The organism is Ruegeria sp. ABD4_443 (assembly GCF_056160865.1).
On sequence record NZ_JBSWYA010000005.1, the window covers coordinates 1 to 227,129 of the forward strand.

218 protein-coding genes, 1 tRNA gene, 2 pseudogenes and 1 riboswitch (1 of these 222 running past the window's edge) are annotated in these 227,129 nt (G+C 60.9%); of the genes and pseudogenes, 119 read left to right on the forward strand and 102 right to left on the reverse strand.

Features of this window, described 5'->3' with window-relative positions:
* Positions 1-84: 84 nt before the first annotated feature.
* Both ACXAG8_RS11030 and ACXAG8_RS11035 read right to left on the reverse strand, forming a co-directional pair.
* On the reverse strand, positions 85-273 hold the full coding sequence (locus ACXAG8_RS11030) for a helix-turn-helix domain-containing protein (RefSeq protein ID WP_475224180.1): 189 nt from the start codon (positions 271-273) through the stop codon (positions 85-87).
* A 99-nt stretch (positions 274-372) separates the two neighbouring features.
* The gene (locus tag ACXAG8_RS11035) at positions 373-711 is read right to left on the reverse strand and encodes a response regulator (protein ID WP_475224182.1); all 339 of its coding nucleotides are present in this window, start codon (positions 709-711) and stop codon (positions 373-375) included.
* Between the two features lie 127 nt (positions 712-838).
* On the opposite strand from ACXAG8_RS11035, the pseudogene ACXAG8_RS11040 reads away from it, so the two are divergent.
* Positions 839-934, forward strand: a pseudogene (locus ACXAG8_RS11040) (integrase core domain-containing protein); the annotation flags it as partial.
* A gap of 104 nt (positions 935-1,038) precedes the next feature.
* Here the strand turns inward: ACXAG8_RS11040 and ACXAG8_RS11045 are convergent.
* From ACXAG8_RS11045 to ACXAG8_RS11055, 3 genes are read right to left on the reverse strand one after another with little or no spacing between them, the layout of a single operon-like run.
* The gene (locus ACXAG8_RS11045; protein ID WP_475224185.1) at positions 1,039-1,836 is read right to left on the reverse strand and encodes an iron chelate uptake ABC transporter family permease subunit; all 798 of its coding nucleotides are present in this window, start codon (positions 1,834-1,836) and stop codon (positions 1,039-1,041) included.
* Positions 1,836-2,576: a metal ABC transporter ATP-binding protein gene (locus tag ACXAG8_RS11050; protein ID WP_475224187.1), complete on the reverse strand. Its 741-nt coding sequence runs from the start codon at positions 2,574-2,576 to the stop codon at positions 1,836-1,838. The genes ACXAG8_RS11045 and ACXAG8_RS11050 overlap by 1 nt, the downstream gene beginning before the upstream one ends.
* Before the next feature lie 2 nt (positions 2,577-2,578).
* Positions 2,579-3,091 (reverse strand): transcriptional repressor, encoded by a 513-nt coding sequence (locus ACXAG8_RS11055; RefSeq protein ID WP_475224189.1) that lies wholly within the window; start codon positions 3,089-3,091, stop codon positions 2,579-2,581.
* Between the two features lie 56 nt (positions 3,092-3,147).
* Here ACXAG8_RS11055 and ACXAG8_RS11060 point away from each other — a divergent pair, with 56 nt between their 5' ends.
* From ACXAG8_RS11060 to ACXAG8_RS11070, 3 genes are all read left to right on the forward strand, one after another.
* The gene (locus tag ACXAG8_RS11060; RefSeq protein ID WP_475224191.1) at positions 3,148-4,398 is read left to right on the forward strand and encodes a zinc ABC transporter substrate-binding protein; all 1,251 of its coding nucleotides are present in this window, start codon (positions 3,148-3,150) and stop codon (positions 4,396-4,398) included.
* Between the two features lie 63 nt (positions 4,399-4,461).
* Positions 4,462-5,571: a CobW family GTP-binding protein gene (locus ACXAG8_RS11065; protein ID WP_475224196.1), complete on the forward strand. Its 1,110-nt coding sequence runs from the start codon at positions 4,462-4,464 to the stop codon at positions 5,569-5,571.
* Positions 5,572-5,670: 99 nt separating this feature from the next.
* Positions 5,671-5,922, forward strand: a complete 252-nt coding sequence (locus ACXAG8_RS11070) for a DUF6525 family protein (protein WP_475224201.1) — start codon at positions 5,671-5,673, stop codon at positions 5,920-5,922.
* Positions 5,923-5,968: 46 nt separating this feature from the next.
* Here the strand turns inward: ACXAG8_RS11070 and ACXAG8_RS11075 are convergent, their stop codons facing one another.
* Both ACXAG8_RS11075 and ACXAG8_RS11080 read right to left on the reverse strand, forming a co-directional pair.
* Complete coding sequence (locus ACXAG8_RS11075; protein WP_475224204.1) at positions 5,969-7,324, reverse strand: sensor histidine kinase; 1,356 nt, start codon at positions 7,322-7,324, stop codon at positions 5,969-5,971.
* A gap of 26 nt (positions 7,325-7,350) precedes the next feature.
* Complete coding sequence (locus ACXAG8_RS11080) at positions 7,351-8,019, reverse strand: response regulator transcription factor (RefSeq protein WP_475224207.1); 669 nt, start codon at positions 8,017-8,019, stop codon at positions 7,351-7,353.
* 139 nt (positions 8,020-8,158) lie between these two features.
* Here ACXAG8_RS11080 and ACXAG8_RS11085 point away from each other — a divergent pair, with 139 nt between their 5' ends.
* The 5 genes from ACXAG8_RS11085 to ACXAG8_RS11105 all read left to right on the forward strand — a co-directional run bounded on the left by ACXAG8_RS11085 (position 8,159) and on the right by ACXAG8_RS11105 (position 13,765).
* Positions 8,159-9,247, forward strand: a complete 1,089-nt coding sequence (locus ACXAG8_RS11085) for a tricarboxylate transporter (protein WP_475224212.1) — start codon at positions 8,159-8,161, stop codon at positions 9,245-9,247.
* 78 nt (positions 9,248-9,325) lie between these two features.
* Complete coding sequence (locus ACXAG8_RS11090; RefSeq protein ID WP_475224214.1) at positions 9,326-11,356, forward strand: tripartite tricarboxylate transporter permease; 2,031 nt, start codon at positions 9,326-9,328, stop codon at positions 11,354-11,356.
* A gap of 58 nt (positions 11,357-11,414) precedes the next feature.
* Entirely contained in the window at positions 11,415-12,503 is a 1,089-nt protein-coding gene (locus ACXAG8_RS11095; protein WP_475224216.1) for a 4-oxalomesaconate tautomerase, read from the forward strand.
* A 51-nt stretch (positions 12,504-12,554) separates the two neighbouring features.
* Positions 12,555-12,791 carry a hypothetical protein gene (locus ACXAG8_RS11100; RefSeq protein WP_475224221.1) on the forward strand — a complete coding sequence of 79 codons (237 nt, stop codon included), beginning with the start codon at positions 12,555-12,557 and terminating at the stop codon, positions 12,789-12,791.
* Positions 12,788-13,765 carry a D-2-hydroxyacid dehydrogenase family protein gene (locus ACXAG8_RS11105; protein WP_475224225.1) on the forward strand — a complete coding sequence of 326 codons (978 nt, stop codon included), beginning with the start codon at positions 12,788-12,790 and terminating at the stop codon, positions 13,763-13,765. The genes ACXAG8_RS11100 and ACXAG8_RS11105 overlap by 4 nt, the downstream gene beginning before the upstream one ends.
* Here the strand turns inward: ACXAG8_RS11105 and ACXAG8_RS11110 are convergent.
* Positions 13,737-14,771, reverse strand: a complete 1,035-nt coding sequence (locus ACXAG8_RS11110; RefSeq protein WP_475224228.1) for an AbrB family transcriptional regulator — start codon at positions 14,769-14,771, stop codon at positions 13,737-13,739. The genes ACXAG8_RS11105 and ACXAG8_RS11110 overlap by 29 nt on opposite strands.
* 108 nt (positions 14,772-14,879) lie before the next feature.
* On the opposite strand from ACXAG8_RS11110, the gene ACXAG8_RS11115 reads away from it, so the two are divergent.
* The 6 genes from ACXAG8_RS11115 (at position 14,880) to ACXAG8_RS11140 (ending at position 22,667) form a co-directional block, all read left to right on the forward strand.
* Complete coding sequence (locus ACXAG8_RS11115; protein ID WP_475224230.1) at positions 14,880-15,560, forward strand: GntR family transcriptional regulator; 681 nt, start codon at positions 14,880-14,882, stop codon at positions 15,558-15,560.
* A gap of 12 nt (positions 15,561-15,572) precedes the next feature.
* Positions 15,573-16,967: an FAD-dependent tricarballylate dehydrogenase TcuA gene (gene tcuA / locus ACXAG8_RS11120; protein ID WP_475224234.1), complete on the forward strand. Its 1,395-nt coding sequence runs from the start codon at positions 15,573-15,575 to the stop codon at positions 16,965-16,967.
* A complete protein-coding gene (gene tcuB, locus ACXAG8_RS11125; RefSeq protein WP_475224238.1) occupies positions 16,957-18,024 on the forward strand; it encodes a tricarballylate utilization 4Fe-4S protein TcuB in 1,068 nt (355 codons plus the stop codon). The genes tcuA and tcuB overlap by 11 nt, the downstream gene beginning before the upstream one ends.
* A 400-nt stretch (positions 18,025-18,424) precedes the next feature.
* On the forward strand, positions 18,425-19,804 hold the full coding sequence (locus ACXAG8_RS11130; protein WP_475224241.1) for a tyrosine-type recombinase/integrase: 1,380 nt from the start codon (positions 18,425-18,427) through the stop codon (positions 19,802-19,804).
* Between the two features lie 299 nt (positions 19,805-20,103).
* The gene (locus ACXAG8_RS11135) at positions 20,104-21,114 is read left to right on the forward strand and encodes an AAA family ATPase (protein WP_475224244.1); all 1,011 of its coding nucleotides are present in this window, start codon (positions 20,104-20,106) and stop codon (positions 21,112-21,114) included.
* A 356-nt stretch (positions 21,115-21,470) separates the two neighbouring features.
* The gene (locus ACXAG8_RS11140; protein WP_475224247.1) at positions 21,471-22,667 is read left to right on the forward strand and encodes a MobA/MobL family protein; all 1,197 of its coding nucleotides are present in this window, start codon (positions 21,471-21,473) and stop codon (positions 22,665-22,667) included.
* Between the two features lie 11 nt (positions 22,668-22,678).
* On the opposite strand, the gene ACXAG8_RS11145 is transcribed toward ACXAG8_RS11140, so the two are convergent.
* Both ACXAG8_RS11145 and ACXAG8_RS11150 read right to left on the reverse strand, forming a co-directional pair.
* A complete protein-coding gene (locus tag ACXAG8_RS11145) occupies positions 22,679-22,972 on the reverse strand; it encodes a hypothetical protein (RefSeq protein ID WP_475224249.1) in 294 nt (97 codons plus the stop codon).
* A 1-nt stretch (position 22,973) separates the two neighbouring features.
* Positions 22,974-23,180 carry a helix-turn-helix transcriptional regulator gene (locus tag ACXAG8_RS11150; RefSeq protein WP_475224251.1) on the reverse strand — a complete coding sequence of 69 codons (207 nt, stop codon included), beginning with the start codon at positions 23,178-23,180 and terminating at the stop codon, positions 22,974-22,976.
* 256 nt (positions 23,181-23,436) lie between these two features.
* On the opposite strand from ACXAG8_RS11150, the gene ACXAG8_RS11155 reads away from it, so the two are divergent.
* From ACXAG8_RS11155 to ACXAG8_RS11170, 4 genes are all read left to right on the forward strand, one after another.
* Positions 23,437-24,063, forward strand: a complete 627-nt coding sequence (locus ACXAG8_RS11155; RefSeq protein WP_475224255.1) for a hypothetical protein — start codon at positions 23,437-23,439, stop codon at positions 24,061-24,063.
* 12 nt (positions 24,064-24,075) lie between these two features.
* Entirely contained in the window at positions 24,076-25,203 is a 1,128-nt protein-coding gene (locus ACXAG8_RS11160) for a helix-turn-helix domain-containing protein (protein ID WP_475224257.1), read from the forward strand.
* Positions 25,204-25,341: 138 nt separating this feature from the next.
* On the forward strand, positions 25,342-25,962 hold the full coding sequence (locus ACXAG8_RS11165) for a DarT ssDNA thymidine ADP-ribosyltransferase family protein (RefSeq protein ID WP_475224259.1): 621 nt from the start codon (positions 25,342-25,344) through the stop codon (positions 25,960-25,962).
* Position 25,963: 1 nt separating this feature from the next.
* Positions 25,964-26,656: a DarT1-associated NADAR antitoxin family protein gene (locus ACXAG8_RS11170; protein ID WP_475224262.1), complete on the forward strand. Its 693-nt coding sequence runs from the start codon at positions 25,964-25,966 to the stop codon at positions 26,654-26,656.
* A 303-nt stretch (positions 26,657-26,959) separates the two neighbouring features.
* Here the strand turns inward: ACXAG8_RS11170 and ACXAG8_RS11175 are convergent.
* The 4 genes from ACXAG8_RS11175 to paaZ all read right to left on the reverse strand — a co-directional run bounded on the left by ACXAG8_RS11175 (position 26,960) and on the right by paaZ (position 31,131).
* Positions 26,960-27,036 (reverse strand) — tRNA-Met (locus ACXAG8_RS11175).
* Positions 27,037-27,122: 86 nt separating this feature from the next.
* The gene (locus ACXAG8_RS11180; RefSeq protein WP_475224265.1) at positions 27,123-28,094 is read right to left on the reverse strand and encodes an alpha/beta fold hydrolase; all 972 of its coding nucleotides are present in this window, start codon (positions 28,092-28,094) and stop codon (positions 27,123-27,125) included.
* A gap of 130 nt (positions 28,095-28,224) precedes the next feature.
* Entirely contained in the window at positions 28,225-29,028 is an 804-nt protein-coding gene (locus tag ACXAG8_RS11185; protein ID WP_475224268.1) for a PaaX family transcriptional regulator C-terminal domain-containing protein, read from the reverse strand.
* 72 nt (positions 29,029-29,100) lie between these two features.
* The gene (gene paaZ / locus ACXAG8_RS11190; protein WP_475224270.1) at positions 29,101-31,131 is read right to left on the reverse strand and encodes a phenylacetic acid degradation bifunctional protein PaaZ; all 2,031 of its coding nucleotides are present in this window, start codon (positions 31,129-31,131) and stop codon (positions 29,101-29,103) included.
* Positions 31,132-31,275: 144 nt separating this feature from the next.
* On the opposite strand from paaZ, the gene paaG reads away from it, so the two are divergent.
* Genes paaG through ACXAG8_RS11210 form a run of 4 tightly spaced genes read left to right on the forward strand, consistent with a single transcriptional unit; the run spans position 31,276 to position 34,447 of the window.
* A complete protein-coding gene (gene paaG, locus ACXAG8_RS11195; protein ID WP_475224273.1) occupies positions 31,276-32,061 on the forward strand; it encodes a 2-(1,2-epoxy-1,2-dihydrophenyl)acetyl-CoA isomerase PaaG in 786 nt (261 codons plus the stop codon).
* A 1-nt stretch (position 32,062) separates the two neighbouring features.
* On the forward strand, positions 32,063-32,491 hold the full coding sequence (paaI, locus tag ACXAG8_RS11200) for a hydroxyphenylacetyl-CoA thioesterase PaaI (protein ID WP_475224276.1): 429 nt from the start codon (positions 32,063-32,065) through the stop codon (positions 32,489-32,491).
* A 15-nt stretch (positions 32,492-32,506) separates the two neighbouring features.
* Positions 32,507-33,817, forward strand: coding sequence for a phenylacetate--CoA ligase PaaK (paaK, locus tag ACXAG8_RS11205; protein ID WP_475224278.1), 1,311 nt, complete (start codon positions 32,507-32,509; stop codon positions 33,815-33,817).
* Between the two features lie 3 nt (positions 33,818-33,820).
* Positions 33,821-34,447: a TetR/AcrR family transcriptional regulator gene (locus ACXAG8_RS11210; protein ID WP_475224282.1), complete on the forward strand. Its 627-nt coding sequence runs from the start codon at positions 33,821-33,823 to the stop codon at positions 34,445-34,447.
* A 22-nt stretch (positions 34,448-34,469) separates the two neighbouring features.
* Here ACXAG8_RS11210 and ACXAG8_RS11215 read toward each other — a convergent pair whose 3' ends face one another.
* From ACXAG8_RS11215 to ACXAG8_RS11270, 12 genes are all read right to left on the reverse strand, one after another.
* Entirely contained in the window at positions 34,470-35,495 is a 1,026-nt protein-coding gene (locus ACXAG8_RS11215; RefSeq protein WP_475224286.1) for a hypothetical protein, read from the reverse strand.
* A gap of 123 nt (positions 35,496-35,618) precedes the next feature.
* On the reverse strand, positions 35,619-36,383 hold the full coding sequence (locus ACXAG8_RS11220) for a Phenylacetic acid catabolic protein (protein ID WP_475224289.1): 765 nt from the start codon (positions 36,381-36,383) through the stop codon (positions 35,619-35,621).
* 13 nt (positions 36,384-36,396) lie between these two features.
* Positions 36,397-37,470, reverse strand: coding sequence for a 2Fe-2S iron-sulfur cluster-binding protein (locus ACXAG8_RS11225; RefSeq protein ID WP_475224291.1), 1,074 nt, complete (start codon positions 37,468-37,470; stop codon positions 36,397-36,399).
* Between the two features lie 12 nt (positions 37,471-37,482).
* Positions 37,483-37,944, reverse strand: coding sequence for a 1,2-phenylacetyl-CoA epoxidase subunit PaaD (paaD, locus tag ACXAG8_RS11230; RefSeq protein ID WP_475224294.1), 462 nt, complete (start codon positions 37,942-37,944; stop codon positions 37,483-37,485).
* Positions 37,945-37,950: 6 nt separating this feature from the next.
* The gene (paaC, locus tag ACXAG8_RS11235) at positions 37,951-38,709 is read right to left on the reverse strand and encodes a 1,2-phenylacetyl-CoA epoxidase subunit PaaC (RefSeq protein ID WP_475224299.1); all 759 of its coding nucleotides are present in this window, start codon (positions 38,707-38,709) and stop codon (positions 37,951-37,953) included.
* Positions 38,709-38,993, reverse strand: coding sequence for a 1,2-phenylacetyl-CoA epoxidase subunit PaaB (gene paaB / locus ACXAG8_RS11240; protein WP_475199826.1), 285 nt, complete (start codon positions 38,991-38,993; stop codon positions 38,709-38,711). Before paaB ends, paaC begins: the two co-directional genes overlap by 1 nt.
* A 21-nt stretch (positions 38,994-39,014) precedes the next feature.
* A complete protein-coding gene (gene paaA, locus ACXAG8_RS11245; RefSeq protein WP_475224304.1) occupies positions 39,015-39,992 on the reverse strand; it encodes a 1,2-phenylacetyl-CoA epoxidase subunit PaaA in 978 nt (325 codons plus the stop codon).
* Between the two features lie 15 nt (positions 39,993-40,007).
* The gene (gene pcaF / locus ACXAG8_RS11250) at positions 40,008-41,210 is read right to left on the reverse strand and encodes a 3-oxoadipyl-CoA thiolase (RefSeq protein ID WP_475224308.1); all 1,203 of its coding nucleotides are present in this window, start codon (positions 41,208-41,210) and stop codon (positions 40,008-40,010) included.
* Positions 41,211-41,546: 336 nt separating this feature from the next.
* Entirely contained in the window at positions 41,547-43,067 is a 1,521-nt protein-coding gene (adh, locus tag ACXAG8_RS11255) for an aldehyde dehydrogenase (RefSeq protein WP_475224313.1), read from the reverse strand.
* Between the two features lie 122 nt (positions 43,068-43,189).
* Positions 43,190-44,155, reverse strand: coding sequence for a GAF domain-containing protein (locus ACXAG8_RS11260; protein ID WP_475224316.1), 966 nt, complete (start codon positions 44,153-44,155; stop codon positions 43,190-43,192).
* A 119-nt stretch (positions 44,156-44,274) separates the two neighbouring features.
* Entirely contained in the window at positions 44,275-44,670 is a 396-nt protein-coding gene (locus ACXAG8_RS11265) for a carboxymuconolactone decarboxylase family protein (RefSeq protein WP_475224318.1), read from the reverse strand.
* A gap of 2 nt (positions 44,671-44,672) precedes the next feature.
* Positions 44,673-45,491 carry a cyclase family protein gene (locus tag ACXAG8_RS11270; RefSeq protein WP_475224323.1) on the reverse strand — a complete coding sequence of 273 codons (819 nt, stop codon included), beginning with the start codon at positions 45,489-45,491 and terminating at the stop codon, positions 44,673-44,675.
* A gap of 439 nt (positions 45,492-45,930) precedes the next feature.
* Between ACXAG8_RS11270 and ACXAG8_RS11275 the strand changes: the two genes are divergently transcribed.
* A complete protein-coding gene (locus ACXAG8_RS11275; RefSeq protein WP_475224326.1) occupies positions 45,931-46,278 on the forward strand; it encodes a PaaI family thioesterase in 348 nt (115 codons plus the stop codon).
* Positions 46,279-46,298: 20 nt separating this feature from the next.
* On the opposite strand, the gene rpe is transcribed toward ACXAG8_RS11275, so the two are convergent.
* The gene (gene rpe / locus ACXAG8_RS11280) at positions 46,299-46,982 is read right to left on the reverse strand and encodes a ribulose-phosphate 3-epimerase (RefSeq protein ID WP_475224328.1); all 684 of its coding nucleotides are present in this window, start codon (positions 46,980-46,982) and stop codon (positions 46,299-46,301) included.
* Positions 46,983-47,665: 683 nt separating this feature from the next.
* Here rpe and ACXAG8_RS11285 point away from each other — a divergent pair.
* Positions 47,666-47,830: pseudogene (locus ACXAG8_RS11285) on the forward strand (alpha-D-ribose 1-methylphosphonate 5-phosphate C-P-lyase PhnJ); the annotation flags it as partial.
* On the opposite strand, the gene ACXAG8_RS11290 reads toward ACXAG8_RS11285, so the two are convergent.
* Positions 47,815-48,498 (reverse strand): DUF1045 domain-containing protein, encoded by a 684-nt coding sequence (locus ACXAG8_RS11290; protein WP_475224331.1) that lies wholly within the window; start codon positions 48,496-48,498, stop codon positions 47,815-47,817. The pseudogene ACXAG8_RS11285 and the gene ACXAG8_RS11290 sit on opposite strands and share 16 nt — an antisense overlap.
* A 53-nt stretch (positions 48,499-48,551) precedes the next feature.
* Here ACXAG8_RS11290 and ACXAG8_RS11295 point away from each other — a divergent pair, with 53 nt between their 5' ends.
* On the forward strand, positions 48,552-49,694 hold the full coding sequence (locus tag ACXAG8_RS11295; protein WP_475224333.1) for an alpha-D-ribose 1-methylphosphonate 5-triphosphate diphosphatase: 1,143 nt from the start codon (positions 48,552-48,554) through the stop codon (positions 49,692-49,694).
* Here ACXAG8_RS11295 and ACXAG8_RS11300 read toward each other — a convergent pair whose 3' ends face one another.
* From ACXAG8_RS11300 to ACXAG8_RS11330, 7 genes are read right to left on the reverse strand one after another with little or no spacing between them, the layout of a single operon-like run.
* Positions 49,695-50,171 carry a class I SAM-dependent methyltransferase gene (locus tag ACXAG8_RS11300; RefSeq protein ID WP_475224338.1) on the reverse strand — a complete coding sequence of 159 codons (477 nt, stop codon included), beginning with the start codon at positions 50,169-50,171 and terminating at the stop codon, positions 49,695-49,697.
* Positions 50,168-50,941, reverse strand: coding sequence for a polysaccharide deacetylase family protein (locus tag ACXAG8_RS11305; protein WP_475224340.1), 774 nt, complete (start codon positions 50,939-50,941; stop codon positions 50,168-50,170). The genes ACXAG8_RS11300 and ACXAG8_RS11305 overlap by 4 nt, the downstream gene beginning before the upstream one ends.
* On the reverse strand, positions 50,938-52,080 hold the full coding sequence (locus ACXAG8_RS11310; RefSeq protein ID WP_475224345.1) for a glycosyltransferase family protein: 1,143 nt from the start codon (positions 52,078-52,080) through the stop codon (positions 50,938-50,940). Before ACXAG8_RS11310 ends, ACXAG8_RS11305 begins: the two co-directional genes overlap by 4 nt.
* Positions 52,077-52,661, reverse strand: a complete 585-nt coding sequence (locus ACXAG8_RS11315) for a histidine phosphatase family protein (RefSeq protein WP_475224347.1) — start codon at positions 52,659-52,661, stop codon at positions 52,077-52,079. Before ACXAG8_RS11315 ends, ACXAG8_RS11310 begins: the two co-directional genes overlap by 4 nt.
* On the reverse strand, positions 52,658-53,734 hold the full coding sequence (locus ACXAG8_RS11320) for a glycosyltransferase family 4 protein (protein ID WP_475224350.1): 1,077 nt from the start codon (positions 53,732-53,734) through the stop codon (positions 52,658-52,660). Before ACXAG8_RS11320 ends, ACXAG8_RS11315 begins: the two co-directional genes overlap by 4 nt.
* On the reverse strand, positions 53,734-54,981 hold the full coding sequence (locus tag ACXAG8_RS11325) for a glycosyltransferase family 4 protein (RefSeq protein ID WP_475224352.1): 1,248 nt from the start codon (positions 54,979-54,981) through the stop codon (positions 53,734-53,736). Before ACXAG8_RS11325 ends, ACXAG8_RS11320 begins: the two co-directional genes overlap by 1 nt.
* The gene (locus ACXAG8_RS11330; protein WP_475224354.1) at positions 54,978-56,192 is read right to left on the reverse strand and encodes a glycosyltransferase family protein; all 1,215 of its coding nucleotides are present in this window, start codon (positions 56,190-56,192) and stop codon (positions 54,978-54,980) included. The genes ACXAG8_RS11325 and ACXAG8_RS11330 overlap by 4 nt, the downstream gene beginning before the upstream one ends.
* A gap of 363 nt (positions 56,193-56,555) precedes the next feature.
* Here ACXAG8_RS11330 and ACXAG8_RS11335 point away from each other — a divergent pair, with 363 nt between their 5' ends.
* Positions 56,556-58,934 (forward strand): mechanosensitive ion channel domain-containing protein, encoded by a 2,379-nt coding sequence (locus ACXAG8_RS11335; protein ID WP_475224356.1) that lies wholly within the window; start codon positions 56,556-56,558, stop codon positions 58,932-58,934.
* Positions 58,935-58,980: 46 nt separating this feature from the next.
* On the opposite strand, the gene ACXAG8_RS11340 is transcribed toward ACXAG8_RS11335, so the two are convergent.
* The 5 genes from ACXAG8_RS11340 to ACXAG8_RS11360 are packed head-to-tail and all read right to left on the reverse strand — an operon-like array spanning position 58,981 to position 66,195.
* Positions 58,981-60,327, reverse strand: coding sequence for a CoA transferase (locus ACXAG8_RS11340; RefSeq protein ID WP_475224358.1), 1,347 nt, complete (start codon positions 60,325-60,327; stop codon positions 58,981-58,983).
* On the reverse strand, positions 60,324-61,478 hold the full coding sequence (locus tag ACXAG8_RS11345; protein ID WP_475224361.1) for an ABC transporter permease: 1,155 nt from the start codon (positions 61,476-61,478) through the stop codon (positions 60,324-60,326). Before ACXAG8_RS11345 ends, ACXAG8_RS11340 begins: the two co-directional genes overlap by 4 nt.
* Positions 61,475-62,503 (reverse strand): ABC transporter permease, encoded by a 1,029-nt coding sequence (locus ACXAG8_RS11350; protein ID WP_475224363.1) that lies wholly within the window; start codon positions 62,501-62,503, stop codon positions 61,475-61,477. The genes ACXAG8_RS11345 and ACXAG8_RS11350 overlap by 4 nt, the downstream gene beginning before the upstream one ends.
* 13 nt (positions 62,504-62,516) lie before the next feature.
* Positions 62,517-64,430 carry an ABC transporter substrate-binding protein gene (locus tag ACXAG8_RS11355; protein WP_475224365.1) on the reverse strand — a complete coding sequence of 638 codons (1,914 nt, stop codon included), beginning with the start codon at positions 64,428-64,430 and terminating at the stop codon, positions 62,517-62,519.
* Positions 64,423-66,195, reverse strand: a complete 1,773-nt coding sequence (locus ACXAG8_RS11360) for an ABC transporter ATP-binding protein (RefSeq protein WP_475224367.1) — start codon at positions 66,193-66,195, stop codon at positions 64,423-64,425. Before ACXAG8_RS11360 ends, ACXAG8_RS11355 begins: the two co-directional genes overlap by 8 nt.
* 224 nt (positions 66,196-66,419) lie before the next feature.
* Between ACXAG8_RS11360 and ACXAG8_RS11365 the strand changes: the two genes are divergently transcribed.
* The 6 genes from ACXAG8_RS11365 (at position 66,420) to ACXAG8_RS11390 (ending at position 73,616) form a co-directional block, all read left to right on the forward strand.
* The gene (locus ACXAG8_RS11365) at positions 66,420-66,923 is read left to right on the forward strand and encodes a class I SAM-dependent methyltransferase (RefSeq protein ID WP_475224369.1); all 504 of its coding nucleotides are present in this window, start codon (positions 66,420-66,422) and stop codon (positions 66,921-66,923) included.
* Between the two features lie 18 nt (positions 66,924-66,941).
* On the forward strand, positions 66,942-67,571 hold the full coding sequence (locus ACXAG8_RS11370; protein ID WP_475224372.1) for a glutathione S-transferase family protein: 630 nt from the start codon (positions 66,942-66,944) through the stop codon (positions 67,569-67,571).
* A gap of 111 nt (positions 67,572-67,682) precedes the next feature.
* Positions 67,683-70,085 (forward strand): GcvT family protein, encoded by a 2,403-nt coding sequence (locus ACXAG8_RS11375; RefSeq protein WP_475224375.1) that lies wholly within the window; start codon positions 67,683-67,685, stop codon positions 70,083-70,085.
* On the forward strand, positions 70,085-71,638 hold the full coding sequence (locus tag ACXAG8_RS11380; protein WP_475224378.1) for a trimethylamine methyltransferase family protein: 1,554 nt from the start codon (positions 70,085-70,087) through the stop codon (positions 71,636-71,638). The genes ACXAG8_RS11375 and ACXAG8_RS11380 overlap by 1 nt, the downstream gene beginning before the upstream one ends.
* A complete protein-coding gene (locus ACXAG8_RS11385; RefSeq protein WP_475224383.1) occupies positions 71,639-72,325 on the forward strand; it encodes a TetR/AcrR family transcriptional regulator in 687 nt (228 codons plus the stop codon).
* Positions 72,312-73,616 (forward strand): NAD(P)/FAD-dependent oxidoreductase, encoded by a 1,305-nt coding sequence (locus ACXAG8_RS11390; protein WP_475224388.1) that lies wholly within the window; start codon positions 72,312-72,314, stop codon positions 73,614-73,616. The genes ACXAG8_RS11385 and ACXAG8_RS11390 overlap by 14 nt, the downstream gene beginning before the upstream one ends.
* Here ACXAG8_RS11390 and ACXAG8_RS11395 read toward each other — a convergent pair.
* Positions 73,613-77,008 carry an indolepyruvate ferredoxin oxidoreductase family protein gene (locus ACXAG8_RS11395; RefSeq protein WP_475224390.1) on the reverse strand — a complete coding sequence of 1,132 codons (3,396 nt, stop codon included), beginning with the start codon at positions 77,006-77,008 and terminating at the stop codon, positions 73,613-73,615. The genes ACXAG8_RS11390 and ACXAG8_RS11395 overlap by 4 nt on opposite strands.
* A 142-nt stretch (positions 77,009-77,150) precedes the next feature.
* Here ACXAG8_RS11395 and ACXAG8_RS11400 point away from each other — a divergent pair, with 142 nt between their 5' ends.
* On the forward strand, positions 77,151-77,612 hold the full coding sequence (locus tag ACXAG8_RS11400) for an Lrp/AsnC family transcriptional regulator (RefSeq protein WP_475224395.1): 462 nt from the start codon (positions 77,151-77,153) through the stop codon (positions 77,610-77,612).
* A 6-nt stretch (positions 77,613-77,618) separates the two neighbouring features.
* Here the strand turns inward: ACXAG8_RS11400 and ACXAG8_RS11405 are convergent, their stop codons facing one another.
* On the reverse strand, positions 77,619-78,005 hold the full coding sequence (locus ACXAG8_RS11405; protein ID WP_475224400.1) for a DUF3307 domain-containing protein: 387 nt from the start codon (positions 78,003-78,005) through the stop codon (positions 77,619-77,621).
* Between the two features lie 215 nt (positions 78,006-78,220).
* Between ACXAG8_RS11405 and ACXAG8_RS11410 the strand changes: the two genes are divergently transcribed.
* Positions 78,221-81,217, forward strand: a complete 2,997-nt coding sequence (locus tag ACXAG8_RS11410; RefSeq protein WP_475225369.1) for an ABC transporter transmembrane domain-containing protein — start codon at positions 78,221-78,223, stop codon at positions 81,215-81,217.
* A 6-nt stretch (positions 81,218-81,223) separates the two neighbouring features.
* Here the strand turns inward: ACXAG8_RS11410 and ACXAG8_RS11415 are convergent, their stop codons facing one another.
* The 8 genes from ACXAG8_RS11415 to ACXAG8_RS11450 form a co-directional block, all read right to left on the reverse strand.
* Complete coding sequence (locus ACXAG8_RS11415) at positions 81,224-81,511, reverse strand: ArsR/SmtB family transcription factor (RefSeq protein ID WP_475225373.1); 288 nt, start codon at positions 81,509-81,511, stop codon at positions 81,224-81,226.
* A gap of 112 nt (positions 81,512-81,623) precedes the next feature.
* Positions 81,624-82,856 (reverse strand): mandelate racemase/muconate lactonizing enzyme family protein, encoded by a 1,233-nt coding sequence (locus tag ACXAG8_RS11420; protein WP_475224404.1) that lies wholly within the window; start codon positions 82,854-82,856, stop codon positions 81,624-81,626.
* A gap of 34 nt (positions 82,857-82,890) precedes the next feature.
* Positions 82,891-83,988, reverse strand: a complete 1,098-nt coding sequence (locus tag ACXAG8_RS11425) for a Zn-dependent alcohol dehydrogenase (protein WP_475224409.1) — start codon at positions 83,986-83,988, stop codon at positions 82,891-82,893.
* An 81-nt stretch (positions 83,989-84,069) separates the two neighbouring features.
* Positions 84,070-85,269 (reverse strand): MFS transporter, encoded by a 1,200-nt coding sequence (locus tag ACXAG8_RS11430; protein WP_475224411.1) that lies wholly within the window; start codon positions 85,267-85,269, stop codon positions 84,070-84,072.
* A gap of 123 nt (positions 85,270-85,392) precedes the next feature.
* Positions 85,393-86,106 carry an alpha/beta fold hydrolase gene (locus ACXAG8_RS11435; protein ID WP_475224413.1) on the reverse strand — a complete coding sequence of 238 codons (714 nt, stop codon included), beginning with the start codon at positions 86,104-86,106 and terminating at the stop codon, positions 85,393-85,395.
* Positions 86,107-86,118: 12 nt separating this feature from the next.
* Positions 86,119-86,907, reverse strand: a complete 789-nt coding sequence (pcaD, locus tag ACXAG8_RS11440) for a 3-oxoadipate enol-lactonase (protein WP_475224417.1) — start codon at positions 86,905-86,907, stop codon at positions 86,119-86,121.
* A gap of 70 nt (positions 86,908-86,977) precedes the next feature.
* A complete protein-coding gene (locus tag ACXAG8_RS11445) occupies positions 86,978-87,952 on the reverse strand; it encodes a threonine ammonia-lyase (RefSeq protein ID WP_475224422.1) in 975 nt (324 codons plus the stop codon).
* 63 nt (positions 87,953-88,015) lie between these two features.
* Positions 88,016-88,702 (reverse strand): haloacid dehalogenase type II, encoded by a 687-nt coding sequence (locus ACXAG8_RS11450; RefSeq protein ID WP_475224424.1) that lies wholly within the window; start codon positions 88,700-88,702, stop codon positions 88,016-88,018.
* 127 nt (positions 88,703-88,829) lie between these two features.
* On the opposite strand from ACXAG8_RS11450, the gene ACXAG8_RS11455 reads away from it, so the two are divergent.
* Positions 88,830-89,258 carry an FKBP-type peptidyl-prolyl cis-trans isomerase gene (locus tag ACXAG8_RS11455; protein ID WP_475224426.1) on the forward strand — a complete coding sequence of 143 codons (429 nt, stop codon included), beginning with the start codon at positions 88,830-88,832 and terminating at the stop codon, positions 89,256-89,258.
* Positions 89,259-89,268: 10 nt separating this feature from the next.
* On the opposite strand, the gene ACXAG8_RS11460 is transcribed toward ACXAG8_RS11455, so the two are convergent.
* Genes ACXAG8_RS11460 through fabA form a run of 4 tightly spaced genes read right to left on the reverse strand, consistent with a single transcriptional unit; the run spans position 89,269 to position 92,089 of the window.
* Entirely contained in the window at positions 89,269-89,463 is a 195-nt protein-coding gene (locus ACXAG8_RS11460) for a hypothetical protein (RefSeq protein WP_475224429.1), read from the reverse strand.
* A gap of 59 nt (positions 89,464-89,522) precedes the next feature.
* Entirely contained in the window at positions 89,523-90,314 is a 792-nt protein-coding gene (locus tag ACXAG8_RS11465; RefSeq protein WP_475224433.1) for an enoyl-ACP reductase FabI, read from the reverse strand.
* A 5-nt stretch (positions 90,315-90,319) separates the two neighbouring features.
* Positions 90,320-91,549, reverse strand: coding sequence for a beta-ketoacyl-ACP synthase I (fabB, locus tag ACXAG8_RS11470; RefSeq protein WP_475224435.1), 1,230 nt, complete (start codon positions 91,547-91,549; stop codon positions 90,320-90,322).
* 30 nt (positions 91,550-91,579) lie between these two features.
* A complete protein-coding gene (gene fabA / locus ACXAG8_RS11475; RefSeq protein WP_475224438.1) occupies positions 91,580-92,089 on the reverse strand; it encodes a bifunctional 3-hydroxydecanoyl-ACP dehydratase/trans-2-decenoyl-ACP isomerase in 510 nt (169 codons plus the stop codon).
* A gap of 188 nt (positions 92,090-92,277) precedes the next feature.
* Here fabA and irrA point away from each other — a divergent pair, with 188 nt between their 5' ends.
* Positions 92,278-92,697 carry an iron response transcriptional regulator IrrA gene (irrA, locus tag ACXAG8_RS11480; protein ID WP_475224440.1) on the forward strand — a complete coding sequence of 140 codons (420 nt, stop codon included), beginning with the start codon at positions 92,278-92,280 and terminating at the stop codon, positions 92,695-92,697.
* A gap of 93 nt (positions 92,698-92,790) precedes the next feature.
* Here irrA and ACXAG8_RS11485 read toward each other — a convergent pair whose 3' ends face one another.
* Complete coding sequence (locus tag ACXAG8_RS11485) at positions 92,791-93,654, reverse strand: glycosyltransferase family 2 protein (protein ID WP_475224442.1); 864 nt, start codon at positions 93,652-93,654, stop codon at positions 92,791-92,793.
* Positions 93,655-93,774: 120 nt separating this feature from the next.
* On the opposite strand from ACXAG8_RS11485, the gene miaB reads away from it, so the two are divergent.
* The 8 genes from miaB (at position 93,775) to trmB (ending at position 102,280) form a co-directional block, all read left to right on the forward strand.
* Positions 93,775-95,094: a tRNA (N6-isopentenyl adenosine(37)-C2)-methylthiotransferase MiaB gene (miaB, locus tag ACXAG8_RS11490; RefSeq protein ID WP_475224444.1), complete on the forward strand. Its 1,320-nt coding sequence runs from the start codon at positions 93,775-93,777 to the stop codon at positions 95,092-95,094.
* Positions 95,095-95,275: 181 nt separating this feature from the next.
* Entirely contained in the window at positions 95,276-96,037 is a 762-nt protein-coding gene (locus tag ACXAG8_RS11495) for an outer membrane protein (protein WP_475224446.1), read from the forward strand.
* A gap of 164 nt (positions 96,038-96,201) precedes the next feature.
* Positions 96,202-97,224: a PhoH family protein gene (locus tag ACXAG8_RS11500; RefSeq protein ID WP_475224448.1), complete on the forward strand. Its 1,023-nt coding sequence runs from the start codon at positions 96,202-96,204 to the stop codon at positions 97,222-97,224.
* Positions 97,225-97,263: 39 nt separating this feature from the next.
* Positions 97,264-97,758, forward strand: coding sequence for an rRNA maturation RNase YbeY (ybeY, locus tag ACXAG8_RS11505; protein WP_475224450.1), 495 nt, complete (start codon positions 97,264-97,266; stop codon positions 97,756-97,758).
* A 35-nt stretch (positions 97,759-97,793) separates the two neighbouring features.
* On the forward strand, positions 97,794-98,681 hold the full coding sequence (locus ACXAG8_RS11510) for a hemolysin family protein (protein WP_475224453.1): 888 nt from the start codon (positions 97,794-97,796) through the stop codon (positions 98,679-98,681).
* A gap of 5 nt (positions 98,682-98,686) precedes the next feature.
* Positions 98,687-100,183, forward strand: a complete 1,497-nt coding sequence (lnt, locus tag ACXAG8_RS11515) for an apolipoprotein N-acyltransferase (protein WP_475224458.1) — start codon at positions 98,687-98,689, stop codon at positions 100,181-100,183.
* Between the two features lie 42 nt (positions 100,184-100,225).
* A riboswitch (SAM-SAH riboswitch) is annotated at positions 100,226-100,274 on the forward strand.
* Between the two features lie 5 nt (positions 100,275-100,279).
* Entirely contained in the window at positions 100,280-101,461 is a 1,182-nt protein-coding gene (gene metK / locus ACXAG8_RS11520) for a methionine adenosyltransferase (RefSeq protein WP_475224462.1), read from the forward strand.
* A gap of 111 nt (positions 101,462-101,572) precedes the next feature.
* Positions 101,573-102,280: a tRNA (guanine(46)-N(7))-methyltransferase TrmB gene (gene trmB, locus ACXAG8_RS11525; protein ID WP_475224467.1), complete on the forward strand. Its 708-nt coding sequence runs from the start codon at positions 101,573-101,575 to the stop codon at positions 102,278-102,280.
* A gap of 3 nt (positions 102,281-102,283) precedes the next feature.
* Here trmB and ACXAG8_RS11530 read toward each other — a convergent pair whose 3' ends face one another.
* Positions 102,284-103,096 (reverse strand): hypothetical protein, encoded by an 813-nt coding sequence (locus ACXAG8_RS11530; protein ID WP_475224471.1) that lies wholly within the window; start codon positions 103,094-103,096, stop codon positions 102,284-102,286.
* Positions 103,097-103,293: 197 nt separating this feature from the next.
* Between ACXAG8_RS11530 and aroA the strand changes: the two genes are divergently transcribed.
* Positions 103,294-104,640: a 3-phosphoshikimate 1-carboxyvinyltransferase gene (gene aroA / locus ACXAG8_RS11535; protein ID WP_475224476.1), complete on the forward strand. Its 1,347-nt coding sequence runs from the start codon at positions 103,294-103,296 to the stop codon at positions 104,638-104,640.
* Entirely contained in the window at positions 104,637-105,254 is a 618-nt protein-coding gene (gene cmk, locus ACXAG8_RS11540) for a (d)CMP kinase (protein ID WP_475224479.1), read from the forward strand. The genes aroA and cmk overlap by 4 nt, the downstream gene beginning before the upstream one ends.
* Positions 105,255-105,285: 31 nt before the next feature.
* Here cmk and ACXAG8_RS11545 read toward each other — a convergent pair whose 3' ends face one another.
* Positions 105,286-105,765 (reverse strand): YHS domain-containing (seleno)protein, encoded by a 480-nt coding sequence (locus ACXAG8_RS11545; protein WP_475224483.1) that lies wholly within the window; start codon positions 105,763-105,765, stop codon positions 105,286-105,288.
* Between the two features lie 216 nt (positions 105,766-105,981).
* Between ACXAG8_RS11545 and ACXAG8_RS11550 the strand changes: the two genes are divergently transcribed.
* The 6 genes from ACXAG8_RS11550 to trpB all read left to right on the forward strand — a co-directional run bounded on the left by ACXAG8_RS11550 (position 105,982) and on the right by trpB (position 111,385).
* A complete protein-coding gene (locus ACXAG8_RS11550) occupies positions 105,982-106,509 on the forward strand; it encodes a hypothetical protein (RefSeq protein ID WP_475224487.1) in 528 nt (175 codons plus the stop codon).
* Between the two features lie 257 nt (positions 106,510-106,766).
* Positions 106,767-108,443, forward strand: coding sequence for a 30S ribosomal protein S1 (gene rpsA / locus ACXAG8_RS11555; RefSeq protein WP_475224490.1), 1,677 nt, complete (start codon positions 106,767-106,769; stop codon positions 108,441-108,443).
* Between the two features lie 272 nt (positions 108,444-108,715).
* Positions 108,716-109,000, forward strand: coding sequence for an integration host factor subunit beta (gene ihfB / locus ACXAG8_RS11560; RefSeq protein WP_475224496.1), 285 nt, complete (start codon positions 108,716-108,718; stop codon positions 108,998-109,000).
* 7 nt (positions 109,001-109,007) lie between these two features.
* A complete protein-coding gene (locus ACXAG8_RS11565; protein WP_475225378.1) occupies positions 109,008-109,358 on the forward strand; it encodes a lipopolysaccharide assembly protein LapA domain-containing protein in 351 nt (116 codons plus the stop codon).
* A gap of 9 nt (positions 109,359-109,367) precedes the next feature.
* Positions 109,368-110,012, forward strand: a complete 645-nt coding sequence (locus ACXAG8_RS11570) for a phosphoribosylanthranilate isomerase (protein ID WP_475224501.1) — start codon at positions 109,368-109,370, stop codon at positions 110,010-110,012.
* Between the two features lie 125 nt (positions 110,013-110,137).
* Entirely contained in the window at positions 110,138-111,385 is a 1,248-nt protein-coding gene (gene trpB / locus ACXAG8_RS11575; RefSeq protein ID WP_475224506.1) for a tryptophan synthase subunit beta, read from the forward strand.
* A 65-nt stretch (positions 111,386-111,450) separates the two neighbouring features.
* Here the strand turns inward: trpB and ACXAG8_RS11580 are convergent, their stop codons facing one another.
* The 4 genes from ACXAG8_RS11580 to ACXAG8_RS11595 all read right to left on the reverse strand — a co-directional run bounded on the left by ACXAG8_RS11580 (position 111,451) and on the right by ACXAG8_RS11595 (position 114,882).
* Positions 111,451-111,828, reverse strand: coding sequence for a DUF2237 family protein (locus tag ACXAG8_RS11580; protein WP_475224509.1), 378 nt, complete (start codon positions 111,826-111,828; stop codon positions 111,451-111,453).
* A 141-nt stretch (positions 111,829-111,969) separates the two neighbouring features.
* A complete protein-coding gene (gene pth, locus ACXAG8_RS11585; RefSeq protein ID WP_475224512.1) occupies positions 111,970-112,653 on the reverse strand; it encodes an aminoacyl-tRNA hydrolase in 684 nt (227 codons plus the stop codon).
* Positions 112,654-112,814: 161 nt separating this feature from the next.
* A complete protein-coding gene (locus ACXAG8_RS11590; protein WP_475224515.1) occupies positions 112,815-113,468 on the reverse strand; it encodes a 50S ribosomal protein L25/general stress protein Ctc in 654 nt (217 codons plus the stop codon).
* A 247-nt stretch (positions 113,469-113,715) separates the two neighbouring features.
* The gene (locus ACXAG8_RS11595) at positions 113,716-114,882 is read right to left on the reverse strand and encodes an alpha-hydroxy acid oxidase (protein WP_475224519.1); all 1,167 of its coding nucleotides are present in this window, start codon (positions 114,880-114,882) and stop codon (positions 113,716-113,718) included.
* On the opposite strand from ACXAG8_RS11595, the gene ACXAG8_RS11600 reads away from it, so the two are divergent.
* Complete coding sequence (locus tag ACXAG8_RS11600) at positions 114,872-115,042, forward strand: hypothetical protein (RefSeq protein ID WP_475224522.1); 171 nt, start codon at positions 114,872-114,874, stop codon at positions 115,040-115,042. The genes ACXAG8_RS11595 and ACXAG8_RS11600 overlap by 11 nt on opposite strands.
* Before the next feature lie 4 nt (positions 115,043-115,046).
* Here the strand turns inward: ACXAG8_RS11600 and trpA are convergent, their stop codons facing one another.
* A complete protein-coding gene (trpA, locus tag ACXAG8_RS11605) occupies positions 115,047-115,838 on the reverse strand; it encodes a tryptophan synthase subunit alpha (RefSeq protein WP_475224526.1) in 792 nt (263 codons plus the stop codon).
* Between the two features lie 79 nt (positions 115,839-115,917).
* A complete protein-coding gene (locus ACXAG8_RS11610; protein WP_475224529.1) occupies positions 115,918-116,403 on the reverse strand; it encodes an acyloxyacyl hydrolase in 486 nt (161 codons plus the stop codon).
* A 209-nt stretch (positions 116,404-116,612) separates the two neighbouring features.
* Between ACXAG8_RS11610 and ychF the strand changes: the two genes are divergently transcribed.
* The 5 genes from ychF to fdhF all read left to right on the forward strand — a co-directional run bounded on the left by ychF (position 116,613) and on the right by fdhF (position 123,724).
* The gene (ychF, locus tag ACXAG8_RS11615; protein WP_475224536.1) at positions 116,613-117,710 is read left to right on the forward strand and encodes a redox-regulated ATPase YchF; all 1,098 of its coding nucleotides are present in this window, start codon (positions 116,613-116,615) and stop codon (positions 117,708-117,710) included.
* Positions 117,711-117,822: 112 nt separating this feature from the next.
* Positions 117,823-118,164 carry a DUF1493 family protein gene (locus ACXAG8_RS11620; protein ID WP_475224540.1) on the forward strand — a complete coding sequence of 114 codons (342 nt, stop codon included), beginning with the start codon at positions 117,823-117,825 and terminating at the stop codon, positions 118,162-118,164.
* A gap of 89 nt (positions 118,165-118,253) precedes the next feature.
* Positions 118,254-119,138 carry a LysR family transcriptional regulator gene (locus tag ACXAG8_RS11625; protein ID WP_475224546.1) on the forward strand — a complete coding sequence of 295 codons (885 nt, stop codon included), beginning with the start codon at positions 118,254-118,256 and terminating at the stop codon, positions 119,136-119,138.
* 81 nt (positions 119,139-119,219) lie between these two features.
* Positions 119,220-120,923: an NAD(P)H-dependent oxidoreductase subunit E gene (locus ACXAG8_RS11630; RefSeq protein ID WP_475224549.1), complete on the forward strand. Its 1,704-nt coding sequence runs from the start codon at positions 119,220-119,222 to the stop codon at positions 120,921-120,923.
* Between the two features lie 14 nt (positions 120,924-120,937).
* The gene (fdhF, locus tag ACXAG8_RS11635) at positions 120,938-123,724 is read left to right on the forward strand and encodes a formate dehydrogenase subunit alpha (protein ID WP_475224555.1); all 2,787 of its coding nucleotides are present in this window, start codon (positions 120,938-120,940) and stop codon (positions 123,722-123,724) included.
* A 71-nt stretch (positions 123,725-123,795) separates the two neighbouring features.
* Here the strand turns inward: fdhF and ACXAG8_RS11640 are convergent, their stop codons facing one another.
* From ACXAG8_RS11640 to ACXAG8_RS11650, 3 genes are all read right to left on the reverse strand, one after another.
* Positions 123,796-127,908 carry a translocation/assembly module TamB domain-containing protein gene (locus ACXAG8_RS11640; protein WP_475224560.1) on the reverse strand — a complete coding sequence of 1,371 codons (4,113 nt, stop codon included), beginning with the start codon at positions 127,906-127,908 and terminating at the stop codon, positions 123,796-123,798.
* A complete protein-coding gene (locus ACXAG8_RS11645) occupies positions 127,905-129,710 on the reverse strand; it encodes an autotransporter assembly complex protein TamA (RefSeq protein ID WP_475224565.1) in 1,806 nt (601 codons plus the stop codon). Before ACXAG8_RS11645 ends, ACXAG8_RS11640 begins: the two co-directional genes overlap by 4 nt.
* Before the next feature lie 154 nt (positions 129,711-129,864).
* On the reverse strand, positions 129,865-131,088 hold the full coding sequence (locus ACXAG8_RS11650; RefSeq protein ID WP_475224572.1) for a urate hydroxylase PuuD: 1,224 nt from the start codon (positions 131,086-131,088) through the stop codon (positions 129,865-129,867).
* A 94-nt stretch (positions 131,089-131,182) separates the two neighbouring features.
* Between ACXAG8_RS11650 and ACXAG8_RS11655 the strand changes: the two genes are divergently transcribed.
* Positions 131,183-132,097, forward strand: coding sequence for a LysR family transcriptional regulator (locus tag ACXAG8_RS11655; RefSeq protein ID WP_475224575.1), 915 nt, complete (start codon positions 131,183-131,185; stop codon positions 132,095-132,097).
* 8 nt (positions 132,098-132,105) lie between these two features.
* Here the strand turns inward: ACXAG8_RS11655 and uraH are convergent, their stop codons facing one another.
* Positions 132,106-132,462 (reverse strand): hydroxyisourate hydrolase, encoded by a 357-nt coding sequence (gene uraH, locus ACXAG8_RS11660; RefSeq protein ID WP_475224578.1) that lies wholly within the window; start codon positions 132,460-132,462, stop codon positions 132,106-132,108.
* Between the two features lie 168 nt (positions 132,463-132,630).
* On the opposite strand from uraH, the gene puuE reads away from it, so the two are divergent.
* Together puuE and ACXAG8_RS11670 are read left to right on the forward strand one after the other, a co-directional pair.
* A complete protein-coding gene (gene puuE, locus ACXAG8_RS11665; protein WP_475225381.1) occupies positions 132,631-134,049 on the forward strand; it encodes an allantoinase PuuE in 1,419 nt (472 codons plus the stop codon).
* Positions 134,046-134,534: an ureidoglycolate lyase gene (locus ACXAG8_RS11670; RefSeq protein WP_475224582.1), complete on the forward strand. Its 489-nt coding sequence runs from the start codon at positions 134,046-134,048 to the stop codon at positions 134,532-134,534. The genes puuE and ACXAG8_RS11670 overlap by 4 nt, the downstream gene beginning before the upstream one ends.
* 98 nt (positions 134,535-134,632) lie before the next feature.
* On the opposite strand, the gene ACXAG8_RS11675 is transcribed toward ACXAG8_RS11670, so the two are convergent.
* From ACXAG8_RS11675 to ACXAG8_RS11685, 3 genes are all read right to left on the reverse strand, one after another.
* Positions 134,633-135,619 carry a type I glyceraldehyde-3-phosphate dehydrogenase gene (locus ACXAG8_RS11675; protein WP_475224588.1) on the reverse strand — a complete coding sequence of 329 codons (987 nt, stop codon included), beginning with the start codon at positions 135,617-135,619 and terminating at the stop codon, positions 134,633-134,635.
* 54 nt (positions 135,620-135,673) lie between these two features.
* Entirely contained in the window at positions 135,674-135,997 is a 324-nt protein-coding gene (locus tag ACXAG8_RS11680) for a hypothetical protein (RefSeq protein ID WP_475224591.1), read from the reverse strand.
* 79 nt (positions 135,998-136,076) lie between these two features.
* Positions 136,077-136,907: a bifunctional allantoicase/(S)-ureidoglycine aminohydrolase gene (locus ACXAG8_RS11685; protein ID WP_475224596.1), complete on the reverse strand. Its 831-nt coding sequence runs from the start codon at positions 136,905-136,907 to the stop codon at positions 136,077-136,079.
* A gap of 176 nt (positions 136,908-137,083) precedes the next feature.
* Here ACXAG8_RS11685 and ACXAG8_RS11690 point away from each other — a divergent pair, with 176 nt between their 5' ends.
* From ACXAG8_RS11690 to ACXAG8_RS11710, 5 genes are all read left to right on the forward strand, one after another.
* The gene (locus ACXAG8_RS11690; RefSeq protein WP_475224601.1) at positions 137,084-137,440 is read left to right on the forward strand and encodes a hypothetical protein; all 357 of its coding nucleotides are present in this window, start codon (positions 137,084-137,086) and stop codon (positions 137,438-137,440) included.
* 128 nt (positions 137,441-137,568) lie between these two features.
* A complete protein-coding gene (locus ACXAG8_RS11695; protein ID WP_475224609.1) occupies positions 137,569-138,804 on the forward strand; it encodes an acyl-CoA dehydrogenase family protein in 1,236 nt (411 codons plus the stop codon).
* A gap of 14 nt (positions 138,805-138,818) precedes the next feature.
* The gene (locus tag ACXAG8_RS11700) at positions 138,819-139,619 is read left to right on the forward strand and encodes a thioesterase family protein (RefSeq protein WP_475224614.1); all 801 of its coding nucleotides are present in this window, start codon (positions 138,819-138,821) and stop codon (positions 139,617-139,619) included.
* 73 nt (positions 139,620-139,692) lie between these two features.
* A complete protein-coding gene (locus tag ACXAG8_RS11705; protein ID WP_475224618.1) occupies positions 139,693-140,340 on the forward strand; it encodes a DUF1007 family protein in 648 nt (215 codons plus the stop codon).
* Positions 140,325-141,305 (forward strand): nickel/cobalt transporter, encoded by a 981-nt coding sequence (locus ACXAG8_RS11710; RefSeq protein WP_475224623.1) that lies wholly within the window; start codon positions 140,325-140,327, stop codon positions 141,303-141,305. The genes ACXAG8_RS11705 and ACXAG8_RS11710 overlap by 16 nt, the downstream gene beginning before the upstream one ends.
* Position 141,306: 1 nt before the next feature.
* Here the strand turns inward: ACXAG8_RS11710 and truA are convergent, their stop codons facing one another.
* The gene (gene truA / locus ACXAG8_RS11715; RefSeq protein ID WP_475224626.1) at positions 141,307-142,074 is read right to left on the reverse strand and encodes a tRNA pseudouridine(38-40) synthase TruA; all 768 of its coding nucleotides are present in this window, start codon (positions 142,072-142,074) and stop codon (positions 141,307-141,309) included.
* 108 nt (positions 142,075-142,182) lie between these two features.
* On the opposite strand from truA, the gene ACXAG8_RS11720 reads away from it, so the two are divergent.
* From ACXAG8_RS11720 to ACXAG8_RS11755, 8 genes are all read left to right on the forward strand, one after another.
* Positions 142,183-143,598 carry a YcjX family GTP-binding protein gene (locus tag ACXAG8_RS11720; RefSeq protein WP_475225387.1) on the forward strand — a complete coding sequence of 472 codons (1,416 nt, stop codon included), beginning with the start codon at positions 142,183-142,185 and terminating at the stop codon, positions 143,596-143,598.
* Positions 143,595-144,050, forward strand: a complete 456-nt coding sequence (locus ACXAG8_RS11725) for an N-acetyltransferase family protein (protein WP_475224629.1) — start codon at positions 143,595-143,597, stop codon at positions 144,048-144,050. Before ACXAG8_RS11720 ends, ACXAG8_RS11725 begins: the two co-directional genes overlap by 4 nt.
* Positions 144,043-145,032 carry a YcjF family protein gene (locus ACXAG8_RS11730; RefSeq protein WP_475224635.1) on the forward strand — a complete coding sequence of 330 codons (990 nt, stop codon included), beginning with the start codon at positions 144,043-144,045 and terminating at the stop codon, positions 145,030-145,032. Before ACXAG8_RS11725 ends, ACXAG8_RS11730 begins: the two co-directional genes overlap by 8 nt.
* 59 nt (positions 145,033-145,091) lie before the next feature.
* Positions 145,092-145,802, forward strand: a complete 711-nt coding sequence (locus ACXAG8_RS11735) for a VIT1/CCC1 transporter family protein (RefSeq protein ID WP_475224643.1) — start codon at positions 145,092-145,094, stop codon at positions 145,800-145,802.
* 120 nt (positions 145,803-145,922) lie between these two features.
* Positions 145,923-148,658 (forward strand): DUF2339 domain-containing protein, encoded by a 2,736-nt coding sequence (locus ACXAG8_RS11740; protein WP_475224650.1) that lies wholly within the window; start codon positions 145,923-145,925, stop codon positions 148,656-148,658.
* A 164-nt stretch (positions 148,659-148,822) separates the two neighbouring features.
* Positions 148,823-151,735: an isoleucine--tRNA ligase gene (gene ileS / locus ACXAG8_RS11745; protein ID WP_475224655.1), complete on the forward strand. Its 2,913-nt coding sequence runs from the start codon at positions 148,823-148,825 to the stop codon at positions 151,733-151,735.
* Positions 151,736-151,805: 70 nt separating this feature from the next.
* Positions 151,806-152,261 carry a methylated-DNA--[protein]-cysteine S-methyltransferase gene (locus ACXAG8_RS11750; protein WP_475224658.1) on the forward strand — a complete coding sequence of 152 codons (456 nt, stop codon included), beginning with the start codon at positions 151,806-151,808 and terminating at the stop codon, positions 152,259-152,261.
* A 75-nt stretch (positions 152,262-152,336) separates the two neighbouring features.
* Positions 152,337-152,804, forward strand: a complete 468-nt coding sequence (locus ACXAG8_RS11755) for a hypothetical protein (RefSeq protein WP_475224665.1) — start codon at positions 152,337-152,339, stop codon at positions 152,802-152,804.
* A 30-nt stretch (positions 152,805-152,834) separates the two neighbouring features.
* Here ACXAG8_RS11755 and ACXAG8_RS11760 read toward each other — a convergent pair whose 3' ends face one another.
* From ACXAG8_RS11760 to fsa, 4 genes are all read right to left on the reverse strand, one after another.
* Complete coding sequence (locus ACXAG8_RS11760; protein ID WP_475224672.1) at positions 152,835-153,530, reverse strand: CDP-alcohol phosphatidyltransferase family protein; 696 nt, start codon at positions 153,528-153,530, stop codon at positions 152,835-152,837.
* Positions 153,531-153,609: 79 nt separating this feature from the next.
* Entirely contained in the window at positions 153,610-154,530 is a 921-nt protein-coding gene (locus ACXAG8_RS11765; RefSeq protein ID WP_475224677.1) for a tyrosine recombinase XerC, read from the reverse strand.
* The gene (locus ACXAG8_RS11770; RefSeq protein ID WP_475224680.1) at positions 154,527-155,234 is read right to left on the reverse strand and encodes a DUF484 family protein; all 708 of its coding nucleotides are present in this window, start codon (positions 155,232-155,234) and stop codon (positions 154,527-154,529) included. The genes ACXAG8_RS11765 and ACXAG8_RS11770 overlap by 4 nt, the downstream gene beginning before the upstream one ends.
* A gap of 300 nt (positions 155,235-155,534) precedes the next feature.
* Complete coding sequence (gene fsa / locus ACXAG8_RS11775) at positions 155,535-156,188, reverse strand: fructose-6-phosphate aldolase (RefSeq protein WP_475224683.1); 654 nt, start codon at positions 156,186-156,188, stop codon at positions 155,535-155,537.
* 88 nt (positions 156,189-156,276) lie between these two features.
* Here fsa and ACXAG8_RS11780 point away from each other — a divergent pair, with 88 nt between their 5' ends.
* From ACXAG8_RS11780 to ACXAG8_RS11795, 4 genes are all read left to right on the forward strand, one after another.
* The gene (locus ACXAG8_RS11780) at positions 156,277-158,472 is read left to right on the forward strand and encodes a primosomal protein N' (protein ID WP_475224687.1); all 2,196 of its coding nucleotides are present in this window, start codon (positions 156,277-156,279) and stop codon (positions 158,470-158,472) included.
* 78 nt (positions 158,473-158,550) lie between these two features.
* Complete coding sequence (locus ACXAG8_RS11785) at positions 158,551-159,783, forward strand: MFS transporter (protein ID WP_475224690.1); 1,233 nt, start codon at positions 158,551-158,553, stop codon at positions 159,781-159,783.
* Between the two features lie 66 nt (positions 159,784-159,849).
* On the forward strand, positions 159,850-160,728 hold the full coding sequence (locus ACXAG8_RS11790; protein WP_475224695.1) for a 50S ribosomal protein L11 methyltransferase: 879 nt from the start codon (positions 159,850-159,852) through the stop codon (positions 160,726-160,728).
* A 99-nt stretch (positions 160,729-160,827) separates the two neighbouring features.
* Positions 160,828-161,172, forward strand: a complete 345-nt coding sequence (locus tag ACXAG8_RS11795) for a hypothetical protein (RefSeq protein WP_475224699.1) — start codon at positions 160,828-160,830, stop codon at positions 161,170-161,172.
* A gap of 92 nt (positions 161,173-161,264) precedes the next feature.
* Here the strand turns inward: ACXAG8_RS11795 and ACXAG8_RS11800 are convergent, their stop codons facing one another.
* Positions 161,265-161,477 (reverse strand): DUF1127 domain-containing protein, encoded by a 213-nt coding sequence (locus tag ACXAG8_RS11800; protein ID WP_475224704.1) that lies wholly within the window; start codon positions 161,475-161,477, stop codon positions 161,265-161,267.
* Positions 161,478-161,811: 334 nt separating this feature from the next.
* Between ACXAG8_RS11800 and ruvC the strand changes: the two genes are divergently transcribed.
* The 18 genes from ruvC to ACXAG8_RS11890 all read left to right on the forward strand — a co-directional run bounded on the left by ruvC (position 161,812) and on the right by ACXAG8_RS11890 (position 178,254).
* The gene (gene ruvC / locus ACXAG8_RS11805; protein WP_475224709.1) at positions 161,812-162,309 is read left to right on the forward strand and encodes a crossover junction endodeoxyribonuclease RuvC; all 498 of its coding nucleotides are present in this window, start codon (positions 161,812-161,814) and stop codon (positions 162,307-162,309) included.
* Positions 162,306-162,983: a Holliday junction branch migration protein RuvA gene (gene ruvA, locus ACXAG8_RS11810; protein WP_475224712.1), complete on the forward strand. Its 678-nt coding sequence runs from the start codon at positions 162,306-162,308 to the stop codon at positions 162,981-162,983. The genes ruvC and ruvA overlap by 4 nt, the downstream gene beginning before the upstream one ends.
* Before the next feature lie 4 nt (positions 162,984-162,987).
* Entirely contained in the window at positions 162,988-164,007 is a 1,020-nt protein-coding gene (gene ruvB, locus ACXAG8_RS11815) for a Holliday junction branch migration DNA helicase RuvB (protein ID WP_475224721.1), read from the forward strand.
* Between the two features lie 64 nt (positions 164,008-164,071).
* Positions 164,072-164,695: a hypothetical protein gene (locus ACXAG8_RS11820; protein ID WP_475224728.1), complete on the forward strand. Its 624-nt coding sequence runs from the start codon at positions 164,072-164,074 to the stop codon at positions 164,693-164,695.
* Positions 164,692-165,075: a tol-pal system-associated acyl-CoA thioesterase gene (ybgC, locus tag ACXAG8_RS11825; RefSeq protein ID WP_475224733.1), complete on the forward strand. Its 384-nt coding sequence runs from the start codon at positions 164,692-164,694 to the stop codon at positions 165,073-165,075. Before ACXAG8_RS11820 ends, ybgC begins: the two co-directional genes overlap by 4 nt.
* A gap of 109 nt (positions 165,076-165,184) precedes the next feature.
* Positions 165,185-165,880, forward strand: a complete 696-nt coding sequence (tolQ, locus tag ACXAG8_RS11830; RefSeq protein ID WP_475224737.1) for a protein TolQ — start codon at positions 165,185-165,187, stop codon at positions 165,878-165,880.
* A gap of 1 nt (position 165,881) precedes the next feature.
* Entirely contained in the window at positions 165,882-166,355 is a 474-nt protein-coding gene (gene tolR / locus ACXAG8_RS11835) for a protein TolR (RefSeq protein ID WP_475224740.1), read from the forward strand.
* Positions 166,356-166,364: 9 nt separating this feature from the next.
* The gene (locus ACXAG8_RS11840; RefSeq protein WP_475224743.1) at positions 166,365-167,477 is read left to right on the forward strand and encodes a cell envelope integrity TolA family protein; all 1,113 of its coding nucleotides are present in this window, start codon (positions 166,365-166,367) and stop codon (positions 167,475-167,477) included.
* Entirely contained in the window at positions 167,474-168,793 is a 1,320-nt protein-coding gene (gene tolB, locus ACXAG8_RS11845; RefSeq protein WP_475224748.1) for a Tol-Pal system beta propeller repeat protein TolB, read from the forward strand. The genes ACXAG8_RS11840 and tolB overlap by 4 nt, the downstream gene beginning before the upstream one ends.
* Positions 168,794-168,881: 88 nt before the next feature.
* Complete coding sequence (gene pal, locus ACXAG8_RS11850; RefSeq protein WP_475224753.1) at positions 168,882-169,385, forward strand: peptidoglycan-associated lipoprotein Pal; 504 nt, start codon at positions 168,882-168,884, stop codon at positions 169,383-169,385.
* A 4-nt stretch (positions 169,386-169,389) separates the two neighbouring features.
* A complete protein-coding gene (gene ybgF, locus ACXAG8_RS11855; protein WP_475224756.1) occupies positions 169,390-170,214 on the forward strand; it encodes a tol-pal system protein YbgF in 825 nt (274 codons plus the stop codon).
* Positions 170,211-171,464, forward strand: a complete 1,254-nt coding sequence (gene tilS, locus ACXAG8_RS11860) for a tRNA lysidine(34) synthetase TilS (RefSeq protein WP_475224764.1) — start codon at positions 170,211-170,213, stop codon at positions 171,462-171,464. The genes ybgF and tilS overlap by 4 nt, the downstream gene beginning before the upstream one ends.
* Positions 171,465-171,539: 75 nt before the next feature.
* Positions 171,540-173,456 (forward strand): ATP-dependent zinc metalloprotease FtsH, encoded by a 1,917-nt coding sequence (gene ftsH / locus ACXAG8_RS11865; protein ID WP_475224767.1) that lies wholly within the window; start codon positions 171,540-171,542, stop codon positions 173,454-173,456.
* A 112-nt stretch (positions 173,457-173,568) separates the two neighbouring features.
* Positions 173,569-174,147: an MOSC domain-containing protein gene (locus ACXAG8_RS11870; protein ID WP_475224770.1), complete on the forward strand. Its 579-nt coding sequence runs from the start codon at positions 173,569-173,571 to the stop codon at positions 174,145-174,147.
* Positions 174,148-174,308: 161 nt separating this feature from the next.
* Positions 174,309-175,985: a formate--tetrahydrofolate ligase gene (locus tag ACXAG8_RS11875; RefSeq protein WP_475224775.1), complete on the forward strand. Its 1,677-nt coding sequence runs from the start codon at positions 174,309-174,311 to the stop codon at positions 175,983-175,985.
* Positions 175,986-176,045: 60 nt separating this feature from the next.
* On the forward strand, positions 176,046-176,351 hold the full coding sequence (locus ACXAG8_RS11880) for a chorismate mutase (RefSeq protein WP_475224778.1): 306 nt from the start codon (positions 176,046-176,048) through the stop codon (positions 176,349-176,351).
* Positions 176,352-176,401: 50 nt separating this feature from the next.
* On the forward strand, positions 176,402-177,292 hold the full coding sequence (folD, locus tag ACXAG8_RS11885; RefSeq protein WP_475224781.1) for a bifunctional methylenetetrahydrofolate dehydrogenase/methenyltetrahydrofolate cyclohydrolase FolD: 891 nt from the start codon (positions 176,402-176,404) through the stop codon (positions 177,290-177,292).
* 215 nt (positions 177,293-177,507) lie between these two features.
* Positions 177,508-178,254 (forward strand): LytTR family DNA-binding domain-containing protein, encoded by a 747-nt coding sequence (locus ACXAG8_RS11890; RefSeq protein ID WP_475224787.1) that lies wholly within the window; start codon positions 177,508-177,510, stop codon positions 178,252-178,254.
* Between the two features lie 10 nt (positions 178,255-178,264).
* Here the strand turns inward: ACXAG8_RS11890 and pdeM are convergent, their stop codons facing one another.
* The 15 genes from pdeM to ACXAG8_RS11965 all read right to left on the reverse strand — a co-directional run bounded on the left by pdeM (position 178,265) and on the right by ACXAG8_RS11965 (position 194,079).
* Positions 178,265-178,927 (reverse strand): ligase-associated DNA damage response endonuclease PdeM, encoded by a 663-nt coding sequence (gene pdeM / locus ACXAG8_RS11895; RefSeq protein ID WP_475224791.1) that lies wholly within the window; start codon positions 178,925-178,927, stop codon positions 178,265-178,267.
* A 43-nt stretch (positions 178,928-178,970) separates the two neighbouring features.
* A complete protein-coding gene (locus tag ACXAG8_RS11900) occupies positions 178,971-181,382 on the reverse strand; it encodes a ligase-associated DNA damage response DEXH box helicase (protein WP_475224796.1) in 2,412 nt (803 codons plus the stop codon).
* Positions 181,383-181,491: 109 nt separating this feature from the next.
* Positions 181,492-182,799 carry an ATPase gene (locus tag ACXAG8_RS11905; RefSeq protein ID WP_475224803.1) on the reverse strand — a complete coding sequence of 436 codons (1,308 nt, stop codon included), beginning with the start codon at positions 182,797-182,799 and terminating at the stop codon, positions 181,492-181,494.
* 117 nt (positions 182,800-182,916) lie between these two features.
* Complete coding sequence (locus ACXAG8_RS11910; RefSeq protein WP_475224808.1) at positions 182,917-183,462, reverse strand: prepilin peptidase; 546 nt, start codon at positions 183,460-183,462, stop codon at positions 182,917-182,919.
* 3 nt (positions 183,463-183,465) lie between these two features.
* Positions 183,466-184,317, reverse strand: coding sequence for a tetratricopeptide repeat protein (locus ACXAG8_RS11915; RefSeq protein ID WP_475224813.1), 852 nt, complete (start codon positions 184,315-184,317; stop codon positions 183,466-183,468).
* Between the two features lie 27 nt (positions 184,318-184,344).
* The gene (locus tag ACXAG8_RS11920; protein WP_475224818.1) at positions 184,345-184,929 is read right to left on the reverse strand and encodes a tetratricopeptide repeat protein; all 585 of its coding nucleotides are present in this window, start codon (positions 184,927-184,929) and stop codon (positions 184,345-184,347) included.
* A gap of 4 nt (positions 184,930-184,933) precedes the next feature.
* Positions 184,934-185,917 carry a type II secretion system F family protein gene (locus ACXAG8_RS11925; RefSeq protein WP_475224823.1) on the reverse strand — a complete coding sequence of 328 codons (984 nt, stop codon included), beginning with the start codon at positions 185,915-185,917 and terminating at the stop codon, positions 184,934-184,936.
* A gap of 10 nt (positions 185,918-185,927) precedes the next feature.
* The gene (locus ACXAG8_RS11930; RefSeq protein WP_475224827.1) at positions 185,928-186,896 is read right to left on the reverse strand and encodes a type II secretion system F family protein; all 969 of its coding nucleotides are present in this window, start codon (positions 186,894-186,896) and stop codon (positions 185,928-185,930) included.
* 11 nt (positions 186,897-186,907) lie between these two features.
* Positions 186,908-188,350: a CpaF family protein gene (locus ACXAG8_RS11935; RefSeq protein ID WP_475224833.1), complete on the reverse strand. Its 1,443-nt coding sequence runs from the start codon at positions 188,348-188,350 to the stop codon at positions 186,908-186,910.
* 24 nt (positions 188,351-188,374) lie between these two features.
* Entirely contained in the window at positions 188,375-189,610 is a 1,236-nt protein-coding gene (locus tag ACXAG8_RS11940; RefSeq protein ID WP_475224836.1) for a CpaE/TadZ family protein, read from the reverse strand.
* 200 nt (positions 189,611-189,810) lie between these two features.
* Complete coding sequence (locus ACXAG8_RS11945) at positions 189,811-190,440, reverse strand: OmpA family protein (protein WP_475224839.1); 630 nt, start codon at positions 190,438-190,440, stop codon at positions 189,811-189,813.
* Positions 190,441-190,457: 17 nt separating this feature from the next.
* Entirely contained in the window at positions 190,458-191,864 is a 1,407-nt protein-coding gene (locus tag ACXAG8_RS11950; protein WP_475224843.1) for a type II and III secretion system protein family protein, read from the reverse strand.
* A gap of 194 nt (positions 191,865-192,058) precedes the next feature.
* Positions 192,059-192,940, reverse strand: coding sequence for a Flp pilus assembly protein CpaB (gene cpaB, locus ACXAG8_RS11955; RefSeq protein WP_475224848.1), 882 nt, complete (start codon positions 192,938-192,940; stop codon positions 192,059-192,061).
* Positions 192,941-193,186: 246 nt separating this feature from the next.
* Positions 193,187-193,579: a Flp family type IVb pilin gene (locus ACXAG8_RS11960; protein WP_475224852.1), complete on the reverse strand. Its 393-nt coding sequence runs from the start codon at positions 193,577-193,579 to the stop codon at positions 193,187-193,189.
* 269 nt (positions 193,580-193,848) lie between these two features.
* A complete protein-coding gene (locus tag ACXAG8_RS11965) occupies positions 193,849-194,079 on the reverse strand; it encodes a Flp family type IVb pilin (RefSeq protein ID WP_475224859.1) in 231 nt (76 codons plus the stop codon).
* A 355-nt stretch (positions 194,080-194,434) separates the two neighbouring features.
* Between ACXAG8_RS11965 and ACXAG8_RS11970 the strand changes: the two genes are divergently transcribed.
* Entirely contained in the window at positions 194,435-195,304 is an 870-nt protein-coding gene (locus ACXAG8_RS11970) for a lytic transglycosylase domain-containing protein (RefSeq protein WP_475224862.1), read from the forward strand.
* 48 nt (positions 195,305-195,352) lie between these two features.
* On the opposite strand, the gene ACXAG8_RS11975 is transcribed toward ACXAG8_RS11970, so the two are convergent.
* The 5 genes from ACXAG8_RS11975 to tldD form a co-directional block, all read right to left on the reverse strand.
* Complete coding sequence (locus ACXAG8_RS11975; RefSeq protein ID WP_475224868.1) at positions 195,353-195,979, reverse strand: 3-oxoacid CoA-transferase subunit B; 627 nt, start codon at positions 195,977-195,979, stop codon at positions 195,353-195,355.
* Complete coding sequence (locus ACXAG8_RS11980) at positions 195,979-196,683, reverse strand: CoA transferase subunit A (RefSeq protein WP_475224876.1); 705 nt, start codon at positions 196,681-196,683, stop codon at positions 195,979-195,981. The genes ACXAG8_RS11975 and ACXAG8_RS11980 overlap by 1 nt, the downstream gene beginning before the upstream one ends.
* Positions 196,684-196,782: 99 nt before the next feature.
* Positions 196,783-199,401, reverse strand: coding sequence for a type I DNA topoisomerase (gene topA / locus ACXAG8_RS11985; protein WP_475224883.1), 2,619 nt, complete (start codon positions 199,399-199,401; stop codon positions 196,783-196,785).
* Positions 199,402-199,580: 179 nt separating this feature from the next.
* Positions 199,581-200,711 (reverse strand): DNA-processing protein DprA, encoded by a 1,131-nt coding sequence (dprA, locus tag ACXAG8_RS11990; RefSeq protein WP_475224888.1) that lies wholly within the window; start codon positions 200,709-200,711, stop codon positions 199,581-199,583.
* 236 nt (positions 200,712-200,947) lie between these two features.
* Positions 200,948-202,369, reverse strand: coding sequence for a metalloprotease TldD (tldD, locus tag ACXAG8_RS11995; protein ID WP_475224893.1), 1,422 nt, complete (start codon positions 202,367-202,369; stop codon positions 200,948-200,950).
* 176 nt (positions 202,370-202,545) lie between these two features.
* Here tldD and coxB point away from each other — a divergent pair, with 176 nt between their 5' ends.
* From coxB to ACXAG8_RS12050, 11 genes are all read left to right on the forward strand, one after another.
* The gene (coxB, locus tag ACXAG8_RS12000) at positions 202,546-203,457 is read left to right on the forward strand and encodes a cytochrome c oxidase subunit II (protein ID WP_475224896.1); all 912 of its coding nucleotides are present in this window, start codon (positions 202,546-202,548) and stop codon (positions 203,455-203,457) included.
* Between the two features lie 86 nt (positions 203,458-203,543).
* The gene (gene cyoE, locus ACXAG8_RS12005; protein WP_475224899.1) at positions 203,544-204,500 is read left to right on the forward strand and encodes a heme o synthase; all 957 of its coding nucleotides are present in this window, start codon (positions 203,544-203,546) and stop codon (positions 204,498-204,500) included.
* The gene (locus tag ACXAG8_RS12010) at positions 204,497-204,658 is read left to right on the forward strand and encodes a hypothetical protein (protein WP_475224907.1); all 162 of its coding nucleotides are present in this window, start codon (positions 204,497-204,499) and stop codon (positions 204,656-204,658) included. Before cyoE ends, ACXAG8_RS12010 begins: the two co-directional genes overlap by 4 nt.
* The gene (locus ACXAG8_RS12015; protein ID WP_475224910.1) at positions 204,658-205,233 is read left to right on the forward strand and encodes a cytochrome c oxidase assembly protein; all 576 of its coding nucleotides are present in this window, start codon (positions 204,658-204,660) and stop codon (positions 205,231-205,233) included. Before ACXAG8_RS12010 ends, ACXAG8_RS12015 begins: the two co-directional genes overlap by 1 nt.
* A 22-nt stretch (positions 205,234-205,255) precedes the next feature.
* Positions 205,256-206,071, forward strand: coding sequence for a cytochrome c oxidase subunit 3 (locus tag ACXAG8_RS12020; RefSeq protein ID WP_475224913.1), 816 nt, complete (start codon positions 205,256-205,258; stop codon positions 206,069-206,071).
* 155 nt (positions 206,072-206,226) lie between these two features.
* Positions 206,227-206,904, forward strand: coding sequence for an SURF1 family protein (locus tag ACXAG8_RS12025; RefSeq protein ID WP_475224918.1), 678 nt, complete (start codon positions 206,227-206,229; stop codon positions 206,902-206,904).
* Positions 206,901-208,289 carry a threonine synthase gene (thrC, locus tag ACXAG8_RS12030; RefSeq protein ID WP_475224925.1) on the forward strand — a complete coding sequence of 463 codons (1,389 nt, stop codon included), beginning with the start codon at positions 206,901-206,903 and terminating at the stop codon, positions 208,287-208,289. The genes ACXAG8_RS12025 and thrC overlap by 4 nt, the downstream gene beginning before the upstream one ends.
* Positions 208,286-209,548, forward strand: a complete 1,263-nt coding sequence (locus ACXAG8_RS12035) for a M16 family metallopeptidase (RefSeq protein ID WP_475224928.1) — start codon at positions 208,286-208,288, stop codon at positions 209,546-209,548. The genes thrC and ACXAG8_RS12035 overlap by 4 nt, the downstream gene beginning before the upstream one ends.
* Positions 209,548-210,132, forward strand: coding sequence for a GNAT family N-acetyltransferase (locus tag ACXAG8_RS12040; RefSeq protein WP_475224931.1), 585 nt, complete (start codon positions 209,548-209,550; stop codon positions 210,130-210,132). Before ACXAG8_RS12035 ends, ACXAG8_RS12040 begins: the two co-directional genes overlap by 1 nt.
* 120 nt (positions 210,133-210,252) lie before the next feature.
* Positions 210,253-211,071 (forward strand): MBL fold metallo-hydrolase, encoded by an 819-nt coding sequence (locus ACXAG8_RS12045; RefSeq protein WP_475224938.1) that lies wholly within the window; start codon positions 210,253-210,255, stop codon positions 211,069-211,071.
* A 39-nt stretch (positions 211,072-211,110) separates the two neighbouring features.
* The gene (locus ACXAG8_RS12050) at positions 211,111-212,538 is read left to right on the forward strand and encodes an FAD-binding oxidoreductase (protein WP_475224945.1); all 1,428 of its coding nucleotides are present in this window, start codon (positions 211,111-211,113) and stop codon (positions 212,536-212,538) included.
* Positions 212,539-212,584: 46 nt separating this feature from the next.
* On the opposite strand, the gene ACXAG8_RS12055 is transcribed toward ACXAG8_RS12050, so the two are convergent.
* Complete coding sequence (locus ACXAG8_RS12055) at positions 212,585-213,124, reverse strand: adenine phosphoribosyltransferase (RefSeq protein ID WP_475224951.1); 540 nt, start codon at positions 213,122-213,124, stop codon at positions 212,585-212,587.
* A 322-nt stretch (positions 213,125-213,446) separates the two neighbouring features.
* Between ACXAG8_RS12055 and ACXAG8_RS12060 the strand changes: the two genes are divergently transcribed.
* Positions 213,447-213,620, forward strand: coding sequence for a hypothetical protein (locus ACXAG8_RS12060; protein WP_475224959.1), 174 nt, complete (start codon positions 213,447-213,449; stop codon positions 213,618-213,620).
* Positions 213,621-213,647: 27 nt separating this feature from the next.
* On the opposite strand, the gene ACXAG8_RS12065 is transcribed toward ACXAG8_RS12060, so the two are convergent.
* Positions 213,648-214,277 (reverse strand): LysE family translocator, encoded by a 630-nt coding sequence (locus tag ACXAG8_RS12065; RefSeq protein WP_475224964.1) that lies wholly within the window; start codon positions 214,275-214,277, stop codon positions 213,648-213,650.
* Positions 214,278-214,348: 71 nt separating this feature from the next.
* A complete protein-coding gene (locus ACXAG8_RS12070) occupies positions 214,349-215,221 on the reverse strand; it encodes an S-methyl-5'-thioadenosine phosphorylase (protein WP_475224970.1) in 873 nt (290 codons plus the stop codon).
* Positions 215,222-215,438: 217 nt separating this feature from the next.
* On the opposite strand from ACXAG8_RS12070, the gene ACXAG8_RS12075 reads away from it, so the two are divergent.
* The gene (locus tag ACXAG8_RS12075) at positions 215,439-217,073 is read left to right on the forward strand and encodes a SulP family inorganic anion transporter (RefSeq protein WP_475224974.1); all 1,635 of its coding nucleotides are present in this window, start codon (positions 215,439-215,441) and stop codon (positions 217,071-217,073) included.
* Positions 217,074-217,103: 30 nt separating this feature from the next.
* On the opposite strand, the gene ACXAG8_RS12080 is transcribed toward ACXAG8_RS12075, so the two are convergent.
* Positions 217,104-217,745, reverse strand: a complete 642-nt coding sequence (locus tag ACXAG8_RS12080; protein WP_475224976.1) for a CatB-related O-acetyltransferase — start codon at positions 217,743-217,745, stop codon at positions 217,104-217,106.
* Positions 217,745-218,350 carry a flavin reductase family protein gene (locus ACXAG8_RS12085; RefSeq protein WP_475224981.1) on the reverse strand — a complete coding sequence of 202 codons (606 nt, stop codon included), beginning with the start codon at positions 218,348-218,350 and terminating at the stop codon, positions 217,745-217,747. The genes ACXAG8_RS12080 and ACXAG8_RS12085 overlap by 1 nt, the downstream gene beginning before the upstream one ends.
* Before the next feature lie 66 nt (positions 218,351-218,416).
* Between ACXAG8_RS12085 and ACXAG8_RS12090 the strand changes: the two genes are divergently transcribed.
* The 4 genes from ACXAG8_RS12090 to ACXAG8_RS12105 all read left to right on the forward strand — a co-directional run bounded on the left by ACXAG8_RS12090 (position 218,417) and on the right by ACXAG8_RS12105 (position 220,857).
* Complete coding sequence (locus ACXAG8_RS12090; RefSeq protein WP_475224984.1) at positions 218,417-218,917, forward strand: GNAT family N-acetyltransferase; 501 nt, start codon at positions 218,417-218,419, stop codon at positions 218,915-218,917.
* A 53-nt stretch (positions 218,918-218,970) separates the two neighbouring features.
* Positions 218,971-219,720 carry an EcsC family protein gene (locus tag ACXAG8_RS12095; RefSeq protein ID WP_475224990.1) on the forward strand — a complete coding sequence of 250 codons (750 nt, stop codon included), beginning with the start codon at positions 218,971-218,973 and terminating at the stop codon, positions 219,718-219,720.
* 139 nt (positions 219,721-219,859) lie between these two features.
* Positions 219,860-220,321 (forward strand): NUDIX hydrolase, encoded by a 462-nt coding sequence (locus tag ACXAG8_RS12100; RefSeq protein WP_475224993.1) that lies wholly within the window; start codon positions 219,860-219,862, stop codon positions 220,319-220,321.
* A gap of 71 nt (positions 220,322-220,392) precedes the next feature.
* Entirely contained in the window at positions 220,393-220,857 is a 465-nt protein-coding gene (locus ACXAG8_RS12105) for a DUF1178 family protein (protein WP_475225002.1), read from the forward strand.
* A 72-nt stretch (positions 220,858-220,929) separates the two neighbouring features.
* On the opposite strand, the gene ACXAG8_RS12110 is transcribed toward ACXAG8_RS12105, so the two are convergent.
* The gene (locus tag ACXAG8_RS12110) at positions 220,930-221,286 is read right to left on the reverse strand and encodes a hypothetical protein (RefSeq protein WP_475225009.1); all 357 of its coding nucleotides are present in this window, start codon (positions 221,284-221,286) and stop codon (positions 220,930-220,932) included.
* A 166-nt stretch (positions 221,287-221,452) separates the two neighbouring features.
* On the opposite strand from ACXAG8_RS12110, the gene ACXAG8_RS12115 reads away from it, so the two are divergent.
* The 4 genes from ACXAG8_RS12115 to edd all read left to right on the forward strand — a co-directional run.
* On the forward strand, positions 221,453-222,691 hold the full coding sequence (locus ACXAG8_RS12115; protein ID WP_475225016.1) for an aspartate kinase: 1,239 nt from the start codon (positions 221,453-221,455) through the stop codon (positions 222,689-222,691).
* A 44-nt stretch (positions 222,692-222,735) separates the two neighbouring features.
* Positions 222,736-224,979: a phosphoenolpyruvate--protein phosphotransferase gene (ptsP, locus tag ACXAG8_RS12120; protein ID WP_475225019.1), complete on the forward strand. Its 2,244-nt coding sequence runs from the start codon at positions 222,736-222,738 to the stop codon at positions 224,977-224,979.
* Between the two features lie 167 nt (positions 224,980-225,146).
* Positions 225,147-226,592: a glucose-6-phosphate dehydrogenase gene (gene zwf, locus ACXAG8_RS12125; RefSeq protein WP_475225022.1), complete on the forward strand. Its 1,446-nt coding sequence runs from the start codon at positions 225,147-225,149 to the stop codon at positions 226,590-226,592.
* 2 nt (positions 226,593-226,594) lie between these two features.
* Positions 226,595-227,129, forward strand: the start of a protein-coding gene (gene edd / locus ACXAG8_RS12130; protein ID WP_475225027.1) for a phosphogluconate dehydratase. It continues 1,271 nt past the right edge of the window; the window shows 535 of its 1,806 coding nt (coding positions 1-535); it begins with the start codon at positions 226,595-226,597; its stop codon lies beyond the right edge, outside the window.

Below are 227,129 nucleotides of genomic sequence, written 5' to 3' on the forward strand. Positions count from 1 at the left end.
GTTCATCTTCGCTCCATAATGGCTTCGATGAACCAGAAATCCTCCGTTGTTCAAACCCCTAAATTTGTCCGGTGGGCGCTGACGTCAGACAATCTGGACACCGTGTGGCTCCAGCCGTTTCCGGAGCCTGGAAACATAAACTTCGATCGCAGCTTCGCTGGTCTCTGTACCCGTACCGTAAACAAAACTCAGCAGCGCATCCTTGGAGACCAGCCGTCCTATGTTGTTGACCAGACACTCAAACACGGCCAGCTCTTTGCGCGGGATATCCAACGGTTCCCCAGAGGCCCGCAGAGTACGGCTGGTTCTTTCGAACTCGACCTCGCCGATGGTGTCGGACGTGGCGGGTATTTCTCCTCGACGAACCAGAGCTTAAATTCTGGCCAGAAGCTCTGCCATTTCAAAGGGTTTGCCCACGTAGTCATCGGCACCTGCATTCAAACCGGCAACCGTATCTTCGACTTCTTTGCGCGCAGTCAGGATCAGAACGGGCGTATTGTCGCCTCGATTGCGCATTTTCTGCAAAAGCTCCAGACCCGACATCCCCGGCAGCCCAAGGTTTAATATGACAAGATTGACATTTGCTGTGGCCAAGTAGCTGTCTGCGTCATACCCATCATGGAACACGTCGACGCCATGGCCTTCGTCAACCAAAACGCCAGAAATGGCCTCTGCAAGCCCTCGATTGTCTTCGACTATCGCTATCAGCATGTAACCCCTCCCGCATGCTGCATCCGACTTTATACACCAAGAAGCCTTTCGCGAAGCTTACACCGATTTCATGATTTCGTAAGGCTTTGAGGCTGCTCAGGGGACAAAGCTGCGCGAGGACGAACCAGGCGACATCTTCGGTGTCAGCCTCGCCGAGGCCCGAAAGATCATCGAAAGCTGGAGGGCCGATTACAACACACAGCGACCACCCACATCACTTGGGGGGGCTGGCTTATGCCGTTTTCGCCAATCTCAACCCTGCCGCCCATCCCGCTTTCGACATGCTCCGATTTGAGTGTGTTGCCGCGGTTTCCGGGTCGCTATTGATCAGGTTTTGCGCTGGCCGTTCCAGCCGGCAAGGCTGAAACATGCAAACAGGATTGCCGCGACGCAAACGATGGACGGGCCAGCGGGGGTGTCAAAGACATAGGCGGCGCGCAAGCCGGCCAGGGATGACACCGCACCGATGGCCGCCGCAATCAGGGCCATGGATTCGGGTGAGCGCGCAAGGCTGCGCGCGGCGGCTGCCGGGATGATCAACATGGCGGCGATCAGCAGAACACCCACCACCTTGATGGCCACGGCGACGGTAACCGCCAGAGACAACGTCAGGATCAACTGCTCGCGCTTGGGGTCAAAGCCGCTGGCATAGGCCAGTTCCTCGTTCATGGTTGCCGTCAGCAGTTGCGACCAGCGCCACGTTATCAGGGCAACGACCAGCGCGGCCCCGCCCCAGATCACGACCAGGTCGCTGCGCGAAACCGCCAGGATGTCACCAAATAAATAGGCCATCAGATCGATGCGCACGCCCGACAGGAACGACACGGCAACAAGGCCAAAAGCCAGCGCCGAATGGGCCAGAACGCCCAGCAGCGTGTCCATCGCATAGCCGCGACCGGCCAACAGCGTCACGGTCAGGGCCATGATCAGGGCAACGGCAAGTGCGCCGGTGAACACGGACATCTGAAAGGTCAAGGACAGCGCGACACCCAGAATGGCGGCATGGGCGGTGGCGTCACCGAAATAGGCCATGCGGCGCCAAACGACGAAACACCCCAGCGGGGCCGCGGCAAAAGCCACGCCCACACCGGCCAGTGTCGCCCGGGTCATGAAATCATCCAGCATTATTCGGCGGCTTCCTGTGAATGGTCAGCATGATCGTGACCGTGATCGTGTTCATGGCGGTATAGCGCAAGCGCGCCGCCGGTTCCGGTTCCGAACAGGGCGCGGTATTCCGGTGCAGAGGCCACCACGGCCGGAGAGCCTTCGCAGCAGACATGCCCGTTCAGGCATATGACCCTGTCGGATGCGCTCATGACCACATGCAGTTCATGGCTGATCATCAGGACGGCACAACCGGTTTCGCGGCGCACAGTCTCGATCTGTTTGTAAAATGCTGCGGACCCCCGTTGGTCAAGGCCCTGGGTCGCTTCGTCCAAAAGCAGGATATCGGGTGTGTTGATCAGGGCGCGGGCCAACAGAACACGCTGAAACTGCCCCCCTGACAATTGGGACATCTGGCGACCAAGCAGGTCGGGAACACCGGCCGCCTCCAACGCGGACTTGCACGCGGGGCGGGACACACGGTGAGTCAGCCGCATGAACCGTTCAACGGTGATCGGCAGCGTCGGGTCGATATGCAGTTTCTGGGGCACATACCCGATCTTGAGCCCCGGTTTGCGGGTAACGTGGCCCTCGCAAAGTTTGGTTGCGCCGATGATCGCGCGCAAAAGGCTGGTTTTGCCCGACCCGTTCGGACCGACGATGGTGACGATCTCGCCGGGTTCAATCGACATGTTCACATGGCGCAAGACGGTGTTCGCGCCGTAGCGCACGCTTAGGTCTTCGGCGGTGATAAGTGTCATTTCTACGCCTTTTCGGAGCAGTCGGGGCAGATTCCCTCGGCTTCTACTACCGTTCGTTCGATCTCGAAACCCACTGCGCGCGCGGCATCGCCCAGGGCGCCTTTTGCCGGGGTCGAGCGGGTTTCGGCTACCGCGTCGCATTTTCTGCAGATCATGAATGCGGGCGAATGCGTGGCCCCGGGATGCGAACAGGCGATAAAGGCGTTCAAACGCTCGATCTTGTGTGCGAACCCGTTTTCCACGAGGAAATCCAGGGCCCGGTAGGCCACGGGTGGCTGCGACCCGAACCCCGCATCCCGCAACCGATCAAGTATTGCATAGGCGCCAAGTGCGCGGTGTTCCTGTAACAAAATCTCAAGAACCTTGCGCCTGACGGGGGTCAGCCGCAGCCCATCATCGCGGCACCGGTCTTCGGCAACGGCAAGTCCCGCTTCGACGCATGAGGCGTGATCATGCTTGTGAAACCCAACAAGGTTTGGGTCATCGGTCGGATTGCGCTGTATGTCGCTTGTCATGTTATTTCATATCATGTATGTGGCTCGCAATGTTATAAGATCACACAGAGGGCCCGATGTCCAGAAAGCTTCTTCCCGTTTCGATCACCGCTGCGTTGCTGGGCGGTACGGCCATTGCAGATGTGCCTAATGTCGCTGTTGATATTGCGCCGGTCCATTCTTTGGTGGCGCGTGTGATGGATGGTGTCGGTTCGCCGGACCTGATTGTTCCGGCTGGCGCGTCACCCCATGAATACAACTTGCGCCCGTCCGAGGCCGCGGCGCTGCAGAACGCCGATCTGGTGTTCTGGCTGGGCGAGGATCTGACGCCGTGGATGGAAGGCGCTATTGAAACGCTGTCGACTGGCGCGACTGTCACGGCCTTGCTGGAAGCGGATGAAACCGAGTTGCTGGACTTCCGCGAAAGCGCCTTGTTCGAAGCCCATGTTCATGGCGACGAAGATGGCCACGATGACCATGATCACGGCGACCACGCGGAACATGACCACGAAGGTCATGACGACCATGATCATGAAGACCACGACGACCATGCGGATCATGACGACCATGACCACGAAGATCACTCGGAACATGACCGCGGCGACCATGCAGATCATGATGACCATGATCACGACGACCATGCAGATCACGACCATGATCACGACGACCATGCGGATCACGACCATGACGATGCGCATGGAGAGGAACACAAGCATGATGATCATGCCGATCATGACCATGACGATCACGACGGACATGACGACCATGATCACGAAGATCATGCAGGCCATGACGATCACGAGGGTCACGCCCATGGCGAACATGACCCCCATGCCTGGCTTTCACCTGAAAATGCGGGCGCGTGGCTGAACCTGATCGCGGCGCAGCTTTCTGCGGCCGACCCGGACAATGCCAGCGCGTATTTCGCCAACGCAGCAGCCGCGCGCGAGGAACTGGTGGCACTGTCTGCGGACGTGGCTGCAACCCTTGAACCGGTGCGCGGCGGCAGCTTTGTCGTGTTCCACGATGCCTATCAGTATTTCGAACATGCATTCGATTTTCCTGCGGCTGGTGCAATCTCAATTGGCGACGCCTCGGACCCAAGCCCGGCGCGCATTGCCGAAATACACGGGCGGATCACCGATGAAGGTATCGACTGCGTTCTGACAGAGCCTCAGTTCAATCCGGGCATTGTTGAAACCGTTCTGGGTGGGACCGATGCGCAAACCGGCGTGATTGACCCGCTGGGATCGGGTATTGAGCCCGGGCCAGAGCTTTACCCGCAGGTCATCCGGTCAATCGGGCAAACTCTGGCCGAGTGTCTGTAACGCGACCCGGTCGCCCGATGGCAGGCAAGCTGCAATCGGGCGACCATCCAGCAGGAGCACCCCGTGACCACAGAAAAGATGTCTGATCCGCGCATGCCAGTGGCCGTTTTGACGGGCTTTCTGGGTGCGGGAAAGACAACGGTTTTGAACGCTGTGTTGTCGTCTTCCGGCGCGGGTCAGATCGCGGTGGTGGTCAATGAATTTGGCGAGGTCGGGTTGGACCACGACCTGATTGAATCGGTCGAAGACGAGATCGTCCTGATGCAATCGGGATGCCTGTGCTGTTCCGTTCGGGGGGATTTGTCCGAGACCCTGGTCAACCTGATCCAGCGTCGTGGGTCCGGTGGGCTGACTTTCGAAAGGATCGTCATTGAAACCACGGGCCTGGCCGATCCCGGCCCCATTCTTCAGACGCTGCTGGTCGATCCCGACCTGGCGCGCACGACCCGGTTGGACGGTTTGATAACGGTTGTCGATGCCGTCAACGGGCCGGCAACGCTGGACGCCCAGTTCGAAGCCGTTTCACAAGTGGCCATGGCCGACCTGATCCTGCTCAGCAAAACAGACCTGGTCTCGGCCGAGGCGGCGGACAGCTTTGCCCAACGGTTGCGGGGGTTGAACCCGACCGCCGAGATAAAGCGGCCCGCACAGGGCCAATTCGACGTAGACGGGTTGTGGCACACCAGTGGTTTGCGCGCAGGAGTGTCCAAAAAGGACGTGATCGCCTGGACGTCGCCCGCTGGGGCGACGCAAACAAACCCGCTGGACAATCTCTCGGGTCTTTCCCGGCCAGAAAAAGCGCAAAAGCCAGTGGTGCCGGTGCATGATACGCGTATCAGTTCCGTGTCGGTCATATTGGATGCGCCGTTGAAGGATGCCGCGTTTGATTTGTGGCTGGACACGCTGATTGCGCTAAAGGGGCCGGATATCCTGCGCGTCAAAGGTATCGTGTTTCTGGAAGGGACCGAGATGCCCTTTGTCTTTCATGGCGTGCAACAGATTTTTGATCCGCCGGTGCCGGTCAAGAACTGGACGGGCGATGACCGCCGGTCGCGTATCGTCATCATCGCCCGAGACCTGGACCGCCCCGGATTCAAGCAGAGCCTTGAAATGCTGCGGGCCCATCAGCCCGACGCGATTCAAGGCGACCAGGTGTTCATGACGCATGAGTGATGTCGTCTGCATTGGCGCGGCACGGCGCGGATGGGCGCCACGCGGCCCGAACCTCGGGTTGGGCGGCTTGCTTTGCCGCCATGCCAACAAGGTCGGCTGATGCCCCGCAATCTTGGCCAGACCAAACTGCGCAAACGACGCCGCGCCGAGAACCCGATGCGCGATTTCGACCAATTGCCGCCCGAGCTGCGCGCCTGGGTCGCCCAGGCGGCGATGCCCTGGCGTCCGCGTTCGGTCCAGCGGGCCTATCGGAACGCGTTGGCGCGGACCGGTGACAAAGACAGCGCCCTGCAAGAGCTTTGCCGCCTGGAAGCGGCGCAACTGGCCAAGGACACGGGCCTGGGTGCATGACCACGTCCCCGGCGCCCGCCCAAGGCAGAGGGCAGGCGACAGCGGATCACGCGGACCAGGATGTATTGCGGTTTCTGGGCAAAACCAGCGTCAGGCTGGCGCCTCGGTCCGCCTTGTCAATTGACACCTGACCACCGTGCCGCTGCATGACGGCGGCGACAATCGAAAGGCCCAGACCGCTTCCCGTTGACTGTTTCAGTTGCGAAAATCGACCGAATGCCGCGGTACTTTGATCGGGTGAAAGGCCGGTTCCGTTATCGGCGACGTTCAGCCTGACCTCGTTTTCGTCACAGCCAAGCGCAACGGAAATCCTGTCCATAACATCGCCCCCATGTTTGAGCGCATTGTCCAGCAGGTTCTTGATCGCCTCGCCCAAAAATACCGCATCCCCCGATATCGTGATAGGGTGGTCCGGCATTTCCACATCGAATTCGATGCCCTGTTCCAGGATGTGCACACCCATTTCGGCGCAAGCCTGTTCAACGACCGCCCGAAAATCGATGTCTTCCATCTGATCCTGTTGCGTCGGATGCCTGAGCCGTTCCAGGGAAAGCAACTGTTCGGCGACCATTGCCGAGTTTTTGGCAGCCAGCACCAGTTCCGCGATGCGTTGGTCCTTGTCGCGGTCGGTTTTTGCATCCTGCAACGCCTCGGCCATGGATTGAACGGCGGCTGCGGGATTACGCAATTGATGCGCGGCCTCCGAGATAAAGACCTGATGCGCGTTGATACTGTATTCCACCTGACCAAATAGCCGGTTCAGTGTCTTTACGATGCCCTGGACCTCGCCTGGGACGGTGCGTTTTATTTCGCTCAGGTCATCCGGCGACCGCAGGGCGATTGCATCTTGTAAATCAAGCAGGGGGCGCAGGCCGCGCGCGACGCCGAACCAGACGGCGATGGCGAGGGTGGCCAGCAAGACCCCCATAAGAACGACCGCGCGGATCGACAGTTCCCGCGCAAAGGCACTTCGGTCCGCAATCAGTTGCCACACCGTGACGGTTGCGTCCCCCACAAGGTTGGCCTGGGTCACGCGTTCGGTCATGCTGAGAACGCGCACCGGTTCGTCGCGGTAGATTGCCTCGAAAAAAGTGGGTTCATAGGGGTCCTGGTCGTCAGGTTTTGCGGTTCGCGGCGGATAGGCGTATCCGGTCACGTAAATGCCGCCGGGGCCAGTGACGTGATAAAAAACCTCGCCCCCTGATGCCTCGCGGATGATGTTGCGAGTCGATGGCAGCAGCGCATCCCCGTCGGAAACCGCGACATCGCGCGCGATTGCAAGGCCCGCAGCCAGCAAACTGTCGTCAAACAGCTCTTGCGCGGTTTTCTGGGCCACCGAAAAGCGCCAATACCCAAGTATGACCGCAAGCAGGACCAGCGGTGTCAGAATAAGGATGAACAACCTTAACCTGAGCGAGCCATGCCTGATCATTTCTCGACCTCAAGCAGGTATCCCAACCCTCGGGCCGTCTTGATCTTGATGCCCAGGTTTGCAAGCCGTTTGCGCAACCGTGAGACATGCGGTTCGACGGCGGTGTCTTCGACATCGGTTCCAACACCATAGACATAGTCGGTCAGCTGGCCCTTGGGGACAATCCTGCCGCGGCGTTCCAGAAGGCATTCCAGTACCGCCATTTCCCGGCGCGGGACGTCAAGAATGTCGCCATCGACCGTCACCTGCCGCGCGCCGCGGTCGAACTCCAGTTTGCCGATGGTTTCCCGCGTGCCGTAATCCAGCTGCTTGCGCCGCGAAAGGGCCCTGATGCGGGCTTCCAGCTCGTCCATTTCGAACGGTTTGATCAGGTAGTCATCCGCGCCCATGTCCAGACCCGATACCCGGTCTTTTGTGTCCGTGCGGGCCGTCAACAGGATTACCGGCACGCCATCGCCGCGATTGCGCAGCGATTTCAGGATCTCCAGCCCTGACCGACCGGGCAGGTTGATGTCCAGAACCACAAGGTCGGCACCTTCCTGTTCCAGGTACAGATCAGCCGCATCGCCATCGGACAGAACATCGGCCGCGTGACCGCGATCTCGCAGGCGATAGGCTATTGCATTGGCAAGAGGCTCATTATCTTCGACAATGACGATCCGCATCGGGTCTCCTGCAAGTTTCGCGCAAGGTTGACCTTTCATGTTCTTCAGATGGGAAGGGGAATCAACCCCACAGTTCTATTTGCGACCACGGTGGTGCGACTGGCACCTTCGTGGTTGTCTGGTCAACAGGGAGGAACCAATGACCATTTCCAACTTCACCCGTCGCGCCGTCGTGGGGCTGATCGCCGCCGCCGGTATCGCCGCCCCCGCCGCTGCCGAGGTTGATTTCTCGGGCAAGACAATCGAGTGGGTCATCCCGTTCTCGGAAACGGGTGGTTCGGCCAAATGGGCCAACTTCTTTGCGCCGCTTCTGTCCGAAGCGCTGCCCGGTCAGCCGACCGTCGTCGTGAAATTCATGCCGGGCGCAGGCTCGACCAAAGGCGCGAACTGGTTCCAGGAGCAAAAGCACGACGATGGTACGTTGCTGTTCGGCACTTCGGGATCGACACAGTTTCCCTATCTGCTGAGCGATCCGCGCGTGCGTTACGAATACAATGACTGGATCCCCGTCATGGCGTCGGGAACGGGCGGTGTTGCCTATCTGAACGCGGAAGACGGCGCCAAATTCGACGGTTCTGCGAATGCGCTTAAGGATACCAACTTTATCTACGGGTCGCAGGGCGCAACACGCCTCGACCTGGTGCCGCTGCTGGCGTGGCAAATGCTGGGCATGAACGTCGAGCCCGTTTTTGGCATCAAGGGTCGCGGTGACGGTCGTTTGATGTTCGAGCGTGGCGAAGCCAATATCGACTACCAGACGTCGTCAGGCTATCTTGGCGGTTCGGCCCCGTTGGTCGAGGCCGGTCAGGCCGTGCCGATGATGACCTGGGGCGCGCTGGATGCGGATGGCAACATTGTTCGCGACCCGACGTTCCCTGATATCCCGACCTTCAAGGAAGTGTGCGAAGCCACCGATGGCTGTGAAACCAGCGGACCGGCCTGGGACGCGTGGAAAGCCTTCTTTGTCGCCGGGTTCCCGGTTCAGAAACTGGCCTTTGTGCCGGGCGATACGCCTCAGGAAATCGTTGACGCCTATACTGAGGCATTCCAGGCCGTGACCGAGCGTGCGGACTTTGCCGAGATCTCGTCCAAGCGCGTCGGCAAATACCCTGTCTTCGTTGGCGACGGGTCCAAGGCGGCGCTGCAGACCGCGACCAACGTTGACGACAGTGCCAAGGAATATGTGTTGAACTGGCTCAAAGAAGCCTATGGCGTCGAGCTGAACTAAGCTGGCCACTCACGGCGCGTGCCCGGATTGCCGGGCACGCGTTTTTCTCTTTTCCAAACAGAATGAAAGGCGGCCGTTATGGACGTTTTCGCCACAGCTTTGCCCGCGCTCGGCGACGCGTGGGGCCTGATCCTGCAACCCATCGTTTTGGGTTATCTCGTGCTCGGCGTTGTCATGGGGTTGGCCGTGGGCGTCTTTCCGGGGCTTGGCGGCATTGCCGGTCTGTCCCTGCTGCTGCCGTTCATGTTTGGAATGGACCCGATCCTGGGGTTGGCACTGATGATCGGGATGGTTGCAGTTGTTCCGACATCAGACACGTTTGCCTCGGTTCTTATGGGTATTCCCGGCAGTTCGGCGTCACAGGCTACCGTCCTTGACGGTTTTCCGATGGCCAAGAAAGGCGAGGCGGCGCGGGCCCTGTCTGCGGCCTTTGCCTCATCTTTGTTTGGCGGTTTGGTGGGGGCGACCTTCCTGACCATGTTCATTCTGGTCGCGCGTCCGATCGTTCTGGCCTTTGGCCTGCCTGAAATGCTGATGATCACCATTCTGGGCTTGTCGATGGTGGCGATCCTGGCCGGTCGTATTCCCCTGAAAGGCGTTGCTGCCGCCGGGCTGGGTCTGATGATCGGCACCATCGGCGAAGCGGATGCCGGCGGGTCCCTGCGTATGGCGACCTATGACATTCCCTACCTGACGGATGGCCTGAAGCTGGTCATTGTGGGACTGGGCATTTTTGCCGTTCCCGAGATTGTCTCCCTGCTGCGTCAGGATCGGTCTATTGCCCAGGGGGCCTCGTTGGGGGCCGGGTGGCTGGACGGGGTCAGGGACTGGGCGGCCAATATCTGGCTGTCGGTGCGCTGTTCGATCATCGGTGTGGTCGTGGGCGTCATTCCCGGTCTTGGCGGCTCGGTCGTCGATTGGATCGCTTATGGCCATTCGGTGCAGACGACCAAGGACAAAAGCAATTTCGGCAAGGGCGAGGTTCGCGGCGTCATCGGCCCGGAAAGCTCGAACAACGCGAAAGAGGGTGGCGGACTGGTGCCGACCCTGCTGTTTGGTATCCCCGGTTCGGGGTCGATGGCGATCTTTATCGGCGCGGTTGCCCTGCTGGGTTCGGGCGATATCGAGGTTGGCCCGAGCATGCTGAAAGACAATCTGGACATCACCTATTCGATTGTCTGGCTGCTGGCGCTGGCCAATGTCGTTGGCACCATTCTGTGCATCGCGGCCTCGGGCGGGATTGCCAAGCTGACCACGATCCGCTTCACCTATCTTGCGCCGTTCCTGTTCATGCTGATTAGCTTTGCGGCCTTTCAGTCCGGCCAGAATTTCGAAGACCTTCTGGCGCTGTTCGCAATCGGCCTTATCGGCATTTTCCTGCGCCGGTTCGACTGGTCGCGCCCGGCCTTCCTGATCGGCTTTGTTCTGTCCAACCCGGTTGAAAAGTTCACCAACCAGGCGTTTCAGATTGCATCCTTCCGGTTCCGCAAAAGCTTTGGTGAGGGCATGGAATATGTCTTCAGCCCGATCGTGATCGTGCTGATCGTCATTACGGTTGCATCGGTCATTCTGGGCATACGTCAGGCCAAGATGATCATGGCCGAAGGCGAAGTGCAGTCCGGCAGCAAACGCGCGCCGCTGGTCTTTTTGCTGGTGATCGTGGCCTATCTGATCGTTGCGCTGGTCAATGCCAACATGATCCCGGATTACAACATGACCGACAAGATCATCCCGCTGGTGGTCGGTTGCGTCGCGCTGTTCTGCTGTGTTGTGCTGCTGATCCAGATGATGCGGCGCCCGGAAGGCGACGCCATCTTTGCCGACAAGGAAATCGCCGGTGAAGACGCCAATGCGCCGCATGGTCTGTGGTCTACGCTGGCGTGGTTCGCGGGTCTTATCGCGGCCACCTGGGTCGTTGGCTTTATCCTGGCGCTGGTCGGCTTTCTGGTTGCGTTCTTCCGCATCCGGGCCGGTTCCAGCTGGGCGATGACGCTGATCCTGACGGCCTGCGGCATCGGTTTCATGTGCATCATGGCCGGGGCTTTGAACCGCGACTTCCCGCCGGGCCTGTTGCAGGGAATGGTTGACCTGCCCTGGCCGCTGAAATGAGCGGTGCATTGACCCGAGGGCTGGCATGTCCAGCCCTCGCCAAAAAGAAGGACGCATCATGACCCAATCTGCGGTTCCCTTTGTTTTCATGCGTGGCGGCACATCGCGCGGGCCGTATTTCCTCAGGTCCGATTTGCCCCAGGATCAAGAGACCCTGGCCGAGGTTCTGATTGCCGCGGTGGGGGCGGGACATCCGCTGAATATTGATGGCATCGGTGGGGGTGCCGCGGTGACGACCAAGGTTGCGATGCTGTCGCCCAGCGATGATGACTGGGCCGAGATCGACTATTTCTTTGCCCAGGTGTCGGTCGAGGAACGGTTGGTCGACTTCAAACCAACCTGTGGCAACATCCTGTCCGGTGTCGGCCCGGCAGCCATTGAAATGGGGCTGGTCACACCGACAGGGGACGAGACCGAAATCCGCATCAGGGCCGTCAATACGGGCGCACAGGTCGTCGCCAAGGTGCAAACGCCGGGCGGTCAGCTGACCTATGACGGGGATGTTGCGATTGCGGGCGTTCCGGGGCAGGCCGCCCCAGTGCAGCTCAGCTTTATGGGTGTCGTCGGATCGTCGACCGGTGCGTTTCTGCCCACCGGAAACCTCAGAGACACCGTGCAGGGGGTCGAGGTGACATGCATGGACGTCGCCATGCCAATGGTCATTGCCCGGGCCACGGATTTCGGGCTTACCGGATATGAAAGCGCGCAGGAGTTGGACGAAAACCGCGCATTCTTTGACCGGATGGAGGCCATTCGTATCGAAGCCGGGCAGCTGATGGGGATGGGCGACGTTTCGAAATCGGTCACGCCGAAATTCGGGCTGGTGGCAGCGGCCCGTGACGGCGGAACGATTGCCGTTAGGTACTTCATGCCCTGGAAAACACACCCGACGATGGCTGTCACCGGGGCGCAATGCCTGGCCTCATGCGCGTTGACGCCGGGAACCGTCGCGGACGGCCTGTTGGAGCGGGATGGGGCAAGCCCCGCCGAGGTGGTTCTTGAACACGCATCGGGCACGATCGACGTCCTGGTCGATTTCTCCAGCGCCGACGGGTTCACGCTGCGGTCGGCTGGTCTGGTCCGAACGGCGCGCATGCTGGCCAATGGTCACGTATTTGTGCCGAAAAACGTTTGGGACGGGAGTTGAACGCGGCGATCCTAAATGGTATGCTATGGTATACATTAGTGGGGTGTCACCATGACCAACTATTTGGAGTGCCTGGACATTGCGCGACAGGAGCTGAAGCTGGCGCAGGCGGAACTGAGGCGCAGTATGTCGGAATATCCGACGCCGATTGCGGGGTGTGACGCGCAGTTCAATCATCTTCTGGATCAAAGCGAACGCGTCCGAACCGCGTTGGCGGCGCTTAATTTTCCAAATTTTATTCCGACACCACGGCAACCCGCACAGGATCAGGGTATTGAAAGCCGATGAAGGTTCACATTCTGGATGACTGGTTCGACACGCTCAGCGGCCTGCCTTGCTTTGGCAAACTCGCAGGTCACGAGGTGACGGTCTGGACAGATCACGTCGAAGACATCGAAACACTGGCCGCACGACTGCAGGACGCCGAGGCTTTGGTCCTGTTTCGGGAACGTACCAAGATCACCCGTGCTTTGCTTGAAAGGCTGCCCAATCTGAAGCTGATCAGCCAACGCAGTGTCTATCCGCATGTTGACGTTGCAGCCTGTTCCGACGCCAACGTATTGCTGTGTTCCAACATGCACGGCGGTACCCCGTCCTATGCTGCGGCTGAACTGACCTGGGCGCTGATCATGGCCGGGATGCGGGACCTTCCGACGCAGATGGCCTCGGCCAAGGCGGGACAGTGGCAATCCGGGGTCGGCAAGACATTGCGCGGGCGGCGCCTGGGCCTTTATGGGTACGGGCGCATTGCCCGCGCCGTTGCCGGTTATGCCGAGGCTTTCGGCATGAAAGTCGTCTGGTGGTCATCGGAAGAAGGGCGCGCGCGCGCTGCCGCTGACGGCGCCAAGGTCGCGCCTGATCGCGCCAGGTTCTTTTCGGACAGCGATGTCGTGTCGGTTCATGTGCGGTTGAAGCCGGATACCCGAGGGATCATCACGCCCGCAGACCTTGCGGCGATGCAGCCCGGGGCGTTGTTCGTGAACACATCCAGGGCCGGGCTGATCGAAGCTGGGGCGTTGCTGGATGCGCTTGAAAAAGGCCGCCCCGGCAAGGCCGCGATTGATGTCTTTGACACCGAACCGCTGACTGACCCTGCGGACCCGTTATTGTCGCATCCCAACCTGATCGCGACACCCCATATCGGTTTCGTGACCGAGGATGAATTCGACCTGCAATTCGCGGATATCTTCGACCAGATCAACGCCTATGCCGATGGTGACCCGATCCACATGATCAACCCCGAGGTCTGGACCACCGCCTAATCAGTTTTGCGGCAATCGGCGCTCCGATGATCACCAACACGATCCTTGTAAGATGGTGAGTGATCACAAACCCCAGATCCGCGCCGGAAACGATGGCCAGAACCGTCATTTCGGCCTGGCCTCCGGGTGCAAATGCAAGGAATGCCTCGACAGGGTGGCCCAGCCCCAATGTGGTTACAATCGCGGTGAACCCTGCCGCCAGAATGGCCAAAACGACGACATAGCCAATTCCGGCCGAAACAACCCGGCGCAGCTCACCCCATGTGACGCCGACGAATTGCACGCCGATCCCGCACCCGATGAAAAACTGCGCCGCCAGGATCGCTTCGCGCGGGGGGCGTGCGTGTATGATACCTGCCAGTGACAAGGCCGCCGTCAGGATCATGGGCCCCAGGATGGACGCCCCGAACAGTCCAACCCGTTCGCCGCCTTTCCACCCGATCAACGCCACCAGAACCATGATCAAAAGCTCTGATACAGGCAGATCACGGGCGGGCTGCCCAATCGGGTTGGTCAGCTCGGCCCCGTAAAACAGCGTCAGAAACAACGGGGCGAGCGTGACGATGATCAAGACGCGTGTGCCGTGCACCAACGACAGGGTGCGGGGGTTCGCCCCGGCCTCGGTGCCAAAGATGATCATGTCCTGCAGGCCGCCCGGCATTGCCGCGTAAAACGCGGTTTTGTCGTCAAAGCCCCAGACCTTGCGGAAGAACGGCACGCCCACAAGGGCGATTACAAGGATGAAGACCGGAACAAGCATGACCGAAGCGGCCATTTTCGGCAGTTCGGCAAACAGGTCCGGTGTGATCGATGCGCCGACGGCCACGCCCAGAATCGTTCTGGCCGCGACTGAAACCTGCCCGAACCCCTTGATCGGGGCATGAGCCAGCGCCGCGACCAGGCAGGCGCTCATCGGTCCGAACAGAAAGGGCAGGGGCAGGTTCAGTGCCCAGAAAACAGCCGTTCCCAGCCCCGCCAGGGCCAAGGTCAGCGATCGTTTCTTCAATGCGTCGGCGCGGGGTTCAGTGGGGGGCAAAGGGGGATGTCCATCCGTGTTGACTTGCTATGTATCCAAATGTATACAAGTGGACGCAAGAAGGCAAGAGAACCCGTGATGACAATTCAGGACGACCCAATTCAGCCCGGACCGCAGGGCAATTCAGCGTATCAGCGTCTGCTGGATGAAATTCGCGACGGCTCGCTTTTGCCTGGCGATCGGTTGCGCGAGATCGAACTGTCGGAACGGCTGGGCGTCAGCCGCACGCCCGTGCGCGAAGCGATCCGCCAGCTAGAGGCTGACGGGCTGGTCACGCATGTGCCTCGCCAGGGGGCGACGGTCCGCAGCCTGGATTACGCCGAGGTGATGGAGCTTTATGAGATGCGCGCAGTGCTTGAGGGCACTGCGGCCCGCCTGGCGGCGCGGGCGGCCTCGGATGTCGAGCTTGATGAGCTGGACATCCTGAATGACCGTTTGGCCGAGGCCGGCACCACCCCCGAGGCGGCAAAGATCAACCGGGTTTTCCATGCCACGCTGCTGGATGCCGCCAAGAACAGGTTCCTGGCCAAATCCATGGTTTCCCTGCAAAAGGCGCTGTTGATCATCGGGCCATCGCAGTTGTTGGATGGCAGCCGGGCCGAGGCCGCAGTGGCCGAACATCGGCGCATCATGGTCGCCCTGAAGGACCGTGATGGTGACGCGGCCGAGACCGAGATGCGCGCGCATATCCGGGCCGCGCAGCGCATGCGCATCCGCGCGTTGCAGGAACGCGACCGCACGACCGACGATACCCCCTAAACGAGACAGGACATGGCCACCCAAATGGAAGCTTACGATATAGCCGTGATTGGCGGCGGCAACGCCGCGCTCTGTGCTGCGATGACCGCAGCCGAGGCAGGTGCCCGCGTTCTGATCCTGGAAACGGCCCCCAAACCTTATCGCGGCGGAAACTCTCGCCATACCCGCAACTTTCGCTGCATGCACAAATCCCCTCTGGGCCCATTGGTCGAGGAATACAGCGAAGACGAATACCTGTCTGATCTGCTGAAGGTTACGGGTGGCAAAACCGACGAGCATTTGGCCCGTCTGGCCATCCGCAAGTCAGAGGAATGTCTGCCGTGGATGGAGGCGCACGGCGTGCGATTCCAACCGTCGCTGTCCGGGACATTGTCGCTGGCGCGGACCAACGCGTTCTTCATGGGGGGCGGCAAATCTCTGGTGAATGCCTATTACCGGACAGCAGCCGGATTGGGTGTCGAGGTGCTGTACGAGGCCGCCGTCACGCATCTGGAACTGACCGGGGATCGGATCGAATGGGTGGATTACACCCATCAGGGGCAATCCCACCGGATCACGCCCAAAGCGGTCATTGTCGCCTCGGGCGGGTTTCAGGCCGATACCGATTGGCTGACCCGTGCCTGGGGAGAGCCTGCAAAGAACTTTCTGATCCGGGGCACGCCCTATAACCGGGGCGTGGTGCTGGCCGATCTGCTGGATCAGGGCGTGGACAGCGTCGGCGACCCGACCCAGTGCCACGCCGTCGCCATTGACGGGCGCGCGCCCAAGTTCGACGGCGGTATCGTCACACGGCTGGACTGCGTGCCGTTTTCGATTGTCGTGAACAAGGACGCCGAGCGCTTTTATGACGAGGGCGAAGATGTCTGGCCCAAGCGCTATGCGATCTGGGGGCGTCTGGTCGCGGCACAACCCGATCAGGTGGGTTATGTCATCATCGACGCCAAATCGCTGAACCTGTTTATGCCGTCGGTATTCCCCCCGCTGAAGGCCGACACGCTGGACGATCTGGCGGCGTTGATGGGTCTGCCTGCGGACAGGCTGAATGCGACGGTGGCCGAATTCAATGCCGCCTGTGGCGACACCGACGCCTTTCATCCGACCGAGTTGGACGGGGTGGCGACCTCGGGTCTGACCCCGCCCAAGACCAACTGGGCCCGCCCAATCACCGAACCGCCATTCTATGGCTATTCGCTGCGCACCGGCGTGACCTTTACCTATCTGGGGCTAAAGGTTGACGACAGGGCCCAGTGTTCGACCCCAACCGGCAAGATCAAGAACCTATGGGCGGCTGGCGAGACAATGGCCGGTTCGATCCTGGGGCAGGGGTATCTGGCCGGGTTCGGCATGACCATTGGAACCGTTTTTGGACGTATCGCAGGACGTGAGGCCGCCGCTTATGCAAACTGATCTTATTCAAGAAGCCCGCCGCCAGGCCGAGATCTGCAACGCCTGCCGGTACTGCGAGGGCTATTGCTCGGTCTTTCCGTCCCTGCACGCCGAACGCGCGTTTTCGGATGGGGACATAACGCAGCTGGCCAACCTCTGCCACAACTGTCGGGGATGTTACTATGCCTGCCAGTATACCGCCCCGCATGAGTTTGACCTGAATCTGCCCAAGGCGCTGGCCGAAGTGCGACGTGACAGCTGGGAAAGCTTCGCCTGGCCGCAACCGCTGGCGCGCCGGTTTCACACCCATGGCGGGGCCATTGCCCTGGCGCTTGTGGCTGGCTTTGCCCTGTTGTTCTGGGCCATTCGCGCCATCGGTTCCAGCGGGGGCGAGGGGTTCTATGCCGTCCTGTCCCATAATGCGATGGTCGCGATCTTTGCGCCCGCGTTCCTGCTGCCACTGCTCAGCATAGCCTTCAGCCTTAGGCGATACTGGGCCGAGGTTGGCGGCAAGCCGATCCAAGTGGCGGATGTGACGGCTGCGTTCAAACGCGCCGGCCGGATGCAGGATCTGGCCGCAGGCCATGGCGAGGGCTGCAATTTCGAGGATGAAGACCGGTTCAGCCAGGCGCGCCGGCATATTCACCAGGCCATCATGTACGGCTTTTTGCTGTGTTTTGCGTCAACCTCGGTGGCGACCATAATGCACTATGTCTTTGGACTGCACGCGCCCTATGGGTTCTGGTCCTTGCCCAAGCTGCTTGGGGTTTACGGGGGTATCCTGCTGACCGTGGGGTGTGGTGGGATGGTAATGCTCAAGCAAAAATCCGACCGCGACCTAGGTGACCCGTCGGCATGGGGCGGCGATATCGGCTTTGTCCTGCTGCTTGGATTTGTGGGGCTCAGTGGCCTGGTTCTTTATGCCTTTGGCTCTACGACCCTGATGCCCGCGCTGCTGGCCGTCCACCTTGGATCGGTCCTGACCTTTTTCGTGCTGACGCCCTATACCAAGATGGCCCACGGGTTCTATCGGCTTGCCGCATTGATCCGGGATGCGCAAAGGAAACGTCGCGCCTAGGGCGCTGCTACAGCGCGCTGTTCTGCCATGCGCCATGGAGAGCGGCGCCAGGACACGATCCAACGCTATCGTCAACAGCCATCATTTCTGGGATTTCGTGGTAGCGGAGGAGGGACTTGAACCCCCGACACGCGGATTATGATTCCGCCCGATACCATTCTCTCTGTTGGACAGCGGGTAGCTTGCCGAGCCAAGCTGGGACGCTTTGAGACACTGAAAACACTAAGAAAAAAGAGTATTTTCTCGCTTCGGTGTGCCTTCTTGGCAACGGTGTTTGTCTCACCCTGTCCCATGCTTCGTCAGATAATCTAACAGCCTTTGCAGTCCCGTGCAGTCCCGGTTCGTCAGATGAAAAGTGGCCAATTTCGTTCCTGCAACGACCAAGTAGCAAGGACGACCTATGACTGAAAATGAGAAAGAAACCAGCAAGGTAGAGCTTACTGCCCTGATGGTCAAACATGCCGAGATCAAACCCAAGCGCTACCATATCAAGGATACCAAGGTAGAAGGGTTCACACTTCGGGTGATGCCGAGCGGGCGCAATACCATGGCAGCGATGGCCCGAGATGCACAGGGGGTAATGCGGACCAAAACCATTGGCCGCTTTCCTGAGATGACGATCAAGGAAGGCCGCGAACGGTGCCGTCAAATCATCTATGGTTGGAAGTACGGCGGTGATGAGTTTGAGATGCCGGTCGGCTCACAGAAAGACGATTCCACGACCCTGGATCAGTTGTTGGATGAAGCACAGTCGGTATTTGCGCCCAAGAAGAAGGGTTGGCGCCCGCGTGGTGGTCCCAAATCGAAGCCCAATATGCGCAGCACAATTGAGCGCGTGTTTGCCAAATTGCTGAGCAAGCGGGTTGAAGGTATTTCTGAAACAGACCTTGCCGCCTGCGCCAACACCTACAAACCTTCCCGAGCCGTGAACGGCAAATCCAGCGCGAATGGGCAGGTGGCGCGTGCACTGGCTTATCTCGCGCCGGTGTTTGACTGGGCCGCGCAACGCGGAAAATACGCCAAGGTTGGCGCGGGGCGGTTGAAGAAGCTCAAGGCCCCGGATGTGCATCTTGTTCATGATCCGTCGCTGGACGATCCAAGTATCCGGGGCATTCGTGAGCGGGTCTTGTCGGAAGAAGAATTAGCGGCGGTTCTTCCACTCTTGACCTACCCATCCCATCCAAGCATGCGCCGACGGAATATTCTGCCAGAAAAAGACTTTGGGCCGATTGCCATGAAGTTCGTTTTCCTGACACTTGCCCGCGTCAGCGAGGTTTCAAACGCGCGCTGGCAAGACATCAATTTTAAGAGTGGTGTTTGGACACGCAAGGTCAAAGCGACCGAGGGTGGGGAGCGAGAGGACTGTCTTCCACTTTCTTGCGCAGCTTTAGATTTGTTGATGTCGTTGCCGGGCTATTCGCGCGCTGCGCCTGACGACTTTGTCTTTCCGAACCGCGACGGTGGCAAGTTGTCGAACTGGGATAGAACCAGCGCTGCCGTCTTCAAGTCGAGCAACACCGAGAGGTGGACGCGCCATGATATCCGCCGGACCGGTTCGACTTTGTTGAAGGAGTTGCGGACGCCGATTGAGACTATTGACGGGATCCTCGCTCACCTCGACCCACTCGCAAAATCCGGCGCAAGCGGATCTGCGAAACACTACCTGTCGGTCGTTCGGATTCTGGAAGGCATTGAAGACCCCAGGGCTGAGGCGCTGAACAAATTGGCGCGCGCTTACGAGGTAATTGTCCGGGCCGGTCAACCGGCTGAAACCGCATAGGACATTCGGACGGACGGACGCCCCCTAAAGGGGGAGCGTCCGTCCGTCCGAAAAAATGTTCACTTTTTGTTTCTTATCCGGATCAAACGATCACACATCCTTTTCGGTGCCCAGAACACCATCAAAACATTCACAGATACAGGTAAAATATGACTGCCAACACTGATCTCCAAACCTCCACCGCATCGCACCAGCCGCCGCAAATTTTGGGCTGCAATACGATTTCAGCCAACCAGCACAAACCCGACCCTGACCCCGATTACATCGTCCAGCACCTGCTGTTTCCCGGCTAAGTTTCAATGTTTGCCGGGCCGTCGAATCTCGGAAAATCTGCGATCATCGCAAGTGTCTGTGCGCATGTTGCCATGGGGCGTGATTTCTGCGGTTTGCCGGTAAGCCGGAGCGGAATCCTTTACATCGCAGCTGAGGCTCCGAAGGGGGTTTTGAACCGCGCCTACCCATACCTCAGTCAAAAAGCGGCTCAGACAGCGCCTTTTGAGGTGTTTGACCAACCGGTTAACCTGACCAACCAGCAAGTAGTTGCCCAGTTGGCCAAGGACGCGCTGGCATTCCGTGCTTTTCACGGGTGCAACGATCTTCTGATCGTCTTTGATACACTCAATATTTGCATGCCTGATGGCGATGAAAACTCCTCACGCGATACCGGAAAGGTTCTGGCCAATGCCCAGAGGCTCGCACAAACAACGAATGCGCATGTCCTGATCGTGCACCACACCGGCGCATCTGAAACTTCCAGGCCGCGTGGCTCTACGACTTTGACAGCGAATGTTGATACCGGCATGACACTGCACAAAGCAGATGTATCGCAGCCCGAGGGCACTGTGTTCATCAATGTCCACAAGCAGCGTGAAGACAGCCGAGCCGCCCCGATGGCGTTTCAGATCCGCGGTTTTGAGGTTGGCAAAAACCGCCATGGCGAGACTACTACCGTCCCTTGGGCCGTACCGTTTGAAGCCAGCAGCTCGCTGATCGAGGAGACACCCAGAAATACGGTCAAGGCCGGGAAAGAACCGGTTTCGGCTCAGCGTGCCAAGGATCTGCTCCGAGTGCTTTCAGAGCTTTCCAAGCAGGATGCTGGACTATGGCACAAACCCAAGGCCCTCGGTCAAATGTCGGGCGAGCCATTCAACGGCATTCGCGGCAACGCCGACACGATGCGAAAGAAGGTTCGTGAAGCGTTGGATTACCTCCTGGCAGAGGGCAAAATCGAAGAGTGTAAAGAAGGGGTGCGCTTGTGCGTTGCTGGCGAAAACCAAGCTGAGGCGTCTCCACACTGCGCTATTCATTGACACCGTGTACGTCCATGGTTTCTGGGTATTGTCCCGGCAGTGCTCGCCCCCGCTTTCGGGGGCAAATTCTTTTCGGCAGTTTGAATACGGTCTACAAAGAGATCGACGATCTCATTCCCTATTGCGTCCATGGCGACGGGAGAGAGTGCTCCAAGGTTAAAATCCATTAGCCGGTGTCTCCGGCAATAGATGTTAATCATCTTTAGAAGTTGCTTCTGCTGTCTCCGCTTGTCCTCCAGAATGTCCAGTTTTTTCGATTGCATGGTCAGTTCCCTATTTCCAGTTCAAGGAGGAGATAGGGAAGGCGCACAACGGATAAAAACATAGTTTTTATCCACGCCACCCTCACGCAATAGATGGCACTGTTTTCGTTTAGGCATTCGGTCAAGACATTCTCGGAAAAGCGCACGGTCGCGTCCCGTGCCGCAAAGATGGGCCAAACAGCGGCCCATCTTCGCTATATCGCACGGCCCAAAGCAGCGCGTGTTGTGATGCAAGAGCGGCTTTCTGGGGGCACTCGCCGGAAGACTGCCACCCTGACTGAAGAAGAGGCTCAGAAGCGCAAGGGGCGCGTGTGTGAACGGTTTGTGATCGCCCTTCCTGTAGAAGCTTCACAGGATCAAAGGGAAGCCCTGACAAAGGCCTTTGCAGAGCGTCTGAGCAATGGGATCGCTGGCTATGTTGCTGCCATTCACGACCAGCACGGCAACGACATCAACAATCCCCACGCACATTTTGTTTTCTTCGATGTTCAGCAGAAGAGCGGCGGGCGCGGTAGACCCAAAAGTACCCTTGGTCTGGCACGCAAAAATGCCATCGAAAACACCGCAAAGATGTGGGCCAAGCTACACAATGGAATGATGCGGGGTTGGGGCTTTGGCCCGGAATCCGAGATCAGCCACCTATCATATGCAAACCGTGGCATCGACAAAATTCCTACCATCCACGAAGGGGCAAGCGCCCGAGCAGCATTGAACGCTAAGAAGACCAGAAAAGAGAAGTGGAAACACATCGACCAAGGCCACACACGCGCCGAGGCAAACGCGATCATCCGTGAAATTAACCAAATGAAAGAGGAGAAAGAAAATGCAGGAACCCTTCGACTGGGAACAGACCATGGACACAACACGGCGAAGCGCAGCAGCAGCGTCGCAGAACAGCGAGAACGCGGTTGCGGGAATGTCAAAGCTACTAAGGGAAATCGACCGCCATTCAAACAGGCTTGCCAGCCTTTCCAAGAGTATCGAGCAGTTGTCGGCCACACAGGCCCAGCAAGTCGCCCACTCGAAGGCCGTCCTCAACCAAGTCCAGGGCAACAACCGCCCTTCCTGGCGGCCGCTCGCCGTGGGCTTACTCGCCATTTTCGCCACAGGCGTGGGATTCGGCGGATTTATCGTGAGCTGATCATGTTGCGCGACACCTTGAAGGCGCGGCTTTCGCCTGATGAGCGGCAAAGCCGCTCGTACTCAGCAGCACCCGAGCCAGAACAGCAGAAGCGTCCTCCGGTAAGAACTACAAAGCCCCGCCAAGGCGGGGCCGAACATGAGATTTAACTATGCCCCAGTCAGCGGTAGAGGAGCCCAGTTTCACGGTATGTCTTCATCCGGGCGAAACAGCGTTCGAGGTCGCGCTCAGGGTAGTCCGTTGTGAGTACGAAACCGTTTCCGAACTTCTTTCCGTTGTATTTCCAAAGCCCGAATGCCTTGGCCAACGCAGACCCCGGTTTGAAAGGCAAGCACTTGGCGGGAATGAAAAGCCTGATGTAGCCTCCCTTACCAGTCTTCAGGAAGGTGCCGGCGCGGATCGTTTGTTGAGCGGCATCGACCGTTTCGTAATCGCCAACAACTTCATATGACATATCAGGCGGCCTCCTGCTGAAGGCCATTAACAACGGCCATTACATCAGACATCCGCCAGCGTGAGGAGCTGCCAAGCTTGATCGGCTCAGGGAAATCTCCGCGCTGAATATCGCGGTAGATGCTTGCCCGAGACCTGCACAGGGTCGCGCAGACAGTTTTTATGTCAATCAGTTGGTCGAGGGGTTGCGGGTTGGTGTTCGGGTGCATAGATGGCTCCTGTTAGATGATACGATCCATGTCCAAATTGGGGGGGATCATCATCTATGTTGGCCATTTTCCCGAAACCGAAGTCCTCGCAGGCATTTTTTTGCTTCGCGCCTGCCAACGTCAATGTTGGCCGCAGTCAAAAGACATTCAAGTAGGCCACAGACTTGAAAATCTGTCAGCGCACAAAAGTGGCGCTTGACCTTGTTAATTTTTTACCTCACAAATGAGGGGAGAAAAATTAACAAGGTCAACGAGCATGGAATCACTTCGCCGCCAGACTATCAGCGATCCTGTTGAGCGGGATCAGCGTCTTTCTGAACTACAACTGGAATGTGATCGACTGATCGCAGCCGGGCACCATGCGTTGGCGGGTCGGGCGAGCGCTTCGCCGCTGCACCCTTCGAACACCGCTGGCTTCCTATCCTACGCTGACGGTGTGAAGGGACTTCGCGCTGAGAATATTGATGACAATTGGCGCGTCTTCCGTCGTGAAGGTGTCGAGGGCATCTGCAACGATGAGCTGAAGATCAGAGTGCTTTTTGCGAACGTATTCGAGGCCTGCGGAGAACGTGATCCCCAAGCCCGCTCCCGCAAAGGAGCAGGCTCTGAGCGCGTTGCAAGCGGTGATCTCTTTGAAAGTGCAGGAATTGATTTGCCTGACTCGGTGATCAAGTTTCGGGGGGACTACAAAACCTACTATCTCATGGTTGATCAAAACGGGGCCATGGAACTCAGCCTTCCCATCGTGAAGGCAGGCGGGAACTTTTTGCGCTGCATCGAACGGATTTTCCTGATCGACGGCTCTGACCTTGACGAAGTTGAATTTGGCGTTGATGAACCGGCCGACGATTCCGATCTGGATTTCGTCGTGACCCGGAAATAACGTGAAACTACTATGTTCAGCAGCAAAAGGCTCAGCCTGGCCCGGAAACGGCGCAGGCTGACAGCAAAAGGACTCGCCCAAGAAGCAGGAGTGTCACCTGTCACGATAACCCGTTTGGAGAACGGCCAGAATGAGGCCGTTCCTGAAACCGTGGAGAAGTTGGCCGAAGCGCTCGGTTACCCGACTGATTTCTTCTACCAAGAGGATCAATCTGCGCTAACCAAGGAAGTCGTGAGCTTCCGAAGCTTAAAAAGCATGAGTGCTAAGGAACGCGACGCGGCATTGTCAGCGGGTGAAATTGGTGTGGAAGTCTATTCGTGGCTCGACGGCCACTTCAACCTTCCTGATCTCGATCTTCCGCCATTTGACCCCGAACTTACGCCTGAGACTGCGGCAGAAGCTTTGCGGCAACATTGGGGTCTCGGGTATGAGCCTATCCCGAACCTCCTCAAGCTGCTTGAGGCGAAGGGAATTCGCGTTCTGGGCTTGGAAGAGAACACCGCAAACGTTGATGCCTTCTCCTTCTGGGAAGAGGGGCGCGCCTATGTCTTCTTGAACTCCTATAAGTCAGCGGAACGCAGTATCTTCGACGCGGCACATGAACTGGGCCACCTTGTTTTACACAAGCATGGCACAACGCCGGTAGGATCGAAAAACACCAAGGAGCCAAATCCCTTCGAAGACTCTCGAAATGTTGAGGTTGAGGCAAACAGATTTGCGGCGGCGTTCTTGATGCCAGAGGAAGACGTGCGTCTGCGCCTGCCTCGCTTCATTACAGCAGATGTCATCATCAAGGCCAAAAGGCGTTGGAGGGTTTCGGCGATGGCCCTCGCCTATCGCGTGCACCATTTCCAACGACCAATGCTTACAGAGTGGCAATACCGGTCGATCTGCATCGAGCTTGGCAAGCGGGGATACCGCAGCGGGGAACCAGAGGGCATCACCCGGGAAAGCTCTGTCCTCTGGAAGATGGTGCTGTCCGAGCTTTGGTCTGATCGCAAGAACCTTCAGAATTTGGCGGACGATCTATGCCTACCTCTCAGTGAAGTGGAAATGTTGCTTTCCGGAATCTTGCCAAGTCATGGCCGTCCACAAGATCCTAAGAACGAAACGGCACCAACTTTGAGGGTCATCAAGTAAGTGTTTCGGCCTCGCTGGCCGGAGCACTACCCAATGTCTCATATTCCGTGATGCGACAGTTTGGGCCTATTGCAGGGGTGGAAGTTCTCAACCTCCCTCACTACTCTTAGGGTGGAATATTTTTTTGGATTTCACCCAATGCAAGACAGATTGACACAACGCGGCATCACATATTTGTTGCACTTCACGAAGTATTCGAACTTCCCCAGTATAATGGCAAACGGACTTTTGCGCCGTAGTGAGCTGGATCGTCGTGGTATGGCTTACAATTTCAATGACGACATGCGGCTGGATGGACATCCAGACTCTTTGTCTGTGTCTATCGGCTTCCCGAATTACCGAATGTTCTATCCTGCCCGGCAAAAATATACAGAAGATACTTGGGTTGTTCTTGTTCTCAGCACAGACGTTTTGATCCAAAAATCCTGCGCCTATTATGCAAAGAATGCTGCGACCGGCTGCTATGCTGGCATACCTCCGGCTACCATGCAGAACGAAGCAGCCTTTGATGCAATGTTTGCTGACATAGATGGCGTAAAGCGAGATACTCTTGATATCCCGACTGACTGCACCACCGACCCACAGGCCGAAGTTTTAGTCTTTGATGACATTGAGCCGCACTACATCACGGGTGTTGCCACGCAAAACAAGGCTCAAGAACAGGATATCCGTCGAGAGTATCCTCAATTTAATGATGACAATGCACAGCACTTCCCGTCATTGTTTAAGGCGCGAAAAGACTACAAGCACTGGCAATGAAATGGCGAAAAGATTTGTGTATATCCCAACTGAAGGCCAGCCGGGAGTAAAAGAAGTCGAGATAGAGTTCGAGTGGTTCCCCGGGTTCGCCATCAGCCAAAAACAGAAGTCTATTGCTGCGTTGCATGGCGCAGCAGACGCAGAAGGCTTTCACCCCATCCTTGAGATTTCAAGCAAGTCAGAGGACGAACTGGGTGTGCAAGCGAGTGCTTTCAATTTGTCGTTCCTCACCAAATCATCAAATCGAAAGGTTTCTGTCGAAGCCGCATTCCAAGGAAGCAAGGTCTTTGCTTTCGCGGGGCCTTTTCCTGACATGTATGACATGACCGCAAGACAAGCGAAGAAGGAAATCCGCGTTAGACAGAACGGGACCCTCACAGGCTTCAACTTCTTCGGAAAAGACTTTCCAATTCGGCCACGCACCTTTTTCTATGATTGGTTATACATCAACACACTTCACAAGGATGAAGAGCTTTCAACGAGCATGTGTCGGTTCGCCGGTTTTTCTGACATAGAGTTCAATCCAGACAAATCAGTGAACTGCCAAGCGTTCTCTGCGGCCTTGTATGTTTCCCTGGTCCGCTGTGGAGTTCTTGAGCAGGCATTGGTCTCTGAAAACACCTTTAGAGATCTGCTGTCAGCGTTCTACGATCGCCGAGAACGTAGCAACCCACTTCAAAGGTCACTGATCTAAGTTAACTGCATTTTCAAGCATAACGAGGGGTGGGTTCTGGTCAGGTGTGAAGGTGCCAGAAAGACACGGACATTAGGTTTCTCAACGATCGGATTACCGATTTCTCTCAAAGCGTCGATGATGGTAGAAGGCTTGGCTCCAGTCGGGGCCAGAGCTAAAAATCGACCGCGAAAGTCGGACAAAATGTGGAAAACCGGATAGAATTTGCGCTGCCGGTTTGCAGTCCCAATGCAGTCCCGGCCACAAACCTACAAGGAGGATTTTGGCCACCAAACCCAATGGTCTGATTTTTATGGGTAAGTGTGGTAGCGGAGGAGGGACTTGAACCCCCGACACGCGGATTATGATTCCGCTGCTCTAACCAACTGAGCTACTCCGCCACGGTGAATGGCGATTTAAGCGAGGGGCCGGGAAGGGTCAAGAGGGAAATGCGCGACCTGTGAAGGATTATTTTGCCACGCCGCTGTCACCCGTTTTCCGCGCTTGCGCGCTTGGTCGTTGCCTCGTTCGTGACCCTGCGGACAAAGTCGGCACAGGTCTGCGGTTCGGTGATCAGGATCATGTGCCCCAAGCCGTCAAGTTCTTCTGCGGACAATCCGAACTGTTCCATCGATGCGCCATGCGCCACCGGAGACAAAAGCGGATCGCGGCTGCCGAAAAGGATGCCGCCGGGGGTCTTCAGGTCCTTGTACCGATCGGCCTGGTCCCGGATGCTGGCCTCGACACCGGCCATGTCCTGTGACGCGGTGATATAGGCCGAAGGGCGCAAGCCAAGCGCACCGCCGGCCCGGTCCAGGAAATCATCCGGCGCCGGTTCAGGGGCGAAGGCTTCGCTGATGACATGGGGGGCGGTTTTGTTGGCCATGGGGACGGCAATGGTGTGGCCGATAAGCGAACGCAGCCACTCGGTGCGAATCTCAAGCGGTTTGAATATCGCCGGGGTCGGTTCAACGAAATGGGTCAACGGGGCCAGCAGCGCCAGCGCCAGCGGCTTGTCCTGGTAATCCAGGGCCATCGCCAGCGACACGGCCCCACCCAGCGAGTGCCCGACCAGAACCGGAGATTGGACACCCTTGGCATCCAGGAATTCCTGGATCATACGGGCCTGTTCCGGCAGCGTCGCCAATTCTGCGCTGTCGCGGGTCGAATATCCGCAGCCGGGGCGGTCCAGGGCGATAACATGAAAGTCCCGCGCCAGGATATCGGCCATGGCATAGGTAAAATGCTGAAGCTGCCCGGTAAGCCCGTGGATCAGGACAATGGATTGGGCCGAAGGGTCACCCAGTTCGACGTAATGTATCGACCCTCCATCAACCGGAACGATCTGACCGGCCTGGGGGACGGTGTCGACCCCTTTGCGGGTCAGGCGGCGCGTCCAAAGGTTGGCTGCGACCAACAGGCCGCCGAGGATCAAGACAAGCGTAAGCAATACGGACATTTCTGGGGTTCCTGTCCTGGGGTTGAACTGTTGCCGTCAGCGTATCGTCCCGCCAAGGGGTGGCCAAGCGAAACATGGGCAAAGGCACCGGTTTCGGTCAGTGCCACGGCAATCGGGGGCTGGCCAGCGCCTAACCCTGCCCGTTGATGTCCTTCAACGACGGGCGCGGCAAGGTGTCGAGCACGCGGAAGACCGCGTCGCGGCAGGCGGGTTCTTCCCAGTCGCTGGGGAAAAAGGACGCGGGGATATCGGGTTTGCGCAGCGCGACCCGTCGCCAGCGGTGAATGATCAGGGTTCGAAGGGTTGCCGTTTGGGCAGGCGTGGCGGCCCAACCCTTGGGCCATGTGTCCGAAACCTGTTTCAGCGCCCCGATCAGGCTTGCGCAAGCGGTCCGCATTTCCGGCGGGCACAGCCGTTCCTGCAGCCACGCCGGTGCGTTCTGCGGTGAAACCTCCAGAACAAGCAGGTCGCCTGCGTGTTCCGGGGGTGCCCCCGGACCCAGGGCCGTGTTGCGGCTCAGCATTGTATAGCTTTTGCCCTGAACGGCCGGTTCCAGCGTGCAGGCACCGTTGCCGTCCTCTGCGATCAGAAGGTGCCAGCGTGACTCTGGCAATGGCGTGCGCGCATAGATGCGCGGCGTGACCTGCGCGGACTGGGTGCGGCCATAATCCGTCAGGAAATGTTCCGAAACCCGGCCAATGCGGGTGCTGTCGATCCAGCCATCCTTACGAAGTCGGTGCAGGGCGACCCGGATGGCTTCGGGTTTGATGCCCATCGGCTCGATTATCCGGCCCAGTGCCCCGCCCGAGACCCGAGCCGTTCGATCCTGGGCAAGATCGCCGAACAGGGAAACGACAATGGACCAGACCCGTTGATTCTGGGGGTCCGCCAGTTTCGCAACGGCTGCATCGAACCACATTCGGTCATCGTTCATGCAAACAGCTTAAACCGTTACCGGGACCAAGAAAATCACTAATCCGGTGCGGTTTCCCCAACCGGTTTGCAGTCAGCACGCGTTCATGGTCAGAAGATCGTATTCCGCCACCTTGTCGCCGTCCTGGTTCAGCAGCGAAACATGCCAGCGCACCTCGCCGTAATCGTCGGTTCGCCGCGTCTTTTGTTTGACGGTTAGGCGGACCCTGATGCTGTCACCTGCTGATACGGGTTTCATGAACCGCAGCCCGTCAAGGCCGGTATTGGCCAGGACCGGCCCCTCGTTTGGTTCGACGAAAAGCCCTGCGGCGAAGCTCAGCAAAAGATAGCCATGGGCCACGCGGCCGGGAAAGAACGGATTTCTGGCTGCCGCGTCATCATCCATATGCGCATAGAACCTGTCGCCGGTGAATTCGGCGAAATGTTCGATGTCATCCAATTTGATGGTCCGGGCCGGGCTGTGCAGTGTTTCGCCAATGGCCAGGTCGCCGAATTTCTGCGTGAACGGGTGCGCGGCTGCCGTGATCTCGGGCGCGCCCGGCACCCAGGTGCCCGAAATCGCCTGCACCATCCGGGGTGATCCTTGCACGGCTGTGCGCTGCATATAGTGATGTACGCCACGGACGCCGCCCATTTCTTCGCCGCCGCCCGCCCTGCCGGGCCCGCCGTGAACCATATGGGGCAGGGGCGCGCCGTGGCCGGTCGCTTCGGCCATCGAGTCGCGGTCGTTTATGTAAAGCCGCCCGTTGAAGGCAGCAATTCCCGAAACGACGTGCTGCGCGACATCCGTATCATGGGTGATCACCGAGGTCACAAGCGATCCCTGGCCCCGGTTGGCCAAAGCGATCGCGTGATCCAGGTCCCGGTACCCCATGACGGTCGCAACCGGCCCGAAGGCTTCGGTCTGATGGACGTGGTTGGCGGTGTCGGGGTCGGCGCAATGAAACAGCATTGGTGGCAGGAATGCACCCTTGCCCCCCTCGGCCCCGGCAACGGAAAAGGCATCGGGGTCGCCGAAAACACGCTCGGCATCCTGCCCGATAAGCGCGGCCTTGCTCAGAACATCGGCCTTTTGCGCGCGCGACACCAGGGCGCCCATCCCAGTGTCTTGGTGCCGGGGGTTTCCGACGGTGATGTTGGCAAGGCGGGCCGATACGGCGGAAATCACCGCGTCAACCTGCCCCTGCGGGGCAATGATCCGCCGAATTGCCGTGCATTTCTGACCGGCCTTGGTGGTCATTTCGCGTATGATCTCGCCAATGAATGCGTCGAATTCCGGCGTGCCAGATACGGCATCCGGCCCCAAAATCGACGCGTTCAAGCTGTCTTGCTCGGCGGTGAAGCGAACGGAGTTTTCGACAATCGCGGGGGTCAGGCGCAGTTTTCGCGCGGTCTGGGCCGAGCCGGTGAAGCTGACGATGTCCTGGCTGTCCAGGTGGTCCAGCATATCGCCCACCCCGCCCGAGACCAGTTGCAGCGCCCCGTCCGGCAAAATGCCGCTTTCCAGAATGATGCGCACGGCCAATTCGGTGACATAACAGGTGCTTGTCGCCGGTTTGACAATCGCCGGAACGCCCGCCAGCACCGCTGGGGCCAGCTTTTCCAGCATGCCCCAGACCGGAAAGTTGAAGGCGTTGATGTGAATGGCCGCGCCCTGCAGCGGCGTGCGGATGTGTTGGCCCAGAAAGGTGCCGTTGCGCGACAGTTGCTCAATCGGTCCGTCCAGGCAGACATGCGCATCGGGCAGGTCGCGCCGCCCTTTTGATGCAAATACGAACAAGGTCCCGATGCCGCCGTCGATGTCGATCAGGTGGTCAGACTGCGTGGCCCCGGTGTCAAAGCTAAGATCATAAAGCACCTGTTTATGCTCTGCCAGCCGTTGCGCCAGCGCCTTCAGCATCCGGGCGCGGTCATGAAACGTAAAGCGGCGCAATGCTGGCCCGCCGGTTTCGCGCGCATGGCCCAGCATGGCCTGAACATCCAGCCCGTCATTTCCCGCCAGGGCAATGGGCGCATCCGTCACGGCAGAGGCGATGACGCGGGCTGTTGCATCGGGGGCTACCCACTGCCCGGCGGCGTAACTGGAAATCTCGCGCGGCTTCATGAGTGTCTCTCCTCCTGGGCGGTTCGACTGCGCTCGGATCGGTGTCGGGTCTTGTGCCGACCGATCTGAGCGGTTCAGAAATTTATTGACCAACCGTTCGGTTAATGCAAGATTTTTGTGGTAAACAACGCAAGGCGGCCTGTCATGAGCGATACCATTCTGGTGCAGGATCACGGGGATTGGGTGGAAATCACGCTGAACCGCCCCGAGCGCCTGAACAGTTTTACCGAGCCCATGCACCTGGCATTGCGGGCCGCGATCGAGGCCACGCGCGCCCAAGGGGCCCGCGCCATTTTGCTGACGGGCGCAGGCCGTGGTTTCTGTGCCGGTCAGGACCTGAGCGACCGGGACCCGTCGAAAACAGAGGGCCCGCCGGACCTTGGCCAGACTGTCCGCAGCTTTTATGCCCCGCTGGTGCGCCTGATCCGTGCGCTGGACTTTCCGGTGGTATGTGCGGTGAACGGTGTTGCGGCCGGGGCGGGCGCAAATATCGCCCTGGCCTGCGACATTGTCCTGGCGGCGCATTCTGCCCGGTTCATTCAGTCCTTTGCCAAGGTGGGGCTGATCCCGGATACCGGGGGCAGTTGGCATCTGCCGCACCTTCTGGGCGAGGCGCGCGCCAAGGGGCTGGCCCTGACGGGTCAGCCGCTTTCGGCGCAACAGGCCCAGGAATGGGGCCTGATATGGCAAGCCATCGCAGATGACGACCTGATGGACGAAGCCCGCGCGCTGACAGCGCGGCTGGCGGCCGGGCCAACGCTTGGGCTTGGCCTGACCAAGCAGACCATCCAGGCCGCCTCGGGCAACACCCTTACCGATCACCTGGAACTGGAGGCGGACGCTATGAAAACCTGCGGGCAAAGCGAAGACTATGCAGAAGGGGTTGTGGCCTTTCTGGAAAAACGCGCCCCGGAATTCCGGGGCCGCTGAGATGACCCCAAAGGAACGTGCGGAAAAATCGGCAGCGGCAATGTGGGCGCAAGACGCGGCCTCGCAATGGGTGGGGATGGACCTGACCGCCGTCGATGAGGGCCGGGCCGTGTTGGAACTGACCGTGGAAAGCCATCACTGCAATGGCCACGGGATTTGCCACGGTGGCGTGACCTTCATGCTGGCCGACAGCGCCTTTGCCTTTGCCTGCAACAGCCGAAACAGCGCAACCGTGGCGCAACACAATGTCATCAGCTATGTGGCACCGGGACGTTTGGGGGACCGGCTTGTCGCCCACGCAACAGAACAAAGCCTGACGGGGCGCAGCGGCATCTACGATGTGACAGTTACCAATCAAAACGGGGAAAAGCTGGCCGAGTTTCGCGGGTTCTCGCGGGCCATCGGCGGCACCCTGTTCGATGAACCCTGAGGCGAGGAGGACGCCATGAAGGACCTGACACCGGAACGATCCGAACTTGATCCAATCGAAATCGCCTCGGTCGATGAAATCCGGGCCCTGCAACTGGATCGGCTGAAATGGTCGCTGCGCCATGCCTATGACAATGTTGCAATGTACAAACACAGGTTTGATGCCGCCGGCGTCCACCCGGATGATCTGCAAGAACTGGCGGACCTGGCAAAGTTCCCTTTTACCTACAAGGACGACCTGCGCGACAATTACCCGTTTGGCCTGTTCGCGGTGCCTCGGACCCAGATCATGCGCCTGCATGCATCCTCCGGGACGACGGGCAAACCGACCGTTGTGGGATATACGCGCCGAGACATTGAAACCTGGGCGGACCTTGTGGCCCGATCTCTGCGTGCCAGCGGGTTGCGCAAGGGCGATATCATTCACAATGCCTATGGGTATGGGCTGTTTACCGGCGGTCTTGGCGCGCATTACGGGATTGAACGCCTGGGGGCCACGGTGGTGCCGATGAGCGGCGGCCAGACGGAAAAGCAGGTCACGCTGATCACCGATTTCCAGCCAGACGGAATTCTGGTCACCCCATCCTATATGCTGAACATCCTCGAACAGTTTCACAAGGCGGGGCTTGATCCCCGCGACTGCTCACTGTCTGTCGGGGTTTTTGGCGCGGAACCCTGGACCGACGCCATGCGGCATGAGGTCGAACAGGCCTTTGACATGCATGCGGTTGATATTTACGGCCTGTCCGAAATCATGGGGCCTGGCGTCGCCAATGAATGCGTTGAAACCAAGGATGGACCCGTGATCTGGGAGGACCATTTTCTGCCAGAGGTCATCGACCCCGAAACCGGAGAGGTTCTGGAAGATGGCGAAATGGGGGAATTGGTCTTTACGACCCTGACCAAGGAAGGTCTTCCGATGATCCGGTACCGGACGCGCGACCTGACGCGGCTTTTGCCGGGGACAGCGCGGTCAATGCGGCGTATGGAAAAGGTAACAGGGCGTTCGGACGACATGATCATCCTCAGGGGCGTCAACGTCTTTCCCAGCCAGGTCGAAGAACAGGTTCTGGCGACGGGCGGCATCGCGCCGCATTACCAGATCGAACTGTTCCGCTCAGGCCGGATGGATGCGATGCGGGTTCACGTCGAAGCCAGCCCCGACGCGGCAGACGAGCTAAGCAAAACCGCGGCCGCGCGCATGTTGACCAAGCGGATAAAGGATGCAATCGGCATTTCCGCCGAGATCGCCGTGGCAAACCCTGGCGAAGTCGAACGCAGTCAGGGCAAGGCAAAGCGCGTTGTCGATAACAGAGGCAAGGGGTAACACGTGGCCCGACCAATCGCGAAAGACCATGAACAGAAACGGACGCAGATCCTGAAATCGGCGGCACGGGTCTTTGCCCGCGAGGGTTTTGACCGCGCGTCGATGACGCAACTGGCCCGTGAATGCGGAATATCCAAGGCCAATATCTATCACTATTACGATAGCAAGGATGCGATCCTGTTCGATATTCTGGAAACCTATCTGCGTGATTTGCGCGATCTTGTCTGCGGGATGGATGTTGCCGGGCTGAACGCGCGGCAAAAGCTGCACAAGGTCATCGCCGAAATCCTGTTGGCCTATCAGGGTGCCGATGACGAACATCGGGTCCAAACGGGGGGGATGTCGTCCTTGCCCGCCGAACAGCAGGATCGGCTGCGCGGCTACCAGCGGGACATGGTGCGATACCTCAGCGACATTCTTGCCGAGGTTGCGCCGGATGTCTTTCGCGATAACAGGGCCGGGCTGCGCGCGGCCACAATGTCGGTATTTGGCATGTTGAACTGGTTCTACATGTGGAATTCCGACGCCGATGCCTCGGCGCGAACGGAATATGCCAGGCTGGTCGCCAACCTGACGCTGGATGGGCTGAACGGCCTGGACAACGTCCAATACTCCGTTCAGCCCGCTTGAAATGGGGGCTGGCCCCGCGTGGTCAGGTGATACGCCCGATGAAATAGGCGGGCGAGCCGCCATGGCCCTGGCACCGCAATTGCGCCGACCCCTTGGCATCCTTGGTGGACACATCAATCTTGGCGTGCTTGTCCACGTTTTCAGCCGCCGCCTTGGCGCTTTGGTTAAAGTGGACATAGGCCTTGTTCGAACCGTTCAGCGGGCATTCAACCCCAAAGGCGATATGCCTGCCCTGGTTTTCGACGGTAAAGCCGTATTGCGAGCCGTAAAAACCCTTTTTGCGATGGAACTCAAACAGCCCGGCAGACACGTAGCTGCGCGGGGCGATGCCGGGGCGGGTAATGGTTTCGACCGCTGGGATATTTTGCGCGACCGAGCCCGGCTGACCTGAAACCTTGTATTCGTTCAGGAAAACCACCGGGGCCTTCGACTGATTCAGCATCACCACATAGCAATTGGCGTCTTTCAGGATGAACCACAGGATGATGATAATCGCGATAACCACCAACAGCGCGGCAATGACTTCGGGGCCCAGAACCGCCGCCGCCTCGGCAACGGCTTCGGCTTCCGCCTCTGTTGCCACGGCTTCGGTCGAGGCAGAGGCGTCCTCCATCGCTTCTTCAATGACCGGGATGACCGGCGGGCGCGGCGTTCCGGGTGGCGAGACCGCGACAATGCCAGCCGCCAGCATGATCGACGATTGCGCCGCCGACCCCTTGCCTTTGGCGTCGTGGATGTCTTTCAGGGTCTGAAGAAAGGCTTTGACCTCGGTCTCGATGGCATCGCCACGCGCGGCCACAAGCCGTTTCACCAGGTCAGCCCGCAGAACCAGCGACCCGCCCTTGCGGGCGCCGCCAGGCAGACCGGCCTGTTCCAGCGCGCTGTCCAGCCGGTCCTGTGCCGTTTTGATCAGGGCATCCGCCAGGTCAAGCTGTTCGTCCGTGGCGGTGCCGCCATTGGCCTGTGTCAACAAGGGCAATTGCGATTCAAATTCGGGGAAATGCCCGGAAATCCACGCGCAAGCTTCGGAGCTGTTGAAATGTGTCATGTCGAAAACCCTTTAAAAAATGAACAGATAATAGGGTTATGACAATAAGGTATGTGCAAATTCCCGAAAATGACCTGGTTCACTTGGGCGGCGTGTTTGCACGGTTGAGCGGCGATTGGTCGTCTATGGCGTGGGCGGCTCTAACCCGACCTGATGCAACGCCGACTCGGCCTCGGCTTGCCACAGGCTGCGCAGGCCCGCGTTGTCGGTTTGCCGCAACCCCATGGACCGCAGGGCGTCCATCTTGCCGGACTGACCTGTGCCAAAGCTTTGGGATACACGCGGCCACCAATACGCGGCTGAGGCCTGCATGGCATCGGCTTGGCCGGTTTGCGCCAGCTTGGCCGCCCCCTCGGTCGCCAGTTGGCCATGATGTGCCTCGACCGGGGTAATGGCGCGAAACAGGTCTGCCAGGGGTTGATAGGATATCTGCGAAAACTCGGTCAGCTGCACAACGACGGCGCGGCTCATCAGCAGGTTCATGACAACCGCATCCGTCCAGCCTTGGATGGGATAGTTGAAAACGGCCAGCCGCATGTCCTGCGCGCTGCGTGTCGCGCCGATATCCGCGTCTCGGTCCAGCCGTTGGGTCCAGGGGTGATGGGTCACATAGCGTTGCGTGTCGGCGCCGAATTCGCCCATGACGCTCAGGACTTGCGCGGCGTTGTGGTTCTTTTCCATGACGATCCGGGCGGCGGCGATCCGTTCCCTGATCCCGGGCCCCTGGTTGATGACATCGGCAAATCCGGCGGCACCTGCCAGTTCACTGTCGACAAACGTGGCCATCAGTTTCATCAACTCGGCGCGATAGCGCGGCGGCACATTGATCGGATTGGTCAGCACGCCACCCGCGGCCAGGTAGCTGTCCAATGTCATGGAATCGCTCATCTTCCCCTCCGCCTTACTGATCGTAATCTACGACGACACGGTCGGTCACCGGATAGGCCTGGCAGCTTAGCACATAGCCCTTTTCAACCTCGTAATCCTCAAGCGCGTGGTTGGCGACCATCTCGACTTCGCCTTCCAGGACCTTGCAGCGGCAGGTCGAACATACCCCCGCTTTACATGCAAAGGGCGCGTCCATCGCGTTTTCCAGCGCGGCCTCCAGGATGGACTGGTCCTTGGGCAGGATGACGGTCTGCGTGGAACCGTCAAGCGTGATCGAGGCGCGGGTCTGATTGGCCCGACTGCCTGCCTCGGTGGCCTGCACATTGCGTTTCGCCCGACCGGGCTGCGCGCTGGCAAACAGTTCGAACTTGATCTGGCTGTCGTCCAGCCCATGATCCCGCAAGGCAGCAGCGATACCCAGCATCATCGGCTCGGGGCCGCAGATGAAAGCCATGTCGGTATTCTTCACATCGACCCAGTGCTTGAACAATTCGGCGCATTTTTCCTGTGTCACCAAGCCGGTGAACAGGTCAATTTCCTGGCTATCCGTTTCAAGGATGTGAACCACGGTCAGACGACCCATATAGAGGTTCTTGAGATCCTCCAGCTCTTCGCGGAACATGATCGTGTTGATGCCCTTGTTGGCATAGATCAGTGTGAAATGCGAATGCGGTTCCCGCGCGAGGGTCGTTTTCAGGATCGACAGGACCGGCGTGATCCCCGACCCCCCGGCAAAGCCGAGATAGCGCCGCTCGGCACTGGCGTCGATCGGCGCATGAAAGCTGCCCATCGGCGGCATGGCCTGCACGATGTCCCCGACGCTTAGCTCTGAGTTTGCCCAGCCCGAGAATGCCCCGCCATCGACCCGCTTGATCCCGACCTGCAGGATACCGTCATCCTTGCCCGCGCAGATCGAATAGGACCGGCGTAGTTCTTCGCCATCAAATTCGCGGCGGAACGTCAGGTATTGACCCGCAGTAAAGTCGAACGCGTCCGCGGCACCGTTTACGGGTTCCAGCGTCACAACCACCGCGTCGCGGATTGTCTTGTGAATGTCCGTGACCTTCAGGTCGTGGAAACGTGCCATCCGCGTTCCTCCTCAGATGCACTTGAAATAGTCAAAGGGTTCAAGGCAATCGGTACAGCGCCAGTGCGCCTTGCAAGGCGTCGACCCGAACTGGCTGACTTTCTCGACCGCCGTGCTGCCGCAATGCGGGCAGCGTTCAGGGCCGCCCGCCGGTTGCGGCGGGGCGATGCCGTATTCCTCAAGCCGCGCCCGGCCCTTGGCGCTGAGCCAGTCAGTTGTCCAGGGCGGGGCAATGCTGGTTTCGATCTGCACCATGTTTATCCCGTGATCGTGCAGGGCGGATTCGATATCCATTTTGATCACGGACGTGGCCGGGCACCCGGAATAGGTCGGCGTGACCGTCACCTTCAGCGTTTCCGCATTCCATTGCACATCCCTAACAATGCCAAGGTCGACCACTGAAATAACGGGTATTTCAGGGTCGGGGACGGCATCCAGCCATGCCCAAATCTGGTCTGTCGGCACCCGGTTCATTTCGGCTTACCAGCTTGCGCCGGGATAGGCGCGTTGCAGCCATTGCATCTGAGTCAGAAGGTGGCCCAGATGTTCGGTATGCATGCGCCCGTCGCGCCCGCCTTTATGCGCAAATCCGCTGTCGGGAATGGTCAGGGTGGCCTCGGTCAATACCCGCTGGACCAGGGCGTCATACTCAGCGCGCAGATCCGCCGGGTTGGGGGCGATCCCCGCGGCGACCATGGCGGTATCGACATCGTCGCAGGCGAACATCTCACCCACGTAAGGCCAAAGGTAGTCCAGCGCCTGCTGCATCCGGGCGTGGCTTTCCTGCGTCCCGTCGCCAAGCCCGACGACCGTGTCGCCCGAGCGTTCCAGGTGATACGCGGCCTCTTTGCTGGCCTTTGCAGCAATTGCCGCGACCCTCTCGTCAGAAGACGTCATCAAACGCCCCAGCATGATCGTGTGCCAGGCATCAAACAGGAACTGGCGCATCAGGGTGCGGCCGAAATCTTCGTTCGGAACCTCGACCAGCAGGACGTTGCGGAAATCCCAGGCATCGCGCAGAAAGGCCAGGTCATCCGCGCTTTGGCCGCCGTCGATTTCCCCCGCCAAGCCCAGCCACATCTGGGTCTGTCCGATCAGGTCCAGCGCGGTATTGGCCAACGCGATGTCTTCCTCCAGCACCGGCGCATGGCCGCACCATTCGCTGATGCGATGCCCGAGGATCAGGGTGTTATCCCCCATTCTCAGCAGAAACTGCAGGAAAGCTTCGTCGCGGGTCATCACATCGCCCCCACTTCGTCGGGTATGTCGAAGAAGGTCGGGTGGCGGTAGACCTTGCTTTCGCTGGGCTCATAGAGCGGGCCCTTGTCACTGGGGGATGAGGCCGAGATATTGTTCGCCTCGACCACCCAGATCGAAACGCCTTCGTTGCGGCGGGTGTAGACATCGCGCGCGTTCTTGATTGCCATTTCCGCGTCAGGGGCGTGCAGCGACCCGACATGGCGGTGGCTCATGCCGTGTTGGCCGCGAATAAAGACTTCCCACAGGGGCCATTCGTTGTTCATGCGTGTTCCTCCTTTGCGGGCCTATTCGGCGGCGACTTTTGCGCCGCGTTTCTTGCGGGCATGGGCCAGCAGCCCGTCGCGCACCCATTTGCCGTCATCCCACGCCTTGTTGCGCGCAGCCAGGCGGTCAACGTTGCAGGGGCCATTGCCCTTGATGACATCAAAAAATTCGGACCAGTCGGGGTCGGTATAGTCGTAATGCCCCCGCTCTTCGTTCCATTTCAGATCCGGGTCGGGGATGGTCAGGCCCAGAAATTCGGCCTGCGGCACGGTCTGATCGACGAATTTCTGTCGCAGTTCGTCATTGGTGTTGATCTTGATCTTCCACGCCATGGATTGCGCTGAATGCACACTGTCCTTGTCCGACGGGCCAAACATCATCAGCGACGGATACCACAGGCGGTTCAATGCATCCTGCGCCATTCTGCGTTGCTCTGGCGTGCCTTCGGCCATTTTTCGGATTGCGTCATATCCTTGCCGCTGGTGAAAGCTTTCTTCCTTGCAGATACGGATCATGGCGCGTGCATAGGGTCCGAAGGACGTCCGCTGCAGCGGAACCTGGTTCATGATGGCGGCCCCGTCGACCAACCAGCCCACGGCGCCGATATCGGCCCAGTTCAGCGTGGGATAATTGAAGATCGAGCTGTATTTCATACGCCCGTCCAGCAACATCTCGGTCAACTCATCCCGGCTGACCCCCAGCGTTTCGGCCGCGCAGTACAGGTAAAGCCCGTGCCCGGCCTCGTCCTGCACCTTGGCCAGCAGGATCGCCTTGCGTTCCAGCGTAGGCGCGCGGGTGATCCAGTTGCCTTCGGGCAATTGGCCGACGATCTCGGAATGCGCGTGCTGACCGATCTGGCGGATCAGGGTCTTGCGGTACTCGGTGGGCATCCAGTCCTTGGGTTCGATCTTGATGCCTGCATCAATCCGTTCCTGGAACTCAGCAAGCTGGTCAGGGTCGTCGTTCGATGCCTCGGATTTCACCATCTGAGCATACATGGTCTGTTTCCTTCCCTATACGCGTTCAAGAACAAGGGCCGCGCCCTGGCCGACGCCCACGCACATGGTGCACAGCGCATAACGACCGCCGCTACGGCGCAAGTGATAGGCCGCCGTCAGAACCAGGCGCGCCCCGGACATGCCCAACGGGTGCCCCAGGGCGATGGCGCCGCCATTGGGGTTCACATGGGGTGCGTCGTCAGGCAGGCCCAGTTCACGCAACGTGGCAAGGCCCTGGGCGGCAAAAGCCTCGTTCAGTTCTATCACGTCCATCTGGTCCAGGCGCAGCCCGGCCCGCGCCAGCACCTTGCGGGTGGCGGGCACCGGGCCAATCCCCATGACGCGGGGGGCGACACCGGCAACCGACATGCCAACGACGCGGGCCATCGGGGTCAGGCCATGTGTCCTGGCTGCGGATTCGTTTGCCATCAGGATCGCCGCCGCCCCGTCATTGACGCCCGAGGCATTGCCCGCGGTAACCGTCTTGTCCGGCCCGTTGACGCCTGCAAGGCGCGACAGTTTCTCGGCCGTTGTTCCGGGGCGCGGGTGTTCGTCTGTTTCGACGACCACCGGATCGCCCTTGCGCTGGGGGATCGTGACCGGGGTTATTTCTTCGCGAAACAGGCCAGCCTCGTGCGCTGCGGCCCAGCGGGCCTGACTGCGCGCCGCGAATGCGTCCTGGTCGGTGCGGCTGATACCATAGTCTTCGGCCACGTTGTCTGCGGTTTGCGGCATCGAGTCGATGCCATGTGCGCGTTCCATCCTGGGGTTCACGAACCGCCAGCCAATGGTCGTGTCATAGACAGCATTGCTGCGGGTAAATGCCGTGGCGGCCTTTGGCATGACGAAAGGCGCGCGGGACATGCTTTCGACCCCACCTGCGATGGCCAGGTCGTAGTCACCGGCCTTGATGCCGCGCGCGGCCATGCCGACGGCGTCCATGCCACTGGCGCAAAGACGGTTGATCGTGGTTCCGGGGACCTCGATTGGCAGCCCGGCCAGCAGGGCCGCCATGCGGGCGACGTTACGATTGCTTTCCCCCGCTTGGTTGGCGTCGCCCAGGATGACGTCATCAAGGCAGGCCCAATCCACCTGCGGGTTCCGCGCTTTCAGGGCGGCAATCGGGATCGCAGCCAGATCGTCGGTGCGCACCTGGCTGAGAGCCCCGCCATACCGCCCGATCGGGGTGCGCTGTGCGTCGCAGATGAATGCGTCCATGCGTCAGAACCTTGTGCCGTGGGTCGATGTGATTAGGTGACCGGTTGGTCGGGTAATAGGCGCCGCCGCGATTCGCGGCAAGATAAATGTAACACGATTATCCATATTTAAGAAATTCGGTAACATATGATTTGATCATAATGGGATGTTCCGGTGCGCTGTCCGGGACGTGAATAATCGAATTTGACCATGGCTGGTTCGCGTCGGTCAGGACGTGGCGACAGACCCGACAACCCAGCGTGTATTTCCAATGCCTGCAAACAAATTGATGCCGGCCGATTGAATCGGCCGGCATCGTCTTGGGACTGCGTTTGGAAATCGCCCGGAGGGACGTTTTCAGAAAAAGCCCAGCTTGTTGGGGTTATAGCTGACCAGCATGTTCTTGGTCTGCTGATAGTGATCCAGCATCATCTTGTGGTTCTCGCGCCCGATCCCCGACTGCTTGTAGCCGCCAAAGGCCGCATGCGCCGGGTAGGCGTGATAGTTGTTGACCCATACGCGCCCGGCCTCGATCTCGCGGCCAAAGCGATAGGCGCGCGTGCCGTCGCGGGTCCAGACACCGGCACCCAGGCCGTACATGGTGTCATTGGCAATCGCCAGCGCTTCGGCCTCGTCCTTGAAGGTCGTGACCGATACGACGGGGCCAAAGATCTCTTCCTGGAAGACCCGCATCTTGTTGTGGCCTTTCAGGATGGTCGGCTGGATGTAAAAGCCGTTGGCGATGTCACCGTTGAACCGCGCGGCGTCGCCACCCACCAGAACCTCGGCACCTTCTTCGACACCGATTGTCAGGTAGGACATGATCTTGTCTTGCTGTTCGCGGCTGGCCTGCGCGCCGACCATGGTCGACATTTCGCGGGGGTCACCCTGTTGGATTGCCTTCACGCGGTCGATGCAGCGGGCGATGAACTCTTCATAGATGTCTTCCTGGATCAATGCGCGGCTTGGGCAGGTGCAGACCTCGCCCTGGTTGAACGCGAACAGAACAAACCCTTCGACGGCCTTGTCCAGAAAGGCGTCGTCTTGCGCCATGACATCGGAAAAGAAGATGTTGGGGGACTTGCCGCCCAGTTCCAGCGTGACCGGAATCAGGTTCTTGGTCGCGGCTTTCATGATGATACGGCCGGTTTCGGTCGAACCGGTAAAGGCAATCTTGGCGATGCGGTCGCTCTCGGCCAGCGGGCCGCCCACATCGGGGCCCATGCCGTTGACGATGTTCAGAACACCGTCCGGCAGAATGTCGGCGATTACTTCGATCAGGACCATGATGGCCGCCGGTGTCTGTTCGGCGGGTTTCAGAACGATGCAGTTGCCTGCGGCCAGTGCCGGAGCCAGTTTCCAGGCGGCCATCAGAACCGAAAAGTTCCACGGGATGATCTGCCCGACCACGCCCAGCGGTTCGTGAAAGTGATAGGCCACGGTGTCGTGGTCGATCTCGGACATGCTGCCTTCCTGCGACCGCAGGACCCCCGCGAAATAGCGGAAATGGTCAACCGAAAGCGGGATATCCGCCGCCGTGGTCTCGCGGATCGGCTTGCCATTGTCCCAGGTCTCGGCCGTGGCGATCAGGTCCAGGTTTTCTTCGATCCGGTCGGCGATCTTCAGCAGGATGTTGGACCGCTCGGCGGCGGATGTTCTGCCCCAGGCATCCTTGGCGGCGTGGGCTGCATCCAGCGCCAGTTCCACATCCTCGGCGGTCGAGCGGGCGACCTCGCAGACCTTGGCGCCGGTGATCGGGGTGATGTTGTCGAAATACTGCCCCTTGACCGGTGCGACGAATTTGCCGCCGATAAAGTTGTCATAACGGGATTTGAACGGCGAGGTGTATTCACCGACCACTTGTGTCATTTCATTCATCAGGTGTCCTCCAACTTGTCCGGTCCTCCACCGGAGATACAGGGACCCTGTTCGAAAACATGCGGCGCGTCAGCCCGGGCCGGGCAACGCGTGGTCCTGACCTGTCTCAGGACTGAGACAAGTCAGGACAGTTCCTTGCCAATGCCCAGCCGTTTCATGCGGCGGTACAAGGTCGCCCGGCCAATACCAAGCGTCCGTGCCGCGCCGGACACATTGCCGTCAGCGCGGGCCAGGGCTCGGTTTACTGCGGCCCGTTCAGCCTTTTCAAACCCCGTCGGCCCGTCTTCGCGCCCGAACAGGTCCGAGGCAGGAATGGCCGGGACCGGGCCGGATGCGTTCAGGCGAAACGCCTTGCGCGCGCCACGCGTCGCCCCGAGGATGATGTCGTCCTGATCGACGGCCAGCAAAACGTTGGCCTCGGAATCATCGGTATTGGCAACAATGAAGCGAGCACCGGAAAAAGCCGTGCGGAAATTGTCGGCCTCGATCTGCCGCGCGGTCTGGGCCACCATTGCAACAATCAACTGGTTGAACGCTTCGGTCTGGTCGGCCCGCGCCGATGAGACGTCGAGCGCGCCGATCAACTGCCCCTCGGGCCCGAAAATTGGCGCATCCATACAGCTCATGCCGGTGTTGCGGGCGCGGAAATGTTCAGTCCGGTGAATGACGACCCGCCGCCCTTCGGCAATGCAGGTGCCGATCCCGTTGGTGCCTTCCGAAGATTCGGACCAGTCGGACCCGATGCCAAGGCCCCACGATTCAAAGGCGCTTTGATCCCCCTGGTTGGTCCGAATGTCCAGAATGACCCCGTCCGCATCGGTCAGCAGGACGCCGCAACCCGAGTTTCCGACCAACTGAAACAAGGCGTCCAGCTTGGGCCGAGCGACTTGCATCATCGTGTGCGCCTGATCCTTGCGAACCGCCAGGTCGCGGCTGCTTATCCTGTGGACCTCGCGATGCTGGCCGGGGTCCAGCCCATGGTGTTCAAGCGACCTGCGCCAGGACGCAGCCAGCCGGGACCGCGCGGCTGCGCCGGGATGGGTGGCCGTTTCCATTACGTGGTCGGCATGTTGAGAAATATCAGTCACAGCGCTGGTCCTCCTCGTGACATCATACACCAGTGTGAAACGTCAGGGCAGGAAGACAAAAGTCGACAAATGATCGCGGCGGGCCGTCTTGGGCAAGAGCCAGCCCGCCGCAAATTGGGTCAGCTCAGGAACTGTTCATCCACTGGCACCTGAAGCGCGGTTGCCAGGGCGTTGGTCTGGCTGGCCATCCCAACAACGGCCAGCAATTCGCCGTACATTTCGTCGGTCATGCCCTTGGCGCGTGCGGCAGCAGTGTGCGAATGCACGCAGTATTCGCAACTGTTGGCGGCGGACACCGCGACATAGATCAGCTCTTTGACCAGCGGGTTCAGGGCCCCGTCGGACATGACCGCAGCGAGCCTGTCCCAGGTCGCGCGCAACAAGGCGGGATCATGGGCAAGGGCGCGCCAGAAATTGTTGATGACATCCGTGCCGCGCGCGGCCCGGATCTCGTTGAAAACGGCCAGCGCTTCTGCGCTGACCTCTGTGTCTTTCAACAATTGAACCGTTGCCATGATCAGACCAGCGCGAAAATGCGCGCCGGCCCGCCGGACCCTCCGCGGTGGTTCGGGGCGCCGACAACCAGTGTCGCGCCCGTGGCCGGGACCTTGTCGAGATTGGCAAGATTCTCGATCCCGTACCTGTTCGTCGGCAGCCAGGCATAATGGGTGGCGAAATCGGCAGATGGCCCATGATCCAGCGACAGGGAATCCACCCCGATTGCCACGGCGCCGGTTTCATCGATCAGCATCTGCGCGGCTTCGACGTGGAAACCGGGGAAATGCATCTTGCCTTCGCCATCGGCATTGCGGAACCCGTCCGAGCCTGTCTTGCCCCCCCAGCCCGAATGCATCGCCACGCAAGCGCCATCCGGGATCGGCCCATGTGCGTCAATCCACGCCTTAAGATCGTCAGGGGTGACCTGTGTGTCGGGGTCATCAGCCGCGCGTGCGGCAATGTCGATGACGCAAAGCGGGCACACCAGGTTGGAAACCGGGATTTCATCGACCGACTGGCCATCTGCCGAGAAATGCAGGGGCGCATCCACATGGGTGCCGGTATGTTCGTTGACGGCCAGGTTGAACAGGTTGAACCCGTGCTCTTTGAAATTGAAGGCCTGATTGGCTTCGATCCCGGGTTCGCCGAAATAGGTCGGGAACGCGGCGTCGTAGACATGGCTCATATCCACGACCTCGCCGACACCTGCGGCCAGTGCGGGTGGCGTGGCCGCGACGCTCAGCGCCGATCCGGCGGCCATTGCGGCCCCGCCCTTGAAGAACGAACGCCGCGATAACATGCGGTCCTTGACGGCGTTCATTACGCAAACATCACACATCTTGGTACTCCCTGCTTTTTGAAACCTGGCGCGACCTTGGTTCAAAATGGGTCGCGGCCCCCGGCCTGAGGCGTTTCAGCCCGGTGCAATCAAAGCATAGCGCCCAAGTTCTTAGTATCAAACTGACAGATGAATTTCTTGATCTACAAGTCGTGAACTGCACAAAAAATGGGTTGCCCGCGATCATGTGGAAAGGCACTGTTTCGAAATCGCCAGTCCCGCAATGCCGGACGAAATTGGGCGCCCAGGCCTGGTGCAAAAGGTGGATCGATGACGCAGATGGTAGAATTTGAACAGGTTGGCGACATCGCGGTACCGGCCGATCACTGGGCCGGTAACGCGGGGGTTCTCCAGGAGCGGTTCATTGCATTTGACCCAAAATGACAAAAACGACCCCAGGGTTAGGCGGTCGGGCTGTCAGGCCGCCGTTGGGTTCGATGTGGATATTTCTGATCCGGACGGGTGCGCGCGCGCCGGGCTGACGATTGGGGATGGGCATTTGAACAGCCAGGGCATTCTGCACGGCGGGATGATCGCCACACTTCTGGATGTCGCTTGCGGCAATACGGCCTCGGCCTGGTTTGACCGCGCGGCGCATCCACCGGTTCTGACGCTGTCACTGAATATCAGCTATGTGGCGGGTGCCTCGGGCGGGCGGGTCACGGCGACCGGGCGCTATACCGGCGGTGGGCGAAACCTGGCCTATGTGTCCGGAGAGTTGCGGGCCGAAGACGGTGCATTGCTTGCAACGGCCGCAGGGGTGTTCAAGCGGCGCACCGACAGGTGACGGACGCCGCCTGTCGATCTTCAGACGCTTTCGGCGGCGGCGCGGATGGTCCGGATATTCTGGCCATAGACCTCGGGGTTTGAAACCGAGCCGCCTTTGAATACCGCCGATCCTGCCACAAGGACATCCGCCCCGGCAGCGGCAACCAACGGGGCCGTCACCGGATCGACACCGCCGTCGATCTCAATATGAACGGGCCGGTCACCGATCATTTGCCGCAGTCGGCGGACCTTGCCCGTCATGTCGATGAATTTCTGACCGCCGAACCCGGGGTTGACCGTCATCACGCAGACCAGATCGGCCAGATCAAGAAGATGCTCGACCGCATCGGCCGGCGTGCCGGGGTTGAGCGCGACGCCCGCTTTCATGCCCGCGGCCCGGATGGCTTGCAAGGTACGATGCGTATGCGGGCCGGCCTCGATATGTGCGGTCAGGATATCCGCGCCGGCATCGGCATAGGCCTGGATATACGGATCGACCGGGGCAATCATCAGGTGGACGTCCATCACGGTTTTGACATGCGGGCGGAACGCTTTGACCGCCGGCGGCCCGAAGGTGAGATTGGGCACGAAATGCCCGTCCATCACGTCAACATGGACCCAATCGGCGCCCTGCGTTTCGATGGCCTGGATCTCTTGCCCGAAATTGGCGAAATCGGCGGAAAGGATCGACGGGGCGATCTTGATGGTGCGGTCAAAGCTCATGGCGGCCTCGTGTCAGGGTAGGTGTCGACCTGCATATAACCGGCAGGATCAGCAAAGTGTAGAGCCTGTCCGCCAAGTGCGGGATCACCGTGTCAGGCCCAGCCATCACCCTGCGTGAGCGTGACGCTTTCGTCCGCGAATTCGGTCTTTCCATATTCAATGGGCTGGCCCGAAGGATCGACATTGATGCCGACCGCCAGCCCCCCGGGGCCCGGGCCTCGGCCCGCGTCGACAGCGCCAGGACGGTCTTGCCCGGACCCTTGCCGTTGGCTGAGATGTTTCGGTGGTACCGGACCCGTTTCCCGATCGGATAATCGGGTGAACTGGCCGCAACAAATACCCTTGTTTTACGCCGGGCATGGATCAGCCCCCGATCCGCCAGCTGCGGCGCAAAGCCCAGGTTCTGACTACATCGAGGGGGGCCGCAGAATAATGCCGCTATCCGCGGTTTTCCGCGCATGCCGCGTCGATACGGGGCCAGGTCACCGGGGTTTCAGCACGTTCGGGCGGCGCGTCAGCCGGTCCGACCGCATGCCACTGACCGGTTCTGTCCTCTCGAATCGCGCGGCGGCGCAGCCGGGAATGGCGCATATGCCAAAGAAAATAGACTGTAATAATCAAAAAGAACGAGCAAATTGCCAATACGTCCATAAAAAGCACCAGATAACAAAGTGATACAAAAATTGAATGCGTATAGCTTCGCATATTTGGACGAACAAACCAAGCGGATGATCCGCCGGGCCATCCTGAAAGGGCTGGCCGTGCCGGGATATCAGGTGCCCTTTGTCAGTCGCGAGATGCCCATGCCCTATGGGTGGGGAACCAGCGGCGTTCAGCCGGACAGCGCGTAGCGATGGATCAGGTGAAAATGCCCGTTCTGGGCCTCGCCCATCAAGGCCAGCTCGGCAATGCGATACGGCGCGGGCAAAAGCGGTGCGAGCGTCCGACCCAGTTCAGACTGCGTCGCATCAAGCGTGGCTTTGTCCAGCTTGCCAGTCAGCGTAAGGTGAAACCGAAAGGCGCCAAGAACATAGGGGTACCCCCATTGCACAAGGTTCGCGTCCTGTTCGGGCGTCAGCCTGGCGGCGCGGCGGCGGGTCAGTTCGGCATCAGGGGCGGGCGCGCGAAAGCGGTCGAGTTCCTGCACGCAGGCCGCAGCCAGCCGGTTCAAGTCATGTTCGCAGCCCACAGGGCGCAGGGCCAGAAACCGGCCCAGGCGGGCAATGTCCAAGCCGTCCAGCGTGACCGGAGCTTGGGTCGATGCAAGCTGTGCGCAGGCCTGGCACAAGGCGTCGAAACTTTGATCTTCGTGCAGGTGAAAGGGAGGCTTCATCGTCGCATGAAGCCCATATTTGCGCGGAACCTCGGTTACTGCGGCCAGGTCAATGCCATTGACAACCGGATGCGTGACGCGCGTGCCGGTCTCGGGGTTCCAACCCAGCCAGTTTGTGGCAAAATCCGCCCATTCCTCGCCCGCCGGAGGGACATAATAGACTGCGTATCGTATGAACGTCACATTGGCCTCCTGCTGCGTGGCCTTTTCCGAAGCTCTACCCGTGTGAAACCCAGATGACAGAAGACTTGATCCTTGCCAATGCCTTGCTGGTTCTGCCCGATGAAACCGTAACGGGCAGTCTGCGCGTTCGTGCCGGGCGGATTTCCGACATGGACACCGGGGCGTCGGTTCCGGCTGGTGCCATCGATTGCGCGGGCGATTTCGTATGCCCCGGACTGGTCGAGTTGCATACCGACAATCTTGAACGACATATTCAGCCGCGCCCCAGGGTGGATTGGCCCCATGCGGCCGCAATCCTGGCCCATGATGCCGAACTGGCCAGTACCGGGATAACAACGGTGTTCGACGCGATGCGTGTCGGCTCGATCCCTTCGGGGGCGGGCCGTTATGGTAAATATGCGCGCGGCCTGTCACGGGAGCTTTGGCAATTGCGCGCGCAGGACGCATTGAAGATCAGCCATTTCCTGCACCTGCGGGCCGAGGTCTGTTCGGAAACGTTGACGGATGAGCTGGGTGAATTTGGCCCCGAGGACCGCGTCGGGCTGGTGTCGATCATGGATCATACGCCGGGTCAAAGGCAGTTCCGCGACTTTTCCAAGTTCGAGGCCTATGTAAAGGGCAAGCATGCCATGGATGACGACATGTTCATGCAGCATGTCGCGCAACTGAAGGGGCTTCGCGATCGCCACGGAGATATTCACGAGGCCGAAGCCGTCAAGGCGGCGCGCCGGTTTGGCGCTGTTTTGGCCAGCCATGATGATACCACGGCCGCACAGGTCAGGGTTTCGGCCGACCACGGCATTCGCCTGGCCGAATTCCCCACCACCATCGAGGCCGCCAGGGCCTGTCACGAGAACGGCATCAAGGTGATGATGGGCGCGCCTAACATCATTCGGGGCGGATCCCATTCTGGAAATGTCGCGGCGCAAGAACTGGCCGAGCTTGGGTATCTGGACATCTTGTCGTCGGATTATGTGCCGTCGTCCCTGCTGTTGTCGGCCACGATGCTTGGGCAGATGTGGGGAAACATGGCGCAGGGCCTCAGGACCGTGACGCAAACCCCCGCGCAGGCGACTGGGCTTGCAGATCGCGGCGCGTTGCGCGCTGGGTTGCGGGCCGATTTGATCCGTTTCCGCCTGCAGGCGGGGGTGCCTGCGTTGAACGGCGTCTGGTCCCGCGGGCAGCGGGTTGCCTGATCAGCTGCGATAAAACAGGTAACGGTCGGGGGCGATGGTTTCGGGGCCTTGTACCTGTTGGAACCCGACCAGCGGCTGGCCGGAAATCAACAGCCCGCCGGGCAACATGACCCGTGCAATCAATGGGCTGAGGCGGGCGGCCTCTGCGACGTCCTCATGCTTGATCCCGCGGCCAAAATCGTAATGTGCCATTGCGATTTTCTGGCCCGATTGCGCCAGTTTCTCTAACATCGGTTCCGCTTCGCCCTGCAGGAAATCCTGGGCCGGAGGCGTGCTGTCGGGGTGGCATTGCAGAACCCGGTCCATGACCCAAATGCGACGATCCGGCAGGATTTCACGCAAATGGTCATAGGTCCGGCCATTCCCCAGCCCCATGTCCAGCACGTCGCCACCAAGTTCGCTGATCTGTTCAGCGGCCCAGTTCAGTCCGTCGCGTTGCGCGGTCAGGCGGCGCAGCATGGAATCCAGTCGGCTCATCGGGGGCTCCTTGTGGGTTTGGGGTCCGGTCCTTCCCAGGCATATCCCGGACCGTCCAAAAGCGTGTTCAGCAGGGCGCTGGTAAAGGACCAGATATCGGGGTCATGGACAAGGTGGTGGGTCAGTATGCCAAACGGTTCGGCATTGTCCGCGCGGCCTTCGCGGCGGTCTTTCAACAGCCCGGCGGTTCTGGTGACCAGCAGGTCGGGGTCGATGACCCCGCGAGTGCCGCGCCAGTCTATCGGATCGAGATGGGTATTGATCTGTTCCAGACCGGGGACCGGTTCACGCGATGCGCGCGGTGTTGCGGTTGACAGAATGGTATATCCGACATCCGCCAGACGGTTGGACACGTCGGGGGCAATGCGGTTCCAGGGCGGTACGAACATGGGAACCAGCCGCTGGCCGAACATGCCCTTCAGGCGCGACAGCCCGGCCGCGGCGTCTGTGATACAGGCGCTGACGGGGCGATGGGCGCGGAACTCGGCCTTTTTTTCACCTTGCGGGGCATGGTTCTGGTGGGCCCAGCCATGAACGACCGGGATCAGGGCGGGCGTGTTCAGGACGCGCTCTGCCAGTTTGGCATCGGCGTCGCGGGGGATGACGGCAAGGTGTACGGGCAGGCCAATCCGTTCGGACAGGTCGACAAGCTGGTCCAGCTGAGGGGTCACGGTAATCGCGTCATCGTCGCGCCACCAGACCGGAAGCGTCAGGCCAGAGGTCCTCCAGTATGCGAATTCCTGGTGCAACGGTTGCCAGTTCGGGGTCATCTTGAGCGCCTCAGCAGGTCTTCGGCGATGGTCACCGATTTCTGCGCGCCGTCAAACCCGCCAATTTGCGGTGCCCGGCGGCCAATTGAAATCACGCGGTTCAAGCTGTCATGCAGCGCCGCGCCAGACAGGTTTTCACTGCTCAGGACATCAATCGCCGGCAGCCGCGCCAGGCTTTCGGCCCGCAGGCCCTGTTCGACCTCTTTCCCGTCGTCGAACGGGATCAACACCGCAGGGGTGCCGGATTGCAGCAGGTCCATTGCGGTGTTGTAGCCGCACATGCTGACCGAGGCCGCGGCAAGCGGCAGCATCTGCCGAAAATCGGGGCGCACAGGCTCGAGCGTGACCGGAGCGCCCTGCGCCATCTGTGCAAGCTGGGCAATACGCTCTGCCGCGTCGCGGCCACCAACCAACAGGCGCCAGGGCCTGTCTGACATGTTGCGGGCCGCTTCGATGGCGGCACGAAAGATCGGCTGCCCGACCGAACCGCCACCGGCGCTGACAAGGATCTCGCCCGTGCCGATCCCTTGGGGATGGGGCGTTGGGGCCGCAGGCGCAACAAACCCGGTATAGTGCAATCGACCTGCAAGCCGGTCCGATACCGGCCAACTGGCCTCAAGCCGGGTTACCTGCGGGTCAGAGTGGACCAGAACGCCGTCGTAATAGCGGTTGATGATCTGCTCGGCGCGCTCCGCCTTGGCTGGTTTGGACGGTGGCGCCAGGATGTCGCGTACCGAACTCAGAATAACGGGGCGCGTCGGCAGCGCGCGCGCGGCGTCCAGGGCGGCTTGAAACTCCTCCGCAAGGCTGCGACGGCCAAAGGGGAACAGTTCGGTTATCACGACATGCGGGGCAAAACTGGTCACAGCATCGACCAGCGTCGTGGCACGCCCGTTCAGATATGCGGTATCGGCCGTTTCACCGGTTTCCGTAAGCAGCCGGGTGAAATCGGTTCCGTCCGACCGCAGGGGCGGCAGGCCCAGAACAGACAACCCCGTCGCATCCAGCTGAGGCGCGGGCATGCCACCCGACGCCACCAGCACCTTGTGCCCCCGGCCCGCAAATGCACGACCCAGCGTCAGCGCGCGGCTCAGATGTCCGGTCCCCAACAGGTGGGTCACGATGATCATCACATTCACTGGGACACCTCGCGTCTGGGAAGGCGCACGGGTTCGGGCTGGGCCTGCATCGCTTCAAGCTCGACCACGTAAAGGCGGTTCCGCTTGATCCTGAACGGGGCCGGGCCGGAAAAATCCCACCCTGTCGCCTTGGCAAGAATGACGCGCATGATGCCGATATGGCAGACGGCCACGGCGTCGGATTGCAGCCCTTCCAGCCAGGGTTCAAGTCGGGCCCAGACCTGGGCCGGGGTTTCGCCATTTGGCGGGCGGTAATCCCAGCCCCAGTCTTCGATGTGACGATAACCGCTGTTCGGGTCCAGGATCAGGTCCTGGCCACGCAGCCCTTCCCAATCACCCCAGTTCATTTCTGTCAGCGCAGCCGAGGTCTTGGGGTCGCGCAGGGCCACAAGCCGCGCGGTTTCGGCCGCCCGTCGCAGCGGGCTGGACCAGAGATCTGCATCCGTCCAGGCGGGCGGTAACGCATAGCCCGACAGCTCGGCCCGGGCCTGTTGGTCAAGCGGTATGTCGCTGCGGCCTTGAATACGACCGGCCCTGTTCCAGCCCGTGTGCCCATGCCGCATCAGTGCAAGACGTGTCATGTCCGCGCCTCCACCAAGGGGCGGGCAGCGGCCCAGAACCTGCTTGTGGCAGATGGCATAAGGTGGCGCGCAGCCACATGTACGCGGGCGCGGGCGCCTTCGGCCAATCGTTTGGCGGGGTCTGCCAGCAGCGATTGCGCCCGTGCCGCAAGGCCCCGCGGCCCCTCATCGACGCTTGGATGATCGCCGGGTGTCAGTACATCGCGCACGCCGGGCCGGTCCTGTGCAACCACCGGCAAACCATGGGCCTGCGCTTCGAGATAGACCATCCCATAGGCCTCGTTCACGCCCGGCCAGATGAACAGTGACGCGTTGCCATAGGCCGCCTGTAATTCGGTCCGGTCCAACTGTCCAAGGAACCGGACACGGTGCGCAAAGGGGGCCATCAATTCCCGGACCGCGTTACGGGCAGGGCCGTCACCAGCGATATCCAGCCGCCAGTCGCCGGTCAGGTGCGCCAGGGTTTCCGCAAGGATTTGGTAAGACGCCAGCTTGTCCCCATCGCGCATCATCCCGACGGCCAGCATCGGCCCATTGCACGTTGCGGCGGCGGGAAGCTTGGACAGGGGCAGAAAGGGCGGCAGCTCGGCAAGGACCTGTTTCGCGGGCTTGTCCCGCCTGAGCGTGATCAGGTCGTTTGCCGTGTGGTAAAAGACGATATCGGCCATGTCGCAGGCATCATGAGCGGCCTGCGCAAAGGTGCTCCATGGTCCGGTCAGACGGCGCGAGGCGCGGGTGCTTTCAAGCTGCACATAGGGTATCCCGCGTGCGCGGCACACCGCGGGGCCCAGCATGTCGGGGGCCTTGTAATAGTTGTGATAGGTCACCCAGATCGCGGTGTCGTGCGGCATCTCCGTCATCAGGCGGTCGGCTTCGGCCTGTGCTGCCTGGCGCTTCCTGTCCTGGGCCGCCGCGTCGCCATATTTGTCATAGATGCGCAGATGCGACACCAGCTCGACCTTGTCGCCCTCGGCCGCGATGGCGCGCAGCAGGTTCCGGGCCATTTCGCGGTCACCCGACGGGGTCGGGCTGTCGGGGGATTTCATCGGAGCGTAAAAGGCGACGCGGGCCATTACAAAGGGTCCGCACACAGGTTGGTCAATCGTGCCGACAAACGGGCGATGCCGGGGTCCATGCGAAACTCGGCCAGCAAGCGGTCATAGGCTGCGCTGGCCATCCTGGCCGTGTCCTGCGGATTGCGCGCAAGCCTGACGATCGCCTGCGCCAGCGCCTGCGGGTCATCCTGGGACAGCATTCCATGCTGTCCGGGCACGATGAACTCGGGGATGGCCGAGACCGGCGTGGACAGGATCGGCAGGTGTTGTGATGCGGCTTCCATCAGGACATTTGGCAGACCATCACGGTCGCCGTCCTCGGCTATGCGGCTGGGAAGGACAAACAGGTCAGCGGCGCGCATTGCGGCAATGACTTCGGGCTGATCGCAGGCGCCCTTCCATGTTATCCGTTCTGCCAGCCCTGCGGCAGAGGCGCGACTGCGCAGGGCAAGGTCAAGCGTCCCGCCGCCAACATGGGTCCAGTGCCAGTTCAGCGTTGGCGGAAGCAGGGCGAAGGCGTCGATCAGGCGATCGAACCCTTTCTTTTCGACCAGACGGCCAACCGACAACATGTGAAACGGACCATCCGCATCCCGGACTGGCCGCTGGGGTGGGGCCGGAAACCGGTTCAGGTCCAGACCGTGATAGATCAGGTCGACGCGTCCGGGGTCATCTGCCAGCGCGCGCAGGTGCCTGGCGCCAATGGCCGTGCAGGTTGCACCAAACGCGGCCCCATAGGTCGCGGCCTGCAGCTTTTCGCGCTTTTCCCAGTCAGGCGATGTCCAGATATCCTTGGCATGGGCGGCAAAAGACCAGGGCAGGCCGCGCATGATGGCGGCGTACCGCGCGACCGAGGATGGCGTGTGCATGAAATGGGCATAAAGCCCGGCTGTTGCCGCGGGCAGTTCCGCCGCCAGAACGCACGCTTGTCCAAACCGCCGAACGCGGTTGCGCGTCGGATCTCGGCGCAGGTCTTCGCGCCAGACTTGATAGGCCCGGTCATACCCCGGCAGGTCACGGGCGGTATCGCGTGCGCGTGCGACGCGCGCCGGTTTCTGGTACAGGTATTCGGGCAGGTACCGGACCTGCCCCTTGAACCGGTCATGCAGCGGATGGCGTTTGGCGTCGGTCGGATGCCGCAATGACCAGATGTCGAACCGGTGACCTGCATCCTGCAGCGCAACCAGTTCCTGGGCGATAAATGTCTCGGACAGGCGCGGCCAGCCTTTGACCAGCACCGCCAGTTTTGGCGCGTCCGATGTCATCCGGTCGCCCGCTCCGGTTCATTGCGCAACAGCGCCTGGATGCGGGTCGTCACATAATCCAGCCCATCCAGCAGGCCCGCGCCGATTGCCTGCGACGGCAGCGGTTGGTTGGGCAGATCGCGGATTGCCCCGATCATCGCCTGCGGGGTCAGCCCGTCACGGTTTTCGTCCAGCATTTTGACCAGGCCCAGACCCTCGGCACGCGAGGCGCGGATCCACTGTTCCAGCCGCGGGGTGGTGCGCGGCACGATGACGGCCCTTTGATCAAAAGACAGGACTTCGCAGAAGGTGTTGTAGCCGCCCATGCAAACCACACCTGCCGCGCCCGCAAACAGCGTTTCGATGCGGGATTCGAACCCGACGGCTGTGACCCTGCCATTCAGGGCCGCCACCCGTGTTTCGAACTCATCGCGCTGTTCGCCCGACAGGAACGGGCCGTAAACCAGAACGGCCCGCGGCGACAGGTCGAGGTCCTGTTCATAGGCGGACAGGACCAGGTTGACCATGGCTTTGCCATCGCCACCGCCGCCCGGCGTGATCAGGATATACGGTTGCTGGGGCGGCTCATCGACCGGGCCAAGATCGCGGCGCAGGTAACCGGTCCAGTGAATCCGCGACTGGACCGCCGGGGCAAGCGGCAGGCCTTCGGTCGGGTCATAGATCGAACGCAGCCCGTAAACCCAGATCTCGTCATAGAACCGCTCGGTCGCGGCAACGGCATCCTTACGGCCCCACTCCGCCGCCAGGACCTCGGGTTCGTCAAGGACGTCACGCAACCCAAGGACCAGCTTGGTGCGACCGTGGCTTTGCAGATACTCCAATGTCGGCAGCAATTCGCCGCGGAACCCGGTTGGTTCCTTGTCCACGATCAGGATGTCAGGTTCGAACTGCTGAACGGCGGTTTGTATCAACCCCGACCGAAGCTCGGTAACCTCGTCGATCCCCATCCCGATTGTACGCGCGGCATAGGACCCATCGGCCCGTTTTGTCACCCCTGGCAGACGAACATGGTCGACGCGGCGCGGAAACGTGAACCGGCCAGCCACAGGCGAGCCGGTCAGGATCAGGGCCGAAGCGCGCGGATCAGCCTGGGTGATGGCCCCGGCCAGCGCGCGCGAGCGGCGCAAATGGCCCAGCCCGAACGTATCGTGGCTGTAAAACAGAATGCGCGGCGCGCGAGCAGCGTCTTGTTGTGTCTTGCCTAGGCTCATGCCGTCGCCCGTCATCTCGGTTTCGGTGCAAATCTGCGGGTTTGCAACAGTTATCGTATATTCTCTGGCGCTGCTTGCCAAAGGCTGTAACTCGGTACTGCAAATGCGCCAAACATTGCGATTTGGCAACAGGCAACCGCCGCTTTTCCTGTGGCGGGACAGGTTCTTGGCGCCCTGCGCACCAATTGGACGAATTGCCGCAATCCCGGTCCATGGGATGACCCGCGGCGCATGGTGCAGGCCAGACGATGCGCCAATAACACGCCACTACACGATATCGGGATGGCCAGGGGCGAAGGTTTGAACACACCCTCGGGCTTCTGTACTCTGGCCTGCAGAATATGAAAGTGGATAGCGGACCGCATGAAAAAGACCATTCTCGCCTGTGCAGCCCTGGTCATATGGGCCCTGATCGCCGGTTTCGCGGCGCAAGCGACGGCGCAGACCTCGTTGATTCCGGGGTATTCGACCGGATCGTCGGGCGATGCGCAGGACCCGTCAGAATCTGAACTGGCTGCTGCAATCCGCGCGGCTTCGGACGCGGGTGCCAGCGTTATCGTCATCGACAGCGCAGGACGGATCGTTGCAGGCACCGGTGCGGGCGGGCAAGGGACCGAGCATGATGTCGCCCATGACCCGATGGGCGAGGGGTCGCAGCTGATGAAGGCGCAGGAACGGTTTTCCAAGTTCCGCGACTCGGTCGCTTCGCGGCTCGAAGCGCTGCCTTATTCGATTTTCGAAGTGCAGTATATTTTGCGCGAAACCAGTCCGGACGGCCGCATCCAGACCTATGTCGAGGTTCTGGTCTGGAATATCGTCTTCCTGCTGATCGGCAGATGGCTGTCCATCGAGATCTACGGCAAGAGGATCGCAAAACGGATCGTCGTCGCGCGGAGCAAGGAAAACCCCGAAGGGTATCGCGAAAAGATGCCGTTCCTCGTTTTCCGCTTTGTGATGGGTGTCGGGGCGACGATTTTTGCCATGCTCATGGCCCTGGTCGTCGGCTATTTGTTCCTGGGCGAGGCCGAGGATATTTCAATCCAGTTTACCGTCACGGCCATCTTCACCGCGTATTTCCTGGCCCGGACCGTTTCAGACCTGTGGCGCATGGTCCTGTCGCCTTATCTCAGCCAGTACCGGTTGCCGCCGTTTTCGGACAGGGATGCAAAGCGGCTGTATTTCTGGGCGTCGTCACTGGCGACCTATGACATCTCGGTCGTTCTGTTTTCGACCTGGGTGGCGGATTTCGGGTTGAACTACAACGTGTACGCTATGGTCTACGGTAGCCTGACCATGGTCGGCGCTGTCGGCTCTGTCCTGTTGGTGCTGTTCAATGCGCGCGCGATTTCGAACGCCATCCGAGGCGGTCGCGCCCCGGACAAGGTATCGTGGCTGTTGCGGGTCCTGTCCTATGGCTGGGCCCCGGTGCTGATCGTGTACATGGTCTTTAGCTGGCTCAAACTGGCCGTCGATCTTGTCCTTGAAAACCAGGGGTCGGTTCCGATCGTGGCCAGCAGCTATGCGATCTTCATGTCTGTGGTCATCGCCTATGGCGCGATGAACTATCTTCTTGAGCGTTACTTTGACCGCAACCGGCAGATCAAGGCGCTCAATACCGAGGCCGACGTCGCGGAAACGGGGCTGACCGCACCTGAAACACCCGAGGCCGAGAAACGCAAACACACCCTTCTGACCTATGAAGACCTGGCGCGCCGGGTGGCCGGTATATTGGCCATGGTGGTTGGTCTCTATGCCTTGGTGGTGATCTGGAACCCCGAGGCCAGCTGGAGCGATGACCTGCCCGTCGAACGCGTGCTGGACGTGATGGTCATCTTGTTCATCGGATATATCCTGTTCCATTTCTTCCGCATCTGGATCGACAGCAAGATCGCCGAGGAAGAGGATGATGGCGGCGGCGAGGCCGAACTGGGCGATGAGGGCGGCGAAGGGGGGCAAAGCCGTCTGGCGACCCTGTTGCCTCTGTTTCGTGGCGCCATTCTTGCCATTGTCGTGGTCACGATCGTTCTGATCGTCCTGATGGAAGTCGGGATAAATGTCAGCCCGCTGTTTGCCGGTGCTGGCGTTGTTGGTCTTGCAATCGGGTTCGGGTCGCAGACCCTGGTGCGTGATATCTTTTCCGGTGCGTTTTTCCTGTTGGATGACGCGTTCCGCAAGGGCGAATATATTGATATCGGCGACGTCAAGGGAACGGTCGAGAAGATCTCGGTCAGGTCGATGCAGCTGCGGCACCATCTGGGTGCGCTGAACACCATCCCGTTTGGCGAGATCAAGGTTTTGACCAACTATTCCCGCGACTGGGTCATCATGAAGCTGCCCCTGCGCGTGACATATGACACCGACGTGGAAAAGGTACGAAAACTGATCAAGAAACTGGGGCAAGAGTTGTTGAGCGATCCGGTCATCGGTGAGAATTTCATCCAGCCTCTCAAATCGCAGGGCGTGATCGAAATGCAGGATTCGGCGATGATCATCCGGGTCAAGTTCATGACCAAACCCGGCGATCAGTGGCTGGTGCGCAAGAAGGTCTATCAGGACATCCGCGAACTGTTTGCGCGCGAAGGTATCCGCTTTGCCCATCGCGAGGTCACGGTTCGGCTTGCCGATGGCAAAGAGGCCGAGGACCTGACCCCCAAGCAGCGTGAGGTCGTGACCGGCGCGGTGCAGGCCGCGATAGACGAAGATTACCTTGATGACATCGGACCCGGAGGGGATGACCGTTAGACCGGGCCGCGCGTATACGCGCGGCGGTTACGCCTTTGGGGTGGGGTCAGGGCCATTCTGGCGCGGATGTGCCCAATCGCGATGCGGGCCTGTCCCAGCGCATTTTCGCCGGGCCGACGCCAAGCGCGGGTTTCAGGCGATGGCCGGGGCCCCAGCCGGATGTCTCGATGCTGGCGTCATAGTCGCCGGCATTCGCGCCAGCGATTTCACCACCACCGTCGTCGGATTTGCCCAGCGTGGCCAGCAGCTCGGCCGTGCGGGCCAGTGACAGCCGCGCATACATGGTCGGGTTGCCCGCGGCGGCCTGCGCCAGTGCCGACAGGACCGACGCGGCCATCAGGTAACCGGTCGCATGATCAAGCGCCTGAACCGGAAGCGGCGTCGGTTTGTCGGCATTTGCCCATTTCTGCCCGGTATCGGCGATGCCTGCGCTCATCTGAACAAGGCTGTCAAACCCGCGCCGCGTGGCCCATGGGCCTTGCCAGCCATAGGCGTCCAGGGTGACTTCGACCCGGTTGGGGGCAACCGCATCGCGCGTGGTTTTGCCCAGACCCAATGCATCCAGCGCGCCGGGGCGGTAGCCATGGACAAAGACGTCGGCCGTGGCCAACAGACCGGTCAAACGGTCCATCCCCTCGGGCGTCTTGAGGTCGATATAGGCGCAGGATTTGCCCAGTGAAATATCCGGGATGACGCCGGGCTCGTCCCAGTCCGGCGGGTCGATCCGCAGGACATCAGCCCCGAAACCGGCCAGCGTGCGGGTGGCAACGGGGCCAGCCAAAACGCGTGTCATGTCCAGAACGCGAAGCCCCGCAAGCGGTCGGTTTGGCGTGGCCTGGGGGCGGTCCCGAAGCGTGATCTGGCGCGGGCCCTGCCACCCGATCAGCGGGTCGCGCGTAACGGCGCGACCTTGCGGATGATCCAACCATTCCGAGCGGCTGCGCATGGCGGCGGCAACGCCACCTTCGGCGACAATGGCGGCTTCCAGATCGGCGATTTTGCAACTGCGCAGGGCCTCGGTCACCAGCTTTCTATCCGCTTGGGTTCCCAGAACCTTCAGCGCGGCTGCGCGGTGATGTGGCAGGTTGGTATGCAGCCTGATCCATCCATCCGCCGCGCGGTAATCGCCTGCGACGGCGTCCCAGAGATTTGGCATGTCCCAGCCGTCGGGCTTGAAGGAATAGCCGAACCAAAGCGACGCGAGGCGGTGTTCGACACTGACCTCGGGCGCGCTGTCGGCCAGGTTCAGCGCAAGCATAAGCTTGGCCAGTTCGTGCCCCACGGCGGCAAAGCTTGCTGTTGCAAGCTCGGACACGGCAAAGGCGCTGGGCAGGTGACCCGCGCCGTTTACGCGATAGCTGTCCGGCGGAGGGAGTGCGGAAATCTGGCTCATTGCTGGTATGGATCAAGGCTGTCGCGCAGGCCGTCGCCCAGGAAGTTGAACGCAAGGACAACCACGATGATCGGCAGCATCGGGATAGCCGTCCAGGGGTAGATCTCGATCGACGCAAGGTTCTGCGCGTCGTTCAGCATCACCCCCCAACTGACCGCCGGTGCACGCAGGCCCAGGCCCAGAAAGCTGAGCGCGGTTTCCCCCAGGATCATGGCAGGGATCGACAGGGTTGCCGAGGCAATGAGGTGCGACATGAAATTGGGCAACAGGTGTTTGCGGATAACCCGGCCGGAACTGGCGCCCATCATTTCGGCGGCCCTGACATATTCCTCTTCTCGCAGCGACAGGAACTTGGCGCGCACGGATCGCGCAAGTCCCGGCCAGTCAAGAATGCCAAGGATGATCGAGATGATGAAGAACACCGCAACCGGGCTCCAGTTCGATGGCACGGCAGCGGACAGGGCCAGCCAAAGCGGAAGTTCCGGCAACGACCGCAGAATCTCGATGACCCGGTTGATCACCCAGTCGATCTTGCCGCCGAAATAGCCCGCGATAGACCCGAACAGAATGCCAAGGAAAAAGGACACGGAAATGCCGATAAGGCCAACCGTCAGCGACAATTGGGCGCCGTAGAGAATGCGGCTGAACACATCCCGGCCCAGCCGGTCGGACCCCCACAGAAACAGCGTCGCGCCGTCGGGGGCGCAAAACAGATGGGTGTCAGACTTGATCAGCCCGGCCAGCTTGTATTCAGAACCCTCGCAGAAAAAGCGGATCGGGCGGGGGTCTTCGGTATCGGGGACGAATTTCCACTGGAATGTCTCCAGATCGGCCTCGGCCACGATGGGGTAGATAAACGGCCCCTTGAACGATCCGTCATGGAACCAGTTGATGCTTTGGGGCGGGGCGTAAAGGTGTTCGCCGTTGCGGTCGTTGGGCCCATAAGGCGCAATGAAACCGGCAAATGGCAGCATGAGATAGCACAGCAAAAGGAAAACGCCCGAGATCAGGCCCAGTTTGTGCGTTCGGAACTTGCGCCACACCAGAACCCAGTTCGGAGCATCAAGGTCGGCCCGTTCCAGTTGCTGCAACGAGGCCTGCGGATCGAAAGGGGCGTCGTCGACAAAGCGCCCATCGGGAAGTTTGCTCATGCGTCACGTCCCTCGTATCGAATGCGCGGGTCCAGCATGACCAGCAGGATATCGGAAATCATCGTGCCGATCAGGGTCAGAAGGGCCACGAACATCAGGATGAAGGCCGACAGGAACTGGTCTTGCGTCTTGAGTGCAGTCAATAGGGTTGGCCCGATGGTTTGCAGACCCAGAACGACAGAGACCAGAACAGAGCCGGAAACCATCGACGGCAGCAGGTTCCCGATATCGGCAACGAAGGGGTTGAACGCGACGCGCAGCGGATATTTCGTCAACATCCGCGAGGGCGCCATGCCTTTGGCAATAGCTGTCTCGACGTAAGGCTTGCCCAGTTCGTCCAGCATGTTGGCCCGCAGGCGCTGCATCATGGCCGAGGCGCCGGATGTGCCAATCACAAAGGTCGGGACGATCAGGTGCACCAGGATTGATTTCAGCTTGTCCCAGCTCATCGGCAGGCCTTCGTAGGCCGGGTCCATCAATCCACCGATCGGCAGGTTGAAATAGCGGTGGCCGTAATAAAACAGGATGAGGGCCAGCAGGAAGTTGGGCGTTGCAAGCCCAAGATAGCCGACAAAGGCCGAGGTATAGTCGATCCAGGTCCGCGACCTGGCCGCGGCGATGACACCCAGGGGCAAGGCAACGGCATAGACGAACAGGATGGCCGCCAGGTTGACGACAACGGTCAGCCAAAGGGTATCTCCGACGATTTCGGAAACCGGCCGGTCGAATTCAAAGGACCAGCCATAATTGCCCTGCAGCAGCCCCGAAAACCCATGCGGTCCGGGCATGAAGCCCATCCAGATCATGTATTGCTGCCACATCGGGCGATCCAGCGCGTATTCCTTTCGCAGGAACTCGGCCTTGGCGACCCCGGCGGATTGGCCTGATGCCTGCAGTTCGGCAATCTGATTGCTGAGGTAATCCCCGGGCGGAAGGTTGATGATCACGAAGATCAATACCGACACGACCAGCAACGTCAGCAGCATCGTGAAAAAGCGGTACACCGCGTAGCGCAGCATGATCATTTAGCTGCTCCTGTCAGTCCGCGAAAAAGAACTCGTCCGGGCGGTGGACGCCGAAATGCGCACCGGGTTCCCATGCCCACATCGCCTGTTGCGGGACGTTGCGCAGGCGATTGGAGACCACGATCGGCTGGGGCGCCCCATTCAGGATGCCAATGGCGTAAAGCTCGCTTGCGTGAATATCCAGCATCTCGCGCCAGACGGCTTCGCGTTCGGCGTCGGTCGTGGCGATTTCCCAGTCATGGGCCAGCTCCATCAGGCGTTCTGCCTCGGGCATGTCGGGCGGCTCGCCCGCATCGCCACCGGTCTGGTAATATTGTCCCCATTTCGGCCAGGCCAGAAAGACCTGATCGGTGGGCGCAAGATAGTGTGGCGAGGTATGGTGCTGCGGTATGCCATCATCCCAGCCATACCAGACAGAGGCCATCGTGGACCCGGAAAACACGCGATTGCGCAGGATGTCGCGATCCAGCGGGCGCATGACCAGCTTGACCCCGATTTCGCGCCAGGTGTCGGTCACGATCTGCAGCGCGTTCTCAACCTCCTGGCGTTCGCCGGCGGTTTCGATGACCAGCTCCATGGGGCGGCCGTCGGGCAGCAGGCGCGTGCCGTTCTTGTCCCGCTTGTCCAGCCCGGCCTCATCCAAAAGCGCATTGGCCTGATCCACGTCGAACTGCGCCCAGGCCTGGGCGTTTTCCTCGTCATAAAACGGCGATGCCGGCAGAACCGACATGGCGGCGGGGTGGGCCAGCTTGAAATACAGGGCCTGATTGATCGTTGCCCGGTCAATGGCCAGCGACAGCGCGCGGCGGACGCGGACATCGCGCAATACCTTGCGCCATTCGGCATCGTCAAAGTTCAGGTTGGGATAGATGGCAATCTGTGACGCGACGCCTGTTTTCCACAAAAGCGTCTTGTAGTCGCCTTCGGCCTCGCCCTTTTTCAGGATCGACGCGTCCCGGAACGCCAGCCCGCGCCCCTGCAAATCGGACTCGCCGGCATTGGTCTTGGCCGCCACCAGCCCGGGGGCGACGATCTCCATCTCGACAACGTCGATATAAGGCAACTGTACCCCGTTGGAATCGACCCGGTGGTAATAGGGGTTGCGCACGAAATTGTGGCGGATTTTCTTGCCGGAGCTGGCGTTCAGCCAGGGCTGCAAGGTCGGCAGTTCGTGATTGTCGAACTTGTAAAGGTTGTCCAGCTTGTTGTGCAGGGCCGCCCAGCTTTTGACACGGGCATCCGCGACCTCAAAGGCAAGGTCGTCCTGGTTGGCAAATTTCTCGTGGTATTTCTTTAGAAACGCGGCCGGGCGATAGATGAACGGAGGGCGCGCCTGCGCCAGGGATTGCAGGAAATCCGGGTTGGGGTCTTCCCATTCGAATATGACGGTTGTTTCATCCGGGAAAGACACCGTGGGCAACTTGCCTTCGACGCGCAGAAAATCGGGCGGGCCCGACGGGCTGAGCAATTCGTTATTGGCGACGTCTTCCCACCAGTACCGGAAATCCTCGGATGTAAAGGGCGTGCCGTCCGACCACTTGTGCCCCTGCCGCAGCTTCAGCGTAAACCGGCGGTTTTCCTCGTTTTCGAAATCCGCAAGCAGGTCGGGGACCAGTTTGTAATTCTCGTCAAAACCAACCAGCCGGGCGTAGCCATAAACCACCATCTGGCGGATGTCTTTTGACCGGGTGATCATGGTGCGCAGAGTTCCGCCTTCGGTGCCGAATTCCCGCCCCTTGGCGGGCAGGTCCACGACCAGCGGGTCAGCCGGAATCCGGTCCTGCACGGGGGGCAGGTTGCCGGCATCGACCTCGGTCTTCCAAAACGCACCTTCCTGAAGGTCAGGCACAGGTTGCGCCGTGGCGGGCAGGGTTCCGACAACCGCAATTGCGGCGGCCAGGAACATGGTGTGAGCGGTCTTAAACATGGCAACGTACCTTATGGCCGGGTTCCAACTCTATGAGTGAGGGTATCATGGAGTCGGAAAATCGAAAGGCGTCTGCCCAACTGTCGGGTGACCCGGCGCCCAGTGCAACCAATTTCAGGTCGATCGGGCGGTTGATGTCGGGTTCCGGTTGGGCTGCGATAAGCGCCTTGGTGTAGGGGTGGCGGGGATTGTAGAACAGTGTCTCGGGCGGGGCCTGTTCGACAACCAGGCCCTGGCGCATGACGGCGACCTCATCCGCGATGCGCGCAACCACCGCCAGGTCATGGGAAATAAAGAAATAAGACAGGTTCAGGCCGTCTTGCAACTGCTCCAGCAATTGCAGGATCTGTTCCTGAACCGAGACATCCAGGGCCGATGTCGGCTCGTCGCAGACGATCAGGGCGGGGTCCAGCATCATGGCCCGGGCGATGGACAGGCGTTGCCTTTGCCCGCCCGAAAACGCGTGTGGATAGCGTTTCAGCATGTCGGCGTTCAGCCCGACACGCTTAAGCATTTCGGCCGCCTTGTCGCGCTGCTCGGACCTTGTGCCGATGCCGTGGATCTCAAGCGGTTCGGTCATCGCATCCTGAATGCGCATCCTTGGGCTGAGTGAGCTGTAGGGGTCTTGAAAGACCATCTGCGCCTTGCGCTGAAAGGCGGTCCGCTCGTCCCGGCTCATGTTATGGACCATGGTGGGTTCATCGGTGTCCGTGGCCCTGAACAGCACCTCGCTGCCGGAATCGGGCAGTTCGGCACCCAGCGCGATCCGGGCCGCTGTCGTCTTGCCGGACCCGCTTTCGCCGACCACGGCAAGGGTTTTCCCACGGGCCAGTTTCAGGTCGACCCCGCGGCAGGCAAAGATCTTTTTGTCCGACTTCCATCCTTTGCTCGACCGCATCGTGTAGGTCTTGCAGACATTCTTCATTTCAAGGATCAGGTCTTGGTCCGGCATGGGTATGCCGACCGCATCCTTGTCGGGTATCTCGGGGGCTGCATCGAACAGCTGACGCGTATAGGGATGCGCCGGGTTGTTCAGGATCAGCCCTGCGGGCCCGGCTTCCATGACGCGCCCCTTGTGCATGACCACGACCTGTTCGGCCATGTTGGCCACGACACCCAGATCGTGGGTGACAAGGATCAGGGCCATGCCGGTTTCTTTCTGCAGTTCCTTGATCAGCCCAAGTACCTGCGCCTGCGTGGTCACATCCAGCGCGGTCGTGGGCTCATCCGCGATCAGCAGTTCCGGCTTTGAGACCATGGCCATCGCGATCATCGCGCGCTGGCGCATACCGCCGGACAGTTCGAACGGATAAGAGTCGTAGGCGCGCGACGGATCGGGAAAGCCGACCCGTTCGAACTGGGTCAGGACTTCTTTGCGGGCCTGCGCCTCAGAGGCCCCGCGGTGCAGCCACAGGACTTCGCTGACCTGATTGCCGATCTTGTGCAGCGGCGACAGGGACCGCATGGGTTCTTGAAATATCATGGAAATCCGGTTGCCCCGGATATCGCGCATCTGGCGTTCGCTGATTTCGGTCAGGACATCGCGTCCCTTGGCGTCGTTCAGCGTGATCGAGCCGCTGCGGATCTGTGCCGCGCGTGGCAGGATGCGCAGGGCCGCCCGGCACGATATGGTCTTGCCCGACCCGGATTCCCCGACCAGCGCAAGCGTCTGGCCTGCTTCCACGTCAAAACTGACGTCCTTGACGACAGGATCACCCGTGCCAAAGCCGATGCTGAGATCTTGGACGGATAGCAAGGCCGTCATGCGGGCTTTCCACCCAATTGGCCGTGCGATGACATCGGCTTGTGAACTCCCTGTTTTTTTGACGCAGTTTCGCGCGCTTGGGCCGGGCTAGTCAAACACCTTCTTAAGCAGAAATGTCGCGGAAATGTGATACGGCCTGCAAAACCCTACACAATCAGTTGAGTTTTTGCCATCAAAGGCGCGGGCGGCCGTGTTTTGTCGCCTGAATGGTTCAAACGAAAGGAATGCCCGTGTCCGCCACTCAAAGTCGCCTGGACCTGTTTATTGACCGCATGGTGTCGCAGCGCGCTTGCCTGGATTTTGCCATTGCGGAAACCCAGGGCATGTCTGGTCCGGTTTTTGAACTGGGGCTGGGAAACGGGCGGACCTATCATCACATGGTGCAATATGTGAACAACCGCCCGGTCTATGTGTTCGAACGCGCGGTCGCCTCGCACCCGGATTCGACACCGCCCGAGGATCGGGTGATTCTGGGCGACGTCCGCGAAACCCTTCCGGCCGCGCTGGATCGTTTCGGCGCAACCGCCAGCCTGATCCACGCCGACCTTGGTGGGCATAACCGGGAAAAGAACGATGCCTTTGCCCGGTTCGTCTCACCCCTGATCGAACCCCTGCTGGCGCCGGGCGGGCTGATGGTGTCCAGCGATCGGATGTATTTCGATGCCCTGACCGAACTGGCGCTGCCCGATGGCGCGGTCGACGGGCGCTGTTTCATATATCAACGCTGAAACCAAGGAGACCGCCGGGTGATCTTTTACGACTGTTCGACCGCACCAAACCCGCGCCGCGCGCGGATGTTCATTGCGGAAAAGGGTCTGGATATCGAGACCCGCGATATTTCGATTGCAAAGGGGGAACAACTTGGCGCGGCCTTTCGCGCGGTCAACCCGCGTGCGACCATCCCGGTTCTGGTGACGGATGACGGCACGGTTCTGACCGAAAACCTTGGCATTGCCGCCTATCTTGAGGCCCGGTTTCCCGAGCCGCCGCTGATAGGGCGGACCCCGGATCAGCAAGGGCTGGTCTGGATGTGGAACTCTATCGTCGAACAGAATGGCGGTCTTCCCGTGGCCGAGGCGCTGCGCAATACGCACCCAGCTTTCAAGGACCGCGCAATACCGGGGCCCGAAAATTATGCGCAAATCCCCGAATTGGCCGAACGCGGCAGGGCCCGGGTCGCCAGGTACTTTGATCTGCTTGAGGATCGGTTGAAAGACAGCCCCTATCTGGCTGGCGACCAGTTCACGCTTGCTGATATCTCGGCCTTTGTGTTCGCGGATTTTGCCAGGGTTATCAAAATGCGCATCCCCGAACAGAACACAGCCGCGCGCAGATGGTTTGACGCCATATCGGAACGACCCAGCGCACAGCTGTAACCGGCGCAATCCGACGGGATGCCGGCTTTGATCCGATACTGTACACAAATGTCTAGACAGAAGTGAACAGTGCCTCTAGCGTTTCTCCTGACTCGCTCAGTGGAGGTTGGCATGAAGTCGCAATACCGCGTTGTGGTTATCGGTGGGGGCGTTGTCGGCGCCTCGGTTCTGTACCACCTGGCCAAGTTTGGCTGGTCCGATGTTGTGATGCTGGAACGGCGGCGCCTGGCGTCGGGGTCGTCCTGGCATGCGGCCGGGGGTGTTCACGCCCTGAACGCCGATCCGAACATGGCCTCGTTGCAGGCCTATACGATCGACCTGCTCAGCGAGATCGAAAAGGAATCGGGCCAGAATATCGGCCTGCATATGACAGGTGGCCTGACCTTGGCAGGCACACCCGAACGGTGGGAATGGTTGCAGGCCAACTATCGCATCTTTCAGTCCATCGGCATCGACGATTGCGAATTGCTCAGCCCGGAAGAGGCGCAAAGGCGCTGCCCGATCATGTCCACCGATGGCGTTCTGGGCGCAATGTGGGCCGACCGCGAAGGCTATATCGACACGACCGGCACCGTGCAGGCCTATGCCACGGCGGCCAGGAAACGCGGCGCGGAATATTATGAGGAAACCAAGGTCGAAAGCCTGACACAGACGGCAGATGGCTGGGAAGTGGTCACCGACAAGGGCACCATCACTTGCGAACATGTGGTCAACGCAGCGGGCCTTTGGGCCAAGCAGGTTGGGCGCATGGCGGGGGTGGAACTGCCGGTTTCGCCGTTGAAACACCACTATCTGATCACCGACACTGTCCCCGAAGTGGCCGAAGCCGAGTTCGAGATGCCAATGACCGTGGACCTCGAAGGCTTCACCTATATGCGGCAGGATCAAAAGGGCGTTCTGGTTGGTATCTATGAGGTTGATCATGAACACTGGGCCATGGACGGCGCGCCGTGGACCTATGGCGAGGAACTGTTTCAGGAGCAGCTTGACCGGATCGAGAACGAATTGACGCTGGGCTTTGAACGCTATCCGTCAATCCAGAACGTCGGGATCAAGACCTGGGTCAACGGCGCGTTTACCTTTTCGCCCGATGGCAACCCTCTGGTCGGGCCGGTGCCAGGCAAGCGCGGCTATTGGTCGGCATGTGCGGTGATGGCGGGGTTCCTGCAGGGCGGTGGCGTTGGCAAGACGCTGGCCGAATGGATGATCCATGGCGAGCCCGAGGCTGACGCCTGGCCGATGGACGTGGCGCGCTATGGCGATTTTGCGCAAAACAAACGGTATATCCGCGAAACGACGGGGCAGTTCTATTCGCGCCGTTTCGTGATGACCTATCCGAATGAACAACTGCCCGCGGGTCGCCCGCTGAAGATGGCCCCTGCGCATGACGCGATGACCCAGGCAGGGTGCAAATGGGGTGTCAGCTGGGGGCTAGAAGTGCCGCTGTATTTCGCGCCGAAAGGGTTTGAGGAAACGCCAACCCTCAAACGGTCGAACGCGCATGACATCGTGGCCGAGGAATGCAAGACGCTTCGCCAAGGGGTGGGCCTGATGGACATCACCGGTTTTTCTCGGTTCGAGGTTTCGGGCCCCAACGCCGAGGCGTGGCTGGACAAGGTGATGGCCTCGAAACTGCCCAAACCGGGCCGGGCCAAGCTGGCACCGATGCTGGGTGAAAACGGGCGGCTCAAGGGTGATCTGACCGTGCTCAATTGGGGTGACGGCACCTGGTGGATCATGGGCAGCTATTACCTGCGCGCCTGGCACATGCGCTGGTTCGACGACCACATGATGGACGGTGTCACCGTTCGCGATCTGGGCGAGGAATATTGCGGATTTGCCGTGGTCGGACCGAAATCGCAGGCTGTGGTCGAAAGGCTGGCGGAACAGGACATCTCGGAGCTGAAATTCATGGGCTGTGGTGCGTTCGACATAGGTCTTGTCCGCGCCCGCGTCGCCCGCATGTCGGTGACCGGAGAAAGAGGGTACGAGATCAACTGCCGCTATGGCGACCACATCGCGCTGCGCCGGATGCTGTTGGAGGCAGGGGCGGATGAGGGTATCCGCGAATGCGGGTTCAACGCGATGCTGTCGACCCGGCTGGAGAAGAGTTTCGGTATCTGGTCTGCCGAGTTTACCCAAGCCTACACGCCCGGCATGACCGGCATGGATCGCTGGATCGACTGGACCAAGGATTTCATCGGCAAAGAGGCCGCGCTGGCCGAACGCGACGGCAATGGACCTGCGCAAGTTCAAGTCACGCTTGAGGTCGATGCCGATGATGCGGACGCCAGCGGGTATGAACCCATCTGGTCGGGCGGTGAACGCGTGGGGTTTGTCACATCCGGCGGATATGGCCACCACACCGGCAAATCGCTGGCGATGGCGCTGGTCAATCGCGACAAGGCCGAGCCGGGTACCGAACTGACGGTGCATGTGGTCGGCGTTGAACGTCCGGCCCGCGTGATTGCGCCGTCACCTTACGACCCGCAAGGCGAGGCGATGAGGGGTTGATGGTGATCTCGCAAACATCCGAACGTGGCCGGCGACGGCGTGGGCGTGGCGCAGAATCTGCGTCGACGCCCTGCCGCGAGGTGAACTATCGCCAATTGCGGAACCCTTTTCCGCAGATGGAGGTGTTCCCGGCGGATCAGATTGCGGACATGCACGAAACGGCCTTGCGCACGCTTGAGGAACTGGGCGTCAAATGCTTGCTGCCCCAAGCCCGCCGCATCTTCGCGGCGGGCGGCGCACGTGTCGACGAAGATAGCGAAATGGTTTTCATCGGGCGTGACATGGTCGAGGCCGCCGTTGCGTCGGCGCCGAAATCCATCGCGTGCCGGGCCGGGGCTTGGCGGCGGGATTTCACGCTGGAACTGGGCAGCCTGGTGTTTCAGCCGGGCGCAGGAGCCCCAAATGCCACCGATCTTGAACGCGGCCGCCGAGCGGCATCGGGGCAGGACTATCTGGAGTTCCTGAAACTCACCCATCATTTCGACGTGTTCCAGATGATCTCGCCCCAGGTCGAACCGCAGGACGTGCCGACTCATCTGCGCCACTATTTCACGACGCAGGCGCAGATGGAGCTGACGGACAAATTCCCGTTTTTCTTCTCACGCGGGACGCCGCAGGTGATGGATTGCTTTGAAATGCTGTCCACCGCGCGGGGCCTGACGGATGACGAATTTCGCGGCAATCCGCAGTGTTATACGATCATCAACACCAACAGCCCGCGGACATTGGATATTCCGATGGCCCAGGGGCTGATCGACTTTGCGCGCCACGGGCAGATGTCGATCATCACGCCTTTCACCTTGATGGGGGCAATGGCGCCGATCACCGTGGCCGGGGCCATCACCCTGTCCCATGCCGAGGCGCTGGCGGCTTTGACCCTGACACAGTTGACCAACCCCGGCGCCCCGGTCTGCTATGGCACGTTCACCAGCAATGTCGACATGAAATCCGGCGCACCCGCGTTCGGGACGCCATCGCATTTCCAGGCCTCGCTGGCGGCGGGGCAGCTGGCGCGGCATCTGGGCTTGCCCTGGCGGTCGGCCGCCGGGTCGGCGTCGAACATCAACGATGTGCAGGCGGCCAACGAAAACCAGTTCGGCCTTTGGGGTTGCCTGATGGCCGGGGCAACAGTGATCATCCATTCCGCAGGGTGGCTTGAGGGCGGCCTGACCGTATCGTTTGAAAAGATGATCAGCGACGCAGAGGTGCTGAACATGGTGGCCGAGCTGTGCGCCGGGGCGCAGGCCGGGGCAGATGAAATAGGTTTCGACACAGCGCTGAGCGAAGTGGAACCCAGCGGGCATTTCTTTGCCACCAGCCAGACGATGGAGCGTTACAACACCGCGTTTTATGAACCGCACTTGCATGATTATGCCAATTTTGGCACCTGGTCCGAGCGTGGATCGCTGGACGCCAACCGCCGCGCGACAGGGGTGTGGAAGGACATCCTTGCCAATTTCAACGCGCCGAAACAGGATGCTGATCGCCTTGGCGCGTTGCATGAATTTATCGCTCGCCGCACCCAGGAAGGCGGCGCACCGCCGGAGAGCTGAATGAGCACCAAACCAATCCTGCACCGCGACGATCCCCTTGCCGAACCGCTGGTCGGCAACATCAAGGTCACGCGCGATGACTGGCTGAACGTGGCGATGGATGTGCTGGTCTCGGACGGGGTCGAGCAGGTCAAGGTCATGAACCTGGCGGAACGGATGGCCGTGTCGCGCTCGTCCTTTTACTGGTATTTCAAATCCCGGCAGGAACTGCTGGATGCGTTGCTGGCCAAATGGCAGGCCACCAATACGGCCGGTTTGATCGCCCAGTCCGAGTTGCCGGCCAGGACGATTACGGCTGCTGTCTGCAACGTGCAGCGCTGCGTGGTGAATGCTGCTTTGTTCGACACGGCGCTGGATTTTGCGGTCCGCGACTGGGCCCGGCGGTCGGGCAAGGTGCGACGGATGCTGGACCAGTCGGACGCGCGGCGGCTCAGCGCGCTGCGCGCCATGTTTGCCCGGTTCAACTATGACGAGACCGAGGCCGAAACGCGGGCAAGGGTGCTGTACTACATGCAGATCGGCTATGACCTGGCGCAGTTGAACGAGCCTATGAGCGTGCGTTTGTCGATGGTGCCGCATTATCTTTTCGTGTTCACGGGGGTCGAACCGCAGCCCAGTGAAGTCGAAGAATTCACCGCCTATGCAAAACGATACTGGGAAGGACCCCCAAGCCATGACACGACCTGACGCAATCATCATCGGAACCGGCGTGATCGGTGCGGCCATTGCGTTTGAAATGGCAAAGGCGGGCTGGAAAACCCTGTCTCTGGATCGAAATACACAGGTCGGGCATGGGTCAACCGCCGGTTCCTGCGCCATCATCCGCATGCATTATTCGACCTTTGACGGAACCGCCTTTGCCTGGGAGGGGTATCATTACTGGCGCGATTGGGCCGGATACCTGGGCCTGCCCGAAACGGCCGATCTGGCCCAGTTCCGCCAAACCGGCTGCCTGGTCATGAAGACCCAGGCCAACGGGCAGTTGGAAAAGCACAAGCAATACAGCGCCGAATTGAACTGCCCGTTCGAGGAATGGGCCCCCGAAAAGATCACAGAGCGCCTGCCGATCTACAATCTGGACAGCTTTGCCCCCGCCCGACGGATGGACGATCCGGAGTTCGGTCAACCCAACGGTGCGCGAATGCAAGGCGCGGTGTTCTGGCCCAAGGCCGGTTACGTGACCGACCCGGCCCTGTCTGCGCAAAACCTGATGGACGCAGCAAGGCAACACGGGGCCGACATTCGGACCGGGGCCGAGGTGACTGAAATCCTGACCGATGCCGGGCGCGTTTCGGGGGTCAGGCTGGCCACGGGCGAGGAAATCCACGCCAGGGTGGTCGTGAACGTGGCCGGTCCCGGTTCATCGATCATCAACCAAATGGCCGGTGTGCTGGACGACATGACGATTGAAACCCGGCCCCTGCGTCAGGAAGTTGTGCATGTTCCCGCGCCCGAGGGGTTCGATTTCGAACGCCAGGGCACCATTGTTTCTGACAGCGATATCGCGCTGTATTGCCGGCCCGAGCATGGCAACCACATCCTGATCGGTTCGGAAGACCCGGAATGCGATCCGCATCAGTGGTGCAAGGACGACAAGACCTATGACCACGATTTTACCGACCAATGGACGACGCAGGCGATGCGCTATGCGCAGCGCGTGCCCAGCCTTGGCATCCCCTCAAGGACGCGCGGCGTTGTCGACCTTTATGATGCATCGACCGACTGGATTCCGATCTATGACAAATCCAGCCTGCCGGGGTTTTACATGGCCTGCGGCACCAGCGGCAACCAGTACAAGAACGCGCCAATTGCGGGCAAGATGATGACTGCGCTGATCGACTATTGCGAAGACGGCGCGGATCACGACACCGCGCCGCTGCAATTCGAACTTCCCTATATCCAGCGCAGCATCGATGTCGGGTTCTACTCGCGCAAGCGGCCCATCAACGCGGAAAGCAGTTTCTCGGTCCTGGGCTAGGTCACCTGATTGCGCGCGGCTTCGAAACTGGCCGCGCGCACCGGGCCATAACCGCGGATCTCATCCGCGGCCGCAAGCTTCTCTGGCCAATCGTCGCTGGCCCCGGCCGAGCCATCAGCCACAAACTGGTCAATCAGGGCGTCATACCAGGCCAGGATATCCCGGTGCAGGCGCGCCTCGGAATGGTATCCGAACGGGTTCCAAACCTTACCGCGCAGCCCCTTGGCCCGGGCCAGGATGGTCAGCACCGGCTTAATCCAGGGGCCAAAGGCAAATTTGACGGGCCGCCCGCGTGCGTCCTTGCGCCAGCTCAGGATTGGCGGCGCAAAGTGATACTTGGTTTTGAACGCCCCATCGAACTGCTGGGCCAGTTCGGCGGCAAAGGCGGGCGACGTTTGCAGGCGGGCCACCTCGAATTCATCCTTGTACGCCATAAAGCGGAACAGGTTGCTGGCCACCGTGCGGACAATGCGATCCGACGGCGGGGGATTCAGCGTACGGAGCGCTGCAATGCGGTGCGCAAAGCGTTCCGCATAGGCGGCATTCTGATAGTCGCGCAGAAATGCGGTGCGGCGGGCAATCATCTGATCCAGGGTTTCCCGCGCCTGTTCCGGCTGAGGCACCCCCTGAATACGGTCCGGGGCAACGGCCAGACAACGGCCAATTGCAAAGGCCAGGCGGTTCTTCTCAATAGCAACGCCGTTCAGCAGGATCGCCTGAGCCAGGGCGCTGTGGGATACGGGTACAAGTCCCTGCTGCCATGCATGGCCCAGCATGATGACATTGGCAAAGACCGCATCCCCCAACAGCGCCTCGGCAATGGCGTTTGCGTCAAACCCCGACAGGTTCTCGGCCCCCACGACCTCGGCGATGGCCTGTTCGCGGGCGTCGACCCGCAATTGTGCGTCGCGCCGCAGGACCAGATCGCCGGTCGGCATTTCGGCCCGGTTCAGCACGACACGGGTGCCCCGGCGATAATGGGCCGAGGCTTTGGGCGCCGAACTGACCACGATATCGCAGCCGATCACCGCATCTGCAGCGCCTTGGTCAATGCGAACCTGATTGAGCGCATCTGGCCCTGTGCCCAGCCGGATATAGCTGAGGACCGTACCGAATTTCTGCGCAAAACCTGTGAAATCCAGCACCGACGCGCCTTTGCCTTCCAGATGCGCGGCCATGGTGATCAGCGCGCCAACAGTGACGACCCCGGTCCCGCCCACGCCGGTGACAAGCAGGTCATACGGTGTGCCGAGCGATGGCAGGTCAGGATTGGGCAGACCGGTTTCCAGCGCGCTCAGGTCCAGATCAACGGGCTGCTTTCGGCGGGATGCGCCCTGGACGGTCACGAAGCTTGGGCAAAACCCGTTCAGGCAGGAATAATCTTTGTTGCATGAACTCAGATTGATCTTGCGCTTGCGGCCCAGGGGCGTTTCGCGCGGCTCGACACTCAGACAGTTCGACGCGACCGAACAATCGCCGCATCCCTCGCAGACCAGATCGTTGATCCAGACGTATGTCGAGGGGTCCGCCATTGTCCCGCGCTTGCGCCGGCGGCGCTTTTCGGTGGCGCAGGTCTGCTCGTAAATCAGGACCGTTACACCGGGGATATCGCGCAGTTCGCGTTGCAGCGGGTCCATCTGGTCGCGATCATGGAACGTGGTTCCTGCCGGAAAGTCGGCGTGGGGGAACTTGCCAATGTCGTCCGAGACCAGCGCGATGCGCGCGACCCCTTCGGCGCGACAGGTCTGGGCAATGCCCGCAACGCTGACCGGGCCGTCAACGGGCTGACCGCCGGTCATGGCAACCGCGTCGTTATAGAGGATTTTATAGGTAATATTCGTCCCTGCGGCGACGGCCTGCCGGATTGCCAGCGAACCCGAATGATACCACGTCCCTTCGCCCAGGTTCTGAAAGATGTGCTTGCCACCGTTGAACTTTGACGCAACCACATGCGGCACGCCTTCGCCCCCCATCTGCGCATAACCGACCGTTTCGCGATCCATCCACGAAGCCATGACGTGACAGCCGATCCCGCTTGCCGCCGTCGAGCCCTGAGGCACCTTGGTCGATGTGTTATGCGGACAGCCCGAGCAGAAATAGGGTGTCCGCGTTGCACCGGACAGGTTGATCACGGGCGGCGGCGTCTTGGTCAGCGCCCGCGCCTTGGCGGGCAGGTTTTCTTCGGGAAAAAACGTATCAAGCCGGGCGGCCACGATCGGGGCCAGCATCAGGGGGCTCAGCTCTCCGGTCCAGGGGATCAGCGGCTCGCCGTGGCTGTCATATTTGCCAACCATCTTGTGCGGCTTGTCGCCGGGCCAGTCATAGAAATATTCTTTGAACTGGCTTTCGATGATGCCGCGTTTTTCCTCGACCACCAGCACCTCGGCCTTGCCTTTGACAAAGCGCAGGGCGTTGCGGCGCGCCAGCGGCCAGACCATACCGACCTTGTAGATGTCAATGCCAAGGCGGCGGCAGGCAGCCTTATCCAGACCCAGCAGGCGCAGGGCCTCCATCAGGTCAAGATGGCCCTTGCCTGTGGTCACAAATCCAAACTTTGCGTTATCGATGTCATAGATGCGCCGGTCTATCGGGTTCTCTTCGGCAAAGGCGCGCACGGCCCGCAACTTGTGCTGGATGCGGGTTTCGATCTCGGGCGAGGGCAGATCAGCGGTGCGCACATGCAGGCCACGCGCTGGGGTTTCGATCTGCGGCAAGGTAAAGCGGCGGTCAGGTATCAACGGGACCGAGCGGGCGCTTTCCACCGTTTCGGAAACCGCCTTGAACCCGACCCAGGTGCCTGAAAACCGCGACAGGGCATAACCGTATTCGCCAAATTCCAGATATTCCTCGACCGAGGCGGGGTTCAGCGTCGGCATGAACCACGCCATAAAGGCCACGTCCGACTGGTGGGGCATCGACGAACTGACGCAGCCGTGGTCATCACCAGCAACCACCAGCACGCCGCCTTTTGGCGCCGAGCCATAGGCGTTGCCGTGTTTCAACGCATCGCCCGACCGGTCGACACCGGGGCCTTTGCCGTACCACATGGAAAATATGCCCTCGACCTTGCATTGCGGATCAAGCGTGGCCTGCTGTGCGCCCAGAACAGCAGTTGCGCCAAGGTCTTCGTTGACGGCCGGCATAAAGGTGATGCGGTCGTTTTTCAACCGTTCCTCGGCGCGCCAAAGCTCCAGGTCCAACCCGCCCAGGGGCGATCCGCGATAGCCCGACACGAACCCGGCCGTGTTAAAACCGGCCCCCCGGTCGCGCCGGGCCTGATCCATCATGATCCGGGCCAGCGCCTGTGTGCCGGTCAGAAAGACCCGGCCTTGGGTCAGGGCATACCGGTCCTCAAGCTGATAGGTGCGGGGCGCGGGGTCATGCAGGCTCATAACTGTGGTCCATGGATTGTGCCGGTGGGTTTGGTTATTTTAGCCCCTTTCAATTGGGTAATTGTGCCGAATTTGACGGAAAACGCCTTGGTTTTGGGTAAACCGTTCGACATATCGTAGTATGTTGGTTATTCCTTCCAGAATGATCCAGCTGGATGACAAAGATCGCCGCATATTGACGCTGCTGCAGAAAGACAGCCGCATTTCCAATGCCGATCTGGCGCAGGCGGTGGGTATGTCCGCGTCAGCCCTTTGGCGCAGGGTGCGCGCGTTCGAGGATGCGGGCGTGATCGAACGCTATGGCGCGCTGGTCCACCCGCCAGCACTGGGGCTGACGTTCGAAGCAATCGTCCATGTGCATCTTACCCGTCACGATCCGGACAAGATCATCGAATTCATCCGGGCGATCGAGACCAGTTCCGAAGTGCAGGAATGTTATTCGACAACGGGGCAGGCCGATTACCACCTGCGGGTGCTGTGTCGCGACCTTGCAGCCTATAATGAATTTCTCGAGAATTTTCTGTTCCGCCTGCCAGCAGTGGCAAGCGCGCAGACCAATGTCGTCTTGCGCCCCATCAAGCGCAATCAGCCGGTCGAAATCTGAACGGTCTCAGGCGTAGGTCACCCAGGCCCAGGCCATGGCCACATAGGTCAGGTTATGCAGACATTGGTCCAACCCGGCAGCGCGCCAAAAGGCGGCCTGATTGGGTTGCAGTTGTTTCTTGTCTGAATACCGGGCCTTGGCAAAGTCGATATTGAAATGAATGATCCATTCAAGCCCGGCAATAACAAAGACAAAGGCAAGCGGTGTCCCGAACAGCAGGAAAACGACGGCAGAGCCCACGGCATGCACTGCGGCATGCTGGGCTCGTCCCATATGCAAATACTCTCCGCGCCCCGAAAGCATTTTCGGAGTTTGCAGGTAGTAATCGGCAAACATGTGCTTGATCTGCAGCAAGCAAAGCAAAAGCAACACTGTGCCAACGGTCGCAGGCAAATGCACCCTCCCGATATCGTCCTAAATTCCAAGCCTAGGGTCTAATGACAGGTTGCGCAAATGAACTAGTTCACACAAGGACGAACTTGTGACGCCGGGGAAACTATTTGCCTAGATTGACGAGAATAATGTAACTTCAGCCTATTGAATTTGCATCAATATCACCAATTTGATCTTTCGGGTCAGCAGTAGGGGCAAGATCCATAGAACGCTCTATCTTCGGGTTTATCTGGAAATACTCCAAACGCGATCAGTTCATTCTGCTGGCGGTGACTGCAACGTTGTTTCCGTTGCTGTACCTGACGCTGGAATTGCCCAAGCGCATTATCAATGACGCAATTGGCGCGACCAGTTCGGTGGTCAATGTCTGGGGCTATGACCTGCCGCAGACAACCTTTTTGATGATCCTGTGTTTCGCCTTCCTGGCTGCCGTGCTGGCGCATGGGTTGATGAAGATGCGGATCAACACCATGAAAGGTGTTCTGAGCGAACGCATGCTGCGGCGGCTTCGGTATCAGTTGATCAGCCGGGCGTTGCGGTTTCCGCAGCCGTATTTCGAACGGGTAAGCCAGGGTGAACTGGTTTCGATGGTCACCGCCGAAAGCGAACCAATGGGCGGGTTGATGGGCGATGCGATCAGCCAGCCGGTCCTGCAGGCGGGCCAGATGCTGACCATCCTGTCCTTTCTGTTCCTGCAAAGCGTTTGGTTCGGGTTGGCTGCGGTTGCGCTGATCCCGCTTCAGGCCTGGCTGATCCCGCGATTGCAACGCCAGATCAACCTGCTGAACAAGCGCCGCATCCAAGAGGTGCGCGTGCTTGCCGCGCAGATCGGTGAAAACGCGGCCGGGGCCGCGACACTGCGGGCCAATGGCGGCTGGCGGTACCGCAGGGCCATGATCTCGGATCAGTTGGGGCGGCTTTACGGTATCCGGTTCGAGATCTACCAGAAAAAGTTCTTTATGAAGTTCATCAACAACTTCATTTCGCAGCTGACACCGTTCATGTTCTACCTTGTTGGCGGTCTTCTGGTGTTGCAGGGCTCGGTTTCCCTTGGCGCGCTGGTGGCGGCCCTGGCGGCCTATAAGGACCTGAGCTCGCCGTGGAAAGAGCTGCTGACCTATTACAACCAGACGCAGGACATGTCGCTGCGCTGGGATGTGGTCGTCGAACGTTTCGCGCCATCCGGGATGATCGAGGAAACGCTGTTTGACGGCGAACCCGATGCGCAGCCCAGGCTGGCGGGGGACATCACGCTGGATCAGGTATCGGTGCGGGACATGGACGGCAACCAGGTCCTGGATGATCTGAACCTCAGCTTTCCCGCCGGGAAAACCATCGCCATCGCCGCGCCCAGCGAAGAAGACCGGCGCGCGATGGCCGAACTTCTGACCCGCGAGATACTGCCCAGCGCCGGAACCGTCAGGATCGGAGACCTGGACCTGTCGTCGGTGCATCAGGGCGTCGTTGCCGCCCGGATCGGGCATGCCACGTCGCGCCCGATCATGTTTCAGGGCACCTTGGGTGACAATGTCATGATGCCGATGCGGTTCAGGCCCCTGTCGGAAACCTCGGATGACCCCCATTTCAGCGAGACCCTGCGGGCCGGAAACAGCGCGGATCCGTACCAGGTGGATTGGCTGGACCCATCGCTTGCCGGGTTTGAAAACGCGGCCCTGTTGCGCGACTGGTGGCTGCGCCTCATCGACGGGATGGGGTCGGGGGCGACCTTGTTTCAGCGCGGGTCCGAGCAGGTTTTCGATGCCGACATGCATTCGGATCTTGCGTCCAAGCTGATCGAGCTGCGCCCGGCGGTCCAGGCGGCCGTGCGCGAGGCCGGGCTGGAACAACAGGCGCTGGTCTTTCACCGCGACGCCTACAACGCCGCACTGCCGGTTGCCGAGAACCTTTTGTTCGCAACGCCACGCGTTCCCGTGACCCAGTTGCTGTTGTCGCAGCAGACTGTGTTCCTTGGGCAGTTGCGCGAGTTGGGGTTGGATGAAACGCTGATCAACCTGACCCGCGATGTGATCGACATGTTGCGGCAGATCTTCGGGTTGGATGGCACCGATCATCCCTTGTTCAGAAAGCTTGGGCTGGATGCGTCCACCTATGAAACGGCGGTTGAGCTGGTTGAAAAGACCCGCACGGACGGGGCCAAGGGGCTGGACGACACCCAGTTGGCCACCTTGCTGGCGGTGCCGTTCGTAATTTCGGCAGAACAGATCGGCCCGGCGTTTTCGGATGAGTTGAAGTGCCGTATCCTGGAGTTGCGCCAAAGCCACTCGGCCAAGTTGATGGAATCGCTGGACGATGTGTTCGCGCCCCTGGAGCCGACCGGGTTCGCACCCGGCATGACGGTTCTGGAAAATGCGCTGTTCGGCAAGGTCAGCCAGGTCGGCGGGGCGCGGTCGGACGAGGTGCGCAAGCTTGTCCTGGACGTCATGGCGGAACATGGCGCCCGCCCGCTGGTGATCGAGCTGATCTATGATGTTCCGGTTTCGCTGGGCGGGCAAAACCTGCCAGCGTCCTTGGCGGAACCCATGGCGTTCACGCGCGCGACCATCAAGAAACCGGATGTTCTGGTGCTGGAGGACGCGCTGGCCAGTTTCGACATGGACACGCAGATTGCGGTCTTCAAGAACCTGCGAGAGCTGTTGCCGGACACCACCGTCGTCTACCTGAACGACCAGTTCCAGAACCCGGATGTCTTTGACCTGTTTGTCGAAATCCGGCAGGGCCGGGTCGTGTCCGACCAGGCCCCGTCAGATGCGGAAAGCGACGGCGCGGCCTCTGCCGACCTGGCGCGCAAGCTGAGGGCGCTGGAGCAGACGCCGCTGTTTTCGGGCCTGGACCGGCGTCAGCTGCGCCTGCTGGCCTTTGGTGCGCGCTGGTATCAGGCGCAGGCCAACGAGATCGTGTTCCTCAAGGACGACCAGCCGACCGATGGTGCCTATGTGATCATCGAGGGCGAGGCCGGGCTGTACCTGCCACAGGACACCGGCCCGGATCAATTGATCACGCGGGTCGGCAGCGGCACCTTGGTGGGCGAGCTGGGGCTGATCCGAAAAGAACCGCGCGCCCTGAGCATGGTGGCCGAGACCGAACTGACCTGCCTGCGGATCGGCGAAGAGGAATTTCTGGCCGTCGTCGAAAATGATGCGGCCACGGCATTCAAGCTGTTGCAGGTTGTGGCCGGCTATGTGTCCAGCTAGGCGCGCTCAATCCTGGGGCTGGCAGAACAGCGCGTACAAAAGGTCGATGACCTTGGCGGTGTTCCCGTCCCGCAGCGAGTAATAGATGGTCTTGCCCTCGCGGCGCGTCGACACCAAACCTTCTTCGCGCAGCCGCGCCAGCATCTGGCTGACCGCGGCCTGCCGAATGTCCAGCAGCGCCTCAAGCTCGCCCACGGAACGTTCTCCGGTGCCAAGGTGACACAGGATCATCAGGCGGCCTTCATGGGCCAGCGTCTTGAGAAAGGCCGCAGCCTGCGCGGCGCTTTGTTTCATATCTGCCGGCGTTTCGGGGGGCAGGTTCTGAAGGGTGGTATCCTGAACAGTCACTTGGTGTCCGACTTGCTGAATTGGGCTGCAGTAATATGCCCCAATCCGGGCCGGTTTGTCACCCCTCCCGCGCGGGGGCGCCGCCCTGAAAGTTGTTGCCGCCGTGATAGTCGCAGGGGTCTTCCTGCATCTGCAGGTGCAAACCGCCCCCGGCATAGGGGTTGGCGCGCGCCAGGTCCTCGTCGACCTCGATCCCAAGGCCGGGCGCGGTCGGCGGAACGACAAAGCCGTCCTGGACGCGAATTGTGCCTTTGATCAACTGATCGTGGAACGGGGTGTCGATGGTTTCCAGCAGCAGGATATTCGGAATTGACGCCGCCAGATGGACATTCGCAGCCCATTCCACGGGTCCTGCATACAGATGGGGGGCCATCTGCGCGTTGAAGACCTCGGCCATGGCGGCGACTTTCTTCATCTCCCAGATGCCCCCGGCGCGGCCAAGCGCCGGTTGCAGAATCTCGGCAGCCCCGGCCCGCAGGACCGCGCCAAATTCGGCCTTGGTCGTCATCCGTTCGCCCGTTGCCACCGGGATGCGGACATTCCGCGCGACGCGGGCCATGTCCTCGATCATGTCGGGTGGGGTCGGTTCTTCAAACCACAGCGGCGCATAAGGCTCGATCGCCTGCCCCAGGCGAATGGCACCTGCCGTGTTGAACTGGCCATGGGTCCCGAACAGCAGATCGGCCTTGTCGCCCACGGCGTCGCGAATGGCTTTGCAAAAATCGACCGACAGCGAAATGTCCGACATGGCCGGCATATGCCCGCCCCGGATCGTATAGGGACCGGCCGGGTCGAACTTGACCGCGGTAAATCCGCGCCGAACCATTTCGGCGGCACATTCCCCGGCTTGCTCGGCCGAGGTCCAGAAATCGGTCAGATTGTGCTGCGCAAGCGGGTAGAGATAGGTATAGGCCCGGATACGGTCATTCATGCGCCCGCCCAAAAGCGCATAGACGGGCCTGTCCCGGTCTTTTCCCAGAATGTCCCAGCAGGCAATTTCGAGCCCCGAAAAAGCGCCCATGACGGTCAGATCGGGGCGCTGGGTGAACCCGCTGGAATAGGCGCGGCGGAACATCAGCTCGATATTCTCGGGGTTTTCACCTGCCATATGCCTTTCAAACACATCGCGGATCACATGGGTCATGGCCTGCGGGCCGATCGACGAGGCATAGCATTCGCCCCATCCGGTTATACCGGTATCGGTCGTGACCTTGACCAGTATCCAATAGCGCCCGCCCCAGCCGGGCGCGGGTGGCGCGGTAATGATGACGTCGAGATCAAGCAGCTTCATCGGGCGGCCCTTTCCTGGGGGGGTCCTGATCGGGTTACGACTGCCTGTCGAACAGGATCACGTTGCGCTTGGCCGAACCCGTCTTGGTGTCGGTGATGGCATCATTGATCTGATCCAGCGTCCAGCGCCCTGAAATCAGTTCGTCCAGCAACAGGCGCCCCTGCTGGTACAGGTCGATCATCCAGGGAATGTCGCGCTGAATGACGACGTCACCCATTTTTGAGCCCACCATCCCCTGCCCAAGCGCGGCAAGGATGACCGGTTCATAGCTGGCCTCAGCGCCCGAATGGGGCATTCCGATCATCACGGCCTTGCCGCCGGGTCCCAGGTATCGGGGGGCCTGGTCATAGGCGGGGATGGCGCCGACCGTGATCAGGACGGCATCCGCACCGCGACCGCCCAGGGCCTTGTAGGCTGCTTTCCAGGGGCTATCGAGCGTTGCCAGCACGCCGTGCGTTGCGCCGAATTCCTTGGCGATCTCAAGCTTGTCTTCGGTCATGTCCACGGCGACGATGCGACGGGCCCCGGCAAGGCGTGCGCCCTGAATGGCGTTCAGCCCGACGCCGCCCGCGCCGATCACGACCACGTCCTGTCCGGGGCGCAGCTGCGCCGCGTTGACGGCGGCACCGACCCCGGTGATCACGCCACAGGACAGCAGACAGGCGACATCCTTGGGCATGGTGGGCGGTATCTTGACGATCTGGCGATGGCTGACCACGACTTTTTCCGCGAATGCGCCACAGGCCATGGCCTGTTCCAGCGGCCCGCCATCGGCCGTGCGCAGGGGCCCCTTGACCGCGTCATAGGGCGTTTCGCAGACGGTTGGCTTTCCGCTTGCGCAGGACGGGCAGGACCCGCAGGCCCGGATAAGGGTCACGACAACGGAATCGCCGATGGAAAAGTCCCCGGCTGAATCGCCGATGGCCGTGATGACGCCTGCGGCCTCGTGCCCATAGACCGAGGGCAGAAAACCACCCCATGCGCCACTGGCATAGGTGATGTCGGAATGGCAAATCGCCACCGCGTCCAAAGTGACCTCGACCTCGCCTGTGCCGGGCGGTGCGATCTGGATATCCTCGATCACCAGAGGTGCGTTAAAGGCGCGACAGACTGCGGCTTTGATGGTTTGCATGATTTCCCCGTTTGGCTTTGGGAAACGGTGGCGCGTCCGGGGCCGGGTCGCAAGATTAAAAACGTCAGGACCGTGTCGTTGTTACGCCACGGTAGCTCTGGAACGGAAGAATACCGCGAAACCGACCAGCATCAGGCCAAGCGCCAACAGGAATGGGGCGCCCGGCAGGTAAATCGGCCCGCCCGGTTTCACGAATTGCGCAAAGATGGTTGTCATGACCAACGGCGAAAGGATCATCGACAGGGCCTGCAGCGCACTCAGCACCCCTTGCAGCTCGCCCTGCTGGCTGTCGGGCGTTGCGCGTGACATCATGGCCTGAAGGGCAGGCGTGACCACGGCGCCCAACGCGGTGACCGGAATAAGCATCATGGCAATTGCACCGCTGGTCAGAAAGGCCAGTAAGGCAAAGCTGAGTATCTCGAACCCCATCCCGAGGATGACGGTGACCCGTTCACCAAGATAACGGGTTGCCGGTCTGATCAGCCCCCCCTGAACCGCGGCCATCCCTATACCATACAGGCCCAGGGAAATGCCGATCATCTGCGGCGACCAGCCGAAACGTTCCAGCGTGAAATAGGACCAGATCGCCGGATAGACGTAGATCGAGACGGAATAGAGGAAATAGACCCAAAGCAGCGGCCTGATACCGGGAAGGGCCGCAATCGCCCGAAGCGATCCTGCGGGGTTTGCCCGGTTCCACGAAAAGGGTCTGCGCGTTTTGTCGGTGACGGTTTCGGGCATGACCAAAAGGCCCAGGCCGAACCCCAGCGCCGACAATGCGGCGGCGGCCCAGAACGGTGCGCGGGTTCCAAATTCGCCAAGCAGACCGCCAAGCAATGGGCCCAGGACAAAGCCGATGCCAAACGCGGCCCCCAGCAGGCCGAAATTCGCGGCCTTGTCCTGCGGCCGCGATACATCGGCCATGAATGCAGCCGCTGTTGAATGCGTCGCGGCCGTTACGCCGCCTACGATACGCCCTGCCAACAGCACCCAGATACTGCCCGCCAGCGCCATCACGACGTAATCCAGCGCCATGACGACCAAGGAAATCAGCAAGACGGGCCTGCGGCCAAAGGCATCGGACAGGTTGCCCAGCACCGGGCCAAACAGAAACTGCATCGTCGCAAAGGCGGTGCTGAGCACACCGCCCCAGACCGCGGCGCTGGCCAAGGTGCCGCCCTGCACGTCCAGAATGAGTTCGGGCATGATCGGCAGCACAAGCCCGATGCCCATCGCGTCGATCATCACCGTGCTGAGAACAAACAAAAAGGGCAGGCGCATGGAATCCGAAACTCAAATAGATTGCGGAACCCTATCGTCGGGTCGGGGTGGTGAAAAGCCCGCGTTTACCGGGCTTGCCGTCACGCGCCGGGGGCTGACCCCGGTGGGTTCCGGGCGCCGCGTTCAAAACGCCTTGGTGATCTGGTCGATGATCCTGGCCAGGTCACGAGGGCGGGAGAAAAACGGCGAATGAGAGCTGTCGATGCTGTGCCGCATGCCGGGCGGCGCGCAATGGCTCATCTCTTCCTGGTATTCGGGGGGTATGGTCCGGTCGTCGGTACACTGGATATAGGCCTTTGGAACCTGCTCAAAACGGGCGCTCAGTGTCAGCGGCGTATCCTGTGGCAGGATGGCTTGCGGGCACAGGCGCGCAAATGCAAACGGAAGGGTCTTGGCCGGGCAATCGTGGTAGAACAGGTCTTGCACCCGGTCCGGCCGCACGGTGCAGGACAGCCCGTCCGAAGATTTCTCAAGCGCGCCGGCCAGCAATTGCCGGGGCCCGCGCTTGCGCATGTCCACCATCGACAGCCCGGATCGCGGAACATAGGCGCACAGGTATATCAGGCCGCGCATTGCTTGCGGGTCGGTCTCGGCGGCGGCACTTATGGGGTAGCCGCCCCAGGAATGCCCAAGGACAATCGTGTCAGGCGACGCCGCCGCCAGCACCGCATCGCGGCACATGTTCAGGGTAACGTCGGACACGGGCGTCGGGTCCGACCCGTGACTGGGCAGGTCGATGGCGTGCGCGTCATGGCCAAGTTCGGCCAGCTCGGGGAGCAGGTCGCGCCAACACCAGGCGCCGTGCCAGGACCCATGGACGAGCAATATGTCGGCCAAGGCGCTTCTCCTTCAGATATGTCCAATGTCGTGCAGGAAACGGTCCAGAATCGCGGCATAGGCCTCAGGGCGTTCCACACAAGGCAGGTGACCTGCCTTGCGCATCAGCTCAAAGCGGGAACCGGGTATCAGGTCGACGGTCTCGCGGACCAGATCGGGCGGGGTCGAGCCGTCGTCGCTGCCTGCGATCCCAAGGGTTGGCAGGCGCAGGCCGCTGGTCGGGGTATAGAAATCCGTGCCCGAAATCGCGGCGCAACATCCAAGGTATCCGTCGACCGGCTGACGCAGCATCATGTTGCGCCACAGGGCCGCCTGCGGGGTTGCGCGAAACGCTTTGGTAAACCACCGCTCCATTGTCGCGTCCGCGATGGCCTCGATGCCTGCGGATTTCACCGCGTCCATTCGGGTCTGCCATGTCGCGGGGGTGGCGATCTTTGCGGCCGTGTTGGACAGGACAAGCCCCCGGATCAGATCCAGCCGTTTGACGGCCAGACCTTGGGCAATCATGCCGCCTATGGACAGGCCCACGAACACGCAGTTCCTGACCCCAAGGAAATCCAGCAACCCCTCGGCGTCGCGAACCAGCGCCCCCATCGAATACGGGGCAGGGGGTTGCGATGACAGGCCATGGCCGCGTTTGTCAAACCGGATGATCCGCAGCCTGTCGGAAAGCTGCGGCACAACCTGGTCCCACAGGCGCATGTCCGTTCCCAGCGCGTTGGCAAAGACAACCGGCGGCCCGTCCGGGTCTCCGTCGATCCGGTAGTGCAATCGCACGTCTTTGAGATCAGCAATTTGCATCCTGTCTTGCTTTCTTCGATTTTTTGTCAGGGGGCCGTGCGGGGCAGATTGCACCGGTTGCCGCGCTTTGTCAGGTAAGGAATTCCAACGCCCGGCCAAATATTTCCGGGTCTGCATTGCCGCCCGATGCCACGACGATCACGGCATCCCCTTCGATTTCATCGGGTCTGAACAGCGCCGCCGCCAGTGACACGGCCCCGCCGGGTTCCAGAACGATCTTGAGGCGTACAAAGGCAAGCGCCATGGCGCGCAATGCCTCTTGTTCGGTTACCGCAAGCCCCGGTCCGCACAGGCGTTTGATGACAGGAAAGGTGATTTGCCCCGGTTGCGGCGTCAGGATCGCGTCGCAGATATTGCCCGATGACGCATTGTTGTTCTGTATCTGGCCCGTTTCCAACGAGCGTCTGACGTCGTCAAACCCTTCGGGCTCGCAGGGGCGCGCGCGCAGGCTGGGTGCGCGGCTTTCCAGTGCAAGCGCGATGCCGGATGTCAGCCCGCCACCACCGCAGCACACCAGGACGTCGGCCTCGGTCACATCGAACGCGCGGGCCTGCTCTGCAATCTCCAGACCCGTGGTGCCCTGGCCTGCGATTACCTGAGGTTCGTCATAAGGCCGAATCAGCGTCAGCCCCCGTTCCTGCGCTATTGCCTCGCCAATTGCTTCGCGGCTTTCGTTTTGGCGGTCGTAAAGCACGACTTCGGCCCCAAGCGCCCGCGTATTGGCGATCTTGAGTTGCGGGGCGTCCGACGGCATCACGATGACCGCGCCGATCCCGTGCCGGGATGCGGCAAGCGCCACGCCCTGCGCGTGATTGCCCGAGGAATAGGCGATAACGCCCCGCCCGCGCGTGTGCTCGTCTAGCGCAGAGATTGCGGACCACGCGCCGCGAAACTTGAAGCTGCCCGTGTGTTGCAGGCATTCGGGTTTGACCAGAACCCGACGCCCGGCAATCTCGTCCAGGAATGGCGAGGTGAGGATCGGGGTCTGTCGCACATGTCCGCTCAGCCGTTGGGCCGCAGCTTCGATCAATTCAATTGAACTCATGAAATTTCCTGTTCTTGAAACATGTCACGCCCCCATTCCGGCCGCAGGCGGTGGAACGGGCGGTCAAATTCCCGCCAATTGTGGAATTGTCGTGAGGTCGGTCAAAACATGCGCCGGTGTCCATGGCAGGCGGTCCATCGGCTCGCCCGCCCGGTTGACCCAGGCGGTCACAAACCCGTACCCGCTGGCCCCGGCGGCATCCCACCCGTTCGAGCTGACAAACAGCACCTCGTCGCGGGCGCAGCCGAACCGGCCTTCGACCAGGGCATAGACACGCGCGTCCGGCTTGAAGACCCCGACGCTTTCGACCGACAGAACATCGTCCAGCAGGTCCTGAATGCCGGCCGATTTGACCGCGCCGCTTAGCATTGGGGGGGACCCGTTGGAAAGGATCGCGGTTTGCAGCCCGGCCTGTTTCAGCGCGCTCAGCATTTGCGGAACCTCGGCATAGGCCTCCAATTCCCAATACAGGTCCAGCAGGCGTTGCCGCAGGCGGTCGTCGCCCTGCAACCCGGTCGCCTCAAGCGCCCAGTCCAAGCCATCCTGGGTTACGTCCCAGAAATCGCCATGGGCATCGGCCACGGCGCGCAACCAGGTATATTGCAGCTGTTTCAGGCGCCAATGGCTGGCCAGTTCGGGCCACGTGTCGCGCAGGCGTTCGAACCCCGGTTCCTCGGCGGCCTGGCGCGCTGCTGCTGCAACGTCGAACAAAGTCCCGTAAGCGTCGAATACACAGGTCGTGATAGCCATCGGTCTCTCTCTTTCGGTTTGGGCGCAGGGTGGCACAAGCGTGCAGAACGTGAAAGACCCCAGGGTTTACAATACCGTGTTAACCACTAGGGTTGCGCGTTCAGTTTCTTTCAGGCCGGGGGCCACCATGACAGCGATCAAACAAGGCGACACTGTTCGCATCCATTACACAGGGACCTTGCTGGACGGCAACGTTTTCGACAGTTCCGAAGGGCGCGAGCCGCTGGAATTCGCGGTCGGCTCCGGTCAGATCATTCCGGGTCTGGATGCGGCGATGCCGGGTCTGGAAGTCGGCGAGAAAAAGCGCGTCGAGGTGCCCTGTACCGAGGCATATGGTCCGATCAACCCGTCGATGCGCCAGGAAATCCCGCGTGAGGGTATCCCCGACGATATCCCGCTGGACCCCGGTACCCAGTTGCAGATGCAGACGCCGGACGGGCAGGCGCTGCCGGTTACAGTCATCGATGCGAACGAGGCGACCGTGACGCTGGACGCCAATCACCCGCTGGCCGGGCAGGACCTGATTTTTGACATCGAGGTTGTTTCGATCAACTGAGCGTCACGCCTCAGGGGCGTGGCAGTTTATCCAAAAGGGCCCCAATCGCCGCCTGAACCGGCGGTTGGGTGTAAAAGACGAACAGAACCAGCAGGGTGGTCAGCGTCAGCAGCATGATGCGGGCGCGGCCTCCGCGCATACCGACCCGACGACCCGAGTTGGATGCGCGGCTATTGTTTGCGATGATCTGTTCAAGCTTTTTCATGGGTCCATCCCTGCCGTCGAAAGATGGTTAAATCTTGGCGTCGGCAGGGAAAGATATGGTCACATGAAATCGGGTTGTGGCATTCCAAGCACGTGGAACCCGCCATCAACGCGGATGATTTCGCCCGACGTACAGGCGCCCGCCTCGGATGTGAGGTACACGGCAGTGCCGCCGACGGCCTCAAGCGTGGCGTTCGAACGCATGGGCGCGTTCTGGTCGCAGAACTTGTAGGTCTTTCGGGCGCCACCGATCGCGGCCCCTGCCAGGGTCTTCATCGGACCGGGCGAGATTGCGTTGACCCGGATGCCCTCGGGGCCCAGGTCGTTGGCCAGGTAACGTGTCGCCGATTCCAGCGCCGCCTTGGCCACGCCCATGACGTTATAGTTCGGGACCACGCGGTTCGAGCCCTGGTAGGTCAGCGTCAGAAGCGACCCGCCATTGTCTTTCATCAGCGGATAGGCGCGGCGGGCAACCTCGATGAACGAATAGGCCGACACATCCATCGAATGCTTGAAATTGGCCCGCGTCGTGTTCAGGAAACGCCCGGTCAGTTCCGACTTGTCCGAATAGGCAATGGCGTGAACCACAAAGTCGATGGTCGGCCACCGCGCGCCCAGTTCGTCAAAAGCGCGGTCCAGCGACGCGTCATCGGTGACGTCGGCATCGACCATGAAATCGCTGCCAAGGCTTTGCGCCAAAGGCTCCAGCCGTTTGCCAAATGCCTCGCCCTGATATGTGAACGCCAGTTCCGCGCCTGCCTCGTGCATGGCCTTGGCAATGCCCCACGCGATCGAGCGGTCATTGGCCACGCCCATGATCAGGCCGCGTTTACCCTTTAGAAGTTCCGACATCACATTCACCCGTTATACTTCGACAGAATCATGGACCCGTTCGTGCCGCCAAAGCCGAAGCTGTTGGTCATGACACTGTCCAGTCCTGCATTTTCAACTACTTCGGTCGCAATTTCACCGGGCCTGATGCCTTCGGCCAGCGTATCCACATTGATCGACGGCGTGATGAAATCATTGTCCAGCATCAGCAGGCAGAAGATCGCCTCCAGCGCGCCCGCGGCGCCCTGAGCGTGGCCGGTCATCGACTTGGTCGACGAAATCGGCGGCACGTTGCCTTCGCCGAAAATGCGGCGCACGGCTTCGACCTCGCCCACATCTCCGACCGGGGTCGAGGTGCCGTGCGCATTGATGTAATCGACCTTGCGGCCCTCGGGCAGGGTGCCCAGCGCCAGACGCATTGCGCGTTCGCCGCCCTCGCCGGACGGGGCCACCATGTCATGGCCATCCGAGGTTGCCGCATAACCGGTAACTTCGGCATAGATCTTGGCGCCGCGCGCCAGCGCATGGTCCAGATCCTCCAGCACGACGATGCCGCCGCCGCCGGAAATCACGAAACCGTCGCGGTTTTCGTCAAACGCGCGCGAGGCTTTGTCGGGCGTGTCGTTGTATTTCGACGACATCGCGCCCATCGCGTCAAACAGGCAGGACAGGGTCCAGTCCAGTTCCTCGCCGCCGCCCGCAAACATGACGTCCTGTTTGCCCATCATGATCTGTTCGGCCGCGTTGCCGATACAGTGCAGCGAGGTCGAACAGGCCGAGGTGATGGAATAGTTGATGCCCTTGATCTTGAACGCCGTCGCAAGATTGGCCGAGATCGTCGAACACATGCATTTGGGTACGGCAAAAGGCCCGATCCGCTTGGTGGCACCGTTTTTCAGAACCGTCTGGTGCGCCGTCAGCATGGCGCTGGTCGACGGTCCACCCGAACCGGCCACCAGGCCCGTGCGCGGATTGACTACCTGGTCTTCGGTCAGACCGGCATCTGCGATTGCCTGGTTCATGGCGATATGGGCATAGGCCGCGCCGGGGCCCATGAACCGCAGCGTGCGTTTGTCGACATGTTCGGCAACGTCGATCTTGAGCGACCCGGCGATCTGGCTGCGGAAACCGTGTTCAGCCATCTGTTCGCTGGCCTCGATCCCGGATTTCCCGGATTTGAGCGAGGCCAGAACCTCATCGGCATTGTTCCCGATCGAGGAGACAACCCCCAAACCGGTGACGACTACTCGACGCATGTGCGTGCTCCTTGTTTGGGCCGGTCAGGCTCAGGCATCAGACAGAACGACTCTCATGTCTTTGACATCGTAAATCATTTCGCCGTCAGCCTCGACGATACCATCCGCCACACCCATGGTCAGGCGGCGGGTCTGAATCGCTTTTTTGAAGTCGATCTTATAGGTCAGCACCTTGCGGTCGGGGCGGACCATGCCGGTCAGCTTGACCTCACCCACGCCCACGGCCATTCCGCGGCCCTGCCAGCCGCGCCAGCCCAGGTTAAAGCCGGTCAGTTGCCAAAGGCCATCCAGCCCCAGGCAGCCTGGCATGATCGGGTTGCCGGGAAAGTGGCAATCAAAGAACCACAGGTCCGGAGTAATGTCGAATTCGGCCAGAACATGGCCTTTGCCATGCGCGCCACCATCGGCCGAGATGTCGGTGATCCGGTCCATCATCAGCATCGGCGGGGCCGGCAACTGTGCGTTGCCCGGGCCGAATAATTCGCCACGGGCGCATTTCAGCAGATCGTCCTTGTCAAAGCTGCTCGGGAATTGGGCCATTCTGCCGCCTCTCCTGCCAGGGGTCCGTTCTTTATATCTGGTCTCGTCTAGCACCCGTTTGCAAGGTCCTGCAAGAGCAGTGGCCATATCCGGGTGTAACTCTTGCCGGTGATTGCGAATGAATTTCATTTGAAATTGCAGGCAGAGGGCACCTATATATAAAGGCAGCAAAAACAGGTATCGGATTCATGACACCTCAGAGCCGAAACATAGCGACGCACTGGCTGGTTGATGCCGGGTTGCGGCCCACGCGCCAGCGGGTTGCCCTGGCCGAATTGCTCGTCGGCGATGGGCGTCATCGCCACGTAACAGCCGAAAGCCTTTTTGAATCGGCCAAGGCAAACGGGGATGCGGTTTCGCTGGCCACCGTTTACAACACCCTGCGCGCTTTCTGCGAGGCTGGCGTGTTGCAGGAAATCACCGTTGACGGGTCAAAAAGCTATTTTGACACCAACACCCACGATCACCCCCATTTCTTCTGGGAGGACGAGGCCCGGCTGAGCGATGCGCCTTCGGACCAGTTGGTGATCGAACGTTTGCCGCAAGCGCCCGAAGGGGTCGAGATCGCCTCGGTCGATGTGGTGATCCGTCTGCGCAAGAAGGGCTGACATCGCAGGCTGATGGATCAGCCGTGTGCAAGTCCTTCGATTTGGCGTTCGCGCAAAGACTGGTTCCCGGTGGTGTTTCGCCGGTAGGGCCGCCTAGAACCACTGCCCTGATTCGATCAGCCCCAGATCAAGCAGCTGGCGCGAATGCCATTCGAAATGTGTCGAGTTGCGCCACTGGAAACTGGCAATGTCAAACGTTGATCCGGCGTTGCTTTTCAACGCTTTCGCCGCGCGGAAGGAGCAGATGGCGGCGGTCAGGTTGTTGTGCCACGGGCAGGAATAGGTGTTGTATTCGGGCGCATTGAACGTGTGGTCGGGCATCAGGGCCACGTCCTTGGCGGACTTGAACAGTGCGATACGGTCGATTCTGCGGCGCTCGTATTGAATGTGGTCCTCGAACCGCCAGCGCAGCCCGCCGGACATGTCCAACTGCCGGTCCATCGGCTGCCCGTCGCTGTCATGGCGGGTATGGGCGTAATAGCCCACCCGATCCAGCATCGCGCCCTCGGCGTCGACACCATTGGGATGGGCGGCAAGGTCGCTAGCATACAGGTCGACGACATGACACAGCATGGCGTTTCGCCGTTCCTCGGTGTGAAAGGCAAGCATTTCACTGACCGTGCGGGTCTCGCAAAACGGAAAGAACAGGTATTCGGCGTTGTAACAGTAATACATCCAGACGCCCGGCGCCGCCTGGATCACGCGGTTGATGGCTTCGAACACTGTGGTGCGGGGCGCTGACCGGAACGTGACGCGATGGACGCGACCGGCCAGGTCGTCATCCAGGGCAAATTCGGCAGGCATGAACACGACCGTGGCAGAGAACCCAAGGTTCAGGTGGTGGCGCAGCGTACTTGCCAGTTCGACGTCATCCTCGGCAAAGATAAGGGCAACCGGCCCCTTGGCCAGTGCGGCCTGGCCGGTTTTCAGGAATTGGTCGAGCGTGTCGTACTTCATCGGGTCTTTGGGTCCGGATAACTGGAAATCCGGGCCAAATTCGGGTAATTGCGCCAGCATTGCAAGCGGCGTTCGTTAGGTATAGACGACGCCGACCCGGCGAACGCAAAGGCTTGTCCCATGTCCGAACCCAAGAAGCTGTATATCAAAACCTATGGCTGTCAGATGAACGTTTACGACAGTGAACGCATGGTCGAGGCACTGGGCGGGCAGGGCTATGTCGAAACCAAGACCCCTGACGACGCCGACATGATCTTGCTCAATACCTGCCATATCCGGGAAAAGGCGGCGGAAAAGGTGTATTCGGAACTCGGGCGGTTCAAGGGTTTGAAAGCGAACAACCCGGACCTCAAGATCGGCGTGGCCGGATGTGTCGCCCAGGCCGAAGGCCAGGAAATCATGCGTCGACAGCCCATGGTCGACCTGGTTGTCGGGCCGCAAAGCTATCATCGGTTGCCCGAAATGGAGGCCAAGGCCCGCACCGGGGAAAAGGCCTTGGACACGGATTTCCCCGAAGAGGACAAGTTCGAAAAGCTCAAGGCGCGCCCCAAGGCGAAACGGGCCCCGGCGGCATTTCTGACGGTGCAGGAAGGCTGCGACAAGTTCTGTGCGTTCTGCGTCGTGCCCTATACCCGCGGTGCCGAAGTCAGCCGCCCGGCAGATCGCATTCTGACCGAGGCGCGCGATCTGGTTGAACGCGGTGTGCGCGAGATCACCCTGCTGGGGCAGAACGTGAATGCGTATCACGGGGCCGGTCCGACTGGCGACATGACGCTGGCGGGGCTGATCTGGGAACTGAACAAGGTCGATGGGCTGGAAAGGATTCGCTTTACCACCTCGCATCCCAACGACATGGCGGACGACCTGATCGAGGCGCACGGCACCTGCGAAAAGCTGATGCCCTATTTGCATTTGCCGGTTCAGTCCGGGTCGGACAGGATTTTGAAACGCATGAACCGCAGCCACACGGCCGAAAGCTATTTACGGCTGGTCGAACGTATCCGCGCGGCGCGGCCTGACATCCTGATGTCGGGGGATTTCATCGTCGGGTTCCCCGAAGAGACCGAAGAGGATTTTCAGGCGACGCTGGACCTCGTGCAAGAGGTCAAATACGGCTATGCCTATTCGTTCAAGTATTCCACACGCCCGGGCACGCCCGCCGCTGAACGGCCCCAGGTGGACCCGGACGCCGCCGATGACCGGTTGCGGCGCCTGCAGGCGCTGATCACGCGTCATCAGCGCGAGATTCAGGATTCGATGGTCGGCCGCACCGTCCGGGTTCTGTTCGAAAAGCCCGGCCGCCAGCCGGGGCAGATGGTCGGCAAGTCCGAGTATCTTCACGCCGTGCATGTCGCGGGGGCGGATATCGCCACAGGTGACTTGCGCGACGTCCGGATCAAGGCCTCGGGCGCGAACTCTTTGGCGGGCGAATTGCTCTGAACTGATCGCTTTGGCGCGATTTAGCACCATGTTTGGTGTTTGATCCCAAAATTTACCCTTGATTTATGACTTGGAACTATGTTCCGAGGTTGGCTAGGTTTTTCCACGGCCCCATTTCCGTGTCCGTGGCAGGGCAGATATGCGTCGATCTGGCATCGGTTCGCTGCGAAGGAGGGTACGAGTGACTAATTGGACAATCCGCCTGGTACGGCAGGCAAGGTTGGCGGGCATCGGCGTGATTCTGGCGGCCCTCGCCACACCGGGTACTGCTGGCAGCCTGACCGGTGCCGTTACCGACCCGCAGCTTGTGGGCCCAGAGGAATTCGCTGATGACGTCAGCGCGTTCTACCTTGGGTTCTCGGCCGGGTACGGGCGGGGCGGCGATGACCGGTTCGGGCTGCGGACCACCGGCGGCACGTTGGAAATCGGCGAGCTTGACCCATCGGGTTTCTATGGCGGGCTTCGTGGCGGTTGGCGCGGTGTTTTGCCCGCTAGCGGCGGGCGCGATTACGTCTATGGCTTTGAAATCGGGTATGATTTCGGTTCGATCGACGACACGGTTTCCACACGGATCGGCACATCCAACGTTCAGGCCGGGTCCGAAATTTCGGATACGCTGTCCTTGCGGTTTCGCAATGGCCTGACCAATCGACGTGGCAGCGTGCTGTATTTTGTGTCGCTGGGATATGTCCGGGGCAAGGTCACCACCTCGACCAGTATCACCAGCGGGGGCAGCACCCAGACCTTTGAGGATAATGATCGGCGCGACGGCCTGTCGGCCAGTATCGGGGCCGAACATCAATTCAACGAACACTGGTCGATTACGGGCGAGTTCGAATATGTGCAGTTCGATTCCAAGGATGTCGATCTGGGCACGTCCTTTTCGACCAAATCCACACCCAGCTACCGTGGTCTGCGGGTTGGCCTGAATTACAGATTCTGACCTGAACCGCCGCAACTGGCCAAAAGACCCGTGCGTTCGATACGAAACAGTGCCGGGTTCTTTGGCGGTTTTGTCATTGTGGCGGAATTTTTCAAACTGTCGCTTGCGCCCACCAAGACTTGTTGTCTACGCTTGGGGTGTACACGCCAAGACAGGAGAACGGATTGGCCATCGGTGCCCTGAACCCACCGCAGAGTGACACGCCCCAACACGAGGCGCTTGTTGAATTTCCCGACAACCGATTGTTGATTGATCTATGCGGCGAATATGACCGCAACCTGACCGAGATCGAACAGAAACTGTCCGTCCAGATCGTGCGCCGCGGCAACCAGTTGGTTGTCATGGGCGATGACGACGCCCAGAAACAGGCGATTGAAGTTCTGCAGGCGCTTTACACGCGGCTTGAGGGCGGGCGCGACGTTGAATCCGCCGATGTGGATCGCGAATTGCGGATGGGCAATTCCGAGGTCGGGACCGGCACGCGGGACGGCGACCAGCTTGAGATGTTCAAGGGCGGCACAGTCGAAATCAAGACCCGCAAGAAATTGGTCGAGCCGCGCACCGACGCCCAAAAAGCCTATGTCCAGTCGCTGTTCAACAACGAACTGGCCTTTGGCATCGGCCCCGCAGGGACCGGCAAGACCTATCTTGCCGTGGCTGTTGGTGTGTCGATGTTCATTGGCGGGCATGTCGACCGCATCATCCTGAGCCGCCCCGCCGTCGAAGCGGGTGAAAAACTGGGCTATTTGCCGGGCGATATGAAGGACAAGGTCGACCCGTATATGCAGCCGCTTTACGACGCGCTGAACGACTTTCTGCCCGGCAAACAACTGGCGAAACTGATCGAAGAAAAGCGGATCGAAATTGCTCCGCTGGCCTTTATGCGGGGCCGGACGCTTGCCAATGCCTTTGTCGTTCTGGACGAGGCGCAGAACGCCACGACAATGCAGATGAAGATGTTCCTGACGCGGCTGGGCGAGGGCAGCCGGATGGTCATCACCGGGGACCGCTCTCAGGTTGATCTGCCGCGCGGCGTTGCGTCGGGGCTGGCCGATGCGGAACGGTTGCTGAAGACCATCCCCAATATCAGCTTCAACTACTTCACCTCCAAGGACGTGGTCCGGCACCCGCTTGTGGCCGCCATCATCGAAGCGTATGAGGCGGATACAGGCAACCAGACCGGGTAAGATTTCGGAAACGGGTCGCCAAACCTGGGAATTGGCGCGATGAACCTGGAAGCGAACATTGAAGATACACGCTGGCACGGGCACGAGGCCCTGTTTCACCGTGCGGTGACCGTGGCCCTGGGGCATTTCGACCTTGATCCCGAGGCCTGCGAAATCAGCATCCTGGCCTGTGGCGACGACAGAATCTGTGTCCTGAATGCAGAGTTCCGCGGCAAGCCAACGCCGACCAATGTGCTCAGCTGGCCCGCCCAGGACCTGTCTGCCGACACGCCCGGAGCGATGCCCGAACGCCCCGGCCCCGACTTCACCGGCGAAATCAGCCTGGGTGACATCGCGATTTCCTATGATACATGCGCCCGTGAGGCCCGCGAATCACACAAATCGCTGGACGATCACGTCGCACATCTGGTCGTTCACGGAACGTTGCATTTGTTGGGCTATGATCACATCAGTGACCCGGACGCCACTTTGATGGAACGGACCGAGGTCGAGATACTTGGCAAAATGGGTATTGATGACCCATATATTGAGTGACAGGGCAACTTGGCCCGATTTATTGGAACAGGAAAATGGGCGATACTGACGGCAGTTCTAGGGCGGCGCATAGCGCGCAATCACAGAACGGCGAAATTGAAAACGACGAGAAAGCAGGATTTCTGTCGCGGATATTTGACGCATTCGCGTCGCATCCCACGGACGAGTTGAACAGGGTCAACGGGCAAGGAGATGCCGGTGATCAACGCGGGGGCATGGTGAACCTGCACCGCATGCGTGTCGAAGACGTCGCGATCCCGACGGCCGAGATCATTTCGGTCCCATCCACCATCACCAAGGACGAACTGGCGCAGGTTTTCCGCGAAAGCGGTTTGTCGCGTATCCCTGTCTATGAGGGGACATTGGACACGCCGCTGGGGTTTGTTCACCTTAAGGACCTGGCCCTGACACATGGGTTCAACGGCGGTTCGGCAGATTTTGACCTGCAGTCTATGCTGCGCACCTTGCTGTTCGTTCCGCCCTCGATGTCGATCGGCGTGCTTTTGACCAAGATGCAGACCGAACGGCGGCACATGGCGCTTGTCATTGACGAATATGGCGGTGTCGACGGGTTGGTAACGATCGAGGATCTGATCGAACAGGTTGTCGGTGAAATTGCCGATGAACACGATGCCGATGAAGACCAGCTGTGGCTGCAGGAAAAGCCGGGGTGCTACGTGGTGCAGGCCCGCGCCCCGCTTGAAGAGTTCGAAGCCGAGATCGGGCGTTCGCTGACCAGTCACGAGGATGTGGACGAAGAAGGCATTGATACGCTGGGCGGGCTGGTTTTCATGTTGTCGGGCCGTGTCCCGGCCCGGGGTGAGGTCGTATTGCACCCCGAAGGCCCCGAGTTCGAGGTCATCGACGCAGACCCCCGCCGTATCAAGCGGTTGCGGGTGCTGCTGCCCGACATCGCTGCATGATGCCCATGGGCCGCTGGCCTTTCTTTCCAAAAGTGGCACTGGCCGCGCTTTTGGGCGCGTTTGGAGCGTTTGGCTTGGCGCCTTTCGACATCTGGCCCGCGACGCTTGTGTCTCTGGTGCTTGTCGGCGTCCTGTTTCAGACTGCGGAAACGCGGCGCCGGGCTGGCTGGATCGGCTGGGCCTTTGCCGCCGGGTATTTTGCGCATGCGCTGGCCTGGATTACCGAGCCTTTTCAGGTTGACGCCGCGCGCCATGCGTGGATGGCGCCCTTTGCGCTGTTTTTCATGGCCGGCGGGCTTGCCCTGTTCTGGGTGCCTGCTTTCTGGGTGTCACGGGACACGCGTTTGACACCGCTGGCCCAGGGGGGGCTGTTGGCCGTTGCGGTGGCGCTGGTTGAATTTGCGCGCGGATATGTCCTGACAGGGTTTCCCTGGGCGGGGCTGGCGCAGATCTGGACCGAAACCCCGGTGTCCCAGCTTTTGTCGTTGGCGGGGCCTTATGCCTTGGCGGCACTGACCCTGCTGGTCACATTGCCACTGGGCACGGTTCTGGGCGGCCGGGCGCGCTGGCGTGACCTGGCCGTTCCGGCGGGGCTGGCCGCTGGTTTCCTGGCGCTGGCCACAGGCTATGGTTTGTCCCGTCCGCCGGTTGTTGCATCGGACAAGATCGTACGGCTGGTGCAGCCCAATGCACCGCAACACCAAAAATGGGACCCGGAATTCGCACCGGTCTTTTTCGCCCGCCAGCTTGAATTTACCCTGGCAGAGCCGCGCCCGGATCTGATCGTATGGCCGGAAACCTCGGTCCCGGCCTGGCTGGGCAGCGCGCAGCCCTTTGTCGCGGCGATGGCTGACGCGGCCCGGGGGATACCTGTCGTATTTGGTATTCAGCGCGGCGATGGGCCGCGCATCTACAATTCGCTTGTGGTTCTGGATGACCAAGGGCGGCAGGCGGGGGTGTATGACAAGCATCACCTGGCACCGTTCGGCGAATACGTCCCCTTTGGCGAGGTGATGGCCCAGTTCGGAATTCATGGGCTGGCGGCGACCACGGGCAATGGTTTCAGTGCGGGGCCGGGCGCGCAGGTTCTGCAGGTCGGCACGCTTGGCAAAGCCCTGCCGCTTATCTGCTACGAGGCCGTTTTCACCCAAGACGTTCTGGCCACGCCTGAAAGGCCGGATTTCCTTTTGCAGATCACCAATGATGCATGGTTCGGGACACGCTCGGGTCCCTATCAGCATCTTGCGCAGGCGCGGATGCGGGCCATTGAACAGGGCCTGCCAATGATGCGATCCGCAAATACCGGGGTTTCGGCGATGATCGACCCGCTGGGCCGGGTGTCAAAGGCGCTGCCGCTTGGGACGGCGGGATATGTGGATGCGCCGCTTTTCCTGCCGCATCCCGCCACTGTCTATTCCCGCATGGGCGATGTTCCGGTTCTGGTTCTTTTGTTGGCGGTTTTCGTGCTTTTTCCGCGCAACGCACGGCGCAGTAATGTTTAATTAGCGATTGACCCTCTCTTGTTGTGCGCGTATCCCGACTGACGCCTGTCACAACGGCTTCCTGGCGTGGCAGGGATAACGCAATGGAGCACTTTCATGTCCCGACGGAATTATACTTTTACTTCGGAATCCGTTTCCGAAGGGCACCCGGATAAGGTTTGTGACCGGATTTCGGATGCCGTGCTGGATGCATTTCTGAACGAAGAACCCGAAGCGCGCGTCGCGTGTGAAACCTTTGCCACGACAGATCGTGTCGTGATCGGAGGCGAGGTGGGTCTGTCCGATCAGGACAAGCTGCATGACTACATGGGCCGTATCGACGAGATCGCGCGCGACTGTATTCGTGACATCGGATATGAGCAGGACAAGTTTCACCACCAAACGGTTGAAATTACCAACCTGCTGCACGAACAATCCGCGCATATCGCACAAGGTGTGGATGCATCGGGCGACAAGGACGAAGGGGCAGGCGACCAGGGCATCATGTTCGGCTACGCCACCACGGAAACACCGGCGCTCATGCCCGCGCCGATCCAGTATTCCCACGCCATCCTGCGCCGCCTGGCCGAGGTGCGCAAGAACAAGACCGAACCGGCGCTTGGGCCGGATGCCAAATCGCAGCTGTCGGTCACATATCGCGATGGCGTGCCGGTCGGGATCAGCTCGATCGTTTTGTCGACGCAGCACCTTGATGAATCGCTCAGCTCTGATGACATCCGCACGATTGTCGAGCCGTACATCCGCGAAACCCTGCCCGAGGGCTGGCTGACATCCGAAACCGAGTGGCACGTCAACCCGACCGGCAAGTTCGTGATCGGCGGCCCGGATGGCGACGCTGGCCTGACCGGTCGTAAGATCATCGTCGACACCTATGGCGGTGCGGCACCGCATGGCGGCGGAGCGTTTTCCGGCAAGGACCCGACCAAGGTCGACAGGTCGGCCGCCTATGCCGCCCGTTACCTGGCCAAGAACGTCGTCGCCGCCGGTATGGCCGAGCGGTGCACGATCCAGCTGAGCTATGCGATTGGCGTGTCCAGACCATTGTCCATCTATGCCGATACGCACGGAACCGGTCAGGTCGCCGATGCCGCGATCGAAAAGGCGGTTGGCGAGGTGATGGACCTGACCCCGCGCGGCATTCGCGAGCATCTGCAACTGAACAAGCCGATATACCAAAGAACCGCGGCCTATGGGCATTTTGGGCGCGACCCCGAGGCCGATGGCGGTTTCAGCTGGGAACGCACCGATCTGGTGCAGGCTCTGAAAGGGGCCGTCTAGGGGCGGGCCTGCACTTTGCCGCTGCTTTTGTCAAAGCACCTTGGGGGATGTGGGGCGCGACCCGCCCCCCCCCCCTTGCAACGATTTCTATGGCAAAGTATGGCCCGTCAGATGACCAAGGACACCCAACAACGCCCCCGCAGGAACTTCTATGGCCGCTTCAAGGGCAAATCCCTGAAAGCCAGCCAAAAGACCTATTTGTCCGAGGACCTCGAAGCCTTGTCGCCCGGTCCGGTCGATTGGGACAGCAACCCCGATCGCACCGCGCTTGATCTGGGCAAGCTATTCGACGGCCGGCCGGTCTGGCTTGAGATCGGTTTTGGCGGTGGCGAGCATCTGGTGCATCAGGCCGAGCGCAATCCCGATACCGGGATCATCGGCGCGGAACCCTATATCAATGGGGTGGCCATGTTGTTGGGCAAGATACGCCGGGCAGGTGTCGAAAACCTGGCGGTGCATCCCGGCGATGTGCGCGATTTGTTTGACGTGCTGCCGGATGACAGTATCTCGCGGGCGTTTCTGTTATACCCCGATCCCTGGCCCAAGACGCGTCACCACCGCCGCCGGTTCGTGACGCCCGAGCATCTGCGCCCCCTGGCGCGGGTCTTGAAGCCCGGCGCCATATTCCGCGTCGCCACCGATATCCCGGACTATGTGCGCCAGACCCTCGAAGAGGTGCCGCGCGCGGGGTTCGAGTGGCTGGCCGAAGGGCCATCGGACTGGCGTCAGCCGTGGGAAGACTGGATTTCAACCCGTTACGAACAAAAGGCCCTGCGAGAAGGGCGCACGCCCCATTACCTAACGTTCCGTGCTACCTGAGGATCAGGGTTGCGGGTCATTCAGCCGCGCAATCTTTCGCCCCTTGGCGAACCAGGCCACGGCAAAGGCCCATAGTGCAACCGTTTCAAAGGCGAATGTCAGGTTGGCGCTGTTCCAGGCGCGCAGAAAATCCTCGCTTCCAAGCAGGCTGACGGCCCCCAAAAGGAAGACGCAAACCAGGATCGTCAATCCGCACACCGCGTAAAGCGTGTTGCGCATTTGCTTGGTCGGTATCATTTCCCCGCCGCGCTCATGGCGTTCGGGAACCACCCGGCGCAGCACGATAAGGCAGTACAGGCCCAGATAGGCAAAAAGCAACGCAGCGGCATAGGTGTGAAGGTGTTCGGCATCGCCGAACAGTATGAACAGATCGTCCTGCGCGGGGTTGGCGACACTTGGGGGGATCGTTTGGTCGATGGTCGCAAAGACCCGGGACAGAAAGCTGTCGGGCGCCTCGCAGCCGGACCCGCTGGTGGGAAAGATCGCGACGAAACAGGCCCCAATTCCCGCGATGAACGAGCCCACATCCTCAAGCCAATGGTCGCCGGTATAGGCAATCAGGAACCCGCCGATGAAAATGAGAAGGCCGACAAAGACCGTTCCCAGAAATTGGGCATAGTAAAAATGGCTGATGCTGTCGCGAAAGCAACTGCCGCCAAACACCGCGCCACTGGCCAGGATCACGGGCAGGCCAAAGGCGACCAGCCCGACAAGAAAGGCCAGCCGTTTTTGGATGACGTCGTCGGTTTTGCCGGGGTCATCGGGTTGAAAATATTTTGCAGTCCCACGGCTGAGCATCGATGAAATCTGTGACATTGGTGTTTCCCGGTTTTGCATAAGCGACGACAAACAAGCAGAATTATCGGAAACCTAGCATAATTGGACTGCCGCGCATACAGGCCGCGACCGATGACGGAAACGCGATGGCCCGGCCCGGTGCGGCATTGCCGCTGGACCAAGCGCCGCCAATTCGCTAATCGGCTTGGGCACCAAAAGCGAATACAGGAGCCCCCATGTCCGGACACGGCACGCCCATCCCCATGACCTCGCATCCTTGCGCCCCGCTGACCGGCACGGCAGAGGTGCCCGGCGACAAATCGATCTCGCACCGGTCGCTGATCCTGGGCGCGATGGCCGTGGGCGAGACCAAGATCTCGGGCCTGCTTGAGGGCGAAGACGTTCTGGATACCGCTAAGGCCATGCGCGCCTTTGGGGCCGAGGTTACCGACCACGGGGGCGGTGAATGGACCGTGCATGGTGTGGGCGTTGGTGGTTTCGCGGAACCGGACCAGGTGATTGACTGCGGAAATTCCGGCACCGGCGTGCGGTTGATCATGGGTGCGATGGCGACCTCGCCGGTGACTGCGACATTCACGGGTGATGCCAGCCTGAACAAACGCCCCATGGCGCGTGTCACCGATCCGCTGGCCCTGTTTGGCACCCAATCGGTCGGCCGTTCGGGTGGGCGTTTGCCGATGACCATCGTGGGTGCGGCCGACCCGGTGCCGGTGCGCTATGAGGTGCCGGTTCCTTCGGCGCAGGTGAAATCCGCCGTATTGCTGGCCGGGCTGAATGCGCCGGGCAAGACGGTGGTGATCGAAAAAGAAGCCACGCGCGACCATTCCGAACGGATGCTGGCGGGGTTTGGTGCTGAAATCACGGTTGAGGACACTGATGAGGGGCGCGTCATCACGCTGACGGGCCGCCCCGAGCTGAAACCGCAGGTGATCGCCGTTCCGCGCGACCCTTCCAGCGCGGCTTTCCCGGTCTGCGCGGCCCTGATTACGCCCGGATCGGACGTTCTGGTGCCCGGTATCGGCCTGAACCCGACCCGCGCGGGCCTGTTTACCACGCTGCGCGAGATGGGCGCGGACCTGACCTATGAAAACGAGCGCGAAGAAGGCGGCGAGCCGGTGGCCGATCTGCGCGCGAAATACTCGCCCGACATGAAAGGGATCGAGGTGCCGCCGGAGCGTGCGGCGTCGATGATCGACGAATACCCGGTTCTGTCCGTGGTGGCCGCCAACGCGGCCGGCACAACGATGATGGGCGGCGTGAAAGAACTGCGCGTCAAGGAAAGCGACCGGATCGACGCAATGGCCCGCGGGTTGCGCGCCAATGGCGTGACCGTCAACGAAGGCGACGATTGGTGGTCGGTCGAGGGGCTGGGCATCGGCAACGTCCCCGGTGGCGGCACCTGCGAAAGCTTCCTGGACCATCGCATCGCGATGTCCTTTATGGTGATGGGCATGGGCGCCAAGACACCGGTTTCGGTCGATGATGGCGGCCCTATCGCGACCTCTTTCCCGATTTTCGAGCCGCTGATGGCTGCGCTGGGCGCCAAGGTCGAACGGTCATGAGCTTTACCGTCGCCATCGATGGCCCTGCGGCGGCGGGCAAGGGGACGATCTCGAAAGGCGTTGCGGCGCATTTCGGGTTTGCGCATCTGGATACGGGGCTTCTCTACCGGGCGGTGGGACGCCGTACCTTGCAAGGTGACGAACCTGTCGCGGCAGCCCGAACGCTTACGGCCGAAGAGCTGGAGCAGGGCGATCTGCGCACCGCTGAAATTGCGCAAGCCGCCTCAAAGGTTGCCGTCATCCCCGATGTACGCGCTGCCTTGGTCGATTTTCAGCGCGCCTTTGCACGGCGTGCTGGCGGGGCGGTGCTGGACGGGCGCGATATTGGCACCGTCATCTGCCCCGAGGCCGAGGTAAAGCTGTTCGTCACCGCCAGCGCCGAGGTTCGGGCCGAGCGTCGGTTTCTGGAACTCAGCGCCAAGGGGGCGGATGTGACGCGCGAACAGGTCCTGGCGGATGTGCGCGAGCGTGACGCGCGCGATTCCGAACGCAGTACCGCCCCGATGAAACCCGCGGATGACGCGGTTTTGCTGGATACATCGGACCTGAGCATCCAGGACGCGCTGTCGCGCGCGATCGGGCAAATCGAACAGGCAAAACCCGCGACGCTGTAACGCCGCGGGTTCCTGTCGCGGGATGGCGGGGTTACAGTTGCCCCACGGCTGTATTCTTGATCTGCGACCATTGGCCATCAGCGGTTTTCGCCGTCCCAGGCACATCCTTGAGGAACGCGGCCCGCGTTTCTGCATTCAGGAACAGGTACAGCTTGCCGTCCGCGACCAGATATTGATCGGGGTCGCCATCGAATTTCTTGCCGACCGACACGCCGAAGGAACAGAACCCGCCATGCTGCGGCAGATAGGCCGCGGGGTTTGCTTCGAACGCTTTGCGATTTTCGGCAGTGGTGAAATAGTAGGACGCGCCGTCATGGGTGGCGGAATGGGTGGCAAAGCCCTCGACCGGATTGCCATGCGTGACCAGCGCGACCAGATCGACGCCGTGCGCGGCCAACGGTGCGCCCGCAGCCGAGATGCCGTTTGAGACATTGATTTCATCAGCCGCAAAGGCCGGGGCCGCGATCAGGGGCAGGGCGGCCATCACGGTGGTCAGAACCAGGGATTTCATCGTGTTTCCTTTCGAAATTTGTTGCGATGCGACCCTCCATTCGGCCGCTGAAACAAACCTAGTTGCGCGGTTCTGAACGCGTTATCGCAGCAACGCCGCAACGCTTTGCAGATCGTTCAAAGGATGGGGCGTTTGGGGGGCTGTGTTCACCAAGCTTTGTTTGGCCAGGTGCAAGCGGGCTTTTTATGGTGAACATGACCTTGCAGGAGCGATGCGATGATCAGAACAGCCCTTTTGATGATTTTTCTGGCCGGTACCCTTGCCGCGCAAGAGGCGCAGGACACGCCCGAACCGCCCATGACCTATGAACGTCTGGGCAAGATCATTTTTGCAATCGACCCGGATGCGCAACCGCAAGGACCGGGGTTTCAGTTGACCGTTTCGGGTGTTCCCGTTCTGGTGATCACCGATACCAACGCAGACCGCATGCGTGCCATGGTTCCCATCCGGGGGGCCGGGGGGCTTGGTGCGCAGGATTTGCAGCGCATGATGCAGGCCAATTTCGACAGCGCATTGGACGCCCGCTATGCGATTGCCAACGAAACCTTGTGGGCGGTCTTTATTCATCCCCTGTCGCCGCTGGAGAAAGATCAGCTGATTTCCGGGTTGGCGCAAACCGTGAATATCGCCAAGACCTATGGGTCGCTTTATTCTGGCGGGGCGCAGCAATTCGGGGGCGGCGACAGCAACAATCTTCAGCGCGAATTGATCGAGGATTTGCTGAAAAAAGGCGAAGAGATCTGAGGCCTGCCCGGTCCCGGCCAGAAAATGCAGGTTGGATCGCCTATTTCCCCCTTTGACTTGCAGCACCGTGCCGAACCCGCTATAGAGCGCGCGTCGACAAGGCGATTTGAGCCATAAAACAATGAGACGAGCAGGGTCGGAACCAACCGGCCCTCTTTGTTTTGGGCACTAAGTCAGATCGTCTGACCAATCCATTAAGACCGGCGGAGACAACCGCTCGGCCAGCAAAAACGTACTGTAAAGGAAAACAACGCCACATGGCTAACGCATCCATGGAGGAATTCGAAGCCCTCCTTAACGAAAGCTTCGAAATGGACACGCCCGAAGAGGGTTCTGTTGTCAAAGGCAAGGTTCTGGCGATCGAAGCCGGCCAAGCCATCATCGACGTAGGCTACAAAATGGAAGGCCGCGTTGATCTGAAAGAATTCGCAAATCCCGGCGAAGCCCCTGAAATCGCTGCTGGTGACGAGGTCGAAGTTTACCTGCGCGCCGCAGAAAACGCCCGTGGCGAAGCCGTCATCTCGCGCGAGATGGCCCGCCGCGAAGAAGCATGGGACCGTCTGGAAAAAGCATATGCCGACGACCAGCGCGTCGAAGGTGCAATCTTTGGTCGCGTCAAAGGTGGCTTTACCGTCGATCTGGGTGGCGCAGTTGCGTTCCTGCCCGGTTCGCAGGTTGACGTGCGCCCCGTGCGCGACGCTGGCCCGCTGATGGGTCTGAAGCAGCCGTTCCAGATTCTGAAAATGGACCGCCGCCGTGGCAACATCGTTGTGTCGCGCCGCGCAATCCTGGAAGAATCGCGTGCCGAACAGCGTGCCGAGGTTATCGGCAACCTGTCCGAAGGTCAGACCGTCGAGGGTGTCGTCAAGAACATCACCGAATACGGTGCATTTGTTGACCTGGGCGGCGTTGACGGCCTGCTGCACGTCACCGACATGGCATGGCGCCGCGTGAACCACCCGTCCGAGATCCTGACGATCGGCGAAACCATCAAGGTTCAGGTCATCAAGATCAACAAAGAAACCCACCGCATCAGCCTGGGCATGAAGCAGCTGCAAGAAGATCCGTGGGATCTGGTTGCTGCGAAATACCCGCTGAGCTCGGTTCATCAGGGTCGCGTCACCAACATCACCGACTACGGCGCGTTCGTCGAGCTGGAAGCCGGTGTCGAAGGTCTGGTGCACGTGTCCGAGATGTCCTGGACCAAGAAAAACGTCCACCCCGGCAAGATCGTTTCGACCAGCCAGGAAGTCGACGTCATGGTTCTGGAAATCGACGGCGCCAAGCGTCGCGTGTCTCTGGGCCTGAAACAGACCATGCGCAACCCGTGGGAAGTGTTTGCAGAAACGCACCCCGAGGGCACCGAGGTCGAAGGCGAAGTCAAGAACATCACCGAATTCGGTCTGTTCATTGGTCTCGAAGGCGACATCGACGGCATGGTTCACCTCAGCGACCTGTCGTGGGACGAGCGTGGCGAAGATGCCATCCAGAACTACCGCAAGGGCGACGTCGTTCAGGCGGTTGTCTCGGAAGTTGACGTTGAAAAAGAGCGTATCTCGCTGTCGATCAAAGCCCTGGGCGGTGACAAGTTCGCCGAAGCCGTGGGCGGCGTGAAGCGTGGCTCGATCATCACCGTCGAAGTGACCGCAATCGAAGATGGCGGCATCGAGGTCGAATACGAAGGCATGAAGTCGTTCATCCGTCGTTCCGACCTGAGCCGCGACCGTGCCGAGCAGCGCCCCGAGCGTTTCTCGACCGGTGACAAGATCGACGTCCGTGTCACCAATGTCGACAGCAAGACACGCCGTCTGGGCCTGTCGATCAAGGCACGCGAGATCGCAGAAGAGAAAGAAGCCGTCGAACAGTACGGTTCCTCGGACTCGGGCGCATCTCTGGGCGATATCCTGGGTGCCGCGCTGAAATCCGGCGACTAAACCCAAGGCTGATCATCAGCGAAAAATTTCGGCCTCGCACATCAGTGCGGGGCCGTTTTTGTTGCGAATCAAGGCGTTCCAAATCATCAGCCATTTGGTGGCCCGGCTTGCCCATCTGCAGAGCAAATCGTGCATGCAAGCAAAATATTTGATGAGTTTGCACCAAAATGAAGGGTGCAGCGGCAGAGTTTAGATTCCCCCGATCCGGGTTTTTTCCTATACTGTCCAGAACAATAGGCATGGTTAACCGGTCGCCTGGGAGGGTAGCGCACATGATCCGTTCAGAACTGATTCAGAAAATAGCCGATGAAAATCCGCATCTTTATCAGCGGGACGTTGAGCGGATCGTCAATACCGTGTTCGAAGAGGTGACAGACGCGATGGCACGCGGTGACCGGGTCGAACTGCGTGGATTTGGTGCGTTTTCGGTCAAGAAAAGGGACGCCCGGATCGGTCGAAACCCAAGGACCGGCGAAACCGTGCAGGTCGAGGAAAAATCAGTTCCCTTTTTCAAGACAGGCAAGTTGCTCAGGGACCGTTTGAACGGTAAAGCATGACCTCATGATGCGCTATCTTCGCTACGCTTTTCTTGTGACGCTTGGGATCCTTCTGGTCTCGGTCTCGCTGGCCAACCGCCAACTGGTGGAACTCAAGCTCATGCCGGACCCGCTGTCCGAACTTCTGGGCTTTAACCTGACAACATCGCTGCCGCTTTTCCTGGTGGTTCTTGGCGGCGTTGTCGCTGGCCTGATCATCGGTTTCCTGTGGGAATGGCTGCGCGAACACAAGCACCGCCGCGACGCCACGGTCAAACAGACCGAAGTGCGCAAGCTTGAGCGCGAGGTCAAGAAGCTCAAGAAAAAGCAAAACGAAGGTCAAGACGACGTTCTTGCCCTGCTGGACGAGGCAAGCTGAGGCCCGGCCATGTCAGGCGATGTCAGTGTAAAAATCTGCGGCCTGATCGCCGCCGATCAGGTCACCGCAGCCGTCACGGCGGGTGCGCGGTATCTGGGGTTCAACTTCTTTGAAAAGTCACCGCGTTTCGTGACGCCGCAATCGGCGGCGGTTTTGGCTGGTGCCGTGCCGCCCGGGGTTGCCAAGGTGGCGCTGGCGGTGAATGCAACGAATGAAACCTGGGATGAAATCGTCGAAACGGTTCCCCTGGACATGTTGCAAATGCACGGGTCAGAGACCCCCGAAAGGGTGGCCGAAGTGGCGCGCCGCTATGGGTTGCCGGTGATGAAGGCCATCGGGGTGTCCGATGCCTCGGACCTGGCGCAGATCGATCAGTTTTCCGAAGTTGCGGACCAGTTGCTGATAGACGCGAAACCACCCCGCGACGCCGTATTGCCCGGTGGCAATGGCCTGGCGTTCGACTGGCGCCTGCTTGCAGGTCGCAAGTACTGGCGGAAACCCTGGATGTTGGCAGGCGGCCTGACGCCTGAAAACGTGGCCGAGGCAATCCGGATGACGGGGGCGCGTCAGGTCGATGTATCCTCGGGCGTCGAAAGCCGTCCGGGCTGCAAAGACCCGGACCTGATCCGGGCGTTTATCAAGGCCGCCCGATAGTTACCGCCGCCGGGTATCGATTGGCTTCGCTACCCTCGCAGCCCCGGCGCGGGTGCGATGCGTTTTGGCATGGCAAATCCTGCATCCAGCCCCTATGAACAACCGGTAAGACGACGGAGACACCCATGGCCAACGATCTTTTCAACTCTTTCATGTCCGGCCCGGATGAACAGGGCCGGTTTGGCATTTTTGGCGGTCGGTTTGTCAGCGAAACGCTGATGCCGCTGATCCTGTCGCTTGAGGAAGAATACGAAAAGGCCAAGGATGACCCGAGTTTCTGGGCCGAGATGGACGACCTTTGGGCCAACTATGTGGGGCGGCCTTCGCCGCTCTACTTTGCGGAACGTTTGACCGACCATCTGGGTGGCGCGAAGATCTATCTGAAACGTGACGAGCTGAACCATACCGGCGCGCACAAGATCAACAACGTGCTGGGCCAGATCATCCTGGCGCGGCGCATGGGCAAGACCCGAATCATTGCCGAGACCGGGGCAGGGCAGCACGGCGTGGCCACCGCGACGGTTTGCGCCAAGTTCGGGCTGAAATGCGTGGTCTATATGGGCGCCCATGACGTACAGCGCCAGGCGCCGAACGTGTTCCGCATGCGCTTGCTGGGGGCCGAGGTTATTCCGGTGACAAGCGGCAGAGGCACGCTGAAGGACGCGATGAACGACGCGCTGCGCGACTGGGTGACCAATGTGCGCGACACGTTCTATTGCATCGGCACCGTGGCTGGCCCGCACCCGTACCCGGCCATGGTTCGCGATTTTCAGTCGATCATCGGCAAGGAAGCCAAGGAACAGATGATGAAGGCCGAGGGTCGCCTTCCCGACACCATCATAGCCGCAATCGGCGGTGGCTCGAACGCGATGGGCCTGTTCTACCCGTTCCTCGATGACAAATCCGTCAACATCATCGGCGTCGAAGCAGGCGGCAAGGGCGTGAACGAAAAGATGGAGCATTGCGCTTCGCTGACCGGCGGTCGTCCGGGCGTTCTGCATGGCAACCGCACCTATCTGTTGCAGGACGATGATGGGCAGATCCTCGAAGGTTATTCGATCTCGGCGGGTCTGGATTATCCCGGCATCGGCCCCGAACATTCCTGGCTGCACGATATCGGTCGCGCGCAATATGTCTCGATCACCGATACCGAGGCGCTGGAGGCGTTCCAGCTGTGCTGCGCCACCGAGGGCATCATCCCGGCACTTGAGCCCAGCCACGCGCTGGCGCATGTGATGAAAATCGCGCCCGATCTGCCCAAGGATCACCTGATCTGCATGAACATGTGTGGCCGCGGCGACAAGGACGTGCAAACCGTCGCCAAGTATCTGAACTTTGACATGTCAGACACCGAAGGCCGCACCGCAGGCTAAAGCCGCCTGCGGCCCGATTTCAGGAACGTTTGGCGTCCGTCGGCTGGGCGGGCTTGGGGCCGTGTTCATGACCTTTCGGTCGAATAGAGCGACAGAATGCGGAGCGGGACGATTTCCAGCGCCCTTTGATGGGTTGCGTTCAGATGAACCAGCGGCGCGCAACCTTCGTCATGTGCCTGCAGGAACCGGCTGGCGCACAGGCACCAGCTGTCGCCGGGTTTCAGGCCCGGAAAGTCAAACGCGGGCCGAGGTGTGCTCAGGTCATTTCCCACATATTTGGAATATGCCAGGAATTCGGCGGTCATGACGGCACAGACCGTGTGACTGCCCTGATCTTCGGGGCAGGTATTACAGGCGCCATCGCGAAAGAACCCGGTCAGCGGTGTGCGGGAACAGGGGGCCAGAACGCCGCCCAGAACGTTGATGCTGTCTTGCTTTTGCATAGGGGCAGATTACAGGCTTTCCGCTGAATTGGCAGCAGTTTGACCCCGCCGCACCTATTTCGCACCGCACAAAGGACTTCTTGTCGCGAAGTTGGCGGTTGAAGCCAACACCCAAGCCTGCGGCGGGCAGGTGGACGGATGTTACCGGAACTTGTCCATCAGCTTTTGCATTGGCGTTCGGTCATCGGGTTCCTCAACAGGGGCTTGCGATGACTGTGCGATCGGCTCAGCAGGACGTTCGGACTTGGATGACCTGGGCGGGGCCGTACGCAATGCGACCGCGTTCATGAACTTGCCCGGATCACCTTGGGCAAGGAATTGCGCCCCGTCCGACAGGCCCCACAATACTGCATCCAGCCATTCCGCGTCCGCCTTCGCAAAATCACCAAGAACATAAGCGGACACCATTTCCTTGCGTCCGGGATGTCCGATCCCCAACCTGACCCGGTCATAGGCCGCACCGATATGGTCGTGGATGGACCGCAGCCCGTTATGACCGGCATGTCCGCCGCCCGCCTTGACGCGAACCTTGCCCGGCGCCAGGTCCAGCTCGTCGTGGAAAACGGTCACATCCACCGAGGTCAGCTTGAAGAACCGCATCGCCTCGCCAACAGATTGGCCCGAGCGGTTCATGAAAGTGCCGGGCTTCAGCAGCAGGACCTTTTGGTCGCCCAGCCGTCCTTCGGACATCGCGCCCTGAAATTTGGATTTCCACGGGCCAAAGCCATGATCATCGGCCAAACGGTCCACGGCCATAAAGCCAATGTTGTGGCGGTTGCGCGCGTATTTCTGTCCGGGATTTCCCAAGCCGACAAACAACTTCATTTCTGGCCCCGCGGGTTTTGACGATCTTGGTGTTGTCATGCCCCGAAACCAGACCAAAATCCAGCCGGGTTCGCATAGCGCGGCCGCGCAGTCGGGGCAGGAAACAAAAAAACAGGGCCGCGTCAGGCCCTGTTTCTTTCTTTTTTGCGATTGAACGGCGCTTATTCTTCGCCGACAACCTCGACTGCATCCGCCGCTACATCTGCTTCCGCGTCACCCTCGTCTTCATCATCCGAAGAGGCCAGACCCGAAGGCGCCGAGATGTTGGCGATCACGAAGTCACGATCGATGGTCGGTTTGGTGCCACCGGGCAGATCGATGGACGAAATGGTGACCACGTCGCCGATATTCATGCCGGTCAGGTCCACAACCAGCTTTTCGGGAATATCGCCCGCGGTGCAAACCAGCTCGACCTCGGGGCGAACAGCCATCAGAACGCCGCCCTTTTTGATGCCGGGGGCCTCTTCTTCGTTGACGAATTCCACCGGGATGAACAGGGCGATCTTGGTGGTCCGACGCAGGCGCATCAGGTCCAGGTGGGTCGGCAGATCCTTGACAACGTCGCGCTGGACGTCGCGGCAGATGACGCGCACGTCATCATGACCTTCGACTTTCAGGTTCCACAAGGTGGACTTGAACCGGCCAGCTTTCAAACGCTTGAACAGTTCATTGAACGGAATTTGAATCGGCAACGGGTCCGCGTCGCCGCCAAAAACGATGCCCGGAACCATGCCGTCGCGGCGTGCTTGACGAGCGGCGCCCTTGCCTGTCCCCGTCCGTTCCAGAGCTACGAGATCAGGAATCTCACCAGCCATGATAAATCTCCAAATGTTAGGGCGGGCATCCTCCAAGGCTGTATGCCCGCGTGAAGCGGCGTCCTTAACGCGATTCATGGACTTTGGAAAGGGGTAATCCTAAGATTGTCTTTTTGCGAGGCTCTGCCTCGCGCTCCGGGATATTTTCAGCCAGATGAATGAAGGATCCGCTGCTTCATCTGGCCAGAAATATCCTGGGGGAGTCACCCGAAGGGTGGCGGGGGCAAAGCCCCCAATTGACCACGGATCACTCCTGCCAGGAGCCTCCGAAATCACGCGGGACCAAGAGGTTATGCCGCCCCAGATCCCCGACGTTTCTTTCGCCGCACAAGGCCATCGTCGTGTCCAGCTCTTTCTGTATGATTTCAAGGGCTGTCATTACCCCTTGCTGACCCATGGCCCCCAATCCATAGACGAAGGCGCGGCCGATATATGTGCCTGTGGCGCCAAGGGCCAGCGCCTTCAGAACGTCCTGGCCCGACCGGATGCCGCTGTCCAGATGGACTTCGATGTCGCCGCCGACCGCGTCCATGATCTCGGGCAGCACGCGAATGGAACTGAGTGCACCATCCAGCTGCCGTCCGCCATGGTTTGATACCACAATCGCGTCGGCCCCGAGCTTGGCGGCCATTTTCGCGTCGTCCGCATCCAGTATGCCCTTGAGGATGACCTTGCCTCCCCATTGCTCCATAAGTTTTTCGACCTTGCCCCAATCCAGGCTGGGGTCGAATTGTTCGGCGGTCCATGCGCCCAGCGAGGACGCATCCGATATCCCTTGGACATGGCCGACAATGTTGCCGAACTCGCGTCGTTTGGCCCCCAGCATCTCGATGCCCCATGCCCATTTGGTCATGAGGTTGGCTATTGTTTTGGCCGTGAGTTTTGGGGGCGCCGAAAGCCCGTTTTTCAGGTCTTTGTGTCTTTGCCCGAGGATCTGAAGGTCCAGCGTGATGACCAGAGCCGAGCAATTGGCATCCTTGGCCCGCTGGACCAGGCGGCTGACATAATCGTCGTCCTTCATTGTGTAGAGCTGGAACCAGAAGGGCGCCTTTGTGTGTTCCGCGACGTCTTCGATCGAATTGATGGACATGGTCGACAGCGTGAAGGGCACCCCAAATTCCTGTGCGGCCTTCGCGGCCTTCATCTCTCCGTCGGCGTGTTGCATCCCGGTCAGGCCCACGGGCGCCAGCGCGACCGGCATCGAGACATCCTGTCCGATCATCTGCGACGCGGTGGATCGCCCTGACATGTCGACAGCCACTTTTTGCCGAAGGCGGATGTCTTCAAAGTCCGAGCTGTTTTCGCGAAAGGTCTGTTCGGTCCAGCTGCCGCTTTCGGCGTAGTCATAAAACATGCGCGGCACGCGCCGTTCGTAAATCCGCTTCAGGTCTTGGATGTTGGTGATGACGGGCATGTGTCCGGCCTTGGCTGATTTTGGTTATGTTTTCTTACCAATCTGCGCCAAGCTGCGCAACGACACAGAAGCGCGCACCCGAAATGGCAGGCCGCAAGGCAAAATCGCCGCGAAAGCTGGTTTCGCGGCGATTGCACAAGATGTCGGTCTGTCGTGGTGATGCGTCAGGCGCTGTGGGCGCCGTCTGAAAGCGATTTCACAAAGGCCAGCACGTCGGAAACCGAATTGCCGTCGGCGACTTTGCTGACGATTGCAGACCCGACCACGGCACCATCGGAAACGCTGGCTATGTTGCGCGATTTTTCCGGGCTGTTGATGCCAAAGCCGACGATGACCGGCAAATCCGTCGCGGCCTTGATCCGGGCCACTTCTGGCCCGACATCGGTGGCCTGGGCTTCGGCCGACCCTGTTATACCGGTGATCGAGACATAGTAGACAAAGCCTGACGTGTTCTGAAGCACTCGGGGCAGACGCGCGTCATCGGTCGTCGGGGTCGCCAATCGGATGAAGTTCAGCCCGGCCGCCTGCGCGGGCAGGCACAGTTCGGCGTCTTCTTCGGGGGGCAGGTCCACCACGATCAACCCGTCGATCCCGGCGTCCTTGGCGTCTGACAGAAAGGTGTCGACCCCGCGGCTGTAGATCGGGTTGTAATAGCCCATCAGGACAATGGGTGTCGTGTTGTCGGTTTCCCGAAACGCCCGCGCCAGGTCCAGGGTCCGTTGCAGGGTCATGCCGCCATCCAGCGCCCTTTGACCCGCCGCCTGAATGGTGGGTCCATCGGCCATCGGGTCGGTAAAGGGCAAGCCAAGCTCGATCACGTCCACACCGGCGCCGGGAAGCCCCTTGAGGATCTCAAGCGAGGTCTCGTAATCGGGGTCTCCTGCCATGATATAGGCAACGAAGGCCTTTTTCCCCCGGGCTCTGAGGTCAGAGAACTTGGCGTCGATACGGGTCATCGGATGTCCTTGCGATCAGGTTTCGACCTGATGTGCAGAAACTTTGCCGGAAAATCAATCCCGCTCCTGCCGTGTGACCTCAGAAGGCGTGGTGGTATCGCAAGAGCACGGCGTTGACGCCCGGGTTTTCCTCTTGCGTGCTGGCGTTGGATTTATGGGTGATCGCAACGGACACCTTGTTGTTGCTGTTCAAGGTATAGCCCACACCCAGAAGGCTGCGGATCTGAAAGCTGCCGCCAAGGTCGTTCAATGCGTTGGAGTCGTCATAGTATCCGGGCATGACACTGCCCTCGACAAACCAGCGGTCGGCAAATGTATAGACACCGATCAACCCCAGGCCGACATGGGTATCTCCGTCCTCGTCAACGGATACCGCGCCGCCCCAAGTGGCGCTGAACCGGGTCGCTTGGTGAAACGGTTTGTGCTGGTATTCCAGTGAAAAAATCGCCTGATCCACGGATTGGCTGTCGGAATAATCCGCGTAGCCTGCGCCAACGATGATGGATTGCGCCTGCGCGGTGGATGCAAGGGTCAGCAGCGCGATCAGGGTCAATGGGGCTTTCATGTGGTGCTCTTTAGTAGTTGTTTGGTTTCCCTAACTAGGAAGTCCTGTTGGACGTTTTCAACGCAAACAAGTGCACGACGTTCATACATTCTCGTGATGTGGCCAATTGGACTCGGTTGCAAATGGGTAGATTCCGCCGATTTGCACTGCTTGCGCATCGCACCCGACGCGCATAGAAGCTGCGGTCGTATGCTAAGCAGGAGGCCGTCATGGGCTTTAAGATGGGAATCGTGGGTCTGCCGAATGTCGGCAAGTCGACCTTGTTCAATGCGCTGACCAAAACCGCGGCCGCGCAGGCGGCGAATTTCCCGTTCTGCACGATTGAACCCAATGTGGGCGATGTGGCCGTGCCGGATGACCGGCTGGACAAGCTGGCGGCGATTGCAAGTTCGAAACAGGTCATTCCGACGCGGATGACATTCGTGGACATCGCGGGGCTGGTCAAAGGCGCGTCCAAGGGCGAAGGACTGGGCAACCAGTTCCTGGCCAATATCCGCGAGACCGACGCAATTGCCCATGTGCTGCGTTGTTTCGAAGATGGCGATGTGACCCATGTGGACGGCCGCGTTGACCCCGTCGCCGATGCCGACACGATCGAGACCGAGCTGATGCTTGCCGATCTGGAAAGCATCGAAAAGCGCCGCGCCAATCTGGTGCGCAAGCTGAAGGGCAACGACAAGGAAGCACAGCAACAGGACCGTCTGCTGGCCGAGGCGCAGGAAATGCTGGAAAGCGGCAAGCCCGCGCGTCTGGTCGAAGTGTCCGACGAAGACGCCAAAGCGTGGAAGATGCTGCAACTTTTGACCACCAAGCCGGTGCTTTATGTTTGCAACGTGTCCGAAGAAGAAGCCGCCGAAGGCAACGCATACTCGGCGAAAGTCGCCGAAATGGCGGCGGCACAGGGCAATTCCCACGTCATCATCAGCGCCAAGATCGAAGAAGAGATCAGCCTGCTGGAAGAGGACGAGGCTGAGATGTTCCTAAGCGAGATGGGTCTGGAAGAGCCCGGCCTCGACCGTCTGATCCGCGCCGGTTACGACCTGCTCAAGCTGGAAACCTACTTCACCGTCGGCCCGAAAGAGGCCCGCGCCTGGACCATCCGCACCGGCACCGCCGCGCCGCAGGCCGCCGGCGTGATCCATGGGGATTTTGAAAAAGGCTTCATCCGGGCTGAGACCATCGCCTATGACGATTACATCGCCGCGAACGGTGAGCAGGGTGCGAAAGAGGCAGGCAAGATGCGGGCTGAGGGTAAGGGCTACATCGTCAAGGATGGCGATGTGATGCACTTTTTGTTCAACACCTGATCATAACCTCTATTCATCGCTCTGTTTTTGGTGGACGCCGAGGAATTGCGTTGCTTGCGCTGCGATTTTGCGTTGTTTGTGGTTGTGCGTTCCCCAGAAACTGGAGCTTGAATTGTCTGACAGTCAGGATTCTGAGAAACTGATCAGTTTGATCTCGGATATGGTTGGAGTTGATCCTTCCAAGTTACACGAAGGTTCTTCTCTATTCCACGATTTCGGCGTGGCGGGCGACGATGGTGCCGAGTTATTGCAAGCTATTGCAAATGAATTTGAAATCGACATTGGTGGTGTGGATAGTGCCCGCTATTTCGGCCCTGAGGCACCATACAATCCGTTTTATCACTTGCGGTGTTTTCTTCAGGGCAAGAGGTTGGATCACGACATAGTTCGGCTAGAGATTTCAGACTTGGTGAAAACCGTCAAAACCCGAATATGGTGCGAACCCGGGTCATAGTTGGACGCAATGCAAGTTGTATCGCGCATTGGTCCAGCCAGCTATAATCCTTGATCTGCAATCTTGATAATACGTGGAGCTTCTACTGCATGATCGAAATCCGCGACCTCCAGCTCCTTAGCGCCTTGGCGCGGCACCGTCATTTTGCCAAGGCGGCCGAGGAATGCGGGATTTCGCAGCCCGCGTTCTCGATGCGCATCCGCAATCTTGAGGACCGGCTGGGCGTGTCCATCGTTCGCCGGGCCAACCGGTTTCAGGGTCTGACCGAAGAAGGCGAGATGATCGTCCGCCGCGCCCGGCGTATCCTTGACGATGCCAAGGCGCTGGAACAGCAGGTTCTGGCCACGCGGGGCGAAATCAGCGGCACGTTGATCCTGGGTGTGATCCCGACGGCGATTGCCTTTACCGGCCGTTTGGTCAAGCGCCTGAACCAGGCCCATCCCCGTATCGTAACCCGGATCGAGACAATGTCAGCCACCGCCATCCAGCACCGGCTGGACGAAGGCAGTCTGGATGCAGGCATCACCTATGGCGACAGTATCGGAACGGACCTGCGCCAGGTGCAGCCTTTGTATGAAGAGACCTATGTGTTGCTGGTGCCGACACATATGACCGACGAGACCGGCCCGATTCCGTGGGCAAAGGTGGCCGACTTTCCGATCAGCCTGCTTGAACCGCAAATGCAGAACCGCCGCATCCTTGACCGGATATTCGCCGAACAGGGCCTGCATCCGCATATTGTTGCCGAAACCAGTGGCTTTACTGCCTCGATGGTGATGGCGCACGAGGGGTTGGCGGCCACCGTCGTGCCCCGCGTGCTGGTGCGTGCGCTGGGCGATCTGAAGGGGACAAAGGTGCTGCCACTGGTCGATCCCGTTGTCAGCAAACCGATTTGTCTGGCGACCCTGTCCCGCGACCCGGAACTGCCCACGGTCGCCGCTTTGCGCGCTGTGGTGACGTCTTTGCGGTTATAAGGTGTCGTTATCGTGTGATTGGATTTGACGATTTGACGATATCGTAGCCTGATGAGACACGAGCCTTGATCGGAGGGCATCATGGCACCACTAGATACCAAGCCATCAGGCGCACCCAAGGGCGTCTGGAAGTCAGGTAAAGGTAAAGGGCGGCACACGCCCAAAGGCCGTCAGTTCACGGATGAGGCGCAGGCTGAAATCACGCGCCTGCTGGGTGACCGCCCGCGCCGCCGTGACCTGCTGATCGAATTCCTGCATTTGATTCAGGACGCGCACGGCCATATCAGCGCCGACCACATTGCCGCCCTGGCGGTCGAAATGCGGATCGGCCAGGCCGAGATTTATGAAACCGCGACCTTCTACGCCCATTTCGACGTGGTGAAAGAAGGCGAGACCCCTCCGCCCGCGCTGACCATCCGGGTCTGTGATTCCCTGTCCTGCGAGATGGCCGGTGCCCAGCAGTTGCAAAAAGCGCTTGAGGACGGTCTGGACCCGTCCGAGGTCCGCGTGGTGCGTGCGCCGTGCATGGGCCGTTGCGATACCGCTCCGGTGCTTGAGATCGGTCATAACCACATCGACCACGCGACGCCTGAAAAGGTGCAGGCGGCGATTGCCGCTGGTGACACCCATGCCCATCTGCCCGATTACGAAACCTTTGCCGCCTATGAGGCCAAAGGCGGTTACGCCAAGCTGAAAGAACTGCGCGAAGGTGGCGATTGGGAAAAGGTCCAGGAAGACGTCCTGTCCTCGGGCCTGCGTGGTCTGGGCGGTGCTGGTTTTCCGTCGGGCAAGAAATGGGGCTTTGTTCGCATGAACGAAGGCCCGCGTTATCTGGCCGTCAACGGGGACGAGGGCGAGCCCGGCACGTTCAAGGACCGCTACTATCTTGAGCGCACGCCGCATGTCTTTCTTGAGGGCATGCTGATCGCCGCATGGGCGGTCGAGGCTGAAACCTGTTTTATCTACATGCGTGACGAATATCCGGCGGTGCTGGAAATTCTGGCGGCTGAGATTGCGGCGCTGGAGCAGGCGGGGATCGTCGCGCCGGGCTATATCGACCTGCGCCGGGGTGCCGGTGCGTATATCTGCGGTGAAGAATCCGCGATGATCGAGTCGATCGAAGGTAAAAAGGGCCTGCCGCGTCACCGTCCTCCGTTCGTGGCGCAGGTTGGCATCTTCAATCGCCCGACCTTGGTGCATAATGTCGAGACACTCTATTGGGTCACCAAAGTGTGCCGCGAAGGGCCGGAATGCCTTAACAGTACCGAAAAGAATGGCCGCAAGGGACTGCGCAGCTATTCGGTTTCGGGCCGGGTGGCCAAGCCGGGTGTTTACCTGCTGCCTGCCGGTTCGACCATTCTGGATGTGATTGAGGCTGCCGGTAGCATGGCCGATGGGCAGACCTTCAAGGCGTATCAGCCGGGTGGCCCGTCCTCGGGCCTGCTGCCCGCGTCGATGGATGACATCCCGTTGGATTTCGACACGTTGCAACCGCATGGCACCTTTATCGGCTCGGCCGCCGTCGTGGTTCTGTCCGATCAGGATACTGCGCGCGACGCGGCGCTGAACATGCTGCGCTTCTTCGAGGATGAAAGCTGCGGCCAGTGTACGCCCTGCCGGGCGGGCTGCGAAAAGGCGGTGAAACTGATGCAGGCCGAGAAGTGGGATCAGGACTTGCTGGAAGACCTGTGCCAGGTCATGGGCGACGCCTCGATCTGCGGTCTGGGGCAGGCGGCCCCGAACCCGATCCGCCTGGTCATGAAACATTTCGCTGACGAAATCTGAAGGGAGACAGAGCCATGCTTGATGCAAGCCCGAACAAGACCGTCACCTTCAACCTGAACGGCGAGGATGTCACCGTGCCCGAGGGCTGGACCATCTGGGAAGCCGCCAAGGGGCAGGGGTTCACGATCCCGCACCTGTGCCACAAGCCGCAGCCGGGGTATAAACCCGACGGCAACTGCCGCGCCTGTATGGTCGAGGTCGAAGGCGAGCGCACGCTGGTCGCCTCGTGCATCCGTCCTGCGGCGGAAGGCATGGTGGTCAAGACCGACACAGATCGTGCCGAGAAATCGCGCGCGTTGGTGATGGAACTGCTGGTCGCCGACCAACCCGAACAGCCGCATGACGTGTCCAGCCATTTCTGGGATATGGCCAAGCTGAACGATGTCAGCGACAGCCGTTTCCCGGCAAAAGAAGTCGAAAAAATTCCGTTGCTGGATGACAGCCATGTTGCGATGCGTGTCAATCTGGACGCCTGTATCAACTGCAACCTCTGCGTCCGGGCCTGCCGGGACGTGCAGGTGAATGACGTGATCGGCATGGCAGGTCGTGGGCATACGGCTCAGGTAGTGTTCGACCAGAACGACCCGATGGGCGATTCAACCTGTGTGGCCTGTGGTGAATGCGTTCAGGCCTGCCCAACCGGCGCGCTGATGCCTGCCACCGTGCTGGACGACCAGCAGAAGGGTGACAGTAAGGACTACGACAGCGAAACCGAAAGCGTCTGCCCGTTCTGCGGCGTGGGCTGCAAAGTCTCGCTGAAGGTCAAGGACGGCAAAGTCAAATATGTCGAGGGCATCAACGGCCCGGCCAACGAAGGTCGGCTGTGTGTCAAAGGCCGCTTTGGCTTTGACTACATCCACCACCCGCACCGCCTGACCACGCCGCTGATCCGGCGCGAGGATGCGCCGGCCAAGGGTCTGAACGTTGATCCGGGCAATCTGGACACCCATTTCCGCGAAGCGACGTGGGAAGAGGCGATGGATCTGGCCGCCACCAAGCTGATGGCGCTGCGCGATCAAGACCCGCGCAGCGTTGCGGGCTTTGGCTCGGCCAAATGCACCAACGAAGAAGCGTACCTGTTCCAGAAGTTCATCCGACAGGGGTTCCGCCACAACAATGTCGATCACTGCACCCGTCTGTGCCACGCGTCGTCCGTTGCGGCTCTGATCGAAAACGTCGGCTCGGGCGCGGTGACCGCGACCTTCAACGAGATCGAAAACGCGGATGTGGCGATCATCATCGGGGCCAACCCGATTGAAAACCACCCCGTCGCGGCCACCTATTTCAAACAGTTCACCAAACGCGGCGGTAAGCTGATCGTGATGGACCCGCGCGGCGTTGGTATGCGCAAGTTTGCCGACGAAATGCTGCAATTCCGTCCGGGGGCCGACGTGTCGATGCTCAACGCGATCATGAATGTGATCGTCGAAGAGGAACTGTATGACAGCCAGTACATCCACCGCTGGACCGAGAACTGGGAAGCCGAGAAAGAGCATCTGCGCGCCTTCACGCCCGAGGCGATGGCCCCGATCTGCGGCATCGAACCGGATCAGCTGCGCCGCGTTGCGCGCACTTTTGCGCAGGCCAAGGCCGGTCTGATCTTTTGGGGCATGGGCGTCAGCCAGCATATCCACGGCACGGATAACTCACGCTGTCTGATCTCGCTGGCTTTGATGACTGGTAATGTCGGCAAGCCGGGCGCAGGTCTGCACCCGTTGCGCGGTCAGAACAACGTACAGGGCGCCTCGGATGCGGGCCTGATCCCGATGTTCTTGCCGGATTATCAGTCTGTCACCGATGACAGCATCCGCGCCAAGTTCAACAATGTGTGGAATGATGAGCGTGATTTCTCGAACGAGAAGGGGCTGACCGTCACCGAGATCATCGACCAAGCCTATGCGGGCAACATCAAGGGCATGTATATTCAGGGCGAAAACCCGGCCATGTCCGACCCCGATGTTGGCCACGCGCGCGAGGCGCTGGCCAAGCTGGAGCTGATGATCGTGCAGGATATCTTCCTGACGGAAACGGCGAACTATGCCGATATCATCCTGCCTGCCTCGGCGCTTTATGAAAAGAACGGCACCGTGTCGAACACCAACCGTCAGGTGCAGCGTGTGCGACCCGCCGTGACCCCTCCGGGTGAGGCACGCGAGGATTGGAAGATCACGGTCGAATTGGCACAGCGGATCGGTCTGAACTGGGATTACACGGATGTATCTCAGGTCTTTGCCGAGATGAAGCTGACGATGAACTCGCTCGACAACATCACCTGGGACCGGCTTGAGACCGAGACCATCACCTATCCCTCGCTGTCCGAGACCGATCCGGGGCAGCCGATCGTGTTCGGCGATGGCTTCCCAAGGGCCGACGGGCGCGCCCGGTTCACGCCGGCCAGTGTCATCCCGCCGGATGAGGCACCGGATGACGAATACCCGATGATCGCCACCACGGGTCGCCAGCTTGAACATTGGCACACCGGGTCGATGACCCGTCGGTCCAACGTTCTGGACGCCGTGGAACCGGAAGCGAACTGTTCGATGAATCCCCGCACGCTGAAACTGATGGGCATTGAACCGGGTGAGATGATCCGTCTGACCACCCGCCGTGGCTCGATCGAGATCATGGTGCGGGCCGACCGGGCGATTGCCGAAGATATGGTGTTCATCCCCTTCGCCTATGTCGAGGCGGCGGCGAACATCCTGACCAACTCGGCCATCGACCCTTATGGCAAAATCCCCGAGTTCAAGTTCTCGGCCATCCGCGTGGACAAGATCGACGACGCAATTGCAGCCGAGTAGGTCGGGATGCGTATGACCGGGGCGGCCCTGACGGGCCGCTCTGACCAGTCCGACCGATGGGCGCGCAGGTCTTAGTAATCGCGTTCGAAAAAGATACCGATGCCTGTTTCACCTTTACCGTCCACGGTTCCGCGAACCGTGAAATTGTCGGTGACGTCAAGGTTCAGGTTCACCTCGGTATCGCCCTCGGTGTTGACCGTGAAATCGGTGTAAAGGTTGTCGCTTAGATACGCCCCGGCGCCAAGACGCCCGGCGCCGCCCTCGGTCGCGCCGATATCAACCGTGTCGACGCCGGTCGAATCGCGAAGCCCCTTGGTTGCATCCCCCCCTGCGCCGCTGAGTTGCGCAAGCGAGGCGGCCATCTGAGCGATGACAAAGGGCGACAGTTCCGAAAACCGGTTGCCAAAAAGCAGCATGGCCAGGGCTTCTTCGGCCGGGCGTTCGGGGTCGGAAAACACGTCCACCTCGGGCGAATCCAGCGGACCGGCGATTTCGATGGTCGCGGTGCCATCAGAGGTGCTGGTTGATGATGCAAATTCGATATAAGGCGTCAGGTCGCCCTGCAGGGTGACGATCCCCTTGGTCAACGCCAACCGGCGTCCGAGAATGTCGATATTGCCCCGGATCAATTCGATCTGCCCCGAAGGCACGACGGAAGAGGTCGTGCCACCGATATGGATACGGCCACCCAATTCGGCATTCACGCCACGCCCCCGCACAAACACGGCCTTGGGGGCCACCAGCCCGACATCCAGCGAAATGCGCGAAGCACTTTTGGTTTCGCCTTCGGTTTTGACCAGTTGGGCACGTTCGCGCGTGACAAAGCTGGCCCGGCGTTCATTCACATGTTCGATATCCGGGATCGGCGCTGCGCCCACCGCACCGGACGCGGCGGCGAGGTTGATATTGGTGTCGCCAAAGTTGATTTGCCCCGCGATCGAGCTGTTTCCGGTCAGGGCCCCGGTCATGGCGACCTGACCGTTCAACGTCGTTTCATAAAGCAGGTTGTCCGTCAGGACGAGGTTGTTGAGCGCGGTCGTGACCTGGGCGTTGAAGGGCGGGGTCAGGTCCACAGGCCCGGAAACCGTGAAATTGCCGCCCGCCCGCATCTGACCCTTGAGGCCGACCGTAGCCCTGCTTTGTGCAAACTCAACCGATCCGCCAATCCCGGTGATGGTCTGCCCGATGCTGGGAATGGCCATCGACGTGCCACTGGTCGTGACTGTTCCGCGCAGCGAATCCAGCGCTGGCGCACCCTTCAGGGTCAGGTCAAACCGGGCATTGCCTTCGATCTTGTTGGGCGAAATGAACGTGTTGGCGATACCTATGTTGACGCCGCCTTGCGCCTTCAGGTCAGCCTCGCCAGAGGTTTCGTCGAATGTTCCGGCCACTGTGCTGGTGATCTCGGCCGGGCCCGCGGCGGTTGCATCAATCGTCCAGACGCCCGCCTTGCGTTTGGCGCTGCCCTTGGCGGACAGGCTGCCGGGAAACTCGGGGACGAAACGTTCAATACGGTTGAATTGCGCGTCGAAATCCAGATCGGCGGCGCCGTCGGTCGTGACCTCTCCGACCAGGGTGGCATAAGAGCTGTCGGGCCCCTGCAACTTGGCGTTTCCTGACAGCCCATTGCCGGTTGGGGCGACATTGCCGTCCAGTTTCAAAGGCCCCGATAGCGTGCCCGAGACACGGTTCAGATCATCAAGGGCGACCGAGAAATTCAACCCACCTGCCTGTTGGTCAAGGCGGCCGGATGCGCTGGCGCTCAGGGCGGTGCCTTTCAGGCGGAATGCCCGGATATTCAGCCCGTCATCGTTGTTCTGGGCGTCAACGCGCAATGTCGTCTGCCCCTGGATCAATTTGTCTACCGCTTCGATACCTGACGCAAGATCATTGGCCGTGACATTGCCCTTGATGTCGAATTGGCGGCTGTCCCTCGCGCCATTCCCTGCCAGGTCGGCAGAAAGGGAACCGGACAGGTCGCGCCCGGCAATCCCCGAAAACAAGGACAGATCGGGCGCGTCCAGCTTGGCCTGGCCATCGACGGCCAAGGCCCCCGCGGGGTCGTCGATCGTGGCCTGAACCTGGGCGGTCAGGGCGGTGCCGTTCACGGTTGCATCGCGAATGACGATCCGCTCGCCGGTCCGCGCCCCGTCGAAACGCAGCTTTGTCTGGCCGGTCAGCAGCGGGTCGAATTGTGCCATGCCGGTCTGTACATCCATGCCTTCGACCTCGGCCGTGCCGTCGAATTCCAGGGTTTGAACGGTTCCCTGACCATCAAGCCGCGCCTGCACCGCGCCCGAAAGGTCCCGCTTGGCCAGGCCCGAAAGAACCGAAAGGTCCCGCGCGTTTACGCGGGCCTGCCCGTCAATGGTCATGTTCCCGTCCGGGGTTGTTATGGCGCCGCTTGCCTGTGCCGTCAGCGCCGCTGCCGATACGGAAAAGTCGCGGATCGTCACGCCATCGGTGCCGCGCCGGGCATCCAGCACGATGTCGGTCTCGCCCTTGATGACGGGGTCGATATCATCTCGGCCGGTGACAAGGTTCCTGCCATTGACCACGAGCTTGCCGTCAAAGCTGCCTTCCAGGGGGGAACCCTTGCCCGTTACGCTTGCCTGCGCGCTGCCGCCCAGATCCAACCCGGCCAGGTCAGAGAAACGCGCCAGATCGCGGGCCGCCAGCGTGGCCGAGCCGTCGACCTGCAACCCGGTGGACAGACCGCTGACCAGGGCATCCGCGCCCAGCGTGTAGTCGGACCCGGCCAATTCGAACCCCGAAAGGCGCAGAGACTGATCGGCCCCAAAGGCGAACTGCCCGTCAAGGGTGACACGGTTGCCAATTGCGGTGTTCAACGCGCCGTCCGACAGGGCAATTCCATCCAGCGCCGCTTGCAAATCGCCGTCGACAGTCAGGCCAGCCGACTGATCCAGCGTGCCCTGTCCCGCGATACGGGCATGATCCAGTACCAGTTGCGGTGTCGCCACCTTGTTGGCGGTCACGCTCAGGTCCCACAGGTTTCCGTTGCGATGGTCGAACAGGGCGGACAATTGCGCCGCGCCGATGGATGTGTCCCCTGCGCCGACGGGCAGGATGACGCTGCTGGCCCCACCGGGTGGAGTTATGCGCCCCTGGATTGCAGCCAGACGCAGCATGCCGCCCGCGGCCAGGCTCAACTGCCCTTCAAGCTTTAGCGCTTCGGATGTAAGTTCAAGGTCGGGGATGTCCAGCGCGCCGTCGGATGCAGTTTGACCGTTCAGGTAAAGGCGGGTGTCCGTTCCAAAGAACGGGTCCAGATCCTCGGCAAGAAACGGCGTCAGGTCGCCGCCCAGATCGGCGGTAAAGGCGATGCCATCGCCATCAGCACTATTTGCCTGACCCGCCTGGTCGGCTGCACGCAGGCGGACCTGCCCCGAAACCCGGTCCGTGCCGTCGCTGCTGAGCGCGATGTCGGCGGTGAAATCGTCCACCGGACCGGCCCCCTTGGCCCGCAGGCCGATCGGTGGCGCATCGGGGATGTTCAGCGCGGTCGAGATCAACCCGCCCGATGCCTCTTGGACAGTCAGATCAAGCGTGATGTCGCGCGAGGTGTTTTCGAAACCGGCAATCAGGCCAATCGTGTCCCCCGCCCGGTCAAGCCGGTTGATGTCCAGCTTGGTGTCCAAAGCGCCATCCGCAAGGGTCAGCGTCCCCGACATTTCCAGAACGGCGGCAACGCCAATGACCGGTTCGCCCAGTGAAAGGTCATCGACCCGGATCTCACCGATTTCGACGGACACAGGCAGGTCGGGCAACTGAAAGGGTTGGGTTTCGGCGGATGCGCCGGGGTCATCGGTGGTCGTGGGTCCGGGCGTTCGCGCGATGTCGATTTCTTCAGCAATCAGGGCGTTGACCGAAAACCGGCCCCGAAGCAGGGCCAGCCGGTTCCAGTCAAGCTCGGCGTTGCGGATCGTCAGCCAGATGCCTTGATCATCCGCCACGGTGATCTGCTCGATCGTGGCCCGTGAACTCAGCGCGCCGGACAGGCCGGTCACCCGGATATTCCTGTCGTCGCCCGACAGGGTGTCCTGCAGGAAATTCTCAAGCATGCTTCCGCCGCCGGTATCGTCACTTTCCTGCGCGGTCAGCGTCGCGGGCAGGCCGATGGTCAGCGCCGAGATCAGGACGGGATATGAAAGTTGCCGGATCAAAACGCCTGTCCTATCCCAAGATAGAATTGCAGCCCGTCCCCGGTATCGCCCGAAACCGGGTAGGCCAGGTCAAACCGCAAAGGCCCAAAGCCGCCGAGGTCATACCGAACGCCAAGCCCGGCCCCGGCATGGTCTTCGGCCCCCGACCCGATAAACGAAGACGTATCCACGACGCCGTAATCATAGAAACCGACCAGCGACAGGTTTTGCGTGACCTTCCCGCGGACCTCGCCGGACAGGCCGATAAAGGATCGCCCGCCTGCCACGCCTGATCCGACCGGAATGCCCAGACTTTCATAAGGCTGGCCCCGAACCGTGCCCGCGCCGCCAGAGAAGAACAGGAAATCCGGCGTGACGCCATCAGCGGGTGGCCCGATGACCGACCCGACCTGGACACGGCCTGCCAGGACCAGGCCGCCGCCTGTTCCAAAGCTGGTATAGGCGCGGCCATCAAAGAACATGCGAATTCCGCTATCCGTTCCAGACAGGCCCGCAAAAGGCATGATCTGGCTGTCCAGGTAAAACCCACGGGTCGCGCTGACCTTGCTGTCACGCTTGTCCCATTCCGATCGGAAGGGGATGATAAAGTACCGGAACTTGCGCCGGTCGCCATAAGCGTCATCCGCATCCGACCATTGGAACCCGGCCGAAGCCTCGGCATAGAGATGGTCCGAGAATGTCCGCCGCGCACCATAGGCCAGCGAGGCAATGGTGACGTTGTAATTGTCGGTGTTGCGCCGTTCCAGAAGGGCGCTCCAAAAGGTGTTGTCATCGGGGCCTAGGCGGTCGGGTTGATCCAGCCTCAGGCCGATGCGCCCGTCGATATCCTCTGATCCGCCGATATTTCTGATCGCGGCTTCGAACCGCAGCCTCTCGGCGCGCCGGAACACGTTGCGGTGTGTCCAGGTCGCCGTGACGTCCAACCCCTCGCGCGATGCCAGTTCAACGCCAAAGGTCAGGCGCCGTTTGGGCATATCTTCGAAGGTGGCGTCGAAATCCAGTGTCCCGTCGGGGTTTGGCGTTTCCCGTTCCTGAATGGACACGACGTTGAACGTGCCGGTCCGGCGCAGACGGGTCCCGACCTTCTGTACGCCCGCCGGAGAATAGACCTGGCCCGTGGGGAAGCCCGCGATCTTTTCGATCGAGCGGTGCCGGACATCGGTGTCGCCATGGATGTACATCTTGCCGAATTTCAGTCGCGGCCCCTGCGCCAGGTCGATGCGCGCGTCCAGCCGCGCCTGCGCGTGACGGGCGATGATTTCTTGATCTGCAACGGACGCTTTGGCGTGACCTGCATCCCTCCAGGCTTGCACTCCGGCCGATGCGGCCTGTTGTATCGCTCCGGTGGTTGCGGGTTTGCCCGACGCAAATTGTTCGGGCAATTCGGTGTCGGGCGCCAGCGGCTGAACCACGGCGGTTCCAAAGGTGAAGGCGGGCCCTGTCTTGATCGTGATTCTGGCCCGGTTGATCTTGGCCGGAACGCTGAGCGAACTCAGATCGGCGGCTTCCTTTCCGTCCAGTTTGATGCTGACCGCGGGTGCAAAATACCCGGCATCATACATGATCTGCACAATCGTGCGATAATCCGACAACGCAGCCGACAGCACCTCAAGGGGAGTGTCCAGACCGCGTGACTTGGCGGTCATGATCGACGATGCCTCTTCCAGCCGTTTGGTCAGGTCCTTCGAGGCACCGGGGGCAGCCAGAGATGTTTCCAGGGCCAACAAGGCCGAGGGCGCATTGGCGATCAATGCGCCAAAAAGCCAGCATGCCAGTACGCTGCGCGCGCCTCTTTTGTGCATCAGATGGCTCCACCCGCCCTTGTTCACACAATCGCCCGCCGCGCCTTTGCTGGCGGCGGTCTGCCTGAGACATGTTAGAACATCTGAACCCATGCAGGGGAAGGGAATTCAGGGTCGCGGTGGCGATTTCCTCGGGTGTTGGGGCGTTGGGGCGCTATAGGCCGGCATTGCGAACCCACCGAATGATGGCTTGGCGGTCTTCGGGTTCCATATAGGTCACGTTGGCGGGCGGCATCGCGTGGCTGACACCGGCCTGCAAATAGATTTGCCGGGCATTGCGGGCGATATCGGCTTCGGTTTCCAAAAGCACCCCCTTGGGCGCCCAGAGGATCCCTTCCCACACGGGTTCGCGGGCATGGCACATCGAACACCGGCCCATCACCACATCATGCGCTTCTTCGAACCCGTCAGCGGCCGCGAATTTCTGTTCATGGGCGCTGAGAGGCCGTGCCTCGGCCTCTTCCAGGGGTGTGTACATCGGCGCGGTGGACAGCCACATGATGGCAATGAACAACAGTGCCGTAACCAGCCAGGTCCAGGTCGGGTTGCCTGCGCGGGCGTGGCGCGTGTTGAAATAGTGCCGGATCGTGACCCCCATTAGGAACACCAGCGCGGCAATGATCCAGTTGTATTCGGTCGCAAAGGCCAGCGGATAGTGGTTCGACAGCATCAGGAACACGACCGGCAGCGTCAGGTAATTGTTGTGGGTCGACCGCAGCTTGGCGATCTTGCCGTATTTCGGGTCCGGTGTGCGGCCGTTTTTCAGGTCATCCACCACGATGCGCTGGTTCGGCATGATGATGAAAAACACGTTTGCCGTCATGATCGTGGCGGTGAAAGCGCCCAGATGCAGCATCATCGCGCGACCGGTGAAAATCTGGTTATATCCCCAGCCCATCGCCACCAGCAGGCAGAACAACAGAACCATCAACAGCGTCGGGCGCTCTCCCAGGCCAGACTTGCAAAGGAAATCGTAGATCAGCCACCCCACGGTCAACGAGGCCGCCGAGATCAGGATGCCTTGCCACAGGGCCAGATCAGCCTTTTGCGCGTCGATCAGATAAAGCTCTCCGCCGACCCAATAGATGATCATCAGCAGACCCGCCCCGCTGAGCCAGGTCGCATAGCTTTCCCATTTGAACCATGTCAGGTGGTCCGGCATCCGCTCGGGCGCGACCAGATACTTCTGGATGTGATAGAACCCGCCGCCATGGACCTGCCATTCCTCGCCATCGGCCGGGCCGGGAATGTCGCGGTTCAGGCCAAGATCCAGCGCGATGAAATAAAAGGACGATCCGATCCAGGCAATGGCGGTGATGACATGCAGCCAGCGCACGGCAAAGGCCATCCAGTCCCAGAACACGGCAAAGTCGTACATTTGAGGTCTCCGATTGCGTCGCCTCACACTAGGCAAGCAGGCATTTCTTCGGTATTCCCGTATATTGTCAAACTGTATCAAAAAAAACGATAAGATGTCCTATCTCGACAATATCCGAACCTTCGTCAGGGTCTATGATCTGGGCAGCATGTCCGCGGCCGGGCGGGACCTGCGCATTTCCCCGGCGGTGACCTCGGCGCGGATATCGCAGCTTGAGGATCATCTTGGCGTCCGGCTGTTTCAAAGAACCACCCGGAACCTGACGCCCACGGAACAGGGGCGCGCCTTTTACCCCGGTGCGGTCGGTGTGCTGGATGCGGTGGACGAGGCCGAGGCGCAGGTTGTCCACTTGACCGAAGCGCCGCGCGGCTCGCTGTTCGTGGCCGCGCCGCTGGGTGTCGGGCGCCGATTGCTGGCCCCACATGTCCCTGATTTTCTGGCGGAATTCCCGGAAATTGATGTTCGGCTGCGATTGACGGACCGGTCCGTGGACCTGACAACCGAGGGTCTGGATCTTGCGTTTTTCATCGGCCAGCCGGAAGACAGCACATTGCGCATCCGCAAGATTGCCGACTGCCAGCGTGTGCTATGCGCGGCGCCGGATTATGTCCGTCGATGCGGAATGCCCGAAAGGGGCGAGGATCTGGTTGCGGGCGATCACGAATGCCTGAACCTGCGATACCCCGGAGCAACCGAATTTCAGTGGGTGCTGGAAACCCCGGAAGGTCCCAAGCGATTTGCGGTTTCCGGGCGGTATGAATGCGATGACGGCGATGTGCTTACGGATTGGGCGCTTTCGGGACAGGGCATCGCCATGAAACCGGTGTTCGAAGTGGCCGAACACCTGAAACAGGGGCGTCTGATTCCGGTTGCGTTGGCCACGCCGCCCGTGCCCGTCCAGATGGCCTGCCTTTACACGCATCGCCGCCACCAGGACCCCAAGGCCAGGTTGTTCATGGATTTCATGATCGAGCGGATTGGCAAGGTGGTGCGTCAGGCCGAATCCTGACCGGGCCGCTAGCTGCCGCGATAGGTCGAATACCCATAGGGCGACAGCAGCAGGGGCACATGGTAATGCGCCCCGGCATCTGCCATTCCGAACCGTAACGGCACCTGATCCAGGAACAACGGGTCTTCGACGGCCTGGCCGGTTTCGCGCAGGTAGTCGCCAGCGAAGAACACCAGCTCATAAGTGCCGGTTTTGAAAGCATCCTGCGGTAAAATCGGGCTGTCGGTGCGGCCATCGGAATTGGTTTGCATTTCCACCAGCTTGCGATGGGAGTTGCCCGAGACTTTGTACAGTGCGATTTTCAGCCCTGCGGCGGGGCAACCGCGCGCGGTGTCCAGAACATGGGTCGTCAGGTAACCTGCCAAGGGGAACTCCTTTGATTTGCCGGTCGGTTTGCCACAGTGTGGAACAAACACCGAAACGCTGGAAATGCCGAAAGAACCGGAAACAGCGTTCGGATTGATTTGATAATCGTGCATCGTTTTCTGCGTTAAGGCAGTATGCAACAGATGTACCCGAAGACGGAAGATGCCATGCAGCCACCTCGTTACCAGCGCGACATGATCGGATATGGGGCCAACCCGCCGGATGCCCGGTGGCCGAACGGCGCGAAACTGGCCGTGCAGATCGTGCTCAACTATGAAGAGGGCGGTGAAAACTGCGTGCTGCACGGGGATGCCGCCTCAGAGGCGTTCCTGTCCGAGATCGTGGGCGCCGCCCAATGGCCCGGGCAGCGCCACTGGAACATGGAATCGATCTATGAATACGGTTCCCGCGCCGGGTTCTGGCGGCTGCACCGGCTGATGCAGGATCTGCCGGTCACTGTTTACGGGGTGGCCACGGCGCTGGCGCGTTCGCCCGATCAGGTTGCGGCGATGAAATCGGCAGGATGGGAGATCGCCAGCCACGGCCTGAAATGGGTCGAACACAAGGACATGCCCGAGGACGAAGAGCGCGCCCAGATCGCCGAGGCCATCCGCCTGCACACCGAAGTGGTCGGAGACCGCCCGCGCGGCTGGTACACGGGCCGATGTTCGGAAAATACCGTTCGGCTGGTGGCCGAAGAGGGCGGGTTTGCCTATGTCGCGGATACATATGCCGACGATTTGCCCTACTGGATGCAGGATGGTGGGCGCAGCCAGTTGATTGTTCCCTATACGCTGGATTGCAACGACATGCGGTTCGCCACGCCGCAGGGGTTCAACGCGGGTGATCAGTTCTTTGCCTATCTCAAGGACAGTTTCGACGCGCTTTACGCCGAGGGCGAGGCGGGTGCGCCGAAAATGCTGTCGGTCGGGCTGCATTGCCGCCTGATTGGTCGGCCCGGGCGCATCATGGCCCTGAAGCGGTTCCTGGACTATGCGCGCGGGTTTTCGGATGTCTGGTTCGCGACCCGGCTGCAGATTGCCGAACATTGGACCGCGCAGCATCCCCCTGCGCAACACCCGCGGCCATCGCAGATGGACCGCGCCGCCTTTGTTGCCGCCTATGGTGGCGTGTTCGAGCATTCCGCCTGGATTGCCGAGCGTGCCTTTGACCTGGAATTGGGGCCCGCGCATGATACGGCGGGTGGCCTGCATAACGCACTGACCCGCATGTTCCGATCCGCGTCCAACGAGGAACGTCTGGGCGTTCTGACCGCCCACCCCGACCTGGCAGGCAAATTGGCACAGGCCAGGCGGCTGACGCGCGAAAGCACCTCTGAACAGGCCTCGGCCGGGTTGGACGCGCTGACGGATGAAGAACGGGCCGCGTTCACGGAACTGAACCGGCAATACACCGAAAGCTTTGGGTTTCCCTTCATCATCGCGGTGCGGGATCACGACAAGTCTTCGATCCTGGCGGCCTTTCAACGACGGGTCGGGCAGGACCGCGATACAGAATTCGCCGAGGCCTGCCGCCAGGTCGAACGTATCGCGGAATTCCGGCTGCGGGACATGTTGCCCGCATGACCCGGCAGATTGAAACCCGGCCGATGACGGCACAGGCCTTTGCGCCGTTCGGTGATCTGATCGAGGCATCGGGCGCGCCGGACAAGATCATCAATCAGGGGCATTGCGGGCGCTTTCACGATCGCGCGCGCCTGGATTTCGCCGATGGTCGCGCCGGGATCAGCCTGTTCAACGCCGACCCGCGCGCCCTGCCGTACCAGTTGGACATGGTCGAGCGTCACCCCGACGGCAGCCAGGCCTTTATACCGATGACCTCGAACCCTTTTCTGGTCATCGTGGCCCCCGATGCTGGCGGCAAGCCGGGCCTTCCGCAGGCCTTTGTCACCCGGCCGGGGCAGGCGGTGAACTATCATCTGGGGACATGGCACGGCGTTTTGACGCCGTTGCACGCCCCGGGGCTGTTTGCCGTTGTAGACAGGATTGGCGACGGGGCCAATCTGCAAGAACATTGGTTCGACACTCCGTACGACGTCGTGGCGGGCTAAGGGCGCGGGCTCCCGTCTGGTCCGGGCGCATCAAAGATGCTTGGCACCAGTTGGGCCGGGCAGCGGGCGGGCAAGCCCACCCGCTGTGGCTGCGCAGGTCATGACCGTGTCATGAGCCGGGCCACGTCAAGCATTCGGGCCGAGAACCCCCATTCGTTGTCGTACCAGCCGAAAATCCGGACCTGCCGCGCCCCGACCATCCGGGTCTCGGGCCCAGCAATCACCAGGGATTCGGGCCGCGTTCGCAGGTCGACGGATACCAGGGGCTGATCCGTCCAGCCCAGCACGTCCGAGGTGTCGACCGCAGCCCTCAGCGCATCGGTGAAATCGGCCATCTCAGGGGGGGCAGTCAGCGTCACGACCAGATCCACCGCCGAGACGCTGGCGGTCGGTACGCGCACCGCGGCGCCCGAGATGCGCCCGGCCAGATGCGGTAGCACAACGTCGATCAGATGCGTTGCGCTTGACGTGGTGGGCACCATGGACAACGCGCCAGCGCGCGACCGGGCCAGATCTCCGCGCGGGGCGTCCACCATTGGCTGGCTGTTGGTGTAGCAGTGAATTGTTGTCATGTGGCCGGTTTCGATCCCGGCCAGGTTATCCAGCAGCCGCACCAGCGGGGCGAGACCGTTTGTGGTGCATGACGCGTTCGAGACAATTCGTGCATTGCCCAGCCGGTCTTCGTTGGCGCCCAGAACGATGGTCTCTTCTGCGGCGGGGGACGGGCCCGAGATCAGCACCTTGCCTGCACCTGCCGTCAGACCGCGCCCCGCGACATCCGTCGTTCTGGCAATGCCGGTGCAGTCCAGAACGACGTCAACACCGGTCAGGTCCACGCGTGACAGATCGGCACTATGCGTGACCGGGATCGTCTGGCCATCTACGGTCAACGCCGCGTTGCCGTGTTGGACTTCGCCGGGGTAGGGACCAAAGGTGCTGTCGTATTTGAAAAGATACGCGCAGGTTTCAAGCGGGGCGATGTCGTTGATCGCCACCAGTTCGATATCCGATCCCTGCGGCGCGGCAAGAATCTGGCGCAGGATCGTGCGGCCGATGCGGCCGAATCCGTTGATTGCGAGTTTCATGGCCAAGCTATGGCAGGCCGGTCAGCCGACCTCAATGCCTGTTTCCGCAGCAGGTCAGCCGCAGCTGACCTGCGAGAAAAACTGGCCCGAAATGTTCTGGTACATGCTGGGCACGATGACCTTGCAGCCGGTGGCTTTCTGGATCGCCGCGATAGCCTGCACCGTGCGCAGACGTGGGGGCGGGCCAAACGGGTTCAGATTGTTGTTGTCACGCGTCGCGCGGTAAACCACCGGTGCGTCCGAGACCTGGGTGACGGCCCATGTGCGGCTCATGACAAAGACCGATTTGGTTTCTTCCTTGGCCGCGACGGGTGTCGCGTCAAATGCCGCAAGGCCTGTCACGGCCGCCAGGGCCAACAATGTTCCGCGCATTACCATCGAACAGTCTCCAGAATTGAAAGCACGGGTTATATCACCAGATTCAACGGCTTCTGTGAACCCCCCGCAGGTTGCCCGGTTACCGGGGCATGCCCAATGGCATGTGGCGGTTCACATCCTTGTACAGCAGATACCGAAACCGCCCCGGTCCACCGGCATAACAGGCCTGGGGGCAAAAAGCGCGCAGCCACATATAGTCACCGGCCTCGACCTCGACCCAGTCACGATTGAGGCGATAGACCGCCTTTCCTTCCAGCACGTACAGCCCGTGTTCCATGACATGGGTTTCCGCAAACGGGATGACGCCGCCGGGTTCAAAGGTGACGATATTGACGTGCATGTCATGCCGCAGGTCCTCGGGGTCGGCGAAACGTGTCGTGGCCCATCGGCCCTGGGTGTCGGGCATTGGCGTTGGCGCAATGTCGCGTTCATTGGTGATGATCGGGTCGGGCACCGGCAGGCCGCTTACGGATTGATAGGCCTTGCGTATCCAGTGGAACCGGCTGACCGCATCCGACCGGTTGCGCAGGGACCAGTCGCTGCCCGGCGGGATATAGGCGTATCCGCCGGTCTCAAGCCTGTGTTCGCGCCCGCCAAGCGTCAACGTCACGGTGCCCTCGACCACAAAGATGACGCTTTGGGCATTCGGGTCCGTGTCGGGCCGGTCGCTTCCGCCCTGGGGTTGAACCTCCGTGATGTATTGCGAGAATGTCTCGGCAAAGCCACTCAGCGGGCGGGACAGAACCCACAGCCGAGTGCCGTCCCAGAATGGCAGGTAGCTGGTCACGATATCGCGCATCGTTCCCTTTGGAATGACGGCATAAGCGTCGGTGAACATCGCGCGATCAGTCATGATCTGATCCTGTGCGGGAAGCCCCCCGGTCGGAGAGTAATAGGTGGGGTGATCCATCGGATGCCTCTGATGTTGCTTGCCTGCACTATGGCCCGGACCGGGATGATGGCCTAGCGGTTGTCCCGCGATAGGAATATTCGGGAAAATTTGAAGGTTTGCCGCAGGGGCTTGGCCACGTCGTCGCGGGCGTATATCGTTGAAGGCAAATTGATTTCAAATCTCGTGAGGCTTTGATGAAGCGCTGGCTGGTTTCCGCATTGGTTGTTCCCATGATGCTTGGCTCGGGCGGTGTCGCCACCGGCAAACCCCTGTCTCGAATCATCGCCGAAATGGGGCTGAGCCCGGCGGATTTCGAAGTGGTGAATGTCGCCGCCAACACCTTGCTTGCCCAAGGCGCGCCGTCGGTTGGTCAGGAACGGAAATGGACCAACCCCGATACAGGTTCCCAAGGCACGGTCCGGGTGCAGGCCGTCGAGGGCAATTGCGTGATCCTTCAGCATGTCATCGACCCCGAAGGCAAGGGACAGACACGCGATATCCGGACGCGCCGTTGTCGGGACGCCGAGGGCAATTGGTTTCTGGCGCCGTAACCTTGTCGGCGCGGTCGCGAAAATAAACCGCGGTGACGTTCCGTCACGCAACTGGACTTTGTTGCCACGGCTAAGACATCCTCGGGGTGACGGCAAACGGGTGTTTGCCAACCGGAGGAGGCAATCTCATGAACATGACTTTCGGGATGCGCGATGAAAACCGCGCCTTGCTAGGGCGGGTGACCCGGATGATCCGCGACGAGGTCATGCCGCTGGAACAGGACTATCAGGCCGAAATCAACATTGGCGACCGCTGGCAATATACCAGTCGGCAGGCGGAAATCCTCGAAGGTCTCAAGGATAAGGCAAAAACCGCCGGTCTTTGGAACTTTTGGCTGACGGACAGCGCGCGCGGGTTTGGCCTGAGCACGGTGGAATACGCATATTTTGCCGAAGAGATGGGCAAGACACCGCTTGCGGCCGAGGTTTTCAACTGCTCCGCCCCCGACACCGGCAACATGGAGGTGTTCGAACGCTACGGCACCGACAAGATGAAGGACCAGTGGCTGGCGCCGCTGCTCGACGGCAAGATACGGTCGGCCTACCTGATGACCGAACCGGATGTCGCGTCCTCGGACGCAACGAATATCGCGATGTCCTGCGTGCGGGACGGTGACCAATATGTCCTGAACGGCGAGAAATGGTGGTCGTCCGGTGCCGGGGACCCGCGCTGCAAGGTTTACATCGTCATGGTCCGGACCGGCGATGACGCGTTGCCCAAGCACAAGCGCCAGTCGATGATCGTTGTGCCCGCCGATACGCCCGGCATCGAGATCCTGCGCCCGATGGAAGTTTATGGCCATGATGACGCGCCGCACGGGCATATGCATATCCGGTTCACCGATGTCCGGGTGCCGGTCGAAAACATTCTGCTGGGCGAGGGGCGCGGGTTTGAAATTGCCCAAGGGCGATTGGGCCCCGGTCGCATTCACCATTGCATGCGGGCAATCGGTCAGGCCGAAATGGCGCTGGAACAGATGTGCAAGCGGTCCCTGCAACGCGAGGCGTTCGGCAAGAAGCTGGCGCAGCTGGGGGCGAATTTCGACATCATCGCCGAATGCCGGATGGAGATCGAGATGGCCCGGCTGCTCTGCCTCAAGGCGGCGTGGTTCATGGATCAGGGCGATGCGCGCGCGGCGGCGCCGTGGATCAGCCAGATCAAGGTGGTTGCCCCGCGCGTCGCCCTGAAAGTCATAGACGAAGCCGTCCAGATGTTTGGCGGCCAGGGCGTCAGCCAGGATACACCGCTGGCAACAGCCTGGACTCATGTGCGCACGCTGCGCCTGGCAGATGGGCCTGATGCGGTTCACCGACGGCAGGTCGCCCGTGCCGAGTTAAAGAAACATACGCAGGAAAAGGTCTGAAATTCGCCGTGGGCATGGATTTTGATCTGAGCCACGAGGCTTATTTTCGCCTCGGCCCGGACGGGGCGTTCATCGGCAATGATGCAGCCCGCGGCCCGTGGTCGGCCGACCATTGCCACGCAGGGCCGGTCGCCGGGCTGATCGTGCGCGCGGCGGAAATCGAGGTGGGGCCGGAAAAGATGCTGGCCCGGCTGACGGTTGACCTGCTGCGCCCGCTGCCCCTTGCTGGTTTGCGCGTGGCTGCGGAAACCACCCGCCACACCAGGACATTGGCGACCACGCGGGTGACGGTGCATGACCTGGATGATGCCCTGTGCGCCACTGCAACGACCATGCACCTTGTCCGCAAGGAACTGGGCGAGGTTCCGAACGCCCCTGCCACCGGGCCGTCGGTCGATGACGTGGTCGACGGACCTTTCCCGATCCGCGAGATGCGGCATGACCTGCCCGGCTTTGCCCATTATTCAGACGTCGCCTATCCCCGTGGCGGCAACCAACAGGCCGGGCCCAAAACTGTGTGGATGCGCACGCCGCGCCTGCTGGAGGGCGAGCAGCAATCGCCGATTCAGTCCCTGTGCCCCATCGCAGATTGCGGAAACGGCATTTCCTGGAATGCGCCGGTCTCCGAAATGGGGTTCATGAATACCGATCTCAGCGTCCATATTCACCGCGAACCAGTGTCGGACTGGCTGGCGTCAGAGTCGGTCTCGTATTGGCAACCCTCGGGCATTGGCATGTCTCAATCCGTCCTGCACGACACGCAGGGGCCGTTCGGTACCGCGTTGCAAACGCTGGTTCTTTTCCCGCCCCGTTGATCGGGCAGGCTGGATTCTGCGCGCAGGCGGAAAACCGATTGCCGCTCTGGGTGGCTCGGCCTATCTTCGCGCCATGCGTTGGCTTTTCACCCTTGTTGGCTTTTGCCTGCCGGTTTCGGCATATGCTCATCCGCATGTCTTTATAGACACCGGGCTTGAGTTCATCGTCGATGAGACCGGCCATTTGACGCATGTCCGCGTCACATGGGCCTATGACGAGTTCTATTCCTTGCTGGTGTTGGAGGAACTGCGGCTGGACCAGGACGGCGATGGTAGGCTTTCGACGGCAGAACAGGCGGTTCTGAGCGGTTTTGATACCCAATGGGTCGAAGGGTATAACGGCGATCTGGTGGTCTTCTCGGATGGTGAGCCCGTTGCATTGTCCGGCCCGGCCGAGCCTCGCGCCACGACCGAGGACGGTCGCATCGTGACCAGCCACCTTCGCGCGGTAGAGGGCGGTCCGGTATCCGCAAACGCGCTGACGGCCAAGGCGTATGACGAGACATTCTATACGGCGTATGAGCTGGCCCGACCTGTCACGGTGTCTGCCCCGGTCCCGTGCAAGGTGGAACGGTCTGATCCGGATATTGATGCCGAACTTGCCCAGATGCAGGCCTTTTTGCGCACGCTGGATGCGGATTATGACCTTGAAGAGAATGACATTCCGCTGGTCGGGGAACGTTTCGCAAGCGAGCTACGCATTTCATGTCCAAATACCTGATTGTCCCGGTCGCCCTCGCCTGTGGCCTGTTGCTGTGGTTCTGGGCAAGCGGCGGCTTTGACCATCTGGCCGCCTGGGCCGCCGGTGAACAGCGAGAGTTCCAGAACCAGATTGCCCGTTCGCTGCGCGCCGCCCGCGCAGAACAGCCCCAGGCGGTGGCAACGCTGCTGATGGTGTGTTTCGGCTATGGGTTCTTTCACGCCGTTGGCCCCGGTCACGGAAAGGTCCTGATCGGTGGCTACGGGCTGGGCCGCCGGGTGGCGTTCTGGCGGCTGTCCGCGATCAGCGTGCTGTCCAGCCTTGGGCAGGCCGTCACCGCCGTCGTGCTGGTCTATGCCGGGGTTTTCCTGTTTCAGATGTCCCGCGACAGCCTTGTGGGAACGACCGAACGGGTGATGGCGCCGATCAGTTATGCCGCAATCGGGTTGATCGGCCTATGGCTGGTGGTCCGGGCCTTGCGCAGCTTTGCCCGGCGGTCAAAGGCCCGGGCGACCAGCAACCGCGATACACATGATCATACCGGGCACGGCTGCGACCACGACCATCATCATGATCATCACGATCATCACCACCACGACAGTGCAGGCGACCACGGCCAATGTTCCGATTGCGGGCATCGCCACGGCCCGACCGCCGAAGAGATCGCAAATCTGGGAACGCTACGCGAGGCCTTGATCCTGATCGGCGGTATTGCCATCCGCCCCTGCACGGGGGCCTTGTTCGTATTGATCCTGACCTGGCAGATGGGCATCGCGATGGTCGGAATAGCTAGTGCCTTTGCCATGGCGCTGGGTACCGCCACCGTGACCACGTTGGTTGGATGGACGTCTTTTGGTTTGCGGGGCGGGCTGCTGGCCTCGGCTCAGGCTGCGCGGTTTGCATCCGTGCTTGCCCCGACGATCGAGCTTTTGGCCGGGCTGTTGATCGCCGTGATCGCGGGCGGGCTGCTGCTGCGCGCGCTGTAAATCAGTCAAACACCGGATCAGGATACCCGACCCGTGCCAGGTACAACCCCTGCGGCGGGCAGACCGGCCCGCATGCCGCGCGGTTTTTGGCCTCGAGCGCGTGGCGCACGTCTTGGGGTGCCCAGGCACCGGCGCCCACACGTTCAAGTGTTCCGACAAAGCTGCGTACCTGGTTGTGCAGAAAGGAACGCGCCCGGACATGAAAATGTATCTCGGGGCCTGAAAACCCCTGGCGCTGTTCGATCCTGAGTTCATCCAGCGTTTTGACAGGGCTTGCGGCCTGGCAAATCGACGACCGGAAGGTCGTGAAATCATGGCGTCCGATCAGCATATCCGCCCCGGCCTGCATCGCATCCACGTCCAGCGCGTGATTGATCCGCCAGACCTGGCCCCTGTCATGGGTCTCGGGCGCGCGGCGCATCAGGATGCGGAAAAGGTATTGCCGTTCCGTGGCGGTAAACCGCGCGTGCCAGTCATCATCGACCCGGGCGGCCTTTACGATGGCCACGGGGTGCGGCTTGAGATGATAGTTCAACGCCTCGGACAGGCGGAAAGGGTCCCATTCCTTGCTCAGGTCACAATGCGCGACCTGCCCAAGCGCATGAACGCCCGCATCCGTGCGCCCGGCGGCGGCAATTGTGTGATCGCCGGGTTGAATGCATGACAAGGCGCGCTCGACAGCGCCCTGGACCGATGGCTGGTCCTTTTGCCGCTGCCACCCGGCGAACGGTTCCCCCTGGTATTCGATTTTAAGCGCGTATCTGGGCATGCGGCGCTGGTACAGTGCCGGGGGCAGGCGGGCAAGGGGGGCAAAAGCGCTGGCATGTCGACAACGCTCTACCTATCTTGGATGAAACATGAATTGCGGGGCGGCGGATTGGTCATCTCATCATTGGCAGACAGCCTCATGCGCGGGGTCGAGACCGTAGGCGATCGGGTGTCTGAAACATTGTTTGAACCGGTGATCCGCCTGGGCGTCACCGGCCTGGCGCGGTCGGGCAAGACGGTTTTCATCACCTCGCTTGTGGCGAACCTGCTGGACCGGGGCCGGATGACCGGCCTTGCGGCCCATCAGGAAGGGCGGATAAACGCCGCGTTCCTGCAACCGCAACCGGATGATACCGTTCCACGGTTCGATTATGAATCGCACCTGTTGGACCTGACCGGCCCCGAACCGCATTGGCCCGACAGCACGCGGGCGGTTTCCGAATTGCGCCTGTCGTTCAAATCCCGCCCGGCGGGCTTGTTGGCCGGGCTTCAGGGGCCGCGCACGATCCATCTGGATATCGTGGATTATCCCGGCGAATGGCTGTTGGACCTGGCGCTGTTGGACAAGTCCTATGACGACTGGTCGCGGGACACGCTGGCGCGGATCAACGGCCGGACCTGCGCGGCAGAATTTCTGGCCCGATGCAATGAGACGGACCCCGGCGGAGCCCATGACGAACCCGCAGCGCAGGCGCTGGCCGGTGCCTTTACGGCCTATCTGAACGCGGCCCGCGAGGACGGGTTCTATGATTGTACGCCGGGGCGGTTCCTGTTGCCGGGGGACCTGGCTGGTTCGCCGGTTCTGACCTTTGCCCCGCTGCCGGTGTCGGCGCCGTCGCGCCGCCGAACATTGCACCGCGAAATGGAGCGTCGGTTCGAGGCGTATAAGAGCCAGGTCGTCAAACCTTTTTTCCGGGACCACTTTTCCCGTATCGACCGGCAGGTTGTCCTGGTTGACGCGCTGGGCGCAATCCACAAGGGGCCGCAATCGGTCGAAGACATGCGCCGCGCAATGGCTGATATCCTGTCGGCCTTTCGCCCCGGTCGCAATGCCTGGCTGACGCAGTTGCTGATGGGCCGGCGGGTTGAACGCATCCTGTTTGCCGCCACCAAGGCCGATCACCTGCATCATGTTCAGCATCACCGCCTGACGGCCATCATGGAGGCCCTGACACGCGAAGCCCGCGATCGCGCCCGGTTCGCCGGGGCTGAAACCACGGCCCTGGCGATTGCGGCGTTACGTGCCACGACCGAAGAGATGCGCAGCCATGGCGGGGCCGAGCTGCCTTGTGTGCGCGGGACATTGTTGGACAGCGGCAAACAGGCGGCGTTTTATCCCGGAGACCTGCCGCAGGACCCGGCGCATCTGCTGGGTCCGGCACGCGACGGCGCCAAAAGCTGGCTGACCGATGATTACGGGTTCATGGCCTTTGCCCCTGCCAAGCTGACGCTCAGACCCGGCGATGGGCCGCCGCATATTCGCCTGGACCGCGCCGCGCAGTTCCTGATCGGAGACCGGCTGTGACGGCAACGCTCCGCCCCGCCCGCAGCACCGACGCCGGCAAGATCGGCGAGATCCTGCATGGCTTTGCCCGCGAAAACGACTGGATGCCCGACCTGCATTCCTGCGCTGAAACCATTGCTTGGTGCGGCCGTATGATCGATCTGAACTGGGTCACCATCGCCGAAACCGACGCGGGCGTCATCGGGTTTCTGGCGCTGGACGGGACCGAGGTTCAGTCGCTTTATGTGGCGGCAGGTGCCAGGCGACAGGGGATCGGGCGGCAATTGCTGGACCATGCCAAGGCGAAACAGGGCCACCTGTCGCTGTATGCATTTCAGGACAATGTCCCCGCGCAGCGGTTTTACGAACGCAATGGCTTTGCCGAAACCGCGCGCAGCGACGGGTCCGGAAACGACGAAAGCCTGCCTGACATCAGGTATGCCTGGAAACAAGCGGAGAAACAGCATGGCTAAGGGGCCGGTTCTTATTGACCTGGATGCGGACGAACCCGCGGCGGATGTCGCGCAGGCCCCCGCGGTGCCTGATGTGGTGCCGCCGCAGGGTCAGGCGATGCGCGGGGCCGCGCGTCTGGCTGCGCGCAGGCCATCGGCGCTGGCGCGATGGTTCTGGGGGCTGGCCCTGGCGGTTGTCGGAGCGGCGATCTCGGTTGCGGCCTGGGATTTCGCGACATCGCTTCTGGTGCGCGCGCCGGTTCTTGGCTGGATCGTCACCGGGCTGATTGGCGCGCTGGTGCTGGTCGCACTGGTCATCGCGCTGCGCGAGCTTGCGGCGATTGGGCGGCTGTCGCGGGTGGATGGCATGCGCCGCGCGGCGGACGCAGCCCTGGCGGGGGATGATCTTGAACAGGCCCGGTCCGTCGCGCGGCGCATGGTGCAGTTTTACCGCGACCGGGACGAAACACGCTGGGGCCGGGATCGCCTGACCGAACGGATGGACGAACAGTTTGATGCCACGGGCCTTTTGTCGCTGGCCGAAGATGAAATCCTTGCTCCGCTGGACGCAAGTGCCAGCCGCGAGGTCGAAGCCGCCGCCCGGCAGGTGGCGACCGTCACGGCGCTGGTGCCGCTTGCGCTTGCTGATGTCGTGACCGCCCTTGTCGTGTCGATGCGCATGATCCGGCGTATCGCTGAAATCTATGGCGGCCGCGCCGGTTTCCTGGGCAGTTGGCGGCTGACGCGAGCGGTTTTCGTGCACCTTGTCGCCACGGGCGCGGTGGCTGTCGGGGATGACCTGCTGGAACCGGTTCTGGGCGGGTCGATCCTCAGCAAATTGTCGCGCCGGTTCGGTGAGGGGCTGGTCAACGGGGCGCTCAGCGCGCGGGTCGGGGTTGCGGCGATGGAAGTGTGCCGCCCGCTGCCCTTTTCCGAAAGGCACAGGCCGTCGACCGGCAAAATGGTAAAGCGGGCGCTGCGCGGGCTGTTCACCAAGGGTTGATCTGACGCAAGGCGAAACCACAGGCCCGCTTGCAAACTGATCGCGCAGGAGGGCACGCCATGGCAGATCACGGCCACAGCCAGCAGGAAATCGCGGCACGGATCAATGCCCCGCCGGGCAGGGGGGTCCTGCGTGACATCGTCTATGGCGGGATTGACGGGTCGGTCACGACCTTTGCCATCGTTGCCGGGGTCGCCGGGGCCGGGTTGTCCCCTTTTGTCATCGTCGCACTTGGGTTGGCGAACGTCCTGGCGGATGGGTTTTCGATGGCCGCCGGAAATTACTCGGGGACCAAGGCGGAACTGGACAATATCCGCCGCATCCGCGCCATCGAAGAGCGGCATATCGATCTGTACCCGGCTGGCGAACGGCGCGAGGTGCGCGAGATACTCTTGCAAAAGGGTCTGGCGGACCCGGTTCTGTCAGATGCCACGGATGCCATTACCGCCGACCGTGAAAACTGGATCGACCTGATGCTGGAAGGCGAATACGGGCTGGGCAGTGTCGACCCGCACCCGCTGAAGGCGGCGCTGGCGACATTTGCGGCGTTTCTGGTCGCGGGCATGATTCCTTTGCTGCCTTTCCTGGTCTCTGTGGACCGGGCATTTGCGGTTTCTGCCTGGATGACCATGGCAGTTTTCTTTGCCATCGGCGCATTCAAAAGCCGCTGGTCGCTGGCACCCTGGTGGCGCTCGGGCCTTGAAACGCTGGCGATTGGCGGGGCGGCTGCGTTGATCGCCTATCTCGTGGGGTCCCTGTTTCACCCCTGACGCGGCGCAGCCGCTGCCCGGACCGATTTTGGTGCCGGCGCGGCGGGGTCGCGGAAAATTCGGCTGTCCCCGGCCAAGCGACCGCGATAGCGTGGCCAAAACCGTGTGCGGAGGTATCGCGTGGAGTCGCTGGTTGCCCTTGTCGGCCTGGTCGTGTTGGCCATTCCGATTTCGATCATTGTACTGTTTGTGGGACAGTCCCGTCTGCGCAAGCGCGTGGCCGAGCTGGAACAGCAGATTGCAACGCAACCGGCGCGCGGTGCCGCCGATCCCATCGCCAAAGCGCCTGACCTGCCCGAGGCGCAGCGCAGGCCCGAACCGAAAGACCCCGCGCCGCGCCCGGCGCCATGGGCCGCGGCCAAAGCCAGACCCGAGGACGAAAGGTCCGAGCAGCCGCCCGCAGCACCGGTGCAGGATGACCCCACCCCGCCCGCAGCCGTGGTTTTCCGCGAAGAACGGTTCGCAGCACTTGGTGCATGGCTGCGTGAAAACTGGTTTTACGCCGTATCGGCCCTTTCGCTGGCGCTGGCGGGTATTTTCCTGGTTCAGTACGGCGTCGAAAACGGATTTCTGCCGCCCACGGCGCGGGTTCTTGCCGCGCTGGCCTTCGGTGCGTCGCTGATTGGCGCGGGCGAGGTCGTTCGGCGCCGGTTTGGCGACGACGAAAGCTCGGCCACCGCTTATCTTCCCTCGGTCTTTTCGGGGGCCGGTTTGGTAACCTTGTTCGGTGGCGTGCTGGCGGCCCGGCAGCTTTACGGCTTGATCGGCCCGCAGGGTGCGTTGGCCGGAATGATTGCCATTGCAATTGCCGGGCTTGTGCTTGGCTGGTTTCACGGGCCACTGTTGGCCGCAATCGGTCTGATCGGTGCCTTTGCGGCCCCGTTTGTCGTCGGAGGCGCATCAGACGATCCATCCTGGCTGTATGGGTATTTCACGGTCATAGCGGTTCTTGGCCTGGGTATCGACACGGTGCGGCGCTGGGCGTGGATTTCCGTTCTGACGCTTATCGGGGCCTATGGCGGGGCGGTCTTGCTGGTCCTGTCGTCGCCGTCGACCGAACCCGCCTATCTGGCTTTTGCAACGGTTCTGGCGGTGCTGACGATTGCCATCCCTGTCCGGCAGGTCTGGCCGCGCCACGGCGGAACCATGGTGCTGCAAGCCCTGCGGCGCGGCAAGGGTGACCCCTGGCCCGAGTTTCCGACCCGGCTGGCCTTTGCGGCCTGCGCGGTCAGTTCGGCCATACTGTCGCTGCATTGGGCGGATTCGCCGACTGAGTTCTGGTTGGTCGTCGTGCTGTTTCTTGCATTGATCCTTGGGTTGATCGTTTGGGCGCGGGATGCGCTGGCGCTGCAGGATGTGGTGTTGTTTCCGGCCCTGGGCTTTGTCTGGTTCGTGTTTTTGCACGGGTACGATGGCGGCAGCCTTGTCCGGGCCTTTGCGGCCACTTATGCCGAAACGAACGAGGCCGATTTTCCGGTGGCCGTAACCGGCCTGCTGGCGCTGGCTACGCTGGTTTCCATCCTGTCCGCCTGGCGGGCGTTGCGGGGCGGGCAGAATGCCATCGCCTGGGCGGTCGGAGCCGCGCTTTATGCACCGGCCATAGCGATAGCGCTGGAAATCGGATGGCGTCCTGCACAGGTAATCGGTGCCTATCCCTGGGCGCTGCACGCGGTGGCGCTGGCTGCGATTATGGTCTGGATGGCGGAACGGTTTGCGCGGGTTGACCGGGAAAACCGGCTGCGACCGGCGCTGGCGACCCTGTCGGCGCTGTCGTGTCTGACATTCGCCTGCGTAATTGTCCTCAGTTCCGCGGCACTGACGGTCGCTCTGGTCGGAATGGTTGTCATTTCCGCCTTGCTGGACAGGCGGTTCAACCTGCCGCCGATGAGCTGGTTCATCTGGGCAGGCGTCTTTTCGATCACCGTGCGACTGGTGATGGATCCGGGGCTGGATTGGGCAAACACGGCGCCGGTTCTGGAAATGACCGGTGTTTATGGCGCCGCAACCCTTGGGTTCGTGATCGCGTGGCGGGTGCTGGCACCGCTGGAACGGCCCATCGCCATTTTGTTGCTGGAAAGCGCCGCCTGGGCAACTGGCGGGATATTGCTGTCGCTGCTTCTGCTGCGCTGGCTGGAAGGGTTCGGAGAAGGCGGCGCAGACCAAAGCCACTGGGGCCTGGGATTGCTGTCTGTGATCTGGCTGCTGCTGGCCTTCGCGCAGGTCCAGCGGTTTGCGCTGGGCGGCAGGCTGAACCCGCTGCGGATGGCGCTGGCCGTCTTTTTCGCAGGCCACGGCCTGGTATATCTTGGCATGGCGCTTGGGGATGGAAACCCCTTGTTGTCGCGGTATGCCGATCCGGTCCTTGGTCCTGCGGTTTTGAATACGCTGGTGGTGGCCTATCTGCTGCCTGCGCTTGCAATCGGTTTTTCGGCGTGGCGCATCCGGCCAATGCCCGAACGCGTGCGGCAGGTATCCTATGGGGTTGCCTGCGCGATTGGCGCGGTTTGGCTGGGGCTGATGATCCGGCATGTCTGGCAGGGCGCCAGTGGCATGTACAAGGGCAACGGTGTCACGCAGCCCGAACTTTATACCTATACGTTGGTTCTGCTGCTGATCGGGGCGCTGTTGTTCTATCAGTCGCTTGCCCGCCATTCGGACCTGATGCGCAAGGCGGGGCTGGCGGTGATCGGGCTGGCGGTTGCCAAGGTCTTTCTGATTGACATTTCGGGCCTTGGCGGGCTGATCCGTGTCTTCTCGCTGTTGGCGCTGGGCCTTGCACTGGCGGGGCTGGCCTGGCTGAATCGCTGGGCCAAGCTGCGCCATTCGCCGCATGGGCCGGAACCTCTGGACCATTGAGGGCGGGCGTCCTATAAGCGCGGCCATGTTTGACCGTATGGCCATCATTATTCGAATTATATCCCCGGCGCTCTGATATCGCGAGACGCCGGGCAAAGGTGCTTGAGCTATCGCACTGACCGCTTCGATCCAAATACGACAAGATCATCCTGAGGACGCCCCAAATGTGCGCCGACACGACCCAAACACCTGACTACAAAGACACGCTGAACCTGCCCAAGACCGAATTCCCCATGCGCGCCGGATTGCCGAAACGCGAACCCGCATGGCTGGAACGTTGGGAAAAGATAGGCGTCTATGACCGCCTGCGCGAGAAAGAGGGCCGTAAGCCTTTCACCCTGCATGACGGCCCACCCTACGCGAACGGCCACCTGCATATCGGTCACGCCCTGAACAAGACGATCAAGGACATGATCGTGCGGTCCCATCAGATGATGGGCTTCGACGCGCGCTATGTGCCCGGCTGGGACTGTCACGGCCTGCCCATCGAATGGAAGATCGAAGAACAGTACCGCAAAAAGGGCAAGAACAAGGACGAGGTGAACATCGTCGACTTCCGCCAGGAATGCCGCAAGTTCGCCGAAGGCTGGATCGACATCCAGCGGGACGAATTCAAACGTCTGGGCATCACCGGCAACTGGCCCGATCCCTATATCACCATGGACTATCACGCCGAGGCCGTGATCGCGGATGAGTTCATGAAGTTCCTGATGAACGGCACGCTCTATCAGGGCTCAAAACCCGTGATGTGGTCGCCCATCGAAAAGACCGCCCTGGCCGAGGCCGAGGTCGAGTATCACGACAAGGAAAGCTTCACCATCTGGGTGAAGTTCAAGGTCGTGAACGCCGGTGATCTGGATGATGCGTTTGTCGTGATCTGGACCACGACCCCGTGGACCATGCCGTCGAACAAGGCGGTCGTCTATGGCAAGGACATCTCGTATGGCCTGTACGAAGTTACCGGCGCGCCGGACGAATGCTGGGCCGCTGTTGGTGACAAGTTCCTGCTGGCCGACAATCTGGCCGCCGATGTGCTGGGCCGCGCGCGTCTGAACGACGACCAGTGGACCCGCGTCCGTGACGTGACCAGCGATGAGCTGGCAGGCGTGCAACTGACCCACCCTCTGGCCGGGGCCGAGGGCGGCAATGGCGAATGGGACGACATCCGCGACTTCCGCGCCGCCGAGTTCGTGACCGATACCGAAGGCACCGGTTTTGTCCACTGTGCGCCGTCGCACGGGATGGAGGAATTCGAGCTTTATCGCGATCTGGGCATGCTGGAACAAGTCATCACCTATAACGTGATGGACGATGGCAGCTTCCGGGCTGATCTGCCGTTCTTTGGCGGCAAATACATCCTGTCCCGCAAGGGCGGCGAGGGTGACGCGAACAAAACCGTCATCGACAAGCTGGTCGAGGTCGGCGGGCTGCTGGCGCGCGGCAAGATCAAGCACAGCTATCCGCATTCGTGGCGTTCCAAGGCTCCGATCATCTATCGCAACACGCCGCAGTGGTTTGCATCCGTTGACCGCAAGCTGGATGACGGCATGGGCCAGATGGGCGACACCATCCGCGAACGCGCCCTGCGTTCGATCGATGAGCTGGTGAAATGGACCCCTCAGACGGGCCGTAACCGCCTGTACTCGATGATCGAGGCGCGCCCCGACTGGGTTCTGTCGCGCCAGCGAGCATGGGGCGTGCCGCTGACCTGTTTCACCAAGAAGGGCGCTCTGCCTACCGACGCGGATTACCTGTTGCGCAACGCAGACCTGAACGCGCGCATCAAAGCGGCGTTTGAAAAGGACGGCGCGGATATCTGGTACACTGACGGGTTCAAGGAACAGGTGCTGGACGGCATCGCCAACCCCGAGGATTACGATCAGGTGTTTGACGTACTGGATGTGTGGTTCGACTCTGGCTCGACCCATGCCTTCGTTCTGCGCGACCGTGAGGATGGCACCGAAGACGGCATTGCGGACGTCTACATGGAAGGCACCGACCAGCACCGCGGGTGGTTCCATTCGTCGATGCTGCAGGCCTGCGGCACCAAGGGCCGTGCGCCCTATCGCAATGTGGTGACCCATGGTTTCACGCTGGATGCCAAGGGCAACAAGATGTCCAAATCGCTGGGCAACACCATCGTGCCGGAAGAGGTTATCAAGCAATACGGTGCCGATATCCTGCGTCTGTGGGTGGCCCAGACCGACTATACCGCCGACCAGCGGATCGGGCCGGAAATCCTGAAGGGCACCGCCGACAGCTATCGCCGGTTGCGCAATACGATGCGGTTCATGCTGGGATCATTGGCGGACTTTACCGAGGCCGACCGCGTCGCGCCCGAAGACATGCCGCGTCTGGAACGCTGGGTCCTTAGCCGTTTGGCCGATCTGGATGAACAGGTCCGCAAGGGCTATGCGTCTTTCGACTTCCAGGGCGTGTTCAGCGCGGTCTTCACCTTTGCAACGGTTGATCTGTCGTCCTTCTACTTTGACGTTCGCAAGGACGCGCTGTATTGCGACGGCGACAGCCTGCGTCGCCGCGCGGCCCGCACCGTGCTGGACATCCTGTTCCACCGCCTGACCACTTGGCTGGCACCGGTTCTGGTCTTCACCATGGAAGAGGTCTGGTTGGAGCGGTTCCCGGGCGATGACAGCTCGGTCCACCTGGTGGACTTCCCCGACACACCTGCCCAATGGCGTCATGACGCGCTGGAAGAGGCCGTCGCCAAGGTCCGCCGCGTGCGCCGCGCCGTGACCGCCGCGCTTGAGGTTCAGCGTCAGGACAAGGTGATCGGGTCCAGCCTTGAAGCCGCGCCAATCGTGCATGTCGAAGACAAAGAGACACGCGATCTGCTGGCCTCGTTCGATGTGGATGACCTGTGCATCACCTCTGGCCTGACCGTTTCAGCCGACCCCGCCCCGTCCGAGGCGTTCCGGGTGCCGGAAATCGAAGGCGTCGGCGTCGTATTCGAAAAGGCCGAGGGTGAAAAGTGCCACAGGTGCTGGAAAATCCTGCCCGATGTCGGCCGCCATTCCCATGCGGGCGTCTGCGGCCGCTGTGACGAGGCGCTGGGCTAATATTCGACCCCCGGCCAATGGCCGGGGGTTTTTCATTGCGCCGGGACAGGTGATCTGAAACCTTGCCCCCATGCCGATGATCACCGTTGAAACCCAATTTGGACAACTTGGTGTCGAAGACACCGACGGGGCGATCACGCGTCTTGTGTGGAATGGCCGGAACGAAGGGTCGGTAACGCCGCTGCTGCAAGAAGCCAAGGCGCAGCTCAAAGCTTATGATGCCGGGCGGCTTGCGCAGTTTGACCTGCCCTACCGCATTGCCGGTTCGGCCTTTCAGCAAAAGGTCTGTGACCTGATCTACGCGATCCCGTTTGGCGAGACGCGGACCTATGGCGCGCTTGCGCAACAGCTTTTCCACCCTGCACAGACGATCGGCCAGGCCTGCGGAGCCAACCCGATTCCGGTGATCATCCCCTGTCATCGCGTTCTTGCGGCCAGCGGGCTGGGCGGGTTCTCGGGGCAGGGCGGGATCGAAGGCAAAGTTGCGCTGCTGCGCCACGAAGGGGCGGCCAGCTTGCTGATCTGACCCGTTGAATCCTGTTGCAATCCCGCAGTTTGAGGCCCAACCTGTAGGGGATAGGAACTCGAAGGACAGCGAAACATGACCGCCCAAAAAGACCCGGCTGCCCGGAAAAAGGCCATTGTCGACCGCCTGATGTCGCTTGAGGCGCAAGAGCTGGCGACGGCGCAAGCCCATTATGACGCGTTCCTGCGGGATTCTCAGTTGGACGACCGGGAAGGGCACGACAAGGACGATATCGCGGCCTCGCGCGAGAATGCAGACCTGGCCGCAGCTTTCGATGCCCCGGTGCACGCCCATCACGCCAAGATCGACGTGATCGAGAATACGGATTTCACCCTGACAGACACGGTCAGCCCCGGTGCAGTAATCCGGTTCAACAACCGCAGTTTCGTGGTTTGTGTGTCAACGACCCGGTTCGAAGTCGATGGCCGGACCTATATGGGGATTTCAACCCAAAGCCCCATTTACCTGGCAATGGCAGGTTTGCAGCAAGGTGATTTCTTCACCCATAACGGCACCGAATTCGAAGTGCAGGAAGTCCTGTAAACCCCCGGAACAGCCCGTGCCGGTGCGGTATCAGGCCGTGCGTTGCGGGATCAGTTGCTGCGCAATGCCCGCAAAGACAAGGTACAAGCTGGTGACGACCAGGCCCCAATGCGCCCAGCTTTCGGGGTGGAAATCGACCCAGGCGGCCCAGCCGGCAAAAAAGGTCCAGGCCAGGGCCATGGGCAGGGACAGCTTGCGCCAGCGCTCGGTCCGAACCGGGTGAATGAACTTGAGCGGCAGGAACATCGCCACCGCCAGAAGCGTCACCAAAATCAGGCTGATCCAGAAATTCGGCTCTAGCGCGAAAACGACGACGACAACCATGTTCCAACATCCGGGAAAGCCGGAAAACGAATTATCCTTGGTCTTCATCCGCGTATCCGCGAAATACATCGCACTGGCAAAGGTGATGACGATGATCGCGAACCAGCCTGTCCAGCCGTCCATCAGGCCGGATTTGAACAGCGCATAGGCCGGGATGAACACATAAGTCAGATAGTCGATGATCAAATCCAGCAGAACGCCATCGAATTCGGGGGCGTTTTTCTTGACGTGATAATGGCGGGCGAGCGGTCCGTCGATGCCGTCGACCACAAAGGACACGACGAGCCACAGGAACATCAGGCTCCACTTTTCCTCGACGGCGGCCAGCATGGCCAGCATTGCAAATACCGCGCCGGTCGCGGTGAACAGGTGGACGGCCAGTGCTTTGAATCTCAGTGTCATGTCGGTGTCATGTACGAAGCGCCCGCCAGATGCAAAGCAAAAAACTGAACCGGTCCGCTGGCTTGTGGGGGGATTGGGGTCATGCCTTCGGGTGGGCCTTGTTGTAGACTTCCATCAGGCGGGCCGTGTCCACGGCGGTATAGGCCTGTGTCGTCGAAAGGGATGCGTGCCCAAGGAGTTCCTGAATAGCCCGCAGGTCGCCGCCCGCCGACAGCAGGTGCGTGGCAAAGCTGTGGCGCATGGCATGCGGGGTTGCCGTGGCCGGAAGGCCCAATTGCATCCGGGCCTTGGCCATCACCCCCTGGATTGCGCGCGGGTTCAGCGCGCCCCCGCGAACGCCGCGAAACAAGGCCGCGGACGGGGACTGAGGATGCGGGCATAGCCGCAGGTAACGATCAACCGCGTTTTGCGCCGCTGGGATGACAGGCACGACCCGTTCCTTGCCGCCCTTGCCCATGATGCGCAATGTGGTCGGCAATGGCGCATCCGCACCGGTCAGTGACAGCGCCTCGGATATGCGCAACCCGCAGCCGTATAGCAGGGTGACAACGGCGACATCCCGCGCCGCAACCCAGTCGGACCCTGACTGCAATTCAACCGTATCTATCATCGCCCGCGCGGCATCTTCGGCCAGTGGGCGCGGCAGTTTCTTGGTGAATTTCGGTGCGCGGGTCGACAATACGGCGGTGGGTTCAAACCCTTCGCGTTCCGCCAGCCAGCGATAAAAGCTTTTAACGGCCGACAGTTTGCGGGCCAGAGACCTGGCGCCGACGCCGGTTTCGCGTTGACGGGCCATCCAGGCGCGCATGTCCGAAACCGATACCCGTTCCAGCGCGGCCAGCCCTTGCCGCTGGCTGTCGTGCAGGGTCATGAACGACAGAAATTCGGTCACATCCCCGCAATAGGCCGATTTGGTATTTTCCGACCGTCCGGCCAGCGCGCCCAAACTGTCGAGCCAATGCTGAAGCGCATCCCGACAGGCTGGTGAGATCAGGCTCACGACAGCCAGTGGCGCATCGAGCGTTCGAACACGCCTGCAAAAAAGGACAAAAGATCCGTGCCCAATTGCGGTGAGAAATGCCGCGGATCGCGGGCGCCCATGACGATCATCCCCGGCAGGCGGCCCTCGCCGAGATCAAGCAACAGGCAGGCCTCGGACCTCAGATGACCACTTGATGTGCCGTAGATCATCACCTCGGGCTGGCGGATTTCGCGTAGCGTAACATCGCGAACCTGACCGTTACGGTCATGGGCAAGGTAGGCATTCACAAAGCCGGGTTCGACAATGGTCAGGACACCGCCCAGTTTGTCGATGGCGGGGTCTTTCCCAGCAAGGGTTGTTTCCAGGACCAGCGTGATCCTGTCCACGCGCAGGATATCTGCCACATCATTTCCCAAAGCCCGCAGGAAATCTTCGAAATCGACAGGTTCCAGCAGGCGCAGGATGGCGCGATGCACCTGATTGGTCCCGGCAAGGTTTTCATAGGCGGCGGCGATCACTGAACGGTGGGTGTCCTCAAGCCGGTCCAGCCGGGCCTCAAGGCGCTGCATGGCAATGCCGCGCAAGTCGATGATATTGTCGCCGCGTGCCCGTTCATTCGCCGCGACCAGCGCCTGCATCAGGTCCTTGTCATCCAGCACGGCGTCGGGTTCCGCAAGAATAGCGGCCCGGAGGTTGTCCTCGAGTTTCGGATTGCTGCTCATGTCCTGTCCGGTCATTCTTTTTGTTGGGCGGGTTATATCACGGGTCGCCGGAATTGCCTTGGAAAAAATGCACGTCAAAGTGGTTTTAAGCCTGATTGCGGCAAAGCTGGGCTCCCGCCTGCCGGGGCATGATCAAAGATCAGGCCCTGTCAGTTGGGCCGGGGGGGGGGGGGGGGGGGGGGGGGGGGGGGGGGGGGTGGGGGGTGGGGGGGGGGGGGGGAGGGAGAAAGGGTGGGTTTTGGGGGGGTGGGCGGGGCGCGCCGCCGGCCCCCCCCCGCGGCTGGTCTGTTGTGGCTCTGGTCAGAGGATTTTCTGACCGGTCTTGGCCCAATCGGCCAAAAAGGTTTCCAGGCCCTTGTCGGTCAGCGGGTGGTCGGCCAGTTTCTTGATCACTGCGGGCGGTGCGGTGATCACGTCGGCACCGATGCGGGCGCTGTCGGTGATGTGGTTCACCGTGCGGATCGAGGCCGCCAGGATCTCGGTCTCGAACCCGTAATTGTCATAGACCTGGCGAATATCGGCGATCAGGTCCATGCCATCCAGGTTGATGTCGTCCAACCGCCCGATAAAGGGAGAGATAAAGGTCGCGCCGGCCTTGGCCGCCAGAATGGCCTGGTTGGTCGAAAAACACAGGGTGACGTTGACCATCTGGCCTTCGTCGGACAGAGTTTTGCAGGTTTTCAGCCCGGCCCATGTCAGCGGCACTTTCACGGCGATATTGGGGGCGATCTTGGCCAGCTTGCGGCCTTCGGCGATCATGTCGTCGGCCTCGGTTGCGACCACTTCGGCGGATACCGGCCCGTCGACCAGGTCGCAGATTTCCTTGGTCACTTCCAGGATGTCGCGGCCCGATTTCAGGATCAGCGACGGGTTGGTGGTCACGCCGTCCACCATGCCCAGGTCGTTCAACTCGGCGATGGCGTCGATTTCGGCGGTGTCTACAAAGAATTTCATGAGGGCAGTCCTTTGATGGGTTGGCCTTGGTCGCGGATGGCTTTACCTCAAAGAGACCCGTGCTGGAACCCCTAGCAAAGGATATGCAGTGAGCGCTAACGGTTTTTTCGACCAAGGTGAGCTGGTTGCGGTGCTGACCGCCCAACCGCTGGACCGGACGCTGGATTACAAGGCGCCCGAGGGCGGGTGTTTTCTGGGCGCGTTTGTCGAGGTGCCGCTGGGTCCGCGCAAGGTGCTGGGCGTGGTTTGGGGGCCGGGGCAGGGGGGATTTGACCTAAGCAAGGCGCGGTCGGTCATCCGCGTGCTTGAGGTTGCGCCGATGCGCGAAGAAATGCGCGTGTTTCTGGGCAAGGTGGCCGATTACACGCTGACGCCGATGCCCGCGATGCTGCGGCTGGCGACCCGCGCGCCGGGCTTGGGTGATCCGCCGTCGATGCGCAAGGTTTATCGGCTGGGCAACGGTCAGCCGGACCGGATGACCGACGCGCGCACCCGCGTGCTGGAGGTCTTGCGCGACTATGGCGGGCTGGCGTTTACGCTGAAAGAACTGGCGGAACAGGCCGGGGTGACATCCTCGGTCGTCAAGGGGCTGGTGAAACAGGGTGCCGTGCGCGAAGAGGACAGCCCGCGCGATCTGCCCTATCCGCATCTGGACCCTGACCGCCCCGGAAAAGACCTGACCAAAGATCAGGCGGCGGCAGTTACCAGATTGCAGGCGGGGCAACGCACCGGCGACTATGGCACCACCTTGCTGAAGGGCGTGACAGGATCAGGCAAGACCGAGGTCTATCTGGAAGCCGTGGCCGAGGCGCTGCGGATGGGGCGGCAGGCGCTGGTTCTGCTGCCCGAGATCGCCCTGACCGCTGAATTCCTGACGCGGGTCGAGGCGCGGTTTGGCGCGCGCCCCGCAGAATGGCATTCGGGCGCGACCATGACCGAACGCCGCCGGGTCTGGCGGATGGTCGGGCAGGGCGATGCGCAACTGGTTGTCGGTGCACGGTCGGCGCTGTTCCTGCCGTTTCGCGATCTGGGGTTGGTGGTGGTCGATGAGGAACACGACACATCCTACAAGCAGGAAGACGGTGTGCATTACAGCGCCCGCGACATGGCGGTTCTGCGGTCGGCCATTTGTGGCGGGCGGGTGATCCTGGCCAGCGCGACGCCGTCGCTGGAAAGTTGGGCCAATGCCGAGGCGGGCAAGTATGAGCGCATCGACCTGACCTCGCGCTTTGGCGATGCGGTCCTGCCCGAGATGAAGCCGATCGACATGCGGGCCGAGCAGATGCAGCCGGGAACGTGGATTTCCCCGTCGCTGCGGCAGGCGGTCCGGCAACGGATCGAACGGGGCGAACAATCGCTGCTGTTCATCAACCGGCGCGGCTATGCCCCGGTGACATTGTGCCGGGCGTGCGGGGAACAGATCGCCTGTGATCATTGCGATGCGCGGATGGTCGAACACCGGTTCCTCAAGCGGCTGATGTGCCACCAATGCGGTGAGACCAAACCGATGCCCGATGCCTGCCCGTCCTGCGGGGTCGAGGGCAAGCTGGCCCCGGTCGGGCCGGGGATCGAACGGTTGGCGGAAGAGGCCGAGGCAACCTTTCCCGACGCCAGGATCGCGATGCTCAGCTCTGATCTGTTCGGCTCGGCGCGGGCGCTGAAGGCCAAGATCGAAGAAATTGCCGAAGGCGATGCCGATATCATCATCGGCACACAACTGGTGGCCAAGGGGCACAACTTTCCCAAGCTGACGCTGGTGGGGGTGATCGACGCCGACCTGTCGCTGCATGGGGCGGACTTGCGCGCGGCTGAGCGGACGTTTCAACTGATGCGACAGGTCGCGGGCCGCGCGGGGCGGGCGGACAAGCCGGGGCAGGCGCTGTTACAGACCTTTCAGCCCGAACACCCTGTGATCCGGGCGATTCTGTCTGGTGACGAAGAAGGGTTCTGGAAGGCCGAGGCCGCCGGGCGGCAGGCCGCCGGGGTGCCGCCCTATGGGCGCATGGCCGGGATCGTGCTGTCAGGCCCCGAGGTCGCGCCGGTTTTCGATGTGGGCAATGCGATGGCCCGCAACGACGCGCCATTGCGCGAGATTGGCGCGCAGGTCTTTGGTCCGGCCCCGGCACCGATTGCGCGTATCCGGGGGCGGCACCGCGTGCGCCTGCTGGTCAAGGCCCCCAAGGGGGCGCCCATTCAGGATGCCATCGCCCGCTGGATCGCCCCCTTGCGCCTGAAAGGTGATATTCGCCTGACCGTCGATATCGACCCGCAGAGTTTCTACTGACCCTGCACCAATGCAGAGCGACTGTGCATTGCGCTCTTGCCTCTCGCCAAGCGGCGAAAATGGGCGTAGAGGGGTCTCATGCTGAAACCCATGCCCCTGTCCGAGGCGCGGTCCCTTCCGTTCTGGCGCCGCCCCGTAACGCTTTTGTTCGTGATGGCGCTGACCATGCCCATCGCGTTCAACGCGTGGAGCGCGCTGCTGAACAACTTTGTCATCGAGGTGGCGAATTTCGATGGCGCTGATATCGGCCTGCTGCATACCGTGCGGGAAATTCCGGGCTTTCTGGCCGTTGGCGTGATCGCGGTGATCATCTTTGTCCGCGAACAGGTTCTGGCGATGATCTCGTTGATGATGCTGGGTGTGGCAACGGCAGTGACCGCGTGGTTTCCCAGTCTGGGCGGGCTGCTTTTCGTGACCTTGTTCAGCTCGATCGGGTTTCACTATTACGAGACGGTCAACCAGTCGCTGCAATTGCAATGGCTGCCCAAGGACCGCGCGCCGCAGGTGCTGGGCTGGCTGGTGGCCATGGGGTCGGCCTCGACGCTGGTGGTCTATGGGCTGATCGTCCTGACCTGGGAACGGTTCGACCTGTCCTATGACCTGGTGTTCATGGCCGCAGGCGGAACGACCGCTGTGCTGGCATTGTTGTGCCTGATTGCCTATCCGCAATTCGATGCGCCGACGCCGCAGACCAAGAAACTGATCCTGCGCCGCCGTTACTGGCTGTATTACGCGCTGCAATTCATGGCCGGGGCGCGGCGACAGATTTTCGTTGTTTTCGCAGGCTTCATGATGGTCGAAAAATTCGGGTTCGAAGTGCACGAACTTACCAGCCTGTACCTGATCAACCTGGTGATCAACATGGCGGCCGCCCCGATGCTGGGCAAGGCCGTTGCAAGGTTCGGCGAGCGCCGCACACTGATCTTCGAATATACCGGGCTGGCCATCGTTTTTGCGGCCTATGGCGGCATCTACTGGTTTGGATGGGGTGTCCTTCTGGCGGCGACCCTATATGTCATCGACCATGTTCTTTTTGCGCTGGCCTTGGCGTTGAAGACCTATTTTCAAAAGATCGCCGACCCGGCGGATATTGCCCCGACGGCGGCGGTGGCCTTTACCATCAACCATATCGCGGCGGTGTTCCTGCCCGCGCTTCTGGGGCTGCTCTGGGTCGTTTCGCCCGGTGCGGTATTTGCACTGGCCGCCTGCATGGCGTTCGTTTCGCTGGCGCTGTCCTTGCTGATCCCGCGCCACCCCGAACCCGGCAACGAGACCATCTTTTCAAAATACGCACCGGCACCTGCGGAATAGACACCAGCGCTTGACCTTGGGGCCCGTCCGCCCTAGGCGCTGTGTCAACCTGTACAGGAGGCCCCGATGCCCACATTTACCGCCCTTACCACCCTGACCGGCAAGGCCGCAGCCGAAGGCCTGGGCGAGGCGATGGAGCGTTTGGCCCCCGAGCCCACCGGCATCGGCGTCTTCGAGGTCGAGGACGGATCGGGCCTGTGGGAGGTCGGCGGATATTTCACCGAAACCCCGGACGAAACGGCGCTGGCCGTTCTGGCCGCGGCATTCGACGCCAAACCCTTTGTAGTCTCGGAACTGCCCGAAACGGATTGGGTCGCCCATGTGCGCCGTGAACTCGCCCCGGTCGAGGCCGGGCGGTTCTTTGTCTATGGCAGCCATGACGCGGATAAACTGCCCGACGGGCGTATCCCGCTGCTGATCGAGGCCGCTATGGCCTTTGGCACCGGTCATCACGGCACCACGCTGGGATGCCTGAAGGCGCTGGATCACCTGCTGGATCAGGGGTTCACTGCGAATAGCGTCGCCGATATCGGCTGCGGAACCGCCGTGCTGGCAATGGCGGCGGCACGCGTCTGGGACGGAACAATTCTGGCCAGCGATATCGACCAGGTCGCCGTCGACGTGGCCGAGGCCAACCTGAAGGCAAACGGCATGTCCGGGGCCGTGCGCTGTGTCGAGGCTGCGGGTTTCGACCATCCCGACCTGCAATCCGCAGCACCCTATGACCTGATATTTGCCAATATCCTCAAGGGACCGTTGGTGGCTTTGTCGCCTGACCTGTCAGAGAATCTCCGGCCCGGCGGGCACGCGATCCTATCGGGAATCCTCAATGAACAGGCCGATGATGTCGTGGCTGTTTATCTGCAAAACGGGTTCAATCTGACCCAGAAAGACCTGATTGGTGAATGGACGACGCTAATCTTAACGAAACAGGGCGCAAATTAGGCCATTTGCAGGAGTTTCGTGGATTTCTGCCTCGGTTTTGACGCATTCTATGCGTACCGTCCTCTAATTCGCTAGAGGGGGCGGTTTTCGGAGGCTGCCATGACTGGGAAACAACTGGAATTTGATCAGCGCGTTCATCGCCTGAACAAAAAGCACAGGAAGATGACACGGGGCTATCGCGCGACGATGCGCAAGGATGGCCTGGTCGTCATGAAACCGCAACGCATGCGGTCCGCCGTTCCTGTTAAGGTTCTTTTGCTGTGCCTGCTTGGGTTTTTCGCCTTCAAGGCGTTCCTGTTGTCCAGCCTCGGGCCGTCGGGCTATCAATACAGGATCGACAGCTTGAACGGCGGAACGTCGGTCGAACAGGCCGGTGCCTGGATCATGCAGATTGATCCGGTGACAGAAATTCTCTCAGTCCAGTTGAACAAAGTCCTCTACTGAGGTCTGGACCGAAAAAAAACACCGCGCGCCATAAAGCCCGCGGTGTTTTTTTGCCCGGGCGTTCCTGCCCGGACATGTGTTAGGCGTCAGGTTCAGCGCCCGAAATCAGCGACGGTTTCGATGTCGCCACGGCACAGCCCGATATCTTCCAGCTCGCGGTCAGTCAGGCTGCTCAGCACGTTGCGCGTAACGCGGGCGTCATTCCATTCGACAATGGTGTTTACCATCGCGACAAAAGTTGCGCCGATACGGCCGGCAAGGCCGAACGATCCGGTGGTGGTGCGGGTGGTGTCCAGTACAGCCATATCCTGTTTCCTTCTGGTTCGAGTGACGTTTTTGTGGTCGAGTCAATTCGGCCATCTAGTGGCCCGGAAATGTGACCACAAGTGCATTTTTTGCATGCGTCCCATGCAAAAAATGCATTGCTGAAAACTCGTGTAAAACCCTTAAAAAATTGATGAAATTTGGTTTAACTTGGGGTCGTTTTCAGATCATTCCGGGTCGCTGTTTGACCATTCTGTCGCCTATGGGACAGGTCTGTCGTTTTTGGGTTGTGGGTCAATTCGCTTGGAAAATGTTCATGCTTCGTGCTAATCGAAGTGAAAAGATCACATGAACCCGAGCAGACCAAGGCAAAGCATGCGAATTCTGGGCATTGATCCGGGGCTCAGGACCCTGGGATGGGGCGTCATCGAATCGCATGGCAGCCGCCTGAGCCATGTGGCCAACGGTTTGTGCAAATCAGATGGGGATGATCTGGGCGAGCGGCTGCTGTCGCTGCACAACCAGATTGTCGAAGTCATAGCCGAACACAGGCCGGACCAGGCGGCAATCGAACAGACATTTGTCAACAAGGACGGGGCGGGCACGCTGAAGCTGGGCCAGGCGCGCGGCGTGGCGTTGCTGACACTGGCGCAGGCCGGGCTGCCGGTGGGCGAATATGCCCCCAACAGGGTCAAGAAAACGGTTGTGGGCGTTGGCCATGCCGAAAAAGAACAGGTGCTGCACATGGTCAAGCTGCAACTGCCGGGATGTCAGCCCAAGGGCGCGGATGCGGCGGATGCGCTGGCGATTGCCATCTGTCATTCATATTACGGTGCCGCGCCTCGGGCGCGGATGAAAGAGGTGCGGGCATGATCGGAAAGCTGACGGGGCGGCTGGATTACCGGGCGGCGGATCATGTGCTGATCGACGTGCGCGGGGTCGGGTATATCGTTTATTGTTCCGACCGCACCATGGCGGCCCTGCCCGGGGTCGGCGAGGCGGTCTCGATCTATACCGACATGGTGGTGCGCGAGGACCTGATGCAGTTGTACGGGTTCCTGTCCCTGATCGAGAAGGAATGGCATCGCTTGCTGTGCTCGGTGCAGGGGGTTGGTGCCAAGGTATCTTTGGCCATTCTCAGCGCCCTGGGCCCGGATGGGGTCAGCCGGGCTATTGCGCTGGGCGACTGGGGTGCCGTCAAGGCTGCCAAGGGTGTAGGGCCCAAGACGGCGCAACGGATCGTGCTGGATCTCAAGGACAAGGCGCCGGGCGTCATGGCCATGGGCGGCACCGTGACCGAGGCGATGGATGGCCCCGCCGCAGATGTCGTCGAGACACCCGGCCCGGTCGCCGCGCCAAAGCGGGCGGTGACGGCGGCGCCAGGTGGCGCTGCGGCATCGGCCGGGGCGTTATCGGCCCTGTCCAATCTGGGCTATGGCGCGTCCGAGGCGGCCTCGGCCGTGGCCGAAGCAGCAGCACAGACCCCGGATGCGGGCGAGGCGGATCTGATCCGCGCGGCGTTGAAGCTGCTTGCGCCGAAAGGGTGAATGAATGGTAGATGCAGACCCCACCCTGCGCCCGGATCCGCTGCCCGAGGACAATGACCGCGCTTTGCGCCCGCAAGGTCTGGACGAGTTCATCGGCCAGGCCGAGGCGCGGGCCAACTTGCGCGTCTTTATCCAATCCGCCCGCCAGCGCGGCGAGGCAATGGATCACACTTTGTTTCACGGCCCGCCGGGGTTGGGAAAGACCACGCTGGCGCAGATCATGGCGCGCGAGTTGGGGGTGAATTTTCGCATGACATCGGGGCCGGTTCTGGCCAAGGCGGGGGATTTGGCGGCAATCCTGACCAATCTTGAATCGCGGGACGTGTTGTTTATCGACGAAATTCATCGGTTGAACCCGGCTGTAGAAGAGGTGCTGTATCCGGCGATGGAGGATTTCGAGCTGGATCTGGTCATCGGCGAGGGCCCGGCCGCGCGGACGGTGCGGATCGAGTTGCAGCCTTTTACCCTGGTTGGTGCGACCACCCGCATGGGGCTTTTGACCACGCCCCTGCGCGACCGGTTTGGTATCCCGACACGTTTGCAGTTCTATACGGTTGAAGAGCTGCATGAGATTGTCACCCGCAATGCCCGAAAGCTGGGCGCGCCCGCCGATGATGACGGCGCGCGCGAGATTGCGCGGCGGTCGCGCGGAACGCCGCGGATCGCGGGGCGGTTGCTGCGCAGGGTCGTTGACTTTGCCATCGTCGAGGGTGACGGGCGGATCACCCGCGAACTGGCCGACGGTGCGCTGACCCGTCTGGGGGTGGACAACCTGGGGCTGGACGGCGCTGACCGCCGATACCTGCAATTGATTGCCGAAAACTATGCCGGCGGGCCCGTTGGTATCGAGACGCTTTCGGCGGCCCTGTCGGAAAGCCGGGACTCGCTGGAGGAGGTCATCGAGCCTTTCCTGTTGCAGCAAGGGCTGATCCAGCGCACGCCGCGGGGGCGGATGCTGGCGCAAAAGGCCTGGACGCATCTTGGGATGGCTGCGCCCAAGGGTCAAAACGATCTGTTCGGTTGAAGCCGGGCGCCAGAAATTTTATGCCTTCGGCGAGAGTATTTGTGAAAAAGATGAAGGATAGCGCGTGACGCCCGACGAGATAGAAGCGCTGTTTACCCGGGAAAGCGGAGAGTTCCTGTTTGCGCGTTGGGGGCGGCCGATCGCGCCGATTGTTTTTGGCGTCGAGGAAGAAACCCTGGCGATTGTCAAAGGGGCGTTCGAGGCGGTCGTGGCGCTGGCCGGCCACAAGTTGACGGAAACCGACCCGGAACTGGGTGCGAACTGCATGGTGTTCTTTTTCCGGGATTGGCGGGAATTGCCCCAGGTGCCCGACCTTGATCGGCTGGTGCCCGACCTGGGCCCGCTGGTCGAGCGGCTGATTGCGGCTGAGGCCAACCAGTACCGCGTATTCCGGTTCGAGGAGGATGGCGCGATCCGGGCTGCCTTTGTGTTTCTGAAGATGGACAAGGACATGTCCCGGCTGCCGGCGGAAACCCTGGCGCTGAGCCAGGTCGTGCAAACGATCCTGCTGTGGTCGGATACGGCCTTTCGGGACGCCTCGCCATTGGCGGTTGCGGCCGGGGCGACCATTCTCAGGCCGGACATAGCAGAACTGATCCGCGTGGCGTATGATCCGGTTTTGCCTGCTGCGGCCAATGATCCGGCGCATGCTTTGCGGTTGTTTGCCAGGCAGGAGCAGGTGCCATGACACATGAATTTCCGATCCGGGTCTATTACGAAGACACGGATATGGGCGGGGTTGTCTATCATGCGAATTACCTGCGCTATATCGAACGTGCCCGATCAGATTGGGTGCGCAACCTTGGCAATGACCAGAATGCCATGCGCGAGGCCGGGGTCGTCTGGGTGGTGCGCCGGGTCGAGGCTGAGTATCTGGCCTCGGCAAAATTCGATGACGAACTGGTTGTCGAAACCGAGCTTGTCGCAATAACCGGCGTGCGGTTGACGATGGCGCAGGTCATCCGGCGGGGAAGCGACACGATTTTTCGGGCCTCGGTCACGGCGGTATGTGTGGGCAGCAATGGCCGCCCCGTGCGGCTGCCGGCAGAGATTCGCGCATTGATGTAACAAAACCATCAGCAGGGGTGGTTCTGTTGGCAATTCGTGCCGATCTGCGGTAGCGTCTGGCAAAACAAGGCCAAACGAACGGCCGTCAGGCAAAACAAAGAGCAGGTTCATGGAAGCTGAAACGCTGGCGCTGGCGCAGGAGATCGATTTCTCCATGTGGGGGCTGTTTGCCCGCGCAACCTTTATCGTCAAGGTGGTGATGCTGATCCTTGTGATCGCATCCTTCTGGTCTTGGTCGATCATCATTCAAAAGCTAATCACCTACAGGTCGGCCCGGCGCGAGGCGCAGGTTTTCGACGAGGCGTTCTGGTCCGGCAATCCGTTGGATGAGCTGTTCGAAGAAATAGGCTCGCGGCCCGATGGGAGTTCCGAGAAAATTTTTGCGGCCGGAATGATCGAATGGCGCAGATCGCATCGTACGGATGGCGGGCTGATTGCCGGGGCGACGGCGCGGATCGACCGGTCGATGGATGTAGCGATCGCGAAAGAGGCCGAGGTCCTGCAAAAAGGTCTGCCCATTCTGGCGACCGTCGGGTCGACGGCCCCGTTTATCGGCCTGTTCGGGACGGTTTGGGGCATCATGAATGCCTTTATCGAAATTGCCGAGCAGCAAAATACCAACCTTGCCGTTGTGGCGCCGGGCATCGCCGAGGCTTTGCTGGCGACGGGGCTTGGGCTTTTGGCGGCGATCCCGGCGGTGATCTTCTATAACAAGCTGAGCGCCGACAGCGACCGTATCGTTTCCGGCTACGAGGCATTTGCCGACGAGTTCGCCACCATCCTGTCGCGCCAGTTGGACAGCTGAAATGGGTGCGGCGGTCCAGCAATCGGGGGACAATGGCCGGCGGCGCGGGCGGCGGCGCGGGCGGGCCAGGCCGATGGCCGAAATCAACGTGACGCCCTTTGTGGACGTGATGCTGGTGCTGTTGATCATTTTCATGGTGGCTGCGCCTCTTTTGACGGTCGGGGTGCCGGTGGATCTGCCCAAGACGGCGGCAAGTGCCCTGCCGGGGGATAACGAAGAACCGTTGACCGTGACGCTGACCGCCGATGGCCGGGTTCAAATCCAGACGACCGATGTGGCGCGTGCGGACCTGATCGGGAAATTGCGGGCTATTGCCGTCGAACGGACCAGCGACCGCGTGTTCCTGCGTGCAGACGGCGCGATCCCTTATGCCCAGGTCATGCAGGTCATGGGGGCGTTGAATGCGGGCGGGTTTTCGAATGTGGGCCTGGTAACCGATACCGGTGGTCCGACATTGGACGAAGGTGGAGAGTGAGGCCGCGCTTTGCAGACCGGCACCAAGATCTCGGCGATCGCCCATGTAAGCTTGATCGGGTGGGCGTTGTTCGGCGGCACCTTCCGGTCCGAGCCGCTTCCTATGGCTGTTCAGGACGTGTCCGTGGTCACGGTCGAGCAGTTCGCGGCGATGACCGCCCAGAAAGATGCGCCTGAATTGGCACCTGCGCCGACCGAGCTGGACCAACCCGCTGAACAGGCCGGAACACCGGATGCCATAGAACCGCTGCAACAGGAGGCGCCGCGCCAGGAACCTGTGACGCCCGCCGAACCCACGGCCGAACCCGAGCCGGACCCGGTCGAAACCCCGCCCGAGCCCGAAGTGGTTGAACAACCCGCAACCCTGCCCGAGCCTGAACCCGAAGTGGCCGCCCTGCCAGAGCCGCCCGGGCCAGAGGCGCAGCCGCGCCCCGCCGACAAGGTCGCGCCGGAGCTTATTGTGCCGCCCCCGCCGGACGTCAAACCCGACGATGTCGAAACGCCTGCCGTTTCGCTGGACGAAGGGGCCGAGGTTCAGCAGGAACAACAGGATCAGACAGCCCCCGAAGAGGCCACCGACGAGATCGTCACAGAGGCCGAGGAAACACCAGAGCTGTCCCCGCGCGCATCGCCGCGCCCGCCTGCCCGCCCAAGCCGCCCCGAACCGGCGCAGGAACCACAGGTGGCCGAAACGCCCGAGCCTGCGCCAGAGACCACGCAAGAGCCGGCCCAAAGCGATCAGGGGGCGATAAACGATGCGCTGGCCGAAGCTTTGGGCGGCGCTCAGGAACCTTCGGGCCCACCGCTGACCAGCGGCGAAAAGGACGCGATGCGCCTTGCCGTATCGCAGTGCTGGAACGTGGGATCGTTGTCCACCGACGCGCTGAGCACGGTCGTTGTGGTGGGCTTTTCGCTCAACCGTGACGGCACGGTTGTCGGGGGAAGCCTGACCATGCTTGACAGCTCTGGCGGGTCGGCAGGCGCCGCGAAACAGGCCTATGAGGCTGCCCGGCGCGCAATTCTTCGCTGTGGAGCGAAGGGATATGATTTGCCTGCTGACAAATACGCCCAGTGGCAGAATATTGAGATTACATTCAATCCCGAGAGGATGCGGATCAAATGATGAGACTTTTGACCAGCCTGTTTGTTGGCATGACGCTGTTGGCGGTGCCCGTTTTCGCCCAGAACGGACCGTTGCGTCTTGAGCTGGACGAGGGGATCATCGAGCCCCTGCCATTTGCGGTGCCAACCTTTGTGCCCGACACCCCGGCAGCCGCGCAATATGCCAATGACATTTCGCGGGTCATTTCGGCGGACCTGACGGGGACGGGGCTGTTTCGCGAGATTGCGCCCGATGCATTCATCAGCCGCGTCAGCAGCTTTGACGCTCCGGTCCAGTTCGCGGACTGGAAAGCAATCAACGCCGAGGCTCTGGTCACCGGGGCCGTCAATGTCTCGGGCAAGAAACTGACGGTGCGGTTCCGCGTATGGGATGTGTTCTCCGGGCAAGAACTGGGCAACGGCCTGCAATTCGCGGGCACCACCGATGGCTGGCGGCGCATGGCGCATAAAGTTGCCGATCAGGTCTATTCCCGCGTTACCGGCGAGGGGGGATATTTCGACAGCCGGGTTGCCTATGTGTCCGAAAGCGGCCCCAAGGATCAGCGCAAAAAGCGCTTGGCAATCATGGATTACGACGGCGCAAACGTGCAGTACCTGACCGACAGCGCGGCGATTGTTCTTGCGCCGCGGTTTTCACCGTCAGGGGACCGGCTGTTGTATACCAGCTATGAAAGCGGCCGTCCGCGCATCTATGTTCTGGATGTCGGCCGGGTCAAGCGGCAGGAGTTGAAGACGCAGGAAGGCACGATGAGCTTTTCGCCGCGGTTTTCACCTGACGGTCAGTCCATCGTCTATTCGCTGGCGCAGGGCGGCAATACCGATCTGTGGAAGATGGATTTGGGCTCGGGGCAAAGCACGCGCCTGACGAATACGCCGTCTATCGAAACCGCGCCCAGCTATTCGCCCGATGGGTCCCGGATTGTCTTTGAAAGCGATCGTTCGGGTACGCCGCAGCTTTATATCATGCCCGCCCAGGGCGGCGAGGCGACGCGCATCAGCTTTGGGCAGGGGCGGTATGGCACCCCGGTCTGGTCGCCGCGCGGCGATTTGGTGGCGTTCACCAAGCAGAACAAGGGCCGGTTTCACATTGGCGTGATGCGCACGGATGGCAGCGAAGAACGCCTGCTGACCGCATCTTTCCTGGACGAGGGGCCGACATGGTCTCCGAACGGGCGCGTCATCATGTTCACGCGTGAAACGCAGGGGGCAAGCGGCCGGTCGACGTTGTATTCCGTGGATATATCGGGCCGCAACCTGAGGCCGGTGCGCACGCCTGACGGCGGCAGCGATCCTTCCTGGGGGCCCTTGCAGAATTGACCGATCCCACAGGCGGGCGACGTTCACAAGCCCCGGGCGGTATGATAGAAAGACGGCAATAAACAAACGGGACAAGAGGCAAACTGGCATGAATGTTTTGGGCAAATTCGCAGCACTGGGCGCGCTGGCACTGATCGCCGCCTGTACAAACAACGATCCATCAACCTTGGGCGGCGGCGCGGGCGGCAATGGCGCAATCGTGCCGGGGTCACCAAGTGACCCGCGTTCACCGGCCTATTTCCAGCAGGCGGTGGGTGACAGGGTCCTGTTCCTGGTGGATCAGTCGACCCTGACACCAGAGGCCCAGACGATCCTGCAAGGGCAGGCGGACTGGCTGTTGGCCAACACGGATTACGTGGCGACGATCGAAGGGCATGCCGACGAACAGGGCACGCGTGAATACAACCTTGCGCTGGGTGAACGCCGCGCCAACGCCGCCCGCGAATACCTGATTTCGCGCGGTGTGGCCGGCAACAGGTTGCAGACGGTCAGTTTTGGCAAGGAACGGCCGATCGAAATTTGCAGCACCGAGGAGTGTTACTCCAAGAACCGCCGTGCGGTAACGGTGCTGACCGGATCAACCACGGGGTAACAAGATGCGAATTGCGGGTTTGGTTCTGGCGGCGGCTCTGACCGTCGCCGGTGTTGCACAGGCGCAGGATCAGCAGACGCTGGCCGATATCCGTCAGGAACTGACGGTTCTGCATGTCGAGATTCAGCGGCTCAAGCGCGAATTTTCGACCACCGGTTCCCCCGCGCCGAACCTGTCGGGCAGTTCGGTTCTGGAACGGGTCGACGCGATCGAGGCCGAACTGCAGCGGCTGACACGTCAGACCGAGCAGTTGAACCAGCGCGTGCAGAACATCGTCGCGGACGGCACGAACCGGATCGGTGACCTTGAATTCCGGCTGGTCGAACTTGAAGGCGGCGATCTGAGTACCCTGGGCGAGACCTCGACACTGGGCGGCGAAGACACGGGGACAACGGCGGTTGCGCCGACCCCGGAAAACCCGTCTGTCACCGAGCAGAGCGAACTTGCGATTGGTGAACAGGCCGATTTCGATGCCGCCGCGCAGGCGCTTGAGGCCGGTGACTTTCAGGCGGCGGCTGAGAAGTTCACGCAGTTTGACCAGGCCTATCCCGGCAGCCCGCTGGCCGCCGAGGCCAATCTGAAACGCGGGCAAGCTCTCGAAGGGTTGGGCGATACCCGTGAAGCCGCGCGCGCGTTCCTGGCCAGTTTTACCGGCGATTCCGAAGGTCCGGCAGCCCCGGTTGCGCTGTTTGAACTGGGGGCTGCGCTGGGCCGATTGGGGCAAACAGATCAGGCCTGTATCACCCTGGGTGAGGTCGGCGTCCGGTTTCCTGCGTCCGAGGCCGTTTCGTCGGCCACTCAGGAAATGGCATCGCTGGGCTGTACTTGAGCTCTGATCTGGCAACGCTGAGTGCCGAAATCCGCGCAGGACTGCCCGAGACTTTGCCAAAGCGCCTTGGCATCGCGGTCTCTGGCGGCGGCGATTCGATGGCGTTGCTGTACCTGCTGTCCGAGATCGCGCGGGCCGAAGGGGTCGCGCTGTGCGCGGCCACAGTAGATCACGGGTTGCGCCCGGATTCTGCCGACGAGGCGGCCGGTGTCGCGGCGGTTTGCGCCAGCTTGGGTGTTTCCCATGACGTGTTGGTCTGGACCGGATGGAATGGCGCGGGAAACCTTCAGGATCAAGCCCGCCGCGCCCGTTATGGTCTGTTGACCGACTGGGCCGCGCGCCGGGGCGTTTCGGCAATCGCCCTGGGTCATACGGCAGATGACCAGGCCGAAACGCTGCTTATGAGGTTGGGCCGCGCCGCCGGGGTGACCGGGTTGGCCGGTATGGCAGCGCGGCGCGAACAGGACGGCATCGAGGTGCTGCGCCCGATGTTGTCGATCACCCGCGCGCGTCTGCGGGCCTATCTGACAACAAGCGGTAAATCCTGGGTCGAGGACCCGTCGAATCATGACGAGAGATTTGACCGGATCAGAGCGCGCCGTGCGTTGGACGGGCTTGGTCCCCTGGGGATCACGCCCGAAGCGCTGTCGCGCGTCGCGGAAAATCTGGCGCGGGCGCGCGACGCATTGGACCAGTATGCGCAAGTTTCCGCCCGCGACGTGACCATGGTAAAGGATGGCGATGTGGTGATCGACCGCGATGGCTTTGCCCGGCTGCCCGATGAAATCCGGCGCCGCATCGTGGTCGCCATTGTCAGGTGGATTGCAGGCGGCGACTATCCCCCCCGTCAAACCGCGCTGGACCAGGCGCTGGCCGCGCTACAGGCCGGATCGGCCGGTACATTGGGCGGGTGCCTTTTGATCCCTGATGGCGACAGGACCTGGTTTTGCCGGGAACTGAATGCAGTCAAACACGAAATCTGCCATCCCGGCACCGTTTGGGATGCGCGCTGGGTTCTGACCGGCCCCGATCACCGGGGCGTCGAGATTCGGGCGTTGGGCGATGACGGCATCCGGCAACTGCCGGATTGGCGGGCCGTGGGCAAACCACGCGGGGCCTTGATGGCCTCGCCATCAGGCTGGAGAGGGGGCGAACTGGTCTGCGCCCCGCAGGCTGGCTTTGCCAATGGCTGGCTTGCCGCACCACACCCGCAAATGCCCGAGTTTTACGCATCCATTTTATCGCATTGAACCTGCCTCAATCATCTCTATTTTAAGTACAACCCGGCAGATCCCCATCTGCCGAGAATTTTTGGGAGATTTTCCTTGGGCAACGCTCGTAATATCGCCTTCTGGGTTGTTCTGTTCCTGCTGATCCTGGCCCTGTTCAATTTGTTCAGCGGTCCTGGCGGAACACTCCAGAGCAATGAAAAAACCTATTCCGATTTTGTCAGCTCGGTTCAGGCGGGGGACGTCAAGAACGTCACGCTTGATGGCGAGCAGATTCGGTACACCACCGGTTCCGGAGGCACCTATGTCACAATCAAGCCCGGCGATGCCGAGGTGACCAAGCTGCTGATCGACGAAAACATCCCCGTGCGGGCGGAAAAGCAGCAGCAATCCGGTTTTCAGTCTTTCCTGATCACGCTTCTGCCCTTCCTACTGCTGATCGGTGTCTGGGTCTATTTCATGAACCGGATGCAGGGCGGCGGCAAAGGCGGCGCGATGGGCTTTGGCAAGTCCAAAGCCAAGATGCTGACCGAAAAGCATGGCCGGGTGACCTTTGACGACGTGGCGGGCATCGACGAGGCCAAGGAAGAGCTGGAAGAGATCGTCGAATTCCTGCGCAACCCGCAGAAATTCAGCCGTCTTGGCGGCAAGATCCCCAAGGGCGCGCTGCTGGTTGGCCCTCCGGGCACCGGTAAGACGCTGCTGGCGCGCGCAATCGCGGGCGAGGCGGGCGTGCCGTTCTTCACCATCTCGGGTTCGGACTTCGTGGAAATGTTTGTCGGTGTCGGTGCATCCCGTGTGCGGGACATGTTTGAACAGGCCAAGAAGAACGCGCCCTGTATCGTCTTCATCGACGAGATTGACGCCGTGGGCCGCCATCGTGGCGCCGGTTATGGCGGTGGTAATGACGAACGCGAACAAACGCTCAACCAGCTGCTGGTCGAGATGGACGGTTTTGAGGCCAACGAGGGCGTGATCATTCTGGCGGCCACCAACCGCAAGGACGTTCTGGACCCTGCGCTGCTGCGTCCGGGCCGGTTTGACCGTCAGGTCACCGTGGGCAATCCCGACATCAAGGGCCGCGAAAAAATCCTGGGCGTGCACGCCCGCAAAACGCCACTGGGGCCCGATGTCGACCTGCGCATCATTGCGCGCGGCACGCCGGGCTTTTCGGGGGCCGATCTGGCCAACCTCGTGAACGAGGCCGCGTTGATGGCCGCCCGCGTCGGTCGCCGCTTTGTCACCATGGAGGATTTCGAGAACGCGAAAGACAAGGTGATGATGGGGGCCGAACGCCGGTCGATGGTTCTGACGCAGGACCAGAAGGAAAAGACCGCCTATCACGAATCCGGCCACGCCGTGGTGGGGATGACCCTGCCGCTGTGCGATCCGGTCTACAAGGCCACGATCATTCCGCGCGGTGGTGCGCTGGGCATGGTTGTCAGCCTGCCCGAGATGGATCAGCTGAACTATCACCGTGATGAATGTGAACAGAAACTGGCCATGACCATGGCAGGCAAGGCCGCCGAAGTCATCAAATATGGTGAGGATCACGTCTCGAACGGTCCGGCCGGTGACATCATGCAGGCCAGCCAACTGGCGCGGGCCATGGTGATGCGTTGGGGCATGTCGGACAAGGTCGGCAATATCGACTATGCCGAAGCGCATGAAGGCTATTCGGGAAATACCGCCGGGTTCTCGGTCTCGGCCCATACCAAGGAACTGATCGAGGAAGAGGTCAAGCGCCTGATCCAGCAAGGGTACGAGCGGGCGCATGGCATTCTGACCGAAAAGAACGAGGAATGGGAGCGTCTGGCACAGGGCTTGCTGGAATACGAAACCCTGACCGGGGACGAGATCAAACGCGTCATGAACGGCTCACCGCCCAATGACGGCGATGACGAAGGGGAAAACCCGGACCAGGGGAATGCACCCAGCGTGACCGCGATTCCCAAGACCAAGGTCAAGAAGACACCGCCCGATGGCGGCATGGAACCTGAACCGACCGCATGAACCAAGGACCCGGGATTGCCTCCCGGGTCTTTTCGTTTTGCCCTTCTATTTCGGGCAATTGGCACTAGGCTGCGGCGCAAGGGCTGTTCTTGGAGCTTGAGAGGGGGGCAAGATGCCGGTTTTACGACAGACAGAGTTCAAGGCCAGTGTCGTCTGGCTGGGGCATGTCCCATCCGGCGCGTCGCTGCGCGCCGGAAACGTGGCGCAACTGGATCTGGGTTTCTCCGGTGATCGGGGGGCGCGGCACGAGGGCGTTAACCGGCCATCCTGTGTCCGGGTCAAGAACCTTTATCCCCAGGGCACCGAGATCCGCAATGTCCGCCAACTGACGATCCTGTCCGAAGAAGAACTGACCGAGATCGCGCGGGAAATGGATTTGGACGCTGTTGATCCGGGCTTGCTGGGCGCAAGTGTCGTGATCCGGGGTATCCCGGATTTCACCCATGTCCCGCCGTCCTCGCGCCTGCAAGCGCCCGATGGGCTGACGGTAACGATCGACATGGAAAACCGGCCCTGTGTCCTGCCCGGCCGCGAAATCGAAGCCGAAGCACCCGGCCATGGCGCAGCGTTCAAACCGGCAGCTCAGGGGCGCCGCGGGGTGACCGCCTGGGTCGAACGCCCCGGCATGCTGAAGGTCGGCGACACGCTGTCGCTGTTCGTTCCCGATCAGCGCACCTGGTCCCATTCCTGATCACCGGTTTCCGATAAGACACAGCCCGGCGCGCAATACGCCGTTTCGCAGCCCGAAAATGTCGGAATCCATATCTATTGTTCCGGTGCGGAAAGCTAAGGGTGGTGCAGCACCGATGCTGAAATCGGTTTCGTACCGCATTCAATCAGGGACCCCGCCCAATGAGCTATAAATCCGACATCGAAATCGCCCGCGAAGCGAACAAGAAGCCGATCCAGGAAATCGGTGCCAAGCTGGGCATTTCCAGCGACGACCTGCTGCCCTATGGCCATGACAAGGCCAAGGTCAGCCAGGACTTCATCAACTCGGTGCAGGGCCGCGAAGATGGCAAGCTGATCCTGGTGACCGCGATCAACCCGACCCCGGCGGGCGAGGGCAAGACCACCACCACCGTGGGGCTGGGCGACGGTCTGAACCGCATAGGCAAAAACGCGATGATCTGCATCCGCGAAGCCTCGCTGGGTCCGAATTTCGGCATGAAGGGCGGCGCCGCGGGCGGCGGCTTTGCGCAGGTTGTTCCGATGGAGGAGATGAACCTGCATTTCACCGGCGACTTTCACGCCATCACCTCGGCGCATTCGCTGTTGTCGGCGATGATCGACAACCACATCTATTGGGGCAACGCCTGCGAGATTGACATCCGCCGCGTCGCCTGGCGTCGTGTCGTGGACATGAACGACCGGGCGCTGCGCCAGATCACGGCATCCTTGGGCGGCGTGTCCAACGGTTTCCCGCGTGAAACCGGGTTTGACATCACCGTCGCGTCCGAGGTCATGGCGATCCTGTGCCTGGCAACGGATCTGAAGGACCTGGAAAAGCGTCTGGGCGACATCATCGTGGCCTATCGCCGGGACAAGACCCCGGTCTATTGCCGCGACATCAAGGCCGAAGGCGCGATGACCGTTCTGCTGAAGGACGCGATGCAGCCGAACCTTGTGCAGACTCTGGAAAACAACCCGGCCTTTGTCCACGGCGGCCCCTTTGCCAATATCGCGCATGGCTGCAACTCGGTCATCGCGACAAAGACTGCTTTGAAAGTGGCGGATTATGTCGTGACCGAGGCCGGCTTTGGCGCCGACCTTGGGGCCGAAAAGTTCATGAACATCAAGTGCCGCAAGGCGGGTATTGCGCCGTCTGCGGTGGTTCTGGTCGCCACTGTGCGCGCGATGAAGATGAACGGTGGCGTGGCCAAGGCCGATCTGGGCGCAGAAAACGTGGACGCCGTTCAGGCAGGGTGCGCAAACCTTGGCCGCCACATCGAGAATGTGAAATCCTTTGGCGTGCCGGTCGTTGTCGCGATCAACCACTTTGTCACCGACACCGACGCCGAAGTTCAGGCCGTCAAGGATTATTGCAGCGATCATGGGGTCGAGGCCGTGTTGTCCCGGCATTGGGAACTGGGCTCGGAAGGCTCTGCCCCGCTGGCGGAAAAGGTTGTTGAAATCGCCGAAGGCGGAACCGCGAACTTTGCGCCGATCTATCCTGATGACATGCCGCTGTTCGAGAAAATCGAGACCATTGCCAAGCGCATCTATCGCGCGGACGAGGTTCTGGCCGACAACAAGATCCGCAACCAGCTGCGCGAATGGGAAGATGCGGGCTATGGCAACCTGCCGGTCTGTATGGCGAAAACCCAATATTCGTTCTCGACCGATCCGACCCTGCGCGGTGCGCCCAATGGCCACTCGGTCCCCGTCCGCGAAGTACGGCTGAGCGCCGGTGCCGGGTTCATCGTGGTGGTCTGCGGCGAGATCATGACCATGCCCGGTCTGCCACGCAAACCAGCGGCGGAATCCATCTGCCTTAACGACGCAGGTGAGATCGAGGGCTTGTTCTAAGCTTGCAAATAAGACATCTCGTGATCCGAGGTTTGCGCCCCGGGTCACGAGGAGAATGACATGCCCACTCTGACACCGCCACAGGACTGCAACTCGATGCAGGACCTGCGCGTTCAGATCGACAAGCTGGATCAACATCTGATCCAGATGCTGGCGGCGCGCTTGGGTTACATCGACCGGGCGGCGGTCCTGAAACCGGGCGAGGGGCTTCCGGCCCGCATTCCGGCGCGGGTCGAGGACGTGGTGCAAAAGGTGCGCGCCAATTCGCGCGAGGCGGGGATGGACCCCGATCTTGCCGAACAGCTTTGGCGCATCCTGATTGATTGGTCGATCGCGCGCGAGGAACGCGTGCTCGGCACTGATTGACATTCCGGGCGCGCCTGCGCCCGATCCGTTTTGAGAGAGGGGATCATTGAATGGTAGCGCAAGTCATTGACGGCAAGGCCTTCGCGGCCAAGGTTCGCGCGCAGGTGGCCGATCAGGTCGCAAAGCTGAAAGAAGAACACGGGATCACCCCCGGCCTGGCCGTGGTTCTGGTCGGCGAGGACCCGGCCAGCCAGGTCTATGTGCGGTCCAAGGGCAAGATGACCGTCGAGGTCGGCATGAACTCGTACGAACACAAGCTGGACGTCGAGACCTCGGAACAGGACTTGCTGGCGCTGATCGACAAGCTGAACACCGACCCGGCGGTGCATGGCATATTGGTGCAATTGCCGCTGCCCAAGCATCTGAACGAAGATCTGGTGATCAACTCGATTGATCCGGCCAAGGATGTTGATGGCTTCCACATTTCGAACGTGGGATTGCTGGGGACGGGCCAGAAGTCGATGGTGCCCTGTACGCCGCTGGGCTGCCTGATGATGTTGCGCGACCACCATGGCTCGCTGTCGGGGATGGATGCGGTGGTGATTGGGCGGTCGAACATCGTCGGCAAGCCGATGGCGCAATTGCTGCTGGGCGACAGCTGCACCGTGACCATTGCGCATAGTCGTACCAAGGACCTGCCCGATGTTGTCCGCCGCGCCGACATCGTCGTCGCAGCCGTCGGCCGCCCCGAGATGGTGCCGGGCGACTGGATCAAGGAAGGCGCAACCGTGATCGACGTGGGCATCAACCGGATCGAACGTGACGGCAAGAACAAGCTGGTCGGCGACGTTGATTACGCCAGCGCCGCCGCGCGTGCCGGTGCGATTACCCCGGTGCCTGGCGGCGTCGGGCCGATGACCATTGCCTGCCTTCTGGCGAACACACTGACCGCCGCGTGCCGCGCCAACGGCCTGCCGGAACCCGAAGGTCTGACGGCCTGACCTATTCCGCAGGCCAATTTCTGGCCTGCGGTACCCTTGTTGACGCAACGTCATGGCCCTGACACCGCCCATTTGGGCGGGTCACCTGACGGTTTTGTGACCTCAACTTCTTTGAATCCATAGCAATTCGTGATAGTCCTGTCTTTCCAGTCGGTTAGTGAGTACAGGCGTTCAGTCCCCCGTGGTGTTCAGGCTGGATAACGGGGCGGGCGTCGATGAAATTGTCGATGAGGTTCAAGCTGAAAACGCTTCTTGTCAAACCTGCGCCCCAGCGTGTGATCGCGGGGTTGGTCTTTATCCCGTTACTGGCCTATTCCTTCTCGCCGTTCCGCGGATCAGAGCTGTCATTTCCCATGCGGCTGGTATTTTGGGTCGGGGTCATGGCGCTTGCCGTTGCGGTGACATGGGCGTCCCGGAATTTTGTCCGGGGGCGCTTGTGTTCGGCGGGGCTTCCGGCGCGGGATTGCGCGTTTTCGGTGGTGATCTTTGTGCTGTTCACACCCGCCCTGTGGGGCTTTGCGTGGTTGCTGTTCACCTGCGACGGGCAGCAGACACCGGGACCCTGGTCAATAGCACCCTATGGCGCTCTCTTCGCCGCCGGGCTGATGTTGGTGGTGGGGCCTGACCAGACCGAAGAACAGGCACAACCGCAGCCACGCCTTGCGCGCAGGCTGCCCGAGACATTTGATGGCGAAATATACCGGCTGACCGTCCGAAACCATTTCGTGGATGTCGTCACGTCCGAAGGTACCTTTGCAATTCGCATGCGCTTTACCGACGCGATCGCCGATATGGAACCCGTGGCAGGGTGCTGTACGCACCGATCACATTGGGTGACGGAATCCGCGATAGCGGGAGTCGAGAAAACGGATGGCAAGATATTCCTGCGCCTGCGGAACAATGACCGCGTGCCGGTCAGCAGGAAATACAAGCCCGGTCTGGAACAGGCGGGTCTGCTATAGCAGCCCTGCGTCAGCGCGGCAGCGGAATGATCTGGGGCTGCGACCCTGTCAGAATGGCGCGTGCATCCGCCCCCATCAAATCGGTAAGGGCCGCATCGGTGCTGCGCAACCCGCCTGTATAGGTGCCATAAGCCGGCAGGATCAGCTTGTGACCATCCAGCAAAAAGGACGGCCGGGTGATCGACCTGCCCCTGACCCTAAGTTGGACCTTGGGGTGATAGTGGCCCGAAACCTCGCCCTGACGGCCCGGTTGGGCGATATGGCAAAACACCAGGGGCGGTTGGGTCATTTCAACCAGATGCGTGCCACCCATCTCGACGGGGCCGGGGTCGTGGTTGCCTTCGATCCAGATCCATTTCCGACCGGCTTGCAGGGTGGCGATCTGCAGCCTTTCTTCGGCCGTCAATGACTGTGACGCGGCGATATCGTCGAAACTGTCGCCAAGACAGATCACCGTCGTGGCCGCGCTGTGCGCCAAATCCGTCGCAAGCCGGTCCAGCGTTTCGCGGGTGTCATAGGGCGGCAAGGCGCGGCCGCTGCGCCGTGCGATCCGTTCCGATTTGCCCAGGTGAAGGTCCGAGACGCATAACAGGTCATGCGCGGGCCACCAAAGCGCGCCGGACCCCAGGGCCCGCAAACGCTGCCCAAAAAACGAAAAAGCCAGGTCGTTCATGTTACGTTCTTGGCGCGATGGGCCAGGTTTTGCAAGCACCGTGTCACGGCTGTGACAATCCCGCGGCGTGCAACAGGCGCGCGCTTTCTTCCGCCAAAAGCCTCTCTTCGGCGGCGCCTTTCACCGGCACTTTTCCGACCTCAAGCAGCAGCGGCGCCGCCAGGGGCGAGACCCTGTCCAGCCGCACAAGATCGATCCGGTCCCCGATCCGCGCGATCATGGATTCGATCCGGCTGAAATCGACCAGCCCGCGCATGGCTTCTTCGCGGGTGATCTGCATCAACAGGTGGTCGGGGTCGTATTTCAAAAGCGTGTCATACAGGATGTCCGAGGAAAACGTCGCCTGGCGCCCGCTTTTGCGCTGTCCGCCAGTGTTGCGTTCGATCAGCCCCGCAATCGTTGCCGAGGCGCGAAAGGTCCGTTTCATGACCGCGTTTCCCGCCAGCCAGCGGTCCAGCCCATCCCTCAGCGCGGACAGGTCGAACAGCGCGCGCGGGTCGGTTACCGCATCCAGCCCCCATATCAGGGTTGCGTAGTCGGTCGCGACAAACCCCAGAGGCGCCAGACCCGTTTCCTCCATCCGCTTTGTCAGCAGCAACCCAAGCGTTTGCTGCGCGTTTCGTCCCGCAAAGCCAAACACGCACAGGTTTTCGCGCCCGTCATTGGGAAAGCTTTCGATCAGCAACCGGTCGCGCGTCGGCAGGAATGACAGCTCGCGCTGAAGCTGCAGCCACGCGGCGGTATGGTCGGGCAATTCGGGCCAGTCAGGCTGCGCAAACATGCGCAAAATCCGGTCGCTCAGCTGGGTCGAGGTTGCGAATTTTGTCCCCGAGAATGTTGCGATCTTGGGTTTCTTGTCCGCACGGCGGCTGACCTCGACCACCATCTCGCGCAGACCTTCGTACCGGACAACCTGGCCTCCGATCAAAAAGGTGTCGCCGGGGGTCAACGACGCGGCAAAGGCTTCTTCGACTTCGCCCAGGGGTTTACCGCCCCGGTTACGGCGCAACCGGACCTTCAGCGTATCCGTTTCCTGGATCGTGCCCAGGTTCATCCGGATACGCTGTGCCGCGCGCGGGTCGCGCAGTTGCCAGCGGCCATCGTCGCGGCGTTGAAGTCGCTGCCAGCGGTCATAGGCTTGCAAGGCGTAGCCCCCGGTTGCGCAGAATTCGAGGCAGGTGTCAAACTGTGGGCGGGTCAGGTGCGAGTAGGGCCCGGCCGAGATCACCTGCGCGTACAGGTCGCTTGCATCGAACGGCCCCGCAGCCGCCGTGATCAGAATATGCTGACACAGGACATCCCTTGGGCCTGGACCACGCGGGTCACCGTCCAGCTCATGGGCCTGCGCGGCCCGCAATGCGGCGACGCATTCAACCACCTCGAAACGGTTGGCGGGGACAAGAATTGCCTTTGAGGGCGCATTGTACCGGTGGTTTGCCCGGCCGATGCGTTGAACCAGTCGCTTGACGTTTTTGGGGGCGCCGACCTGGATCACAAGGTCCACATCGCCCCAGTCAATGCCCAGGTCCAGGCTGCCGGTGCAGACGATGGCGCGCAGGTCTCCGCGGACCATGGCGGCTTCGACCCGTTCGCGTTGCTGCCTGTCCAGGCTGCCATGGTGAATGCCGATCGGCAATCCATCATCATTCGCAAGCCAGAGGTTGCGAAAGAAGATCTCGGCCTGTGCGCGGGTGTTGTGGAATATCAGCGTCGTTCTGTGCTGCTTGATCTGTTCCATCACCGCCGGAATGGCATAGGCCGCACCTCCACCGGACCAGGGCGGCATTTCGCGGGTCTTCAGCATCGAGATATCAGGGTCGGGTCCGGGGTCTGCCTGAACGATCCTGCAGGGGTCTGGGTGGCGGGCCAGAAACCGTGCAATCGCCTCGGGGTCCTCGACCGTGGCTGAAAGCCCGACACGGCGCAGGCCGGGACACATGGCCTGTAACCGGCTTAACGCCAGCATCAGCTGATCGCCCCGTTTGCTGTCCGCCAGCGCGTGAATCTCGTCGATTACCACGCGCTGCACGCCATCAAACATGCGTGGTGCATCCTCGTACGAGGTCAGCAGGGCCAGGCTTTCCGGTGTCGTCAGCAGGATGTGGGGCGGGTCGGCGCGTTGCCGTTTCTTTTGCGTGGCCGATGTATCGCCTGTGCGATCCTCGATGCGGATCGGCAGACCGATTTCATCCACCGGAATACGCAGATTGCGCCGGATATCGGCCGCCAGCGCCTTGAGCGGCGAGACATAGATCGTATGCAGCCCGGTATGACGACCGTCGGCCAGCTCGGCCAGCGACGGCAGAAACCCGGCCATCGTCTTGCCGCCTCCGGTCGGGGCGATCAGCAGGGTGGCCGGATCAAGACGCCGGTCGAACAGTGTTTTTTGATGGGGGTGAACAGACCAGCCCCTGTTGGCAAACCAGGTGTGAATCAGGGGGGGGATGGCGGTCATGTGATCAGTTTATCCCGGCTGATGGCGCGGCACAGGAAAAACTGAAATACCGGCGCCGGAAAGGTGATCCGGCGCCCGTTGCCGACCGAGTGCAGTCGGCGGGCGTTGGCTATTTGACGATTTCTTCGTCTTTGACGAACATGTTGGCCCAGGCCCTGTCGATCAGATCGGGGGTCATCTGGTAGGGAATGCCTTCAAACTCGCAGATCGAGATCATTTGGTCGATCAGGAAGATCGGCTGGTAATTGGCATAGACATTGTTGATCGTCGGGTATTTCACCTTCAACAAATGCACCAGGGCACGTTCATCCAGGGGCATGCCGCGTTTGCGGGCGACCATGGCAAAGATTTTCAGGAAGTTTTCCTGGTTCGGGCCATCAATCTTGATCTTGAAGAAAATCCGGCGCAGGGCGGCCTGGTCGAAAATCTCGTTGGGGTGGAAGTTGGTCGAGAAGATGACCAGCGTGTCGAACGGGACTTCGAATTTCTCACCGGATTGCAGGCCAAGGATATCCTTGCTTTCTTCCAGCGGAACGATCCAGCGGTTGATCAGCGCCTGGGGCGGTTCGGCCTGACGGCCAAGGTCATCCACGATGAAGATGCCGCCTGTCGACTTCAGCTGCAGCGGTGCCTGATAGGTGCGCGCCGTCGGGTTGTAGACAAGGTCCAGCATGCTCAGCGACAGCTCACCGCCGGTGACAACCGTGGGACGTTCACACTGTACATAGCGCGTGTCGAAGCGCTTGCGGCGGCGCAGGCTGTTGGGGTCGTCGGCTTCCTGTTCGATCGCCGTATGCACGATCGGGTCATAGACCGTGATGACCTGACCGGCATACTCGATGGCGCGCGGGACATAGACATTGTCACCCAATGCATCCCGAATTCCGTTCGAGATCGAAGATTTACCGTTGCCCGGCGGGCCGTACATCAGGATCGAACGACCGGCGCTGACGGCGGGGCCCAGGTGATCCAGCAAGCTGTCGGGCAAAACCAGGTGGCCCATCGCGCCGGTCAACTGGTCGCGGGTCACCTGAATGTTGCGGATCGATTGCCGTTTGACCTGTTCACGATACACGTCCAATGGCACGGGCATCGCGCCGAAATACTCGGACTGGCTCAGCGCGTCCAACGCCCGTGCCTTGCCGGCATCGGTCAGCTGATACCCCATCTCGTTGCCGGAATTGGCGTTCAGTGTGCCTGTCGCCTCCAGCAGCTTCTGTTCGCGCGAGATATCGACCAGCTCTTGTGTGACCGAGGATGGCAGGCAGATCGCCTCGGCAATTTCCGAAACCGTATCCACATTCTTGCGAAATACCGTTTTCAGCAGGATATCCCGCATCATCACCAGCGGAAGCTGCATTTCCTCCAATCCCTTGGGGGTAGGAGGGGCCATCACGGAAGTGGTCTGCATGTTCATGAGCGCGGCTCGTTTGTCCAATTTTCACACATTTGGCCCCTGTCGGGGGCGCTTGCGGAAAATGTGGCGCAGCTTTGTGGCAGTACCAAGGCGCAGGCAAGGCGTTCGGATGATGGTTTACGATCCGTTAAAAGCGCCCAATATCAGATAGATGGCCAGGCTTCCGGCCAATGCCAGCCCCATCGGAAAAAGCTTGCCCTTGTCCCAGCTGACCCAGTTGGGCGCAATGGCGCGCAGACCGGTATGCTTGGCCAGCCGATGGGTGGCAAACGCGCCCAATGTGGTGGCCATGAGGATCACTATCACCTCGCGCAAGTCACCAACCCAGACAAAGGCAGAGGCGGCAGCGCAGAACTTGGCATCCCCCGCGCCCATAACGCCCGCGGCGTTCAGGACAATGCCAAGCAGCAAGATCACGACGATGTGGAGCATTTGCCAGGCATAGACGGGCAGCGTCACCGACAATGGCCCCAGGTCACCCGCGACCCAGTCACCGGACCAGGGGGGCAGGGCGAACAGCCCGATCCCGACGAACACCGCACCCAGCGCCAGGACTGCGTGGTTCTTGATCCGCATCTCGCGCATGTCGGTGAAGGCGACATAAAAGCAGATCGGCAGAACGAACGGCAAGAACCAGATCGCCGCCGCAGCAGGTATGTTCATCTATCAGGCTTCCTCAAGCGCGCGCAGCGAACGGACAGCTTCGTCAAAATGTTGCGGATGGGTGGCGATTGCTTCGCGGAACAGGTTCTTGGCGGTTGCCACATCCCCCTGTTTGACAGCCGAAATCCCCATCGTGTTCAACAATTGCGCCCGTTCGGCTTGTGACATCGGAATGACGGGCAGCGTATAGTTCCCCTGCGCGCTCCGGGCCAGAACAAGGTTGTTCTTGGCGGTGAACAGCCCGTTATCCTGACGGATGGCCTCGGTAAACAGGCGCTCGGCGTCGGAATACTCGCCACGGGTCAGTTTCGAATAACCCCAGTTATTCATGACACCCGCCGGACGCGTGGTCAGTCCAACGGCGGTTTCATAAAAATGATCCGACCGCTTCCAGTCCTTGTTTGCATCCGCAACCAGCGCTTCGAGCCTGTAGCGTTTAAAGGTTTCATGGGTCGGCGGCACCTTGTCCAGCGCCGCTCGGGCCTGATCCCAGCTTCCGGCCCGCACCAATGCACCGGCGTAATCCACCCGGTCGGCATTGGTCGCGCCTTTCATGGTCGTGACCCGTTTCCACGCCGCTGCGGCCTCGGTGGTGCGCTTGGCACGGGTCAGCGATATCGCCAATCCCCGTTGCAGGTCGATACGACCGGGGTTCTTGCTGGCCGCGCCGTGGAAATAGGTCACCGCCTCGTTCGGGTCGGCGGCGTTCAGCATCACGTCATTGAGGTTGGTTTCGTCGATGACGTTCACCTCTTGAAAGGTGCGTTCGACTTTTTCTTCTTCGGTTTCCTTTGCGCAGGCAGACACAATCAGCCCGCACACGACGACTGCCGGAATCAGGAATGGTTGGCGCATTTTAGCGTCCTTTACTGCTCGCCTCGATTACTGGATCTTGCGAAGAACGAATGCACCGTTGCCGCGCTGTTCCAGCGTGTATTCTTCTTTTTGTTGAGCAGTATTATTAGCAGGATTTTCCATTTTTGCGAGTGCTAACCGCAGATTGTCGCGGATTGCGTCACTTTCGCCATTGTCCAGCGCGTAGGCGCGCTGAAAAACCTGCGAGGCCTCGGCATACGCGCCGGTCTCGATCAGCAAGACACCCAGGTTGTTCCACCCAATCGGCCAATCGGGGTCTTCCTCGACGGCGCGCCGCAACAACGGCTCGGCCTGTCCAAGCCTGCGCAGGCCCAGGTTCGCGGTTCCGATGGATGTCAGGATTTCGGGTGTCATTCCGTCGACCAGTGCCGCGCGCGTAAATGACTCGATCGCCAGTTCGTATTCCCCGGCAATCATCAGCCTGTTTCCGACGGCCACTTCGTCAACGGGTTTGCCCGACGGGTCAACGCCCGGGGCATAGGGCGAGCCTTTATCGGCAGTTTCCGTACAAGAAGCCACCGCGACCAGAACCGCGGTGGCTTGTATCAATCGGCGAAACCCTGATCGGGCAAGGCCCGGTTCTGATTTCATCGGGTTACTGACCCCTGTTTCCGAACTCCATGATGCCTTTGGCGGATGGTCCGACCAGAATGACCAACAACGGAGGCACCGTCAGCATCATTGTGGCAAGTGTCATTTTGGTTGGCAACTTGTTCGCGGCCTCTTCGGCGCGCATGACGCGTTTGTCCCGCATCTCACCGGCGTAAACCCGCAGGGCCTCGGCGATTGACGTGCCGAAAGTTGCCGACTGGATCATCACGGTCACGAACGAACTGACATCCTGAACGCCGCACCGGGTCCCGAAATCGCGCAGAACGGTGTCTTTTTCTTTGCCTGCCTTCATCTCATAGGCAACCACTTCGAATTCCTGGGCAATGTCCGGGTAGGATGCCCGCATTTCCGACGCCACCCGCACGATGGCCTGGTCCAGCGATTGCCCGGCCTCGACGCAAACCAGCATCAGGTCCAGCGTATCGGGAAACCCTGCGATAATGGCCTCTTTTCGGGCTTCGACCCGCCGCGTGATCCAGTATTTGGGGATGTAATATCCCACGGCACCGGGCACCAGAACGCGAATGATCATCTGCTGGCTGGTAAATTCCTGGCCATTGGAAAAGACCGTCACCAATAGGACGCCGATGATGATACCGGTGATCCCCAGGGCAAATTGGGCAAAGTGAAAAAACCGGACCGCATCCTTGGATTGATAGCCAGCCTGCCGCAGTTTCAACTGTACGGCCGAGAATTCCTCTTCGTTCTTGGGTTCAAGGAATGTCGCGAACTTTTCCAGCTGTTCGTTGCGCCCCGAGGTGCGCAATTGGTCCTTTTTGTCCTTCTTGGTTTTCTTGGGCGCCGCGTTCGAGCGCTGAAGTTTCTTCAGCGGGTCTTCGGGCTGATTCATCATCAGCATTGCCGCGACCAGTATCATGAACAGCCCCAACACGCCGACGACGATAAGGGGGCCGAACTTACCCAGGTTGTCGGTCAGCAAGTCGTTGATTTGGGTCAGGAAATCCATTTTCGTGCCCTCAGACCTTGATGTTGGTGAGTATGCGCATGACGATCAGGTTCAGGGTCAGCATGATGCCGACAAAGAAACAGGCCGGAATGAACCATTTGTGATCCAGAACCGAGTCGTAATACCCCGGATCCTTGACCAGGATGAACACCAGGCAGAACAACGGAAACCCGGACAGGAACTTGCCCGACCATTGCGCTTCGGCGGTGATCGCCTTGACCCGGCGGAACAGACGGAACCGGGCCCGGATAACTTTGGCCAGACCCGCCAGGATTTCGGCAAGGTTGCCCCCGGATTGCTGCTGGATGCTGACGGCAACCGCCAGAAAGCGCAGATCCTGCATGTCCAGCCGTTCGGCCATATCCTTTAGCGCCTCGCCAACGTCGCGCCCATAGGCGCATTCATCTGCGATCACGCCGAATTCTGTTGCGATGGGGTCCTGTACCTCGTTGGCCACGATCTGAACCGAGGACACGAACGGGTTGCCCACCCGCAAGGACCGCACCATCAGTTCAACGGCATCGGGCAGTTGCTCTTCCAAAAGCCCCATGCGTTTCTTGGCCTTGTGGTTGACCCAGGAATAGACCGCGCCGACCCCGATCGCGATGGAAATCGCGGCCCGCAACACGGTGTCGGTCCGGGTTCCGATGCTCAGCCCCATAAAGGCCACGGCGGACACCAGCGCCATGATCATGATCAGTTGGCGCGGGGTAAAGGCGATGGCCGCCTTTTGCGCCTTGTCGGCCAGCAGCGAATAGAGCGGGATGCTCTGGGTTTTCATGTGCTGCTGCATTTCCTTGCGCAGCTGTTCCAGAACCTGTTCGCGCCCGACACCCTTGTCGATCATGTCCAGGCGCCTGTTCACGCGACTGTTCAGGCTGATGGATTTCCCAAATGCCACCAGGTAGATGCCTTCGACCAGGAGAAGGACCCCGACGAAGATCACGACATAGATAAGCGCCTCCATAGGCAGTTGCATATCCAGATCTCCTACATTGTGGTTGGGTCGTAGATGGATGGCGGCAGGTCAAAGCCCCACAGGCGGAACCGCTCGGAAAAGTGGCTGCGCACGCCGGTGGCGGTGAAATGACCAATGATCTTGTTGTCCGGCGTCAGTCCAACACGTTGAAAACGAAAGATTTCCTGCATTGAAATCACGTCGCCTTCCATGCCGGTAATCTCGGTGATCGAGGTCATCCGGCGGGAACCATCCTGCAGGCGGCTGGCCTGTACGATCAGGTTCACAGCCGAGGCGATCTGGCTGCGCACCGCCTTGATGGGCATTTCGATACCGGCCATCGCGATCATGTTTTCCAGACGCGAAATGCCGTCGCGGGCCGAGTTCGCGTGGATCGTCGTCATCGACCCGTCATGGCCGGTGTTCATCGCTTGCAGCATGTCGATCACCTCGGCACCGCGTGTCTCGCCGACGATGATGCGGTCGGGGCGCATACGCAGGGCGTTTTTCAGACAGTCGCGCGGGCTGACTTCGCCTTTGCCTTCCACGTTGGGCGGGCGGCTTTCCATCCGGCCCACATGGGTTTGCTGCAGTTGAAGTTCCGCCGTATCCTCAATCGTCAGGATGCGCTCGGCGTCGTCGATGAAACTGGACAGGGCGTTCAGCGTGGTCGTCTTACCCGAGCCCGTACCACCCGAAACAATCACGTTGAGGCGGGTTGAAACAGCGGCCTGCAAATACGCGGCCATCTCCTCGGTGAACGCGCCGAAATTGACAAGATCGTCGATGCCCAGCTTGTCTTTTTTGAACTTACGAATGGAAACCAGCGATCCATCGACCGCAATTGGCGGAACCATCGCGTTAAAGCGCGATCCATCTGCAAGGCGGGCGTCAACATAGGGGTTTGATTCGTCGACACGGCGTCCAACGGCGGACACGATCTTGTCGATGATCCGCATAAGGTGCTTTTCGTCCTTGAAGGTGACGTCGCTGATCTCAAGCTTGCCGAACCGTTCGACAAAAATCTGCTGCGGGCCATTTACAAGAATATCGCTGACGGATTCGTCCTGCAAAAGCGTTTCCAGCGGACCCAGCCCGGTGACCTCGTCATACAGCTCTTTGTTCAGCTGCGCGCGGTCATCCCGGTTCAGGACGATGTTCTTGGATTCCAGAACTTCGCCCGCAATCGCGCTGATTTCCGACCTCAGTTCGGCCTCGGCGGCGTTTTCCAGCGCCGCAAGGTTCAGGTTTTCCAGCAGCTCGCGGTGCAGCTCGATCTTGATTTCACCCAGACGTTCCTTGCGTTTGCGATCCCGGTCAGTGCTTGCGACCTCGGCTGCCTTTTTCTGCACCGGTTTGCGGGCCACGGCCGTCGACGCCGCCTCGGGGGCCGGTGCGGCAGGGCTTGCTGCCGGGGATTTCGGCGGCGTGGCCACGGGTTGCGCGGCAGGCTCTTTCTTATAGCGTGAAAACACGGGTGGCTCCCCCCTCGGGCTGGATTAGGCGGCTTCGGCGTTGCTGGTGCCCAGGCTGTGAAGCGACTGTGCCAGTTTTGCGATTTCCTTGCGCAACGGGTTCTTGGCAGCCGAATTTGCCAGCGGCAGACCATGGTCCCCGCTTTGCATGACCGGCTTTCCGCCATCAGGCAGTTGCAGGTCGATCGAGATGCCAAGGCTTTCGCCCATGCGCTTGACCCGGCTTTTGCCGCTCAGGTCGGTGAATTTCGGGGCGCGGTTCAGGGCGAACCGCAGTTTGTTGAACGGCAGTTCCTCGGCCTGCAGCGCGCGTTTCAGGCGCAGCGCATTCTGCGCCGAGCGCATGTCCAGTTCGATCATCGCGAAATAGACATGGGCCGCCTGCAAAACGGTTTCAGACCAATGCACAAGGGTCTTGGGCATGTCCACGACCACATAGTCGAAATGGTTGCGTGCAGTGTCCACGACCCGTTGAATGTCTTCGGGCGTGATCAGGTCCAGCGGCACCATTTCGGATGGCGCGGTCAGCACCTCCATCTTGTCTTCAAAGGACTGCAAGGCCGCGCCAAAGACTTCTTCATCCATGGACGCGGTGTCCGAAAGCATTTCGAACACTGTTTCGCGCCGCGGCAGGTCCAGATAGGTCGACACAGTGCCATATTGCAGGTCCAGGTCGATCAGGCAGACTTTGGGGGTTTCCTTCGCGGACACATTCGCCAATTCCCATGCCAGGTTGACGGCCAGCGTGGTCGAGCCGACGCCGCCGGCAAGCCCATGAACCACGAACAGCGCGCCTTCCTTGGCTTCGCCCTGGGCCAGCGGCACGGCCGCGGCTTGTGGCGCTGCGACCGGGTCGGGCTGGTTCATGCGTTCAATAGCTTCCTGCAGCTCATTCTCGGGCAGGGGGTATGGGACGAACTCGTCCGCGCCCTTGCGCAACAGCTGATGCAACGATGCCGGCGTGACATCTTCGGCAATCAGGACGACTTTTACGTTCTTTTCCTTGGCTTGCGCGATGATCTCGCCCATCAGGGTCAGATTGTCTTCGTCTTCGCCATCAATGGCCAGGGCAACGAATTGAAGGGATTCGGCTTCGGGCTGGCTGAAAAAGGCAAGAGCTTCGGCAAAACCAAGATCCCCCCAACGCTCACCCAGAGCGGCCTCCATGTCTTCGATCAGCAGATCGAAATTCTGGACATCACGGCTGATCGTGCAGGCCAGAATGGCAGTATCATCGTCTTGCGGCGTGGCGCTCGTCATTAACACAATCCTCGTCGTGCGAGCGCAACAGACTGTCAAAAACCGTCGAGAATCGTGTTTCGGTCTGCTGTCGCCCTTAAGCGGTCAATTCTGGCCGCAAATCACCCTATTGTTCACAACTTCGCTTGGAAGTTAGGCGAGAATTTGGCGCAAAAGAACCAATTGTAGGGAAATGGGCGACTATGCCGCCCAATTTCACTTTATTGTTCGCGTGTATCGCCCGCGTTGGTCTCAAGCGACAGACCACTGATCGGTGCGGCGCTGATGATATATTCGCGATACACGACCTCGGCGTATTTGCCGTCCAGGATATTGGGATGGCGATCGACCAGACCTGACACCTCGGTCACGGTCCGGCGGTTGCGCCGGTCGCGGTCCGGCGTTGCCACCAACGGCCTGGTTTTGCCGTAGGATACCACCGCCTCAAGGCGCGACCGCGAGATTCCCTGCGATGCAAAGAAGGCGACGACCGCATTGGCGCGGCGCAGGCCCAGGCTGCGGTTATACGCTTGCGAGCCGACGGCATCAGTGTGGCCATAGACGCGGAACCGCACTTCGGGGAACTGCTTGATCCAGTCTGCCTGTTGCAGCAGGATGCGCTGCGCCGAGGCGTCCAGCTGGCTGCTGTCAAAGGCAAAGTTGATCTGGGTGGGCACTTCGGCCGCGAATCGCTGGGCCAGGATCTGCCCATAAGTCAGTTCGCCATTCATGACCTGAACATTGTTCAACGTCGCATTCCCGAACGCGCCCTGATCGATTTCGTAACCGGCTTCCCGGGTGCAGCTGGTGACTGCGACTGTCAGACCCAGCGTGATCATCCACTTCTGCATTGGTCCTATCCTCTCAATCAATCCAGAACGTAGCCGTAGGAATTGCCAAAGTCCTGCTTGGCCACTTCCGAGGCTGCGCCGTTGCCGACCCGTTCAGTCCGGGAAACCTTGCCGTTCAGGAACAGATCGAATTCGCTGGGCGGTTTCACGCGGTCCGTCGGCAGGGCAAGCGCCTCGCCTCGGGTCGGTGACACCAGGTGCGCGGTGATAATGATAACCAGTTCGCTTTGCTCGCGCTGGTATTCCGCGCTGCGGAACAACGCGCCCAGAACAGGGACATCACCCAACCAGGGGATCTGGCTGTTAAGATCGGCGAATTCGTCCTGAATCAGGCCGGCGATGGCAAAGCTTTCCCCGTCGCGCAATTCGACCGTGGTGCTGGTCTGGCGGGTGATAAAGCTGGGCACCGTGTCGCCGTTGATGGTGAAATTCGAACTGGTATCGATGCTTGAAACGGCTGCGGCCATTTCAAGGTTGATCAGATCGCCATCCACAACCCGCGGAACAAAGTCGATTTCGACGCCGAAGGCCTTGTATTCGATCGCCACAACGCCGTCATCCTGCGGAACCGGGATCGGAACTTCGCCGCCCGCAAGGAACGTGGCCTCTTGGCCGGACAGGGCCGACAGGTTGGGTTCAGCAAGGCTGCGGGCCAGGCCCTTGGTTTCCAGCGCTTCCAGCAACAGCCGGACCTGGGTCGAACCGGCGCCAAATCCGAACAGGATCGCACCGGTATTCGACTGAACGGCCGGGATGTTGTTGGCCAGAGCGTTGCTCAGGGATACCTGGTTGTTCAGCGTGTTGATACCACCGGTCGCATCCCCGCCGCCGAAACCCAGCGAGGCGGAAAGGTTCTTGGCAACAGAGCGGTTCATCTCGGCAAAGCGGACTTTCAGCATGACCTGCTGAACGCCACCGACATTCATCAGGTTCGATACGCGCTCGGGCGCATAGCGTTCCGCCAGTTCCAGCGCGCGGGCCAGCCGGGCCGAGCTTGAAACAGTGCCCGAAAGCACGATGCCGTCATTTGCGGTGCGCACTTCGATCGGCTCGTTTGGCAGGATCTGGCGCAGGCGCTCTTTGAACTCGGTAACATCCGGCGCGACCCGGACCCGAACATTGGTGATCAGGTTTCCGGCGCCATCAAACAAGGTCAGTGTCGTCATGCCCGGCGCCTTGCCCAGAACGTAAATCGTACGATCTGACAGCGACGAAATGTCGGCGATACCGGCATTGGCGATACTCAATTCGGCGAAAGGCTGTTCGCTTTCCACCACAATCGCGCGGTTCATGGGGACGTCCAGCGTTTCCGCCGTCCCCTTTTTGACCACGCGAAGATTTTCGGCCCAGGCGGCTTCGCCGACCGGGCTCGTAACAAGCGCCAACCCCAGCAGGGTTGCGCTGATCCAGGAACGTATTGTCATGTGACCTGCCTCTCCGATCACCACTCGATTTTTATTGGGTCTTTTGCCCTATGAGCGAAACTCTGCGCGAATTCCGGATTTATTGCAATAATCAATGGTTTCCGGAATTTTCCTTATGTGGATAATGGGCAACATCAACAAAAATGAGCCGCGCAATCCGCGCGGCTCATGTCGTGTAACGAACTGAATTGACGTCAGTTTGTGCAGGGAATCGGGATTTCCTCGATCTGGTCGCCGCGGCGGGTCCGGATGGTGCAAACCTTCTCGGCCTCTTTCTTGGGCGCGGGCGCGGCTTCCTTGATGCCCAGTAATTTGCGCTGGTCGACTTCGACCGCGCTTGCGACGGTTTCATCCTGCACGCCAACCAGGGCCAGCGACAGGCGACCGGTATTCTGGGCCTGCGCCAATGCCGCAATCTGTTCCGGCGTGGCCGCGACCGTGACTGTCCGCGCGATCGTTGCGCCGGTCACGTCCGACCCGGCGGTCTGGTCAACCGCAATCAGTTCGATATTCGTCTGGATCAGACGGGTGATTTCGCCATTTGCGCCTTCGACGGCACCGCGCAGCGACCCGGTCCAATAGACGTCGACACTGTCACCGGGGCGCAGAAACCCGGAAACACCTGACGCCACATCCACACTGATGGCAAAGGCACGCATGCCTTTCTCGATTCGCGACGTCAGGCCAGCCAGCTCACCGGGGCGGGTGATCTTGACCTCCATCACCGCCTCGTCCTTTTCCATGGTGCGCAGAACGAAACGCTCGTTGCTGCCGGATTCCGGGAAAAGAGCGGCCAGGTCGGTATAGCTTCCTTCGGGGATGGCATTTTCCGGCCAGTCCACGATGCGGATATCGTCGTTGGTCAGCCGTTCGCCATATTTCAATTGCCGGTTGGTGACGATGACGCCAACCGTCGGAACCACGTCAACTGTCGCATTGGCCAAAGCTTCTTGTGCGGCCTGCCGTTCCCGCGCCAGTTCTGCCTGGTACGCAGAAATATAGTTGCGCGCCATGTAAACAGCACCGCCTGCCAGGGCGACCCCGACGATCAGGACAAGTCCAAAAACAGCTCGCATTTGATCACCTTTTCATTGCTCTGGCCGCGTATCTAACGCCCCGAGCATCACATTGGAACAGAGTATTCCCTAGCGGGCAATTGTGTCGAAATGTGGGACAAAAACAATTTTTGGGAAGGTTGTTTTTGATACCGGTCCAAACGGGCGTCGCCGCCCGACAAGACACAGCAATACCCAGCCGGGTTGCGGCTGGGCGTCGGTTCAGGTCATGGGAAAATGGGCGGAAAACCCGCCGGGGCAGGGCGCTTAGCTGCCGCCGCCGTCTGAACCGCCAGAGGATGAGCCGCCAGAGGATGAGCCGCCGCTTGATCCACCAGAGGACGATCCACCCGAGGACGATCCGCCGGAAGACGATCCGCCGGAAGACGATCCACCAGAGGACGACCCGCCAGAGGACGACCCGCCGCCACCGGCTGTTCCGGCCGTAATGATACCGGCATTGTCGTCATCGTTGGTTCCGGTGCTGACGGTCGAGCTGCTGAGGGCCGAGTTGACGTTTCCGCTGATACCGGTCGCGCCGCCTTCGATCACGGTGTATGCCGCAATCGACAATCCGATCACCGCCGCGGTCAGAACAACCCAGTCCACCGTAACGGCGCCGTTTTCCTCTGCTGCAAAGTTCCGAATGAACTTTTTCATCTCGCGTCCTTCCTTCAATTTATTCGACCAGCCGGTCCAGGGTGTTTCGTCCGGCCGCCGCCCTTAAATGCGTGTCGTCCAAATTTCACTTTGGACTCATGCTGACCAAGGTGCATGGCAGGAATGGGGCCAAACATGGGCCATGATGGGCCATGCGCCCGAACCAGATGGCAAAAGGGCATCCGGTGCACAGTCCTGTCAGGTCAACCAAAAAGGGCCGCGCCAATAATGTGGCGCGGCCCCGAATTCCCGTGCGGGAAAATCTCGGCTTAGTTGGTGCCGGCTGTGGTGATACCGCCTGCGGTACCGTTGCTGTCGCCGGTGCTGATGGTTGCACCCGACAGAGCGGTGTTGACGTCGGTGGCCAGGCCAGTCGCGCCAGTTTCGATTTGCTGGTAAGCAACGGCTGCCAGGCCAACAACGGCTGCGGTCAGAACAACCCAGTCTACAGTTACGGCGCCGTCTTCGTCTTTGCGGAAGTTCTTGATGAACTTGATCATGTTACGTCCCTCCTAAAGGATCAAATAAAGTCAGTTTAAACCTCGGCGTCTTTCAGAGCTTTCTCTCTCAGTCCGCTCCCGACCGTCTCGGTATGGCACTATGTTTGCTCTTCGTGCGTGGCAGGAATTGGGCCAAACAACGAATTTTTTGCCCCGAGCTTAACTTTTTGGTCATTTCTTCCGTAGTGCGCTGAAATCAAAGGGTAAAATTTATAATTTTCTTTTTAATCATTTGGCGGGGCGATGCAAAATTGCGCCAAATGAGGCGAAATCGCCCCATTTCGCTTTGTTTTTCTGGTGTTGAGGGCGGATTCGCGTATCAAATCAACGCAAAAGAAAAGATGAGGCAGGCAAAATGTATCTCCGGGACGCAGTAACATGCGCCGGCGTATTCGCGTTTCTGGTGGCAGCGGCTGCACCCGCACCAGCAACCGAAGTTGAACCGCGCGGCGTCTACAAGCGGATCAAGGCCCCCCAACCCGGGACGCGGCCCCGCGTGACCATTCAGATCACACCGGAAGAACACGCCGCATCGCCTTCAGCCCCTTCAACCGGAACAGAGCTGATCGTGCCCGAGATCATCGCGCGCACCAAGGTGCCGCCGTCCACGACGCCTAGGGTCGAAGGTGCGGCCGCCAAGCCGCCCGGTTCGTACAAGGCCTTTTGGGACCGGATTTCCCCGGACCTGGCCCAGGCCGGGGCGGGGCGGCTGGACCAGGCCATCCAGGCCCTGGCCGCGACCAGCGTCGCCTCACCGCGCCTGCAGACCCTTCAGAACATCGCCCAGCAGCAGGGCATCGACATTCTGCGGTCGACAGTGGGAACCAACGTGTCGCCCGCCTTGGTGCTGGCCGTCATCTCGGTTGAATCGGCGGGCCGGACGGATGCGGTCAGTTCGGCCGGGGCGCAGGGGCTTATGCAGCTGATGCCCGCCACCGCTGAACGGTTCGGTGTCCAGGACAGCCTGATGCCCGCGCAGAACATCGCGGGCGGGGTGAAATATCTCAACTGGCTGATGGAAGAATTCGGAAACGACCCGATCCTGGTTCTGGCGGGATATAACGCGGGCGAGGGCTCGGTGCGCAAACACAGCGGTGTGCCGCCTTATGCCGAGACCCGCGACTATGTTCCCAAGGTTCTGGCGGCCTTTCAGGTGGCGCGGGCCCTGTGCTCGACCCCGCCCGAACTAATCTCGGACGGCTGCGTCTTTCAGACCATGAATTGAAAAAGGCCCGCGCATCGGCGGGCCTTTCGATCGAGCGCTTTTTGTGGATCAGCCAACAAGGGTGGCTTGGGTCGACGCGCGCATGTCCTCCTCGGATACGCCATCGGCCAGTTCCACGATCTTCAGACCGCCTTCGACCACATCCAGAACGCCCAGGTTGGTAATGATGCGGTCGACCACGCCCTTGCCGGTCAGCGGCAAGGTGCATTCCTTGAGAACCTTGCTGTCGCCGTGCTTGTTGGTGTGATCCATCACCACGATGACGCGACCCACGCCCGCGACCAGGTCCATCGCGCCGCCCATGCCCTTGACCAGCTTGCCGGGGATCATCCAGTTGGCCAGGTCACCTTTTTCGTCCACTTCCATGGCACCAAGGATCGCTGCGGCAATCTTGCCGCCCCGGATCATTGCAAAGGATGTGGCGCTGTCGAAATAGGCCGTGCGCGACAATTCGGTGATGGTCTGCTTGCCGGCATTGATCAGGTCGGGGTCTTCCTCGCCCTCGAACGGGAAAGGGCCCATGCCCAGCATGCCGTTCTCAGATTGCAGGGTGATGTCCTTGTCACCCACATAGTTGGCCACCAGCGTCGGAATACCGATGCCGAGGTTCACATACATGCCGTCTTCCAGTTCCTCGGCCGCGCGTGCGGCCATCTGATTGCGGTCCCAGGGCATTATGCTTCCTCCTTCTTGCGGGTGGTGCGCTGTTCGATGCGCTTTTCATGATCGCCCTGAATGATGCGATGCACATAGATGCCGGGCAGGTGGATGCTGTCCGGGTCCAGCGAGCCGCGCGGGACGATTTCTTCGACCTCGGCGACGCAGATCTTGCCACAGGTGGCGGCGGGCACGTTGAAGTTCCGGGCGGTCTTGCGGAACACGAGGTTTCCGGTGTCGTCGGCCTTCCACGCTTTGACGATGGCCAGATCGGCAAAGATGCCTTCTTCCAGGATATAGGTCTCGCCGTTGAAATCCTTGTGCTCTTTGCCATCGGCGATCACGGTGCCGACACCTGTCTTGGTGTAAAAGCCCGGAATGCCCGCACCACCGGCACGCATGCGTTCGGCCAATGTGCCCTGCGGGTTGAATTCCAGCTCAAGCTCGCCGCTCAGGTACTGGCGCATGAACTCGGCGTTTTCGCCCACGTAAGAGCTGATCATCTTTTTGACCTGTTTGGTCTGCAGCAGGATGCCGATGCCAAAGTCATCCACACCTGCGTTGTTCGACGCAAAGCTCAGATCCTTGACGCCCGATTCCCTGATCGCGTCGAGCAGCAGTTCGGGAATGCCGCACAGGCCAAACCCACCCGCGGCAATCAGCATGCCATCCGACAGCACCCCATCGAGCGCCTCGGCGGCATTGGCATAGACTTTCTTCATGGAAAACTCCCCCAATGACATGGTGATGGCGCAGGTATTGCCGCCACGTCATGGGGAAGTCAATGAAACCAAGGGGGTGTTGGTATTTCTACCTAGCCTTTAACTGGCCGCCTTCTTGGTGGTTTTCTTCGCGGCGGGTTTCTTTTTCGGCGCCGCTTTCTTTTTGGTGCCCTTCTTGGCCGCACGCTCGTTGACCAGTTCGATGGCCATTTCCTGGGTCACGTCCTCGGGCTTGATGTCCTTGGGAATGGTGGCGTTGACCTTTTCCCATTTCACATACGGCCCATAACGCCCGTCCAGCACCTGCATCGCGCCGCCATCGGGGTGTTCGCCCAGCTCTTTCAGCGCCTTGGCAGCGGCCCGGCGCCCGCGTCCGGGGTTGGCGCGCTTTTCGGCCAACAACTCGACGGCACGGTTCATCCCGATCTCGAACACGTCATTGGGGTCTTTGAGGTTGGCGTAAACCGGTTTGGCCTCGTCCGCCAACTGGTGCATCAGATAAGGCCCGAACCGCCCGAAGTTGGAGCTGATCATGCCGCCCTCGGGATGCTCGCCGATCTGGCGGGGCAGGGACAGCAGGGTCAGGGCCTTGTCCAGATCCATGTCATCCTTGCTCCAGCCGCGCGGCAGAGATGCGCGCGGGGGCTTTTTGTTCTCGGGCGTGGGTTCGCCGCGTTGAACATAGGGACCGAACCGGCCCGATTTCAGCCAGATCTCATCGCCTGCATCCTCGCCCAGCAGACGCTCATCGCCTTCGGCGCCTTCACCGGCGATAGGGCGGGTATAGGTGCATTCGGGATAGTTGCCGCATCCCACGAACCCACCTGTGCGCGAGGTCTTCAGGTGCAGTTGACCCGTTCCGCATTTCGGGCAGATACGCGGGTCCGAGCCATCCTCGCGCGGCGGGTAAAGCTGTGGCGCCAGCGCCTCGTCCAGCTTGTCCAGCACTTCGGAAATGCGCAGCTCGGATGTCTCGCCGATCGCGGCCGAGAAATCGCGCCAGAACTTGCCCAGCAGGTCCTTATAGTCTCGATCACCGGCGCTGACATCGTCCAGTTCCTCTTCCAGATTGGCGGTGAACTCGTACCCCACATATTGACGGAAGAAGTTGAGCAGAAAGATCGTGACGATCCGGCCCTTTTCTTCGGGGATCAGCCGGTTCTTGTCCTTGCGCACATATTCGCGGTCCTGGATCGTGGTCACGATCGAGGCATAGGTCGAAGGGCGCCCGATCCCCAACTCTTCCATCCGCTTGACCAGCGTCGCCTCGGTATAGCGCGGCGGCGGCTGGGTGTGGTGTTGCAGGGCCAGAACGGATTCGTTGTCCGACAGGATGGCGCCCTTGTCGTCCGCCTTGTCGAACTGATCCTTCAGCGACGTCTTGGCGAACCGCGCCGGATCGCCCTGCATGATCTGCGGCAGGCGCTTTTCGTCATCATCGGCAACATCGTCGCGCCCTTCTTCATAGACGCGCATGAAGCCGTCGAACATCACCACCTGACCGGTGGCGCGCAGGCCGACCTGACCGTCATCGCTGCCGATCTCGACCGTCGTCCGCTCAAGCCTAGCGGCGGCCATCTGACAGGCGATGGTGCGTTTCCAGATCAGGTCGTAAAGCTTGCGCTGATCCTCATCGGTGACCTTCAGCGTCTTGGCGTCGCGCGACATATCCGTGGGGCGGATACATTCATGCGCCTCCTGCGCGTTCTTGGCCTTGTTCTTATAGATGCGGGGGCTGTCGGGCACATAGTCGTCGCCGTACCGATCCCTGATGGCATCGCGCGTCGCCGCCACGGCCTCGGGGGCCATATCGATGCCGTCTGTCCGCATATAGGTAATGTATCCGGCCTCATATAGACGCTGGGCCACCTGCATGGCGTGGCGCGCGCCCATGCCGAACTTGCGGCTGGCTTCCTGTTGCAGGGTCGAGGTCATGAAGGGCGCGCTGGGGTTGCGCGCGGCAGGCTTGGCCTCGACCGAGGTGACGCTGAGCGCGCGGCTGGTGATCGCCTGCACGGCCAGTTCTGCCTGCGTGATGTTGGACAGATCGTGCTTGTCCAGCTTTTTCCCGGCCAGCGTGATCAGGCGCGCCTCATAGGTCTGGCCGCGCGGCGTTTCGAACAGGGCGCGAACCGACCAGTATTCGACGGGTTTGAACGCCTCGATCTCCATCTCGCGCTCGACGATCAGGCGCAGGCAGACAGATTGCACGCGCCCGGCCGATTTTGCGCCGGGCAGCTTGCGCCACAGCACGGGCGAGAGGTTGAACCCCACCAGATAGTCCAGTGCGCGGCGGGCCAGATAGGCCTCGACCAGCGGCATATCGACCTCGCGCGGGTTCTGCATCGCCTCGGTCACGGCGTCCTTGGTGATGGCGTTGAAAGTGACCCGGCTGACCGGCGTGTCCTTCTTGATGGAACGGCGCTTGGTCAATGCTTCCTGCAGGTGCCAACTGATCGCTTCGCCCTCGCGATCGGGGTCAGTGGCCAGGATCAGCGCGTTGTCTTCCTTTAATGCGTCGGCGATGGCTTTGACATGCTTGCGGCTGTCATTTCCGACTTCCCACGTCATCGCAAATTCATGCTCAGGGTCCACCGAACCATCCTTGGGCGGCAGGTCGCGGACATGCCCATACGATGCCAGAACGGTGTAGTCGGGGCCAAGATACTTGTTGATCGTTTTCGCTTTGGCCGGGGATTCTACAACAACTACAGGCATTTAGGGGGAAACCTCGCTCGACGGAATGGGCGCCTTTTATCGTGGTGCAACATGTGTGGGGCAAGGTGAAATTGTCAATGCGTTCATTTGCGATCTAAAAAATACCTTGATTTCAAAGGGCTAGGCCTTGGGCGTGTTTTCCGGCGCCTTTCAGGTTGCCCAATGCGGGCCGCGGTCTGTTAGCTGGTCAGAGACAAAAGCCCGCCCGGTTGGCGCTGGATTCGTCCGTCCAGTTCAAGATCGACCAGGGCGGGGCCCAATTCACCGGCCGAGGCTGAAATGTCGCGCAGCAACTGGTCCTCGGCAATGGGGGATGGGCCGAGCCTGTCCAGGATTCGTGCGTGCAAGGCCTGCGTGGGCACGCGTTTGGCCGCCACGGTTTCCTGCGTCGCGGCGGGTTGTTGAAATGCCTCGGCTTGTGGTGGCAGCGCCTGAACGACGTCATCGGCGCAGCGGACAAGGGTTGCGCCGTCGCGAATCAAAAGGTTGCATCCGGCAGCGCGCGCATCGAACGGGTGGCCCGGAACGGCCAGGACGTCGCGCCCCTGGTCAAGCGCGTCCCGCGCAGTGATCAGGCTGCCTGATTTGGCGGCTGCCTCGACCACGACCACAGCGCGCGCCAGGCCGGAAATGATCCGGTTCCGGCGGGGGAAATGCCGTGCCTGCGGGGTCACGCCCAGCGGTTGCTCGGACAGCCTGAGGCCCCTGGCTGCGATGTCTTCGGCCAGCGCCGTGTTTTCCGCCGGATAGATCACGTCGACGCCGCCCGCCATGACGGCGATTGTTCCGGTGTCGAGCGCCGCCTGATGGGCCGCCGTATCAATTCCGCGCGCCAGCCCCGATACGATCACGTAACCCTGGCCTGCCAGTTCCGTCGCCAGCCCCCGCGCCATTCGCGCGCCCAGAGACGAACAGTTTCGCGCCCCCACCATCGCAATTGTCGGCTTGTTCAGCAGGGACACATCCCCAACCGCCCACAGCATGGGCGGCGCGTCTGTCAGGTCGCCAAGGGCGTCGGGAAAGTCGGGCGCGCCCAGGCACAAAAGCCGCGCTTTGGCGGCTTTTGCGGCCCTGAGCTCTGCCTCGATCACGCCGGGGGGGCAAATTTCATAACCGTCTATCCCGGCGGCGCGTGCCATTTCGGGCAGCGCGGCCAGCGCGTTCTGCGCTGAACCATGTTCGCGCAGCAGCCGGCGAAACGTCGCCGGACCGACCTTGCGCGAACGCAACAGACGAAGCCACGAAAACCTGTCTTCTTCCGTGGTGGGTGGGAGTGGGGGGTGATTGGAAGAAAGCTGCTCTTCGGTCATCCGTTGCTCCGCCTGATTGCAGAACCGGTTTACGGGAAGCGAGGTTAACAGCCTGTGAATCACGAACGGTTTCAGGAGAATTAAATTCTTGTCAAAACGGTCGAATGCTGCAACATGCTGAAATTAAATCGTAAAATCGCAATGTTTCAGGGCGCGCGGGCCGCCGCGTTTGATTGGGCTAAAAAAGCCGCAGCGCTTGCCGCGACCTTGCAGGGCCAAAATCGGAGGCGGGCGACTCAGACCGCCGCGCCACCAACCGTCAACCCATCCATCAAGACCGTGGGTTGACCGACCCCCACCGGGACCCATTGGCCGTCCTTGCCGCAGGTTCCCATGCCGGGGTCCAGTGCCATGTCATTGCCCAAACCCCTGATCCGCCCCAGGGCGGAAGGGCCGTCGCCGATCAGGGTGGCGCCTTTGACCGGTTCACCGATCTTGCCGTCTTTGACCCGGTATGCCTCGGTGCAGGAAAACACGAACTTACCATTGGTAATGTCGACCTGGCCGCCCCCGAAACCGACGGCCCAGATACCGTCGCGGATATCGGCAACCAGCGCGGCGGGATCGGCATCCCCCCCCAGCATGACCGTGTTTGTCATACGAGGCATGGGTTTGTGGGCATAGCTTTGCCTGCGGCCGTTGCCGGTGGGCAAAACCCCCATCAGGCGCGCGTTCTGGCGGTCCTGCATATAGCCGGTCAGCACGCCGTCCTCGATCAGCACGGTGCGCGAACTGGGCGTGCCTTCGTCGTCCACGGTGATCGAGCCGCGCCGGTCCGGGATTGTGCCATCGTCGACAACAGTCACGCCTTTCGAGGCAATCTGCTGGCCCATCAACCCGGCAAAGGCCGAGCTGCCTTTGCGGTTAAAATCGCCCTCAAGCCCGTGACCGATGGCTTCGTGCAGCAAGATACCGGGCCAGCCCGGGCCCAGGGCCACCTCCATCACGCCTGCGGGGGCAGGAACGGCGTCCAGGTTGACCAGGGCTATCCGCAAGGCCTCACGCGCTTTGTCCTGCCAATCGGCAGGGTCTATCAGCCCGTCCAGGCCGATGCGCCCGCCGCCGCCCGCCGACCCGCTTTCCCGGCGTCCGTTCTGTTCGACGATCAGCGACACGTTCAATCGTGTCATCGGCCGCACGTCGCGCACAAGCACGCCGTCGGGGCGCAGGATCTCAACCTCCTGGACCGTTGCGGCGATGGTGGCGCTGACCTGCACGACGCGCGGGTCCAGATCGCGGGAATACGCATCAATCTCGCGCAGCGTTTCGATCTTGACCGGAAAACTGGCCGACTCGATCGGGTCCGCGTCGGTATACAGCCGCAGGTTGGTGGCCTGGGGCGGTTCGGCCAGCGTCCCGCCACCGTCGCCCACGGCCAGCCGCGCCGTTTCCGCGGCGCGCGTCAGCGCCGGGATCGAAACATCGGTTGAATGGGCATACCCGGCGACATCGCCCTTGACCGCGCGCAGGCCGAACCCTTCGGATGCGTCATACGATGCGGTGCGCAAACGCCCGTCATCAAAGACCAGGGATTCCGACTTTCGGCGTTCCACGAACAGCTCGCCATCCTCGGCGCCAGCCGTCGCCGCGCGCAAAATCGACAGCGCCTCGTCATGCGGAAGAGCGGCCTCAAAGGGGCGAAACGGGGCTTGAGTCATCTTTTGCGGCCTTTCGCGTTTGATCCAGATCAAAAATAGCGTCTGTTTGACGCAAGCATTTTGCTTTATCTACCTCTCGGAATATGGTTTTTAACGCGGCCAAAGACAACGGGAGAGGTGTGATTGATTCACGCCTTTTCGCGAGAGAAGCAAAGATCAAACGATCAGGACAGAAAATGAAGAATGCTTTGATGCTTTCGGGGCTTGTTACAGCCCTCTCCAGCCTCCCCGCCATGGCACAGGAGCTTGAGATTATTGGTAAGCCGGTAGACGGTGGCATGGGGTTCCAGCCCGCCGCCACCAGCCTTGCCGAGGGGATTCAGCGACTGGACAGCATGATTCTGGTGATCATCACCGCGATCTGCATCTTTGTTGCCGGGCTGCTGGTCTACTGCATCGTGCGCTACAATCAGCGCGTTCATCCCAACCCCGCCCGGTTCTCGCATTACACTCCGGTCGAGATCGCCTGGACCCTGGGCCCGATTCTTATTCTGGTCTTTATCGGCGCGTTCTCGCTGCCGGTTCTGTTCAAACAGCAAGAGATCCCCGAAGGTGACATCACCATCAAGGTGGTGGGCAACCAGTGGTACTGGACCTATGAATATGTCGACCATGATTTTGCCTTCGACAGCTACCTGCTGGGCCATCCGGCCACCCTGGACGAGGGCGCGCGCCCGGCAGATGCCGATGTGACGCCCTTTGTGCTGGACGATGCGATGCGCGCCAAGCTGGCGGATGCCGGGTACAGCTCGGATGAATGGCTGCTGGCCACCGATACGGCCGTTGTTGTTCCGGTCGGCAAGGTCGTCGTGATGCAGGTCACCGCATCTGACGTGATCCATTCCTGGACCATTCCCGCCTTCGGCGTGAAACAGGATGGCGTGCCGGGCCGTTTGGCCGAACTTTGGTTCGAGGCCGAAAAAGAAGGCATCTATTTCGGCCAGTGCTCGGAACTGTGCGGCAAGGATCACGCCTATATGCCGATCACCGTCAAAGTGGTCAGCCAGGAAGCCTATGATCAATGGCTGCAAGGCGCCATCGACGAATATGCCGGCCTGCCGCAACCCTATCAGGTTGCCGCGAACTGAGCCGATAGCGGCAGGAGAGATCCTGCGCTGACACATCTTGCGGGCTGCGCGAAATTCGCGCGGCTTTTGCCCCAGAAGGACCAGACATGAGCGACGCAAGCATCAACGCCAGCACCGTTTCCGCGCAGCTTCGCGCGGACGAGGCCAGCTTTGGCGATTATTTCGCCCTGCTGAAGCCTCGGGTGATGTCCCTGGTCGTGTTCACGGCGCTGGTCGGCCTGGTGGCGGCACCCGTTCCCGTGCATCCTTTCGTGGGTTTTTGCGCCATCCTGTTCATCGCCATCGGGGGCGGCGCTTCGGGCGCGCTGAACATGTGGTGGGATGCCGATATCGACCGGGTGATGAAGCGGACCAAGGGCCGCCCGATCCCGTCGGGTAAGGTCGAAGAAGGCGAGGCGCTGGCGCTGGGGCTCGCGCTTTCGGGCCTTGCGGTGATCATGCTGGGGCTTGCGACCAACTGGTTCGCGGGCGTGTTTCTGGCCTTCACCATCTTTTTCTACGTCGTTGTCTATACCATGTGGCTAAAGCGGTCGACGCCGCAGAACATCGTCATCGGTGGGGCGGCCGGGGCGTTTCCTCCGGTCATCGGCTGGGTTGCCGCGACCGGGTCGATGACGCTTGAGCCATGGCTGATGTTTGCCCTGACCTTCATGTGGACCCCGCCGCATTTCTGGGCGCTGGCGCTGTTCATGCGCTCGGATTACGACGATGCGGGCGTTCCAATGCTGACGGTGACCCATGGCCGCAAGGCAACGCGGACGCATATCCTGGTCTACACGGCCCTGCTGGCCCTGCTGGCTGTCGGCACTGCGTTTTCGGGCATTGGCGGCCCGGTTTACCTGACGGTCGCGGTGGTTCTGAATGCACTGTTTCTGCGAGGGGCCTGGATCATTTCCCGGCGCACGGAACAAGATGCCGAAGCGGATAATTTCAAGGCCGAGCGCAGCTTTTTCAAACTGTCGCTGCTGTATCTCTTCCTGCATTTCGGTGCGATTCTGGTCGAGGCCCTGCTAAAGCCCTATGGGCTGGGAGGCTGGTCGTGAGTTTGCGCAAAAGCCACGAATTGCACCAGCGCCGGTTCGGCCGAAACCTGGGTGTCGGCTTGGTGCTGGCGGCGTTTATCGCGATCATCTTCGGCCTGACAATCGTCAAGGTGTCCGGCGGCGATTTCGGCGCCCCCGCGCAAGAGGTGCAGGACTGATGGCAGTTTCCGGCCCCCAGAAAACCGTCATGCAACTTGTCGGTGTTGTCGTCCTGATGGGCGGGCTGGCCTGGGCTGCTGTGCCGTTTTACAACTGGTTCTGTCGGGTAACGGGGTTTGGCGGAACAACCGGCGTGGCCCAGCAGGCCCCGGACGATATCCTGGACCGCGTGGTCACCGTGCGGTTTGACGCCTCCAAGGCAAAGGACATGCCGTGGGAGTTCAAGCCGGTCGAACGCGAAATGAAGGTCCGCATCGGTGAAACGGGTCTGGCCTTTTACGAGGCGTTCAATCCCACTGACAAGCCCATTGCGGGGCAGGCGTCGTATAATGTGACGCCCTATTCGGTCGGTGGGTATTTTCAGAAAATCGCCTGTTTCTGCTTTGAGGAACAGGTCTTGCAACCGGGGGAACGGGTCGAAATGCCCGTAACCTTCTTTGTCGACCCCGAAATGGTGGAAGACCCCGAAGCACAGTATGTTCATACGATAACTCTGTCGTATACATTCTATGAAATTGATCTGCCCGAGGGCTATGCCGCCCTGGAAGCGCAGGTCGAAACAAACACGAACTAACGCCTGTAGGTGAGGGACGCTGATGGCACACGCTAAAAACCACGATTACCACATTCTGGCCCCGTCGATCTGGCCTCTCCTTGGCGCCGTTGGCGGCTTTGTGATGCTGTTCGGGGCGGTCCTGTGGATGCACGGAATTACGCCCTTCATGTTCTGGGCCGGGCTGGTGGCCGTGTTGTACACGATGTTTGCCTGGTGGTCCGAAGTTGTCGCCGAAAGCCGTCAGGGGGATCACACTCCGGTCGTGCGCATCGGCCTGCGCTATGGGTTCATCCTGTTCGTCATGTCCGAGGTGATGTTCTTCTTTGCCTGGTTCTGGTCGTTCTTCAAACATCGCATGTACCCGATGTACGACTATGCCGGCACTGAATACATCCAGCCCGATATCCACGCGGTTGACCCGTTCCACCTGCCGCTGATCAACACGCTGGTCCTGTTGCTGTCGGGCTGTGCCATCACCTGGGCGCACCACGCGCTGGTGCACGGCAATGACCGCAAGGCGCTGGTACAGGGTCTGGCCATCGGCATCGCACTGGGTGTTGCGTTCACCTTCCTGCAGGGGTTCGAATATTACGAGCTGCTGGCCCACGAGGGCTGGAAATTCGGCGGCGATCAGTTCTATTCGAACTTCTTCATGGCCACCGGGTTCCACGGCGCGCATGTTCTGATCGGGACGATCTTCCTGTCCGTCTGTCTGATCCGGGCGCTGAAAGGTGACTTTACGCCCGAGAAACACGTCGGTTTCGAAGCCGCCGCCTGGTACTGGCACTTTGTCGACGTTGTCTGGCTGTTCCTGTTCTTCGCCGTATATATCTGGGGCCAGGCCCCGCTGATGTAAGACCGATCAGCTGTCCAATAGCAAAAGCCGCCTTTCGGGGCGGCTTTTTCTCTACCAGGGGCGCCAGATTGCGCCCCATACAATTGCATGGTTGCATTTCGGACCGCGCGCCCCTTAACAAGACGCCGGTTCCCGCAACAAGGTTTGGGTCTGATATGCGCCGCATCCTGTTCCTGCTGATCTTCGGTCTCGCCGGATTGGGCGTGCTGATGTCGCTGGGATTTTGGCAGGTGGATCGCCTGGCCGAAAAAGAAGCCCAGCTTGCAGAGATCGAAAGCCGCATCTCGGCGGCGCCCGTGCCCCTTCCATCCGAGGTGGCGGAGGAGGCCGACAAATACCTGCCGGTGACCGTCGCGGGCGAAATGCTGCCCGGTGAAATTCATGTGCTGGTCTCGGTCAAGCAAGTGGGGCCGGGGTACCGGATCATCCAGGCCCTGCGTGCCGATGACCGCACGATTCTGGTTGACCGAGGCTTTGTGCCGACAACCGCCAAACACACCGATCGCCGGACCGGGCAGATGGAAATCACCGGCAACCTGCACTGGCCGGACGAGGTCGACAGCTATACGCCCGAGGCGGATATCGACGGCAATATCTGGTTTGCGCGCGATGTCCCCGCCCTGGCAGCCGCCCTGAAAACCGAACCCGTCCTGCTGATCGCCCGGTCGCAGACTGACCCGGCGGTTACGCCTCTGCCCGTGGATACGGCGGGCATTCCGAATGATCACCTGCAATATGCAATCACCTGGTTTGGCCTGGCCCTGGTCTGGGCTGCGATGACCGGCTATTTCCTGTGGCGCAATCGCGCCCCGTCTGAGAGTGAAGCGCAATGAAATACATCTCGACCCGTGGGCAGGCGCCCGAACTGACGTTTGAAGAGGCAATGCTGACCGGGCTGGCCCGCGATGGTGGCCTGTACCTGCCTGCCGAAATCCCGGTGATGAGCCATGACGAAATCGCGGCGCTGGCCGGATTGCCTTATGAAGAAATCGCCTTTCGCGTGATGTGGCCCTATGTCAGCGGCTCTTTCGCCGAGGATGAGTTCAGACAGATCATCGCCCGCGCCTATGATGGCTTCGGCCACGACGCCCGCGCGCCTTTGAAACAGCTGAACGAGAACCACTTCCTGCTGGAGCTGTTCCACGGGCCGACGCTGGCCTTCAAGGACTTTGCCATGCAGCTGATCGGTCAGCTGTTCCAGGTGGCCCTGAAACGGCGCGGGGACCGCGTGACCATCGTGGGCGCGACCAGCGGCGACACAGGCTCTGCCGCGATCGAGGCTTTCCGGGGACTAGACGCGGTGGATGTGTTCATCCTGTTCCCGCATGGCCGCGTGTCCGAAGTGCAGCGCCGCCAGATGACGACCCCTGCCGACAGCAACGTGCATGCGCTGGCGGTGGATGGCGATTTTGACGATTGCCAGGCCGCGCTCAAGGATATGTTCAACGATTTCGACTTCCGCGATGGGGTCAAACTGGCCGGTGTGAACTCGATCAATTTCGCGCGTGTCCTTGCGCAGATCGTCTATTACTTCTCGGCCGCCGTCAGCCTTGGTGCGCCGCATCGCAAGGTCAGCTTTACCGTGCCGACCGGAAATTTCGGCGACATCTTCGCGGGCTATCTGGCCAAGCGCATGGGCTTGCCCATCGACCGTCTGGTCGTGGCGACCAACCAGAACGACATTCTGCACCGCTGCCTGTCGGGCGAGGGGTATTTCAAAGGCGACACCATCCCGTCGATCAGCCCGTCGATGGATATTCAGGTCAGCTCGAACTTTGAACGCGCGCTGTATTATGCCTATGGCGAGGATGGCGGTGCAGTCGCGCAGTTGATGGATGAGCTGAAGACCGGCGGCTTCAACGTCAGCCAGGGCGCGATGCAGGCACTGCGCGAAAGCTTTGACTCGGGCCGCGTGTCCGAAGACGAAACCTTGGACACGATCAAGGAAACGCTCGCCCACAGCGCCGAACTGGTCTGCCCGCACAGTGCCGTCGGCATCAAGGTCGCCGAAGACCACCGCGCCGCGGACGTGCCGATGATCACGCTGGCCACCGCGCACCCGGCGAAATTCCCGGCGGCGGTCGAGAAGGCGAGCGGAGAACATCCGCCTCTTCCATCCCGCATGGCTGATCTGTATGAACGTCCGGAACGGGTGACCCGCATTGCCAACGATCTGGGCACCCTTGAGGATCATATCAGAAGGCATATCGCTGAGTGACAGTCAGACAAGACCAGCTGAAGAACGGCTTTCGTATCGTCAGTGAACATATGCCGGGGCTGCAATCTGCGGCCATCGGTATCTGGGTGACCGCCGGCGGGCGGCATGAACGGATCGAGCAGAACGGCATCGCGCATTTCCTTGAACATATGGCGTTCAAGGGAACCGAGCGGCGCTCGGCGCTGCAAATCGCCGAGGCGATCGAGGATGTGGGCGGGTATATCAACGCCTATACCTCGCGCGAGGTGACGGCTTATTACGCGCGCGTTCTCAAGGATGACGTGGCGCTGGCGATGGACGTGATCGGCGACATCGTCCTGAACCCCATTTTCGACCCGCGCGAGATCGAGGTCGAGCGCGGCGTGATCCTGCAGGAAATCGGTCAGGCCTATGACACGCCCGACGACGTCATCTTTGACTGGTTGCAGGAACAAAGCTATCACGACCAGCCTTTGGGCCGGACCATTCTGGGCCCGTCCGAGCGCGTCAGCGCGTTCTCGCGCGAGGATCTGTCGGGTTTCGTGGCCGAGCATTACGGCCCCGAACAGATGATCCTGTCTGCGGCGGGTGCCGTGGATCACGATGCGCTGTTGAAGATGGCCGAAGAGATGTTTGGCCACCTGCAGCCGCGCAAGGGTCTGATCCCCGAAGCCGCCCGGTTCACAGGCGGCGAGGCCCGACAAGAGAAAGATCTGGAGCAGGCCCATTTTGCTCTGGCTCTCGAAAGCCCCGGCTATCGGGATGACGCGATCTATACCGCGCAAATCTATTCGACCGCGCTGGGCGGCGGCATGTCTTCGCGCCTGTTTCAGGAAGTGCGCGAGACGCGCGGGCTCTGCTATACGATCTTTGCGCAGACCGGCGCCTATGCGGATACCGGGACAACCACGATCTATGCCGGAACCTCGGCCGATCAGGTCGCGGAACTTGCCGCCATCACCATCGATGAAATGAAGCGTGCGGCTGAAGATATGACGCCCGAAGAGGTGGCCCGCGCGCGTGCCCAGATGAAAGCCGGGATGCTGATGGGGCTGGAAAGCCCGTCGAACCGGGCCGAACGCCTGGCGCGGCTGGTGCAGATCTGGGGCCGGGTGCCCTCGCTTGAGGATACGGTGGCCAAGATTGATGCGGTCAGCACCCAAGACGTTCGCAGCTTTGCCGAGACCATGGCGGTACAGGCCCCGGCCGCGCTGGCGCTTTATGGCCCGGTCTCTGGCGCGCCCACATTGGCGAAACTGCAGGAGAGGCGCGCGGCGTGATGCTTTTGGGCAGACGCAAGCTGAAACTTGAGACCGAGCGCCTGAGCCTGCGCCCGCCCGTACATTCCGACTTCAACGCCTGGGCCGCGCTGCGCAGGGCATCGCGGAACTATCTGACCCCGTGGGAGCCGATCTGGGCGCAGGATCATCTGAGCCGAAAGTCGTTTACCAACCGTGTCTACTGGGCCCAGCGGTCCGTGGCGGGCGGGACCGCGATACCGCTGTTTCTGTTCCGGCGGACGGATGACCTGTTGGTCGGTGCCATAACGCTGGACAATATCCGGCGCGGCCCGGCGCAGGCCGGTACGCTTGGGTATTGGACGGGGCAGGCCTTTTCCCGGCAGGGCTATATGCGCGAGGCCATCGGCGCCGTGGTGCATCACGCCTTTACCCGTCTGGACCTGAGCCGCATCGAGGCCGCTTGCCTGCCCGAAAACGCCGCATCACGCGGGCTGCTGGAAAGTTCGGGGTTCAAATACGAGGGCGTGGCGCAGTCTTACCTGCAGATCAACGGGCGTTGGCGGACGCATGTCCTTTATGCCTCGTTGCGCTCGGACCGGCGCGGCAAGACCGAAGCCGGGTAGCGATCTGGCCCGTTTTTAGGGGGCTCTGCCCCGCCGCGGCAAGCCGCGTCTCCCCCGGGATATTTGCAGCCAGATGAACAAGGGGCATGACTTGGTGGCGCGTTGCGCTACACTGTCCGCATGCGCTGGGTGGTTGCGGCATTGATGGTGGTTTCGGGTGGCGCTGCTGCGCAAGAGCGGCGGGCCAGCCATTGTGTCGCCATCGCCGAAGCCGCGCCGGGTATCGAATATCTGCACAAGGCGGCCTGGCAGGACCCTGTTCCGGAGTATTCCGTGCGCATCAGTTATGTCGCGCATGCCTCGTTTCTGATTCAGACCCATGGCGGGTTGAATGTGGTCACGGATTACACCGGGTTTATCGGTGCTGCGGACCTGATTCCGGATGTGGTGACGATGAACCATGCGCATTCGACGCATTGGACAGCGCATCCCGATCCCGCGATCCCGCATGTTTTGCCGGGCTGGGGGGAATTCGGCCAGGGGGTCGAGCATCATCTGGACCTGGGCGAAATGCTGATCCGGAATGTCCCGACCGATATCCGTTCGGCCTATGGCGGTGTCGAGGAGCGGGGCAACTCGATTTTCGTGTTCGAGGTCGAAGGGTTGTGTATCGGCCATCTTGGGCATCTGCACCATGTTCCCTCGGACGCGCAGTTTGCGGCGCTTGGGCGGCTGGACGTGGTGATGGCGGCCGTGGACGGCGGGACGACGATGCCCCTGCCGGACATGATCGCCGTGCTGCGGCGGCTGAAAAGCTCGGTCATCATTCCCATGCACTGGTTTTCAGGGTATTCGCTGGATCGTTTCCTGGTTGGCATCCGGGATGATTTTCCAGTGGTTCGCAATGGGGGGTCGGAATTGGAGGTGTCGTTGCGCAGCCTGCCGTCGCGTCCGACGGTTTATGTGCTTGAGCCGCAATACCTGATCGAGCAGGAATAGGGCGCACTGGCAGGGCGCCGCTTGGGCAAGGACTAGACCATGACATTGAATTCCGCCGACGAAAGCCTGGCCCAACGCATTCGGGCCCAGTTGGGCGACGCGCTGCTGCGCCCGGTCGCGCCGCGATACCTGGAAGAACCGCGTGGGCGGTTCCTGGGGCGCGCGGGCTTGCTTGCGCTGCCCCGTTCCGCAGAGCAGGTCGCCGGGTTGGTGCGGCTTGCGGTGGCTGCGCGGGTGCCGGTTGTCCCCTATGGCGGGGGCACGGGGCTGGTTGCGGGGCAGGTCATGCCGACCGGCCCGGCGCCGCTGGTGATCTCGCTTGAGCGGATGACGGCCATCCGAACAGTTCTGCCGGCTGAAGACGTTCTGGTCGCAGAAGCAGGCGCGATTTTGTCGAACGTGCAGGACGCAGCGGATGCGGCGGGTCGCCTGTTCCCGCTGTCGCTGGCGGCGGAAGGGTCCTGCAGGATTGGGGGCAACCTGTCCACCAATGCCGGTGGCGTCAATGTCCTGCGCTATGGCAACGCGCGCGATTTGTGTCTGGGGTTGGAGGCGGTTCTGCCGACAGGCGAGATCTGGCACGGGCTGTCCCGGCTGCGCAAGGACAACACAGGCTATGACCTGCGAAACCTGCTGATCGGTGCCGAAGGAACGCTTGGGGTTATCACCGCCGCTGCGCTGAAACTGTTTCCCAGACCGGCGGGCGTTGCGACGGCAATGTTCCAGGTCGGCTCGGTCCAGGATGCGATTGACCTGTTGGCCCTGGCGCGCGACCAGGTGGGCAACGATGTCAGCGCCTTTGAACTGATCCACCGGCAGGGGTTCGATTTCCTGGCCGAAACCCTGCCGGAATTGCGCCGACCCTTTGTCGTGGCGCCTGAGTGGTGCGTATTGGTCGAGCTTGGCCTGTCGGCGGGTCGGGACCCGGTCGCGGCGCTGGAGGAATTGTTTCAGGCCGCCGCACCAAGGGGTTTGGTCAGTGACGGCGTGATTGCGCAAAACAACGCACAGCGCGCCGAACTATGGGCCGTGCGCGAGCGTATTCCCGAGGCAAACCGCCTGATCGGGTCAATCTCAAGCCACGATATTTCGGTTCCGATCTCGGCAATCCCCGATTTCGTTCGGCGCGGGGCAGAGGTTATCGGCACGCTTGGGGCCTTTCGCATCAACTGTTTTGGCCATCTGGGTGATGGGAACCTGCATTACAACATCTTTCCGCCCCGCGGCCGGGACCGGAGCGACTTTGACGGGGACCGCGACGGGATCAAACGCGCCGTTCATGACCTTGTACGGGAATTCGACGGGTCAATCTCGGCCGAGCACGGGATTGGCCGGCTGAAAACCGGCGACCTGATACGATATGGTGATCCGGCCAAGCTGATGGCCATGCGGGCAATCAAGGCGGCGCTGGACCCGAGCGGGATCATGAACCCGGGCGCTGTTCTTGCGTCCGAGGCACAGGACTGACCCGCGCACCGGACTGTTGTTCAGGCGTGGCGGGCGTTTGTGCCGGTCACAGCCCTTCGAACGCGCACAGGACTTGCACATCCATGCCAAGGTCTTCCAGGACCTTGCGCCCCCCCAGGTCGGGCAGGTCGATGATGAATGAGCAGGACACGATCTCGCCCCCCAGACGTTCGATCAGCTTGATCCCGGCCGCCGCTGTGCCGCCGGTTGCCAGCAGGTCGTCCACGACCAGGATCTTTTCGCCGGGTTGAATGGCGTCGTCGTGGATTTCGACAATCGCCTCGCCATATTCCAGCTTGTAATCCTGGCTGATGGTGGTGCCGGGCAGCTTGCCCTTTTTGCGGATCGGAACAAATCCAACGCTGAGTTGATGCGCGATTGCGCCGCCCAGGATAAAGCCGCGCGCCTCGAGGCCGACAACCTTGTCGATCCGTTCTCCGGCATAGGGGTGCAGCATCTGGTCGATGGCCATGCGAAACCCGCGCGGGTCGGCGAACAGGGTTGTGACATCCCTGAACATGATGCCTTCGTGGGGAAAGTCGACAATTGTGCGGATATAGTCCTTGACTGACCTGCTTTTGGACATGCGCCAACCCTTTTGCGTCAAAACACGCGGGTATTTGGCCCATCGCGGTCAGTCATGCAAGGACAGTTTCCCGAATGGGGTCAACTGCGGTGCTTGGAGATCACATTGGGAAGACCATAGTACCGGTACAGCGCAACAGGCAGCCAAGACAGGTGCGGCTTTCGCCAGTTGCGTTGATCTTGCAAAAGAAATGCCTGTGCTACATTGAGATTCATTGCCAAACTCCAATTTTTATTGTTAGGTGCCCAATATCTACAACCTCTATGCTATGTATATACAATGCATCGCGAATAGAATCAAGTAGCAGATAGGGTTTAGGCGCGTGGCGAAAAAAGACGGCAAGGGTTCCACCAAGAAAAACAGCCAGTTGGTCTTGCGTCTGGACAAGGATGAACGCGATGCGTTTGTCGAACTGTGCAAGGAACTGGACACATCGGCCGCGCGTGAAATCCGGCGCTTTATCCGTCAGTTCATGAAAGAAAACGCCGACAGCTGATGCGCTGATCGTGCTGGCGCGGCGCGATCAGGCCGGGCGGCGCAGGATCGCGGTTGCAATGCCCATTCCAACCAGCGTCACTCCACCGCATCGGGTCAGCGCCGTAATTACTGCGGGGCGGCCAACCGTCTGACGCAGGCGGTCGGCAAGCACGGCATAGGCCAGCGCGTTCAGCCAGGCCAACCCGACGAAAGTTGCGATGAGAATGGCAAATTGCGGGCCCAACGGGTCGTTTGGGCGCAGGAACTGCGGAACGAAGGCTATGAAAAACGCGATGGATTTCGGGTTCAGGGCCGTCACGGCTGCGGCGTGGCCGAAAACGCTGCGGGCGGTGACGCTGCCGCCGGTTGCGACGGTATCAAGACCGCCTGACGGTGCGCTGCGCAGCAGCTTGATCCCCAGCCATACCAAGTAAGCCGCGCCAACCCATTTGAGAACGGAAAAGACCGTGGCCGACGCCAGGACCAGCGCCCCCAGACCCAAAAGCGATGCGGTCATCGCGATCAGGTCCCCCAGCGCGACCCCGGACGCGGACGCAACCGCAACGCTGCGGCCTTTTGAAAGCGCATAGCTCAGCACCAAAAGAACGGTCGGCCCGGGGATAAGCAGCAATGCGGTGGATGCCGCAACAAAGGCCAGCCAAAGGTTCAGTTCCATCGCGCGCTCTCCTGTCACTTTGCCGCAGCAAGCCCCGGTTTGATGCCCCGGTCAAGCCGTTTTCGACGTGTTCAGAGGATACGCCCCGCCACCGCATCAAGCTTGGCCAAAAGGGCCGGATCGCGTTTTTCGGGTGCGGTCAGGATGGCGTATTCCAGCGCGCGGTCGCAGCCATGCGGGCAGGGCGCGCGGTCCGTGCCCAACAAGGCGGGCAGACCCTTGACCAGCGCCCGGCCTTTTTCCGCGTTGCCCGTCAGCGTGGCGATGATGGCGGTTACATCAACCTCTCCGTGATCTGGGTGCCAGCTGTCGTAATCGGTGACCATGGCAATCGAGGCATAGCAAAGCTCGGCCTCGCGGGCCAGTTTCGCCTCGGGCATGTTGGTCATGCCGATCACGTCACAGCCCCATTGCTCGCGATACATCCTGGATTCCGCCAGCGAAGAAAACTGCGGCCCCTCCATCGCCAGATAGGTGCCGCCGCGATGGATGGTGATGCCTGCGGCCTTGCCTGCGGTTTCACAGGCGTCCGACAGGCGCGGGCAGGTGGGGTGGGCGACGCTGACATGCGCCACGCATCCGGTTCCGAAAAAGCTTTTTTCGCGGGCGAATGTCCGGTCGATGAACTGATCGACGATTACGAAGTCACCCGGCGCCATCTGTTCGCGGAACGATCCGCAGGCCGAAACCGAGATCACATCCGTCACGCCCAGACGTTTCAGCGCGTCTATGTTGGCGCGATAGGGGACCTCGGTCGGCGAATGCACATGGCCGCGCCCGTGACGCGGCAGAAACGCCATTTCAACGCCGTCCAGCGATCCGGTCAGAACCTGGTCCGAGGGCGCCCCCCATGGCGTGTCCACCGAAACCCATTGCGCATTTTCCAGACCGTCAATGTCATAAATGCCCGATCCTCCGATAACGGCGATTTTTGTTTGGGTCACGGCGGCTCTCCGGTGATTGTTCCTGTTGTCCGATTTCTGCGGGCCACGGGGATATTTGACAAGTGGGTTCAACGGTTTGTGTGTCGATCCTTTGCCCTGTGGCCATAAGCTATGCGTCTGGCGCATATCTGGTTCCCGGTTAGCGCTGTACCCAGCGGGCGGTTTGACCGTTAAAAGGCCCCTTTCGCGCGAACATATCAGACCGACAGGACGTCCAATGCCCCGAGCCTTGCTGGCAAGCTTTGCCAAACGCCTAGCCATACCCGATCTGCGCTGGATGCCGGACGAGGGGCTGACCGCCTCGCGTTTGCGGATCGAGCTGCTGTCGGGCCTGACCGTCGCCCTGGCCCTGGTGCCCGAAGCCGTGGCCTTTGCCTTTGTGGCCGGGGTGCATCCGCTGGTCGGGCTATACGCTGCGTTCCTGGTCGGTCTGATCACGGCGCTTATCGGCGGACGTCCGGGCATGATTTCGGGCGCAACGGGCGCTTTGGCCGTGGTCATGGTGGCGCTGGTGGCGCAACACGGGGTCGAGTACCTGTTTGCGACGGTGGTCCTGATGGGGATCATGCAGATCATTGCCGGTGCGATGCACTGGGGCCGGTTCATCCGTCTTGTGCCGCATCCGGTGATGCTGGGCTTTGTGAACGGTCTGGCGATCGTGATCTTTCTGGCCCAGATGGGCCAGTTCAAGGTGCCCGGCACCATGGAAAACACCGGCCACGGCATGAGCGGGGGCGAATGGCTTTCGGGCATGCAGCTTTATACCATGCTGGGCCTCGTGGCGCTGACCATGGCGGTGATCTGGGTCATGCCGCGCATCACCCGCATCATCCCCGCGCCTCTGGCCGGGATCGTCGTCGTCGCCGCGCTGGTCATCGGTATCGGGCTGGACGTGCCGCGGGTCGGCGATCTGGCCTCGATCGAGGGCGGCCTGCCCATGTTCCACATTCCGATGGTGCCGCTGAACTGGGAAACCTTCGAGATCATCCTGCCCTATGCGCTGATCCTTGCGGCCATCGGCCTGATCGAATCCCTGCTGACCCTGAACCTTGTGGGTGAGATCACCGGCAAACGCGGCGGCGCCTCGCAGGAATGCATCGCGCAAGGCACCGCCAACGTGGTCACCGGGTTCTTTGGCGGCATGGGCGGTTGTGCGATGATCGGCCAGTCGATGATCAACGTGAAATCCGGCGGCCGTACCCGCATCGCGGGCATCGCGGCGGCGCTGTTTCTGCTGCTCTTCATCCTTGTGGGCTCACCCCTGATTGAACAGATCCCGCTGGCCGCGCTTGTGGGCGTGATGTTCATGGTGGTGATCGGCACCTTTGCCTGGAACTCGCTGAACATCCTGCGCAAGGTCCCCATGACCGACGCATTCGTCATCGTGCTGGTAACGGTCGTGACCGTGATGGAAGACCTGGCTGTGGCGGTTGTCGTGGGCGTGATCGTCTCGGCGCTGGCCTATGCCTGGAACAACGCCAAACGCATCCACGCAATCACGCGCGATTCAGAAACCGAAGAAGGCGCCAAGGTCTACGAGGTCAAAGGCCCGCTGTTCTTTGGCTCATCCGAAGGTTTCGTGGAACTGTTCGATGTTGCAAACGATCCGCAGACCGTGATCGTCGATTTCGCCGACAGCCGCGTCGTCGACCAATCCGCCCTTCAGGCCATCGAGAACATTGCCGGGAAATACGAGGCCGCAGGCAAGCGCGTCATGCTACGCCACCTCAGCCGCGATTGTCACAAGCTGCTGACCAAAGCAGGTCACCTGATGGTCGACAGTGACGACGACCCCGATTACGCGCTGGCGGTGGATTATTCGGTCCGTACCGGAATTCTGGGCGGGCACTGAACGGAAAAAGGCGGCCAGACAGGCCGCCTTTTATTTTGGCGCAACGCGTTCCAGCGCCGCGATATCCCCAGAAACCAGGGCCTGTTCGGCTGTTGCGATCACCTCGGCGGGCCAATCCCACCAGCGCAGCGCCAGCAGCCTGTCGATTATGTCCTGGTCGAACCTGTATCGCCGCAGCTCGGCCGGGTTGCCGGTGACGATGGCATAGGGCGGAACGGTGCCGCGCACCACCGCGCCCGCGCCGATGATCGCGCCGGTCCCGATCCGCGTGCCGGGCAGGATCATGGCGCCATATCCGATCCAGACATCATGTCCGATATGGGTGTCCCTTGTGTCGGGTTGAAACCCGGACATGTTGTCCGGATCGAACACCGCAAACGGAAAACAGGTCAGCCCGTCCATCGCGTGGTTGGCCGAAGACGTAATGAACCGTACCCCATGCGCGATCTGGCAGAACTTTCCCAGCACAAGCTTTTCGCGCGAAAACGGAAACAGATAGGGGGCCAGCCGCGCGGCCCAGTCCTGGGGCGGGTCAAAATCCGAGGCATAGCTGAACGCCCCGACCTCAAAGCGCGGGTGATCGACAGCCTCGGACAGAAAAACGGTGCCCTGATGGGCCGTCCCGTCCGGCAAGGTGATCGGATAGCGGCAACTGGGATCGGGCAGCGGCATCAGTCATCGGGCCTTGTAAGGCTGAACAACTCGGACACCACCGCGTAGTCGCGGTATCCCAGGCGGGCCAGCGGCCTGAACGAGGTGACGTCGAACTTGCCGTCCCTGATGTGATCGTCGTTCAGATGCACGCCCGTCACCTCGCCAAAGACAACGCGATTGGCGTCGCCGGGCAGGGTCACGATCTGCGTCAGCTTGCATTCCAGCGCCGCCGGGGCCCCCGCGACACGGGCACAGTCGATGGTTTCACAGTCAATCGCCGTCAATCCGGCATGCTCGAACTCGTCAACATGCTTGTCCAGCCCGGCGGAACTGGCATTCATCGCGTCGCGATGGTCATGGGCCACCACATTGACGCAGAACACCCCGGTTGCCTCGATATTGGCGATGCTGTCCTTGCCGCGGTCCTGATCCTGTTTTGTCCCGGTCGAGGCGAACATGACCTGCGGCGGTGTGTAGGCTACGCCGTTGAAGAACGAATAGGGCGCCAGGTTGTTGACCCCATGCGCATCCCGCGATGAAATCCAGCCGATCGGGCGGGGGGTAATGATTGCATTGAACGGGTTATGCGGCAATCCATGGCCGTCTTGGGGGCGATAGAACATCTGGTCTCCATGCGTTTGCCCAAGGCGTAGCGAAGTGCTAGGGCGATTGCCAGCGATGAAATGGGGATGCAGGTGCAGCAGTTCACGATCAGGCCCGAGCAGCCGGGCGACTGGTGGGAGGTCGAAGCCCTCTATGACCTGTGCTTTGCACCGGGTCGCGAGGCGCTGTCGTCCTACAGGCTGCGCGACGCGGTCGATCCGCTGCAGGACCTGTCGCTGGTGGCCCGTGATCCGCAGGGCATCCTGGCCGGGGCGATCCGCTTTTGGCCGGTCCATGTGGGCGCGCATGACGCGCTTTTGCTGGGGCCGGTTGCCGTGCACCCGACCCATCAGGGCGAGGGGCTTGGCGGTTTCCTGATCCATGAGGGGGTCGAGGTCGGCAGCGCCATGGGCTGGAGACGGGTTCTGCTGGTCGGCGACGCGCCTTATTATGCGCGGTTCGGGTTCTCTCGGTTGCGGGGCGTGGACATGCCGCCTCCGACCAATCCAGACCGCGTATTGGGCCGCGAACTGGTGCCGGGCGGGTGGGCCGGGGTTTCCGGGCCCGTTGCGCCTTGGCGCCGCTGATCTATTGAAATCGCTCTGAAAGGCACCAATCTTTGTCTTTCAGGAGGGCACGGATGCAGGACGTTGTTCTGATCGACAAGGTCGACCCCGAGGCAGAGCTTGACCGCCTGGCCGATCACTATCGGTCGGCGGGCGGTGCGGGCGTGAAATTGCTCAACCGCCTGGGCGGGTCCGCAGAATCCCTGTTGGATCAATTGCCGGACCCTGTTCGTCACGGCCTGACGGGCGCGACGGAACAGGCGCTGCGGGCCGCGATGGTCGCGGCACAGGGGTCAAGGCGCGCGGTCCCGGATCAGCAGCCCTGGGTCAATACCGCAATTGCAACGGCGATGGGCGCGGCCGGGGGCGCGGGTGGTCTTTCGACGGCGCTTGTGGAACTGCCGGCAACAACCGCGATGCTGCTGCGCGCGATTCAGGGCGTTGCGGCAAGCGAAGGGTTCGACCCCGCGTCCGAGAATGTGAAATTCGATTCAATCCGGGTCCTGTCAGCAGCCGGTCCCATGTCCGAGGATGACGGGGCCGATCTGGGCTTTTATTCGGTGCGCCTGACCTTGACGGGTCCGGCGATGCAGAAACTGATTGCCGCCGTGGCCCCGCGTTTATCCGTTGTCCTGGGGCAGAAACTGGCCGCGCAGTCCCTGCCGGTTCTGGGCGCCCTGGCCGGTGGCGGCACCAATTTCGTCTATTCCCGCTATTACCAGCAGATCGCGCGCGTCCATTTCGGGCTTCGGCGCCTGGCAATCGACGCCGACATCCCGCATCCCGAACTGGTGCAGCGTCTTTCGCATCGCATGGCCGTCTGACCGGTCACCACCCAATTCCTGGTGAAAATTTTGCCTCAGCCACATCATGTGGTATGTATAGGGGCGGGCGGCGAAGCAGATCAACAAAGAATGGCCCGCAGCCAGGGGCGGAAATGCGCCCGAACGATGGGGCAGGGCAATGGGCATAAGGGCGACGCAGGAAACGACCTATAAGGGAACGCGCTGCAGCGTTGCACAGCAAGCCGCGGCATTGTGTTACCGGACCGAACGCGGCAAGACCGAGGTCTTGTTGATCACCACACGCGGGTCCGGCCGCTGGATCATCCCGAAAGGCTGGCCCATCGCGGGGCTGACCTCGGCGCAATCGGCAGCGCAAGAGGCCTGGGAAGAGGCCGGGGTCAAAGGCGCTTGTGCGCCGGACTGTCTGGGGCAGTTCACCTATTTCAAGCACGAATCGGGGATGCAGCCCTTGCTGTGCCTGGTTGATGTGTTTCCGCTGAGGGTCCAGACCATTCATGCCGAATACCCCGAATGCGTCGCCCGAAAACGCAGATGGTTTGCGCCTAAAAAGGCGTCTTTGCGGGTTTCTGATCCCGAACTTTCCTCAGTTTTGCGGAATTTCGGGTCCCTGCGTCACTGACCACGGGTTGAGGGGCTTGCCAATGGCCTGTTGGTCAGTATCTATTCAGCAGCGACTTTTTTAGGCGAAACATGATTCAGTACGCTCTTAAATGCAGTAACGGCCACAGTTTCGACAGCTGGTTTCAATCTGCGGCAGCCTTTGACAAACTGTCCGCCGCCGGCATGGTGACATGCGCGGTCTGCGGGTGCGGCGATGTCGAAAAGGCGATCATGACACCGCGGGTGCGGTCGGCGCGCCGATCCGACGACGTGGATGCCCCCGAACAGCCGAAAACCGAAGCCGGTGGTGACATCAGCGTCGCCACGCCATCGCCCGATGTCGCCAAGGTGTTGACCGAACTGCGCCGCCGGGTCGAAGAGAATTCCGATTACGTCGGAAAGAATTTTGCGGATGAAGCGCGCAGGATTCACCTGGGCGACGCGCCCGAACGTGCGATCTATGGCGAGGCAAAGCCGGATGAGGCCAAGGCGCTGATCGAGGATGGCATCCCCGTTGCGCCGCTGCCGTTTGTTCCCAGCCGCAAGACCAACTGACCGGCCGCAGGGCGCTGGCCGTGGCCGGTGCAACGCGGGCTGTGTCCGGCCCGCGTCGGGTTTTCTGCGGCTTTATTGCGGGTTTAGCGCGGCTTTGGGAATCTCGTAGACCTCGCCGGGTTCGATGAAGATGATCAGGATGTCGTGGCGTGTTTCATAGGTCAGTTTCGAGGCCGAACTGCTGGATGTCGGAACACCGTCCGTAAAATAGATATTCCTGACATCGCCCGTGTTCAGCAACACGGCCAGCGTGACCGACCCGTCATCCTTGCGGCGCAGCTCGGCCTTGCAGTTTTCCAGCGGTTGCCCGGCAATGGCCGCACAGGGAACCGTTCCCAGGGCGTTTTTGCCGTCGGTCCCGGACAGGGTGGCAACCTGGGCCAGCGCCGGGGTGGACAGAAGGCTGAGGGCTAAGACGTAACGGAGCATGGCAATCCTTTTGGCGGCAATGGTTTTGTGCACGCTGACACTGCGGGGCTGCGTTGTAAACCCGCCCCTGTCGGGGCCGCGATGATCTTTGCAGCCTTGCCCTCTGGCCCCCCCTCGCATATGAGGCACCCAACCGGAATTCCAAGGCGCGGAGACACTTGCCCCCATGCCCGTACTCGTGATGAAATTCGGCGGAACATCCGTCGCAAACCTGGACCGCATCCGCCGTGTTGCCAAGCGCATCGGTGTCGAGGTGGCAAAAGGCTATGACGTGATCGTCATCGTTTCCGCCATGTCCGGCAAGACCAATGAACTGGTTGGCTGGGTCGACGAAATCTCGCCTCTGTATGACGCCCGCGAATATGATGCGGTCGTGTCGTCGGGGGAAAACGTCACCGCCGGGCTGATGGCGCTGACCCTGCAGGAAATGGATATCCCGGCGCGCAGCTGGCAGGGCTGGCAGGTGCCGCTGATTACCAATGGCGCGCATTCGGCGGCCCGGATCGAAGAGATCCCGCCCGAGAACATCACCCAGAAATTCGATGAGGGAATGCGCGTGGCCGTTGTTGCGGGGTTTCAGGGCATCAGCCCCGAAGGCCGCATCACCACGCTGGGCCGGGGCGGTTCGGACACCACTGCCGTGGCCTTTGCTGCCGCCTTTGGCGCCGAGCGGTGCGATATCTATACCGATGTGGACGGCGTCTATACCACCGACCCGCGCATCTGTGAAAAGGCGCGCAAGCTGGACCGCATCTCGTTCGAGGAAATGCTCGAACTGGCCTCGCTTGGGGCCAAGGTGCTGCAGACCCGCTCGGTCGAACTGGCGATGCGCTACAAGGTGAAACTGCGCGTTCTCTCAAGCTTTGAAGAACAATCCGACGAGGCCGGTACGCTGGTCTGCGATGAGGAGGATATCATGGAATCCAATGTTGTGGCCGGTGTGGCCTATTCCCGCGACGAAGCCAAGATGACCGTCGTTTCCGTGGCCGACCGCCCCGGTATCGCCTCGATCATCTTTACCGCGCTCAGCGACGAGGGTGTGAATGTCGACATGATCGTCCAGAACATCTCGGACGAAGGGCGCACCGACATGACGTTCTCTTGCCCCACAAACCAGGTTGCACGGGCCGAACAGGCGCTGCTGGCGATCAAGGAAAAGGGCGAGCTGAACTATGCCGAACTGGTGGCCGACGAAGATGTCTGCAAGGTTTCGGTCGTCGGCATCGGGATGCGCTCGCAATCAGGTGTTGCGGCAAAGATGTTCAAGGTGCTTTCGGACGAAGGGATCAACATCAAGGTGATCACAACCTCCGAGATCAAAATTTCGGTCCTGATGGACAGGAAATACATGGAACTTGCGGTTCAGGCACTGCATGATGCATTTGAACTGGACAAGGCGGCCTGAGCATTTCGGCCAAGGGGCGCCTGACACCTTAACCTGGTTGGGCCATGGCGGACGGCACCGAAACAGAATCCCGCAAGCTGCTTGGGCGGTTGCGCGAAGAGATGGCGAGCGAAGCCGCCGGTCAGGAACGCCTTGACCGGATCACGCACCTGATTGCCGACAGCATCCGGTGCGAGGTGTGCTCGATCTATCTGTTCCGGGACGAAGAAACGCTGGAACTTTGCGCGACAGAGGGCCTGTCGCCTGAATCCGTTCACAAAACCCGTATGCGCATGGGCGAAGGGCTGGTGGGCCGTGTCGCCAAAACCGGCGAGGTTGTAAACGCCGCCGATGCCCCCTCGGCCAAAGGGTTCCGTTACATGCCCGAAACGGGCGAGGAACGCTTTTCCTCGTTCCTGGGTGTGCCGGTGCAAAGGCTGGGCGAAAAACTGGGTGTTCTGGTCGTCCAGTCCCGCGAGGCGCGCGAATTCTCGGCGGACGAGGTCTATGCGCTGGAAGTGGTCGCGATGGTTCTGGCCGAGATGGCGGAACTGGGCGCGTTTGTCGGCGAAGGCGCGGCATTATCGCCGCTGCACCAGCAATCGGTCCTTTTGCGGGGCGGGCAGGCGCAGGAAGGCTCCGCCGAAGGGCATGTCTGGCTGCACGAGCCGCGCGTCGTCGTGACGAACCCCATCGCCGAAGACCCCCATCGCGAACTCCAGCGCCTGACCGAGGCGGTCGAAGAGCTGCGGGTCGGTGTCGACAAGATGCTGGAAATATCCAAGGACGGGGATAACGAACAACTCCAGGTCCTAGAAGCCTATCGCATGTTTGCCAATTCCAAGGGCTGGATGCGGCGCATGGAAGAAGACATCTCTCGCGGTCTCAGCGCCGAAGCGGCGGTCGAGAAAGAGCAATCGCAGGCGCGTGCCCGAATGGGGCAGGTGACGGACAGCTATCTGCGCGAACGTCTGGCCGATCTGGATGACCTCAGCAACAGATTGCTGCGCATTCTGACGGGGCAGGGCAATAACGGCGAAGCCGATCTGCCGCCTGATCCGATCTTGATTGCCCGCAATATCGGGCCGGGTGATCTTTTGGAATATGGCAGGTCGCTCAAGGGGATCGTGCTCGAGGAAGGGTCCGTCGGCAGCCATGCCACCATCGTGGCCCGCGCCCTGGCTATTCCGCTGGTCGTCCATGTGGGCCGCATCACCACCGAGGCGCTGAACGGCGACCACATCCTGGTCGACGGGGATCAGGGGATCGTGCATCTGCGCCCGGAAGACCAGGTTGTCAGCGCCTTCCGCGACAAGATCGCCATGCAGGCCAAGGCGCAGGAACGCTACGCGTCGATCCGCGAAACGCCGACCGTCACGCAGGATGGCGCCCGGATCAACTTGGTGATGAATGCCGGGCTGATGGCCGACCTGCCGTCACTGGGTCATTCCGGTGCCGAAGGCGTCGGCCTGTTTCGGACCGAATTGCAGTTCCTGGTTCGCAATCAGATGCCCAAGCGGTCTGAACTGGTGACACAGTACCAGCGGGTTCTGGACGCCGCCCAGGGAAAGCGCGTGGTATTCCGGACGCTGGATATCGGGTCAGACAAGGTGCTGCCCTATATGAAGCACATCGCCGAGCCGAACCCGGCCCTGGGCTGGCGCGCCATTCGCGTCGGTCTGGACAAGCGGGGCGTGATGCGCATGCAGCTTCAGGCGCTGATCCGCGCCGCAAATGGCCGCCCGTTAAGCCTTATGTTCCCGTTCGTGGCGCAGGCGGATGAATACCGCGACGCCCGCTGGGAGGTGAACAAAACCATCGAGCGGGAAAAACGGCTGGGCCATGCGCTGCCCGAAACGCTTGAGGTCGGCGCGATGCTGGAAACGCCGTCGCTTGCCTTTTCGCCGCAAAAGTTCTTTGACGAGGTCGATTTCATTTCGATCGGCGGCAATGACCTGAAACAGTTTTTCTTTGCCGCCGACCGGGAAAACGAACTGGTGCGCCGCCGCTACGATACGTTGAATGTCAGCTTTCTCAGCCTGATCGAGCGGATCGTCGAGCGATGCGGCATCTCGGATACTCCGGTCAGTTTCTGCGGCGAAGATGCCGGCCGCCCGGTCGAGGCCCTGTGCTTGGCGGCAATGGGAATTCGTACCTTGTCGATGCGCCCCGCGTCGATCGGGCCGGTCAAGAGCTTGCTTTTGCGTTCAAATCTGCAGGACGTCCGCAAGATCATCGCCGATGCGCGTCACCGGGGCGAACAATCGGTCCGGCCTGCGGTTATGGATTGGCTGAACAATCAGACCTGATCGGCCGGGCGCACAGGTGGCGGATAACGCAAATCCGTGCTTGATTTTCTGGCCGGTTCTTTTTATTTAGTCGCTAAATGTTAGCGGTAACACCTCCTGTCTGCCGCCTCAATCTGTGCCGGTCGCCCTGCCAGGCTGACCGCAAAGACCACTAAAGGAGCCAGCGAATGGTTTCACGCGTAATTCCGGTTGATCCCTTTGACCTGGTGCTGTTCGGTGCCACCGGGGACTTGGCGCAGCGCAAGATCCTGCCGGGCCTGTACCACCGGTTCGAAGTTGGCCAGATGCCCCAGGATGCCCGTATCATCGGCACGGCGCGCTCTGACATCGACACGGACGGTTTTCGCCAGCAGGTCGGTGACGCGATCCAGAAATTCGCCTCGGATTTTGACAAGGATGTTGTCGACGATTTTCTGAAGCGGGTGGAATATGTGCCGGTTGATGCGCTGGGCGATGCGGGGTGGAAAGACCTCAGCGCCTCGTTGCGCGATGACGTTGTGCGCGCCTTCTATCTTTCGGTCGGTCCGAACTTGTTTCCCGGTATTGCGAAACGGCTTCAGGAACACGGTCTGGCCACGCCAGACAGCCGGATCGTCGTGGAAAAACCCTTTGGCAATGATCTGGCATCGGCAAAAGGCCTGAACGCGGGTCTGCGCGCCTGTTTCGAAGAGCACCAGATTTACCGGATCGACCATTATCTGGGCAAGGAAACGGTCCAGAACCTCATGGCGCTGCGCTTTGCCAACTCGCTGTTTGAGCCGCTGTGGAACGCGACCCATATCGACCACGTTCAGATTACCGTGGCCGAAACCGTCGGGGTCGAGGGGCGCGGCGCCTATTACGATCAGTCCGGCGCCATGCGGGATATGATCCAGAACCACCTGGTTCAGCTTTTGTGCCTGACCGCGATGGAACCGCCATCGAAGTTCTCGCCCAATGCGGTCCGCGATGAAAAGGTCAAGGTGATCGAGGCGCTCGAGCCCGTATCCCAATCGGACATCGCCCGTGGCCAGTACCGGGCCGACAAGGGGGGCGACAGCTATCTGGATCACGTCGGCAACCCTGACAGCGCCACCGAAAGCTTTATTGCGCTCAAGGCGCATATCGGCAATTGGCGTTGGGCGGGTGTGCCATTCTATTTGCGTACGGGCAAACGTCTGCGCGCACGCGAATCCGAGATCGCGGTGTTTTTCCGTGACCCGCCGCACACGATTTTCCCCAATGTCGGCCCCTTGCGCGGCAATGTCCTGGTGATCCGTCTGCAACCGGACGAGGGCATCACCCTGCGCACCACGATCAAGGACCCCGGTCCGGGCGGGTTCCGCCTGTCCGATGTGTCCCTGGACATGAGCTTCGCCGAAGCCCTGGGCGGCGATGCGCGCGCGCAGGACGCCTATGAAAGACTGGTGATGGATGTGATCCGCGGTGATCAGACCCTGTTCATGCGCGGCGACGAGGCCGAGGCGGCCTGGGCTTGGGTCGACCCCATTATCCAGGGCTGGGAAGAGCGCGGAGACCGCCCGTCGCGCTATGATCAGGGAAGTTCAGGTCCCGAAGACGCGTTGATGCTGATGCATCGGGATGGACGCCGCTGGCGTCAGATCGGAGGTTAGACATGGTTCACTCAGTTATTTCCGAAGTCACCCGGCGGATCATCGACCGCAGCGCGGATTTGCGTGGCCCGCATCTTGAACGCATGGAACAGGCCCGCTCCAAGGGGCCCGCCCGCGCGCACCTGTCCTGCAGCGGGCAGGCCCATGCCTATGCCGGGGCCGGGACAGATCAGCAATCCATGGCAACCGGTACGGCCGGGAACCTGGGAATTGTCACCGCTTATAATGACATGCTGTCCGCCCACCAGCCATTCGAGCGGTACCCGGCCCTGATCCGCGACGCGATCCGCGCGGCGGGGGGCACGGCTCAGGTCGCCGGTGGCGTGCCCGCAATGTGCGACGGGGTCACACAGGGCGAGGCGGGGATGGAGCTGTCTCTGTTCTCACGCGATGTGATTGCCCTGGCAACGGGTGTGGCGCTTAGCCATAACACCTACGACGCCGCGGTGTTCCTGGGCGTGTGCGACAAGATCGTGCCCGGTCTGGTGATCGGTGCACAGGCCTTTGGCCACCTGCCAGCCGTCTTTCTGCCTGCCG

Excerpts from the sequence above, each read along its gene's own strand:
- ACXAG8_RS12095 (WP_475224990.1), top strand. The coding sequence starts at position 218,971 with ATGCAGGACGTTGTTCTGATCGACAAGGTCGACCCCGAGGCAGAGCTT.
- ACXAG8_RS11345 (WP_475224361.1), bottom strand. The coding sequence starts at position 61,478 with ATGAGCAAACTTCCCGATGGGCGCTTTGTCGACGACGCCCCTTTCGAT.
- fabB (WP_475224435.1), bottom strand. The coding sequence starts at position 91,549 with ATGCGTCGAGTAGTCGTCACCGGTTTGGGGGTTGTCTCCTCGATCGGG.
- ACXAG8_RS11050 (WP_475224187.1), bottom strand. The coding sequence starts at position 2,576 with ATGACACTTATCACCGCCGAAGACCTAAGCGTGCGCTACGGCGCGAAC.
- ACXAG8_RS11570 (WP_475224501.1), top strand. The coding sequence starts at position 109,368 with ATGTCAGGCGATGTCAGTGTAAAAATCTGCGGCCTGATCGCCGCCGAT.
- ACXAG8_RS11380 (WP_475224378.1), top strand. The coding sequence starts at position 70,085 with ATGGTGATCTCGCAAACATCCGAACGTGGCCGGCGACGGCGTGGGCGT.
- ACXAG8_RS11670 (WP_475224582.1), top strand. The coding sequence starts at position 134,046 with ATGACCCGGCAGATTGAAACCCGGCCGATGACGGCACAGGCCTTTGCG.
- ACXAG8_RS11335 (WP_475224356.1), top strand. The coding sequence starts at position 56,556 with ATGAAAAAGACCATTCTCGCCTGTGCAGCCCTGGTCATATGGGCCCTG.
- ACXAG8_RS12075 (WP_475224974.1), top strand. The coding sequence starts at position 215,439 with ATGCCCCGAGCCTTGCTGGCAAGCTTTGCCAAACGCCTAGCCATACCC.
- rpsA (WP_475224490.1), top strand. The coding sequence starts at position 106,767 with ATGGCTAACGCATCCATGGAGGAATTCGAAGCCCTCCTTAACGAAAGC.
- aroA (WP_475224476.1), top strand. The coding sequence starts at position 103,294 with ATGTCCGGACACGGCACGCCCATCCCCATGACCTCGCATCCTTGCGCC.
- ACXAG8_RS11415 (WP_475225373.1), bottom strand. The coding sequence starts at position 81,511 with ATGAAACAAAGCGCCGCGCAGGCTGCGGCCTTTCTCAAGACGCTGGCC.
- ACXAG8_RS11650 (WP_475224572.1), bottom strand. The coding sequence starts at position 131,088 with ATGTACGACTTTGCCGTGTTCTGGGACTGGATGGCCTTTGCCGTGCGC.
- trmB (WP_475224467.1), top strand. The coding sequence starts at position 101,573 with ATGACCAAGGACACCCAACAACGCCCCCGCAGGAACTTCTATGGCCGC.
- irrA (WP_475224440.1), top strand. The coding sequence starts at position 92,278 with ATGACACCTCAGAGCCGAAACATAGCGACGCACTGGCTGGTTGATGCC.
- ACXAG8_RS11150 (WP_475224251.1), bottom strand. The coding sequence starts at position 23,180 with ATGCACCCGAACACCAACCCGCAACCCCTCGACCAACTGATTGACATA.
- ACXAG8_RS11730 (WP_475224635.1), top strand. The coding sequence starts at position 144,043 with ATGGCTAAGGGGCCGGTTCTTATTGACCTGGATGCGGACGAACCCGCG.
- ACXAG8_RS11305 (WP_475224340.1), bottom strand. The coding sequence starts at position 50,941 with ATGACCCCGAACTGGCAACCGTTGCACCAGGAATTCGCATACTGGAGG.
- ACXAG8_RS11445 (WP_475224422.1), bottom strand. The coding sequence starts at position 87,952 with ATGAGTTCAATTGAATTGATCGAAGCTGCGGCCCAACGGCTGAGCGGA.
- ACXAG8_RS11940 (WP_475224836.1), bottom strand. The coding sequence starts at position 189,610 with ATGACGAGCGCCACGCCGCAAGACGATGATACTGCCATTCTGGCCTGC.
- ACXAG8_RS11545 (WP_475224483.1), bottom strand. The coding sequence starts at position 105,765 with ATGAAATCCCTGGTTCTGACCACCGTGATGGCCGCCCTGCCCCTGATC.
- truA (WP_475224626.1), bottom strand. The coding sequence starts at position 142,074 with ATGCCCAGATACGCGCTTAAAATCGAATACCAGGGGGAACCGTTCGCC.
- fdhF (WP_475224555.1), top strand. The coding sequence starts at position 120,938 with ATGCTTGATGCAAGCCCGAACAAGACCGTCACCTTCAACCTGAACGGC.
- pdeM (WP_475224791.1), bottom strand. The coding sequence starts at position 178,927 with ATGAACGACCTGGCTTTTTCGTTTTTTGGGCAGCGTTTGCGGGCCCTG.
- pth (WP_475224512.1), bottom strand. The coding sequence starts at position 112,653 with ATGAAGTTGTTTGTCGGCTTGGGAAATCCCGGACAGAAATACGCGCGC.
- ACXAG8_RS11355 (WP_475224365.1), bottom strand. The coding sequence starts at position 64,430 with ATGTTTAAGACCGCTCACACCATGTTCCTGGCCGCCGCAATTGCGGTT.
- ACXAG8_RS11385 (WP_475224383.1), top strand. The coding sequence starts at position 71,639 with ATGAGCACCAAACCAATCCTGCACCGCGACGATCCCCTTGCCGAACCG.
- tcuA (WP_475224234.1), top strand. The coding sequence starts at position 15,573 with ATGGCCACCCAAATGGAAGCTTACGATATAGCCGTGATTGGCGGCGGC.
- ACXAG8_RS11900 (WP_475224796.1), bottom strand. The coding sequence starts at position 181,382 with ATGACCGCCATCCCCCCCCTGATTCACACCTGGTTTGCCAACAGGGGC.
- ACXAG8_RS11325 (WP_475224352.1), bottom strand. The coding sequence starts at position 54,981 with ATGACATCGGACGCGCCAAAACTGGCGGTGCTGGTCAAAGGCTGGCCG.
- ACXAG8_RS11400 (WP_475224395.1), top strand. The coding sequence starts at position 77,151 with ATGATCCAGCTGGATGACAAAGATCGCCGCATATTGACGCTGCTGCAG.
- pcaF (WP_475224308.1), bottom strand. The coding sequence starts at position 41,210 with ATGGACGCATTCATCTGCGACGCACAGCGCACCCCGATCGGGCGGTAT.
- ACXAG8_RS11360 (WP_475224367.1), bottom strand. The coding sequence starts at position 66,195 with ATGACGGCCTTGCTATCCGTCCAAGATCTCAGCATCGGCTTTGGCACG.
- fabA (WP_475224438.1), bottom strand. The coding sequence starts at position 92,089 with ATGGCCCAATTCCCGAGCAGCTTTGACAAGGACGATCTGCTGAAATGC.
- ihfB (WP_475224496.1), top strand. The coding sequence starts at position 108,716 with ATGATCCGTTCAGAACTGATTCAGAAAATAGCCGATGAAAATCCGCAT.
- ACXAG8_RS11675 (WP_475224588.1), bottom strand. The coding sequence starts at position 135,619 with ATGAAACTCGCAATCAACGGATTCGGCCGCATCGGCCGCACGATCCTG.
- thrC (WP_475224925.1), top strand. The coding sequence starts at position 206,901 with ATGAAATACATCTCGACCCGTGGGCAGGCGCCCGAACTGACGTTTGAA.
- ACXAG8_RS11695 (WP_475224609.1), top strand. The coding sequence starts at position 137,569 with ATGAACATGACTTTCGGGATGCGCGATGAAAACCGCGCCTTGCTAGGG.
- ACXAG8_RS11080 (WP_475224207.1), bottom strand. The coding sequence starts at position 8,019 with ATGCGGATCGTCATTGTCGAAGATAATGAGCCTCTTGCCAATGCAATA.
- ACXAG8_RS11510 (WP_475224453.1), top strand. The coding sequence starts at position 97,794 with ATGGGCGATACTGACGGCAGTTCTAGGGCGGCGCATAGCGCGCAATCA.
- ACXAG8_RS11785 (WP_475224690.1), top strand. The coding sequence starts at position 158,551 with ATGCTGAAACCCATGCCCCTGTCCGAGGCGCGGTCCCTTCCGTTCTGG.
- ACXAG8_RS12045 (WP_475224938.1), top strand. The coding sequence starts at position 210,253 with ATGCGCTGGGTGGTTGCGGCATTGATGGTGGTTTCGGGTGGCGCTGCT.
- ACXAG8_RS11225 (WP_475224291.1), bottom strand. The coding sequence starts at position 37,470 with ATGGCACGTTTCCACGACCTGAAGGTCACGGACATTCACAAGACAATC.
- ACXAG8_RS11910 (WP_475224808.1), bottom strand. The coding sequence starts at position 183,462 with ATGAACATACCTGCTGCGGCGGCGATCTGGTTCTTGCCGTTCGTTCTG.
- ACXAG8_RS11690 (WP_475224601.1), top strand. The coding sequence starts at position 137,084 with ATGAAGCGCTGGCTGGTTTCCGCATTGGTTGTTCCCATGATGCTTGGC.
- trpA (WP_475224526.1), bottom strand. The coding sequence starts at position 115,838 with ATGACCCGTATCGACGCCAAGTTCTCTGACCTCAGAGCCCGGGGGAAA.
- ACXAG8_RS11320 (WP_475224350.1), bottom strand. The coding sequence starts at position 53,734 with ATGGCCCGCGTCGCCTTTTACGCTCCGATGAAATCCCCCGACAGCCCG.
- ruvC (WP_475224709.1), top strand. The coding sequence starts at position 161,812 with ATGCGAATTCTGGGCATTGATCCGGGGCTCAGGACCCTGGGATGGGGC.
- ACXAG8_RS11800 (WP_475224704.1), bottom strand. The coding sequence starts at position 161,477 with ATGGCTGTACTGGACACCACCCGCACCACCACCGGATCGTTCGGCCTT.
- ACXAG8_RS11680 (WP_475224591.1), bottom strand. The coding sequence starts at position 135,997 with ATGGTAATGCGCGGAACATTGTTGGCCCTGGCGGCCGTGACAGGCCTT.
- ACXAG8_RS11180 (WP_475224265.1), bottom strand. The coding sequence starts at position 28,094 with ATGTCCGTATTGCTTACGCTTGTCTTGATCCTCGGCGGCCTGTTGGTC.
- ACXAG8_RS12015 (WP_475224910.1), top strand. The coding sequence starts at position 204,658 with ATGGCAGTTTCCGGCCCCCAGAAAACCGTCATGCAACTTGTCGGTGTT.
- ACXAG8_RS11165 (WP_475224259.1), top strand. The coding sequence starts at position 25,342 with ATGCAAGACAGATTGACACAACGCGGCATCACATATTTGTTGCACTTC.
- ACXAG8_RS11300 (WP_475224338.1), bottom strand. The coding sequence starts at position 50,171 with ATGAGCCGACTGGATTCCATGCTGCGCCGCCTGACCGCGCAACGCGAC.
- ACXAG8_RS12085 (WP_475224981.1), bottom strand. The coding sequence starts at position 218,350 with ATGTTCTATCGCCCCCAAGACGGCCATGGATTGCCGCATAACCCGTTC.
- tolB (WP_475224748.1), top strand. The coding sequence starts at position 167,474 with ATGATGAGACTTTTGACCAGCCTGTTTGTTGGCATGACGCTGTTGGCG.
- ACXAG8_RS12065 (WP_475224964.1), bottom strand. The coding sequence starts at position 214,277 with ATGGAACTGAACCTTTGGCTGGCCTTTGTTGCGGCATCCACCGCATTG.
- miaB (WP_475224444.1), top strand. The coding sequence starts at position 93,775 with ATGTCCGAACCCAAGAAGCTGTATATCAAAACCTATGGCTGTCAGATG.
- ACXAG8_RS11100 (WP_475224221.1), top strand. The coding sequence starts at position 12,555 with ATGACCAACTATTTGGAGTGCCTGGACATTGCGCGACAGGAGCTGAAG.
- ileS (WP_475224655.1), top strand. The coding sequence starts at position 148,823 with ATGTGCGCCGACACGACCCAAACACCTGACTACAAAGACACGCTGAAC.
- ACXAG8_RS12025 (WP_475224918.1), top strand. The coding sequence starts at position 206,227 with ATGCGCCGCATCCTGTTCCTGCTGATCTTCGGTCTCGCCGGATTGGGC.
- ACXAG8_RS11530 (WP_475224471.1), bottom strand. The coding sequence starts at position 103,096 with ATGTCACAGATTTCATCGATGCTCAGCCGTGGGACTGCAAAATATTTT.
- fsa (WP_475224683.1), bottom strand. The coding sequence starts at position 156,188 with ATGAAATTCTTTGTAGACACCGCCGAAATCGACGCCATCGCCGAGTTG.
- ACXAG8_RS11315 (WP_475224347.1), bottom strand. The coding sequence starts at position 52,661 with ATGACACGTCTTGCACTGATGCGGCATGGGCACACGGGCTGGAACAGG.
- ACXAG8_RS11770 (WP_475224680.1), bottom strand. The coding sequence starts at position 155,234 with ATGAGCAGCAATCCGAAACTCGAGGACAACCTCCGGGCCGCTATTCTT.
- ACXAG8_RS11270 (WP_475224323.1), bottom strand. The coding sequence starts at position 45,491 with ATGTGTGATGTTTGCGTAATGAACGCCGTCAAGGACCGCATGTTATCG.
- ACXAG8_RS11685 (WP_475224596.1), bottom strand. The coding sequence starts at position 136,907 with ATGGATCACCCCACCTATTACTCTCCGACCGGGGGGCTTCCCGCACAG.
- ACXAG8_RS11090 (WP_475224214.1), top strand. The coding sequence starts at position 9,326 with ATGGACGTTTTCGCCACAGCTTTGCCCGCGCTCGGCGACGCGTGGGGC.
- adh (WP_475224313.1), bottom strand. The coding sequence starts at position 43,067 with ATGAATGAAATGACACAAGTGGTCGGTGAATACACCTCGCCGTTCAAA.
- ACXAG8_RS11375 (WP_475224375.1), top strand. The coding sequence starts at position 67,683 with ATGAAGTCGCAATACCGCGTTGTGGTTATCGGTGGGGGCGTTGTCGGC.
- tcuB (WP_475224238.1), top strand. The coding sequence starts at position 16,957 with ATGCAAACTGATCTTATTCAAGAAGCCCGCCGCCAGGCCGAGATCTGC.
- paaK (WP_475224278.1), top strand. The coding sequence starts at position 32,507 with ATGAAGGACCTGACACCGGAACGATCCGAACTTGATCCAATCGAAATC.
- ACXAG8_RS11365 (WP_475224369.1), top strand. The coding sequence starts at position 66,420 with ATGCCCGTGTCCGCCACTCAAAGTCGCCTGGACCTGTTTATTGACCGC.
- ACXAG8_RS11045 (WP_475224185.1), bottom strand. The coding sequence starts at position 1,836 with ATGCTGGATGATTTCATGACCCGGGCGACACTGGCCGGTGTGGGCGTG.
- ruvB (WP_475224721.1), top strand. The coding sequence starts at position 162,988 with ATGGTAGATGCAGACCCCACCCTGCGCCCGGATCCGCTGCCCGAGGAC.
- ACXAG8_RS11790 (WP_475224695.1), top strand. The coding sequence starts at position 159,850 with ATGCCCACATTTACCGCCCTTACCACCCTGACCGGCAAGGCCGCAGCC.
- ACXAG8_RS11590 (WP_475224515.1), bottom strand. The coding sequence starts at position 113,468 with ATGGCTGGTGAGATTCCTGATCTCGTAGCTCTGGAACGGACGGGGACA.
- ACXAG8_RS11155 (WP_475224255.1), top strand. The coding sequence starts at position 23,437 with ATGGAATCACTTCGCCGCCAGACTATCAGCGATCCTGTTGAGCGGGAT.
- paaI (WP_475224276.1), top strand. The coding sequence starts at position 32,063 with ATGACCCCAAAGGAACGTGCGGAAAAATCGGCAGCGGCAATGTGGGCG.
- ACXAG8_RS11060 (WP_475224191.1), top strand. The coding sequence starts at position 3,148 with ATGTCCAGAAAGCTTCTTCCCGTTTCGATCACCGCTGCGTTGCTGGGC.
- tldD (WP_475224893.1), bottom strand. The coding sequence starts at position 202,369 with ATGACTCAAGCCCCGTTTCGCCCCTTTGAGGCCGCTCTTCCGCATGAC.
- ACXAG8_RS11655 (WP_475224575.1), top strand. The coding sequence starts at position 131,183 with ATGTCCTATCTCGACAATATCCGAACCTTCGTCAGGGTCTATGATCTG.
- ACXAG8_RS11625 (WP_475224546.1), top strand. The coding sequence starts at position 118,254 with ATGATCGAAATCCGCGACCTCCAGCTCCTTAGCGCCTTGGCGCGGCAC.
- ACXAG8_RS11395 (WP_475224390.1), bottom strand. The coding sequence starts at position 77,008 with ATGAGCCTGCATGACCCCGCGCCCCGCACCTATCAGCTTGAGGACCGG.
- ACXAG8_RS11705 (WP_475224618.1), top strand. The coding sequence starts at position 139,693 with ATGCGTTGGCTTTTCACCCTTGTTGGCTTTTGCCTGCCGGTTTCGGCA.
- ACXAG8_RS11130 (WP_475224241.1), top strand. The coding sequence starts at position 18,425 with ATGACTGAAAATGAGAAAGAAACCAGCAAGGTAGAGCTTACTGCCCTG.
- trpB (WP_475224506.1), top strand. The coding sequence starts at position 110,138 with ATGGCCAACGATCTTTTCAACTCTTTCATGTCCGGCCCGGATGAACAG.
- ACXAG8_RS11550 (WP_475224487.1), top strand. The coding sequence starts at position 105,982 with ATGATCAGAACAGCCCTTTTGATGATTTTTCTGGCCGGTACCCTTGCC.
- ACXAG8_RS11875 (WP_475224775.1), top strand. The coding sequence starts at position 174,309 with ATGAGCTATAAATCCGACATCGAAATCGCCCGCGAAGCGAACAAGAAG.
- ACXAG8_RS11750 (WP_475224658.1), top strand. The coding sequence starts at position 151,806 with ATGCCGATGATCACCGTTGAAACCCAATTTGGACAACTTGGTGTCGAA.
- ACXAG8_RS11160 (WP_475224257.1), top strand. The coding sequence starts at position 24,076 with ATGTTCAGCAGCAAAAGGCTCAGCCTGGCCCGGAAACGGCGCAGGCTG.
- cmk (WP_475224479.1), top strand. The coding sequence starts at position 104,637 with ATGAGCTTTACCGTCGCCATCGATGGCCCTGCGGCGGCGGGCAAGGGG.
- cyoE (WP_475224899.1), top strand. The coding sequence starts at position 203,544 with ATGAGCGACGCAAGCATCAACGCCAGCACCGTTTCCGCGCAGCTTCGC.
- ACXAG8_RS11890 (WP_475224787.1), top strand. The coding sequence starts at position 177,508 with ATGAAATTGTCGATGAGGTTCAAGCTGAAAACGCTTCTTGTCAAACCT.
- ruvA (WP_475224712.1), top strand. The coding sequence starts at position 162,306 with ATGATCGGAAAGCTGACGGGGCGGCTGGATTACCGGGCGGCGGATCAT.
- paaG (WP_475224273.1), top strand. The coding sequence starts at position 31,276 with ATGAGCGATACCATTCTGGTGCAGGATCACGGGGATTGGGTGGAAATC.
- puuE (WP_475225381.1), top strand. The coding sequence starts at position 132,631 with ATGCAGCCACCTCGTTACCAGCGCGACATGATCGGATATGGGGCCAAC.
- lnt (WP_475224458.1), top strand. The coding sequence starts at position 98,687 with ATGGGCCGCTGGCCTTTCTTTCCAAAAGTGGCACTGGCCGCGCTTTTG.
- ACXAG8_RS11140 (WP_475224247.1), top strand. The coding sequence starts at position 21,471 with ATGGCACTGTTTTCGTTTAGGCATTCGGTCAAGACATTCTCGGAAAAG.
- ACXAG8_RS11340 (WP_475224358.1), bottom strand. The coding sequence starts at position 60,327 with ATGAGCCAGATTTCCGCACTCCCTCCGCCGGACAGCTATCGCGTAAAC.
- ACXAG8_RS11135 (WP_475224244.1), top strand. The coding sequence starts at position 20,104 with ATGTTTGCCGGGCCGTCGAATCTCGGAAAATCTGCGATCATCGCAAGT.
- ACXAG8_RS11460 (WP_475224429.1), bottom strand. The coding sequence starts at position 89,463 with ATGAAAAAGCTTGAACAGATCATCGCAAACAATAGCCGCGCATCCAAC.
- pcaD (WP_475224417.1), bottom strand. The coding sequence starts at position 86,907 with ATGCAAATTGCTGATCTCAAAGACGTGCGATTGCACTACCGGATCGAC.
- ychF (WP_475224536.1), top strand. The coding sequence starts at position 116,613 with ATGGGCTTTAAGATGGGAATCGTGGGTCTGCCGAATGTCGGCAAGTCG.
- ACXAG8_RS11960 (WP_475224852.1), bottom strand. The coding sequence starts at position 193,579 with ATGAAAAAGTTCATTCGGAACTTTGCAGCAGAGGAAAACGGCGCCGTT.
- ACXAG8_RS11095 (WP_475224216.1), top strand. The coding sequence starts at position 11,415 with ATGACCCAATCTGCGGTTCCCTTTGTTTTCATGCGTGGCGGCACATCG.
- ACXAG8_RS12100 (WP_475224993.1), top strand. The coding sequence starts at position 219,860 with ATGGGCATAAGGGCGACGCAGGAAACGACCTATAAGGGAACGCGCTGC.
- ACXAG8_RS11710 (WP_475224623.1), top strand. The coding sequence starts at position 140,325 with ATGTCCAAATACCTGATTGTCCCGGTCGCCCTCGCCTGTGGCCTGTTG.
- ACXAG8_RS11430 (WP_475224411.1), bottom strand. The coding sequence starts at position 85,269 with ATGCGCCTGCCCTTTTTGTTTGTTCTCAGCACGGTGATGATCGACGCG.
- ACXAG8_RS12115 (WP_475225016.1), top strand. The coding sequence starts at position 221,453 with ATGCCCGTACTCGTGATGAAATTCGGCGGAACATCCGTCGCAAACCTG.
- metK (WP_475224462.1), top strand. The coding sequence starts at position 100,280 with ATGTCCCGACGGAATTATACTTTTACTTCGGAATCCGTTTCCGAAGGG.
- ACXAG8_RS11930 (WP_475224827.1), bottom strand. The coding sequence starts at position 186,896 with ATGCAACTGCCTATGGAGGCGCTTATCTATGTCGTGATCTTCGTCGGG.
- ACXAG8_RS11455 (WP_475224426.1), top strand. The coding sequence starts at position 88,830 with ATGACAGCGATCAAACAAGGCGACACTGTTCGCATCCATTACACAGGG.
- ybgF (WP_475224756.1), top strand. The coding sequence starts at position 169,390 with ATGCGAATTGCGGGTTTGGTTCTGGCGGCGGCTCTGACCGTCGCCGGT.
- folD (WP_475224781.1), top strand. The coding sequence starts at position 176,402 with ATGGTAGCGCAAGTCATTGACGGCAAGGCCTTCGCGGCCAAGGTTCGC.
- ACXAG8_RS11070 (WP_475224201.1), top strand. The coding sequence starts at position 5,671 with ATGCCCCGCAATCTTGGCCAGACCAAACTGCGCAAACGACGCCGCGCC.
- ACXAG8_RS11350 (WP_475224363.1), bottom strand. The coding sequence starts at position 62,503 with ATGATCATGCTGCGCTACGCGGTGTACCGCTTTTTCACGATGCTGCTG.
- paaC (WP_475224299.1), bottom strand. The coding sequence starts at position 38,709 with ATGACCCGCGACGAAGCTTTCCTGCAGTTTCTGCTGAGAATGGGGGAT.
- ACXAG8_RS11975 (WP_475224868.1), bottom strand. The coding sequence starts at position 195,979 with ATGCCCTGGGACCGCAATCAGATGGCCGCACGCGCGGCCGAGGAACTG.
- ACXAG8_RS11170 (WP_475224262.1), top strand. The coding sequence starts at position 25,964 with ATGGCGAAAAGATTTGTGTATATCCCAACTGAAGGCCAGCCGGGAGTA.
- ACXAG8_RS11945 (WP_475224839.1), bottom strand. The coding sequence starts at position 190,440 with ATGCAGAAGTGGATGATCACGCTGGGTCTGACAGTCGCAGTCACCAGC.
- ACXAG8_RS11880 (WP_475224778.1), top strand. The coding sequence starts at position 176,046 with ATGCCCACTCTGACACCGCCACAGGACTGCAACTCGATGCAGGACCTG.
- paaZ (WP_475224270.1), bottom strand. The coding sequence starts at position 31,131 with ATGAAGCCGCGCGAGATTTCCAGTTACGCCGCCGGGCAGTGGGTAGCC.
- ACXAG8_RS11920 (WP_475224818.1), bottom strand. The coding sequence starts at position 184,929 with ATGAAATCAGAACCGGGCCTTGCCCGATCAGGGTTTCGCCGATTGATA.
- tolQ (WP_475224737.1), top strand. The coding sequence starts at position 165,185 with ATGGAAGCTGAAACGCTGGCGCTGGCGCAGGAGATCGATTTCTCCATG.
- ACXAG8_RS12040 (WP_475224931.1), top strand. The coding sequence starts at position 209,548 with ATGCTTTTGGGCAGACGCAAGCTGAAACTTGAGACCGAGCGCCTGAGC.
- ACXAG8_RS11450 (WP_475224424.1), bottom strand. The coding sequence starts at position 88,702 with ATGGCTATCACGACCTGTGTATTCGACGCTTACGGGACTTTGTTCGAC.
- zwf (WP_475225022.1), top strand. The coding sequence starts at position 225,147 with ATGGTTTCACGCGTAATTCCGGTTGATCCCTTTGACCTGGTGCTGTTC.
- ACXAG8_RS11735 (WP_475224643.1), top strand. The coding sequence starts at position 145,092 with ATGGCAGATCACGGCCACAGCCAGCAGGAAATCGCGGCACGGATCAAT.
- ACXAG8_RS11420 (WP_475224404.1), bottom strand. The coding sequence starts at position 82,856 with ATGAAGCTGCTTGATCTCGACGTCATCATTACCGCGCCACCCGCGCCC.
- ACXAG8_RS11035 (WP_475224182.1), bottom strand. The coding sequence starts at position 711 with ATGCTGATAGCGATAGTCGAAGACAATCGAGGGCTTGCAGAGGCCATT.
- ACXAG8_RS11980 (WP_475224876.1), bottom strand. The coding sequence starts at position 196,683 with ATGAAGAAAGTCTATGCCAATGCCGCCGAGGCGCTCGATGGGGTGCTG.
- ACXAG8_RS11425 (WP_475224409.1), bottom strand. The coding sequence starts at position 83,988 with ATGCAAACCATCAAAGCCGCAGTCTGTCGCGCCTTTAACGCACCTCTG.
- ACXAG8_RS12055 (WP_475224951.1), bottom strand. The coding sequence starts at position 213,124 with ATGTCCAAAAGCAGGTCAGTCAAGGACTATATCCGCACAATTGTCGAC.
- topA (WP_475224883.1), bottom strand. The coding sequence starts at position 199,401 with ATGCCTGTAGTTGTTGTAGAATCCCCGGCCAAAGCGAAAACGATCAAC.
- ACXAG8_RS11925 (WP_475224823.1), bottom strand. The coding sequence starts at position 185,917 with ATGGATTTCCTGACCCAAATCAACGACTTGCTGACCGACAACCTGGGT.
- ACXAG8_RS11950 (WP_475224843.1), bottom strand. The coding sequence starts at position 191,864 with ATGACAATACGTTCCTGGATCAGCGCAACCCTGCTGGGGTTGGCGCTT.
- ACXAG8_RS11055 (WP_475224189.1), bottom strand. The coding sequence starts at position 3,091 with ATGACAAGCGACATACAGCGCAATCCGACCGATGACCCAAACCTTGTT.
- ACXAG8_RS11085 (WP_475224212.1), top strand. The coding sequence starts at position 8,159 with ATGACCATTTCCAACTTCACCCGTCGCGCCGTCGTGGGGCTGATCGCC.
- ACXAG8_RS11630 (WP_475224549.1), top strand. The coding sequence starts at position 119,220 with ATGGCACCACTAGATACCAAGCCATCAGGCGCACCCAAGGGCGTCTGG.
- ACXAG8_RS11465 (WP_475224433.1), bottom strand. The coding sequence starts at position 90,314 with ATGTCGGAACTTCTAAAGGGTAAACGCGGCCTGATCATGGGCGTGGCC.
- ACXAG8_RS11700 (WP_475224614.1), top strand. The coding sequence starts at position 138,819 with ATGGATTTTGATCTGAGCCACGAGGCTTATTTTCGCCTCGGCCCGGAC.
- ACXAG8_RS11755 (WP_475224665.1), top strand. The coding sequence starts at position 152,337 with ATGACCGCCCAAAAAGACCCGGCTGCCCGGAAAAAGGCCATTGTCGAC.
- ACXAG8_RS11145 (WP_475224249.1), bottom strand. The coding sequence starts at position 22,972 with ATGTCATATGAAGTTGTTGGCGATTACGAAACGGTCGATGCCGCTCAA.
- ptsP (WP_475225019.1), top strand. The coding sequence starts at position 222,736 with ATGGCGGACGGCACCGAAACAGAATCCCGCAAGCTGCTTGGGCGGTTG.
- ACXAG8_RS12110 (WP_475225009.1), bottom strand. The coding sequence starts at position 221,286 with ATGCTCCGTTACGTCTTAGCCCTCAGCCTTCTGTCCACCCCGGCGCTG.
- dprA (WP_475224888.1), bottom strand. The coding sequence starts at position 200,711 with ATGACCGAAGAGCAGCTTTCTTCCAATCACCCCCCACTCCCACCCACC.
- ACXAG8_RS12090 (WP_475224984.1), top strand. The coding sequence starts at position 218,417 with ATGCAGGTGCAGCAGTTCACGATCAGGCCCGAGCAGCCGGGCGACTGG.
- paaB (WP_475199826.1), bottom strand. The coding sequence starts at position 38,993 with ATGAACAACGAATGGCCCCTGTGGGAAGTCTTTATTCGCGGCCAACAC.
- paaA (WP_475224304.1), bottom strand. The coding sequence starts at position 39,992 with ATGTATGCTCAGATGGTGAAATCCGAGGCATCGAACGACGACCCTGAC.
- ACXAG8_RS11485 (WP_475224442.1), bottom strand. The coding sequence starts at position 93,654 with ATGAAGTACGACACGCTCGACCAATTCCTGAAAACCGGCCAGGCCGCA.
- ACXAG8_RS11565 (WP_475225378.1), top strand. The coding sequence starts at position 109,008 with ATGCGCTATCTTCGCTACGCTTTTCTTGTGACGCTTGGGATCCTTCTG.
- rpe (WP_475224328.1), bottom strand. The coding sequence starts at position 46,982 with ATGAGCTTTGACCGCACCATCAAGATCGCCCCGTCGATCCTTTCCGCC.
- ACXAG8_RS11595 (WP_475224519.1), bottom strand. The coding sequence starts at position 114,882 with ATGCCCGTCATCACCAACATCCAAGACCTGAAGCGGATTTACGAACGG.
- ACXAG8_RS11760 (WP_475224672.1), bottom strand. The coding sequence starts at position 153,530 with ATGACACTGAGATTCAAAGCACTGGCCGTCCACCTGTTCACCGCGACC.
- ACXAG8_RS11600 (WP_475224522.1), top strand. The coding sequence starts at position 114,872 with ATGACGGGCATGTGTCCGGCCTTGGCTGATTTTGGTTATGTTTTCTTA.
- ACXAG8_RS11295 (WP_475224333.1), top strand. The coding sequence starts at position 48,552 with ATGACAGAAGACTTGATCCTTGCCAATGCCTTGCTGGTTCTGCCCGAT.
- ACXAG8_RS11330 (WP_475224354.1), bottom strand. The coding sequence starts at position 56,192 with ATGAGCCTAGGCAAGACACAACAAGACGCTGCTCGCGCGCCGCGCATT.
- ACXAG8_RS11870 (WP_475224770.1), top strand. The coding sequence starts at position 173,569 with ATGCCGGTTTTACGACAGACAGAGTTCAAGGCCAGTGTCGTCTGGCTG.
- ACXAG8_RS11390 (WP_475224388.1), top strand. The coding sequence starts at position 72,312 with ATGACACGACCTGACGCAATCATCATCGGAACCGGCGTGATCGGTGCG.
- ACXAG8_RS11185 (WP_475224268.1), bottom strand. The coding sequence starts at position 29,028 with ATGAACGATGACCGAATGTGGTTCGATGCAGCCGTTGCGAAACTGGCG.
- ACXAG8_RS11645 (WP_475224565.1), bottom strand. The coding sequence starts at position 129,710 with ATGCACAAAAGAGGCGCGCGCAGCGTACTGGCATGCTGGCTTTTTGGC.
- ACXAG8_RS11580 (WP_475224509.1), bottom strand. The coding sequence starts at position 111,828 with ATGCAAAAGCAAGACAGCATCAACGTTCTGGGCGGCGTTCTGGCCCCC.
- ACXAG8_RS12050 (WP_475224945.1), top strand. The coding sequence starts at position 211,111 with ATGACATTGAATTCCGCCGACGAAAGCCTGGCCCAACGCATTCGGGCC.
- ACXAG8_RS11265 (WP_475224318.1), bottom strand. The coding sequence starts at position 44,670 with ATGGCAACGGTTCAATTGTTGAAAGACACAGAGGTCAGCGCAGAAGCG.
- ACXAG8_RS12080 (WP_475224976.1), bottom strand. The coding sequence starts at position 217,745 with ATGCCGCTGCCCGATCCCAGTTGCCGCTATCCGATCACCTTGCCGGAC.
- ACXAG8_RS11215 (WP_475224286.1), bottom strand. The coding sequence starts at position 35,495 with ATGACACATTTCAACAGCTCCGAAGCTTGCGCGTGGATTTCCGGGCAT.
- ACXAG8_RS11905 (WP_475224803.1), bottom strand. The coding sequence starts at position 182,799 with ATGAACATGCAGACCACTTCCGTGATGGCCCCTCCTACCCCCAAGGGA.
- ACXAG8_RS12105 (WP_475225002.1), top strand. The coding sequence starts at position 220,393 with ATGATTCAGTACGCTCTTAAATGCAGTAACGGCCACAGTTTCGACAGC.
- ACXAG8_RS11105 (WP_475224225.1), top strand. The coding sequence starts at position 12,788 with ATGAAGGTTCACATTCTGGATGACTGGTTCGACACGCTCAGCGGCCTG.
- ybgC (WP_475224733.1), top strand. The coding sequence starts at position 164,692 with ATGACACATGAATTTCCGATCCGGGTCTATTACGAAGACACGGATATG.
- ACXAG8_RS12020 (WP_475224913.1), top strand. The coding sequence starts at position 205,256 with ATGGCACACGCTAAAAACCACGATTACCACATTCTGGCCCCGTCGATC.
- pal (WP_475224753.1), top strand. The coding sequence starts at position 168,882 with ATGAATGTTTTGGGCAAATTCGCAGCACTGGGCGCGCTGGCACTGATC.
- ACXAG8_RS11610 (WP_475224529.1), bottom strand. The coding sequence starts at position 116,403 with ATGAAAGCCCCATTGACCCTGATCGCGCTGCTGACCCTTGCATCCACC.
- ACXAG8_RS11115 (WP_475224230.1), top strand. The coding sequence starts at position 14,880 with ATGACAATTCAGGACGACCCAATTCAGCCCGGACCGCAGGGCAATTCA.
- ACXAG8_RS11970 (WP_475224862.1), top strand. The coding sequence starts at position 194,435 with ATGTATCTCCGGGACGCAGTAACATGCGCCGGCGTATTCGCGTTTCTG.
- ACXAG8_RS11795 (WP_475224699.1), top strand. The coding sequence starts at position 160,828 with ATGACTGGGAAACAACTGGAATTTGATCAGCGCGTTCATCGCCTGAAC.
- ybeY (WP_475224450.1), top strand. The coding sequence starts at position 97,264 with ATGAACCTGGAAGCGAACATTGAAGATACACGCTGGCACGGGCACGAG.
- ACXAG8_RS11915 (WP_475224813.1), bottom strand. The coding sequence starts at position 184,317 with ATGCGCCAACCATTCCTGATTCCGGCAGTCGTCGTGTGCGGGCTGATT.
- ACXAG8_RS11220 (WP_475224289.1), bottom strand. The coding sequence starts at position 36,383 with ATGAGCGATTCCATGACATTGGACAGCTACCTGGCCGCGGGTGGCGTG.
- paaD (WP_475224294.1), bottom strand. The coding sequence starts at position 37,944 with ATGAACCGGGTGCCGACAGACCAGATTTGGGCATGGCTGGATGCCGTC.
- tolR (WP_475224740.1), top strand. The coding sequence starts at position 165,882 with ATGGGTGCGGCGGTCCAGCAATCGGGGGACAATGGCCGGCGGCGCGGG.
- ACXAG8_RS11965 (WP_475224859.1), bottom strand. The coding sequence starts at position 194,079 with ATGATCAAGTTCATCAAGAACTTCCGCAAAGACGAAGACGGCGCCGTA.
- coxB (WP_475224896.1), top strand. The coding sequence starts at position 202,546 with ATGAAGAATGCTTTGATGCTTTCGGGGCTTGTTACAGCCCTCTCCAGC.
- cpaB (WP_475224848.1), bottom strand. The coding sequence starts at position 192,940 with ATGCGAGCTGTTTTTGGACTTGTCCTGATCGTCGGGGTCGCCCTGGCA.